This is a genomic window from Enterovirga aerilata (genome assembly GCF_013044135.1).
Taxonomy (GTDB): domain Bacteria; phylum Pseudomonadota; class Alphaproteobacteria; order Rhizobiales; family Beijerinckiaceae; genus Enterovirga; species Enterovirga aerilata.
The window spans coordinates 112,197-331,518 of the sequence record NZ_JABEPP010000006.1; the positions used below are offsets into that span (position 1 = coordinate 112,197).

The 219,322-nt window shown below is 68.7% G+C and carries 236 protein-coding genes, 1 tRNA gene and 1 pseudogene (1 of these 238 running past the window's edge); 147 read left to right on the top strand and 91 right to left on the bottom strand.

What is annotated here, in order from left to right:
• Positions 1–134: 134 nt before the first annotated feature.
• A complete protein-coding gene (locus tag HJG44_RS19955; RefSeq protein ID WP_171220107.1) occupies positions 135–662 on the top strand; it encodes a hypothetical protein in 528 nt (175 codons plus the stop codon).
• 55 nt (positions 663–717) lie between these two features.
• Here HJG44_RS19955 and HJG44_RS24485 read toward each other — a convergent pair whose 3' ends face one another.
• The 8 genes from HJG44_RS24485 to HJG44_RS19995 form a co-directional block, all read right to left on the bottom strand.
• Positions 718–2,370 (bottom strand): transglycosylase SLT domain-containing protein, encoded by a 1,653-nt coding sequence (locus HJG44_RS24485; protein ID WP_430395079.1) that lies wholly within the window; start codon positions 2,368–2,370, stop codon positions 718–720.
• A 91-nt stretch (positions 2,371–2,461) separates the two neighbouring features.
• Positions 2,462–4,297 (bottom strand): serine/threonine-protein kinase, encoded by a 1,836-nt coding sequence (locus HJG44_RS19965; protein WP_171220108.1) that lies wholly within the window; start codon positions 4,295–4,297, stop codon positions 2,462–2,464.
• A complete protein-coding gene (locus tag HJG44_RS19970; protein WP_246736386.1) occupies positions 4,294–5,160 on the bottom strand; it encodes a PP2C family protein-serine/threonine phosphatase in 867 nt (288 codons plus the stop codon). The genes HJG44_RS19965 and HJG44_RS19970 overlap by 4 nt, the downstream gene beginning before the upstream one ends.
• A 37-nt stretch (positions 5,161–5,197) precedes the next feature.
• On the bottom strand, positions 5,198–5,887 hold the full coding sequence (tagF, locus tag HJG44_RS19975) for a type VI secretion system-associated protein TagF (RefSeq protein WP_171220109.1): 690 nt from the start codon (positions 5,885–5,887) through the stop codon (positions 5,198–5,200).
• Between the two features lie 2 nt (positions 5,888–5,889).
• Entirely contained in the window at positions 5,890–9,597 is a 3,708-nt protein-coding gene (gene tssM, locus HJG44_RS19980) for a type VI secretion system membrane subunit TssM (protein ID WP_171220110.1), read from the bottom strand.
• A 42-nt stretch (positions 9,598–9,639) separates the two neighbouring features.
• Positions 9,640–11,172: a type VI secretion system protein TssL, long form gene (gene tssL, locus HJG44_RS19985; protein WP_171220111.1), complete on the bottom strand. Its 1,533-nt coding sequence runs from the start codon at positions 11,170–11,172 to the stop codon at positions 9,640–9,642.
• Positions 11,173–11,230: 58 nt separating this feature from the next.
• On the bottom strand, positions 11,231–12,568 hold the full coding sequence (gene tssK, locus HJG44_RS19990) for a type VI secretion system baseplate subunit TssK (RefSeq protein WP_171220112.1): 1,338 nt from the start codon (positions 12,566–12,568) through the stop codon (positions 11,231–11,233).
• A 138-nt stretch (positions 12,569–12,706) separates the two neighbouring features.
• Complete coding sequence (locus HJG44_RS19995) at positions 12,707–13,999, bottom strand: adenylate/guanylate cyclase domain-containing protein (RefSeq protein WP_171220375.1); 1,293 nt, start codon at positions 13,997–13,999, stop codon at positions 12,707–12,709.
• A 135-nt stretch (positions 14,000–14,134) separates the two neighbouring features.
• On the opposite strand from HJG44_RS19995, the gene ku reads away from it, so the two are divergent.
• Positions 14,135–15,085, top strand: coding sequence for a non-homologous end joining protein Ku (ku, locus tag HJG44_RS20000; RefSeq protein ID WP_171220113.1), 951 nt, complete (start codon positions 14,135–14,137; stop codon positions 15,083–15,085).
• A 13-nt stretch (positions 15,086–15,098) separates the two neighbouring features.
• On the opposite strand, the gene HJG44_RS20005 is transcribed toward ku, so the two are convergent.
• From HJG44_RS20005 to rpmI, 6 genes are all read right to left on the bottom strand, one after another.
• Positions 15,099–16,286, bottom strand: coding sequence for a serine hydrolase domain-containing protein (locus tag HJG44_RS20005; protein ID WP_171220114.1), 1,188 nt, complete (start codon positions 16,284–16,286; stop codon positions 15,099–15,101).
• Positions 16,287–16,297: 11 nt separating this feature from the next.
• Positions 16,298–17,200 carry a DUF1186 domain-containing protein gene (locus HJG44_RS24300; RefSeq protein ID WP_171220115.1) on the bottom strand — a complete coding sequence of 301 codons (903 nt, stop codon included), beginning with the start codon at positions 17,198–17,200 and terminating at the stop codon, positions 16,298–16,300.
• Positions 17,197–19,626, bottom strand: a complete 2,430-nt coding sequence (gene pheT, locus HJG44_RS20015; protein WP_171220116.1) for a phenylalanine--tRNA ligase subunit beta — start codon at positions 19,624–19,626, stop codon at positions 17,197–17,199. Before pheT ends, HJG44_RS24300 begins: the two co-directional genes overlap by 4 nt.
• A complete protein-coding gene (gene pheS, locus HJG44_RS20020) occupies positions 19,623–20,705 on the bottom strand; it encodes a phenylalanine--tRNA ligase subunit alpha (RefSeq protein ID WP_171220117.1) in 1,083 nt (360 codons plus the stop codon). Before pheS ends, pheT begins: the two co-directional genes overlap by 4 nt.
• A gap of 147 nt (positions 20,706–20,852) precedes the next feature.
• Positions 20,853–21,230 carry a 50S ribosomal protein L20 gene (rplT, locus tag HJG44_RS20025; protein ID WP_171220118.1) on the bottom strand — a complete coding sequence of 126 codons (378 nt, stop codon included), beginning with the start codon at positions 21,228–21,230 and terminating at the stop codon, positions 20,853–20,855.
• A gap of 69 nt (positions 21,231–21,299) precedes the next feature.
• The gene (rpmI, locus tag HJG44_RS20030; protein WP_171220119.1) at positions 21,300–21,500 is read right to left on the bottom strand and encodes a 50S ribosomal protein L35; all 201 of its coding nucleotides are present in this window, start codon (positions 21,498–21,500) and stop codon (positions 21,300–21,302) included.
• A gap of 200 nt (positions 21,501–21,700) precedes the next feature.
• Between rpmI and HJG44_RS20035 the strand changes: the two genes are divergently transcribed.
• From HJG44_RS20035 to HJG44_RS20060, 6 genes are all read left to right on the top strand, one after another.
• A complete protein-coding gene (locus tag HJG44_RS20035) occupies positions 21,701–21,934 on the top strand; it encodes a type II toxin-antitoxin system VapB family antitoxin (RefSeq protein WP_346767225.1) in 234 nt (77 codons plus the stop codon).
• Between the two features lie 10 nt (positions 21,935–21,944).
• Positions 21,945–22,208: a hypothetical protein gene (locus HJG44_RS20040; protein WP_174873200.1), complete on the top strand. Its 264-nt coding sequence runs from the start codon at positions 21,945–21,947 to the stop codon at positions 22,206–22,208.
• A complete protein-coding gene (dut, locus tag HJG44_RS20045) occupies positions 22,205–22,693 on the top strand; it encodes a dUTP diphosphatase (protein WP_171220120.1) in 489 nt (162 codons plus the stop codon). Before HJG44_RS20040 ends, dut begins: the two co-directional genes overlap by 4 nt.
• A 10-nt stretch (positions 22,694–22,703) precedes the next feature.
• Entirely contained in the window at positions 22,704–23,153 is a 450-nt protein-coding gene (locus HJG44_RS20050; RefSeq protein WP_171220121.1) for an RrF2 family transcriptional regulator, read from the top strand.
• Positions 23,154–23,226: 73 nt separating this feature from the next.
• A complete protein-coding gene (gene cysK, locus HJG44_RS20055) occupies positions 23,227–24,216 on the top strand; it encodes a cysteine synthase A (protein ID WP_171220122.1) in 990 nt (329 codons plus the stop codon).
• A gap of 114 nt (positions 24,217–24,330) precedes the next feature.
• Entirely contained in the window at positions 24,331–24,696 is a 366-nt protein-coding gene (locus tag HJG44_RS20060; RefSeq protein ID WP_171220123.1) for a hypothetical protein, read from the top strand.
• 55 nt (positions 24,697–24,751) lie between these two features.
• On the opposite strand, the gene HJG44_RS20065 is transcribed toward HJG44_RS20060, so the two are convergent.
• The 3 genes from HJG44_RS20065 to HJG44_RS20075 all read right to left on the bottom strand — a co-directional run bounded on the left by HJG44_RS20065 (position 24,752) and on the right by HJG44_RS20075 (position 26,814).
• Positions 24,752–25,939, bottom strand: a complete 1,188-nt coding sequence (locus HJG44_RS20065; RefSeq protein ID WP_171220124.1) for a CaiB/BaiF CoA transferase family protein — start codon at positions 25,937–25,939, stop codon at positions 24,752–24,754.
• 70 nt (positions 25,940–26,009) lie between these two features.
• On the bottom strand, positions 26,010–26,300 hold the full coding sequence (locus HJG44_RS20070) for a hypothetical protein (protein ID WP_171220125.1): 291 nt from the start codon (positions 26,298–26,300) through the stop codon (positions 26,010–26,012).
• A gap of 25 nt (positions 26,301–26,325) precedes the next feature.
• Complete coding sequence (locus tag HJG44_RS20075; protein WP_171220126.1) at positions 26,326–26,814, bottom strand: NUDIX domain-containing protein; 489 nt, start codon at positions 26,812–26,814, stop codon at positions 26,326–26,328.
• A 289-nt stretch (positions 26,815–27,103) separates the two neighbouring features.
• Between HJG44_RS20075 and HJG44_RS20080 the strand changes: the two genes are divergently transcribed.
• Together HJG44_RS20080 and HJG44_RS20085 are read left to right on the top strand one after the other, a co-directional pair.
• Positions 27,104–28,030, top strand: coding sequence for a metallophosphoesterase family protein (locus HJG44_RS20080; RefSeq protein ID WP_171220127.1), 927 nt, complete (start codon positions 27,104–27,106; stop codon positions 28,028–28,030).
• On the top strand, positions 28,027–28,509 hold the full coding sequence (locus tag HJG44_RS20085) for a YbaK/EbsC family protein (RefSeq protein ID WP_171220128.1): 483 nt from the start codon (positions 28,027–28,029) through the stop codon (positions 28,507–28,509). Before HJG44_RS20080 ends, HJG44_RS20085 begins: the two co-directional genes overlap by 4 nt.
• A 59-nt stretch (positions 28,510–28,568) precedes the next feature.
• Here HJG44_RS20085 and hrpB read toward each other — a convergent pair whose 3' ends face one another.
• On the bottom strand, positions 28,569–31,169 hold the full coding sequence (gene hrpB / locus HJG44_RS20090; protein WP_171220129.1) for an ATP-dependent helicase HrpB: 2,601 nt from the start codon (positions 31,167–31,169) through the stop codon (positions 28,569–28,571).
• Positions 31,170–31,258: 89 nt separating this feature from the next.
• Here hrpB and HJG44_RS20095 point away from each other — a divergent pair, with 89 nt between their 5' ends.
• The gene (locus tag HJG44_RS20095; protein WP_171220130.1) at positions 31,259–31,510 is read left to right on the top strand and encodes a hypothetical protein; all 252 of its coding nucleotides are present in this window, start codon (positions 31,259–31,261) and stop codon (positions 31,508–31,510) included.
• A gap of 4 nt (positions 31,511–31,514) precedes the next feature.
• On the opposite strand, the gene HJG44_RS20100 is transcribed toward HJG44_RS20095, so the two are convergent.
• From HJG44_RS20100 to HJG44_RS20110, 3 genes are all read right to left on the bottom strand, one after another.
• Positions 31,515–32,684 (bottom strand): GGDEF domain-containing protein, encoded by a 1,170-nt coding sequence (locus tag HJG44_RS20100; RefSeq protein WP_171220131.1) that lies wholly within the window; start codon positions 32,682–32,684, stop codon positions 31,515–31,517.
• An 89-nt stretch (positions 32,685–32,773) separates the two neighbouring features.
• On the bottom strand, positions 32,774–33,169 hold the full coding sequence (locus HJG44_RS20105) for a hypothetical protein (RefSeq protein WP_171220132.1): 396 nt from the start codon (positions 33,167–33,169) through the stop codon (positions 32,774–32,776).
• Between the two features lie 102 nt (positions 33,170–33,271).
• Complete coding sequence (locus HJG44_RS20110; RefSeq protein WP_171220133.1) at positions 33,272–36,520, bottom strand: transglutaminase family protein; 3,249 nt, start codon at positions 36,518–36,520, stop codon at positions 33,272–33,274.
• 222 nt (positions 36,521–36,742) lie between these two features.
• On the opposite strand from HJG44_RS20110, the gene HJG44_RS20115 reads away from it, so the two are divergent.
• The 8 genes from HJG44_RS20115 (at position 36,743) to HJG44_RS20150 (ending at position 43,848) form a co-directional block, all read left to right on the top strand.
• Positions 36,743–37,981, top strand: a complete 1,239-nt coding sequence (locus tag HJG44_RS20115; protein ID WP_171220377.1) for an ATP-binding protein — start codon at positions 36,743–36,745, stop codon at positions 37,979–37,981.
• 180 nt (positions 37,982–38,161) lie between these two features.
• Entirely contained in the window at positions 38,162–39,178 is a 1,017-nt protein-coding gene (gene pstS / locus HJG44_RS20120; protein ID WP_171220134.1) for a phosphate ABC transporter substrate-binding protein PstS, read from the top strand.
• Positions 39,179–39,238: 60 nt separating this feature from the next.
• Positions 39,239–40,213 (top strand): phosphate ABC transporter permease subunit PstC, encoded by a 975-nt coding sequence (gene pstC / locus HJG44_RS20125; RefSeq protein WP_171220379.1) that lies wholly within the window; start codon positions 39,239–39,241, stop codon positions 40,211–40,213.
• A gap of 3 nt (positions 40,214–40,216) precedes the next feature.
• Positions 40,217–41,122, top strand: coding sequence for a phosphate ABC transporter permease PstA (gene pstA, locus HJG44_RS20130; RefSeq protein ID WP_171220135.1), 906 nt, complete (start codon positions 40,217–40,219; stop codon positions 41,120–41,122).
• On the top strand, positions 41,119–41,937 hold the full coding sequence (gene pstB, locus HJG44_RS20135) for a phosphate ABC transporter ATP-binding protein PstB (protein ID WP_171220136.1): 819 nt from the start codon (positions 41,119–41,121) through the stop codon (positions 41,935–41,937). The genes pstA and pstB overlap by 4 nt, the downstream gene beginning before the upstream one ends.
• 22 nt (positions 41,938–41,959) lie before the next feature.
• The gene (phoU, locus tag HJG44_RS20140; protein WP_171220137.1) at positions 41,960–42,673 is read left to right on the top strand and encodes a phosphate signaling complex protein PhoU; all 714 of its coding nucleotides are present in this window, start codon (positions 41,960–41,962) and stop codon (positions 42,671–42,673) included.
• A 10-nt stretch (positions 42,674–42,683) separates the two neighbouring features.
• Positions 42,684–43,391: a phosphate regulon transcriptional regulator PhoB gene (phoB, locus tag HJG44_RS20145; protein WP_171220138.1), complete on the top strand. Its 708-nt coding sequence runs from the start codon at positions 42,684–42,686 to the stop codon at positions 43,389–43,391.
• Positions 43,392–43,452: 61 nt separating this feature from the next.
• Positions 43,453–43,848 carry a VOC family protein gene (locus HJG44_RS20150; RefSeq protein WP_171220139.1) on the top strand — a complete coding sequence of 132 codons (396 nt, stop codon included), beginning with the start codon at positions 43,453–43,455 and terminating at the stop codon, positions 43,846–43,848.
• A 58-nt stretch (positions 43,849–43,906) separates the two neighbouring features.
• On the opposite strand, the gene HJG44_RS20155 is transcribed toward HJG44_RS20150, so the two are convergent.
• Positions 43,907–44,419: a GcrA family cell cycle regulator gene (locus HJG44_RS20155; RefSeq protein ID WP_171220140.1), complete on the bottom strand. Its 513-nt coding sequence runs from the start codon at positions 44,417–44,419 to the stop codon at positions 43,907–43,909.
• 308 nt (positions 44,420–44,727) lie between these two features.
• Between HJG44_RS20155 and HJG44_RS20160 the strand changes: the two genes are divergently transcribed.
• The 10 genes from HJG44_RS20160 (at position 44,728) to HJG44_RS20205 (ending at position 56,230) form a co-directional block, all read left to right on the top strand.
• The gene (locus HJG44_RS20160; protein WP_171220141.1) at positions 44,728–45,105 is read left to right on the top strand and encodes a COG4315 family predicted lipoprotein; all 378 of its coding nucleotides are present in this window, start codon (positions 44,728–44,730) and stop codon (positions 45,103–45,105) included.
• A gap of 14 nt (positions 45,106–45,119) precedes the next feature.
• On the top strand, positions 45,120–45,629 hold the full coding sequence (locus HJG44_RS20165) for an RNA polymerase sigma factor (RefSeq protein WP_171220381.1): 510 nt from the start codon (positions 45,120–45,122) through the stop codon (positions 45,627–45,629).
• A complete protein-coding gene (locus HJG44_RS20170) occupies positions 45,626–46,417 on the top strand; it encodes an anti-sigma factor (protein ID WP_171220142.1) in 792 nt (263 codons plus the stop codon). Before HJG44_RS20165 ends, HJG44_RS20170 begins: the two co-directional genes overlap by 4 nt.
• Positions 46,418–46,504: 87 nt before the next feature.
• Positions 46,505–48,316 carry a single-stranded-DNA-specific exonuclease RecJ gene (recJ, locus tag HJG44_RS20175; protein WP_171220143.1) on the top strand — a complete coding sequence of 604 codons (1,812 nt, stop codon included), beginning with the start codon at positions 46,505–46,507 and terminating at the stop codon, positions 48,314–48,316.
• A gap of 14 nt (positions 48,317–48,330) precedes the next feature.
• Positions 48,331–48,843 carry a SixA phosphatase family protein gene (locus HJG44_RS20180; RefSeq protein WP_171220144.1) on the top strand — a complete coding sequence of 171 codons (513 nt, stop codon included), beginning with the start codon at positions 48,331–48,333 and terminating at the stop codon, positions 48,841–48,843.
• A gap of 65 nt (positions 48,844–48,908) precedes the next feature.
• Complete coding sequence (locus HJG44_RS20185; RefSeq protein WP_171220145.1) at positions 48,909–50,357, top strand: YcjX family protein; 1,449 nt, start codon at positions 48,909–48,911, stop codon at positions 50,355–50,357.
• Positions 50,354–51,346 (top strand): YcjF family protein, encoded by a 993-nt coding sequence (locus HJG44_RS20190; protein WP_171220146.1) that lies wholly within the window; start codon positions 50,354–50,356, stop codon positions 51,344–51,346. The genes HJG44_RS20185 and HJG44_RS20190 overlap by 4 nt, the downstream gene beginning before the upstream one ends.
• 160 nt (positions 51,347–51,506) lie before the next feature.
• A complete protein-coding gene (locus HJG44_RS20195; protein ID WP_171220147.1) occupies positions 51,507–52,856 on the top strand; it encodes a flagellar hook protein FlgE in 1,350 nt (449 codons plus the stop codon).
• A 27-nt stretch (positions 52,857–52,883) separates the two neighbouring features.
• Positions 52,884–54,731, top strand: a complete 1,848-nt coding sequence (flgK, locus tag HJG44_RS24305) for a flagellar hook-associated protein FlgK (protein ID WP_171220148.1) — start codon at positions 52,884–52,886, stop codon at positions 54,729–54,731.
• Positions 54,728–56,230, top strand: a complete 1,503-nt coding sequence (locus tag HJG44_RS20205) for a flagellin N-terminal helical domain-containing protein (protein ID WP_171220149.1) — start codon at positions 54,728–54,730, stop codon at positions 56,228–56,230. The genes flgK and HJG44_RS20205 overlap by 4 nt, the downstream gene beginning before the upstream one ends.
• A 55-nt stretch (positions 56,231–56,285) precedes the next feature.
• On the opposite strand, the gene HJG44_RS20210 is transcribed toward HJG44_RS20205, so the two are convergent.
• The 7 genes from HJG44_RS20210 to HJG44_RS20240 form a co-directional block, all read right to left on the bottom strand.
• The gene (locus HJG44_RS20210; protein WP_171220150.1) at positions 56,286–56,543 is read right to left on the bottom strand and encodes a DUF3297 family protein; all 258 of its coding nucleotides are present in this window, start codon (positions 56,541–56,543) and stop codon (positions 56,286–56,288) included.
• Positions 56,544–56,613: 70 nt separating this feature from the next.
• Positions 56,614–57,786 (bottom strand): ABC transporter substrate-binding protein, encoded by a 1,173-nt coding sequence (locus HJG44_RS20215; protein ID WP_171220151.1) that lies wholly within the window; start codon positions 57,784–57,786, stop codon positions 56,614–56,616.
• Between the two features lie 70 nt (positions 57,787–57,856).
• Positions 57,857–58,564, bottom strand: a complete 708-nt coding sequence (locus HJG44_RS20220; RefSeq protein ID WP_171220152.1) for an ABC transporter ATP-binding protein — start codon at positions 58,562–58,564, stop codon at positions 57,857–57,859.
• Positions 58,551–59,315: an ABC transporter ATP-binding protein gene (locus tag HJG44_RS20225; RefSeq protein ID WP_171220153.1), complete on the bottom strand. Its 765-nt coding sequence runs from the start codon at positions 59,313–59,315 to the stop codon at positions 58,551–58,553. The genes HJG44_RS20220 and HJG44_RS20225 overlap by 14 nt, the downstream gene beginning before the upstream one ends.
• Positions 59,308–60,339, bottom strand: a complete 1,032-nt coding sequence (locus HJG44_RS20230; protein ID WP_171220154.1) for a branched-chain amino acid ABC transporter permease — start codon at positions 60,337–60,339, stop codon at positions 59,308–59,310. The genes HJG44_RS20225 and HJG44_RS20230 overlap by 8 nt, the downstream gene beginning before the upstream one ends.
• Positions 60,336–61,205 (bottom strand): branched-chain amino acid ABC transporter permease, encoded by an 870-nt coding sequence (locus tag HJG44_RS20235; RefSeq protein WP_210261248.1) that lies wholly within the window; start codon positions 61,203–61,205, stop codon positions 60,336–60,338. The genes HJG44_RS20230 and HJG44_RS20235 overlap by 4 nt, the downstream gene beginning before the upstream one ends.
• 266 nt (positions 61,206–61,471) lie before the next feature.
• Positions 61,472–61,885, bottom strand: a complete 414-nt coding sequence (locus HJG44_RS20240) for a flagellar assembly protein FliX (RefSeq protein WP_171220155.1) — start codon at positions 61,883–61,885, stop codon at positions 61,472–61,474.
• 220 nt (positions 61,886–62,105) lie between these two features.
• Between HJG44_RS20240 and HJG44_RS20245 the strand changes: the two genes are divergently transcribed.
• The 8 genes from HJG44_RS20245 (at position 62,106) to flaF (ending at position 68,649) form a co-directional block, all read left to right on the top strand.
• A complete protein-coding gene (locus tag HJG44_RS20245) occupies positions 62,106–63,230 on the top strand; it encodes a flagellar basal body P-ring protein FlgI (protein WP_171220156.1) in 1,125 nt (374 codons plus the stop codon).
• Positions 63,230–63,562, top strand: coding sequence for a rod-binding protein (locus HJG44_RS20250; RefSeq protein ID WP_246736388.1), 333 nt, complete (start codon positions 63,230–63,232; stop codon positions 63,560–63,562). Before HJG44_RS20245 ends, HJG44_RS20250 begins: the two co-directional genes overlap by 1 nt.
• 56 nt (positions 63,563–63,618) lie before the next feature.
• Entirely contained in the window at positions 63,619–64,035 is a 417-nt protein-coding gene (locus HJG44_RS20255) for a hypothetical protein (RefSeq protein WP_171220157.1), read from the top strand.
• Between the two features lie 133 nt (positions 64,036–64,168).
• The gene (locus tag HJG44_RS20260) at positions 64,169–64,549 is read left to right on the top strand and encodes a hypothetical protein (RefSeq protein WP_171220158.1); all 381 of its coding nucleotides are present in this window, start codon (positions 64,169–64,171) and stop codon (positions 64,547–64,549) included.
• A gap of 127 nt (positions 64,550–64,676) precedes the next feature.
• Positions 64,677–66,182: a flagellin N-terminal helical domain-containing protein gene (locus HJG44_RS20265; RefSeq protein WP_171220159.1), complete on the top strand. Its 1,506-nt coding sequence runs from the start codon at positions 64,677–64,679 to the stop codon at positions 66,180–66,182.
• 155 nt (positions 66,183–66,337) lie between these two features.
• Entirely contained in the window at positions 66,338–67,876 is a 1,539-nt protein-coding gene (locus HJG44_RS20270) for a flagellin N-terminal helical domain-containing protein (protein WP_171220160.1), read from the top strand.
• 28 nt (positions 67,877–67,904) lie between these two features.
• Positions 67,905–68,342 (top strand): flagellar biosynthesis repressor FlbT, encoded by a 438-nt coding sequence (gene flbT / locus HJG44_RS20275; protein WP_171220161.1) that lies wholly within the window; start codon positions 67,905–67,907, stop codon positions 68,340–68,342.
• Positions 68,281–68,649, top strand: coding sequence for a flagellar biosynthesis regulator FlaF (flaF, locus tag HJG44_RS20280; protein ID WP_171220162.1), 369 nt, complete (start codon positions 68,281–68,283; stop codon positions 68,647–68,649). The genes flbT and flaF overlap by 62 nt, the downstream gene beginning before the upstream one ends.
• 15 nt (positions 68,650–68,664) lie before the next feature.
• Here flaF and HJG44_RS20285 read toward each other — a convergent pair whose 3' ends face one another.
• Positions 68,665–69,123, bottom strand: a complete 459-nt coding sequence (locus tag HJG44_RS20285) for a MaoC family dehydratase (RefSeq protein ID WP_171220163.1) — start codon at positions 69,121–69,123, stop codon at positions 68,665–68,667.
• A gap of 23 nt (positions 69,124–69,146) precedes the next feature.
• Positions 69,147–70,073, bottom strand: a complete 927-nt coding sequence (locus HJG44_RS20290; RefSeq protein WP_171220385.1) for an NAD(P)H-dependent flavin oxidoreductase — start codon at positions 70,071–70,073, stop codon at positions 69,147–69,149.
• A 129-nt stretch (positions 70,074–70,202) separates the two neighbouring features.
• On the opposite strand from HJG44_RS20290, the gene HJG44_RS20295 reads away from it, so the two are divergent.
• Positions 70,203–70,466 carry a type II toxin-antitoxin system ParD family antitoxin gene (locus tag HJG44_RS20295; protein WP_171220164.1) on the top strand — a complete coding sequence of 88 codons (264 nt, stop codon included), beginning with the start codon at positions 70,203–70,205 and terminating at the stop codon, positions 70,464–70,466.
• A 1-nt stretch (position 70,467) separates the two neighbouring features.
• Positions 70,468–70,836: a type II toxin-antitoxin system RelE/ParE family toxin gene (locus HJG44_RS20300; protein WP_281411553.1), complete on the top strand. Its 369-nt coding sequence runs from the start codon at positions 70,468–70,470 to the stop codon at positions 70,834–70,836.
• Here the strand turns inward: HJG44_RS20300 and HJG44_RS20305 are convergent.
• From HJG44_RS20305 to pimA, 8 genes are all read right to left on the bottom strand, one after another.
• Positions 70,823–71,587 carry an SDR family NAD(P)-dependent oxidoreductase gene (locus HJG44_RS20305; protein ID WP_171220166.1) on the bottom strand — a complete coding sequence of 255 codons (765 nt, stop codon included), beginning with the start codon at positions 71,585–71,587 and terminating at the stop codon, positions 70,823–70,825. The genes HJG44_RS20300 and HJG44_RS20305 overlap by 14 nt on opposite strands.
• A 109-nt stretch (positions 71,588–71,696) precedes the next feature.
• A complete protein-coding gene (locus tag HJG44_RS20310; RefSeq protein WP_171220167.1) occupies positions 71,697–72,752 on the bottom strand; it encodes a phosphotransferase family protein in 1,056 nt (351 codons plus the stop codon).
• Positions 72,749–73,993, bottom strand: a complete 1,245-nt coding sequence (locus HJG44_RS20315; protein WP_246736389.1) for an acyl-CoA dehydrogenase — start codon at positions 73,991–73,993, stop codon at positions 72,749–72,751. The genes HJG44_RS20310 and HJG44_RS20315 overlap by 4 nt, the downstream gene beginning before the upstream one ends.
• Positions 73,994–74,022: 29 nt before the next feature.
• Positions 74,023–75,174: an acyl-CoA dehydrogenase family protein gene (locus HJG44_RS20320; protein ID WP_171220169.1), complete on the bottom strand. Its 1,152-nt coding sequence runs from the start codon at positions 75,172–75,174 to the stop codon at positions 74,023–74,025.
• Positions 75,175–75,187: 13 nt separating this feature from the next.
• Complete coding sequence (locus HJG44_RS24310; RefSeq protein WP_346767226.1) at positions 75,188–75,796, bottom strand: endonuclease domain-containing protein; 609 nt, start codon at positions 75,794–75,796, stop codon at positions 75,188–75,190.
• Positions 75,793–77,004, bottom strand: coding sequence for a pimeloyl-CoA dehydrogenase large subunit (gene pimC / locus HJG44_RS20330; RefSeq protein WP_171220171.1), 1,212 nt, complete (start codon positions 77,002–77,004; stop codon positions 75,793–75,795). The genes HJG44_RS24310 and pimC overlap by 4 nt, the downstream gene beginning before the upstream one ends.
• A gap of 84 nt (positions 77,005–77,088) precedes the next feature.
• Positions 77,089–77,922 (bottom strand): hypothetical protein, encoded by an 834-nt coding sequence (locus tag HJG44_RS20335; RefSeq protein ID WP_171220172.1) that lies wholly within the window; start codon positions 77,920–77,922, stop codon positions 77,089–77,091.
• A gap of 105 nt (positions 77,923–78,027) precedes the next feature.
• The gene (gene pimA / locus HJG44_RS20340; RefSeq protein ID WP_346767227.1) at positions 78,028–79,716 is read right to left on the bottom strand and encodes a dicarboxylate--CoA ligase PimA; all 1,689 of its coding nucleotides are present in this window, start codon (positions 79,714–79,716) and stop codon (positions 78,028–78,030) included.
• 238 nt (positions 79,717–79,954) lie between these two features.
• On the opposite strand from pimA, the gene HJG44_RS20345 reads away from it, so the two are divergent.
• The 4 genes from HJG44_RS20345 (at position 79,955) to HJG44_RS20360 (ending at position 84,189) form a co-directional block, all read left to right on the top strand.
• Positions 79,955–81,157 carry an acetyl-CoA C-acyltransferase gene (locus tag HJG44_RS20345; RefSeq protein WP_171220174.1) on the top strand — a complete coding sequence of 401 codons (1,203 nt, stop codon included), beginning with the start codon at positions 79,955–79,957 and terminating at the stop codon, positions 81,155–81,157.
• A gap of 78 nt (positions 81,158–81,235) precedes the next feature.
• Positions 81,236–81,679: an SRPBCC family protein gene (locus HJG44_RS20350; RefSeq protein WP_171220175.1), complete on the top strand. Its 444-nt coding sequence runs from the start codon at positions 81,236–81,238 to the stop codon at positions 81,677–81,679.
• A complete protein-coding gene (locus HJG44_RS20355) occupies positions 81,666–82,019 on the top strand; it encodes an ArsR/SmtB family transcription factor (protein ID WP_171220176.1) in 354 nt (117 codons plus the stop codon). The genes HJG44_RS20350 and HJG44_RS20355 overlap by 14 nt, the downstream gene beginning before the upstream one ends.
• An 85-nt stretch (positions 82,020–82,104) precedes the next feature.
• Positions 82,105–84,189 (top strand): 3-hydroxyacyl-CoA dehydrogenase NAD-binding domain-containing protein, encoded by a 2,085-nt coding sequence (locus tag HJG44_RS20360; protein ID WP_346767228.1) that lies wholly within the window; start codon positions 82,105–82,107, stop codon positions 84,187–84,189.
• 292 nt (positions 84,190–84,481) lie between these two features.
• Here the strand turns inward: HJG44_RS20360 and HJG44_RS20365 are convergent, their stop codons facing one another.
• Positions 84,482–85,177, bottom strand: a complete 696-nt coding sequence (locus HJG44_RS20365) for a winged helix-turn-helix transcriptional regulator (RefSeq protein WP_171220178.1) — start codon at positions 85,175–85,177, stop codon at positions 84,482–84,484.
• A gap of 58 nt (positions 85,178–85,235) precedes the next feature.
• Between HJG44_RS20365 and HJG44_RS20370 the strand changes: the two genes are divergently transcribed.
• The 6 genes and pseudogenes from HJG44_RS20370 (at position 85,236) to HJG44_RS20395 (ending at position 87,554) form a co-directional block, all read left to right on the top strand.
• Complete coding sequence (locus HJG44_RS20370; protein ID WP_171220179.1) at positions 85,236–85,670, top strand: VOC family protein; 435 nt, start codon at positions 85,236–85,238, stop codon at positions 85,668–85,670.
• A 37-nt stretch (positions 85,671–85,707) separates the two neighbouring features.
• Entirely contained in the window at positions 85,708–86,130 is a 423-nt protein-coding gene (locus HJG44_RS20375; protein ID WP_171220180.1) for a YciI family protein, read from the top strand.
• Between the two features lie 29 nt (positions 86,131–86,159).
• Positions 86,160–86,516, top strand: a complete 357-nt coding sequence (locus tag HJG44_RS20380; RefSeq protein WP_171220181.1) for a DUF1428 domain-containing protein — start codon at positions 86,160–86,162, stop codon at positions 86,514–86,516.
• Between the two features lie 4 nt (positions 86,517–86,520).
• Positions 86,521–87,000 carry a VOC family protein gene (locus HJG44_RS20385; protein ID WP_171220182.1) on the top strand — a complete coding sequence of 160 codons (480 nt, stop codon included), beginning with the start codon at positions 86,521–86,523 and terminating at the stop codon, positions 86,998–87,000.
• Positions 86,997–87,203: pseudogene (locus HJG44_RS20390) on the top strand (glutathione S-transferase N-terminal domain-containing protein); the annotation flags it as partial. The gene HJG44_RS20385 and the pseudogene HJG44_RS20390, both read left to right, overlap by 4 nt.
• Before the next feature lie 93 nt (positions 87,204–87,296).
• Positions 87,297–87,554 carry a hypothetical protein gene (locus HJG44_RS20395; RefSeq protein ID WP_171220387.1) on the top strand — a complete coding sequence of 86 codons (258 nt, stop codon included), beginning with the start codon at positions 87,297–87,299 and terminating at the stop codon, positions 87,552–87,554.
• 174 nt (positions 87,555–87,728) lie between these two features.
• On the opposite strand, the gene HJG44_RS20400 is transcribed toward HJG44_RS20395, so the two are convergent.
• Positions 87,729–88,715 carry a substrate-binding domain-containing protein gene (locus tag HJG44_RS20400; protein ID WP_171220183.1) on the bottom strand — a complete coding sequence of 329 codons (987 nt, stop codon included), beginning with the start codon at positions 88,713–88,715 and terminating at the stop codon, positions 87,729–87,731.
• A 44-nt stretch (positions 88,716–88,759) separates the two neighbouring features.
• On the opposite strand from HJG44_RS20400, the gene HJG44_RS20405 reads away from it, so the two are divergent.
• From HJG44_RS20405 to HJG44_RS20425, 5 genes are all read left to right on the top strand, one after another.
• Positions 88,760–89,455, top strand: coding sequence for an ABC transporter permease (locus HJG44_RS20405; RefSeq protein WP_171220389.1), 696 nt, complete (start codon positions 88,760–88,762; stop codon positions 89,453–89,455).
• Positions 89,455–90,186, top strand: coding sequence for an ATP-binding cassette domain-containing protein (locus HJG44_RS20410; protein WP_171220391.1), 732 nt, complete (start codon positions 89,455–89,457; stop codon positions 90,184–90,186). The genes HJG44_RS20405 and HJG44_RS20410 overlap by 1 nt, the downstream gene beginning before the upstream one ends.
• Positions 90,162–90,995 carry an ABC transporter substrate-binding protein gene (locus tag HJG44_RS20415; protein WP_171220184.1) on the top strand — a complete coding sequence of 278 codons (834 nt, stop codon included), beginning with the start codon at positions 90,162–90,164 and terminating at the stop codon, positions 90,993–90,995. Before HJG44_RS20410 ends, HJG44_RS20415 begins: the two co-directional genes overlap by 25 nt.
• Positions 90,992–91,807, top strand: a complete 816-nt coding sequence (locus tag HJG44_RS20420) for a molybdate ABC transporter substrate-binding protein (protein WP_171220185.1) — start codon at positions 90,992–90,994, stop codon at positions 91,805–91,807. The genes HJG44_RS20415 and HJG44_RS20420 overlap by 4 nt, the downstream gene beginning before the upstream one ends.
• A gap of 77 nt (positions 91,808–91,884) precedes the next feature.
• The gene (locus tag HJG44_RS20425) at positions 91,885–92,790 is read left to right on the top strand and encodes a DMT family transporter (RefSeq protein ID WP_171220186.1); all 906 of its coding nucleotides are present in this window, start codon (positions 91,885–91,887) and stop codon (positions 92,788–92,790) included.
• A gap of 26 nt (positions 92,791–92,816) precedes the next feature.
• Here HJG44_RS20425 and HJG44_RS20430 read toward each other — a convergent pair whose 3' ends face one another.
• Complete coding sequence (locus HJG44_RS20430) at positions 92,817–93,047, bottom strand: hypothetical protein (protein ID WP_171220187.1); 231 nt, start codon at positions 93,045–93,047, stop codon at positions 92,817–92,819.
• Between the two features lie 798 nt (positions 93,048–93,845).
• On the opposite strand from HJG44_RS20430, the gene HJG44_RS20435 reads away from it, so the two are divergent.
• On the top strand, positions 93,846–94,184 hold the full coding sequence (locus tag HJG44_RS20435) for a hypothetical protein (protein ID WP_171220188.1): 339 nt from the start codon (positions 93,846–93,848) through the stop codon (positions 94,182–94,184).
• Between the two features lie 492 nt (positions 94,185–94,676).
• Here the strand turns inward: HJG44_RS20435 and HJG44_RS20440 are convergent, their stop codons facing one another.
• The 24 genes from HJG44_RS20440 to HJG44_RS20560 form a co-directional block, all read right to left on the bottom strand.
• A complete protein-coding gene (locus HJG44_RS20440) occupies positions 94,677–97,652 on the bottom strand; it encodes a hypothetical protein (protein WP_171220189.1) in 2,976 nt (991 codons plus the stop codon).
• Positions 97,652–99,001 (bottom strand): hypothetical protein, encoded by a 1,350-nt coding sequence (locus tag HJG44_RS20445; protein ID WP_171220190.1) that lies wholly within the window; start codon positions 98,999–99,001, stop codon positions 97,652–97,654. Before HJG44_RS20445 ends, HJG44_RS20440 begins: the two co-directional genes overlap by 1 nt.
• The gene (locus tag HJG44_RS20450; protein ID WP_171220191.1) at positions 99,001–99,759 is read right to left on the bottom strand and encodes a YcbK family protein; all 759 of its coding nucleotides are present in this window, start codon (positions 99,757–99,759) and stop codon (positions 99,001–99,003) included. The genes HJG44_RS20445 and HJG44_RS20450 overlap by 1 nt, the downstream gene beginning before the upstream one ends.
• A 3-nt stretch (positions 99,760–99,762) precedes the next feature.
• Entirely contained in the window at positions 99,763–101,238 is a 1,476-nt protein-coding gene (locus HJG44_RS20455) for a tail fiber domain-containing protein (protein ID WP_171220192.1), read from the bottom strand.
• Positions 101,231–101,608 carry a hypothetical protein gene (locus tag HJG44_RS20460; protein ID WP_171220193.1) on the bottom strand — a complete coding sequence of 126 codons (378 nt, stop codon included), beginning with the start codon at positions 101,606–101,608 and terminating at the stop codon, positions 101,231–101,233. Before HJG44_RS20460 ends, HJG44_RS20455 begins: the two co-directional genes overlap by 8 nt.
• A 217-nt stretch (positions 101,609–101,825) precedes the next feature.
• Positions 101,826–103,148 carry a hypothetical protein gene (locus HJG44_RS20470; RefSeq protein ID WP_171220195.1) on the bottom strand — a complete coding sequence of 441 codons (1,323 nt, stop codon included), beginning with the start codon at positions 103,146–103,148 and terminating at the stop codon, positions 101,826–101,828.
• Positions 103,149–103,333: 185 nt separating this feature from the next.
• Positions 103,334–103,717: a hypothetical protein gene (locus HJG44_RS20475; protein ID WP_171220196.1), complete on the bottom strand. Its 384-nt coding sequence runs from the start codon at positions 103,715–103,717 to the stop codon at positions 103,334–103,336.
• Positions 103,718–103,826: 109 nt separating this feature from the next.
• Positions 103,827–104,090, bottom strand: a complete 264-nt coding sequence (locus tag HJG44_RS20480) for a hypothetical protein (protein ID WP_171220197.1) — start codon at positions 104,088–104,090, stop codon at positions 103,827–103,829.
• Position 104,091: 1 nt separating this feature from the next.
• The gene (locus HJG44_RS20485) at positions 104,092–104,589 is read right to left on the bottom strand and encodes a lysozyme (protein ID WP_210261250.1); all 498 of its coding nucleotides are present in this window, start codon (positions 104,587–104,589) and stop codon (positions 104,092–104,094) included.
• The gene (locus HJG44_RS20490) at positions 104,586–104,912 is read right to left on the bottom strand and encodes a DUF7940 domain-containing protein (RefSeq protein ID WP_210261251.1); all 327 of its coding nucleotides are present in this window, start codon (positions 104,910–104,912) and stop codon (positions 104,586–104,588) included. The genes HJG44_RS20485 and HJG44_RS20490 overlap by 4 nt, the downstream gene beginning before the upstream one ends.
• A gap of 9 nt (positions 104,913–104,921) precedes the next feature.
• Positions 104,922–105,536 (bottom strand): hypothetical protein, encoded by a 615-nt coding sequence (locus tag HJG44_RS20495; RefSeq protein WP_171220198.1) that lies wholly within the window; start codon positions 105,534–105,536, stop codon positions 104,922–104,924.
• Between the two features lie 10 nt (positions 105,537–105,546).
• Entirely contained in the window at positions 105,547–106,755 is a 1,209-nt protein-coding gene (locus tag HJG44_RS20500; protein ID WP_171220199.1) for a hypothetical protein, read from the bottom strand.
• Positions 106,722–107,564 (bottom strand): hypothetical protein, encoded by an 843-nt coding sequence (locus tag HJG44_RS20505; protein ID WP_171220200.1) that lies wholly within the window; start codon positions 107,562–107,564, stop codon positions 106,722–106,724. The genes HJG44_RS20500 and HJG44_RS20505 overlap by 34 nt, the downstream gene beginning before the upstream one ends.
• Before the next feature lie 3 nt (positions 107,565–107,567).
• Positions 107,568–107,957 carry a phage tail fiber protein gene (locus HJG44_RS20510; RefSeq protein WP_171220201.1) on the bottom strand — a complete coding sequence of 130 codons (390 nt, stop codon included), beginning with the start codon at positions 107,955–107,957 and terminating at the stop codon, positions 107,568–107,570.
• The gene (locus HJG44_RS20515; RefSeq protein WP_171220202.1) at positions 107,954–108,595 is read right to left on the bottom strand and encodes a phage adaptor protein; all 642 of its coding nucleotides are present in this window, start codon (positions 108,593–108,595) and stop codon (positions 107,954–107,956) included. The genes HJG44_RS20510 and HJG44_RS20515 overlap by 4 nt, the downstream gene beginning before the upstream one ends.
• Positions 108,595–108,906, bottom strand: coding sequence for a hypothetical protein (locus HJG44_RS20520; protein ID WP_171220203.1), 312 nt, complete (start codon positions 108,904–108,906; stop codon positions 108,595–108,597). The genes HJG44_RS20515 and HJG44_RS20520 overlap by 1 nt, the downstream gene beginning before the upstream one ends.
• Before the next feature lie 92 nt (positions 108,907–108,998).
• Positions 108,999–109,949 carry an SU10 major capsid protein gene (locus tag HJG44_RS20525; RefSeq protein WP_171220204.1) on the bottom strand — a complete coding sequence of 317 codons (951 nt, stop codon included), beginning with the start codon at positions 109,947–109,949 and terminating at the stop codon, positions 108,999–109,001.
• Between the two features lie 30 nt (positions 109,950–109,979).
• Positions 109,980–111,047 carry a hypothetical protein gene (locus HJG44_RS20530; RefSeq protein WP_171220205.1) on the bottom strand — a complete coding sequence of 356 codons (1,068 nt, stop codon included), beginning with the start codon at positions 111,045–111,047 and terminating at the stop codon, positions 109,980–109,982.
• A 28-nt stretch (positions 111,048–111,075) separates the two neighbouring features.
• A complete protein-coding gene (locus HJG44_RS20535) occupies positions 111,076–111,354 on the bottom strand; it encodes a hypothetical protein (protein ID WP_171220206.1) in 279 nt (92 codons plus the stop codon).
• Positions 111,354–113,669 (bottom strand): cell envelope integrity TolA family protein, encoded by a 2,316-nt coding sequence (locus HJG44_RS20540; RefSeq protein WP_171220207.1) that lies wholly within the window; start codon positions 113,667–113,669, stop codon positions 111,354–111,356. Before HJG44_RS20540 ends, HJG44_RS20535 begins: the two co-directional genes overlap by 1 nt.
• Positions 113,670–113,744: 75 nt before the next feature.
• On the bottom strand, positions 113,745–114,074 hold the full coding sequence (locus tag HJG44_RS20545; protein ID WP_171220208.1) for a hypothetical protein: 330 nt from the start codon (positions 114,072–114,074) through the stop codon (positions 113,745–113,747).
• Entirely contained in the window at positions 114,074–115,813 is a 1,740-nt protein-coding gene (locus HJG44_RS20550; RefSeq protein WP_171220209.1) for a terminase large subunit domain-containing protein, read from the bottom strand. Before HJG44_RS20550 ends, HJG44_RS20545 begins: the two co-directional genes overlap by 1 nt.
• 64 nt (positions 115,814–115,877) lie before the next feature.
• On the bottom strand, positions 115,878–116,291 hold the full coding sequence (locus HJG44_RS20555) for a hypothetical protein (protein ID WP_171220210.1): 414 nt from the start codon (positions 116,289–116,291) through the stop codon (positions 115,878–115,880).
• A complete protein-coding gene (locus HJG44_RS20560) occupies positions 116,288–116,797 on the bottom strand; it encodes a RuvC family protein (protein ID WP_171220211.1) in 510 nt (169 codons plus the stop codon). Before HJG44_RS20560 ends, HJG44_RS20555 begins: the two co-directional genes overlap by 4 nt.
• Before the next feature lie 469 nt (positions 116,798–117,266).
• Between HJG44_RS20560 and HJG44_RS20565 the strand changes: the two genes are divergently transcribed.
• From HJG44_RS20565 to HJG44_RS20675, 24 genes are all read left to right on the top strand, one after another.
• Positions 117,267–117,839 carry a hypothetical protein gene (locus tag HJG44_RS20565; RefSeq protein ID WP_171220212.1) on the top strand — a complete coding sequence of 191 codons (573 nt, stop codon included), beginning with the start codon at positions 117,267–117,269 and terminating at the stop codon, positions 117,837–117,839.
• 196 nt (positions 117,840–118,035) lie between these two features.
• Positions 118,036–118,575, top strand: a complete 540-nt coding sequence (locus HJG44_RS20570; RefSeq protein WP_171220213.1) for a hypothetical protein — start codon at positions 118,036–118,038, stop codon at positions 118,573–118,575.
• A gap of 137 nt (positions 118,576–118,712) precedes the next feature.
• A complete protein-coding gene (locus tag HJG44_RS20575) occupies positions 118,713–119,486 on the top strand; it encodes a hypothetical protein (protein ID WP_171220214.1) in 774 nt (257 codons plus the stop codon).
• On the top strand, positions 119,486–119,641 hold the full coding sequence (locus HJG44_RS20580) for a hypothetical protein (RefSeq protein ID WP_171220215.1): 156 nt from the start codon (positions 119,486–119,488) through the stop codon (positions 119,639–119,641). The genes HJG44_RS20575 and HJG44_RS20580 overlap by 1 nt, the downstream gene beginning before the upstream one ends.
• A 211-nt stretch (positions 119,642–119,852) precedes the next feature.
• The gene (locus HJG44_RS20585) at positions 119,853–120,107 is read left to right on the top strand and encodes a hypothetical protein (RefSeq protein ID WP_171220216.1); all 255 of its coding nucleotides are present in this window, start codon (positions 119,853–119,855) and stop codon (positions 120,105–120,107) included.
• Positions 120,108–120,205: 98 nt separating this feature from the next.
• Positions 120,206–120,616 carry a hypothetical protein gene (locus tag HJG44_RS20590; protein ID WP_171220217.1) on the top strand — a complete coding sequence of 137 codons (411 nt, stop codon included), beginning with the start codon at positions 120,206–120,208 and terminating at the stop codon, positions 120,614–120,616.
• The gene (locus HJG44_RS24490; RefSeq protein ID WP_430395082.1) at positions 120,550–120,819 is read left to right on the top strand and encodes a DUF551 domain-containing protein; all 270 of its coding nucleotides are present in this window, start codon (positions 120,550–120,552) and stop codon (positions 120,817–120,819) included. The genes HJG44_RS20590 and HJG44_RS24490 overlap by 67 nt, the downstream gene beginning before the upstream one ends.
• 66 nt (positions 120,820–120,885) lie before the next feature.
• On the top strand, positions 120,886–121,419 hold the full coding sequence (locus HJG44_RS20600; RefSeq protein WP_171220219.1) for a hypothetical protein: 534 nt from the start codon (positions 120,886–120,888) through the stop codon (positions 121,417–121,419).
• Between the two features lie 73 nt (positions 121,420–121,492).
• A complete protein-coding gene (locus HJG44_RS20605) occupies positions 121,493–121,822 on the top strand; it encodes a transposase (RefSeq protein ID WP_171220220.1) in 330 nt (109 codons plus the stop codon).
• A gap of 578 nt (positions 121,823–122,400) precedes the next feature.
• Entirely contained in the window at positions 122,401–123,738 is a 1,338-nt protein-coding gene (locus HJG44_RS20610; protein ID WP_346767229.1) for an SNF2-related protein, read from the top strand.
• An 11-nt stretch (positions 123,739–123,749) separates the two neighbouring features.
• Entirely contained in the window at positions 123,750–124,379 is a 630-nt protein-coding gene (locus HJG44_RS20615; RefSeq protein WP_171220222.1) for a hypothetical protein, read from the top strand.
• Between the two features lie 4 nt (positions 124,380–124,383).
• Complete coding sequence (locus tag HJG44_RS20620; RefSeq protein ID WP_171220223.1) at positions 124,384–124,650, top strand: hypothetical protein; 267 nt, start codon at positions 124,384–124,386, stop codon at positions 124,648–124,650.
• Positions 124,650–124,826: a hypothetical protein gene (locus tag HJG44_RS20625; RefSeq protein ID WP_210261252.1), complete on the top strand. Its 177-nt coding sequence runs from the start codon at positions 124,650–124,652 to the stop codon at positions 124,824–124,826. The genes HJG44_RS20620 and HJG44_RS20625 overlap by 1 nt, the downstream gene beginning before the upstream one ends.
• A 213-nt stretch (positions 124,827–125,039) precedes the next feature.
• Positions 125,040–125,168, top strand: coding sequence for a hypothetical protein (locus HJG44_RS24095; RefSeq protein ID WP_281411556.1), 129 nt, complete (start codon positions 125,040–125,042; stop codon positions 125,166–125,168).
• Positions 125,168–125,716 (top strand): DNA N-6-adenine-methyltransferase, encoded by a 549-nt coding sequence (locus tag HJG44_RS20630; protein ID WP_210261253.1) that lies wholly within the window; start codon positions 125,168–125,170, stop codon positions 125,714–125,716. Before HJG44_RS24095 ends, HJG44_RS20630 begins: the two co-directional genes overlap by 1 nt.
• Positions 125,713–126,867, top strand: coding sequence for a DUF2800 domain-containing protein (locus HJG44_RS20635; protein ID WP_171220225.1), 1,155 nt, complete (start codon positions 125,713–125,715; stop codon positions 126,865–126,867). Before HJG44_RS20630 ends, HJG44_RS20635 begins: the two co-directional genes overlap by 4 nt.
• A 1-nt stretch (position 126,868) precedes the next feature.
• Positions 126,869–127,282, top strand: coding sequence for a hypothetical protein (locus HJG44_RS20640; protein ID WP_171220226.1), 414 nt, complete (start codon positions 126,869–126,871; stop codon positions 127,280–127,282).
• A gap of 11 nt (positions 127,283–127,293) precedes the next feature.
• On the top strand, positions 127,294–127,518 hold the full coding sequence (locus HJG44_RS20645) for a hypothetical protein (RefSeq protein WP_171220227.1): 225 nt from the start codon (positions 127,294–127,296) through the stop codon (positions 127,516–127,518).
• Between the two features lie 44 nt (positions 127,519–127,562).
• Positions 127,563–128,153 carry an ssDNA-binding protein gene (locus HJG44_RS20650; RefSeq protein ID WP_171220228.1) on the top strand — a complete coding sequence of 197 codons (591 nt, stop codon included), beginning with the start codon at positions 127,563–127,565 and terminating at the stop codon, positions 128,151–128,153.
• Positions 128,154–128,349: 196 nt separating this feature from the next.
• Positions 128,350–128,856 carry a hypothetical protein gene (locus tag HJG44_RS20655; protein WP_171220229.1) on the top strand — a complete coding sequence of 169 codons (507 nt, stop codon included), beginning with the start codon at positions 128,350–128,352 and terminating at the stop codon, positions 128,854–128,856.
• A gap of 1 nt (position 128,857) precedes the next feature.
• Complete coding sequence (locus tag HJG44_RS20660) at positions 128,858–129,391, top strand: phosphohydrolase (RefSeq protein WP_171220230.1); 534 nt, start codon at positions 128,858–128,860, stop codon at positions 129,389–129,391.
• Positions 129,391–131,541: a DNA polymerase gene (locus HJG44_RS20665; protein ID WP_171220231.1), complete on the top strand. Its 2,151-nt coding sequence runs from the start codon at positions 129,391–129,393 to the stop codon at positions 131,539–131,541. Before HJG44_RS20660 ends, HJG44_RS20665 begins: the two co-directional genes overlap by 1 nt.
• Positions 131,542–131,560: 19 nt before the next feature.
• Complete coding sequence (locus HJG44_RS20670) at positions 131,561–132,028, top strand: dATP/dGTP diphosphohydrolase domain-containing protein (protein ID WP_171220232.1); 468 nt, start codon at positions 131,561–131,563, stop codon at positions 132,026–132,028.
• Positions 132,015–132,242, top strand: a complete 228-nt coding sequence (locus tag HJG44_RS20675; protein ID WP_171220233.1) for a helix-turn-helix domain-containing protein — start codon at positions 132,015–132,017, stop codon at positions 132,240–132,242. The genes HJG44_RS20670 and HJG44_RS20675 overlap by 14 nt, the downstream gene beginning before the upstream one ends.
• Positions 132,243–132,249: 7 nt before the next feature.
• On the opposite strand, the gene HJG44_RS20680 is transcribed toward HJG44_RS20675, so the two are convergent.
• The gene (locus tag HJG44_RS20680; protein WP_171220234.1) at positions 132,250–132,762 is read right to left on the bottom strand and encodes a hypothetical protein; all 513 of its coding nucleotides are present in this window, start codon (positions 132,760–132,762) and stop codon (positions 132,250–132,252) included.
• A gap of 3 nt (positions 132,763–132,765) precedes the next feature.
• Between HJG44_RS20680 and HJG44_RS24315 the strand changes: the two genes are divergently transcribed.
• From HJG44_RS24315 to HJG44_RS20710, 6 genes are all read left to right on the top strand, one after another.
• On the top strand, positions 132,766–134,706 hold the full coding sequence (locus HJG44_RS24315) for a DUF5906 domain-containing protein (protein ID WP_171220235.1): 1,941 nt from the start codon (positions 132,766–132,768) through the stop codon (positions 134,704–134,706).
• A gap of 63 nt (positions 134,707–134,769) precedes the next feature.
• A complete protein-coding gene (locus HJG44_RS20690; protein ID WP_171220236.1) occupies positions 134,770–136,053 on the top strand; it encodes a tyrosine-type recombinase/integrase in 1,284 nt (427 codons plus the stop codon).
• A 24-nt stretch (positions 136,054–136,077) separates the two neighbouring features.
• Positions 136,078–136,332, top strand: a complete 255-nt coding sequence (locus HJG44_RS20695) for a helix-turn-helix transcriptional regulator (protein WP_171220237.1) — start codon at positions 136,078–136,080, stop codon at positions 136,330–136,332.
• 234 nt (positions 136,333–136,566) lie between these two features.
• Complete coding sequence (locus tag HJG44_RS20700; protein ID WP_171220238.1) at positions 136,567–136,971, top strand: hypothetical protein; 405 nt, start codon at positions 136,567–136,569, stop codon at positions 136,969–136,971.
• A 116-nt stretch (positions 136,972–137,087) separates the two neighbouring features.
• A complete protein-coding gene (locus HJG44_RS20705) occupies positions 137,088–138,149 on the top strand; it encodes a tyrosine-type recombinase/integrase (protein ID WP_171220239.1) in 1,062 nt (353 codons plus the stop codon).
• Positions 138,146–138,385, top strand: coding sequence for a hypothetical protein (locus HJG44_RS20710; protein ID WP_171220240.1), 240 nt, complete (start codon positions 138,146–138,148; stop codon positions 138,383–138,385). Before HJG44_RS20705 ends, HJG44_RS20710 begins: the two co-directional genes overlap by 4 nt.
• A gap of 130 nt (positions 138,386–138,515) precedes the next feature.
• Here HJG44_RS20710 and HJG44_RS20715 read toward each other — a convergent pair.
• Positions 138,516–138,592: transfer RNA gene (locus tag HJG44_RS20715), tRNA-His, on the bottom strand.
• A gap of 107 nt (positions 138,593–138,699) precedes the next feature.
• Here HJG44_RS20715 and HJG44_RS20720 point away from each other — a divergent pair.
• From HJG44_RS20720 to HJG44_RS20730, 3 genes are all read left to right on the top strand, one after another.
• Positions 138,700–139,188: an NUDIX domain-containing protein gene (locus tag HJG44_RS20720; protein ID WP_171220241.1), complete on the top strand. Its 489-nt coding sequence runs from the start codon at positions 138,700–138,702 to the stop codon at positions 139,186–139,188.
• A gap of 71 nt (positions 139,189–139,259) precedes the next feature.
• Entirely contained in the window at positions 139,260–140,336 is a 1,077-nt protein-coding gene (locus HJG44_RS20725; protein ID WP_171220242.1) for a tartrate dehydrogenase, read from the top strand.
• Positions 140,337–140,531: 195 nt separating this feature from the next.
• On the top strand, positions 140,532–141,464 hold the full coding sequence (locus tag HJG44_RS20730; RefSeq protein WP_171220243.1) for a DMT family transporter: 933 nt from the start codon (positions 140,532–140,534) through the stop codon (positions 141,462–141,464).
• A gap of 210 nt (positions 141,465–141,674) precedes the next feature.
• On the opposite strand, the gene HJG44_RS20735 is transcribed toward HJG44_RS20730, so the two are convergent.
• The 4 genes from HJG44_RS20735 to HJG44_RS20750 form a co-directional block, all read right to left on the bottom strand.
• On the bottom strand, positions 141,675–141,896 hold the full coding sequence (locus tag HJG44_RS20735; RefSeq protein WP_171220244.1) for a DUF1902 domain-containing protein: 222 nt from the start codon (positions 141,894–141,896) through the stop codon (positions 141,675–141,677).
• A gap of 58 nt (positions 141,897–141,954) precedes the next feature.
• Entirely contained in the window at positions 141,955–143,544 is a 1,590-nt protein-coding gene (serA, locus tag HJG44_RS20740) for a phosphoglycerate dehydrogenase (protein WP_171220245.1), read from the bottom strand.
• 153 nt (positions 143,545–143,697) lie between these two features.
• The gene (locus tag HJG44_RS20745; protein WP_171220246.1) at positions 143,698–144,138 is read right to left on the bottom strand and encodes an SseB family protein; all 441 of its coding nucleotides are present in this window, start codon (positions 144,136–144,138) and stop codon (positions 143,698–143,700) included.
• 8 nt (positions 144,139–144,146) lie between these two features.
• Complete coding sequence (locus HJG44_RS20750; protein WP_171220398.1) at positions 144,147–145,325, bottom strand: phosphoserine transaminase; 1,179 nt, start codon at positions 145,323–145,325, stop codon at positions 144,147–144,149.
• Positions 145,326–145,506: 181 nt separating this feature from the next.
• On the opposite strand from HJG44_RS20750, the gene HJG44_RS20755 reads away from it, so the two are divergent.
• Together HJG44_RS20755 and HJG44_RS20760 are read left to right on the top strand one after the other, a co-directional pair.
• Complete coding sequence (locus HJG44_RS20755; protein ID WP_171220247.1) at positions 145,507–147,543, top strand: protein meaA; 2,037 nt, start codon at positions 145,507–145,509, stop codon at positions 147,541–147,543.
• Between the two features lie 8 nt (positions 147,544–147,551).
• Entirely contained in the window at positions 147,552–148,061 is a 510-nt protein-coding gene (locus tag HJG44_RS20760; protein WP_346767234.1) for a PilZ domain-containing protein, read from the top strand.
• 32 nt (positions 148,062–148,093) lie between these two features.
• Here the strand turns inward: HJG44_RS20760 and HJG44_RS20765 are convergent, their stop codons facing one another.
• The 3 genes from HJG44_RS20765 to HJG44_RS20775 all read right to left on the bottom strand — a co-directional run bounded on the left by HJG44_RS20765 (position 148,094) and on the right by HJG44_RS20775 (position 149,236).
• Positions 148,094–148,522: a BA14K family protein gene (locus HJG44_RS20765; protein WP_171220249.1), complete on the bottom strand. Its 429-nt coding sequence runs from the start codon at positions 148,520–148,522 to the stop codon at positions 148,094–148,096.
• A 68-nt stretch (positions 148,523–148,590) separates the two neighbouring features.
• Entirely contained in the window at positions 148,591–148,995 is a 405-nt protein-coding gene (locus HJG44_RS20770) for a DUF4267 domain-containing protein (RefSeq protein ID WP_171220250.1), read from the bottom strand.
• A 4-nt stretch (positions 148,996–148,999) separates the two neighbouring features.
• Positions 149,000–149,236, bottom strand: coding sequence for a hypothetical protein (locus tag HJG44_RS20775; protein WP_171220251.1), 237 nt, complete (start codon positions 149,234–149,236; stop codon positions 149,000–149,002).
• Between the two features lie 264 nt (positions 149,237–149,500).
• On the opposite strand from HJG44_RS20775, the gene HJG44_RS20780 reads away from it, so the two are divergent.
• A complete protein-coding gene (locus HJG44_RS20780; RefSeq protein WP_171220252.1) occupies positions 149,501–150,775 on the top strand; it encodes a c-type cytochrome in 1,275 nt (424 codons plus the stop codon).
• 5 nt (positions 150,776–150,780) lie between these two features.
• On the opposite strand, the gene HJG44_RS20785 is transcribed toward HJG44_RS20780, so the two are convergent.
• Complete coding sequence (locus HJG44_RS20785; RefSeq protein WP_171220399.1) at positions 150,781–152,760, bottom strand: 4Fe-4S binding protein; 1,980 nt, start codon at positions 152,758–152,760, stop codon at positions 150,781–150,783.
• A gap of 159 nt (positions 152,761–152,919) precedes the next feature.
• Between HJG44_RS20785 and HJG44_RS20790 the strand changes: the two genes are divergently transcribed.
• From HJG44_RS20790 to HJG44_RS20845, 12 genes are all read left to right on the top strand, one after another.
• On the top strand, positions 152,920–153,648 hold the full coding sequence (locus HJG44_RS20790) for a biotin/lipoate--protein ligase family protein (RefSeq protein WP_171220253.1): 729 nt from the start codon (positions 152,920–152,922) through the stop codon (positions 153,646–153,648).
• Positions 153,645–154,208 (top strand): DUF6505 family protein, encoded by a 564-nt coding sequence (locus HJG44_RS20795; protein ID WP_171220254.1) that lies wholly within the window; start codon positions 153,645–153,647, stop codon positions 154,206–154,208. Before HJG44_RS20790 ends, HJG44_RS20795 begins: the two co-directional genes overlap by 4 nt.
• On the top strand, positions 154,205–155,215 hold the full coding sequence (locus HJG44_RS20800) for a DUF6352 family protein (RefSeq protein ID WP_171220255.1): 1,011 nt from the start codon (positions 154,205–154,207) through the stop codon (positions 155,213–155,215). The genes HJG44_RS20795 and HJG44_RS20800 overlap by 4 nt, the downstream gene beginning before the upstream one ends.
• Positions 155,212–155,736 carry a DUF3305 domain-containing protein gene (locus tag HJG44_RS20805; protein WP_171220256.1) on the top strand — a complete coding sequence of 175 codons (525 nt, stop codon included), beginning with the start codon at positions 155,212–155,214 and terminating at the stop codon, positions 155,734–155,736. The genes HJG44_RS20800 and HJG44_RS20805 overlap by 4 nt, the downstream gene beginning before the upstream one ends.
• A complete protein-coding gene (locus HJG44_RS20810) occupies positions 155,733–156,401 on the top strand; it encodes a DUF3306 domain-containing protein (protein ID WP_171220257.1) in 669 nt (222 codons plus the stop codon). The genes HJG44_RS20805 and HJG44_RS20810 overlap by 4 nt, the downstream gene beginning before the upstream one ends.
• Before the next feature lie 73 nt (positions 156,402–156,474).
• The gene (locus HJG44_RS20815) at positions 156,475–157,263 is read left to right on the top strand and encodes a Cro/CI family transcriptional regulator (RefSeq protein ID WP_171220258.1); all 789 of its coding nucleotides are present in this window, start codon (positions 156,475–156,477) and stop codon (positions 157,261–157,263) included.
• Between the two features lie 46 nt (positions 157,264–157,309).
• On the top strand, positions 157,310–157,528 hold the full coding sequence (locus HJG44_RS20820; protein WP_171220259.1) for a formate dehydrogenase: 219 nt from the start codon (positions 157,310–157,312) through the stop codon (positions 157,526–157,528).
• A gap of 10 nt (positions 157,529–157,538) precedes the next feature.
• Positions 157,539–160,481 carry a formate dehydrogenase subunit alpha gene (locus HJG44_RS20825; protein ID WP_171220260.1) on the top strand — a complete coding sequence of 981 codons (2,943 nt, stop codon included), beginning with the start codon at positions 157,539–157,541 and terminating at the stop codon, positions 160,479–160,481.
• A gap of 13 nt (positions 160,482–160,494) precedes the next feature.
• On the top strand, positions 160,495–161,091 hold the full coding sequence (gene fdh3B, locus HJG44_RS20830) for a formate dehydrogenase FDH3 subunit beta (protein ID WP_171220261.1): 597 nt from the start codon (positions 160,495–160,497) through the stop codon (positions 161,089–161,091).
• A gap of 45 nt (positions 161,092–161,136) precedes the next feature.
• The gene (locus HJG44_RS20835) at positions 161,137–162,165 is read left to right on the top strand and encodes a formate dehydrogenase subunit gamma (protein ID WP_246736407.1); all 1,029 of its coding nucleotides are present in this window, start codon (positions 161,137–161,139) and stop codon (positions 162,163–162,165) included.
• A 21-nt stretch (positions 162,166–162,186) separates the two neighbouring features.
• Positions 162,187–162,381 carry a hypothetical protein gene (locus HJG44_RS20840; RefSeq protein WP_171220262.1) on the top strand — a complete coding sequence of 65 codons (195 nt, stop codon included), beginning with the start codon at positions 162,187–162,189 and terminating at the stop codon, positions 162,379–162,381.
• A 31-nt stretch (positions 162,382–162,412) separates the two neighbouring features.
• A complete protein-coding gene (locus tag HJG44_RS20845; protein ID WP_171220263.1) occupies positions 162,413–163,144 on the top strand; it encodes a hypothetical protein in 732 nt (243 codons plus the stop codon).
• A gap of 127 nt (positions 163,145–163,271) precedes the next feature.
• Here HJG44_RS20845 and HJG44_RS20850 read toward each other — a convergent pair whose 3' ends face one another.
• The 5 genes from HJG44_RS20850 to HJG44_RS20870 all read right to left on the bottom strand — a co-directional run bounded on the left by HJG44_RS20850 (position 163,272) and on the right by HJG44_RS20870 (position 169,159).
• The gene (locus tag HJG44_RS20850; protein ID WP_171220264.1) at positions 163,272–164,276 is read right to left on the bottom strand and encodes an oligopeptide/dipeptide ABC transporter ATP-binding protein; all 1,005 of its coding nucleotides are present in this window, start codon (positions 164,274–164,276) and stop codon (positions 163,272–163,274) included.
• Positions 164,273–165,316, bottom strand: coding sequence for an ABC transporter ATP-binding protein (locus HJG44_RS20855; RefSeq protein WP_171220265.1), 1,044 nt, complete (start codon positions 165,314–165,316; stop codon positions 164,273–164,275). Before HJG44_RS20855 ends, HJG44_RS20850 begins: the two co-directional genes overlap by 4 nt.
• Positions 165,317–165,535: 219 nt before the next feature.
• On the bottom strand, positions 165,536–166,423 hold the full coding sequence (locus HJG44_RS20860; protein ID WP_171220266.1) for an ABC transporter permease: 888 nt from the start codon (positions 166,421–166,423) through the stop codon (positions 165,536–165,538).
• Positions 166,424–166,425: 2 nt separating this feature from the next.
• On the bottom strand, positions 166,426–167,367 hold the full coding sequence (locus HJG44_RS20865) for an ABC transporter permease (RefSeq protein WP_171220267.1): 942 nt from the start codon (positions 167,365–167,367) through the stop codon (positions 166,426–166,428).
• 133 nt (positions 167,368–167,500) lie between these two features.
• Positions 167,501–169,159 (bottom strand): ABC transporter substrate-binding protein, encoded by a 1,659-nt coding sequence (locus HJG44_RS20870; protein WP_171220268.1) that lies wholly within the window; start codon positions 169,157–169,159, stop codon positions 167,501–167,503.
• A 146-nt stretch (positions 169,160–169,305) separates the two neighbouring features.
• Here HJG44_RS20870 and HJG44_RS20875 point away from each other — a divergent pair, with 146 nt between their 5' ends.
• Positions 169,306–170,052, top strand: coding sequence for an aspartate/glutamate racemase family protein (locus HJG44_RS20875; protein ID WP_171220269.1), 747 nt, complete (start codon positions 169,306–169,308; stop codon positions 170,050–170,052).
• Here HJG44_RS20875 and HJG44_RS20880 read toward each other — a convergent pair.
• Both HJG44_RS20880 and HJG44_RS20885 read right to left on the bottom strand, forming a co-directional pair.
• A complete protein-coding gene (locus HJG44_RS20880; protein ID WP_171220270.1) occupies positions 170,049–171,440 on the bottom strand; it encodes a malonyl-CoA decarboxylase domain-containing protein in 1,392 nt (463 codons plus the stop codon). The genes HJG44_RS20875 and HJG44_RS20880 overlap by 4 nt on opposite strands.
• Before the next feature lie 171 nt (positions 171,441–171,611).
• Positions 171,612–173,417 carry a glucan ABC transporter ATP-binding protein/ permease gene (locus tag HJG44_RS20885; protein ID WP_171220271.1) on the bottom strand — a complete coding sequence of 602 codons (1,806 nt, stop codon included), beginning with the start codon at positions 173,415–173,417 and terminating at the stop codon, positions 171,612–171,614.
• Positions 173,418–173,605: 188 nt separating this feature from the next.
• On the opposite strand from HJG44_RS20885, the gene gpt reads away from it, so the two are divergent.
• The 8 genes from gpt to acuI all read left to right on the top strand — a co-directional run bounded on the left by gpt (position 173,606) and on the right by acuI (position 179,881).
• Complete coding sequence (gene gpt, locus HJG44_RS20890) at positions 173,606–174,109, top strand: xanthine phosphoribosyltransferase (protein ID WP_171220272.1); 504 nt, start codon at positions 173,606–173,608, stop codon at positions 174,107–174,109.
• 39 nt (positions 174,110–174,148) lie between these two features.
• Positions 174,149–174,739 carry a tyrosine phosphatase family protein gene (locus tag HJG44_RS20895; protein ID WP_171220273.1) on the top strand — a complete coding sequence of 197 codons (591 nt, stop codon included), beginning with the start codon at positions 174,149–174,151 and terminating at the stop codon, positions 174,737–174,739.
• Positions 174,740–174,744: 5 nt separating this feature from the next.
• Positions 174,745–175,638 carry an ROK family protein gene (locus HJG44_RS20900; protein WP_171220274.1) on the top strand — a complete coding sequence of 298 codons (894 nt, stop codon included), beginning with the start codon at positions 174,745–174,747 and terminating at the stop codon, positions 175,636–175,638.
• Positions 175,629–176,540 (top strand): DMT family transporter, encoded by a 912-nt coding sequence (locus HJG44_RS20905; RefSeq protein ID WP_246736410.1) that lies wholly within the window; start codon positions 175,629–175,631, stop codon positions 176,538–176,540. Before HJG44_RS20900 ends, HJG44_RS20905 begins: the two co-directional genes overlap by 10 nt.
• Positions 176,541–176,654: 114 nt before the next feature.
• The gene (locus tag HJG44_RS20910) at positions 176,655–177,320 is read left to right on the top strand and encodes a hypothetical protein (protein ID WP_246736411.1); all 666 of its coding nucleotides are present in this window, start codon (positions 176,655–176,657) and stop codon (positions 177,318–177,320) included.
• 10 nt (positions 177,321–177,330) lie between these two features.
• Entirely contained in the window at positions 177,331–178,497 is a 1,167-nt protein-coding gene (solA, locus tag HJG44_RS20915) for an N-methyl-L-tryptophan oxidase (RefSeq protein ID WP_171220277.1), read from the top strand.
• 110 nt (positions 178,498–178,607) lie between these two features.
• Positions 178,608–178,823, top strand: a complete 216-nt coding sequence (locus HJG44_RS20920) for a hypothetical protein (protein WP_171220278.1) — start codon at positions 178,608–178,610, stop codon at positions 178,821–178,823.
• Between the two features lie 68 nt (positions 178,824–178,891).
• Positions 178,892–179,881 carry an acrylyl-CoA reductase (NADPH) gene (gene acuI / locus HJG44_RS20925; protein WP_171220279.1) on the top strand — a complete coding sequence of 330 codons (990 nt, stop codon included), beginning with the start codon at positions 178,892–178,894 and terminating at the stop codon, positions 179,879–179,881.
• A 2-nt stretch (positions 179,882–179,883) separates the two neighbouring features.
• Here acuI and HJG44_RS20930 read toward each other — a convergent pair whose 3' ends face one another.
• A complete protein-coding gene (locus HJG44_RS20930) occupies positions 179,884–180,864 on the bottom strand; it encodes an L-threonylcarbamoyladenylate synthase (protein ID WP_171220402.1) in 981 nt (326 codons plus the stop codon).
• 94 nt (positions 180,865–180,958) lie between these two features.
• Here HJG44_RS20930 and HJG44_RS20935 point away from each other — a divergent pair, with 94 nt between their 5' ends.
• From HJG44_RS20935 to HJG44_RS20990, 12 genes are all read left to right on the top strand, one after another.
• Positions 180,959–182,740, top strand: coding sequence for an acyl-CoA dehydrogenase (locus HJG44_RS20935; RefSeq protein WP_171220280.1), 1,782 nt, complete (start codon positions 180,959–180,961; stop codon positions 182,738–182,740).
• Between the two features lie 27 nt (positions 182,741–182,767).
• Entirely contained in the window at positions 182,768–183,763 is a 996-nt protein-coding gene (locus HJG44_RS20940; protein ID WP_171220281.1) for a magnesium transporter CorA family protein, read from the top strand.
• A 99-nt stretch (positions 183,764–183,862) separates the two neighbouring features.
• A complete protein-coding gene (locus HJG44_RS20945; protein ID WP_171220282.1) occupies positions 183,863–184,585 on the top strand; it encodes an SDR family NAD(P)-dependent oxidoreductase in 723 nt (240 codons plus the stop codon).
• Between the two features lie 103 nt (positions 184,586–184,688).
• A complete protein-coding gene (locus tag HJG44_RS23870) occupies positions 184,689–185,813 on the top strand; it encodes an NADH-quinone oxidoreductase subunit E (RefSeq protein WP_171220283.1) in 1,125 nt (374 codons plus the stop codon).
• Positions 185,810–186,259 carry an NUDIX domain-containing protein gene (locus HJG44_RS23875; RefSeq protein WP_171220284.1) on the top strand — a complete coding sequence of 150 codons (450 nt, stop codon included), beginning with the start codon at positions 185,810–185,812 and terminating at the stop codon, positions 186,257–186,259. Before HJG44_RS23870 ends, HJG44_RS23875 begins: the two co-directional genes overlap by 4 nt.
• Positions 186,260–186,355: 96 nt before the next feature.
• Positions 186,356–186,607 carry a hypothetical protein gene (locus HJG44_RS20960; RefSeq protein ID WP_171220285.1) on the top strand — a complete coding sequence of 84 codons (252 nt, stop codon included), beginning with the start codon at positions 186,356–186,358 and terminating at the stop codon, positions 186,605–186,607.
• Between the two features lie 69 nt (positions 186,608–186,676).
• Complete coding sequence (ygfZ, locus tag HJG44_RS20965) at positions 186,677–187,564, top strand: CAF17-like 4Fe-4S cluster assembly/insertion protein YgfZ (protein ID WP_171220286.1); 888 nt, start codon at positions 186,677–186,679, stop codon at positions 187,562–187,564.
• Positions 187,561–188,160 (top strand): DNA-3-methyladenine glycosylase I, encoded by a 600-nt coding sequence (locus tag HJG44_RS20970; RefSeq protein WP_171220287.1) that lies wholly within the window; start codon positions 187,561–187,563, stop codon positions 188,158–188,160. The genes ygfZ and HJG44_RS20970 overlap by 4 nt, the downstream gene beginning before the upstream one ends.
• Positions 188,161–188,162: 2 nt before the next feature.
• The gene (locus tag HJG44_RS20975; RefSeq protein WP_430395084.1) at positions 188,163–188,783 is read left to right on the top strand and encodes a YfbR-like 5'-deoxynucleotidase; all 621 of its coding nucleotides are present in this window, start codon (positions 188,163–188,165) and stop codon (positions 188,781–188,783) included.
• Positions 188,784–188,875: 92 nt separating this feature from the next.
• The gene (locus tag HJG44_RS20980) at positions 188,876–189,139 is read left to right on the top strand and encodes an exodeoxyribonuclease VII small subunit (protein ID WP_171220289.1); all 264 of its coding nucleotides are present in this window, start codon (positions 188,876–188,878) and stop codon (positions 189,137–189,139) included.
• Positions 189,140–189,141: 2 nt separating this feature from the next.
• Positions 189,142–189,906, top strand: coding sequence for a TlyA family RNA methyltransferase (locus HJG44_RS20985; protein WP_246736391.1), 765 nt, complete (start codon positions 189,142–189,144; stop codon positions 189,904–189,906).
• On the top strand, positions 189,899–191,149 hold the full coding sequence (locus HJG44_RS20990) for a class I SAM-dependent RNA methyltransferase (protein ID WP_171220290.1): 1,251 nt from the start codon (positions 189,899–189,901) through the stop codon (positions 191,147–191,149). The genes HJG44_RS20985 and HJG44_RS20990 overlap by 8 nt, the downstream gene beginning before the upstream one ends.
• Positions 191,150–191,152: 3 nt before the next feature.
• Here HJG44_RS20990 and pdxH read toward each other — a convergent pair whose 3' ends face one another.
• Positions 191,153–191,776: a pyridoxamine 5'-phosphate oxidase gene (gene pdxH / locus HJG44_RS20995; RefSeq protein ID WP_171220291.1), complete on the bottom strand. Its 624-nt coding sequence runs from the start codon at positions 191,774–191,776 to the stop codon at positions 191,153–191,155.
• Between the two features lie 33 nt (positions 191,777–191,809).
• On the opposite strand from pdxH, the gene HJG44_RS21000 reads away from it, so the two are divergent.
• The 11 genes from HJG44_RS21000 (at position 191,810) to ribB (ending at position 202,782) form a co-directional block, all read left to right on the top strand.
• A complete protein-coding gene (locus HJG44_RS21000; RefSeq protein WP_171220292.1) occupies positions 191,810–192,286 on the top strand; it encodes an RT0821/Lpp0805 family surface protein in 477 nt (158 codons plus the stop codon).
• 105 nt (positions 192,287–192,391) lie between these two features.
• Positions 192,392–193,294, top strand: a complete 903-nt coding sequence (locus tag HJG44_RS21005) for a DnaJ C-terminal domain-containing protein (protein ID WP_171220293.1) — start codon at positions 192,392–192,394, stop codon at positions 193,292–193,294.
• Between the two features lie 116 nt (positions 193,295–193,410).
• Complete coding sequence (locus HJG44_RS21010; protein ID WP_171220294.1) at positions 193,411–193,659, top strand: hypothetical protein; 249 nt, start codon at positions 193,411–193,413, stop codon at positions 193,657–193,659.
• A gap of 81 nt (positions 193,660–193,740) precedes the next feature.
• Positions 193,741–194,565, top strand: coding sequence for an enoyl-ACP reductase FabI (gene fabI, locus HJG44_RS21015; RefSeq protein ID WP_171220295.1), 825 nt, complete (start codon positions 193,741–193,743; stop codon positions 194,563–194,565).
• Positions 194,566–194,584: 19 nt separating this feature from the next.
• Positions 194,585–195,154, top strand: a complete 570-nt coding sequence (locus HJG44_RS21020) for a histidine phosphatase family protein (protein ID WP_346767235.1) — start codon at positions 194,585–194,587, stop codon at positions 195,152–195,154.
• A 184-nt stretch (positions 195,155–195,338) separates the two neighbouring features.
• Positions 195,339–199,376 (top strand): Pls/PosA family non-ribosomal peptide synthetase, encoded by a 4,038-nt coding sequence (locus tag HJG44_RS21025; RefSeq protein WP_171220296.1) that lies wholly within the window; start codon positions 195,339–195,341, stop codon positions 199,374–199,376.
• A 70-nt stretch (positions 199,377–199,446) separates the two neighbouring features.
• Positions 199,447–199,827 (top strand): hypothetical protein, encoded by a 381-nt coding sequence (locus HJG44_RS21030; RefSeq protein WP_171220297.1) that lies wholly within the window; start codon positions 199,447–199,449, stop codon positions 199,825–199,827.
• 62 nt (positions 199,828–199,889) lie between these two features.
• A complete protein-coding gene (gene aroC, locus HJG44_RS21035) occupies positions 199,890–200,993 on the top strand; it encodes a chorismate synthase (protein ID WP_171220298.1) in 1,104 nt (367 codons plus the stop codon).
• Complete coding sequence (locus HJG44_RS21040) at positions 200,990–201,283, top strand: type II toxin-antitoxin system Phd/YefM family antitoxin (RefSeq protein ID WP_174873202.1); 294 nt, start codon at positions 200,990–200,992, stop codon at positions 201,281–201,283. Before aroC ends, HJG44_RS21040 begins: the two co-directional genes overlap by 4 nt.
• 28 nt (positions 201,284–201,311) lie before the next feature.
• Positions 201,312–201,710 (top strand): type II toxin-antitoxin system VapC family toxin, encoded by a 399-nt coding sequence (locus HJG44_RS21045; protein ID WP_246736392.1) that lies wholly within the window; start codon positions 201,312–201,314, stop codon positions 201,708–201,710.
• A gap of 1 nt (position 201,711) precedes the next feature.
• Positions 201,712–202,782 carry a 3,4-dihydroxy-2-butanone-4-phosphate synthase gene (ribB, locus tag HJG44_RS21050; protein ID WP_171220300.1) on the top strand — a complete coding sequence of 357 codons (1,071 nt, stop codon included), beginning with the start codon at positions 201,712–201,714 and terminating at the stop codon, positions 202,780–202,782.
• 21 nt (positions 202,783–202,803) lie between these two features.
• Here ribB and HJG44_RS21055 read toward each other — a convergent pair whose 3' ends face one another.
• Complete coding sequence (locus tag HJG44_RS21055) at positions 202,804–203,733, bottom strand: histone deacetylase family protein (RefSeq protein WP_171220301.1); 930 nt, start codon at positions 203,731–203,733, stop codon at positions 202,804–202,806.
• A gap of 200 nt (positions 203,734–203,933) precedes the next feature.
• Between HJG44_RS21055 and HJG44_RS21060 the strand changes: the two genes are divergently transcribed.
• The 10 genes from HJG44_RS21060 to HJG44_RS21105 all read left to right on the top strand — a co-directional run bounded on the left by HJG44_RS21060 (position 203,934) and on the right by HJG44_RS21105 (position 213,752).
• Positions 203,934–204,524 carry a L,D-transpeptidase gene (locus HJG44_RS21060; protein WP_171220407.1) on the top strand — a complete coding sequence of 197 codons (591 nt, stop codon included), beginning with the start codon at positions 203,934–203,936 and terminating at the stop codon, positions 204,522–204,524.
• Between the two features lie 94 nt (positions 204,525–204,618).
• On the top strand, positions 204,619–204,810 hold the full coding sequence (locus HJG44_RS21065) for a hypothetical protein (RefSeq protein ID WP_171220302.1): 192 nt from the start codon (positions 204,619–204,621) through the stop codon (positions 204,808–204,810).
• Positions 204,811–205,009: 199 nt separating this feature from the next.
• On the top strand, positions 205,010–206,386 hold the full coding sequence (locus tag HJG44_RS21070; protein ID WP_346767231.1) for an MFS transporter: 1,377 nt from the start codon (positions 205,010–205,012) through the stop codon (positions 206,384–206,386).
• 42 nt (positions 206,387–206,428) lie between these two features.
• A complete protein-coding gene (locus HJG44_RS21075; protein WP_171220303.1) occupies positions 206,429–206,962 on the top strand; it encodes a hypothetical protein in 534 nt (177 codons plus the stop codon).
• Positions 206,963–207,009: 47 nt separating this feature from the next.
• Positions 207,010–207,711 carry an HAD family hydrolase gene (locus HJG44_RS21080; RefSeq protein ID WP_246736413.1) on the top strand — a complete coding sequence of 234 codons (702 nt, stop codon included), beginning with the start codon at positions 207,010–207,012 and terminating at the stop codon, positions 207,709–207,711.
• On the top strand, positions 207,704–208,708 hold the full coding sequence (locus HJG44_RS21085) for a cation diffusion facilitator family transporter (RefSeq protein WP_171220304.1): 1,005 nt from the start codon (positions 207,704–207,706) through the stop codon (positions 208,706–208,708). The genes HJG44_RS21080 and HJG44_RS21085 overlap by 8 nt, the downstream gene beginning before the upstream one ends.
• 99 nt (positions 208,709–208,807) lie before the next feature.
• Positions 208,808–209,704 carry a protein-methionine-sulfoxide reductase heme-binding subunit MsrQ gene (locus tag HJG44_RS21090; protein WP_171220305.1) on the top strand — a complete coding sequence of 299 codons (897 nt, stop codon included), beginning with the start codon at positions 208,808–208,810 and terminating at the stop codon, positions 209,702–209,704.
• 96 nt (positions 209,705–209,800) lie between these two features.
• Positions 209,801–211,432: a long-chain-fatty-acid--CoA ligase gene (locus HJG44_RS21095; protein ID WP_171220306.1), complete on the top strand. Its 1,632-nt coding sequence runs from the start codon at positions 209,801–209,803 to the stop codon at positions 211,430–211,432.
• A gap of 26 nt (positions 211,433–211,458) precedes the next feature.
• Positions 211,459–212,478, top strand: a complete 1,020-nt coding sequence (locus tag HJG44_RS21100) for an NAD(P)-dependent oxidoreductase (RefSeq protein WP_171220307.1) — start codon at positions 211,459–211,461, stop codon at positions 212,476–212,478.
• Positions 212,479–212,621: 143 nt separating this feature from the next.
• Positions 212,622–213,752, top strand: a complete 1,131-nt coding sequence (locus HJG44_RS21105) for a tlde1 domain-containing protein (protein ID WP_246736393.1) — start codon at positions 212,622–212,624, stop codon at positions 213,750–213,752.
• Here the strand turns inward: HJG44_RS21105 and HJG44_RS21110 are convergent, their stop codons facing one another.
• Together HJG44_RS21110 and HJG44_RS21115 are read right to left on the bottom strand one after the other, a co-directional pair.
• A complete protein-coding gene (locus HJG44_RS21110; protein ID WP_171220308.1) occupies positions 213,753–213,974 on the bottom strand; it encodes an LPXTG cell wall anchor domain-containing protein in 222 nt (73 codons plus the stop codon).
• A 55-nt stretch (positions 213,975–214,029) separates the two neighbouring features.
• Complete coding sequence (locus tag HJG44_RS21115; RefSeq protein ID WP_171220309.1) at positions 214,030–214,941, bottom strand: MBL fold metallo-hydrolase; 912 nt, start codon at positions 214,939–214,941, stop codon at positions 214,030–214,032.
• Between the two features lie 60 nt (positions 214,942–215,001).
• On the opposite strand from HJG44_RS21115, the gene HJG44_RS21120 reads away from it, so the two are divergent.
• Positions 215,002–215,691, top strand: a complete 690-nt coding sequence (locus tag HJG44_RS21120; protein WP_246736394.1) for a biotin transporter BioY — start codon at positions 215,002–215,004, stop codon at positions 215,689–215,691.
• A 3-nt stretch (positions 215,692–215,694) separates the two neighbouring features.
• On the opposite strand, the gene HJG44_RS21125 is transcribed toward HJG44_RS21120, so the two are convergent.
• Positions 215,695–216,300 carry a DUF2939 domain-containing protein gene (locus HJG44_RS21125; protein ID WP_171220310.1) on the bottom strand — a complete coding sequence of 202 codons (606 nt, stop codon included), beginning with the start codon at positions 216,298–216,300 and terminating at the stop codon, positions 215,695–215,697.
• Between the two features lie 189 nt (positions 216,301–216,489).
• On the opposite strand from HJG44_RS21125, the gene HJG44_RS21130 reads away from it, so the two are divergent.
• Positions 216,490–217,455, top strand: coding sequence for a D-2-hydroxyacid dehydrogenase (locus tag HJG44_RS21130; protein WP_171220311.1), 966 nt, complete (start codon positions 216,490–216,492; stop codon positions 217,453–217,455).
• A 285-nt stretch (positions 217,456–217,740) separates the two neighbouring features.
• Here the strand turns inward: HJG44_RS21130 and HJG44_RS21135 are convergent, their stop codons facing one another.
• Together HJG44_RS21135 and HJG44_RS21140 are read right to left on the bottom strand one after the other, a co-directional pair.
• Positions 217,741–218,862, bottom strand: a complete 1,122-nt coding sequence (locus HJG44_RS21135; RefSeq protein WP_171220312.1) for a DegT/DnrJ/EryC1/StrS family aminotransferase — start codon at positions 218,860–218,862, stop codon at positions 217,741–217,743.
• Positions 218,863–218,897: 35 nt separating this feature from the next.
• Positions 218,898–219,322 carry the 3' portion of a nucleotide sugar dehydrogenase gene (locus HJG44_RS21140; RefSeq protein WP_171220313.1) on the bottom strand. 931 nt of this gene lie beyond the right edge of the window, so only the last 425 of its 1,356 coding nucleotides appear in the window; its start codon lies off the right edge, out of view; the stop codon is at positions 218,898–218,900.

A 219,322-nucleotide genomic window follows, 5' to 3' on the forward strand; every position in this document is an offset into this window, starting at 1 on the left:
GCCGCGGTGTGATCGAAACGACAGCACGCAATGAATTTGCAACCGTGACAGGGCAAAGCTTCGCGGCAAGGTTCCGTTCGGGATGACAGCAGGACCGAACTCCGCTACTCCTTGACGCTCACAGGAGACGAACCATGTCGCGCAGGTCCCATGCGCTGGCGCTGGCGCTGGCGCTGGCGCTCGGCGCCGGCCTGGCCGGTCTCCTCGCCACCGCCGCCCTGGCGCAGGCTCCCGCGCCGAACACCACCGCGGAAGCCCGGCTCGCCTGGGCCAAGCGCCATGTCGAGCTGGTCTGCCAGCCGCTCGAGGCGCAGAAGATGTTCGACAAGGCGACCCGCTGCTACAACGACGTGGCGCGTCTGATGGGTCTGGCCTCGCGCGAGACGACGGTCACGGCAGAGCGTGCGGCTCCGGGCCCGGCCCCGTCCGCCGAGAGCGCCCCCGCTGCCACGAACCACGCAACGCCGAAGGCTCGCCCCGCCATCCGTCCGGCCCCTGTCCGGACCGCCTTAGCGAGGCCGGCTCCGGTCAGGATCGCGGCGGCTCCCGCGCGTCCGCGGCCGGCGGTCGCTGCGCAGACCGATGCCCCGGCGGCCTCCCGCTCGAGCCGCTGCTCCGGCATGAGCTGCATGCGCTACACGCTGCTCGGCGTCGGCTTTTGACCGGCTGAGCCGTCCGGGCCGGCCGAGCGCGCCCGGGCATTCCGTCCGGTAGGGACTACTGGCGGGTCCGCCTGGTCGCGTCCTGCTCTCCGCGCCTCCGGTTCTTGTCGCCCGCGGCGACGCCATGGACGTTCCGGTAGCGATCGAGCCTGAGCGAGATCATCGTCTCGAATTTGTCCTTCACCTCCGAGACGGAGAGCTTCTTGGCACCGCCATCCGGCGCGCTCGTGTAGAAGATCGTCTTGTTCGCCTCCGCCGGCTTCGGCAGGAGTTCCGCCGCCGCCAGGGTCGGTGCGTTCGCCACCCGGTCTATGAGGCGTTCGGCTCCGTCCGGCCCTAGGAAATGGACGAGGTAGACCTCGCCGCCGGTGAGCGGGCGCCCGATGCGCCTCTGGATGCGCAGAGAATCCCGTTTCAGCATCTCGGCCGCGAAGATCGCGGAGAGATAGGCGTCGCGCCGGAGATCCAGGATGCGGGTGCGCTCGGCGGGCGCCAGGGGCCCGCTCTGGACGAGCCTCGCCTCCCTATCGAGGCCGTAGGCCGTGCCGAAATCGCGCACGACGCCGAGCCAGGTGCGCTCGATGAACTGGAACAGGCCCGTCGCCGAGGAGGTCTGGGCCTGGATCTCCGTTGCGAAGCTCGATTCCTTGTCCGCGATCGCCATGAGCAGAACGGGGTCCACCTGCGTCAGGCGCGAGGCGCGGATGATCTTCTCGACGAGATGCCGCCTGATCTTCATGGGACCGAAGGCCAGGAGCTCGTCGGGGTTGCGCGGTCCCTTGGCTTCGAGCTCGAGGGCGAGCGCATTGTAGGCTGCGAGCTCGGGCCGCTGCCGGCCGCCCTTGTCCTTCACGGCCGAGAGGTCGCCCTTGAGCAACGACTGCCCGATCGAGGGGGCGAGCTTCACGGACGGAGCCGACAGGGGCTTCGCCTCGGCGAGGCTCGCGGCCTTGCTATCGCCGACGGAGGGGGCGAGTCGGATCGACGGCATGACGGAGCTCGAGGAATCCGCCTCGATATCCTCCACCTCGTAGAGCTGCTCGGCGACCTCGGCCGAGACGATGAGGACGGGCCGGTCGGAGGCGAGCGACAGGATCGCGGTCGCCTGGACGAGTTCCTGATCCTCCTCGGGGACCTCCGGCACGAGCAGCCAGCCGATCCCGGCAGCGAGCGCCGCGAGGCCGGCGATCCCGCCGATCGCAACATATTGCCAGCGCTCCGCCAGAGCGGCCAGGAGTCCGTTCCTTCGCTGCGCCAGCGTCTCGGCGGTTCGCAGCACTTCCGGCTGGGCGGCGAGGTTCTCGGTGAAGTCGCGCACACCGTCGAACCAGTCGACCTGGTTCATCCCGGCCTCGCTCTCGGCCTTGAGCTGCTCCGCTCCCGAATGGAGGAACTCCGCCGTCTGGACCGGCACGCCCAGCTCGCGACGGAGGTCGCGGGCGGTCATGCGGTCCTGCCCGGCGACGATGTAGATCGCCAGGAACCAATGCCTGAGCGTGGGCTCCGGCCGCGCGAAGGGGCTTCCCACGGTCGGGAAGCTCATAAGCCCGCAGGCCCTGCAGGCCAGCGCTCGGCGCTTCGGCACGAAGGCATAGCCCGCCCGGGTGTCGCAGGCCTTGCACGGCCCATCCCCGTGCTGAAGGCGCAGCAGCGCCTGGAGGCAGGCCTCCTCGGTCAGCTGCGCGTCGAGCGCCTTCGCGTTCCGCAAGGGACGATCCTGAGCGGTGCCCGCCCCGCGATCGAGGCTGGCCTCTCCGTCGGCAGTCTAGCCGATCGGCCGCGCCTCTTCGACCCGGGGATCAGCCTCCGAGCTTGAAGTAGCGCGTCGCCACGCCGGAGACCTGCCCCCGCGAGGTCTCGTCCTGAAGCTGCCGGAAGAACCTGTCGGCATTCGCCGGGCCGGAGAGCTTCAGGCTTGGGAGCGGCCGCGGCGAGGCGATCGCGATCACGAGCTGCGGCTTCTCGCCGGCGGAGCTCGCTTCGAGCCGCAGGCTGAAATTGATCGCGTCCCCGCTCCGCTTTGCGAAGGGGCCGAGACTGTGGACGAGCCCGTCATCCGCGACCAGCAGGAGCTCGACATTGGCATCGGCCTTACCGTCGACGGAGCCGCGCAGTTCCTGGCCGCTGCGCAGACGGTCGGACTGGATGGTGAGGCGCGGCGCGCGGCTGCCGCGCTGCGTCGCCTTCCGGGCAAGGAACTCCACCGCAGGGCATTGGGCGCTGGTCACCTGCCGCAGGCCGATCTCCGGCTCGAAACCCAGGTTGCGCTGAAAGGCGGTGTCGAATTCGACGAAGGGCGTCGGGCTTGCCCCGAAGGCCTCGATGCGCGCCTCACGGGCGGCGATCGCGATCGGCGCGACGAAGAAGCAGTCGCCGCCCGTGTAGTCGCGAAGGAAGCTCGCCACCTGGTCCGGGCTCGCTGGGCCAGCCGCCCGCGGCATCTCGGGCGGGGGCGGAGCGGGAGCCGCTGCCGGCGGCAGGTTCGCGATCTCGGCCGGCGGCTCGGGCTGCGGCTCGGTCCGAGGCGGCGGCGCTTGCGGCAGCAGCGCCTCGCCCCCATCCGGTGGGGGGGCCGGCTCGGCGCTCCGGCCGGGACTCGCGTCCGAGGCGCTCGGCAGCCCCGCCATCCGCTCGCCGGGACCCGACATGGCCGCCGGGGCGCCGCCGCCACCGGGGACGAGCTGCCGCAGCTGCGGAGCGAGGAGATATCCCGCTCCGCCGAGGCCGCCGAGCAGGAGCAGCACGCCCGCCGCGATGGCGAGGCCCTTCATGCCCCGCGCCCCGCGCCGCCCGCCGCTCGGCGCCCATTCGACCACTTCCGACATACTGGCCGGCCGGTCCTTGGGATTGGGCTGCAGCATCCGTTGCAGGAGCGGCCGGAAGCGCGGATCGACGCCGGTGAGGTCGGGCACGCGGCGTCGCTTCTCGATCACGTCGACATGGCTGTGCCCCATGTCGATCGCCTTGCCGAGCGCGGCTTCCGCGAGGACCAGCCCAAGGCTGTAGATGTCGGACTGCGCGGTGACGTTGCCGCCGAAGAGCCCAAGCTGCTCCGGGGAGACGTAGCTGAACTTGCCGGCGAAGCCGCTGCCGATCACCGTCCCCTCGCCCTGGCCGGAGCGGGCGATGCCGAAATCGATGATCTTGGCTCTGGCGAGGTTCTCGCCGGGGAGGATGATGTTGTCGGGCGAGACGTCGCGGTGGATGATGCCGAGCTCGTGTGCGGCCTGCAGGCCCGAGGCGAGCCGCTTCTGCAGAACCCGGAGCTGCTCGAGGTTCAGAGGGCCCTTCTGCAGGAACTCGGAGAGCGACTTCCCCTCCACGAATTCCATCGCCAGGTAGGGCAGGCCCCGGTCGATGGAGAAGACGAAATAGCGGACGATCGCCTCGTGGTAGAGGTTGCGGAGAGCGGAGGCCTCTCGCTTGAAGAGCGCGAGTGCGGCCGCGTTCTGGGCGAATTCGGGCCGGATCGTTTTGATCGCGACCTCGTCCCCCGTCTCGATGGCATGGCCGCGATAGACCTCGCCCATCCCGCCGGTCGCAAGCAGACTGTCGATCTCGTAGATCTCGTTCAGCCTGTAGCCCGGTGTGATCCGGCTGAACGGTCCGGGCGCGATGACCGTCTCGTCGGTCATTGCATGGTCTCCGCCCGGGCATTCGAGCGCTGCCTCGTTCCACCTATCACGACCGTATCCGACGCATCCGGTGCCGGCCGCTTGGCCGCGACGCCTTCAAACCGCACGACCACCACCGTCACGTTGTCGGTGGCGCCGCGCTCGAGCGTGAGCTCGACGAGCGCGTCTGTCGCCTGCTGGGCGCCCCCTCGTCCGACGCAGGCCAGGATCTCGTGATCCTCGACATGCCCGGTCAGGCCGTCCGAGCAGATCACGAAGACATCCCCCGGGACGAGGGATCCGTGCTCGAGCTCGAGCTCCGGCTCGGCTCGCACGCCGATCGCGCGCGTGATCACGTTCCGGCGGGGCCAGACCTTGGCCTCCTCCGGCGTCAGGAGTCCCCGTTCCAGCAGGTCGCGGACCTCCGTATGGTCGCGCGAGAGCTGCAGGATCGCGCCGTCGCGGGCGCGGTAGATCCGGCTGTCGCCGGACCAGACGCAGGCGAAGTGATCCTCGAAGGTGAGCAGGATCGCGACGGTGGAGCCGACGATCTTGCCCCTCTGCGTCGCGATCTCGTGCAGCGCCATGTTGGCGCGCAGGATCCGGTCCTCGAGCCGGGCCAGCAGATCCGCGGCCGAGACGGCGGTTCCGATCGTTTCCAGCGACTGCACGACCGTAGCACTTGCGAGCGCGCCGGCCTCGTGCCCGCCCATCCCGTCAGCCACGGCGAAAATTCCGTTCGCCGGCGCGACGAGATAGCTGTCCTCATTGACCTGGCGCACGCGACCGGGGTGGCTGGTCGCACCCACGTCGAAGGCGGCCGCATATTCGGCGGGGTCGTTGAGGCCCACCTGATGGTGCTCGGACGCCATGGCGGTCGTCATCCGGTTGTCGGCCGAAGCCGGGTCGTGAGCCCGCCGATCATAGCGTCTCGTCGAAGCGGCCCGTCAACATGCCCGTGTATAGGTACGGGTCGGGCATCCTGCGCCCGACGATCACCTGCGGCGCGAAGCCTTCGCCGCCGAGCGTCCACCAGAAGGTCGCGCTGCCGTAGAGACGGGCGTGATCGAGCCGGCGCAGATCGGCCAGGATCGTACCGAACTGCGCCGATGAGGCGTTCGCGACGACGGTGCCGTCCCGCGTCCGGACCAGGCCCTCGGTGGCAAGTGGCGGGGCAGGTCCCGGTTGCGGGGCGGCGAAGCGTTCGAAGGCGGTGCTGAGGGCTTCGAAGCTCGTCTCCTCGTTCAGCGCCGAAAGCAGGAGGTTCTCGGCCTGTTCGAGCCAGAGCTCGTAGGCCTCCATCTCGGGCGGGGGCAACTCGTCGCCGGGCTCCGCTCGGGCGAAGATCGTTAGGGGGAAGTAGCGGCCAACGCCGTCCACCGAAGGCATGATCGCGCCGAGGACCGCGCCGCCGCAGATCTCCCCGCCGAGCCAGAAGCGCCAGATCGGCGCGCGCAGGAAGGCGTCCTGCCAGGCGGACCCAAGCTTCATGCGGCTTGCCGAGATGCCGCCCTGGAGCCAGGGTTCCCAGGCCGAAAGGAACTCCTTGGGCGTCGTGATGGCGATGAAGTCCCGCTTGGACGGGAGCTTGCCGTAGAGGCCGCAGCGCAAGGTCAGATTCCGGTCGGGCAGCGGAACTCGCGGAGCGCGGGCAGCACGAGCGGGTTCAGGATCGAGCTCACGTTGAAACGGTAGGAGAGCTCGCGCCCGCCGGCCACGAAGGTCGCGACCACGCTGTCGCCTTGCCGCAGCACCGAGCCGGAATCGAGCATGCGGAACAGCGACCATGTCCCGGTCCGCTCCGCGAGGAGCTGCGGCGGGGTCGTCTGCCCCCCGCCGAAGAAGCCGCCGCCGAGCGTCTGGCCCTCCAGGATGATCGCCGTCCGTCCAAGCCCGGTGGGGCCGGGCCATTGCACGGTCGACGGCGCATTGATGCCCTGCTGCGTGACCACGGCCGTTCCATTGATATCCAGCTTAGCGCGCGCGGCGTCGCCCGTCAGCGTGAGCGGCGTCACGGCCATGGTGATCGAGGGCATGTTGCCGCCGGTGCCGAAGAACGCGTCGCGGATTTCCGCCGCGCGCTGGAACTCGCGCAGCGTCGCGGCCGAGAGCGAGCGCGCGATCTGATCGTCCTGCCGCCAAGTCCATTGCGCGCGGGAACGGTCGGCGCGCGGCGCGAGATTCGTCTGGAAGAATTTGTCGATGATCCCGTTCGGAGCGAAGAGGCGCGCGAAATCGGCGATCGGCACCTCGCGCTCGCTCCCGCGCGTGAAGGGGTAGCGGTTCGTCACGATCTGCTGGCAGTCGCGCGTGACCTGATCGGCCAGCATCTGGGCGAGCTGCGAGACGGCGGCGCCGGTCGCGCTGCCCTCGAATTCGTTCGCGATGCCGCGGATCATGGGCTCGAAGGGCGGCGGGAAGCGCGAGGCCAGCGAGCGCAGGTTCCGGGTCTGGGTGACGAGGTTGGTGTTCGCCGCCTGCGCCGTCGACGGGTTGGTCGCCTCCAGGGCCGCGTTCTTGAGCTCGTTCAGGTTCTGGATCAGTACGTCGACCGTGCGCCGCCCGGCATCGCCCTCAAGGAGCAGGTGGAACTGCCGGAAGCCCGCCTCGATATTGGCACCTGGCGCCTCGTTGGTGGGAATCGTGAAGCGGTCCGGCTGCACGCCCGCGCCGCCGCCCCCGCCGCTGCGGCCGCTCAGGGTGTTCTCCAGGGCGAGGCGCCCAAGTGCGGAGGCGGTGTTCGCCACGCTCGATGGCAGGACGTTCTGCATCTGCGTTTCGACCTGCCGGACGCCCGCCTCGGCGAGGATCGCCTTGGCACGGCCGGTGCGCGGGTCGGCCGCAGCCTGGGTTCCCCCCTGGCCGGCCCGGGCGCCTGGCCGCGCGGTCGGACGTTCGCGCGTGAGGCGTGTCTCGTCCCGCAGCGACTCGATCACCTGCTTCAGGGGAGAGGTCGGGGCCGAGATCGCCTGCAGGGCCGTGTAGCGCGGCTTGTCCTGGGCGAGAGGGCGCAGCTTCAACCGGTTGAGTGCGGTGGTCCAGGCGGGCGTGAACTCGCGCGCGTAGATCTTCAGGAGGTCGGTGAAGAGCGAACCGTATTGCGCTGTATAGGCCTGCTGGCGCCCGGCTTCGCCGAGGACCCAGCGGTCCCGGTCGGCGACCTCGGCCACGTCCCCGAAGCGGTCGATGAAGGCCTCGAAGAACCCGTCATAGGTGAAGAAGAACGGCACCCTGACCGACTCGAGATCGCCGCCCCCCACCACTTCGAACACGATGCCGGCGTCCGGACCGCCTGCCCTGAGCACGGTCCAGTCGCGCTGGGTCGCGGTTCGGGCCTGGGACTTCAGGAGCTCGTAGGTGCGCTCGGCGACGCTCAGCCGCGCGAGCGTGCGCTGGCAGTCCTCGACGAGCGACTGGTTGACGGTCACGAGCGGTGGCGAGCCGTCCTCGAGATCGAGCATCGCGACCAGATGCTGCTCCAGCAGCTCCCGCCCCTTGGCGAAGCCGGCGCCCGGATAGAGCGTCTCCGCCCAGTCGCGCCGCATCCAGTTGACGATGAGCTCGCGATCCGGGGGCGCCTCCGGCCGCCCGCCGAGCATGAGATAGACCTTGAGCGCCTCGTAGATGAAGCTCGGATTGTTGCGGTTCGCCTCGAGCAGCTCCTCCATCCGGAAGATGAGGCGCGAGCGGAACATGCGCTCGAGCCCTGTGTGATAGGTCGTCTCGGAGGCGGATTGCAGCCGCTCGCGCTGGCTGAGCCCCATGGTCGCCAGCACTGGCGTGCCGTCCTCACGCATCGCGTAGCCGGTCGGCAGGTAGCGCAGCGTGTTGAGAAGCGGCAGCACCTTGGCGAAGTTGCGGTCCGCCACGACGGTCTCCCGCAGGATGTCCGTCGCCTCGCCCCGATATTTCGTCAGCTGGGTGTTGGATTGCTGGATGAGCTGGTTGTTGCGCAGATAGCTCGTCCACCAGAGGCCCACGAGTGTCGCCGACACGAGCGCGATGGAGGCATAGCCGGCGACCCGCAGGATCGTCGCGCGGCGCACGGCGGCGCGGTTCGTCGAGACCCAGCCGGCCTCCCCGATCACCACCTTCTTGAGGAGATCCGTCAGAAAGTAGCTCTTGCCCAGCCCCGAATAGCTCGCCGCTCCGAAATCCTCCGAGCCGAAGGAGCGCGACAGCGCGCCGATGAGCTGGTCGATCGGCGTGCCCTGCTGCGTGCCGGAGGTGAAGTAGAAGCCGCGCAGGGTCGCGTTGGCGTGATAGCGGCTCGGCTCGAACACCTTGTTCAGGAAATCCACGACGTGCTTCTTGGTCGCGGCCATCTGGCTGGGGAAGCCAAAGAGGACGACCCGCGCCGTCGGCGTCGGTTCTTCCTGCAGCCGGTCGGGCAGCCATTCGTTCATGCGCTCGACCAGCGCGTCGAACTCGGCCGGTACTTCGCCGATCATGTTCCGGGTCTTGTCGGCTGTCTGGAAGGTATGACCCCAGACCATCCGGCGGTCGGGCTCGGAGAGGTGGCCGAAGAACTCGTTGAAGCCGGCCACGAGGTCGGCCTTCGTGAAGAGCGCATAGACCGGGAAGTCGACCCCCAGCCGCTCGTGAAGCTCGAGAAGGCGCTTGCGGATGGCGTTGGCATGCGCCTCGACCTCCGTCTCGTTCGCGCTGAGGAGATCGTCGAGGCTGATCGCGATCAGGACGCCGTTGATCGGCTGTTTCGGCCGGTTCCTCTTGAGGAGATCGAGGAAGGCGAGCCAGCTCGCGCGGTCGGCCTTCGTGTCCGAATCCTGCGTCGTATAGCGGCCGGCGGTGTCGATCAGCACCGCCTCTTCCGTGAACCACCAGTCGCAATAGCGGGTGCCCCCGATCCCGGCGACCGCTTCGGGCGTCTTGCCGCTGTTCAGCGGGAACTTCAGCCCCGAATTGACGAGCGCCGTCGTCTTGCCCGAGCCGGGCGGGCCGATGATGATGTACCAGGGCAGCTCGTAGAGATAATCGCCCTTGCCGCGCGCCTTCTTCAGCGTCGCGAGCGCGTCCCGCATCGCCTCGCTCAGGATGGCGCCGTCGCTGGTGTTCTCCTCGGAAGCGGCGAGCGCCTCCTCGATCGCCCGGGCTGCACGATATCGCTTCCAGATGTCCCAGCCGATGAACCCGAAGGCGGTCAGGATCACCGCCGCGCAGAGGGCGAGGGGGAGCCAGAAGCCTTCGAGCGGACGCATATCCCGGATCGCAATCAGTGGGCCCGCCCACCAGATCAGCGCGGCCAGCGCCAATGCGCCGATCAGCGTGAATGCGTATCTGAGCCAGGTCTTCCAGTTCATCGGGCCTGCCTCTCGGCGCTGACGGTGCTCATGCGAGCGCCGTCACGCGCTCCGGGGAATGAGGATCTCGACGCGCCGATTCTTCGCGCGCCCCTCCACGGTGTCGTTCGGGGCGATCGGCACGTCGGCGCCCTTGCCTTCCACCTCGATCCGCTCGGGCCGGGTCAGCTTCGCCTTCATCAGGCCCGCCACCGCCTTTGCTCGCTCCTGCGAGAGGTGGAAGTTGGACGGGAAGCGGACGTTCTTGATCGGCTGCGAATCCGTGTGGCCGACGACCTTGAGCGCGCCTGGCTCCTTGTCGAGGAGTGCGGTCAGGCGATGGATGAGTGCGGCGAATTCCGGCTTCACATCCGCCTGGCCGGGAGCGAAGAGGGCGGCCGCAATGCGGATGACGACCTGATTGCCGGTCTCCGCGACGGAGATGTTGCCGCTCGCGACCTCCGCCTGGAGCACGCCGCGGAAGCGCGCCACTTGGCTCTGCGGTGGAGGGGGAGGCGGCGGTGGCGGCGGCGTGTAGATGCGCCGCTGGATGCCGACCTCGCCGATCGGGTGGACGGTCACCATCGCGGTTGCGGCGGCCTCCGCCCCGCCGGCGAGCAGCATGCGGAGGATGAAGAAGAGCCCGAGCAGCAGGACGCCGACCACGGATGCCACCGCCCAGACCGGCACCTGGAAGCGCGATATCGCGGCCGCGATCGCCTGGCCCTGCCAGCGCGGCGAGATCTCCCTGTTCGGTTGCCGCGTACGGCGGAGCAGCTCGTAGAGGTTGCGCTGGATCGTCTGCAGCGCCGCCGGGCCGCCGGCCGAGGTGCCGTGGATGCCGCGGAAGCCCAGCGCGAGGCAGGCATGCATCAGCTCGAGCAGGTAGTAGTTGCCGACCGGGTCGACCTTCGCCCGCTCGAGCTCCTCGAAGAACCTGACCCCGCCGATGCGCTCGCCGAAGAAGCGCGACAGCATCGAATACTGCGTCCAGACGTGCCGGTCGTCCGTCGGGATGTTCTGGACGATGTCGTCGGCGGTGGCGCAGACGATGTATTTCGCGACCCGGGTCTGCTCGGCCGAGATGCCGGCCGTGCGGGTGTCGCGCTCGAAATCCTCGATGGTCGCCGCGACCTGCTCCATCAGGTTCGCGAAGGAGGCGCGCGAGAGCTGCACGCGCAGCCGCCCGAGCAGGAGCAGGAGCGGTCCTCCGGCGCGCAGGAATGGGTTCTCGTTCGGCGCGACGACCACGTCCCGCTTCAGGACGAGCGCACGCTGGCGCTCTGCGGCTGTAAGGGGAGGTGGCGGTGCGGCGGGCTGCGGGAAGGCCCAGGCATCCTCTCCGGTCGAAGGCGCACCAGGCACTGCACCGTAGGAGGCGGGCGCGAAGGCGGGCTGGGAGCTCGGGGCGACGGGAGCCGCGCGCTGCGGCGGGGGCGGAGGAGGCGGCGGAAAATGCGACGGCGGGGGAGGGGCGCCGGGGCCCGGGGCCTGCGGCGGGCTGGGCTGAGGGGCCGGTTCCGCCCGGCGCCCGCCCGGGTTCGGCATGATGATGGTGCGATCGCTCCTGCCGAACGGATCGAAGGGCTTGCTCATGGGCCGCCTCCCCGCAGGTGAGCCGTCTGGCCGGCCGGTAGCCTCGCCCGGACGGAGGTCATCGCCGCCCCTCCAGCACTGCCCAGAGCTCCAGTTCGAGCTCCGGCCAGTCGCCCGAGAAATGCATGCCGATCGAGCTCGCGACCGAGAATTCCGGCCAGAGCGGCGATTGCCGGTCGAGCAGGAAGTAGACGTGGTCGGTGATCGCGCGGATCTGCGGCGGTGGCGTCGGCAGATGGACGAGGCCGACGCCCGGAAGGTGGGCGTGGACGATCTCGTTCATCTTCGTGTTGGGACCGACCTTGAAGAGATGCGGAAACTGGCTCTGGATCTCGGTGAGCGGGCGGCGGGCCGCGACCTCGAGAACAAGGGCTGCGTTCCGGAACAGGTTGCGGTCGCGGATCGTGGACACGAAGGCGTTCGGCGCACGCTCGATGATCTCCAGCCGGATCGCCCGGCGCCCGAGCTGGGCCGACAGGAAGTCCTGGATGTCCCGGACGATCGGCGTGAACACCTCCTCCAGATTGTCGTGATCGTAAGCCGGGTAGGTGCGGGCGCGCCGCTCGGCGGTCGCGAAGGTCGCAAGCTCCCCTGCGATCCGCAGGAATTCCTCGTAGAGCCGCTCGGGGTGGATGTACCGGGACTGCCTGAAGTGCTTCAGCACCGGGATGTGGCGGTTGAGGAGCTGGAGAACGAAGTAGTCCGCGCTTTGCAGCCCACCGCCCGCCGTCGGATCGGCGGCGTAGCGGGCAAGCTCCTCCAGCTTGTTGTCGATCCAGCCGATGACGCGGTCGATCCAGCCGTCCACGACCGGATGCGCCGCGCAGCTCAGGACGGGCGGAGCGAATTTTTCGTCGAATACGATCGTCCGGTCGCGCACCTCCAGTACGCGCGCGATCGGCAGGCTGACATAGCCGGGCTTGCCGGTCCGCCTCAGCTCGAAGGCGAGACGCGGATGGGCTACGTCGATTTCCTCCTCCACCCGCATGGGAGAGGCCGCGTCGATCAGGACCTCCGTCGCGGGATAATAGCGCGCGGCGCTCTCGGCCTCGGCGTCCTCGACCTCGCGCGTGTTCGCGGCCGCGAGCGGTAGCGACAGCCAGAGAAGCTGCTTCCCGGCGGTCTCCGGGACGTCGATGGGCGGAGGCAGCGGCGAGGAACCCGGGACGTCGAACGGCGTTCCGTCCGGCATGATGCCTGTGGCGCGGCGCACCGAGAACTTGCTCTGCTGGGCGAGGTCCCGGTCGATCTCGATCGTGGAGAAGCCCCAGGGATAGGGCGTGATGTGGCGGACCCGGCTTTCGAGCAGGGCCTCCATGTAGCGGTCGCTCTGCTGAAGGTGATGCGGCCGAAGGAACAGCCCTTCGGACCACACGACCTTGCTCGTCCAGGACATCCGCGTTCCCTGTTCTGCCTTGCAGGTATAAAGCCACGGGCCGCGCGGCAGCAAGCAAACGCGACCTTCCGCTTCAGACCTGTGCAGACTTCCATTGCGGAGATGTTTCGCCGTGCCGTTGCGCACGCCGCAGGGACGCTACGACGCCCGGGCGAGTTCCCGCTGCTCCTTCCGCGAGGGTCCGTCGGGCCGGAGGCGATAGATCGGCACCGGCTCCAGGAATCCGTCGAGGGGATGGCGGCCGATCATCTCCGGATCGGCCCCGAGGTGGTCTGCGAACGCCTTCGAGAGGAGGAGCGGCTCGCCGAGCACCTTGTTCATCTCCGCGATGCGGCTCGCTAGGTTCACATCCGGGCCAATCACCGTGAAATCGAGCCGCGCGCCGGACCCGACATTGCCGTAGGCCGCTTCGCCATGATGAAGCGCGATCCCGGCCTCGACCTGCGCCGGAAAGCGCCCGGCCCGATTGGCCTCATCCAGCTTCACCAGCGCGGCGGTCGCGGCCGAAAGCGCCGCCTGGGCACTGCCGCCGGTGTCGTCGCCGTTATCGGGGAAAATCGCGAGCAGGCCGTCGCCGAGATATTTCAGCACCTCGCCGCCTTGCGCTTCTATCGGAGGGACCAGGCAGTCGAAGAAGGTGTTGAGCAGCTCGACCGCGCGCTCCGGCTCGAGACCGGACGATATGCGCGTATAGCCCCGCATGTCGGCAAACAGGATCGCGGAGCGGATGCGGCTCACCTGCCCGCGCTGGATCGTGCCCGACAGGATGGCCTTGTGCGGCTCGTTGCCGACATAGATGCGCAGGACATTGTCCAGGCGCTGGTTGACCGAGCGCGTCTCGAGGACGGCAGCGAGCGTCGGCATCACGAAGCGCAGGACGGAAAGCGCCCGCCGGTCGAAACCGTGCTCCGCCCGGGTCGCAAAGGTGACGCCGTTCCGCGTGCCGTTCGTGAAACAGAGGGGCACGCAGATGTAGAACACGTAGCCTTCGGCCTTCAGCTCGGGGATGATGTCGAAGGCGTCGTCCGGCGTCCTACGGAGGTCCAGGACCAGCCAGCGCCCCGTCCGGTGCGCCTCGGCGAAGGGGCTGCGCTCGTAGGCGCGTTCGGACGCCTCGCCGTGCGGGAAGAGCTGGGAGGTATAGCCGCCCTCCCGCGTCCATCTCCGCCCGACCCCGGCATATTCCGAATGGAGCGCGTCGATCGCGGTCGTCATCCGATCCACCGGGACGCCCAGCGCGTTCAGCCGCTCGGCGAGGCCCGCCAGCAGGCCCGCCCAATCCTGAAGCCGGGTGCCTTCCGCGAGAAGCCAGTCACGCAGGGCGAGTCCCGGTCTGAACAGCGCCTGATCGAGATCGCCGATCTCCTCGCCCTCCGTGTCGGCGCTCGGCCAGGAGCAGGCGCGCGGAGCCGTGGGTTCGGAATCGAGCATCGGCTGCAAGGTGGTTGCACCTTCGGTGAAGCGCAAGCCAAGCTTCGGAAACGTGGCGGGAACGAGTCCATCGAGGAGCCGTTGACTCGGCCGAGTCGAGTTGCCCCGAGTGCTCGTAGCGTACGGAGTTCGCCGATGGCCCCCCGGTCCAACTGGAAGGGATATCTCAAGCTCTCGCTTGTGTCCTGTCCCGTCCAGCTCTTCCCGGCGACGACCACGAAGGAGCGGGTGTCCTTTCACCTTCTCCACCGGGACACGGGAAACCGGCTGCGGCGCAAGCTCGTCGATCCGGAAACGGACGAGGAGGTCGCCTCGGACGAGCAGGTCCGCGGCTATCAGGTCGCTAAGAACGAGTACGTGATCCTCGAAGAGGAGGAGATCGACTCCGTCGCCATCGAGTCGACGCATACCATCGACATCGAGACCTTTGTTCCGCGCGACGAGATCGACGAGACCTTCCTCGACACCCCCTACTATCTCACCCCGGATGGCAAGCTCGCAGAGGAAGCCTTCGCGGTCATCCGGGAGGCCATGCGCCAGAAGAACGTGGTCGGCCTCGGCCGCGTGGTCCTCTACCGGCGGGAGCGGCCTATCATGCTGGAGCCGCGGGGCAAGGGCCTGGTCGCGACGACCCTCCGCTATGCCTACGAGGTGCGGGAGGACGAGGATTACTTCGAGAATATCGGCGAGCCTGAGGTCTCGGAAGAAATGCTCGACCTTGCGACCCACATCATCGGCCGCAAGATGTCGCATTTCGATCCGAAACGCTTCGAGGATCGCTATCAGAACGCGCTGCTGGACCTGATCAAGGCGAAACAGACGCACCAGCCCATAAAGGTCAACGTGCCCGCAAAGCCCTCGAACGTCGTCAGCCTGATGGACGCGCTGCGCCGGTCCATCTCGGCCGAGCAGGACAACGGGAAGGCGGAGAAGGCGGACAAGGCCCCCGCTCGGGCCAAGGCGGCCAAACCGGCCGCCGAAGCCAAGCCGGCCAAGCCTGCCGCCGATCCGAAGCCGAAGGCCCCTGTGGCCGCCGCCCGGCGCGCCGGCGCGAAACCTTCGCCCAAGTTGAAGAAGGCGAGCTGAGGGCTACCTCGGCTCAGTCCATGATCGCGGCATAGACGAGTTGGCGCATCATGCGGCGGTAATGCTCGCGCCGGCCGGGCGCCTGCACCATGATCAGGCCGTAGAGCTCCTCGCGCGGATCGACCCAGAAGCTCGTGCCGCCAAGCCCCTCCCAATAGAAGTCGCCGGCCGAGCCCGGGAAGCTGGAAATCCCGTCCTGCCTTCGCACGGCAAAGCCGAGGCCGAAGCCGTAACCCTCGGGCAGGATGTCTGGCATGATCCGGATCTCGGGCCCGAGATGGTCGGCGGTCATATAGGCGAGCGTCCGGGGCGACAGGAAGCGCACACCGTCCAGCTGCCCCCCCGAGACCAGCATGTGCAAGAAGCGGGCATAATCAGAGGTCGTGGAGGCGAGACCACCACCGCCATTCTCCATCGCGACCTCGGCTGAGATATCCAGGAGGTGCTGGGCCTCGCCAGTCTCCGGATCGGTCGGGAAGGGCTGCGCGATCCGAGCCTGGTAGTTCGGCGGCACGACGAAGCCGGTCTCCATCATGCCAAGCGGCTCGAAGAGCCGAGACCGCAGCGCCACGCCGAGGGACAGGCCGGTGACGACCTCGATCACCCGCCCGAGAAGATCCGTCGAGCGGCTATAGTTCCACTCCGTCCCGGGATGCGCCAGGAGCGGCAGCGTGGCGAGCAGCGCCGCCTGCTCGGCATTGCTTCGGCTGCGGCGTCCCGCCTCCGCTTCCGCATAGGCCGTCTGGACCGGGCCGTCGTCCATCCATTCATAGGTCAGGCCCGAACTGTGCCGCAGGAGATCGTGGATCGTGATGGGCCGGGCGGGGGGCACGAGGTCGAACCCGCCCTCGCGCTCGACCCGCACCTTCGCCTCGGCGAATTCAGGCACGAAGGCGCTGAGCGGATCCGACAGAAGGAGGCGGCCCTCCTCGACCAGCATCATGAGGGCGACCGAGACGAGCGGCTTGGTCATCGAGTAGATGCGGAAGATCGCATCCCGCTCCATCGGCTCGTCCCGGGCGGGATCGCGCCGGCCATAGGCCTTGAAATGGACGATGCGTCCGCGCCGGGCGACGACCGTCACGGCGCCCGGTACGAGGCCCTTCTCGATGTCGGCCGTGATCACGTCGCCGATGCGTGCCAGGCGCTCGCGCGACATCCCGACATCCTCGGGCTTCGCCCAGGCGATCGTGTCCGACATGCGCTCTCTCCCTAGCCCGGCCAGGCCTCCCTGCCGAGGCAGCACTTCTTGAACTTGCGCCCGGAGCCGCACGGGCAGGGATCGTTGCGGCCGACATGCCGGAAGCGGTTCCGGAGCGGCTCCTCGCCAGGGTCGTCGGGCTCGGGACGGGCCGAGAGGAAGTGGTCCAGCGCCGCCAGGGCGTCGTCCAGATAGCCGTACTGGACCGGATCGAAGCGCGACCTGTCCGCCGGCCGTAGCCGCGCTGCATCCAGCATCTCGTCGAACGAAGCGGCCTCGGTGAGATCCTCGAGCAGCCTGCCCTCGTTCCGCGCGGCGGTCACGCGCCCGGCGAGGTCGTCGAACCCGAGCAGCGCGACGGCCTCCTCCCAGCCGGCCCAGCCGGCTTCGCCTGCCCGAATGGGCCGTTCGTCGTCGAAGCGCCGCAGGAAGGCGTGCGTCCGCTCGCGCGGGATGCGCTGCTCGAACGTCAGGAACGCGAGCGCCTGAAACAGGCTCCAGCGGGCGAATTCGTCGACCTCCGGGTTCGCGAGAGCCGCTTCCAGCGCCTCCGCGTCTCCGTCGAAGACGCTCACCGCGATCTTGGGCAGCGTCATCGTGAGCGTGTCGCCGAGAAGCTCCTCGAGCTGGTCCGATGATCTGGCGAGCAATCGCAGCAAAGGCCGGAAGAGGCGCATGTCGCGGGCCTGCCCCAGCACATGGATGCCCCAGAAGAGCAGGTTCTGCTCACGGCTCGTCAGCGTCTCGCCGGATGCAGCGCGCTCGACGGCCTGGAGCACGGGCTCGGCCACCGTTTGGGGGCGGCGGACCGCCTCCTTCAGCGCCTCCGCCGGCAGATGCTGCGCGACGGAAAGCGCCTCGACGAGATTGATCCGCCCGGCCGGGATGAGGTCGCCGCCCCAGCCCTCGCTCACGACCGCAGCACCGCGCCGGTCTTCTTCGCGACCGCGGCCACGATCTTGGCCGAGACCGCCTCCAGCTCCGCATCGGTCAGCGTGCGCTCCGTCGGCTGGAGCGTCACCTCCAGGCCCAGCGACTTTTTGTCCGCGGGGATGCCCTGACCTTCGTAGACGTCGAACAGGTTGACGCCGGCGATGAGGCCGCGCTCGGCGTTCTCGGCCGCGCGGAGGACCTCGCCCGCCGCAACCTCCCGGCCGACCACGAAGGCGAAGTCGCGCCGCACCGGCTGCAGGTCGGAGAGCGCGAGCTTCGGCTTCATCTTCGTCGGCCGGTACTTCGGCAGCGGGAGGGCATCGAGCGCGATCTCGAAGGCAACGAGCGGGCCTTTGACATCCAGCGCCTTGAGGATGCGGGGGTGCAGCTCGCCGAAGGAGCCGACCACGTTACGCGGCCCGAACTGGAGCGTCCCCGATCGGCCCGGATGGAGCCAGTCCGGTCCGCCGGGGACCACCTGAAGGCCTCCCGTGGATACGCCGAGGGCACCGAGCAGCGCCATGGCGTCCGCCTTGGCGTCGAACGCGTCGACCGTCCCGGCACTGCCATCCCAGTGGCGACCGGCCCCGGCAACTTGGGCCGTTCCGCGGCGGATCGCGGCGGCGTGGATCGACTGGCCCTCGGGCTCATCATTGGCGAAGCACTGGCCGACCTCGAAGAGGGCCACGTCGCCGTAGCCGCGGTCCGCGTTCCGCTGGGTCGCCTTGAGGAGACCCGGCAAGAGGCTCGGCCGCATGTCCGAGAGATCGGCGGCGATCGGGTTCGCGAGCTGGAGCGCTCGCGCGCCGCCGCCGAAGAGCTTCGCCTCGTCGTGCGAGATGAAGGACCAGGTGACGGCCTCGACAAGCCCGCGGGCGGCGAGCTCGCGCCTGGCGAGCCGGGTCCGCTTCTGCAGCGGCGTGAGGATCGGCTTGGCCACTCCCGGCTGGATGCGCGGCAGCGGCTGGGAGGTGACCCGGTCGAGCCCAGCGATGCGCACCACCTCCTCGACGAGATCGGCCCTTCCCTCGATGTCCGGCCGCCAGGAGGGCGGGAGCACCTTGACCCTCTCGTTCGCGGCCCCGCCCGCGACCGTGAAGCCGAGTTCAGAGAGGATGACCTTCGCTTCCGCCCGCGGGAGGTCCAGGCCGGTGAGGCGCTTCACCTCGCTCCAGGGAAAGTCGATCGCGCGCTCGCGCTCCGGGATCTCGCCCGCGAGCAGGATCTGCGACGGCTCGCCGCCGCACAGATCGAGAACGAGCTTCGTCGCAAGCTCCAGCCCCGGCACCGTGAAAGCCGGATCGACGCCGCGCTCAAAACGGTAGCGGGCGTCCGTGTTGATGCCGAGCCGCCGCCCGGTCCTGGCGATGTTGAGCGGATCCCAAAGGGCGGACTCGATCAGCACGTCCGTGGTGTCCTCATCGCAGCCGGAATGCTCGCCGCCCATGACGCCGGCGATCGATTCCGGGCCGTTCTCGTCGGCGATGACGACGATCTCTTCGTCCAGCGCATAGGTCCGCCCGTCCAGCGCGACGATCTCCTCGCCGGACCTCGCCCGCCGCACCGTCAGATTGCCGGCCACCTTCGTGGCGTCGAAGACGTGGAGCGGCCGGCCGCGGTCGAAGGTGACGAAATTGGTGATGTCGACGAGCGCGTTGATCGGCCGAAGCCCGATCGAGACGAGGCGTCGCTGCAGCCATTCGGGCGAGGGCCCGTTCCTAACCCCACGCACCAGCCTGAGGGCGAAAGCGGGGCAGAGCTTGCGGTCGTCCTCTTCGAGATCGAGCCGGACCTGGATGGGGCAGGGGAAGGAGCCCGGGACGGGCTCGACCTTCGGGGTCCTGGACGAGCCGATGCCCGCTGCGACGAGGTCGCGCGCGATTCCGGCCACGGAGGTGCAGTCCGGCCGGTTCGGTGTGAGATTGATCTCGATGAGTGGGTCGTCCAGGCCGGCATAGGCCGGATAGGACTGCCCGACCGGTGCATCGGCCGGCAGGTCGATGATGCCGTCATGATCGTCGGAGATCCCGAGCTCGGCGGCCGAGCAGAGCATGCCGCGGCTCTCCACCCCGCGGACGTTCGCCACAACGAGCGTGAGGTCCTTGCCGGGCACATAGGTCCCGGGCGGCGCGAAGACCGACTTCATGCCGGCGCGGGCATTCGGTGCGCCGCAGACGACCTGGACCGGCTCGCCGGAGCCGGTATCGACCATGCAGACGCGGAGCCGGTCGGCATTCGGGTGCTGCTCGGCCGAGACGACCGATGCGATCACGTAGGGCCGCAGGGCCGCCGCCCTGTCCTCGACGGCTTCGACCTCGAGCCCGATGCGGGTGAGCGTCTCGGTGATAGCCTCGAGCGAGGCGGCCGTGTCGAGATGCTCTTTGAGCCAGGAGAGGGTGAATTTCATGACGTCAGCCCGCCCACCAGGCTCGGCATGTCGAGAGGCCGGAAGCCGTAATGGTCGAGCCAGCGGATATCCGCGTCGAAGAACGCGCGCAGGTCCGGCATTCCGTATTTCAGCATGGCGATGCGGTCGATGCCCATGCCCCACGCGAAGCCCTGCACGACGTCCGGATCAAGCCCGCAATTGCGCAGCACGTTCGGATGCACCATCCCGCAGCCGAGGATCTCCAGCCAGTCGTCCCCCTCGCCGAAGCGGATCTCGTCGCCGCGGCGGGAGCACTGGATGTCGACCTCCATCGAGGGCTCGGTGAAGGGGAAGAAGGATGGCCGGAACCGCATCTTCACTTCCTCCACCTCGAAGAAGGCCTTGCAGAACTCTTCGAGGATCCATTTGAGGTTGGCGAGATTCGCCTCGCGGTCGATCACCAGTCCCTCGACCTGATGGAACATCGGCGTGTGGGTCTGGTCAGAATCATGCCGGTAGGTCCGGCCCGGGATGATGACCCGGATCGGCGGCTCCTGCGCCTTCATCGTGCGGATCTGCACGGGCGAGGTATGGGTGCGCAGCAGCTTCCGCTCGCCCTTGTGGTCGGGCTGGAGGAAGAAGGTGTCGTGCATCTCCCGGGCCGGGTGCCCGACCGGGAAGTTGAGCGCCGTGAAGTTGAGATAATCGGTCTCGATGTCCGGGCCTTCCGCTACCCGGAAGCCCATATCGGCGAAGATCGCCGTGAGCTCGTCCACCACCTGGCTGATCGGATGGATGCGCCCGCGCGTCTCCGGCGCATCGCGGACGGGCAAGGTGACGTCCACGCGCTCGGCGGCGAGCCGGGACTCGAGGGCCGCGTCGGCCAGCTTCTCGCGCCGGGACAGGATCGCGTTCTGAACCTTGTCCCGAAGCCCGTTGATCAGCGGGCCCTTCTCCTTGCGCTCTTCGGGCGTCATGCGGCCGAGCGTCTTCAGGAGCTCCGAGACGGAGCCCTTCTTTCCAAGGGCGGAGACGCGCAAGGCCTCGAGCGCCGCCTCGTCGGGTGCGGCCTCGACTTGGGCGAGCAGATCGCGTTCGAATGTCTGGAGGTCGGTCATGGGCGGGCGATCTGCTTCGAACGCGTCATCGCCGGGCTTATCCCGGCGACCCCGATCGGAGAACCGCAGCGCCTCAACCTATCGGGGATGGCCGGGTCCCCCCATCAAGTCCGAGGGCAGGTCCGGCCATGACAGCAACGTGAGTGGTCAGGCTGCCTTGACAAACTCGGCCGGCAACGCCGCCTTCGCCTGTGCGACGATGGCTGCGAAGGCTTCGGGCTCGCGGATGGCGATGTCGGACAGGACCTTGCGGTCGACCTCGATCCCGGCCTTGGCGAGGCCGTCGATCAGGCGCGAATAGGTCAGGCCGTGCTCGCGGGCAGCCGCGTTGAGACGCTGGATCCAGAGGGCGCGGAACGAACGCTTCCGGTTCTTGCGATCCCGGTAGGCGTATTGCATCGACTTCTCGACCGCCTGCTTGGCGATCCGGATCGTGTTCTTGCGGCGGCCGTAGAAGCCCTTCGCCTGTTCCAGAACCTTCTTGTGCTTGGCGTGGCTCGTCACGCCGCGTTTCACGCGGGCCATGGGTGATCTCCTGGGAAGCTAAATCGGTGTCTGCGGATGCGTGCGGTTCTTCAGCCGTTCTGCCGAATGTCAGCCATTCGGCAGGAAGAACTTCTTCACGTTGTCGGCGTCGCCCTTGAACAGGGTGGTCGTGCCGCGCAGGTTGCGGATCTGCTTGTTGGTCCGCTTGATCATGCCGTGCCGCTTGCCGGCCTGGGCCCTGATCACTTTCCCCGTACCGGAGATCTTGAAGCGCTTCTTTGCGCCCGACTTCGTCTTGAGCTTGGGCATTTGGCTCTCCTGAACGCGCCGCGCCCGGGCGGACCCGGGCGGCGCATCGATTGCTGCTTGGAGCAGGGATGAACCGCCACGGCAGCCCTACCGGCCGGGCGATCCAGAGGCGCGGCTTATGGCAGACTATCGCGGGAGGGGCAAGACGCTGCGGGAGGGGAGGCTACGGCCGGGCGCGGCATTGAAATGAGCATCAAACGATGCTGAAACCCGTGCTGCGCTGCCGGAACATCTCCATGCGAACGACGATCGTTCTCGATGACGACCTTCTCCGGACGGCTCAGGAACATACCGGCGCGACGGAGAAGTTCGCCCTCGTCCGCGAGGGGCTGAAGGCGCTCGGCGAGCGGGAAGCTGCACGACGATTGATCAAGCTCGGCGGAGCCCAGCGGGACGTCAAGGCTCCGCCCCGACGGCGCCCGCCGCTGGCGTGATCCTTTCGTGATGGGAGAGCTGGCGTTGGGCAATCTGCGCGATCGGAAGGTCCTTCGCGCGTTCGAGAGACTCCCACGGGCAAACATCGCGTTCCATGCCGAAGTGCTGGATTTCATCGACCGGCACGGGCTGGCCGGGAGCGGAATCGGCTACGTCGACGCGCATCTGCTTGTCTCGACCCGGTTGACGCCGGATGCGAGATCTGGACCGGTGACCGGAGACTCCGTTCCCTTGCAGCAAGGCTCGGCGTGGCCGCCGAGGGGGCTTGAATGACGGCGCTGCCGCCTATCGAAGTGAAGCTTCTCGACCCGCGTCTCCCCGCCTGGGGCTTTCCCCACTGGGGATCGGAGATGGCAGCGGGGCTCGACCTCTTCGCATGCCTGGACGAGCCGGTGACATTGCCGCCGGGCGACCCGCCGGTGCTGGTCTCGTCCGGGATCGCCATCCGGATCGGGGATCCGGGCTGGTGCGCCGTGATCGCGCCGCGTTCCGGATTCGGCCATCGCGGCCTCGTGCTCGGCAACACGGTCGGGATCATCGATGCCGATTACGAGGGGACATGCCTCGTTTCGGCCTGGAACCGGAATCCGCCGGGCTCGGGCGAGGGCATCACGATTGCGCCCGGCGACCGGCTTGCGCAGATGCTGTTCGTCGCCGTCGCCCGCCCGGAATTCAGGGTCGTGAACGAGTTCTCGAACCCTAGCGCGCGCGGCGCGGCCGGCTTCGGGTCGACCGGTCTCGGACTCCGCCCCTGCTGAGAAGAAGCCGATGAATCTCCTGTCCCGCCGCAGCCTGTTCGCGATCGCGGCGGTTGTCGACGTGGCGCTTCATGCCCGGCCCGTGCCGGTGACCGCCAAGGCTCTCGCAGCGCGTCACAACCTGCCGCCGCGGCACCTCGAGACGGTGCTCCAGGCGCTCGTCCGGAATGGTATTCTGAAAGGCCTGAGAGGGCCGCGCGGCGGGTACGAACTCGCTCGCGAGCGCCGCCGCGTCACGGTCGGCGACATCGTGCGTGCGGCTCAGGGCGGACCCGAGATGCGCGACGAGGAGGGTGCGCCGGAACCCCGTTCGCCGCTCGTCGAGGAGGTCGTGGCGCCGGCCGTCGCGGCGGCCGGGGAGGTCTTCCTGCGCGAGCTCGACGGGATTACCGTCGAGGATCTGTGCCGCAGGGTCGACAAGACCGGCGGCAGCGACCATCCGGTCGATTTCACGATTTGAAACAGTGATAATTGAAGAACATCGACAGCGGAATGGAAATAAGCTAGGCAGGCGGATATCTCAGGAGAGCGTCATGGCCCAGTCAGCGTTGAGGCAACCCGTCAACGAGCCCCTCACCCGGGGACGCGGCAGGGTCTACGGATCCATCACGGAGACGATCGGGGATACCCCGCTCGTCCGGCTCGACAGGCTGGCCAAGCAGAAGGGCGTCGGGGCCGAGATCCTCCTCAAGCTGGAGTTCTTCAACCCGATCGCGAGCGTGAAGGACCGCATCGGCGTCAACATGATCGACGCGCTGGAAGCGTCGGGGCAGCTGAAGCCGGGAGGCACGCTCGTCGAGCCGACCTCCGGCAATACCGGGATAGCGCTCGCCTTCGTGGCGGCCGCGCGCGGCTACCGGCTCATCCTCGTGATGCCGGAGACGATGTCGCTCGAGCGGCGCAAGATGCTGGCCTTCCTGGGTGCCGAGCTCGTGCTCACCCCCGGTCCCCAGGGGATGAAGGGGGCGGTCGCCAAGGCGGAGGAGATCATCCGCGAGACGCCCGGCGCGGTGATGCCGCAGCAGTTCAAGAACCCGGCAAATCCCGAGATTCACCGCGAGACGACGGCCGAGGAGATCTGGAACGACACCGCCGGGAAGCTGGACGTCTTCGTCGCGGCTGTCGGCACCGGCGGGACCATCACGGGGGTCGGCGAGGTGCTGAAGCCGCGGCTGCCGAACCTCAAGGTGGTCGCGGTCGAGCCGGAGGATTCGCCGGTCCTCTCCGGCGGCCAGCCCGGCCCGCACAAGATCCAGGGCATCGGCGCGGGCTTCGTGCCCGACGTGCTCGACCGTGGCGTGATCGACGAGGTGCTCACGGTGTCCAACCAGACGGCGTTCGAGACGTCCCGCCTGCTGGCGAAGGTCGAGGGCATCCCTGGCGGCATCTCGACGGGCGCGAATGTCGCGGCGGCGCTCGAGATCGCAGCCCGGCCCGGCATGGAAGGCAAGCGCATCGTCACGATCGCGCCCTCCTTCGCCGAGCGTTACATCTCGAGCGCCCTCTTCGAGGGGATCGGTTAGGCACTCCTACCCGGCGGCAGGCCGGATCGGGGCGGCTCCGGCCGCCCTTTTTCGTGCGGGCGGCAACCGCCCGGTGCGCCGCGGGTTCTCCTGCCGACGGACCAGGAGAACCCAATGGCCGACCAGGGCAAGACGGACAACCTCAAGAGCTTCGACGCCTATCGCGACGAGAACGGCCAGTTCATGGGCCAGGACGCGCCGACGGACCTCGCGCGGCCGGGCGAGCTGCAGCGCCGCTTGAACAGCGATCCGGGCTGGGAGGCCGAGACGGCGCGGGTCGCCTCCGGACGGCCGCGGCTCGACTCGGTCGAGGGCGGCAGCATCGAGACCTCGGACCAGACCGCCGCCGAGACGCCGCCCGAGAACATCGCCCGGATCAGCGATGCGGCGGGCGACGCCGGCGGCCCCAAGCTCGCGGGCGAGAGCCCCGCCGCCAAGGAGGCGATCGAGCGGGCGACCTCCGGCCTCGGGAAGGCGTGAGAGCGGAGGAGGAGAGGCGGGCGGCCCGGCCGTCGCCGCCGGGGCCGCGCGCCTCTCAGACGATCCCCCGCCGGCGCAGATCCGCGACCTCCTCGGCCGAGTAGCCGGCCTCCGCGAGGACCTGGTCGGTGTGCTCGCCGAGTTTCGGCCCGAGCCAGCGCATGGAGCCGGGCGTGCGCGACAGCTTCGGCACGATGCCGGGCACGGGCATCGGCGTCCCGTCGGGCAGCCTCGTCTCGATGATCATCTCGCGCGCCCGGTAGTGAGGATCGCCCATGATGTCGGCCGCGTTGTAGATGCGGCCCGCCGGCACTGAGGCCTCGTTCATCACGGCGAGCGCCTCCTCGGCCGTCCGCTCCTTCGTCCAGGCCTCGATCGCGGCGTCGATGAGATCGGCCTCCGCGGCGCGACCCGCATTGTCCGCAAATCGCGGATCCTGGCCGATATCGTCGCGCCCGATCGCCTTCATGAGCCTGCGGAATATCGAATCGCCGTTCCCGGCGATCAGCACGTAGCCGTCCCTCGCTTCGTAGGCGTTGGTCGGCGCGATGCCGGGGAGGGCTCCGCCCGAGCGCTCCCGGATCTCGCCGAGCACGCCGTATTCGGGGATGAGGCTCTCCATGATGTTGAACACGCTCTCGTAGAGCGACACGTCGACGACCTGCCCCGTCCCGCCATTGCGGGCGATGTCGACGATGGCCATCAGCGTGCCGATCACCGCATGCAGCGCCGCAAGCGAATCGCCGATCGAGACGCCGACGCGCGAGGGCGGCCGGTCGGGCGATCCGGTCGTGTAGCGGATGCCGCCTATGGCCTCGCCGATGACGCCGAAGCCCGGCCGTTCGCGATAGGGACCCGTCTGGCCGTAGCCGGAGAGCCGGACCAGGACGATCCGCGGGTTGAGCTTCGCGAGTTCCTCGAAGCCGAGACCCCATTTCTCCAGGGTGCCCGGCCGGAAATTCTCCACCACCACGTCCGCCTCGGACGCGAGCCGGCGCACGATATCCTGGCCTTCCGGCGCCTTCAGGTCGATCGTGACCGAGTGCTTGTTCCGGCTCTGCACATAGGACCAGAGCGAGGTGCCGTCATGCGTCTTGCGCCACTTGCGCAGCGGATCCCCGGTGCCGGGCGGCTCGACCTTGATCACGGTCGCGCCGAACTCGGCCAGGAGCCGCGTGGCGAAGGGCGCCGCGATGAGCTGCCCGAGCTCGATGACCTTCAGACCGGTAAGCGGGCCGGACATGTTCCTCTCGCGCGATGCGGCGCCTCACACTGCAGGGTCCTCTTAGCCGTCAGGGCGGCGGCCTGCCACCTCAGCTGCCGGCTGGAACCAGCAGGCAGAAGGTCCGGCTCACCGGGTTCGACGGGTCGTAGAGGCAGCGGTGGAAGCCCGCATCGAAGCTCGGCCGCACCTGCCAGCGCGCGAAGATCTCGCCCGTCGGCACGACGAGATAGCGGCCGTCGGGCATGATCTCGATCTCGCCGGGCCGGGCGGTCCGGCAGTCCTGGCCGCTGCAGCAATCGGCCGGATAGCCGCCATGGGCGAGCGCCGCGGCGCGGAGCGGCAGGCAGGCGAGGAGGGCTGCGCGAAGGAGGCCGTGCATCCGGCACCGCTGCTCCGGTTCTCGCTCACCAGATTGCCGCCGGAACCCGGCCTTCCGCAATCTCCAGGAGGCGCCGGCATGTGCCGGGGGTCGTGTCCGGCGGGAGCGCATCGGGCGCGAAGAAGCGGCATTCGGCGATCTCGAGGTCGGGCCGCTTCTCGCCCAGCCGCTCGAACTGCCGGACGACGAAGAGGAGCACGTGATCCCGGCGCGAGGCATGGGCGTTGAGGAAGACGCCGTGGAGGACCGGCGTGCCCGTGAGCTCGATCGCAGCCTCCTCGCGGAGCTCCCGCGCGAGCGCCCGGAGGGCATCCTCGCCGAGTTCGATGCCGCCGCCCGGGAGGTGCCAGCCCGGCGCATAGGTGTGGCGGATGAGGCAGATGCGGCCGGCCTCGTCGATGACCGCGCCCCGGACCCCGAGCGTCATGCCCCGCGAGAGCAGGAACCAGGCATGCGTGCCCCGCCGGAGCACCCGCTGCGCAGCCGACGAGGAGACGATGCGTTGCCAAACCATTACAAGCTCCATGCTTGTTCCACATAGCTGGATGGCTCGCTACCCCTTTGCTCTGCGCAGCGTGCGGGGATAGGTAATAGCCGACCCAGGGTTCCGGCCATGATCCTCTCCTATCTTCTTGCCATCCTGGCGCGGAAGCCGGGCTTCGCCTGGTCGCCGGCGCTCGATCTCAGCGACAACGGCGTCCGTTCCGCGCTCATGCCCGGCGCCCAGTACTGATCCGGCCGGCAGGGTCCGTCCGGACGGCCGTGCTTGACGGGGCCGGAACTCCGCCCGAGTTTCGGCCGGCATGTTCCGCATCGCGCACCTCACCGATCCCCATGTGGGGCCGCTGCCCCGGCCGGCGATCCGGCATCTCCTCGGCAAGCGCATCACGGGCTACGTGAACTGGCGCCGCGGGCGGCGCGAGGCGCACGACATGGACGTGCTCGCCGCCCTGGTCGCCGATCTGCGCGAGCAGGCGCCGGACCACATCGCCTGCACGGGGGACATCTGCAATCTCGGGCTCGCGAGCGAGTGGCCGAGTTCGCGCCTCTTCCTCGACGGGCTCGGCAGCCCCGAGACGGTCACCTTCGTGCCGGGCAACCACGATGCCTATGTGCAGAAGTCGCTGGCAGGGCTCCTGAAGGCGGTCGATCCCTTCGCCTGCGGGGACGAGCCCCGGTCGCACCGCTTCCCCTTCCTGCGCAGGCGCGGCCCGGTCGCCATCGTCGGGCTCTCCTCGGCCGTCCCCACGGCACCCTTCGTGGCTTCCGGCAAGATGGGCCGCACGCAGCGCAGGTACGCCGAGGAACTCCTCGCGGGGCTGGCGAAGGAGCCGCTCTTCCGGCTCGTCCTCATCCACCATCCTCCCCATGTCGGCGGGGCGCCGGCCGGGCGAAACCTCACGGATGCGGAGAAGTTCGAGGCCATGATCCGCAAGGTCGGGGCCGACCTGATCATCCACGGCCACAACCATGTCGGTTCCGTCGCCCATATCGAGGGTCCGCAGGGCTGGATCCCGGTGATCGGAGCACCCAGCGCCTCGGCGAGGGGCGGCGCGCTGACGCATCGGGCCGGCTACCATCTCTACACGATCTCCGGCGAGCCCGGCGCCTTCAGGGTGGAGGCGGAGCTGCGCGGCATGGACCAGCACGGCCGCTTCTGCGGCCTCGGCCCGATCACGATGGGGCGCGACCCGATTACCTTCGGACAGGTCATGGGGCTGCGGCGGTGAGCCGTCCCCTCCCTTCCGCCTCCGAGCGGGTGCGCGAGACGGCGGCCGGGCATGGTCTCGCGCTCGAGATCCGCGAGCATGCGGCCCCGACGCGGACTGCCGAGGAGGCGGCCGCCGCCTGCGGCTGCGAGGTGGGTGCCATCGTGAAGTCGCTCGTCTTCGCGGGCCGGACGAGCGGCGAGCCGTTTCTCCTGCTCGTCTCCGGCTCGAACCGCGTCGACGAGGAGCTCGCAGCGGCCGAGACCGGCGAGCCGATCGTCCGGCCGGACGGCAAGGCCGTGCGGGCCTGGACCGGGTTCGCCATCGGCGGCATCCCGCCCTTCGGCCATGCGCGTCCGCTCAGGACCTTCATGGACGAGCATCTTCTCCGGTACGGACAGGTATGGGCGGCGGCGGGCACGCCGAACACCGTGTTTCCCATCGATCCCCGCGACCTGATGCGCGTGACCGGCGCGAGGCTGTGCCGGCTGTCGCGCTAGATCCTGGGGATGGGGCCGCGCGTGCGCAGGATCGCTTCGCGGCAGCATCCGCCGGCCTCCTACGTGCCCCGCGGCTTCGCCCTCCGGGTCGGCTCGGCATTGGCCGGATCCTCCGGCCAGGGATGTCTCGGGTAGCGGCCGCGCATCTCGGATCGCACCTCCGCCCACGAGCCGCGCCAGAAGGAAGGCAGGTCGCGCGTCACCTGGATCGGCCGGTGCGCCGGCGAAAGCAGGTGGAGGACCAGCGGCACGCGCCCGCTGCCGATGGCCGGGTGCTTCGACAGGCCGAACAGTTCCTGCACCCGTACCGACACGGCCGGTCCGCCTTCGGCCGCGTAATCCACCGGGACCGACGAGCCGGTCGGGACGGTGATGTGGGTCGGCGCCTCCTCGTCGAGCCGCCGGCGCTTGTCCCAGGGGATCATGGCTTCGATCGCCTCCCGCACTTCGCCGGGGGAGAGATCGGCGAGGCCGCGCTTGCCGACGAGATGCGGCGCGAGCCAATCCTCCACCGTTCCGGCCAGCGCCGCATCGGACAGGTCCGGCCATTCCGGGCCCTCGGCACCGCGCAGAAAGGCGACGCGGTCCCGCAGCTGGCGGGTTGCCTCGGACCATGGGAGCTGCGCTATGCCGAGGCCCGCAAGGCCGCGGGCGAGGATGCGGGCCGCTTCCTCCGTCGCCGGCACCGGCAGGTTCTTCTCGCCCAGCAGGACCGCCCCGAGCCGGCGCAGGGAGCGGGCGCGGAGCGCCTTGGCGGCGGGATCGAAGAGGATCTCCTCGCGAGCCTCGATTCGGGCAGCCGCCACATGCTCGATCTCGTCCGGCGCGATGGCGGCGGCGGCCAGGATGCGGGCCGAGGCTGCGCCGCCCGCGATCTCGGCGACCGCCAGGAACGGCTCGCGCGCCAGCGCAAGATGCGACTCGAGCGCCGCCCCGCGGCCGTTCGCCAGGACATATTCGCCGGGCTTCCCGCGGGCACGGGCGATGCGGTCCGGATAGGCGCGCGCGACCAGCATCCCGGTGGACGCCTCCTCGCTGCGCCCAGCGGCAAGGGGCGGTTCGGCGGAGCCGCGCCGGGTGGTAGCTCCGCCGGAGGCGGCGAGGGCCGCTTCCCCGTCCTCCAGCCCCGACATCTCCCCGCCGGCGAACGGGGAGGGCGCGGGCGATGTACCTCCGCCATCGCGCTCCGCCAGCCTGACCCAGCCCGCCGCCATCCGGCGCAGATCGACGGCGCGGCCGGAACGGTCGCGGCGGAAGCGGTCGAGACGCTCGTCGAGATCGACCGCATCGCCCCCGACGCCCCGCTCCGACAGGAGCGCGGCGAGCTCGGCCGCCTCCTTGGCCCGGCCCTGCTCGGCGCCGGCAAGGACCATGCGGGCGAGCCGCGCAGGCAGCGGCAGGGCGCGCATGCGCTTCCCGAGCGGCGTGATCCGGCCGTCGCGGCCGAGCGCGCCGAGCTCGGCGAGCTGCGCGCGGGCCTCGGCGAGGGCCGGCGCCGGCGGCGGGTCGAGAAAGGGGAGGGTGGTCGGATCCAGGGCGCCCCATTCCGCGCAGTCGAGCAGCAGGCCGGACAGATCCGCCGCCAGGATCTCCGGCCGGCCGAAGAGCTCGAGCGCGCCCGTCGCGGCCTCCTCCCAGAGCCGGTAGCACACGCCCGGCTCGGTGCGGCCGGCGCGGCCGCGGCGCTGGTCGGCCGAGGCGCGGGAGACGCGGCGGGTCTCGAGCCGCGTCAGGCCGATCCCGGGCTCGTAGACGGGCACGCGGGCGAGGCCGGAATCCACCACGATGCGGACGCCCTCGATCGTGAGCGAAGTCTCGGCGATGGAGGTCGCGAGCACGACCTTGCGGCGCCCGGGCGGGGCAGGCTGGATCGCGGCATCCTGCTCGCCGCGGTCGAGCGCGCCGTAGAGCGGCACGACGTCGATGTCGGAACCGCCGAGCTTCTCCCCGAGCCCTGCCTCGACCCGCCGGATCTCCCCCGCCCCGGGCAGGAAGACGAGGGCGGAGCCGGGCTCCGCCCGGAGCGCCCGGAGCGTCGCCTCGACCACCTGCTCCTCGATGCGGCGGCCCGGGTCGCGTCCGAGATAGCGGGTCTCGACCGGATGGGCGCGGCCTTCCGACCGGATCACCGGCGCCCCGCCCAGGAGCCCGGCGACGCGGGCGCCGTCGAGCGTCGCGGACATGACCAGGATGCGGAGATCCTCGCGGAGCGCCGCCTGCGCCTCGATGGCGAGGGCGAGCCCGAGATCGGCGTCCAGCGAGCGCTCGTGGAACTCGTCGAACAGCACCGCGGCGACGCCGTCGAGCGCCGGATCCGCGACGATGCGGCGCGTGAAAACCCCCTCCGTCACGACCTCGATGCGGGTGCTCGGCCCGACGCGGCTCTCCAGGCGGACCCTGAGCCCGACCGTCTCGCCGACGCGCTCGCCGAGCGTCCTCGCCATGCGGTCCGCGGCGGCGCGGGCTGCAAGCCGTCGCGGCTCGAGCAGGATGATGCGGCCGCCCGCCGCCCAGCCCTCCTCGATCAGCGCGAGCGGGACGCGCGTGGTCTTGCCGGCGCCGGGCGGGGCCACGAGCACGGCGTTCGGGCCCTGCCGGAGCGCCGCCGTGAGCCCGGGCAGGGCCGCTTCGATAGGCAGCCCGGGGAATCCCTCTGTCATGCCGGCGTGATGGGGTGCGGGCCGAAGACGCGCAAGGCGCCGCTCGACATCGCTGCCGGGATGCGCGAGCCTCGCGGCGGGAGGAGGCCATGGCGAGCGATCCGGACGCCGTACTCGGGACCATCGTCGAGCTCGCGATGGACATCGCCCGGCAATGTCCCGACTGCGCCGATTCCGCCTCCCGCATCGCCGCGCTCGCGGGCGAGCTGCGGGCCGGCCCGGTCGACCGCGGCGCCGTGCAGGACGTGCTCGAGGCCGAGATGGACGAGGGGGACCTGTCGGATATGCGGGTGAGATCGACGGCCGCTTCGGTGGTGAAGGCGGCCCGGGACGAGCCCTAGAAGCCTATGCCGCGAGCGCCGGCGGCCCCGGCGAGCAGACGACCCTGTTGCGGCCGGCATGCTTGGCCTCGTAGAGCGCCCGGTCGGCGCTGGACATCAGCCCCTGGAGCTCGCGGCCGCAGGCCGCCGTCGTCGCGAGCCCGACGCTCACGGTCACCCTGAGGCGGTCGCTATCCGCTCCGAGCGGCCGCAGCGCGAGCGCGTTCCGGAGGTATTCCGCCGCGTAGTAGCCGTCGACGAGCGATGTCCGGGGAAGCAGGCAGCCGAATTCCTCGCCGCCCAGCCGGGCGAAGAGCGCGCCGGCCGGGAGCCGCTCGCAGGCGAGCCGGCAGAAGCTCCGCAGCACGTCGTCGCCGACGGCGTGGCCGTGGCTGTCGTTGATCCGCTTGAAATGGTCGATGTCGAGGAGAAGCAGCACCGCCTCCGAGCCCGGCGGTGCGGCGGTGACCCGGCGCTCCGCCTGTTCCAGGAAGGCGCGACGGTTCAGGACCCCCGTCAGCGGATCGCGAGAAGCCATGATCCTGAGTTCCCCTTCCACCTTCTCCTTGGAGAGCGCGAGGAACAGGAAGGCCGACAGGATGGTGAAGACCAGGGTCTCGAAGGCGTGCAGGGTCAGCCACGGGAAGCTGAAGAGCGTCGCCTCGCGCTGCGCGTCGAAGAGCCAGAGGAGCAGCGGCCGGGACAGCATTGCGCCCGCATGCAGGACCAGGACGCAGACGAGCGGGCCGCGCGAGGCGAGGCGCTCCCCCGCGAGATCCCACATCTCGCGGATGCAGGCCAGGATGTAGACGGATATGAGCGCCGATGAGAGCGCAACGCGCGCCGTGAAGGATTCGTAGAAGGGCGGGAACGCGCAGGCGGCCACCCAGGCAACCGCGCCGGCGAGCATCGCGAGCGTCCGGGCCGTCCGTCCGGCGAACCGGCGGCAGCCGGTCCACATGAAGCCGTAGGACACGAACAGAACGGCATTGGCGGCGACGATCGACAGGATGTCGGGGATCACGGTGCGCCCGACCAGCAGGGCCCCGCCCACGGCTCCGAGGAGGAGCGCCGCGCCCCACCAGCAGAGCGCCTCGATGCGGCGGTTCTGCCGCCACGAGAACAGGAGCAGCACCCCGAGCACCGCCGTGACCAGGATCGTGACGAATATGAGAGTCCACAGATCCAGGAGCATGCCGGCACCGGAAGCCGGCCTCGCGCCCGCCTCGTCGCGGGCAAGCTATCCGGCGATGGTTCCCAGGGGGTTGACGGCCGGCGCTCCCGTCAGCGCGGGCAGCGATAGGCGGTGCCCTCGACCCAGGACCAGTCGCGCTTGACGCGGCGGACGAGGAGGAGGTCGGTGGCGCCGCGCTGCAGCGCCTCGTCGCGGAGCGGCTCGATCCGCACCGCGAAATTGTCCGCGCTCTGCAGCACGCCCCAGCCGCCGGGCGGCGCCACGGCCTCCGGGCTCGAAGCCCGGACCGGCCGGGTGAGGGCGCCATAGACATAGGGGCCGCGTCCGTCCGTCCGGACCGGGCCGCCGACCGGGCCGAGCGAGCGGCAGGCCGCGACGTCCGCCGGCGAATCGACGAGCCGGATCGGGTCCGGATCGACGGGAAAATAGCCGCAGCCCGCGAGAAGCGTTCCGCCGATGAGCGCCGCAGCGACAGGCTTCAGCATGGCATCCGTCCGGCTCGAGGGCGCCCGCGCCCATCCAACGATTCCGCTCCTAGCCGCTCGCCCTGCGCGGCACAATCCGCCCTTCGCCTTGTACACCGCCGATCAGCGCGGCGGCGGCCGGCGCAGGTCGAGCGTGAGGGGGAACTCGAGGCTGACCTCATCCGGCGGTACGGCGATGGGCCCGGGCGTGTGGCCGTGGTCCTGGAAGCGGGCCAGGCGTCGGCCCTCCGCCTCCAGGCCGTTGACCGGGAATGTGTCATGCACCCGGCCGCTCGGATCGGCGACATGGTACATGCAGCCACCGAGCGAGCGCCCGCTCCAGCCGTCGATCACGTCGAACGTGAGCGGCGCATGGACCGGGATGGTAGGATGGAGCCCGGAGGAAAGCGGCGAGGCCTTGAACCGGATGCCGGCGACCGCCTCGCCCGAGAGCCCGGTCGAGGTCATGGGCAGGCGCCGGCCGTTGCAGGCGATGACATGCCGCCCCGGCACGAAGCCGGTCGCCCGCACCTGCAGGCGCTCGACCGAGCTGTCGACGTAGCGGACGGTTCCGCCTCCCCCGCTCTCCTCGCCGAGCACGTGCCAGGGCTCCAGCGCCTGGCGCAGCTCGATGCGCACGCCGCCATGCTCGACCGCGCCGAAGAGCGGGAAGCGGAACTCGCGTTGAGCCTCGTACCAGGCGGGGTCGAACCGGTAGCCGGCCCCGGCGAGGTCGCGCAGAACGTCGAGGAAGTCGGCCCAGAGGAAGTGGGGCAGCATGAAGCGGTCGTGCAGCGCCGTCCCCCAGCGCACGAAGCAGCCCTCCTGCGGCTCGCGCCAGAGCCAGGCCACGATCGCCCGCAAGAGAAGCTGCTGCGCGAGGCTCATCCGGGGATCGGGCGGCATCTCGAAGGAGCGGAACTCGAGAAGGCCGAGCCGCCCGGTCGGACTGTCGGGGGAATAGAGCTTGTCGACGCAGATCTCGGCACGGTGCGTGTTGCCCGTGACGTCGACGAGCACGTTGCGGAAGACGCGGTCCACCAGCCAGAGCGGCGGCGGCGGCGCGTCGGGCCCGGGAATCTGCGCCAGCGCGATCTCGAGCTCGTACAGCCCCTCGTGCCGGGCTTCGTCCGAGCGCGGCGCCTGGCTCGTCGGCCCGACATAGAGGCCCGAGAAGAGGTAGGAGAGCGAGGGATGCCGCTGCCAGTAGAGCACGATGCTCTTGAGCAGGTCCGGCCGGCGCAGGAAGGGTGAATCGGCCGGCGTGGGCCCGCCCATCACGACATGGTTGCCGCCGCCCGTCCCCGTGTGGCGGCCGTCCATCATGAACTTCTCGGCCGCGAGCCCGAGCGCGCGGGCATCCTCGTAGACGCCCGTCGTGATCGAAACCGTCTCGCGCCAGCTCTTCGCAGGGTGGACGTTGACCTCGATCACGCCGGGGTCGGGCGTGACCTTGATGTTGTCGATCCGGGGATCGAAGGGAGGGGGGTAGCCTTCGATGTGGATCGGCTGTCCGAGCTCGGCGGCGGATTCCTCCAGGACCGCCACGAGGGCCAGGTAGTCCTCGACCCGCTCCAGCGGCGGCATGAACACGCATAGCGTGCCCCCGCGCGCCTCGGCCGCCATGGCGGTGCGGACCGCGACCCTCCGGGCAGGCTTCCGGCGGGACGCCCCGGCCAGGTCTTCGGGCAACTCGCCCCGTTCCTCCAGCGGGTCGGGCGGCGAGTAGTAGGGGTAGTGCTCCGGCGGGAGATGCGGGAGCGAGCCGAGGGGCAGGCGGAAACCCAGGGGCGCATCGCCCGGCAGGACGAACATGCGCCCGCGGCGGAACTCCCAAAACTCCGACGTCCAGCTTCGGCCCTCCTCCGTTTCGAGGCTCATGAGCGGGAGGGCGTAGCCGACCGGCTCCCGGAGCCCCCTGTCGAAGGTGCGGACCATCCGGGCACGCGCCTCCGGGTCGGCGAGGCGCGGGTCCTCGGGCGAGAGATTTGCGGGAAGCTTCGCTTCCTCCCCCATCCAGTGCACCGGGTCCTCGTAGGCCGCGATCACGTGGCCGGCGAGGCCGAGCTTCGTGGCGAGCGCCTCCAGAAGTCGCTTCGCATGCTCCGGACCGGCGCCGGACGGCGCGTCCTCCCGCGCGATGAGGTCGGGATTTCGCCAGATCGGCCGGCCGTCGCGCCGCCAGTAGAGGCCGAAGGCCCAGCGCGGCAGGCTCTCGCCCGGATACCATTTGCCCTGGCCGTAATGGAGGAGCCCGCCCGGCGCGAAGCGCTCGCGAAGACGGCGGACGAGCCGGTCCGCGAAGTCGCGCTTGGTCGGTCCGAGAGCGGCGGCGTTCCATTCCGGCGCGCCGAGATCGGCGAGGTTCACGAAGGTCGGCTCGCCGCCGATGGTGAGGCGGACGTCCTGCGCCTCGAGATCCGCGTCGACCGCCTCGCCGAGCCGGTCGAGCGCCTGCCACGCTTCGTCCGAGAAGGGCTTGGTGACCCGCGGCGCCTCCGCGATCCGGGTGACGCTCATCTCGAAACGGAAATCCACGTCCGACGGCTCGTTCGAGCCGGACAGCGCGGCGGCGGAGCGGTAATGCGGCGCGGCGGCGAGCGGGATATGGCCTTCGCCGCAGAGGAGGCCCGAGGTGGCGTCGAACCCGAGCCAGCCTGCGCCCGGCAGATAGGCCTCGGCCCAGGCGTGGAGATCCGTGAGATCTCGCTCCGGACCCGGCGGCCCTTCGACGGCGCCTCCGTCCGGCACCAGCTGGATCAGATAGCCGGACACGAACCGGGCCGCGAGGCCGAGCCGGCGCAGCGCCTGGACAAGAAGCCAGGCGCTGTCACGGCATGAGCCCGTTCCCAGGCGCAGCGTCTCCTCCGGGCTCTGCACGCCGGGTTCGAGCCTCGTGCCGTAGGTGATCTCGCGCGCCACGAGGCTGTTCAGTCGGGTGAGGAGCTGGACCGTGTTCGTCTCGCTCCGCACCGGCGCGAGGAACTCCTCCAGCCGCTCGCCTCCCTCCCCCTCGCCGAGATAGGGGGCGAGCTCGGCCCCGAGATCGTCGGCATAGGCGAAGGGCCAGGCCGTGGCGTAATCCTCGACGAAGAAGTCGAAGGGATTGCGGGCCGAGAGCTCGGCCGTCAGGTCGACTTCGATCCGAAGCTGGTCGGTCTTTTCCGGGAAGACGAGCCGCGCGTTCCAGTTCCCGTTCGGGTCGAGGTGCCAGTTCAGGAAGTGCTTCGCCGGCGTGACCTTGAGCGAGTAGCTCGGGATCGGGGTGCGGCCATACGGGGCGGGCCGCAGCCGCATCGTCTGCGGCCCGAGCTGGACAGGGCGGTCGTAGCTGTAGGTCGTGACGTGGTGGAGGGCGACGAGGATCGGCACGCAGGGTCCAGCATAATGGGTGCCCGGGTGGAAGCGTCCCGGGTCGGCAAGTGTTGCATCGCGGCGCGTCGCCGGCCAGTCCCGTGCAAGAGCCGGACCGGCCCGGAGAGCGCCGCTCGGCGGTCCGCCCGTCAACGCCCGATCCGGCTTGCCGATCCGTCCGGGCGCGGGCCATAGGGGATCGTGAGTTCCGCCTCTCGGTCAGGTAGGTTGATGCGCTGGATGGGCGTGGGCGCGCGGCGCCGCCAGGTTGCCGGAGCGCTCGGCGCGAGCGCCCTGATCCTGGCCGTCCTGGCGCTGCGCGGCGAGGCGAGCTGGGCGGCGCTCCTCGCCGGGCTGGCCGCCGTCGCGGCCGCCTGGGCCTGGCCCGGCCGGACGGCCGCTCCCAGCTCGGGCGAGGCGCCCCGTCCGGCGCTCGGCTCGCTTCTCCCGTCGGCGGCCGTCTTTCCGGACCCGGTGATCCTGGTCGATCCGCGTCTCGTGGTGGTCGAGGCGAACGCCATCGCGCGGAGCGTCCTGCCCGCCCTCAAGGAACGCCAGCCGCTCGCCTTCGCGATGCGCTCGCCCGAGGTTCTGGACGCCATCCCGGCGGTGATCTCCACCGGCGAGCCCGCCCGCGTCGAGGTCGCGGGCCGGACCGGGAACGAGCCGACCTGGGAGGTGCGCATCCGGCGGCTCGCCGCCCGCAGCGAGGCCGGGCTCGGCCAGCCGGCAGCCGCACTCTTCTTCCGCGACCTGTCCGACCAGCGCCGTCTGGAGACCATGCGGGTCGACTTCATCGCCAATGTCAGCCACGAGCTCAGGACCCCGCTCGCGTCCCTGTCGGGCTTCATCGATACGCTGAAGGGGCCGGCCAGGGACGACGCGCAGGCGCGGGAGCGCTTCCTCGACATCATGCAGGCGCAGGCCCAGCGCATGACGCGGCTGATCGACGACCTGCTCCAGCTCTCGCGCGTCGAGCTGAAGGAGCACGTGCCCCCGTCGACTCCCGTCGATCTGGGCGCGACGGTCGCGCACATGGTCGAGATCATGGCGCCGCTCGCGCGCGAACGCGGGGTCGGCCTGGCGCTGGAGGTCCCCCAGGAACCGGTCCGCATTCTCGGAGACCGGGATGAATTGCTGCGGCTGGTCGAAAACCTCGTCGAGAACGCGATCAAGTACGGCGGCAGCGGCAAGAGCGTGGAGATCGCGGTCCGCCGCCAGGGCCCCGGGGGAACGCAGGGCGAGCGGGTCGAGCTGTCCGTTCGCGATCACGGGCCCGGCATCCCGCCCGAGCACCTGCCGCGGCTCACCGAGCGGTTCTACCGCGTGGACGTTGCGGAAAGCCGGATCCAGGGCGGTACCGGGCTCGGCCTCGCCATCGTCAAGCACATCGTCGGGCGCCACCGAGGCCGGCTCGCCATCGAAAGCGAGCCGGGGCAGGGCGCGACCTTCCGGGCGCTCTTTCCCGCCGCGCCGTGAAATCCAGCCGGCCGGGAGAACCGGAGCCGGGCGCTGTCATTGAAGTGTCATGTGCGCGTCATACGACTGCGGCCGTCGGGTTCCTACAGAGCAGGCGCCGAGCCCGCCTGGCCCGGCGGAATGATCGGCCGACCCCCGGCACCCGCTGTGGCGCTGCGCGGCCGATCGGTGGAGACGAACATGAAACCTCGCTTTTTCGCGGCCGCCCTCGGCGCTGCCGTCATGCTGTCCGGCACGGCCTCCGCGCAGGAGATCACCGGGGCCGGCGCGAGCTTCCCGTTCCCGGTCTATGCCAAATGGGCGGAGGCCTATAAGGCCGCGACCGGCGTGACCGTGAACTACCAGTCCATCGGCTCCGGCGGCGGCATCCGCCAGATCAAGGCGCGCACGGTCGATTTCGGCGCGACCGACGCCCCGCTGAAGGGTGCCGATCTCGACAAGGACGGGTTGATCCAGTTCCCGACCGTGCTCGGCGGCGTGGTGCCGGTCGTGAACATCCAGGGGATCGAGCCGGGCCAGATCAAGCTGACGGGCGAACTCCTCGCGGACATCTATCGCGGCCAGGTGAAGAAGTGGAGCGATCCGAAGATCGCGGAGCATAATGCCGGCCTGAAGCTGCCCGATGCCAATATCACGCCGGTCTACCGCTCGGATGCCTCCGGCACGACCTCGATCTTCACGACGTATCTCTCCGAGGCCTCCGCTCAGTTCAAGAGCGAGCTCGGCGCGAACACCACCGTGAACTGGCCGATCGGCCAGGGCGGCAAGGGAAACGAGGGCGTCGCGGCCGCCGTGAAGCAGATCCCGAACGCGATCGGCTATGTCGAATACGCCTATGCCAAGCAGAACAAGCTGCCGCATGCCCAGCTTCGCAACACGGACGGAAAGTTCGTCAACCCGGATGCCGCGTCCTTCGAAGCGGCCGCCGCCAACGCGAACTGGGCCGCGCAGCCCGGAATGGGCATTTCCCTGACGAGCCAGCCGGGCGAGAAGGCCTGGCCGATCACGGCGCCGACCTTCGTGCTCGTCCCGAAGGAGCCGAAGGATCCCAAGCGCGCCGCCGAGGTGCTGAAGTTCTTCGACTGGGCCTTCAAGAACGGCGGCAAGCTCGCGGCCGAGCTCGACTACGTCGCGCTGCCCGAGAAGGTCGCGACCGAAGTCCGCGCCGAGGCCTTCAAGGCGGTGAAGACGCAGTAGCCGGCTTCCGGTCTGCGTCGACCGCTTTCGATCGAACGGGTAAGGGAGGGCCGCTTGTCCCTGGTCGCGAGCAGCGAGCATATCTTGGCTGCATCTCACGCCGGCTCCCCCCGGCCTTCCCATTCCGGGTTCGACCGGATCTTCAGGGCCGCGGCGTTCGGCTGCGCGGCCCTGGTTCTCCTGGTTCTGGCGGGCATCCTGGCCGCCATGCTCTATGGCGGCTGGCCGGCCTTCCGCGAGTTCGGCTTCTTCGGCTTCGTCACGGGCTCGGTCTGGAATGTCGGCGCCGACCAGTACGGCGCCTGGCCGGCCATCGCCGGGACGCTCTCATCGGCCTTCATCGCCCTTGTCATCGGGGTGCCGATCTCGCTCGGGATCGCGGTCTTCCTGACCCAGCTCTCGCCGCCATGGCTGAAGGCGCCGATCGCGACCGCGGTGGAGCTTCTCGCCGCCGTCCCGTCCATCATCTACGGCATGTGGGGCCTGTTCGTGTTCGCACCGCTCGTTGCGAACTACATCCAGGTCCCGCTCAACTCGGTCGTGGAAGGGCTGCCGATCGTCGGGACGATCCTCTATTCGCGCGTTCCCTCCGGCACCGGCATCTTCACGGCCGGGATCATCCTGGCCCTGATGATCATCCCCTTCATCGCCTCCGTCACGCGGGACATGCTGGACCAGATCCCGCCCGTGCTGCGCGAGAGCGCCTACGGGATCGGCTGCACGACCTGGGAGGTCGTGCGCCACGTCCTGGTCCCGCAGGCGGGCGTCTCGATCATCGGCGCGATCATGCTGGGCCTCGGACGCGCGCTCGGCGAGACCATGGCGGTCACCTTCGTGATCGGCAACGCGAACCGGCTCGGCGGCTCCATCTTCGATCCCGGCTCGACCATCGCGTCGCGCATCGCCAACGAGTTCAACGAGGCGGCCGACCTCCAGCTGAACGCGCTGATCGCGCTCGGCTGCATCCTGTTCCTGGTCACCTTCGCGGTGCTCATCGCGGCGCGGCTCCTCATCGCCCGCGTTCAGAGGAGCTGAGCCATGGCGGTCTCCACACCCGTTCTGCCCGCCGCAATGGCGGGCGAGCCTGCCGGCGCCCGGCGCCGCGTCCGGCCCGGCCGTCGCGTCGCGGATCGCGCGCTCAAGCTCGTGAGCGCCGTCTTCACCGCGGTCGGCGTGTTCGCCCTGGGCTGGATCCTCCTGATGCTGCTCTGGCGGGGCTTCTCCGCGCTCGGGCCCTCGGTCTTCACGAGCATCACGCCCGGCCCGGGTTCGGCCGGCGGCGGCCTCGCCAACGCCATGGTCGGGTCCCTGGTGCTGACGGTTCTCGGCATCGTGGTCGCGACCCCGATCGGCGTGCTCGCCGGGACCTATCTCGGCGAATATGCGCGGGTGTCGAAGCTTGCCTCGCTGGTCCGCTTCATCAACGACGTGCTGCTCTCGGCGCCGTCGATCCTGATCGGCCTCTTCGTCTACGTGCTCCTCGTGGCCCCTTTCGGCTCCTATTCGGGCTGGGCCGGCGGCGTCGCGCTCGCGATCATCGCGGTGCCGGTGATCGTGCGCACGACGGAGGACATGCTGCGCCTCGTCCCGAACGGCCTGCGCGAAGCCGCGGCCGCGCTCGGCGCGCCGCAATCGAAGGTGATCACGCTCGTCACCTGGCGCGCGGCGCGCTCCGGCATCATGACCGGCATCATCCTGGCGACGGCCCGCATCGCGGGCGAGACCGCGCCGCTCCTCTTCACCGCGCTCAACAATAACTTCTGGTTCAGCCCCTCACTCGTCGGCGGGGTCTCGAACCTCCCCGTGACGATCTACCAGTTCGCGCTCTCGCCCTATCAGAACTGGCAGGAGCTCGCCTGGGCCGGTGCCCTGATCATCACGATGACGATCCTGGGCCTGTCGGTTGTCGCCCGCTTCGTGATCAGGAAGGAAGTCGCCCGATGAACGCCGTGAGCTCCATGGTCCATCTCGATCGGGGCGGCCGGCCCGGCACGAACGAGGGCGCGCCGGCGCGCATCTCCGTGCGGAACCTCGACTTCTACTATGGCGACTTCCACAGCCTGAAGAACATCACGATCGACTTCAAGGACCGGCACGTGACGGCTCTGATCGGCCCGTCCGGTTGCGGGAAGTCGACCCTGCTGCGCTGCTTCAACCGCATCTACAGCCTCTACCCGGACCAGCGGGCGACGGGCGAGATCCTCCTGGACGGCCGCAACATCCTGGCCCCGAACGTCGACGTGAACGAGCTGCGCTCGCGCGTCGGCATGGTGTTCCAGAAGCCGACGCCCTTCCCGATGTCGATCTACGACAACGTCGCCTTCGGGGTCCGCCTCTACGAGAAGCTCCCCAAGGCGGAAGTCGATGCGCGCGTCGAGAGCGCGCTCCGGCGAGCCGCGCTCTGGGACGAGGTCAAGGACAAGCTCAGGCAGCCCGGCCTCGGTCTCTCCGGCGGGCAGCAGCAGCGGCTCTGCATCGCGCGGACCGTCGCGCAGGGGCCCGAGGTCATCCTCTTCGACGAGCCGACCTCGGCGCTGGACCCGATCTCCACGGGAAAGATCGAGGAGCTGATCGAGCACCTGCGCACCGAGTTCACGATCGTCATCGTGACCCACAACATGCAGCAGGCCGCCCGCATCTCGCAGTACACGGGCTTCATGTATCTCGGCGAGCTCGTCGAGTTCGGGGCCACGAACAATCTCTTCATGAACCCCGTGAAGAAGCAGACGCACGACTACGTCACCGGCCGGTTCGGCTGAACCGAGGGCCAGGAGGAAAGCCATGTCGGAGCACATCGTCAGCTCGTTCGACGCGGAGCTGGAGGGGCTGCGCTCGTCCATCGCCGAGATGGGCGGCATCGCCGAGAAGCAGCTTGCCGACGCCGTGACGGCGCTCGTCCGGCGCGACACCTCGCTCGCCCAGGCCGTGATCGCCATGGATCAGCGTCTTGACGCGCTCCAGCGCGACGTGGAGGAGCGGGCGGTGCTCACCATCGCGCGCCGTCAGCCGCTCGCGATCGACCTGCGCGAGGTGATCGCCGCGATCCGCATCTCGGGCGACCTCGAGCGCGTGGGCGACATGTCGAAGAACTGCGCCAAGCGCGTTCTCGCCATCGCGGACGGCTTCCAGGCGCAGAAGATCGTCACCGGCGTCCAGAACATCGCCGATCTCGTGATGGAACAGCTCAAGGACGTGCTCGACGCCTATGCGCAGCACGACCTCGCCCGCGCGCTCGACGTCTGGCAGCGGGACGGCCAGATCGATGCGCTGTACACCTCGCTCTTCCGCGAGCTCCTGACCTACATGATGGAGGATCCGCGCAATATCTCGTTCTGCGCGCATCTTCTCTTCGTCGCCAAGAACGTGGAACGGATCGGCGACCACGCGACGAATATCGCCGAGACGATCAACTATCTCGTCACGGGCCAGAACCTCACGGCGGAGCGGCCGAAGAACGACCGCACCACCGCGCCCGTGGATGTCGCGGCCGAGTAGGCCTGCCGCCATGCTGGCCGCCGCGAAGCCCCGGATCCTGATCGCGGAGGACGAGGAGCCGCTGTCGCTGCTCCTGCGCTACAACCTCGAGGCGGAAGGCTGCGAGGTCGAGGTCGCCGCCCGCGGCGACGAGGCGGAGCTGATGCTCCGTGAGCACACGCCCGATCTCCTGCTGCTCGACTGGATGCTGCCCGGCCTGTCCGGGATCGAGCTGTGCCGGCGCCTCCGGATGCGCCGGGAAACGGAGCGGCTGCCGATCATCATGCTCACAGCGCGCGGGGAGGAGGGCGACCGCGTGCGCGGCCTCGCGACGGGCGCGGACGACTACGTGGTGAAGCCGTTCTCGGTGCCCGAGCTCCTCGCGCGGGTGCGGGCGCTCCTGCGCCGGGCGAAGCCGACCGAGACGGCCGAGCTCCTCGCCTTCGGCGACATCGAGCTCGATCGCTCGCAGCACCGGGTCCGCCGCGCCGGCAAGCCGCTCCGGCTCGGCCCGACCGAGTTCAGGCTGCTGGAGTTCCTGATGAGCAATCCCGGCCGGGTCTTCTCGCGCGAGCAGCTCCTCGACCGGGTCTGGGGGCGCGACGTCTATATCGACGAGCGCACGGTCGACGTGCATGTCGGCCGTCTGCGCAAGGCGCTGGGGGAGAGCGATCCCGATCCGATCCGCACGGTGCGCGGCGCCGGCTATTCGCTGGACGAGACCTATCCGGCGCGCTAGCGAAGCCGCTCGAGAGCGGGAGCCGCGGCCCGGCTGCTGCTGCCGCGGCCCGCATGGAGAGATGATGAGCCTCGGCGGCATCGCCAGTCTCGATTACGTCGTCGTCCTGTGCAGCAAGATGGAAGAGACCCGTGCGTTCTACGAGAACGTCATGGGCTTTCCGGTTGTGGAGGATGTCGAGAACTGGGTGAGCTTCCGCGTCGGGGCCACATTGCTGACGCTGCGCCCTCGGGGAGGGTTCCCGGTCTGCGACGACGGGCCGAGGCCGGCGGGCTCCGCCGCCGTTCAGCTCGCCTTCCGCGTTCCGCTCCAGGCGGTCGACCGCTGCCACGAGGAACTGGTCGCGAAGGGCGTTCCGATCCTTCGGGAGCCGACCGACTTGCCGAAATGGCGGCACCGCACCTTGTTCTTCCGCGACCCGGAGGACAACGTGGTCGAGATCTACGCGGAGTTCTGAAAAACGCGCTCGCAAAAGGCCCGCTCGGGCCGAGCGGGCCTCGGTGGGGACGGGCCGCTCAGGCCCGAAGGCGACGGCGTTCCGCGGCCGGCTGGTAGGCGATCCGGCAATGGTGGGCGCAATAGGGGAGCCCGGTCACGGCCCTGCCGCCGCAGAAGGCGAAGTCGGGCTTGGACGGATCGCCCAGCGGCCAGCGGCAGGTCGTATCGCGCAGCTCCATGATGGAGACCCGCTGCGATACCGGGATTTCGACCTCCTCGACCGGCCAGCGGTCGTCGGCGACGACCGTCGGCCGCATGAGCTGCTCCGGGTCGCGCGGCGGGGTGCGCCCGCCCTCGAGCTGGGGCGGGGTGGGGACCACCGGCCGAGCCTTCGCGGGCCGCATTGCCGCATTCTGGCCCGGCTTCGCGCGGCCGGAAAGGCCGAGCCTGTGCACCTTCCCGATCACCGCGTTGCGTGTCACGCCCCCGCCGAGCGCAGCCGCGATCTGGCTCGCGCTCAGGCCCTCGCCCCACAGCTTCGTCAACAACTCGACGCGGTCGTCAGTCCAGCCTGTGGCCGCATCAATCATTCCTGGTCTCCACCGGACAGCCTCCAGTCCGAATCCCTCACCGTTCGCGGACGAAACTCCGTCCGACCGCGCTGCCGCCAGCTCGCCCAGTGATGAGATTTGTGCGTCGGACGAAGAGAAGCCGTCCGACCGCCGGGACCCTACTCGACCGGTTGACTCGGGCGCAAGAGTCCCCCCGGAGCCCCTCCGTTTATCCCCAGACAATGTCCGGCCGGTGTGGCAAGGTTGCTCGTCGCGGGCCCCTCGTGCCGCCCGGAATAGAGCCGGCACGGCACTCGTCTGATCAGGTATGGGAAGGGAGAGGCACCATGAGAACGACACCGCTCATGCTTGCTCTGGGGCTCGCGTCCGGCGCAGCCCTGGCCCAGTCCGCCGAGCCTGCCAGGGTCGCGGACACCGCGAAGGGGAAGGTTCTCGCCGATGCGCGCGGGATGACGCTCTACACCTTCGACCGGGACGGCGCAGGCGTGTCGAACTGCACCGGGCAATGCGCCCAGAACTGGCCGCCCCTTCTCGCGCCTGCGGATGCGGCGCCTTCCGGCAACTGGATGGTGGTCACGCGCCAGGATGGCGGCAGGCAATGGGCCTACAAGGGCAAGCCTCTTTACGGCTGGGTCCGGGATTCCAAGCCGGGCGACGTGACCGGGGATGGCGTCAACAGCGTCTGGCACGTGGCGACGCCTTGAGGCTCGGCGCCGGGATGGACGAGATCGCCGCCCTCATCGAGCCGCACATCCCGGCGCTCAGGCGTTATGCCTGGGCGCTCCTGCGCGACCACGAGGCCGCCGACGATCTGGTCCAGGACTGCCTGGAGCGGGCGGTCGGCCGCTGGCGGCTGCGCCGACGCGACGGCGACCTCAAGGCCTGGCTCTTCGCCATCCAGCACAATCTCTTCATCGACGGGTTGCGGCGGAAGCGCCGCGAACTCCTGCGCGCCGAGGTGGAGGATCTCTCCGGCATCCCGGAGCCCGGGATCGAGCAGGAATCCCGCGCGGCGATGCGCGACATCCTGGCCTGTCTCGACGCGCTGCCGGCGGACCAGCGGGCCGTGATCCTGCTCGTCGGGGTCGAGGATCTCTCCTACGAGGAGGCCGCGCGGGTCCTCGGCGTGCCGATCGGCACGGTGATGTCGCGTCTGAGCCGCGGGCGCGAGAAGCTGCGCCGCTACCTGGAAAGCGGCGCCCAGCCCATGCTCAGGAGGGTCAAGTGACCGGCTCCGAGCTCCCGGTCGGCGAGGACGATCTCAGCGCGCTGGTCGACGGCCGGCTCACGCCCGAGCGCGCCGCCACCGTCGAGGCCTATCTGGCCGCCCGACCCGAGGAGGCGGCACGTATCCAGGCGGACCGTGCCATCCGCGCGGCTCTGCGCGAGCGGCTGGCGCCGAAAGCCGGCGAACCGGTCCCGGCGCGGCTTCGCGCCGCGGCCGTGATCGCCGAACGGCGGCGGATCAGGCGAGGGCGGCTTCGCCAGGCGCTCGCGGCCTGCCTAGTCCTCCTGGCCGGCGGGACGGGCGGCTGGTTCGCGCGCGACCTGTCCGAGCGGTTCTGGGGCATCCCGGCCCGGCCCGCGCCCCTGCCGCAGGAGGCGCTCGCGGCGCACCGGATCTATACCGTCGAGGTGGTGCATCCGGTGGAGGTCAAGGCCGACCAGGGGGCGCATCTCGCGCAGTGGCTCTCGAAGCGCCTGGGGCGGCGGCTCGCGATCCCGGATCTCGAGGGGGTCGGCTTCCGGCTGATCGGCGGGCGGCTGCTTCCGGCCGGCCGCAGCGACGTCGCCGCACAGCTCATGTACGGCGCCCAGGACGGCTCCCGGCTGACCCTCTATGTCCGTTGCGGCGAGGCGGGCCGCTGGGACCTCCGGGTGACGAAGCAGGGCGAGTTCGCCTCCGCGACCTGGGCCACCGGCGGCTATGGCTACGCGCTCTCCGGCGCGCTCGATCCCGACCGTCTCATGATGGTGGCGCGCGCAGCACTGAGCGAGATGACGGGCGGCGGCTGAGCTGCGCCTCGGTGGTCCGGGTGCCCCGGAGCCGGAACGGGGCGATCGTCGGTCGGGACGGTGGCGGGCGCCGTGCTATTCAGGGCCATGTCCGAATCGCTCGCGAGCGCGGCTCCGGCTTCCCGCCCCGTCCACGGGGTCGTCCGCTCGGTCTGCGGGCGGCCCTGGCTGGAGCGGCTCGATTCCGCCTCATCGCTCATCGCGGCCGCGATCTCGCAGACGCACGGGGTTCCGGACGTCGTCGCGCGGGTGCTCGCGGGTCGGGGCGTGTCCGTCCAGACCGCGCCGGGCTTCCTCGCACCGCGCCTGCGCGACCTCATGCCGGATCCGAGCCGGCTGACGGACATGGACGCGGCCGTGGCCCGTCTTGCGGACGCGGTCCAGCGCGGCGAGCGGGTCGCGATCTTCGGCGACTACGACGTCGACGGCGCCTGCTCGGCGGCGCTTCTCGCCGAATACCTCCGGGATTGCGGGCTCGCTGCCCCGATCCACATCCCCGACCGGATCACGGAAGGCTATGGGCCGAACGTGGAGGCCATGCGGTCGCTCGCCGGGGAGGGCGCCTCTCTCATCGTGACGGTCGATTGCGGGACGGCCGGCCAGGGGCCGCTGGAGGAGGCGGCACGGCTCGGGGTGGATGTCGTGGTGCTCGACCATCACGGTGCGCCCGAGAGGCTGCCGCCCGCCGCCGCGATCGTGAACCCGAACCGGCTCGACGATCTCTCCGGGCTCGGCCATCTCTGCGCGGCGTCAGTCGTGTTCATGACGCTCGTCGCGCTCTCGCGCGAACTGCGCCGGCGCGGCTTCTGGCAGGGGCGGCCGGAGCCGGATCTCCTCGCCGCGCTCGATCTCGTCGCGCTCGCGACCGTCGCGGACGTCGTGCCCCTCATCGGCCTGAACCGCGCCTTCGTGCGGCAGGGGCTCGCCGTGATGCGCAGCCGCCGCCGGCTCGGGCTCGCGGCGCTCATCGACGCCGCCCGCGTCGAGACCGCGCCGGAATGCTGGCATCTCGGCTACTGCCTCGGGCCGCGCATCAATGCCGGCGGGCGGATCGGCGATTCGTCCCTCGGCGCGCGTCTTCTCATCACGCAGGACCCGGGGACCGCCGGCACGATCGCGGCGACGCTCGAGCGCCTGAACGAGGAGCGCCGCGCGATCGAGGCCCGCGCCGTCGAGGAGGCCGAGGCGGAGGCGGCAAAGCGCCTGGACGCCGAGCCGGACGCGCCCGTCCTGGTCCTCGCCTCGCCGGACTGGCATCCGGGCATCGTCGGACTGGTCGCGGCGCGCGTGAAGGAGCGCTTCGGCCGGCCGGTCTTCGCCTTCGCCCGGAAGCCGGACGGGACCGCGACGGGCTCGGGCCGATCTGTCCCCGGTGCCGATCTCGGGCGCGCAGTCCGGCTCGCGGCCGAGGCGGGCGCCGCGATCAAGGGCGGCGGCCACGCGATGGCGGCCGGCGCGACCGTGCTCGCGCGCGACCTCGACCGCTTCCGCGAGGCGATCGCGGCGGCCCTGCCGGCCCGCTCCGCCGGGGAGCCGGCCGATCCGCTGCTCGTCGATGCCGCGCTCTCCGCGGGCGGCGCCTCGGCCGAGACGGTGCGGGCCCTGGAGAGCGCCGGGCCGTTCGGCCAGGGCCAGCCGGAGCCCGTCTTCGCCTTCGGACAGCATCGGGTGGCGGAGGCCCGGCAGGTCGGCCAGAACCACGTCCGCGCCCTGCTGAAATCGGGGGACGGCTCGAGCCTCAGGGCGGTGGCGTTCCGGGCCGCGGACAAGCCGCTCGGCCGGGCGCTTCTGGACGCGGTGGGCCGGCCGATCCATGTCGCGGGCACGCTGTGCATCGACCGCTGGGGCGGGGGCGAGCGCGTCGAGCTGCGGATCCTCGACGCAGCCATTCCAGGCTAGGATCATCGGATCACATGAAGCGCCTCGTTCTGCTCCGCCACGCCAAGGCCGTCGGCAAGGATGCCGCGCGCGACTTCGACCGCGTGCTCGCGCCGCGCGGCCGGGCCCAGATGGAGGTCGTGGCGCGCCACCTCGCCTCCATGCCGCTCGACCTGGCGCTCGTCTCGCCCTCGGCGCGCACGCGGGAGACCTGGGAACTGGCCCGCCGCCCCGAGGTCCCCGTCCGGTTCGACCGGCGGATCTACGAGGCGAGCGAGCCGGAGCTTCTCAAGGTCGCGCAGGAGGCCGAGCCGAGTTCGGAAGCCCTCGTCCTGGTCGGCCACAATCCCGCCTTCGAGGAACTCGCCCGCGACCTCGTCCGCACCGGCGACGAGGCGGGGATGGGGCGCCTGCTGGACGGAATGCCCACCGCCGCGGTCGCCGTGATCGCGTTCGAGATCGACAGCTGGCGGAGGCTTTCGCGGAAGACGGGGCGGCTTCTCTCCTTCGAGACGCCGGCCTCGCTCGGCTTCGAGCGGGACGACTGAAGGCAGCCCTGCTTGCGCGCGCGCCGGCGCGGTCCCAAGTTCCGGGCTGAGATCAGCACCCGCCCGTGGCATCCATCCTCGACATCGCTGGCCGCGCAGGCTCCGCGGCTCAAGCCGCCTTCGAGGCGGGGCAGAACCTGTTCCAGCCGACGCTGCGGCTCGGCGTGACGGGCCTTGCACGCTCGGGGAAGACGGTCTTCACCACCGCGCTGGTGCATCATCTCGTGCGCGGCACGCCGCTTCCGGCCTTCTGGGCCGCCGCCGAGGGGCGCATCCGGCGGGCGCGTCTCGCGCATCAGCCGGACGACGACGTGCCCCGCTTCGCCTACGAGGCCAATCTCGAGGCGATGGTCGCGGAGCGGCGCTGGCCAGCCTCGACGACCCGGATCTCCGAGCTCAGGCTCGACATCGATTTCGAGCGGCGGTCGCGCTGGCGCTCCGGACCGGGGCGGCTCACCCTCGACATCGTCGATTACCCCGGCGAGTGGCTGCTCGATCTCGCGCTGATCGAGACCGACTTCGCCGAGTGGTCCCGGGCGATGACGGCCTCGGCCCGGCGGCCGGACCGCGCAGGCTTGGCCGGCCCGTGGCTGGCGGAACTGGCCGGGCTCGATCCGGCCGGCCCGGCGGACGAAGCCGTCGCGGCACGCGCGGCGGAGCGTTTCCGAACATATCTCGAGGCGCTTCGCGCCGATCCGGAGGCCGTCGCGACCACCCCGCCCGGGCGCTTCCTCATGCCGGGCGACCTCGCGGGCTCGCCGGCCCTGACCTTCGCGCCGCTCGACCTCCCGCCGGGCGTGCCGGCGGGGTCGGACACGCTCGCCGGGCTGATGCGGCGGCGCTTCGAAGCCTACAAGGCGCGCGTCGTCCAGCCCTTCTTCCGCGAGCACTTCCAGCGGGTCGACCGCCAGATCGTGCTCGTCGACGTGCTGGCGGCCGTGGATGCCGGTCCGACCGCGCTGGCCGAGCTGGAGGAGGCGCTCGACCGCGTCCTGCTCGCCTTCAATGCTGGGCGCAACACGCTGCTTTCGCGGCTGTTCGCGCCGCGCGCCGACCGCGTCCTCTTCGCCGCAACCAAGGCGGATCACATCCACCACACCAGCCACGACCGCCTGGAGCGGCTGCTCCGGCACCTGGTGGCCCGGGCGGTCCGGCGCACCGAAGCCGCAGGCGCCCGCGTCGGCTCGGTCGCGCTCGCCTCCGTGCGGGCCACGCGCGAAGCCGCCGTACAGGAGGGTGGCGCGACGCTGAGGACGGTGGTCGGCACGCCCGAGGCGGGCGAGCGCATCGGCGACGAGCTGTTCGACGGGACGGAGGAGGCGGCGATCTATCCGGGCGAGCTTCCGGCCGATCCGGCCGAGGTGCTGGCGGGCGCCGTCCCGCCCGGCTCGCTCCGCTTCCCGCGCTTCCGCCCGCCGCCCGTCGCTGCGGACGCGGCCGGCCGGCCCGGCACCCTGCCGCATATCCGGCTCGATCGCGCCCTGGAGTTCCTGATGGGGGACAGGCTGGCATGACGACTGGCCCGCGCGCCTTCCGGCTGCAGAATCGGTCCGAGCCCGACTTCGAGGCTGCGCGGGTCACGGAGGAGCCGCTCGACGCGATCGAGGCGGCTGATCGCGTCCCCGTTCTCGTCGAACGCCGGCGGCGGGTGCCCTGGCTCGGCATTCTCGCCTCCGCCGTCGCGGGGCTCGCGACGCTTGCGATCGGGCTCGGCGTCGAGCGGCTGATCGCGGATCTCTTCGCGGCCGCGCCCTGGCTCGGCTGGGTGGCGCTCGCGCTCGCGCTTCTCGCCGGGCTCGCGCTTCTGGCGATCCTCACGCGCGAGCTGCGCGGAGTGTGGCAGGAGCGCCGGCTCGAGCGGCTGCGGCAGGCTGCCGCCGAGATACTGACGGTCCGCGACCACGAAGGGGCGAAGAGGCTCGCGCGGGACCTCGCCGGCCTCTACGACGCACGGAGCCCGCGCACCATCGGTCCGCGCGTCCGCGACGTCGAGGACGAGATCATGGACGCCGAGGACCGGCTCGCGCTCGCCGAGCGCACGCTGCTCGCGCCGCTGGACGAGGAGGCGAAGCGCGCCATCGCCGGGGCCGCAAGGCAGGTCTCCGTCGTGACCGCCATCTCGCCCCGCGCGATCGTCGACGTCGCCTTCGTGCTCTACGCCGCCGCGAAGCTCCTGCGCCGCATCGCCCGCATCTACGGCGCCCGGCCCGGCTTCTTCGGCGCGCTCCGGCTTGCGCGCGCAGCCGTCAACCACCTCGCCGTGACGGGCGGGGTCGCGGTCGGCGACAGCCTCGTCCAGCAGGTCCTGGGGTTCGGGCTCGCCGCCCGCATCTCCGCCAAGCTCGGGGAGGGCGTCCTGAACGGGCTCATGACCGCGCGCTTCGGCCTGGCGGCGCTCGAGGTCTGCCGGCCGCTTCCCTTCATCAAGGAAGAGCCGCCGCGGATCGGCGACGTCGCCGGGGAACTGCTCTCGCGTTCCGAGCAGGAAACGGCGCCGCCCTGAACCCGGCAGATTCTGCCTGTCTGGCCCGTCCGGAGGGCCGAAACGGCCGGGTCCCATCCGCTAGGTCTATGTAGAATCAATGTGTTAGCGGTGGCATGCCGGTTGCTGCCCTCCGCCCGTTCTGGCCCGGCGCCGCGCCGGGCGGGGAGGGTAACGAGTCATGGGTATCCTGGGTGCGTTGTCGACGGCCGTGTCGGGCCTGTCCGCCCAATCCTACGCGCTTGAGAACATTTCGGGGAACATCGCCAACTCGCAGACGGTCGGCTTCAAGCGGGTCGATACGAGCTTCGTGGACCTGATCCCGGATTCACCCGTGAAGCGGGCCGCCTCGGGCTCCGTCATGGCCTATTCGTCCCTGACGAACACGCTCCAGGGAACGCTGCGGACGACGAACCTCTCCACCAACATGGCGCTGTCGGGCGACGGCTACTTCGTCGTGGCCAAGAACGAGGGCTCCGAAGCGCTCCCGATCTTCAACAGCATCAACCAGTTCACGCGCCGGGGCGATTTCAAGCTGGACGCCAACGGCCACCTCGTGAACGGCGCCAACCGCTATCTCGTCGGCACCACCTACAACCCGGCGACCGGCGCCGTGACGGGGTCCTCGACAAGCCCGATCCAGATCCCCGACACCTCGATACCCGCCAGGCAGAGCAGGGAGGTTCTCTATTCGGGCAACCTGCCGACGATCCCGAAGCCCGACAAGTATTCGCAGAGCGATCCGGGCTCGGACATGATCCGTCCCGCCGGCTACGCCACCGACCCGGTGACCACCGGGACGGTGGTGGGCGCGGATGTCACGACCTTTCTCGGCGAGTCCATTCCGGGTGGCGAGATCACGCTCTATTCCGGCAACGGAACGGCCGTGACCGCGCAGATGCGCTGGGCCAAGGCGGCCGACAACACCTGGATGATGTTCTACCAGGCGAACTCGACGCCCAGCCAGACCGGCGTCGCCTGGCAGAGCGTCTCCGGCACCACGCCGATCACCTTCGACGCGAACGGCCAGCGGACCTCCGCCCGAAACCTGAGCATAGCCGGGATGACGGTCGACGGCGTGACGGTCGGCGACATCGTGCTCAACTTCGGCGCGGGCGGCCTCACGCAGTTCGGGGACGTGAACGGCCAGGCGACCCCGACCATCACGCAGGACGGATACGCCTACGGGACGCTGGCGGGCATCTCGGTGAATACCGACGGGTCGGTGATGGGCAGCTACACCAACGGTCGCACGGCCAAGCTCGCGCAGGTCTCGGTGGCGCATTTCGCGGCCGACGACGAGCTCAAGCGCGAGGACGGGAGCAGCTTCAGCGCCACTGCGGAATCCGGCCCGCCGGTCTTCGGCATGATGGGCACGGTGATGACCGGGGCCGCGGTCGAGGAATCGAACACCGACATCTCGGACGAATTCTCCAAGATGATCGTCACCCAGCAGGCCTATTCCGCAAATACCCGCGTCATGTCGACGGCCCAGCAGATGCTGCAGGACGTCATCAACATCGTCCGATAGGGCGGGAGCGCGCTGGAGTAGCGGTCCGTGAGCATATCCGGCGCCATCAACTCGGCCCTGACGGGGCTCAAGGCCACGCAGGCCGGAATCGACCTCGTCTCGAACAACGTCGCCAATTCCGGGACTGTCGGCTACACGCGGCGCGTCCTCCTCACGAGGGAGGACGTCGCCGGCGGGCGGACGACGGGCGTCAACGTCCTGGGCGCCCAGCGCATCCTCGACACGCTGCTCCAGAAGCAGATCCGGCTGGAGAATGCGGGGGCCGGCTACACCTCCGTCAAGGCGAGCTATCACTACTCCCTGGACGGGATGTTCGACGCGCCGGGCGCCACGGGCTCGCTCACCGGGCTGATGAGCTCGCTCTCCACGGCGCTTTCGGCGCTCGCGACCAATCCGTCCACCTTTTCCAACCGCACCACCGCGCTCTCGGCCGCCGCCGACCTCGCGGCGTCCCTCAACTCGCTGTCCGGCCAGGTGCAGAGCCTCCGACAGACCGCGGAGGGCGCGCTCGGCGCCGCGGTCTCGCAGGCGAACTCGCTCCTGCAGCAGATCGCGCAGGTGAGCACGCAGATGCGCGCCAACCCGGCCAATGCCGACAGCCCGGGCCTGCAGGACCAGCGCGATCTCCTGATCGACCAGCTCTCGCAGCTGATGGACGTCCAGGTGACGCCCAAGCAGAACGGCGTCGTTTCCATTTCGACGACGGGAGGGCTGCTCCTCTTCGACGGGCAGCAGCCGGTCACGCTCGGCTTCGACGCGCAGTCGCCGATCGGACCGCAATCCTTCTACGATGCCGATCCCGCGAAGCGCCGCGTCGGCACGATCACGGCCACCAATCCGCAAGGTGGACGGACGGACGTCCTCGCCTCCGGGATGATCCGCTCGGGCACGATCGCGGCCTATATCGAACTGCGCGACGAGGTCCTGGTCCAGGCGCAGACGCAGCTCGACGCGGTGGCGGCGGGTCTCGCCTCCGCGATGTCCGATCGCGACCTTGCGGGCGCGGCCGTGACTTCCGGCGGGCAGACCGGGTTCGACCTCGACCTCTCTGCCCTGCAGAACGGCAACCCGGTCACCGTTTCGGTGACGGCCGGGGGCGTGCCCCGCACGGTGACTTTCGTGAGAACCGGGAGCGCCGCGGCCGCGGCGGCGGCCACCGCCTCGGGCAACGGCGTCATCGGGATCGACTTCTCGGGCGGCATGGCCTCGGTCGCCGGCCAGATCGGGACCGTGCTCGGGCCGGGCTTCGCGGTCTCCAGCCCGGCTGGCTCGACGCTGCGCATCCTGGATGACGGCGCAGCCGGTACGACGGATGTCCGCGGGCTGTCCGGCCGCGCCACCGTCACGGCGCTGAATAGCGGCGAGGTCGAGCTGCCGCTCTTCACCGACGGCGCGGGGGTCTATACCGGCTCCTACGAGAATGGGTCGCAGCTCGCGGGCTTCGCTGCGCGGATCACCGTGAACGCGGCCGTGAAGAACGACCCCTCGCTTCTCGTCGCCTACACGCCGTCGACTCCCGCTGCCGACACGGCCCGCCCCGACCACCTGCGCGACGCGCTGAGCACGCGCACGCTCTCCTTCACGGGCGCGGCCGGGATCGGCGGGTCGAGCGCGCCCTGGTCCGGCACGATCTCGGAATTCGCCAACCAGGTCGTGGCCACGCAGGCCACCAACGCGATTTCCGCCGGGAACCTCGATTCCGGCCAGAAGGTGGTGCTGAACGCGCTCCAGAGCCGCTTCTCCGAGCAGTCCGGCGTGAATATCGACGTCGAGATGGCGCAGCTCATCCAGCTTCAGACGGCCTACGGCGCCAATGCCCGCGTGATGACGGCCGCCAAGGAGATGCTCGACATGCTGATGAGCATCGGCGCATGACGATCAGGGCCTACGGCACCGCCGCCTTCAGCTCGCTGCGCTCCACGCAGAGCTTCGAGACCGCGAAGGCGAACCTCGCCGCGCTCCAGAACCAGCTCGCGAGCGGCAAGGCGTCCACGACCTATTCCGGCCTCGGAATCGGCGGCGCGAGCGCGACGCTCGCGCTGCGCACCCGGATGACGACGCTCGACGGCTATGCCGCGAGCATCGCGGACGGCCAGCTCCGGCTTCGGACGATGGAGACGGGGCTCGAGCAGATCGCGAAACTGGCCTCGGGCCTGACCACAAGCCTCGCGGCTTCCGCGAGCGAGACCCCGGTCGGCGCGACGAACGTCGCGGTGTCGGCGCAGAGCGGCTTCCAGACCATCGTCGACATCCTCAACACGAACCTCGCGGGCCGCCATCTCTTCTCCGGCCGGGCAGCGGATACCGAACCCGTGGCATCGGCCTCGCTGATGCTGGACGGCGACGGCACGCGGGCCGGCCTCAGGACACTGATCGCGGAGCGAAGGGCTGCCGATTTCGGCGGAAGCGGGCTCGGGCGGCTGACGCTCGCAACGGCGGGGACGACCGTGACGCTCGCCGAGGAGGCGGCTGGACTCCCGTTCGGCATCAAACTGGCGAGCGCGGAACCCGCGGCGGGCAACGTGACGGCCACGTTGGGGGCGGGACCGCCGCCGGCCGTAGCGGTCTCCGTCGCCGCCCAGCCTGCGGTCGGCGACACCGTGAGCATCGGGGTGACGCTGCCGGACGGGACCGCCAAGACGATCACCCTCGTCGCGGGCGGCAGTACCGCAACCGGAACGACGGCCTTCGCCATCGGCGCGACGACGGCGGATACGGCCGCGAACATCCAGGTGGCCCTGAACACGGCGCTGACCGGGATCGCGGCCGCAGAGCTTCCCGCCTCGTCGGCCATGAAGGCCGCGAACGACTTCTTCGCCGCGACTTCGGGAAGCCCGCCGCCGCGCGTCGCCGGCCCGCCCTTCGACACGGCGACCGCACAGGTCGCGGGCACCGCCGCGGACACCGTCATCTGGTATGCGGGGGACAGCTCGGCCTCGCCCCGCGACACGGCCCCGGTGAGGATCGGGGACGCCCGCACGGTGGGCATCGGCGCCCAGGCGAACGAGCCCGCCTTCCAGGCGGTGCTGGCAAGCTTCGCGGCGCTCGCGGCGGACAGCTTCCCGGCCTCCGACGCGACTGCGCTGAAGCGCTACCAGGCGCTCGGCGCCGCGATCAGCGCGCGGCTGAACATCCCGGGCGCGCAGAAGGTGGCCGACATCGCGGCCGAGCTCTCGGTCGCGGGCGCCACGATGGGAGAGGCTGCGGGCGACCTGAAGATCACGAGAGCCCAGGCGGAGGACGCGCTGGCCGAGATCGAGAATGCGGATCCGACCGAGGCCGCGATGAAGCTGCTCGCCACCCAGACGCGGCTTCAGGCGAGCTACCAGGCGACCTCCGTCCTGCAGCGCCTCTCGCTCGTGAACTACCTGTAGGGCCCTCCAGGCTCTGCCAGGCGGGAAGGCGCCGCCTCTCGGCTTCGGACGACCGTCAGTCCGAGCCGCCGGGCGGCTGTTCCTTGAGGTAGGGCTCGACCTTGCCCTTCAGCTTGATGGTCATGGGATTGCCGGCGCGGTCGCGGGCCTTGCCGGCCGCGACCCGAATCCAGCCCTCGCTGACGCAATATTCGTCGACATTCGTCTTCTCGACGCCGTTGAAGCGGATCCCGATCCCGCGCCCGAGGAGAGCGGCATCGTGATAGGGGCTGTCGGGGTCCGTCGAGAGGCGGTCGGGCAGGATGTCGGTCATCTGAGCTTGGATGCGTCGGTCCGGGCGGTGAGTTACCCGCTCGCCGCCCGGATTCCAACGCCAGTCCGCGTCAGTTCTGGACGGTGCCGCTCGCGTCGACCGGCACGACCTTGCCGCCCTTCACCAGCCCCACGACCAGCACGGCGTTCGAGCCGCCCTTGGCGTCCACGCTGTTGATCGAGGCCGGGTTGCGCTCCGGCGGAAGCTTGCCGAAGGCGTCCGACAGCTTGGCGAAGATGGCCGGCGCATCAGACACGGTGCCCGCGAGCTTCATGGCGTCCGCGACGGCGTTCAACGAGCTGTAGTTCAGCGAGGCTTCGGTGCCGGGATCGCGGTTATACGCCTTGCGGTATTTCGGCACGAAGGATTTCGCGCCCGGACGCTGATCGAAGATCAGCGGCAGCGTACCGATCGCGCCTTCCAGCAGCGACCAGTCACCGCCCAGCACGGCCGCCATCTCGTCGAGCTTGGCCTGGTCCATGACGATGAAGCCGCCCTGGAAGCCGAGTTCCCGCGCCTGTTTGGCGACGAGCGCCGTCGGCTCGGAGGCGCCGCCGATGAACATCACGTCGGGGCTCGCGGCGAGCACCCGGCTCACGCCGGAATAGAAGTCGGTGTCCTTGTTGTAGGACATCGGGTTCTCGGCGACGACCGTGCCGCCGGCCGCCTTCCAGGCCGGCGCGATGAGCGCCGCCCACGCCTTGGCATAATCATGGTCCGCTCCGGCCATGCCGAGCTTCTTCCCGAAGGCGGACATCTCCGCCTTGATGAAGGGGTCGAGATAGCCTGCAAAGGACGGCGGAATCCGGAGCGTCAGCTTGTTTCCGCGCTCCGTCATCTGCGGCACGCTCGTATAGGCGCCGATGATGAAGCCGTCCTGCTCGTTGAATGCCTGCATGGCGAAGTTGCCGCCGGAATGCGGGCAGAAGACGATGGGCGCCTTGTACTGCGAGCGCAGGCGCTTCGCGTTCACGGCGGCCTCCGACGGGGAGTATTTGTCGTCGAGCCCGACCACTTCGAGCTTGTACTTCTTGCCGCCGACCTCGAGCCCGCCGGCCTCGTTGATCTCCTTCGCGGCGAGCTCCAGACCGGAAAGCGTGTTCTTGCCGTAGAGCGCGGCACCGCCCGAGAGCGGACCGGTCCAGCCGATGGTCACCGTTTCCTGGGCCAGCGCGCCGCCCGCCACCGTCCCGAACATGGCGGCGGCCGCCAAGCCCCAGACCACCCGTCTCGTCATCCTCATCGGTCGTCTCCCTGTCTGCGGCCGTCCCGCGCGGGCCGGCTCTCCTTGCGGTGGTTGTAACCCGTTCGGCTCACGCGCCGATATACGCCTTGCGGATACGCTCGTCCCCGAGGAGGGCGTCGGGATCGCCCTCCATCACGATGCGTCCGTTCTCGATGACATAGGCGCGGTGCGCGATCTTGAGCGCCGCATAGGCGTTCTGCTCGGCGAGCAGCACGGTGGTGCCGGCCTCGTTGATGGCCTTCACGGCCGCCAGCACCTGCTTCACGACGAGAGGAGCGAGCCCGAGCGACGGCTCGTCCAGCAGAAGCACCTTCGGGCGGCCCATGAGGGCGCGGCCGATCGCGACCATCTGCTGCTGCCCGCCCGAAAGGGAGCCGGCGTTCTGATGCTGCTTCTCGCGCAGGATCGGGAACATCTCGAAGACCCGCTCCAGGATCGCCTTCGAGCCTTCCGGATCGCGTCGGTGCACATAGGCGCCGAGCATCAGGTTCTTGTGGACGGACATGCCGGGGAAGAGCTTGCGCCCCTCGGGGCAATGGACGAGCCCGTCGGCCACGATCTGCGACGGCTTGCGGCCGGCAAGCTCATGGTCGCCGAGGCGGATCGAGCCCGCCTTGAGCTTGCGCAGGCCGCTGATCGCCAGGAACAGGCTCGACTTGCCGGCGCCGTTGGCGCCCAGCATCACCACCAGCTCGCCCTTGTCGACATGCATCGTGACGCCCGAGAGCGCCCGGTAGCTGCCGTAATCGAGCGTCGCGCCCTCACACCGCAGCATAATCAGCCCCGAGATATGCCTCGATCACCTTGGGATCCCTCGACACCTCGGCGGGGGTACCCTCCGAGATCTTCTCGCCGTGGTCGAGCACCACGATGCGGTCGGCGAGCCCCATGATCATGCCCATCTTGTGCTCGATCAGCCCGACCGTGAGGCCGCTTTCCGCCATCTTGCGGATGAGCCGTGCAAGGCCTTCCGTCTCCTCGGGATTCACGCCCCCCGCCGGTTCGTCGAGGAGAACGATGCGCGGGTCGGTGGCGAGCGCGAGCGCGAAGGCGACGCGCTTCTTCTCCTCCTGGCTGATATCGGCGACGACGCGCTCGGCCGCGTGCTCCAGGCCGACGAAACGCAGCACCTCCTCCGCCTTGGCGCGGCATGCCCGCTCGTCGGCCTGCAGGCGCCTGGTGTTCAGGACGACGTCGAGCAGGTTCGAGCTGGTCCGCAGCTTGTGCCCGACGATGAGGTTGTCGAGCACGCTCGCATCCTCGAACAGGGTCGTGGTCTGGAAGGTGCGCGCGATGCCGCGCCGCGCAATGCGGTCCGGACGCATCCCGGTGACGTCCTCGCCGTCCAGCAGCACGCGGCCCGCGGTCGGCTGATATGTCCCGGCGCAGAGATTGAAGAAGGTGGTCTTGCCGGCCCCGTTCGGGCCGATCACGGCCGTGATGCGGCCGGGCTCGAACTTCGTGGACACGTCCTTCACGGCAGCGAGCCCGCCGAAGCGCTTGGTCAGGTTGTGGACCTCAAGCATGGGCAGGGGTCCTGTCGGCCTCGGCCGCAGCGGCGCTGCGCTGGACCGCGGCCGCGCGCTCGGCCGCAGCCTTCGCGCCGGCCTGCCGGGCCTGGCGAGCCTTGAGCGTTCCGATGATGCCGCGCGGCAGGAACATCACCAGAAGGATCAGGAGCGGTCCGAAGACGAGCAGCCGGTAATCCTGCAGGAACTGCAGCGACTGCGTCGCCCAGGTGAGCGCGACCGCGCCGAGGACGGGCCCGGACAGGGTCCCCAGCCCGCCCACCAGGATGAAGGCGATCATGTCGAAGGCGTTCGCCTCGCTCGCGATCTGCGGACCGATGAAGCGCACGAACCCGGCATAGAGCCCGCCCGCATAGCCGGCATAGGCGGTCGAGATCACGAAAGCCGTCACCTTCGTCCGCATCAGGGGAATGCCGAGCGCCTCGGCCAGGCCTTCGCCGCTCCTGATCGCGATGAAGGCGCGGCCGAGAAGCGAATGGACGATGCGGTCCATGAGAAAGAGCGAAAGCGCGAGCACCGCCAGAACGAGGTAGTAGTTGGCGAGCGGCGTCTCGAAGCGGAGCGGCCCGATCGGGGAGGGCGCCGGGATGCCGATGATGCCCACGACCCCGTGCGTGAGCGCGTCCCACTTCTCGATGACGAGCCAGATGATGAGCCCGACGCAGAGCGTGAAGATCGCGAAGTAATCGGCCTTGAGCCGCAGCGACACGAGGCCCGCCAGGAAGCCGAACGCCGCTGCCACCAGCCCCGAGAGGAAGAAGGCGAGCCAGAACGGCACGCCGTAATCGACGGTCAGGATGCCGAGCGTATAGGCTCCGATCGCCATGAAGCCGGCATGGGCGAGGTTGAGCTGGCCCGTATAGCCGAGGATCAGGTTCAGCCCGATCGTGGCGATCGCGTAGATGAACGCGAGCGCCATCACGTAGATGAAGTAGTCGTTCGGGACGACCAGGGGGTAGACGATCGCGAGGGCGAGCGCCGCAAGCGCAACCGCGCGGCCGGACAGGGCTTTGGCTATCATCGGGACGGTGCCGGGAAGAGGCCCTGGGGCCTGAGCGACAGGATGGCGACGAGCAGCGCGAAGGCGATGATGTCCTTCAGGTCCGTCGAGATGTAGAAGGCCCCGAAGCTCTCCGCGAAGCCGATGATCATGCCGCCGAGGATCGCGCCCGGCACCGAACCCATCCCGCCCAGGATGATGATCACGAAGGCCTTGAGGATCACCAGGTTGCCCATCGAGGGCGAGATCAGGTTGATCGGCGCGAAGAGCACCGCCGCCACTGCCGCGAGCGCGCCCGAGATCGCGAAGGTGATGATGGAGACCCGCGTAAGATCGATTCCGACGAGCGAGGCGCCCTCGCGGTTCTGAGCCATGGCGACGATCGTGGCCCCGGTCGTCGTGCGCTTCAGGAAGAGGTGGAGGGCGATCATGAGCCCGATCGCGCCGCCTATGATCAGGGCGCGCTGGATGGGCAGGACGGTTCCGGCGATCCGCATGATGCCGGGAAAGGGCGGGGCCATGCGGCGGAAGTCCGCGCCCCAGATCGCATGCGCGACCGCTTCGATGAAGAGAAGGAGCCCGATGGCCGCGATCATGTCGTGAAGCGGTGGCGAGTCCCGTAGCCGCGAGAAGACGAGCCGCTCCGACAGCACCGCGATGGCGGCCGTCACGGCCGCAGCTCCGATGAGCGCGACCCAGTAGTTGGCCCCGAGCGACCCGATGAAGAAGAAGGCCGTATAGGCGCCCGCCATGAAGAGGGCGCCGTGCGAGAAGTTCGGGATGTGAAGGATGCCGTAAACGAGGGTCAGGCCGAGGGCGACGAGCGCGTAGACGCTGCCGAGCGTCAGGCCGTTCAGGATCTGCTGGACGAAGAGACTTAGATTCAAACGGCGGGACCTTGCTTGGCCGGCGGGCCGGATGCCGCTCGCGCGGGCGGCGTGTGCCGCCGCGGGACCGCGAGGGAGGACCGGGGACCGGGTCGTTTCCTCAGTTGACCCGGTTCCGGGCCACGGGCGCAGAGGCCCAGGGGCGCGGCTCGCGCGGCCGCATCTCGTTGCCAAAGAAACTGTCTCAAGAGGCGCAAGCGGTCAATCCGGTCGGGGCGTTCGGTCACAGGGGAAGATGGACCAAGGCGGGGACCGCTTCTTCTCTCTCACACCAGATCGGCGCGGCCGAGCTTCGCCAGTTCGACCTTGGCGCGCAGCTCGATCTGAGCGACGAGGTCGTCGAGGATCGGGTCGCCGCTCGGACCGGCGCCCGCGAGTGAACCTGCGATGCGGCCGAGATCGGCGGCCGGGACGGAGCCGGCGAGGAGCGACGCCTTGAGCCGGTCCAGACCGTCGAGGAGCTCGCGCCCGCGCCGGGCGGAGCGCCGCCGGCGCTCGGCCGGGTCCTCTTCCGACTGCAGCTGCAGGATTGCGTCAAGCGTCGCCAGCGGGGCTGCGGCGCCCGCCGCCGAAGTCGTGGCAGCCGCCTTGCCGTCCAGGCTGAACCGCGTCCCGCCGGCCTCCCGCGGCCGCGAAGCCGGCGCATAGGCGGCGGCCGCGAAACGCGGATCGATGCGCATGGTGGAACTGCCCCGGCGAAACCCCGCCGGAGCATCGGGCCGCATGGTTAACGCTTTCTGAAGCGGCGGGCAGCTTTTGCCGGGCAGGCAGGCGCGATCGGCCGGCCCGATCGGCGAGAGTTGTATCATGCGGCAGAGAAATGCAGGTTTACCAATGACTTAGAAGATAGCGGCAGGTGGCACGGCCCTGGCACGGACATGTGCGCAGAACCGGGTCTCCATGCTCTCCGTGCTCAAGCGATCTCTGTCGCTCCTCCTTCTGGCCGGCTCGCTCGCGATTGCCGCGGCCGCGCCGGCTGCTGCGCTCTCGCGCATCAAGGACCTCGCGCAGGTCGAGGGCGTGCGGCAGAACCAGCTCGTCGGCTACGGCCTCGTCGTCGGCCTGAACGGCACGGGCGACACGCTCAACAATGCGCCCTTCACCAAGCAGTCGCTCACCGCGATGCTGGAGCGGCTCGGCGTGAACACGCGCGGCGCGACGCTCCGGACCGCGAATGTCGCGGCCGTGATGGTGACCGCGAACCTGCCGGCCTTCGCGACCCAGGGCACGCGGCTCGACGTCACCGTCTCGGCGCTGGGCGATGCGAAGTCGCTCCAGGGCGGGACGCTGCTCGTGACGCCGCTCCTGGGTGCCGATGGCGAGGTCTATGCCGTCAGCCAGGGCTCGCTCACGATCGCCGGCTTCCAGGCCGAGGGGGATGCGGCGAAGATCACCCGCGGCGTGCCGACCGTCGGCCGGATCGCCAATGGCGCCGTCATCGAGCGCGAGGTCGAGTTCAAGCTGAACGCGCAGCGCACCCTGCGGCTGTCGCTCCGCAACCCCGACTTAACCACGGCCAAGCGCATCGCCGCGTCGATCAACGACTTCCTCGGCGCCGCCACGGCCGAGCCGACCGATCCCGCCACCATCACCCTGAACATCCCGGCGAAATACCGGGGCAACATGATCCAGCTCCTGACCGAGATCGAGCAGCTCCGGGTCGAGCCCGACCAGGCGGCGAGGATCGTGGTCGACGAGCGGTCCGGCATCATCGTCATGGGGCGGGACGTGCGCGTCTCGCAGGTGGCGGTCGCGCAGGGCAACCTGACCGTGACGATCTCGGAGCGGCCGGAGGTGAGCCAGCCCGAGCCCTTTTCCGAAGGCGAGACCGTCGTCGTGCCGCGCACGAGCCTCAAGGTCGAGACCGGCGACAAGAACAAGCTCGCCATCGTGCGCGAGGGCGTGACCCTGCGCGAACTCGTGGATGGCCTCAACGCGCTCGGGGTCGGGCCGCGCGACCTCATCTCCATCCTGCAGGCCATCAAGGCGGCCGGCGCGCTCCAGGCCGATATCGAGGTGATGTGATGGTGGCACCGCTTGCCATGCTCGGGCTCTCGCTCGCAGCCAATCTCGTCAACGGGGTCGTCGGGGCTGCGGCCAAGTCCGCCACCGGCGCGGAGCAGACCCGCAGGACGGCCGAGGACTTCGAGACGATGTTCCTCGAACAGAGCCTCGATCGGCTCACGGAAGGCGCGGGCGAGGAGGGCCCGCTCGGCGAGAACGGCACCGGCGGCGGCGTCTACCGTTCGATGCTGTCCAAGGAATACGCGAGGTCGATCGTGAAGACCGGGGGGCTCGGCATCGCCGACCAGGTCTACCGCCAGATGCTGCAGATGCAGGAAGGGGCGGGGCAGTGATGCGGGACGTCCAGTCGCCCCGCTGCGCGGTCGCGAGCCGGGAGGAGGCCGAAGCCATGCTGGCCGCGCTGACGGGCGCTCTCACAGAGCTGGAGGCCTGTCTGGAGGCCGAGACGGCGCTTATCGGCGCGGGCCGCATCCGCGATGGTCTCGCGGAGGAGGCGCGCAAGTCCGAACTGTCAGGCGCCTATGTGCTGCGGCTGCAAGAGGCGAAGGCGAACGTCGTCGCGCTCGCGCGGCTGGCTCCGCCGGCGCTGGCGGCCTTTCGCAGCCGCCAGGCCGCCTTCGAGCGCGTCATGGAACGCAACCAGACCGTGATCGCCACGGCGCGCGCCGTCTCTGAGGGGCTTATCCGCGGTCTTTCGGAGGCGGTGGAACGGGAGGCGCGCCCCAAACTGTACGGCCTGCCGAGCCGGGGACCAGGGGCGGTCGCGCCCGCCGCCGCCCCGCTCGTCTTCTCAGGACGATTTTAACCTCCCGCATGTTGGATAGCATCCGATGCGCGCCGGACGCGGAAAATTAACCTCGCGTTTAAAGGTCTGATTCAGCCCTCACGATTATGACGGAGGATGCAGCAGAAGGCTGCGTCAACGTGGATGTTCGACCATGGAAGTGGTTTCGAGCGCCAGAATCTCCGTCTTGCCCGGCCTGGGCGAGGCGCCGCGCGTCGTCGCGGCGCCGGCGCCCGATTCCGTCAGGACCGAGCTGCCGGCCCAGGCGACCGTTCAGCAATCGGCCGCGTCCCAGAAGCCCGCGAACGAGACGCGGAATGCTGAGCCCGACCCGCGCACCGACGTGTCGCGCAACGTGACCATCGACGCGAGCACGCAGGCGCTCGTCTTCCAGACGATCAACGAAAGGTCCGGCGAGGTCGTGCGGCAGGTGCCGGACCAGGCGCTGCTCCGCATCCGCGCCTATGCCCGCGAGCTGCGCGATGCCGAGGCCGAGTCCGCCGAAACCGAGCGCCAGGTGACGCGGATCGCCTGAAGGATCCGTTCACCCAAGACTCGGCCCCTCTCGGCTCTTTACCTCTCGTTTGTACCTCGCCCGGCATCATCCGCCGCGTCTTCAGGATGAAGGCGTGCCTCACGGCAAAACCAGAAGGGTTTGAGTTATGGCTGGTACCGTTATCTCGAGCGCGGTGCGCTCGAACCTGCTCGCGCTCCAGAACACCACGGCGCAGCAGGGCATCGTTCAGAACCGCCTCGCGACCGGCAAGAAGGTCAACTCGGCGCTCGACAACCCCACCAATTTCTTCACCGCTTCGTCGCTCAACAATCGCGCCTCGGGCTTGAACGCGCTGCTCGACGGCATGTCGAACGGCATCAAGACGCTGGAAGCCGCCGATAACGGCATGAAGGCGATCACCAAGAGCATCGAGTCGATGCAGGCGAACATCCGCTCCGCGCGCAGCGACAAGTCGTTCAAGGGTGCGTCCTACACGATTTCGGCGGCCGCGACGGGCAGCCTGACGTTCTCGGGGGGCGCCGTCGGCTCCTCTCCGATCAGCGTCGCCATCCCGGCCGCCACTGGCGTCGTCTCCGCGACCTTGACGGGCGCGGGTGGTTTCACGAACCGTGGCGCTGGCGGTGCTGCCGGCGACGTCGGTCAGGCGGGCTCCTTCACGATCCAGGCGGCGGGCCTGAACGGCGGCACCGCCGTGAGCGTGAGCGTGGCAGCCGACGACGACATCGATGAAGTCATCACGAAGATCAACGCCGCGCTGGACGGAGTGGCGACGGGCGACGGGGGCATCACTGCCTCGAAGTCCGGTGGTCAGCTGGTGCTGACGGGAACGAGCGGCAACAACATCACTGTTGCGAGCAGCACGAGCAACCTACTCAGCGATCTCGGTTTCGGAACCGGCAACACCGCGTCCACGAACGGCAACACGGGCCAGGCGGCGATCGACGCGCTGGTGAACACCATCAACACCACCTCGGGCCTGACCGACAAGATCAAGGCGTCGAACGACGGCGGAAAGCTGCGCATCGAGAACCTGTCGACGGACGATCTGACCGTCGTCGGCGCGTCCGCGACCGCCGTCACGGGCGGTACGGGCTCGTCGAATACCACCAAGATCGGCGGGAACGAGGTCCGCAAGAATCTCATCTCGCAGTTCAACGACCTGCGGACGCAGATCGACAAGCTGGCGAACGATGCGAGCTTCAACGGCATCAACCTCCTGAAGGCCGACAAGCTCAAGCTGACCTTCAACGAGGAGGGCACCAACAACATCGAGATCCAGGCGAAGGACGTCAAAGGCAATGTCCGGGCGATCAGCACCGCGACAGGCTCGCTGGAGATCGGCGAGGCGACGGCCGACGAGTTCTCCGACGACACCAAGTTGGACGCCCGCCTCGATGCGCTCAGCAAGTCGCTCACGACCCTGAACACGCAGGCTTCGACCTTCGGCTCGGCCCTGACGACCATCCAGACCCGTCAGGATTTCACCAAGAACATGATCAACACGCTGCAATCCGGCGCGGACGCTCTCGTCAACGCCGACCTGAACGAGGAAAGCGCGACGCTCCTCGCCCTCAACACCCGCCAGCAGCTCTCGCAGACGGCCCTGTCGCTCGCGAGCCAGGCGGATCAGGCCGTGCTGCGCCTGTTCTGATCGACATCGAGCTCAGGCCGGCGGAGCTTCGGCTCCGCCGGCCGAATCCTTGCAATCGAGCAATCGCATAGAGCGCTCTTTAACGCTTCGTTAGCCATAACCGGATCATCAAGGCGGGAGCGGGTCTTCGGAGCCGCGATCCAGGCAGGGTTCCGATGGCCACGAACGGTATCGTCCTCTCCTCGAGCGTGCGCACGAATCTGCTCTCGCTGCAGGACACAACCACCCAGCAGGGCATCGTTCAGAACCGTCTTGCCACGGGCAAGAAGGTCATCTCCGCCCTCGACAATCCGACGAACTTCTTCACCTCCGCCGGCCTGACCCAGCGGGCAAACGACCTCGCGGCGCTGCTCGACGGCATCTCGAACGGTGTGAAGACGCTGGAAGCGGCCTCAAACGGTGCGACCTCCATCACGAAGGTGCTGGAGTCGATGCAGGCGAATGTCCGCCAGGCCCGCCAGGACAAATCCTTCAAGGGCGAGCTGTTCTCGCTGAGCTCCTCCGTCGACACGTCGGCCGTCCGGAACATCACGATTTCCGGCGGCTCCGTCACGGGCGCGGTGAACATACCGCTCAACACCGTCGGCACTCCCGCCACGGCGGCCTCGCGCAGCTTCACGTTCGGCGGCGCGATGAGCTTCGACGACGCCGGAGACCAGCTCAACTTCTCGATCGCGATCGATGGTGGCGCGAGCACGGCCGTCAGCATCACGGCGGCCGATGTCGCAGCCGTCGGCAACAACGACGCCGTTCTCGACGATGCCGCCGAATTGCGGGCGGTTCTCGCTGCGAAGCTCGGCAGCAGCGCCACGATCGGCGGCTCGGGTACCACGGTCTCGATCAGCTCGAACTCCACCGGCGCGGCATCGCGGATCGCCATTACCGGAGTATCCGTCGTGAACGGCGGCGGTGCCGCGCTGACCAATACGTCCGGCCTTGCAGATGGCTCCGCCACGGGCACGGCAACGACCGGACTGAAGACGATCGACGAGATCGCGGACGCGATCAATTCGCACCCGAGCCTGACCGGAAAGGTGCGGGCGTCGAATGACGGCGGCAAGCTCCGGATCGAAAACCTGTCCGTCAAGGACATGACCGTCGCGGGCGTGAACAGCACGACCGGCCAGATCGACGGTTCCGGGGGCACGAAGACGATAGCGCTCAACGAGATCCGGAAGAATCTCGTCGCTCAGTTCAACGACCTTCGCGACCAGCTCGACAAGATCGCGAGCGATGCCGGCTACAACGGAGTGAACCTGCTGCGGGGCGACAAGCTGCGCGTCGTGTTCAACGAGCGCGGCACCAGCAGCATCGATATCGAGGCGAAGAACAAGACGGGCCCGTCGGGCGTCAGCACTGCCGCGAACTCGCTCAACATCCCGCCGGTCACCGAGGACGAGTATTCCAGCGACGATCTTCTGGATGCGCGGTTCAACGCCCTCAAGGACTCGCTGACGACCCTGCAGTCGCAATCCTCGAATCTCGGCGCGAATCTCGGCGTGGTGCAGATCCGGCAGGATTTCACCAAGCAGATGATCACGACCCTGCAGACCGGATCGGACTTCCTGGTGAATGCCGACATGAACGAGGAGGGCGCGAACCTGCTCGCGCTCAACACCCGCCAGCAGCTCTCGCAGACCGCCCTGTCGCTTGCCAGCCAGGCGGACCAGGCGGTGCTCCGCCTATTCGGCTGAGGCCGCTTTCCCCCCAAGGAGAACCAGGATGGCTCTCAAGGTCGAACTGAAGCCCAACGAGCGGATCATCATCGGCACGGCCGTCATCCGCAACGGCGACACCCGCACGCGGCTCTTCATCGAAGGCGACGCGCCGATCCTGCGCGAAAAGGATGTCCTCACCGCGTCCACTGCCGATACTCCGGCCAAGAAGATCTATCTCGCGCTCCAGCTCATGTATCTCCAGGGAGATCTGAGCGCTTCCGAAAAGATTTACTTCCCGCTGGTACGTGAGTTCCTCGCAGCGGCCCCGAGCGCGCTGCCGCTGGTGGACGAGATGAACAGCCTCGTGCTCGACGGCGAGTCTTACAAGGCGCTGAAGGCCGCCAAGGGCCTCGTCGCCTACGAGAAGGAATTGATGTCGAATGCAGCACGCGGCAGCCAACGCCTACGCGCAGGCGGCGAAGTACGCGCAGCCGCCCCGTGAGCTCGAGGCGGCTCTGCTGCTGAAGGCGGCCTACCGGCTGCAGACCCTGGCCGACGATTGGAGCAAGGCGGGTACGGAACTCGCGCCGGCCCTCACCTATAACGGCCGCATCTGGTCGATCCTGGCGACCTCCGCGACGGAGCCCTCGAACCCGCTGCCGAGCGCGATCAAGCAGAACATCGCCCAGCTCGCGGTCGTGATCTTCCAGCGGATCTTCGACATCAGCGAGGAACCCGGCCCCGAGAAGCTCGGCCTCCTCATCCGCATCAACCGCGACGTCGCGGCCGGGCTGCGCGGGCAGGGCTGAGGGAGGACCGGCGGCTCACTCCCCGACCACGGCGAGGGTGAGCCAGAGGGCGGCGAGGGCGGGCTTTTCGCTGCCTTCGATCTCGACCGTGACGTCATAACCGAGCAGGAATTCGTTCGTTCGCCTGGGCTCCAGCCGCGCGAGCGTGAAGCGGCCGCGAACGCGCGCGCCTGTCCTGACCGGCGAGAGGAACCGCACACGCTCGAAGCCGTAGTTCACGCCCATGCGCCTGCCCGAAAGGGGAGGGAGGGCATCGAGCGCGAAGGCCGACAGCAGCGAGAGCGTCAGGAACCCATGCGCGATCGTGCCGCCGAAATCCGTCTCGGCGCGGGCTCGGGCCTCGTGCACATGGATGAACTGGTGGTCGCCCGTGACATGGGCGAAGGCATCGATATCCGCCTGCGTGACCTCGCGCCAAGCCGAAACCCCGAGTTCCTGGCCGAGGCGCCCCTCGAGTTCGCTGATCGTGATCATGAGCTTGGTCGGAACGGAGGCGCTCAGCCGGCCAGCCGGAAGCGCCGCTCCAGGTCGAGCGCCGCCCGGTACTCGCGGACGAGCCGCTCGACCAGCTCAGCAGCCGGCACCACGCCCTTCACGGCCCCGATGCCCTGGCCCGAGCCCCATACGTCGCGCCACGCCTTCACCTGCTTCCCGCTCTCGTCGCGTGCCCCGAAATCCATCTTGACCGCCTCGATCTGGCCGAGGGCGTTCGGATCGAGCCCGGCCGCCACGATGGAGGGGCGAAGATAATTGCCATGCACACCCGTGAACGCCGGCGAGTAGAGGATGTCCTCCGACGCGCTCTCGACGATCATCTGCTTGTAGCACGGCGGCGCATTGGCCTCCTCGGTCGCGATGAAGGCCGAGCCGACATAGCCGAAATCGGCGCCCAGGATCTCGGCGGCCCGGATGGCGCGGCCGGTCGCGATCGCGCCCGAGAGGGCGAGCGGGCCGTCGAACCACTCGCGGATCTCCTGGACGAGCGCGAAGGGCGAGATCGTGCCGGCATGGCCGCCCGCGCCCGCCGCAACTGCGATGAGCCCGTCCGCGCCCTTCTCGATCGCCTTGCGGGCGAAGGTCTGGTTGATGATGTCGTGCAGCGTGATGCCGCCCCAGGCATGGACCGCGTGGTTCACGTCCTCGCGTGCGCCGAGCGACGTGATGACGATCGGCACCCTGTAGCGGGCGCAGACCTCCAGGTCGCGCTCGAGGCGCGTGTTCGAGCGGTGGACGATCTGGTTCACGGCGAAGGGCGCAGCCGGGCGTTCGGGATGGGCGCGGTCATGCGCCGCGAGCTCCTCCGTGATCCGCGCCAGCCATTCGTCGAGCATCGATTCGGGCCGCGCATTGAGGGCCGGGAAGGAGCCGACCACCCCGGCCTTGCACTGCGCGATCACGAGGTCCGGGCTCGACACGATGAACATGGGCGAGGCGATCGCCGGGATCCGGAGCCGCCCGTCGAAGACGCGGCGCCAGTCGGCGGATGCGCGGCCTGCGGCCTCGTTGACTTCGCTTGCCAAGGTGCAATCCTCTCCCGCTGACGGAGGCGGCGCATGCCGACGATGAACATCGACCTGACCGCGGAACTTGCGGAATTCGTAGAACACGAAGTCCGCAGCGGACGCTACACCTCGGCCAGCGAACTCGTGCACGAGAGCCTGATCCTGCTCGAGCGCGAGAGGGAATACGAGGCGGAACGGGAACTGGCTCTGCGCGAGGCCGTGCAGGCCGGGATCGACCAGGCCGAACGCGGTATCTTCAGCGACCGCACGGTCAGCGACATCGCTGCCGAGGTCCTCAGAGAGAAGCAGGCCTAGCTTGCAGGCTCGCCTCACGCCGCTCGCAGACTTGGATGTCGCGGCAGCGTTGAGGAGTACGTTCGATCTGTTCGGGCCCCGGCAGGTCGCAACCTACACGGAGCTGATCGAGGCCGCGATATGCGATCTGGCCGTCGATCCCGAGCGAATCGGGTCCCGCCCAAGGCCGGAACTCGGCCGCGCAATGCGTTCCCTCCATCTGTCCCATGTGGCGGGCCGCCAGCGAGGAGCCCGTCACGAGATCTACTATCGGGTTCAGGCGGCGAAGGGCGGTCAGCCGGAACTCGTGATCATGCGCATCCTCCACGACGCCATGGACCCGGCAGGGCGAGTCAAGGCTGCGCTGCGGGGCGACCTCAGGCGATCGTGACGCCCCCGTCGGCCACGATAACCTGGCCGGTGATGAAGCTCGCCGCATCCGAAGCAAGGAACGCCGCGACCGGCGCGATCTCGTGCGGCTCGCCGATGCGCCGCAGCGGCGTCGCGGCGTTGCGCTCCGCCACGCGCGCCTCGTCCTCCCAGAGCGCCTTCGCAAAATCGGTCTTCACGAGGCCGGGCGCGATGCAGTTCACGCGCACGTTCTTCGGGCCCCATTCGACGGCGAGATTGCGGGCGAGCGCGAAATCCGCGGCCTTCGAGATGCCGTAGCCGCCGATGTTTTCCGTGCCGCGGAGGCCCGCGATCGAGGACACGATCACGATCGATCCGCCGCCGCGTTCGGCCATGCCGGGCAGGACGAGGCCGCAAAGCCAGAGGTTGGACTTCACGTTCGAGCCCATGATCTTGTCGAAGGCCTCGTCGGAGAGCGAGGCCATGGGCCCGTAGGTCGGGTTCACGGCCGCGTTGCAGACGAGGATGTCGACGCGCCCGAAGCGTTCGACCGTTCCCGCGACCAGCGCCTCGACCTCCGGCTTGCGGCCGATGTTGCAGGGAATCACCTGCGCCTCCCCGCCGGCGGCCCTGATCGCCTCGGCGACCGGCCGGCAGGCCTCCTCCTTGCGGCTCGACACCACGACCTTGGCGCCGAGCCGGCCGAAGAGCTCGGCCGTGGCACGCCCGATCCCGCGCGAGGAGCCGGTGATGATCGCGACCTTGCCGGTCAGGGAGAAAGGAGAGGTCATCTGGGCTCCATTGTCATGGCCGGGCTCGTCCCGGCCATACTGGTGCGTGAAGCGACCGGGCTCTTCCAACCGAGGCTGCCGGGACACGCCCGGCGATGACACCGAAGTGCTACCCCCGCGCAATTTCCCAGCCGCGCTCCGCCAGCAGCGTCGCGCGCTCCCCATGCGAGGTCGCGTCGGCCGAGGAGGCGTTGCCCTTCTTGCCGCGCGCGATGACCCCTTCGAGGATCACGGCGATCCGGAACAGCGAGAAGGCGAAATGGAACGGCGTGAGCGCGTCCTTCCGCCCCGTCTTCGCCATGTACCGGCTGACATATTCGTCCTGCGACGGGATGCCGAGCGCCTGGAGATCCAGGCCGCGCATACCGCGGAAGGCCTCGGGCGGGTTGATGTAGGGCAGGCAATTATAGGCGAGATCGGCCAGCGGATGGCCGAGGGTCGAGAGCTCCCAGTCCAGGATGCCGATCACGCGCGGCTCGGTGGCATGGAAGATCATGTTGTCGAGCCGGAAGTCGCCATGGCAGATCGCGGTGTCGTCGCTGTCCGGCACGTGCTCCGGCAGCCATTCGGCGAGCCTGTCGATCGCCGGGTTCTCGCGCGTGCGGGACTGCTCCCACTGCTTGGACCAGCGGCCGATCTGCCGGGCGAAGTAGTTGCCGGGCCGGCCGTAATCGGCGAGGCCGATCGCACGCCAATCCGCCATGTGCAGTCGGGCGAGGGCGTCGACCATGCCTTCGTAGATGCCGGCGCGCGCCTCGCGCGGCAGTTCGGGCAAGGTCGGCTCCCAGAAGATGCGGCCGCGCAGCCGCTCCATCAGGTAGAAGGGCGTGCCGATCACCTCGCGGTCCGGGCAGAACAGCACGGCGCGCGGCACCGGCACGTCCGTCTTCGCCAGGGCCTCGATCACGCGGTACTCGCGGTCGACCGCGTGCGCGGACGGCAGGAGCTCGCCCGGCGGCTGCTTGCGCAGGACGTATTCGCCCCTGTCCGTCACGACCAGGAAGGTCGGATTGGACTGCCCGCCGCGCATCTGGCGCAGCTCGACCAGCCTCTCGCCCAGCCGGTCGCCCAGGAGTTCGGCAAGCCGGGTCGTGTCGAAGCGATGCGCCTCCCGGACGGGGATCGTCTCGGAATCCGCCTCGTTTGCTGCGGGCCCTTCCGTCATGACTGGCCCGAGGACGGCGGGAAGCTCTCGCGAGGGCCGGTATTCGCGCCCTGGTGCTTCTTCAGCTCCATCTTGGCGACGGTTTCGCGATGCACCTCGTCCGGCCCGTCGGCGAAGCGCAGCGTCCGGGAATGGGCATAGGCCGCCGCGAGATGGAAGTCCTGGCTGAGGCCGCCGGCGCCGCAGACCTGCATGGCGCGGTCCACCACCGTGCAGGCGACGTTCGGGGCGACGACCTTGATCATGGCGATCTCGGCCCGGGCCGCCTTGTTGCCGACCGTATCCATCATGTGTGCGGCCTGGAGCGTCAGGAGCCGCGCCTGGTCGATCTGCATGCGCGATTCCGCGATCCAGTGGCGCGTCACGCCCTGGTCGGCGATCGACTTGCCGAAGGGGAAGCGCGACAGCGCGCGACGGCAGAGCGTCTCGAGCGCGCGCTCGGCGACGCCGATCGAGCGCATGCAATGGTGGATGCGCCCCGGGCCGAGCCTTCCTTGAGCGATCTCGAAACCGCGGCCCTCGCCGAGCAGGATGTTGGACTTCGGCACGCGCACGTTTTCGAAGACGATCTCGGCATGGCCGTGCGGCGCGTCGTCGTAGCCGAAGACGGTGAGCGGCCGGACGATGGTGATCCCGGGCGTGTCCATGGGGACGAGCACCATGGATTGCTGCCGGTGCTTCTCGGCATTCGGATCCGTCTTGCCCATCAGGATCGAGATCTTGCAGCGCGGGTCGGGCGCACCGGTGATCCACCACTTGCGGCCGTTGATGACGTAGTGGTCGCCGTCGGACCTGATCTCGGTCTGGATGTTGGTCGCGTCGGAGGAGGCGACCGCGGGTTCCGTCATGGCGAAGCAGGAGCGGATCTCGCCTTCCATCAGCGGCTTCAGCCAGCGCTCCTTCTGCGCCTCGGTGCCGTAGCGGATGATGGTCTCCATGTTGCCCGTGTCGGGCGCCGAACAGTTGAACGGCTCCGCCCCGATCGGCGAGCGGCCCATGATCTCGCAGATCTGGCCGTATTCGACGTTGGTCAGCCCGTCCGGATAGTGCTCCTTCGGCAGGAACAGGTTCCAGAGCCCCGCCGCCTTCGCCTTCCTCTTCAGCTCCTCCATGACCGGCGGGATGGTCCAGCGGTCGGAGGCCTTGTTCACGAAGTCCTCGTATTCGTGCTCGGCCGGATAGACATGCTCCTCCATGAAGGCCGCGACGCGGTCGCGCAGCTCCTCCGCGCGTGCGCTCATGGGGGGGATGGTCACGGTGCTCATGGGGATCAGGCCGCCTTGAAGAGGCCGCCGGCTTCGGCGACGCGAGAGAGGTGGTGGTCGGCATCGCCGAAGGCGGTGTCGATCATGGTCATGCGCTTGAAATAGTGCCCCACGGAATATTCCTGGGTCACGCCGACGCCGCCGTGCAGCTGGATCGCCTGCTGGCCCACGAAGCGGCCCGAGCGTCCGATCTGGACCTTCGCGGCCGACACGGCGTGCGAGCGCTCGGCCGGGTCGTCGGCGGCCGACATCATGGTGGCGTAGAAGGCCATGGAGCGCGCCTGCTCGATCATGACCACCATGTCGGCCGCCCGGTGCTGCAGCACCTGGAAGGAGCCGATCGGCACGCCGAACTGCTTGCGGGTCTTCATGTAGTCGACCGTCAGCTCGCGCATGCGGTCCATCACGCCGATTGCCTCCGCGCAGAGCGCTGCGATCGCCTCGTCGACGACGCGCTCCACCACGGGCAATGCGCCCTCCGGATTCCCGATCACTCCCTCTGGCCCGACCCGGACATTGTCGAAGGTGATCTCGGCTCCCCGCATCCCGTCCTGGGTAGGATAGCCGCGCCGGGAGACGCCGGGCGCCTTCGCGTCGACGAGGAATAGGCCGATACCCTTCCGATCGCGCTGCGAGCCGCCGGTGCGCGCCGTGACGAGAAGCTTGTCGGCCGAGTCGCCGTGCAGGACGACGCCCTTTTCGCCGTTCAGCACGAAACCCTCGCCGTCCTTCTTGGCCGTTGTCGATACGTCATGGAGGTCGTAGCGCGAGCCGCGCTCCACCTGCGCGAAGGCAAGGGTTAGCTCGCCGGCGGCCACCTTGGGCAGGAGCTCCGCCTGCTGCGCCTCGCTCGCGCCATGCCGGAGCAGCCCGCCGCCGAGGATGACCGTCGAGAGATAGGGCTCGACCACGATGCCGCGCCCGAACGCCTCCATGACGATCATGGTCTCGACGGCGCCGCCGCCGATCCCGCCATGTTCTTCGGCGAAAGGCACGGCGAGGAGCCCGAGTTCGGCGAATTGACGCCAGTTCTCGCGGCTATAACCGTCCGGCTCGGCGATGAACCCCTTCCGGCTCTCGAAATCGTAGCGATCGGCAATGAAGCGATCGACCGACTCCTTGAGGAGCCTCTGCTCTTCGGTCAGGTCGAAATCCAACTGCGTGCTCCGTTCAATTCGCGCGGTTGTACGGTGATCGCACATCCGGAGAGGCCGGGTTGCGAGCGCTCCACTCGCCGCGCAAAGCTGCGAGGATCGTGTCCAGGACGACGATCTTGCGTCGGTCGACATCCTGATTGGTGAAGCGGAGCACCTGATAACCCTCGCGCGACAAGAGCCTGTCCCGTTCTCGATCGGCAGCCTCGATAGCCGGATCGCGACCATGCTGCTCTCCGTCGAGCTCCACGATCAGGCGCTGCTTGAGGCAAGCGAAATCGACAACGTATCTCCCGATCGGAACCTGCCGGCGGAAGTGGAACCCCAGCGGTACGAGCACTTCCCGGATCCAGTTCCAGACCTTCACCTCGTGGCGCGTCATGCGGCGGCGCAAAGAACGTGAGACGCCGGCCGGAAGATCGGAGTGCGGGCGGCCCCGTGCCGCAAGAATGCGATCTGTTACGACCTCCGTTGATCCTCCCCCGGAGGGGGAGGTGGCAGGCGCGTCAGCGCCTGACGGAGGGGGACTGCCCACCCGGCGTGCCCCACCCCGGCTCGGCTTCGCCGACTCGGCCCTCCCCTCCGGGGAGGGATCAACGCCGCGTGTGCTCCCGCCGCTCGTCACAGCCCCAAAATCGCCTTGGCGATGATCTGGCGCTGGATCTCGTTCGATCCGCCATAGATCGAGACCTTGCGCCAGTTGAAGTAGGTCGGCGCGACGGAGGCGGCCCAGTCGGGCCCGATCGGCGGCTCGTTGGAGAGAGGCGCGTCCTCACCTTCCGGCTCCGGCACGTAGGGGAGAGCGTAGGGGCCGACGACGTCCAGAAGGAGTTCGGTCGTCATCTGCTGGATCTCCGAGCCCTTGATCTTCAGCACGGAGGAGGCCGGATCGGGCTTGCCCTTCTCGCGCGTGCGCTCGGCGGCGATCACGCGGAGCTGGGTCATCTCGAGCGCCTTGAGCTCGATCTCGGCGGCCGCAAGCTTTTCCCGGAACCGCGGATTGCGGATCATCGGCTCCTCGCCGATGCGCTCGATGGAGGCGAGTTCGCGGATGCGGCGGAGGCGCTCCTTCGAGACGCCGACGCGGGCGATGTTGGTGCGCTCGTTCCCGAGCAGGAACTTGGCGTAATCCCAGCCCTTGTTCTCCTGCCCGACGAGGTTCTCCACCGGCACCTTCACGTCGTCGAAAAACACCTCGTTCACTTCGTGCCCGCCGTCGAGCAGCTCGATCGGCCGCACGGTGATGCCCGGCGTCTTCATGTCGATCAGCAGGAAGGAGATGCCCTCCTGCTTCTTGGCCGTCGGATCGGTGCGGACGAGGCAGAAGATCCAGTCGGCATGCTGGGCGAGCGTCGTCCAGGTCTTCTGGCCGTTCACGACATAGTGGTCGCCGTCCCGCACGGCGCGCGTCTTGAGCGAGGCGAGGTCGGAGCCGGAGCCCGGCTCGGAGAAGCCCTGGCACCACCAATCGTCGAGGTTGGCGATGCGCGGCAGGAAGTGCTTCTTCTGCGCCTCGTTGCCGAAGGTGTAGATGACGGGCCCGACCATGTTGACGCCGAAGGCGAGCGGCGCGGGAGCAGGAAAAGCCTGAAGCTCCTCGAGGAAGATGTACTGGCGTACGGGGTCCCAGCCCGTGCCGCCGTATTCGACAGGCCAGTGCGGCACCCCCCAGCCATGCCTGTTGAGGGTACGGGTCCAGTCCACCAGCTCCTGCTTGGTGAAATGGCGGCCGGCGACGAGCTTTTCCCGCAGCTTCGGATCCAGGTTGTCGCGGAAGAAGGCGCGCACCTCCTCCCGGAACGCGTTTTCCTCCGGCGTGAAGCGCAGATCCATTCCCTCGTCTCCTCCGCGTGAGCCGCGGCCGACTTGAGCCGGCCCCTTCTCGGCCGGCGAACCTCGCGCCGGCTCAATGCCTCATCAGCGCACGCGTTGCCAGAGGCCGCCCGCCGGCTCAAGCATCGCGTCCTTGCCGCCCGTCTTCCGGCCGCCGAGCGTCGTCTCGTAGAAGCGCTCGATGGCGAGCTTCCCCGAGAGCACGCGCGGCGACCTCTCGTCGGGGAAGAAGACGTAGACCTCCTCGTCCGAGTGGGCGGAATACTTCTCCTGGTCGCCGTGCAGCACCATCGGCCGGCCGAAACGCCGGTTCACGTAGTTCTGCACGTCGAAGAGCTCCTTCGAGCGAACATGCTTCTCGCCGAGCCGGGTCTCGGTGACGAAGATCGTGTCGAGCGGGTTGTCGACGTTGACGATCGCATACAGGTCGTAATCGCCGTGTATGTACGTCGCGGCAGTGATGAGAGAGCCGGACGAGAACATCACGCAGCCGAAATGGATATGGTCCGGGTCCATCTGGACGCCGTATTGTCCGCCTTGCGGGTAGAAGGTCTTCGTCGGGCGCCCGTCCGGGCCGTAGATCCCGGCGGCGACCTTCGGAGCGAATTTCCCCCATTCCTCGACCGCCTTGGCGTGCTTGCCGCCCTTGAAGGCGGCGAAGCCAACCATGTTCGGATCGACCACGAGGCCGGCCGTCTTATAGAGGCGGCCGTTGAGGATGACGTCGAGGTCAGCTGTCTTCGCCTTGCAGTCGAGCCGCTTGGCGGAATAGCCCTCCTTGCTCATGTAGGGCAGCGAATGCGGGTTCGTGGCCCGCACCAGGATATAGACCTCGAACCAGCGCGCGGCTTCTGCGAACACCGCAGCATCCTCGTCGCGCATTCCGGCGAGCGCGCTCGGGCAAAGGCTTGAGGTCATGACCGTTCCCCCTCGGATGGTACTCGAGGGAGATGATGCGTTGGCGCGGCGCTGCCTGGCGTGCGCGGGCTCACGAGCCGTCTTCCGCCGGTGCATCCGGGAGGATCAAGCGGCACCCCGCCGCGCGGCGGCATCGGCGGCCTTCTTCCGCTCCTCGTCCCGGAGTTCGAGCTTCGACAGCTTGCCGATGGCGGTCCGCGGCAGGGCGGGCCGGATCTCGAGCGCCTGCGGCATCTCGTGGCGGCCGAGCTTGTCCTTCAGGAAGGCCTGCAACTCCTCGAGGCCGAACGAGGCCGCGCCGGCGCGGAGCTTCACGAAGGCCTTGGCGCTCTCGCCGCGGTACGGATCGGGTATCCCGACCACAAGGCATTCCTCGACGGCCGGGTGCTCGTAGATCGCCTGCTCGATCATCTGCGGGTAGACGTTGAAGCCGCCCGAGATGATCATGTCCTTCTTTCGGTCGACGATGAAGAAGAACCCGTCCTCATCCATGTAGCCGATGTCGCCGGTGAGGAACCAGCCGTCGACGAAAGCCGCCTTCGTCTCCTCCGGACGGTTCCAGTAGCCCTGCGTGACGTTCGGGCCGCGGATCCGGAGCTCGCCGACCTCGCCCGGCGGGAGCGTCTTCGAAGGATCCTGGAGCGAGCAGACGTCCATCTCGACACCTGGGAGCGGCAGGCCGATCGTGCCCGGCTTGGTCGGCCCGGCGGAAAGCCGGTTCGTCCCCGCGGGCGAGGTCTCCGTCATGCCCCACCCACCCACGAGCCTGTGTCCGGTGAGTCGCTCGAACCGGTCCGCCACCTCGACCGGAAGGGGCGCACCGCCCGAGCCGCAATAGGCCAGCGAGGAGAAGTCGCGCGTCTCGATCCCCGGGACGGCCGAGAGCGCGATCCACATGGTCGGCACGCCCGGGAAATGGGTGATGCGGCCGATCTCGATATCCCTGAGCGTCTGCTCCACGTCGAAGCGCGTCCGCAGCGCGATCTCGGCCCCGCGCTTCAATCCGCGAAGAAGAATCGTGGTGAGCGCATAGATGTGGAAAAGCGGCAGGACGCAGAGGATCTTGTCGTGCTCGGTCCGGTCCTGCGGCAGGGCGCCGAACCAGTTCGAATACATGGAGACGGCCGCCGTCAGGTTCGCGTGCGTCAGGATCGCGCCCTTCGGCATGCCCGTCGTGCCGCCCGTGTATTGCAGGAGCGCGATGTCCTCCGGCCTGATCTCGGGCGGGCTTGGGGGCGGGCCGCCCTCGGCCGTGAAGGACGCGAAGGTCGCGACCCGAGGACGCTCGCCGATCGGCGTCGGCGCGACCGGCGAGGGGCCCCAATGCGCGTCGTCGCCGACGACGAGCAGGTCGATCAGCCCGGTTTCGAGCAGCTTCTCGGCGCGCTCGTACATCCCGCCGATATTCGTCGTGACGATGACGCGGGCTCCGGAATCCTTCAGCTTGTGCGCGAGCTCGCGCTCGGCGTCGAGCGGTGACAGATGGACGACCCGCGCCCCGCTCATCGTGCCGCCGAAGAAGGCCAGCGGGTGATAGGGCGTATTGGGAAGATAGAGCGCGACGGAGTGGCCGCGGCCGATCCCGGCGCGCGTAAAGGCGCCGGCCGCGATCTCGGCACCCGCCAGCAGTTCCGCATAGGAGATCGTCCGGCCGCGGAACTCGATGGCGGTCTTCGGCCCGTAGGTGGCGGCTGCCTCGCGGAGCAGCGCCGGGACCGTGGATATCTCCACCGGCGCGTCCCATGAGAGGCCGGGCGGATAGGACTTCTCCCAGGCGAAGGGACGAGTGTTCACGCCCATCCTCTGCGGCAAAACCTGCGCATCGCTTCCTCACGTGACGGTTGCACCCGTTCTGATGCGGGTCTTGAGACAGATCATTATGCCCCGGCCGCCCCAAATCCAAGCGGTCGCGCTGCGACTTTCGCGAGCATGCAAGCGGCGGGTCTCGACCGGGCTTGTGCGGCGCCCGGCCGGGCGCGATATGGGCCGCAAGACGCCGTCCCTTCGACCGGCGGCACCCGGGAGAGAGCCCATGCGCGAAGCCGTCATCGTGTCCACCGCCCGCACGCCGATCGGCAAGGCCTATCGCGGCGCCTTCAACGACACGCAGGCGCAGGCTCTTGGCGGCCATGCGATCCGCGAGGCGGTTTCGCGCGCCGGGATCGAGCCGGGCGAGGTCGAGGACGTGGTCATGGGCGCGGCGCTGCAGCAGGGCTCGACCGGCGGCAATATAGCTCGCCAGGCCGCCCTCCGGGCAGGGCTGCCGACCAGCGTCGCCGGACAGAGCATGGACCGGCAATGCGCCTCGGGCCTGATGGCGATCGCGACCGCTGCCAAGGAGATCGTGGTCGACGGCATGCAGGTCGCGGTCGGCGGCGGGCTCGAATCGATCTCGCTGGTCCAGAACGAGCACCAGAACCGCTGGCGCGCCGCCGACCCCTGGCTGGTGGACCGCGTCCCGCAGCTCTACATGACCATGCTGGAGACCGCCGAGATCGTGGCCGACCGCTACGGCGTCTCGCGCGAGGCGCAGGACGAGTACGCGCTGCAGTCGCAGCGGCGAACGGCCGAGGCGCAGGATGCCGGGCGCTACAGGGACGAGATCGTCCCGGTCACGGCCGCCATGATCGTGACCGACAAGGCGACCGGCGAGACCTCCACGCGCGAGGTCACGCTCGACAAGGACGAGGGCAACCGGCCGCAGACCCGGCTCGAGGATCTCGAGAAGCTGCAGCCCGTCTTCAAGAACGGCCAGCGCGTGAAGGAGGGCCGCTTCATCACGGCCGGCAATGCCTCGCAGCTTTCCGATGGCGCATCGGCCTGCGTCCTGATGGAGGCCAAGGAGGCCGAGCGCCGCGGCCTCACGCCGCTCGGCGCCTACCGGGGCATCGCGGTCGCGGGCTGCGACCCGGACGAGATGGGGATCGGGCCCGTCTTCGCGGTGCCGAAGCTCCTCAAGCAGCATGGGCTGACGGTGGACGACATCGACCTTTGGGAGCTCAACGAGGCCTTCGCCTGCCAGGTTCTCTATTGCCGCGACAAGCTTGGCATCCCGAACGACAAGCTCAATGTCGACGGCGGCGCGATCTCGATCGGCCACCCCTACGGCATGTCAGGCGCCCGGATGACGGGCCACATCCTCATCGAGGGCAAGCGCCGCGGCGCCAGGTATGGCGTGGTCACCATGTGCGTGGGCGGCGGCATGGGCGCGGCGGGGTTGTTCGAGATTTTCTGAGGAGGGCAGTCAACGCAACCATATGGTTGCGATTCATGATTGCTCCTGGTAGGTCATCACGCAACCGACAGGTTGCTGATGACAGACGCCATCCAGAAGACGATCGAGATCAAGGCTCCGGTCGAGCGCGTCTGGGGGGCGCTGACGGATCATGAGGAGTTTGGAGCCTGGTTCAGGGTGAGACTCGACGGGCCGTTCGTGGTGGGCGGGATGTCCCGCGGGCGGATGACCTATCCGGGCTACGAGAACTATCCCTGGGACGCCCGCGTGCTGGTCATGGATGCCCCGCGTCTCTTCGCGTTCGAATGGCCGCATATCGAGGCGCCGGACGAAGATCCGGATCGGGCCGCCTGGACGCGGGTCGAATTCCGACTGGAGCCGACGCCCGCCGGAACGCGGCTCACGGTGACTGAGTCCGGCTTCGACGCCCTGCCGCCCGATCGCCGCGTCGAGTTCATGCGCCGCAACGAGGGCGGCTGGGCCATTCAGCTCGAGAACATCAAGGCGCATGTCGCGGGCTGACCGGCATTGTTCCGCTCCGGACGCGGCTGCGCTGTTCGCGGCACTCGGGGACGAGACGCGGCTGGCCCTGGTGTCGGAGCTGAGCGATGGCCGGGACCACTCCATCGCCAGGCTTTCGGCCGACAAGGCGCTGAGTCGGCAGGCCGTAACAAGGCACCTTCGGGTACTGGAAGCGGCGGGACTGGTCAGCAGCATCCGCATTGGCCGCGAAAGCCGTTTCAGGCTGACGCCCGAGCCTCTCGGGGAGATTCGCTCGTACCTGGACCGTGTCTCGGCCCATTGGGATGAGGCGCTCGGTCGCCTCAAGCTGCTTGTCGAAGGGCCCGCAGGGGAAGGTTGAGCCGCTACGCTCCTCCCTTGCCCCCGCCCCGATCCTCCCGATACACGCCTCCCCAGAACAGCCATTCAATTTGGGAGGCAGCGACGTGGCCGACACTCAATCCGGCGTGACCGATCTCAAGGTCGAGGACGGGATCGCCATCGTCACGGTGAACAACCCGCCGGTGAACGCGCTCGGCGCCGCCGTGCGCGACGGGGTGGCGGCGCGGATGCGAGAAGCGGCAGCGGACCCAGCCACAGAGGCTGTGGTCCTGATCTGCGCCGGCCGCACCTTCTTCGCGGGCGCCGACATCACCGAGTTCGGCAAGCCGCCCAAGGGCATCCCGCTTGGCGAGCTCGTGACCCTGATCGAGGACATGCCGAAGCCGGTCGTCGCGGCCATCCACGGCACTGCCCTCGGCGGCGGGCTCGAGATGGCGCTGGGCTGTCATTACCGTGTTGCGGTCCCATCGGCGCGCGTCGGCCTGCCCGAGGTGAAGCTCGGCATCCTGCCCGGCGCGGGCGGCACGCAGCGGCTCCCGCGCATTGTCGGGGTGGAGCGGGCGCTGGAGATGATCACCTCCGGCGAACATGTCCCGGCGCCGAAGGCCAAGGAGGCCGGGCTCATCGACGAGCTCGCGCCGGAGGAGGGCCTGCGCCAGGCGGCGCTCGATTTCGCCAAGCGCCTCGTCGCCGAAGGAAAGGGGCCCCGGAAGGTCCGCGACCTGTCCGACAAGGTTGAGGCCGCGCGCGGCAAGCCCGAGGTCTTCGCCGATTTCGCCAAGGCGAATGCGCGCAGGTTCCGCGGCTTCGAGGCGCCTGCCGCCTGCATCGAGGCGGTCAAGGCGGCGGTCGAGCTGCCCTTCGAGCAGGGCATCGCGAAGGAGCGCGATCTCTTCCTGAAGCTCGTCGCCGGCACCCAGTCGAAGGCCCAGCGCTACGTGTTTTTCGCCGAGCGCGAGGTGCGCAAGATCCCCGACCTGCCGGACGACACGCCGACCCTCCCCGTCAACTCCGTCGGCATCATCGGCGCGGGCACGATGGGCGGCGGCATCGCCATGAACTTCCTGAATGCCGGCATCCCGGTGACGATCGTCGAGATGAAGCAGGAGGCGCTCGACCGCGGCCTCTCGGTCATCCGCAAGAACTACGAGGCGAGCGCGGCCAAGGGCCGCCTCAAGCCGGAGGATGTCGAAAAGCGCATGTCCCTCATCACGGGCACGCTCGACTTCGAGGCGCTCTCGACGCCCGATCTCGTCATCGAGGCGGTCTACGAGAACATGGACATCAAGAAGGACGTGTTCCGCCGCCTCGACAAGATCGCCAAGCCCGGCGCGATCCTGGCCTCCAACACCTCCTACCTGAACGTCGACGAGATCGCCTCGGTCACCAGCCGGCCGGAGAGCGTCATCGGCATGCACTTCTTCTCGCCGGCGAACGTGATGAAGCTGCTGGAGGTTGTGCGCGCCGAGAAGGCGTCGAAGGAGGTCGTCGCCACCGCCGTCAAGCTCGCGCCGAAGATCGGCAAGATCGGCGTGCTGGTCGGCGTCTGCTACGGCTTCGTGGGCAACCGCATGCTCGCCGAGCGCCAGCGCGAGGCGAACCGGCTCGTCGAGGAGGGCGCGATGCCGTGGGACGTGGACCGCGTCCTCTACGAGTTCGGCCTCCCCATGGGGCCATTCGCGATGAGCGACCTCGCGGGGCTCGACATCGGCTGGTCGCGCGAGACCTCCAAGGGCGAGACGCTGCGCGAGAAGCTCTGCGAGATGGACCGCCGCGGTCAGAAGACCGGGGCGGGCTTCTACGACTACGACGCGAACCGGAAGGCGACGCCCTCGCCGATCGTCGAGCAGATGGTGCTCGACCATTCGAAGCAGAAGGGCATTACGCGTCGGCAGATTTCCGATGCCGAGATCCTGGAACGTCTGATCTATCCGATGATCAACGAGGGCGCGAAGATCCTGGAGGAGGGCAAGGCGATCCGGGCCTCCGACATCGACATGGTCTGGATCAACGGCTACGGCTGGCCCGTCTATCGCGGCGGTCCCATGTTCTATGCCGACACGGTGGGGCTCGAGAACGTGCTCGCCCGCATGGAGCAATGGGAGCGCGAGATCGGCCCCGAGTTCAGGCCGTCGGATCTCCTCCGCCGCAAGGTCGAGGCCGGCGAGACATTTACGGGCGCGGCGTAGCAGGCGGTGTCATGGCCGGGCCTGTCCCGGCCAATGTTCCCGACGTCGGTCATGTTGAGAAAGGCGCGGAGCGCCGTCTCGAAACACGCTCCCTGTCATTCCCGGCCGAAGGCGGCGGAGCCGCCGGAGGGGAAGGGAATCCAGGACGCCGCGGGCTTTCGGGGCTGGATCCCCTTCCCGCCTGCTGCGCAGGCGCCGGGGACGACAAAGTGCAGCGGGGCGGCCCCACGCTTGTCATGGTCGGGCTCGACCCGACCATCCAGGGTGTGGGCCGTTGGAGCCGGTTGTCCGCTCATGCAGCTTCCACCTTCGGCGGCAGCGGAAAGAGCGTCGCGAAGCGCTCGAACAGCGCCCGGTCGCCCTCGATCGCGAGTGCGCCGCTCCCGATCAGCGCGTCCAGCGGCACGCCGCCATAGACCGCGCCGGCAACCGCGGGCGGCGTACCCGTGACGATCGCCTGTGCGCCCGAAACCGTGCCGCGCGCCACCTCGACGCCGTTCTCGGTCACCGTCACGAGGTAGTCCGTCTCGCCGAAGCGGAAGCCGATTCGTGCCGAGAACGCCTGCGCCCGTGACGGATCGAACATCGTCCTGAACGACAGGAAGAGCGAGGTCGCGCTGAGCGGCAGGCTCGGGTCGTGCGTCGGCGAGCGCGCCGCCCAGCGACCGAGCGCCTGGAAGATCGGCTCGCTCTCGTAACCCCAGGGCGTCAGCTCGTAGACCTGCACGGAAGCGGGCGGCGGGAGCTTCCGCCGCACGAGGATCCCGGCCTTCTCCAGTCCCTCGAGCCGCTGCGTCAGGACGTTCGCGCTGATCCCGGGCAGGTCGGCCCTGAGCTCGCCGAAGCGCTTCGGGCCCAGCATCAGCTCGCGCATCACCAGCAGCGCCCAGCGCTCGCCGACGAGGTCGAGCGCATGCGCGGCCCCGCAGGCATCGTCATAGTGCCGCTTCGGGATTACCCTGCTTTCGGTTATTTTTTCTGACTTCATGGTTGCATGATATAACTGAATGGGCTACGGTCAAGCATCAACAGGGGAGAAGGCGCCGATGGCCAAACTGATCTTCGTGAACCTGCCCGTGACCGATCTGAAGCGGTCTGTCGCGTTCTATGAGGCCGTCGGCGCGACGAGGAACCCGCAATTCAGCGACGACACGGCAGCCTGCATGGTCTTCTCCGAAACGATCCACGCCATGCTGCTGACGCACGACAAGTGGCGGCAATTCACGACGAAGCCGATCCCGGACGCGCATGTTACGGCGCAGGTGCTGATCTGCCTCTCGGAGGACACGCGTGACGGCGTCGACGCAACGGTCGGCAAGGCCGGGTCTGCCGGCGGCAGGCTCGATCCGACCCCGACCCAGGATTTCGGCTTCATGTATGGCCGCTCCTTCGAGGATCCGGACGGCCACATCTGGGAGGTGATGTGGATGGATGTCGAGGCCGCCAAGACCGCCATGTGCGGTGACCAGCAGGCCGCCTGAGCGGCCTGGGACAAAGAACGGATCAGGAGGGGCGACGATGCGCGTGATGGTCCTGGTGAAGGCCACGACGGACAGCGAGGCGGGGCTGATGCCCTCGGCCGAGCTGCTGGACGCCATGGGGAAGTACAACGAGGAGCTCGTGAATGCCGGCATCATGCAGAGCGGCGACGGCCTGAAGCCGTCGAGCCACGGCAAGCGGATCGCGTTCGACGGTGCGAGCCGCACCGTCATCGATGGGCCGTTCGCGGCGACGGGCGAGCTCGTGGCCGGGTTCTGGATCTGGAACGTCAGGGACATGGACGAGGCGGTGGCGTGGGCGAAGCGCTGCCCCAACCCCATGCCTGGCCCGAGCGAGCTCGAGATCCGGCCATTCTACGAAATGGAGGATTTCGGAGAGACTCTGACACCGGAGGTCACCGAGTTGCTCGACCGGACGCGAGCAAAGCTGGCCGGGCACTAGGCATCGCAAACAATCGGGAGGAAGCGAGAATGAGCTATGTCGAGGGCTTCGTGCTGGCTGTGCCCGCTGCGAACAAGGAGAGCTTCCGCACAATGGCCGAGACGGCAGGCCAGGTCTTCCTGGACCATGGCGCGACCCGCGTCGTGGAATGCTGGGGCGACGATGTCCCGGACGGCAAGCTGACCGACTTCAAGAGGGCCGTGAAGGCGGAGGACGGCGAGGTCGTCGTGTTCTCCTGGATCGAGTGGCCATCCAAGGAAGCGCGCTACACCGGCCAGAAGAAGGTCATGGAGGATCCGCGCATGAGGATGGGCGGCGACATGCCGTTCGATGGCAAGCGCATGATCTATGGCGGGTTCATGCCGATCGTCTCTTTCGGGAGGTGAGGCAGTGGCCGCCATCACGCCCTGCCTCTGGTTCGACGGCGTCGCCGAGGAGGCGGCCCGGTTCTATGCCGGACTCGTTCCCGACAGCCGCGTCGACCGCGTCAACCGCTCGCCGGCAGATACGCCCTCCGGTCCTGCCGGCTCGGTCCTGACCGTGGAGTTCACCTTGCGGGGCCAGCCGTTCCTCGGCCTGAACGGCGGGCCGCTCTTCAAGTTCAACGAGGCGGTCTCTTTCATCCTCGATTGCGAGGACCAGGCGGAGGTCGACCGATACTGGGATGCGCTCGGAGAGGGTGGCGAGCCGGGCCCGTGCGGCTGGCTCAAGGACCGTTACGGCCTCTCCTGGCAGGTGGTGCCGCGCGAGGCTATCGACATGTTGCGCGATCCCGATCAGGCGCGCGCCGGCCGCGTCATGACCGCGATCATGGGCATGGGGAAGCTCGACCTCGCCGAGCTCCGGCGCGTCTACAAGGGTGGCGCATGAACCTCGCCCTCTACGCGCACCCGTTCTCGTCCTACTGCCGGAAGGTCCTGGTTGCCCTCTGCGAGAATGAGACGCCGTTCACCTATCGGGTGCTCGGACCGGAGGATCCGGGGCTTTCGACAAGATGCGTGAGCTCTGGCCCATCGGCAAGTTTCCCCATCCTCGCCGACGGCGGCCGGACGATGGCCCCGTCCAGCATCATCATCGAGCGTCTCGGGTTTCCGGCTGATCCGGCCCGGCACAGGGAACCGTCCCGTACGACCGTCGTTCAGCTAGGCTCAGGAGGAAGGGACGGAATGAAGAAACTTCTGCTCGCGGCGCTGCTCGGACTCGGTCTGGTTGGCGGGGTAGCGACCGTCGGAACACCCACGCCCGCCATGGCGCAGGGCAAGATCTATTACGGCCCGGGCGGCCCCGGCTACGGCTCCGCCTACCGTCCTTACCGGCCAGGCTATCGCGGGCGCTACGTGGCGCCGCGTCCCTATGGTTATCGCCGGGGCTATTCGGGACCGCGCCGGGGCTATCACGGTCCGCGTCACTACTACCGCCGGTAACCCGCCCGGTGCCCGGCGGCTCGATCGGGGACAGTCCCATCGCCGAGCTGCGTGACAACGAGCCGATCAAGCAGCGCCATCCGGCGGTGTAGCGACAACAGAGCGCCCGACGCCTCTTACCGGCATCCGTCGCGCGCCGCCGGCGCTCGCGTCGCGGCTGGGGGGCGAGGCTCGTCAGCCGATCCCGCCTGCCGATGAGTACCCGCCGAACTCCTCCAGCAGGCTCGCGGCAGCCTGGGCCACCTCGTCCAGAACGGGCGAGGCGAGGCCTCGATCGGCGACGAGGAAGAAGGTCTCGATGCCGAGCGGCACGAACGCGAGGCCGAGCGCGTCCGCCGCCGCGCGGACACCGAGCCCGGCATCCGCGCCTCCGGCCGCCACGGTTGCGGCGACCGCCTGGTGGGTGAATTCCTCGCTCGCATATCCGACGATGGAACGGGGATCGAGGCCTTCCCCCGCCAGCATCCGGTCGAGCCAGGCTCGCGTGCCGGAATCCCGCTGGCGATTGATCAGGCGGGCCCGCTTCCGCACGAGATCGGCCAGCGAGGCGATCCCGAGCGGGTTGCCTCTGCCCAGGATGAGCCCCTGCTCGCGCCGGAAGATCGGCCTCGCGCTCCATCGAGCCGCCAGGGAGGGATCGGGTTCGGCGCCGCCGAAATGGCAGCCTGCGACATCGACATCGCCGGCTGCGAGGCGCCGGAGAGCGGCCTCGCTCCCCGTGACCGCCACATCCACGTCGGTGCGTCCGGACAGCACTCGCGCGAGGAGCGGATCGTGGCTCGTCGCGATCCGAAGAGGCCGAACCCTCGTCTCCGCAAGCGACGCGAGCCCTGCCTCAAGAAGGCTCTGCTCCGCCTCCAGCGCGGCCGCGAGCCGTGCCCGCGATGTCGAGAGCGCCTCCCGCAGTTCCCGGCCGAACGGGGTGAGAGCCGTGCCGTGCCCCTTCGTCTTCACCACGACATTGCGGCCGAGGTTCTTCTCGATCGTGCGCAGCCGATCCCAGGCCGACCGGTAGGAGAGGCCCAGACCTTCGGCTGCCCCGCGCAACGTCCGGCGCTCGGAGATGCCTTCCAACAGCGCAAGGGTCTCCGGGATCGCAAGCTCGCCGCCTGAAACGACAAGCGATCCGGCAAATTCCAGCCGCGCCCGCATATGCAGCATGTCTCATATTGATGATGGTCGACACTCCATAACATATGCCTGTCATGATGGAGAGCCTCGGCCAGGCGGTCCTGCTCGTCGGTACCCTCGATCGAGAGGTCGCGGCGATCGCTCTCCTGTCGCTGCGGGTGAGCCTCACGGCGGTCTTCCTCGGCTGCCTCGTCGGCGTACCGCTCGGCGCGTTCCTCGGCGTCACGCGCTTTCCGGGCCGTGGCGTGGTCGTGGCGGTGCTCAACGCCTTCATGGGCCTGCCGGCCGTGGTCGTCGGCCTCCTCGTCTACCTGCTGCTGTCGCGGTCCGGGCCGCTTGGCGGGCTCGGGCTTCTGTTCACGCCGGGCGCCATGATCGTCGCCCAGACGCTGCTGGTCACGCCGCTGATCGCCGCGCTCGTGCGCCAGATCGTCGAAGATGCCGACCGCGAACTCGGGGAGCAGCTCCGTTCCCTCCGCCTCGGAAGCTGGCGGCGCGCCTTCGTACTCGTCTTCGATACCCGCTTCTCGCTCGTCGTCGCGACGCTGGCCGCCTTCGGGCGGGCCGTCTCGGAGGTCGGCGCCGTGCTCGTGGTCGGCGGCAACATCGCCGGCTTCACCCGCACCATGACGACCGCGATCTCGCTCGAGACTCAAAAAGGCGACCTGCCGCTCGCGCTTGCGCTGGGGCTCGTCCTCATCGGCATCGTACTTGCGGTGAACGGCCTCGCCTCGACGGTCAGGGCCGCCGCCATGCGGGCCTATGGATGATGGCCGTGACGCCGATCGTCATCTCCGGCCTGGTCTTCCGTCGCGGCGGACGGGCCGTGCTCGACGGCCTGACGGCCTCGATCGCCGCGACGGGGATCACCGCCATCGTGGGCCCCAACGGTGCCGGCAAGAGCGTGACGCTCCGCATTCTCGACGGCCTGCTCCAGCCGGATGCCGGCGAGGTCCGGTTCGGCCGCGGGGCGGGGGCGGACGTTCGCCGTGCGCTCGTCTTCCAGCGCCCGGCCCTGATCCGGGCGAGCGTCGAGGCGAATGTCGCCCTCGGTCTCGCCGCCGCAGGCTCCGGACTGGGGCGAGCCGCCCGGCGGGAGCGGATCGCGGCTGCGCTCCACCGCGTCGGCCTCGGGGACCGCGCCCGGGATCCGGCCCGGAAGCTGTCCGGCGGCGAGCAGCAGCGCCTCGCGCTCGCGCGCGCCCTGGTGGGCGGGCCCGACCTGCTTCTTCTGGATGAGCCGACGGCCAATCTCGATCCTGGCGCGACCGAGGCCATCGAGGAGTTGGTCCGCGGCGAGGCGGCGGCCGGCACGAAGGTGATCCTCGTCTCGCACAATCTCGGCCAGGTCGCCCGTCTCGCCGACGACCTGCTGGTCCTCGACAGGGGCCGCGCCGTCGAGCACGGGCCGGCCCAGGCCGTCCTACAAGCCCCGAGAACGGCCGAGGCTCGGGCCTACCTCAAAGGAGAATTGCCATGGACCGCATTCGCCGCAGCTTGATCGCGCTCGCATTGCTGTTCCTCGGGACCGCCGCCGTCCCGGCCCAGGAGCAGCGTTCCATCACGGTCGCGTCGACCACCTCGACCGAGCAGTCCGGCCTCTTCGGCCACCTTCTGCCGCGCTTCACACAGAAGACCGGGATCCAGGTCAAGGTGGTGGCGCTCGGGACGGGCCAGGCTCTCGATGTCGGCCGGCGGGGCGACGCGGACGTGGTCTTCGTTCACGACCGGGCCGCCGAGGAGAAATTCGTCGGCGAGGGCTTCGGCGTGAAGCGGCTCGAGGTCATGTACAACGACTTCGTGCTCGTCGGGCCGAAGGACGACCCGGCCAAGGCGGCCGGCAAGGACGTGCTCGAAGGTCTGCGCCGGATCGCGGCTGCGAAGGCGCCGTTCGTCTCGCGGGGGGACAGGTCGGGGACGCACGCGGCCGAGCTGCGATACTGGAAGGACGCCGGCATCGACATCGCGGCCGCCAGGGGCGAGTGGTACCGGGAGATCGGGCAGGGAATGGGTCCGGCGCTCAACACGGCCTCTGCCCAGAACGCCTATGTGCTGGCCGATCGCGGCACCTGGCTGTCGTTCAAGAACCGCGGCGACCTTGCGATCCTGGTCGAAGGGGATCGCCGCCTCTTCAACCAGTACGGCGTGATGCTCGTGAACCCGGCCAAGCACCCGCATGTCAAAGCCCAGGAGGGACAGGCCTTCATCGATTGGCTCGTCTCGCCGGAAGGGCAGGCGGCCATCGCGGACTACAAGATCGGCGGGGAGCAACTGTTCTTCCCGAACGCCGCGCCGGCAGGGCGGGCGTGAGGGCGTTTCTGCTGGCGGCGGCGGTGCTCGGGGCCGCGCTCGCACCGGCACGCGCCGAGCCCGTGCTGCTCCATGCCGCCGGAAGCCTGCGCGAGGCGATGGGCGAGGCGACCCGCGCCTTCGAGGCCGGTCCGGGCGGCGCGCCCGTGTCCTCGCGGTTCGGACCGTCGGGCCTGCTCCGGGACGAGATCGCGGGCGGAACCAAGGCGGAGGTCTTCGCCTCCGCGAACATGGAACATCCGCTTTCGCTGACGCGGTCCGGCCGAGCCGGGCCGACGGTGCTCTTCGCCCGTAACCGGCTCTGCGCCCTCGTCCGGCCCGGTCTTGCGGTCACGACCGAGACCCTGCTGGACCGCATGCTCGATCCTTCCGTGAAGCTCGGCACCTCGACGCCCGGTGCGGATCCCTCGGGCGACTATGCCTGGCTGGCCTTCCGGCGGGCGGAAGCGGCGCGCCGTGGAAGCCGTGCCGCGCTCGAGGCCAAGGCGCTGCGCCTCACGGGCGGCCCGGACAGCCCGAAGCCCCCGCCGGACCGCTCCCTCTACGGGCTGATCGTGGGGAAGGGGGATGCCGACATATTCCTCACCTACTGCACGAACGCCGCGCTCGCCTTGCGCGAGGTGCCCGGCGCGAGTTCGGTCCAGCTGCCCGAGGAAATCGCGGTCGGGGCCGATTACGGCCTGACCGTGATGCGCGGCGCCTCCGAGGCCGCCTACGGCCTTGCCCTTTTCATCCTCTCCCCCGATGGGCAGGCCATTCTCGCCCGGCACGGATTTACAACCGTCGGAGCCCCGGCCGAGGCAGGCAACTGATCCGAACCCGGCCGGCGGCTCAAAGCTTCGGATACTGCGATTTCCTCTGCGCCGAATCCGGCGTAATCGCGCCGGCGATGCCAAGCGCCAATACCGGCCGTCGTGGGGCGCCGAGCCTCGAAGACAATCATGGTCGCGCCGCCCTGTTCATGGTGGCGGCGGCGGTCACCCTGCCCGCCATCAATGCCTGCGCCAAGCATCTGAGCGACTATTCCGTGCTCCAGGTCGGGTGGGCGCGCTACGCCGGTCACTTCGCATTCATGGTGCTGGCCTTTGCGCCCACGAACGGGCTGTCCATGCTCAGATCCTCGGCCCTGTCTCTGCAGCTGGTGCGGTCCGGCCTGCACTGCGCCTCGGCCCTCCTGATGTTCTCGGCTCTGGGCATGGTCGCCCTCACGACCGCAACGGCCATCAACTTCTCGGCGCCGCTGATCGTGACCGCGCTCGCCCCTCTCATCCTGGGAGAGCGCATCGGCTTGCACAGGGCCATAGCCGTCGCCGTGGGCTTCGTCGGCGCGCTCATCGTGGTGCGCCCGGGCTACACGGACGCGGCTTTCGCGACGGCGCTGCTCCTCGCCAACGCTTTCGTCTCGGCCGCCATCCAGATCCTGTCGCGGAAGCTTGCGGGGCGCGATCGGGCGATCACGTCCAACACCTACATGGTCGTGGTCGGCTTCGCCCTATTGTCGCTGCCGCTCCCTTTCGTATGGCGCATGCCGGCCACCTCGCTCGATCTGCTCGTCTTCCTGACGATCGGGATCTTCGGCGGGCTCGGCCACTATTTCCTGGTGAGCGCGTTCGAGCAGGCGCCGGCCAGCTTCGTCAGTCCATTCAACTACCTGCAGATCATCGGGGCGGCGGCGCTGGGCTACCTCGTCTTCGGCCAGCTGCCGGATGCCTGGACGTGGCTCGGGGCCGCGATCATCGCCGCAAGCGGGATGTATGTCCTCCTCCGCGAGCGCCGGGCCAGGGCGAAGCCGTAGATCCCCGGCGCTTGTGCGACCGTCCGCTAGTCGAAACGGACCAGCAGCGCGATGAGGTCGCCCCGCTCGATCGCGGTGCTTGGCGTTTTGACCAGGATGCCGCGGATCGTTCGTTCGATCTGATCGAGCATCGCCCTCATGCCGATCAGCTCGGGGGCGTGAGCCGCCATGTCGAAGGGAGCATGGACAAGATAGGCCGAGTATCGCTCGTCAAGCCGAGAGGTCCCGAGGACCTCCGGAATCCACGGCTCGCTCATCGCACGCCCCCGATCGGCACGACGCCAGGCGTCTCGGCGGCCATTACAACGGATGAACGTGGCCGATCCGTAAAGGGCCCCGAAGGGAAGGCCCTAAGCCCGATGGAGTTAACCCGAGCGTTGCCCGGCCGGGCGCAACTGAACCGACCGCGCGATCCCTTTCAGGGGGCACGCGCCTAGCCCACCGGAAAGAGGGGCTCTCCCATTGCCGCAGCATAGGTCAGCGGAAGTCCGGCCAGGAAGCCTACCAGCACGCCGCGCCAGAAATGCCAGCCTTCCCTCCGCGATCGGGCTCTCAGATCGGCGAGGGAGACATCGAAGACCGGCTCGCCCGTTTCGGCCGGCTTCCCCGGTCGGGCTCTGCCGCTCCTTGGGAGTGCTGAAGCTCCCGCCGGGGCGGGCATCCCGCCTCGCCTCTCGATCCACTCCTCGATCAGATGCAGACCGTCCGGAGGCGAGCTGGCGGAGCCAACATGTCCCGCAACTGTTCCGCTTTCGGGGCTGCGATGCACTCCGGTCTCCTTGCGCTTTCGACGCGGAAGCCAACGTCGGTGACCGTCCAGGGTTCCAGGCGCGGCCGATCTCCGGCGCGGTACTGCGCTCCTGAGGGAGCGCGGATCGGATTTGGGCCTGCTGGCCCGTTCAGGGCCGCACAGCTTCACGGCTGGACGACTGGGAGAGAGTGGGCGGCTACGTTGCTGATTCCCTCGGCGCTGCACGTGCGACATCGCCCGGGCCGGGTTGCGCCGGTCAGGCCACCGATGCGATATCCACGCGCGTCATTGTCCGGAGCACGCATTGAAACTGTTTCTCCTTGCGACGTTCGCTCTGGGGCTCGCGACCGCCGCGCAGGCCGGGCCCGCCAGCCATACGGACAAGGTCGGCCCGGACGCGGCGACCAAACGCGACAGCTCGATCGGGCGCTATCACCAGCTGCGCCGCCTCCATCGGCAGAGCCACGGCCGACCCGCTTTCCGGCAGGGCGCGAACTGTGTCACGCCGAAGCTCGTCTGCTGGGTGCCGAGAGTCAAAGCTGCGGGGGCTGCCTGTTCCTGCGCGACGCCGCAAAGCGGCAAGGTGGCCGGGATGATCGAGGGTAAGCGGCACTTGCCGGATGGGGGCGTCGAGGGGAAGTGACGCCGGCGTCGGCCAGCGTCGGGCGATGCGGGATGGCTCGAGAGAGGACGTCGCGGCGCTAGGTTCGCCCCCGATCTGCAATCTCCTACAGCGTCGCCCCAGCCAGGAGAGCATCCGCACCTTGTTCCGCGTCGGGCGCGACCTGCAACCGCTGCACTTCAGCTCAGGCTGGTTGCCCTGAGCGTTCCCCGCGAGCAATCTTCGACGCTCGCAGGAGAGAATTTCGAGCTAAGCTATTGATTGCGTTGGTACCGCCGCCCCGGCTCGAACGGGGGACCCCCAGATCCACAAGCGGGGTTAAGACAATGAAATTGTTGGGTTTTCCTTGTAAACGGCCCGACGAGAAATCAATGACTTAGGATGGTCGCCGTAAACGGAAATCAGCCCCGAAACGAGGCCGATATTGCACCCGAAGGCGCCGATACCCATATGACAATCTGACCTCTTAGGCAGACTTCCCGCCCCGGCGCCGCAAGGCGACCGGGGTTCTTTTTAGCGCACCGGCTCGACGGGCTCGGCCCCGTACTCGCGATTGAGCGAGCCGGCGCCGATGGCACCCGCCACCGCCGGGAAGCGGTAGTTGATCGAGCCGCGCAGGATGTCCTCGCCCTTCGTCGCGCCGGCCGCCGCGCGGATCGCATCCCACACCGTCTCGCGCTGCTGAACCGTCTTCACGTTCATCATCAACTTGCGCATGAGGTCATAGTCCTTCACGGCGGCCGAGAGTACGTCGAGCGCCTGCTGCCGGGGCATCTGATCCATGATCTTTTGCCCCATCTTGGCACCCCACGCGGACTGCATGAGCGGGTGCGCGCCGAAAAACCTCGTCAGGTTGATGTTCTGCATGTAGCCGGCGCCGGCCGCCTTCGCGATCAGGAGGGCGAGGGCGTTCGGCTCCAGGATGAAGTCGTTCATCGCAGGCGCGTTCTCGAACGCCTTCTCCATCCGCACGGCCCGCTGCACAATCTGCTGAAGTTGCGCCCGCTCTGTCGTGTTCAGGACGCCACTCGTGCTGAGCGTCTCCATCAGGCTCGGGTTCTTCGGTGACAGAGACGAGTTCAGCACCTCGTCGAGGCTTTGCCAAAAACCCTTCTGTGCTGTCGCCTTACCCATTGCTTGGTTGAGTGCAACATCCCATGCGGCCGAGAACAGGCCACGTGCCGCGTCATCGCCGCCGGCCTTCGCCATCGCCGCGAGTGCCTTCATGTCGGCCGAGGGGTTTGGGCCATTGATGATGGCCTGAACCGCCCTAGTCGGGTCTTCACCGGCCTTCAGTACCTTCGCAAACGCCGATTGCTCCCGCACCACCTTCAGCGTGCGGTTCAGTTGGTCGATATGGTCAAGTTGCGCCCCCGTGACCTCGGCCGCTTCAAGGATCGAGCGACGGAGATCCGGAAAGCGGTTCAACACCGCTTCATTCTGCTGCACGTAGCGGGCCGCCGCACGGGGGTTCACCGCGCCCGTCTGTGGATCAACAATCGCCGAGGCCGCGTGCTGTCGTAGGAACGTCTCCTGCTGCGCGCGCATCTGTGGCGAGAAATCGGGCGTGGCCACACCGCTTGCCGAGGTGAGCGGTGTCGTGGCCTCCTCAAGCTCACGGAGGTTCTGCCCGCGCGCGATGGGGTTGCCTGTCATCGCCCGTTCGAGCGTTTGTGCGGGTGCAAGGCGGTCAGCGCCGGTCGCGGCACTTTGCTGTGACAGACCTGCGAAGGTGCGGGTCCACCGATCATGAAGCGCCCGCGAGAACGCACGGGCCTCCTCGGCGCCGGCCACGGGCGAGAGATCGTCGAGGAGCGCGCCCGCGAGCTTGTTGTAGATCGAGCCGAACGTGAAGTCGGGATTGGAGCCCGCATAGGCCCCCTTGGCGAGATCGAGGAGGCGTGAGCGTGTGTTCTGAAGGGCCTCTGCCGTGAACCGGACGTTATTCGACCGCGCGAGATCGGCGACTGCCTTCAGGGGTTCGGGCAGGCTCTCACCAGGCAGTAGGCGCGTCTCGTCGATCTCGGCGAAGACGCGCTTGAAGTTGGTCGGCGCGATCTCCTGCTTCAGATCGAGCTTCGACCATAGGCTCTTTTCGAGGGTCCGGCCCGCTCTCCATGCCTCGTCGAGCACCTTGCGTGCCTCAATGCTCGCCGCCTCACGCACCGCTGCATCAGGGATCAGATGCGCATTCGTGACTGCGCGCTGAATGGTGTCCTGCGCCGCCGCGATCTCGTCGGCAAGCTTCGCTTCCTCGGCTGAGAGCGCGTTCCGCGCAGCCCGTGAGAGAGCTGTCACGTCACCGCCGGCCGCCGCTTTCCCGGCGTCGTCGGCGAGGGTATTCATCACGGCCGCCGCGCGATCCTGAAGCTGATCCCGAAGCTCGGGGTTCTTCGCGGCAAGCTGCTGCTGCACGGCTATGAGGGTCGGGCTGTCCGCCACCTCGGCCGGCAGGAAGCCGCGCGCCGCCTCGTCGGCGGCCTGTGGCGTACTTAGCCGCGCAAGCACCTCCGCCGGGTCCTCGCCCGTCTTCGCGAAGGCCGGCGCGAGCGCCCGTGCCGCGTTGTCGAGGCGCCGGGCCTCGGCACCCTCGCCGAGGCGGCGGAGGCGCTCCGGGAGCGCCATCTTGGCCCACGACGGCAGGCTGTCGATGTTCGCCGCCACGCTGTCAATCATCGGGTCGATTAGCGGGCTCGCGACGCGCCGCGCCGCGTTCTTCAGCGGATCGAGGACCGGGGCCGTGACGTGCCCGGCGACAGACATGGGCGACATGATCGAGCCGCCGACCTGCCCGAGGACGTTGGCGAGTTCGCTGTCGGGCGCGACCATACCGGCAATGGCACCGCCCTGCGCCGCGCCGACCGTGGCGCCCATCTGCTGCGCCACCCATCGCGGGTCCTGCGCGGCCTGCTTCACCATCGTGGCGCCGACACTATCGGCGGCCGTGATCGGCGCCATGGCGCTCGGCGCGCGAGCGGCCATGCCGAAGCCGAGGAACGCCGGCACGGCCGAGCCCACGGCGTCGCCCATGTTGTAGGCCCACTTGTAGTCGTCGGGCGTGCCTTCGCGGCCCTTGGATAGGCCACCCTTTTTGAGCTTCTCCTGAAGCCATCGCGTACCCATGAAGGCCGTGTTCGGGTCGATCACAAGATCGGGTTTGTCGAGCCCGGCCTGTCCCCACGCAAGCGTCTTCAGGTTCGGGTTCTTCACGAAGGCGCCCACGTCGTTAATGAAGCTCGTGGCGATGTCCACAGGCCACCCCAAGCCGCGCGCGAGCACGCTGTCGTTGAAGCCCGATGCGGCGGCGTCGGCCGCCTCATAGGCGGCGTTCGGCGCGCGTCCGGCGTCCGGTGCTTCCTTGCTCGGCCCACCCGTGATGTTCAAGGATGTGGCGATCTCATCGACCGTGCGCTGCTGATCCTCGGGCGAGAGCTTCAGAAACGCGTCGCCCACCTCGACGCGCCGGCCGCCGATTTCGAGGGTAGCCATTACTGCACGACCCTCCACGGCACGCCCGAGCGGGTCGTGCCTGAGCCGCCCGTACTGCCGCCGCCACCTCGCGAGCCGGGCGTGGTCGTCTCAGGCTTCCAAAAGTTGCGGATAGCGAAATCGTGCATGTCAACGACACGTTCGAGCATCGCCTTGTTCTCAAGCAGGTCCCGGTATCCCTTCTGATCGAGCGTCGCCGGCTGCGACAGGCGTCGGTTCACATCGTTAAGCTGCTGCTGCACGAAGTCGCGTCGGCCCTTCAGTTTACCGAGGGCAGTGGCGTCCGGCGTGCCAATATCCGCGATAGGCACCGAATGCTTCGTCGCAAGCTCCTCGCGGATCATGTTCGTCACACGACCCGGCACCTCCTGCGCGAGTGTGTTCTTCGTCAGCGTGTCGAGATCCTTCATGAACGCCTCGGCGCGCGTCAGGTCGGGCGCCACATCGGCGCCGAACGGCGCGCCGAGAGTGTTTCCGAGCCACTGCGCCGACCGACGTACAGCACCCATGCCGCCCGTGATGTCAGAGATCGCGACGCCGCTAGGGTAGGTCGAGCGATCAAGGATCTTCTGCTGATCGGGAGTGAGCGGGGCGCCGGCCGGCCCGGAGCCACCGGGCGCCGGGCCGCCGCCGGGCGTGATTGGCCCGTTCGGCCCCACAAGCACGCGCTGCTTGCGTTTGCCGCCAATCACGTTCGGGTCGGCCACCTCCACATCAGCGAAGGTGTGCGTGCCCGCCACAAGGCCGTTCGCGAGGGCCGTCGCCTGATCGTCGGGGAAGCCGAGCGACTTCAGAGCCTCGCGGCCGAGCGCGGCCTGCCGTTCGGCGGCCGAGGGCACCTTGCTCTGCGCCTCGGCGTCGATATCCTTCTTCCGCCGGTAGGTTTCGATTTCGCCCGGTGCAAGCGCCCTCTGCTGCGCGAGTGCGTTCTGAAGCTGTATGGAGGCGTTGTCACGCGCGGCGAGAGCGGCGCTCGGGTCGAGGAGCATCCGGGCGCGCGCGATATCATCGCCACCGATGTTCTGAAGGATCTTGAGCGCCTGCGCCCGCCGTGCCCGCTCTTCTTGTTCATCTTTGGCACGCTGCCCGAGGAGCCGGGCTTGCGCCGCCGTCAGCATCGCCTTTTGCGCATCGTTGGACACGCCCGCGAGCTTCGCAAGCACTTCGCCCCGCTGCCCGACAGGACCGGGCTGCGCCGCTGCGAGGAGAATGCTGCCAATCTGCCCGAGCGATGACATCCGCATTGCGGAAAGCTGCTCGGGCGTGATGCCGTATGTTTCTGCAAGCCGTGCGTCAGCATTCGGGTCCGGCCCGAGGAGCCCGCCGATGTTGTCGAACAGTCCGGCCATTAGAGTAGCCCACCCCCGTGTGCGGCCATCGCCATGCGCCAAAGTTCTTGCGTGCTCTTGTCCTCACGCGGCTGCGCTGCCGCGAGAAGTTGCCCGCCGAGCCCCATGAGGCCGCCGAAATTCGGCCCGGCCACCGCCGCAGACGCAGAAGCCGACGCAGCCGGTGCGCTCGGATCGACGAGCGGGAAGGTCGGCGAAATCGGCGCCGTGGCGATGTCCGTATTCGGAACAGGCCCGAGAAGGCCGCCCGGCGTGGTCGGCGCGGCGGCCTGTACCGTGTCGAGGAGCCCATTTGGCCGCGCGGGTGGTGTCATGGGTGTGGCAGTCTGCGACGTGGTCGGTGCCTGCGCGAGGATTGTGTTCGTGCCCGTCCCGGTTCCGTTCAGGTGCGCCATGAGCACATTGCGGATGGGCTCAGGGACCTGCGGAAGGGATGTGCGGGAGCGGTTCGGCCCCCACGCCGCCGGGCTCTGCCGCAAATCCACGTGCATCGAGCCGTTGTTGTAGTAGCCGAGCCCGCCCGCGCCCCGATCACGCCACCACTGAAGCGCCTCGGCCTGACGCTCCAACGGCACATTGCTGCCCCACGAATAGTCGAGGGCGTTGCCGTGCATGTGCTGCGATCCTCGGGCGCCGCCCACGGAAGCATTGTGCTCGGGCGAGCGATATGCCGAAGATACCCGGAACTCAGGGAAGCGTTCCGAAAACTGTTGGTATAGCTGCCGCAGCCGTTGGTTGATATTGTCGAGGCTCGCCATCCCTCACGCCGCCATCTTGTTGAGGAAGTTCCGTTGAACCGCGAGCACCCCCTTCTTCCCGCCGAGGCGTTCGACCTGATCCGGGAACTTCTTCTCGATATCCTGCGCGAGCGGGCCGACAACCTTCGGATAGGTTTTCGGGTCGCCCTTGAACCGGAAGGCGTATAGGTCGAGGCCCGTGTCCGGGTCCTTGCCGACTTTGCGCATGTCCGTCTTCTCGCGCTCGTCCGAGAGTGCGAGAAGGCCGAGGAGGCCGCCAAGCCCGGCGCCTGCGAGGCCGCCATAGCCGCCAAGGGCGCTCGTAAGACCGAGCGTCGAGGCAATCGACGCGCCTGTGGCCGCGCCACCGAGCGCCCCGAGGAGTGGGTTCGAACCTTGCGTCGTCGCCGGACCTGTGGTCGTGGTCGTCTTCCCATAAGGCGTGGCCGACAAAGCCGCGAGGCGGACGTTAAGCTGATTGGTGAGGTGGTCGTTGCCTGTGTTGGCACGTGCCGCCCGCAGGTTCTCCTCCTGTTGCGCCTGCGCCTGCTGCGCGTCGCCGATGCCTTGGTTGACAGCAGCCTGTTGAAGCCACGACTGCATGTTCTGCTGCGCGAGCGCGGCCTGCTGTGTGCCGGCGGCGAGCCGCTGCGTGTTGCCCGCGAGCCCGGCCTGCTGATTGCTCTGCTGAGCCGTGAGATCGGCCGCCTGATTGGTACGGGCCACGTCAAACGCATTCGCCTGATTGGCGAGTTGCGCCTGTAGGAACTGCGCCGCATTCGACTTCGACACGTCGAGCCCTGTCGCCTGATTAGCGAGCGCAGCCTGAAGCTGCGCGCCCTGATTGGCGAGGTCCGCCTGAAGCGCCCGGTTCTGATCTGTGCCGAGGAGCCCGGCCGCCTTATCGAAGGCATTCGAGCGAAGCTGAGCGGAGAGGATGCCGGCGGCACGGGCGCTTTCGGCGTTCGTGACGGCCTCCATTATGCCTTGCCGCGAGCCACCGAAGGCGCCTGCGGCTGCTGCCTGATCGCCCGTCTGCGTCAGGGCGGCCACTCTCGACCTGTCGAGGTCGGACAGCGCATTCGACACGACCTGATCTGTGTAGGGGTTCATGTATTTAGCGAGCGCCTCGGCCGAAAACTGCCCGGCATTCACATCCGTCGCACCGATATTCGAGCCGGTGATCTGCATCGTACCGACGTTCGTGCCGCTGATCTGCTGCGGCGTGACGCTCACCGGGTTGTAGCCGGCCGCCTGCGCGAGTGTCGCCTGCGCGGCGTTAAGCCCCGGCTCGGCCTGCGCATAGCCCTGCCGCGCCATGTCAAACGCGGCCTGCTGATCCCTGTTGAAGCCGACGACGTTCGGAAGCTCATATGGTTTCAGGTTGTTCGCAACATTCGTCGCGAACGCCATGTTCTCCTGACCGGCCTGTTCCACCCATGCGGGCAGCCGGGTTTCGTTAATGACGGTCTGCGTCGAAGGCTGCCGAGGCTTACCCACGATATCCCCCTAGATCGAGCACGTGGATGACACCCGTGCGCTCCCATCCGTGTTGCGGCAGAACCTTGGCCCACCCCTCCCGGCCGCAGGACAGGAGGAACCCGCACCCATTCGCGCGCGCGAACTCGGCCACCTGCGGCTGAAGGGCCATCACGGCATCGAGTTCGCCGCAGAGGAAGATCACGTTCAAGAATTTCTTCCTCGGCGTCACCGCAATCTCGGTCACGACGAACGCGGTGTCATCCTCGTTCGTGAACGCCTGCATCCGCCCGTCCTTGATGGCGTCGCGGATGTCGGCGAGCGTGTAGCAATCCCCGCTTTCCCGGAGAGCGCGCTGCATGAGCTTCAGCATGTCCGGCTTAGGCTTCATCCGTTGACGTGCTCGGTTTGAAGCGTGCCGTCGTCTCGGACGGTCACGCGGAACGTCTTTCCGGCGGGAGAAGATAGGAATATGGCCCCATTTGCCGTCTGCGCACTAAGGCGATCCGCGATGTTCTGTCGCAGGCTTTCGAGGAGCCGCGCCATCCATGCCCGCTCGTAACGGTCAGGCGGGGACGGCAGGTTGATGATGTTCGGGGAGGGCGCCGTCATCGGGCACCTCGCGGGCGCACCTCAAGGCGCGGCGTGCCGACCGACCACTCGCAATCATCCTCGCCCTGAAGGATAAGCTGCGCCTCCCGGCCACCCCACCGCATATCCATGTAGCCGTCAGGGCGGATGAAGTAGGGTCCCTTGCGCGTGGCCGGGCCGTCCGGCGTCGTGCGCACGTCGAAGTTGAAGCTGACGCCGCGCCGGTCGTGGCAGGTGATGTCAGGGAACGCCTGCACCACGTCCATCTGTTGCGAGCCGTCGCCGACCATGAAGGGCGCCGACTTGATCCACACATCCTGCGCCCGGCGAAAGCCGGCGGCAGTCAGGCCGCTCTCATGCTGATAGAGATGCCGGTCGGTCCCGGCCATGAGCGGGAACTTCTCGACGCCGGCCGGCTGCATCGCCGTCCGTTCGAGACGGCCAATCGTCCACCACCCTTCCTCATAGTTCCACACCACATAGCGGTCGCATTCGGTGGCGCCCTTCGACGGGAAGAACCACCAAATCTCAGGGAACGCGCCGTTGGTGCTCGCGTGGGTGCGGAAGATGCCGAACAGCGGGTCCATCGTCTCGTATATGAAGGACCCGACATCGGAGGGCAGCGGCTTCACGAAGCCGCCGTCATAGATGAAGAACCCTTCGCGCCCCATCCACACGGCCCGGCCGCCGAAGTCCGCAACCGCATTCGGCGATAGGATGCTCGTCGTCTCGCCGATCTTCTCGTAGGTGTAGATGAAGGGCGACCCGACGAAGCGGATCAGGAATGCGTCCATCTCCGTGAAGACGAGGTGCCCTTCGCGGACCTTTGTGAGGCCCACGGGCAGGCCGTTCGTCGGCAGGTCGAGGAAGCCGGCCGTGTTCGTGACCGAGAGGAAATCCCAATCGGTGTAGTTCTCGCGCGAGCACCATGCGATCCGGCGCGGGTTGCCGCCCGCCCCGAGAAGCAGCACGTGCCGCTCGTCGGTCACGCTGACGGCCCGGTTCCCGGTCGGCGCCTGCGAGATCACCGCGGCCTTGTCAGTCGGGCTCTGCGGCGTCCACCGATAGAGCTTGCCGTCGAAGCTCGCGAGCGCGAGGAGGTCTTCACCCCACGGTGCGAGCGAGAAGGAATAGGCGCGCGACAGAGCGAACGAGCCCTTGCTGCGCGGGGTGCCGTACTCCTCGCCGCCATGCAGGCCCACACCGTAACCACCGAGCGTCAAAGCATCGTCGGCAGGCACGAAACCGTCCGGCGTGGCGTCGAACACGCTGTCGCCTGTCAGGATCAGGAGATGATTGTCGCAGCCGAGCCCGGTGTGCCGGAGGTCCGCGTTGTCCACCCATGACACGATCCGACGCGGCGTCGAGGGCAGGGGGTTTTGGGTCGCGCGATCCCACCCGCCGACCGGCATCAGTTTGCCGGCACGCCACCTGATGAGGTTGCCGTCATACCAACGGCCGGCGGTTGCCGAGGGCGAGGAGCCCCTGACAATCCCCGGCGGGAAGGAGAGCGCGAGGGGGTTTTTCACCGCTGATGATCCTCACCCCGGCGCTGCGACCGGGGCTTGTCGGTGAGCGGGTCGATGTTGGACCGCGTCTTCAGGATCACGATGTCCTCGCGGATGGCCAAGAGGATCGACATGAGTTCGGTCTGCGCCTTGCGCATGTCGGTGTAACCCTCAGTGAGCATCTTGATCCGCTCATTTTGGATTTGGTCCGAGGCGGCGAGCGCCCCGACGTGCGGGGAGCCGCGCTCGATAATCACGTCAACATCGCGGCGGATCGTGGTGATCCGCTCAGTGATGTGCGAGACGTAAGCGAGGAGGCCCGCCACGATTGTCAGCATCGAGAGCAGGTTCCCGAGGCTGATCGTCCAATCGAACTTCAACTGCTTCAGGGCCTCCGACATCGTCTATTCCTCGCACCACGCCTTTCGGGAGGCATTATTCACCTTGACCTCACGGATCGTCTGATCCGTGTCTTTGGCGGACCACGTGATCGGCCGCCAAACCTTGCACTCAGTCCTGTCGCCGGAACCCGTCGTCGTCACGCAGCCGGCTAGGATCAGAGACATCGCGGCGAGCGCGATCAGCGGCATCGAGCGCATTGTTGAGCCTCGCTTGTTCTTCCTGTCGGATTTCGTTCAGCACCTCCTCGCGCGCCTTCTCCCCGACGTAGTGGGTGTAGGCGGCCCACGCGGCGAGCACCGCGAGGGCGATGAGGATGGAGCGGCCGATCGTGGATCGGATCAGCCACCCGGCGATTGCGGACGCTGTCAGCATGTCAAAGCCCCTTCAGGCACATGCGCCGCTCCTCATTGCGGCGATTGACAAGGCCCTTCAGGGTGATGCCCCCGGCCTTGACGTAGAGAAGGAATGCGTTGCACCCGCCGCGCACGTCACCCGCGTTGGTTAGGCGCGCGATCGAGGACTTGCAGTAGGCCGAGGTGCCGATGTTGTAGGCGAGCGAGACGTGAGCCGCATACCGCTCGACCGGCATGTCCTTCGCCGAGGGCACGCAGCTCTCGACGCCGGCCGCGAACTCGTTTGCGCGCTCGATCAGCGCCTTGTCACACTCGGCCGGGGTGGCCGTCATACCCATGCGGACGTTCTTCGTCTCGCCCATGCAGATGGTCGGGATGCCGACGCTATCCTTGTAGGCGACGTAGCGGACGCCCTCGAACCCGGTCAGGGTCGCAACGACGAGCGCCGCAGCCGCCGTGGACTGCTTCACCCGGCTCTTGAGCTTCGCGCTGACAGCGGGTGCCTTGAACGTGCTCATTGGACCCCCGGAAGGTCGCGCTGCGCCACGAGCCGGGCGATGCCGGCACCCATCGTGACGAGCATGGCGAGGATGGCGAACGTCCCGCGCGGCAGCGGCGGGTTGTCAGCGAGGATGGAAATGAGCACCTCCGCGCCCGACAGAGCGGACGCGAGGATGGTGAGGCGGATGCTCCACGCGCGGGCGAGAACATCCTTCCACTGAGGGATGAGGCGGATGCTCCACGCGCGGGCGAGAACATCCTTCCACTGAGGGATGAGGCGGATGCTCCACGCGCGGGCGAGAACATCCTTCCACTGAGGGGTGAGGCGGGGGTCCGTCATGGTATAACGTCACACGTTGATGGCAGCAGCAGTCACGAACAGGTCGTCGATCTGCGCCTCTGTCAGGCCGAGGGCCGCCCCGAGGTCGCTGACATGGGGGTTCGCGCGATCCCACGCGGTCGCGTACTCGAACCAAATGCCGATCTCGGGATCATCCTCGGCGATCTGCTTCACCTGCCCGAGGAGCCCTGCGCTGTGGAGCGCAATGCGCGCCTGCGCGGGCGACACCGACACGGGCGGCGGCGTGAAGAACGTCAGATCGCCATCCCACTTCAGGAGGTTGTAGGGGGCATCGACGCCCCGGTTCGGCAGGCCCTTGACGCGATAGCAGCGCATCGTGCCGGCCGGGCTCTCCGGGAAGAAGCTGATCCGGCGCGAATAGTCGCCATCCCAAATCCTATCCTCGTCGAGAACCGACGTTCGCACGATGTTGTCAGCCGTGATCCCGATAAAGTGGTCCCCGGTGGGTTCGGGGTTGTTCCACTCGATTACATCCCAGAAGTCTTCGCCATCCTCGTTGCGATGCCAAATCGCATTGAGGGGTGCGTTCTCCGGGTAAGGGTCGGGCCGGTACCGTGAGAACGTCCCGAGGTACTCGACGCTGTCAGCGACAAAGCTCTCCATGTGTCAGCCTTTACGTGCGGGCGATGTTGTAGACGCCGCCGTCGCGATAGCGGCGCTGAAGGATGCACGAGCGGCCGTGCGGGTGTCCGTTGATGTAGCCGGCACCGACCATCACCCACGGGCCGCCGAGGTCGACGATGCCGGGGTTGCCGAAGGCCCAATCGTTGCTCGACGTGAGATAGATGTCCGTGATGCAGCCGTTGACGTAGCCCCAATCGGCGCGGGCTCCGAGGCCGGAGTTCACCCAATTGATGACATCGCCGACTTCACGGATATGGAAGCGATGGTCGGTCGTAACCGCGATCGCCCAATTCCCACCCGATTGGTCATACAGGTGCCACCCGCCGTTGTCCCAGATTTGCATGATCCAATGGCGCACGCCGGACCAATTCAGCTCGAACGCCGGCCACGCCTTCTCGACCCGCTGCGAGTCGTTGAAGGTGTTGAAGCCGTAGCCGGGGCGCGTAGCGGCGTGGGCGGCGGCCCGAGCGTTCACATAGTCGTGCAGCCACCCATAATTAGAGCCGGCCCAAAAGAACCCGTCATTGGTGCCGTAGAAGCCCCAACCGCCATCGGCGCGAAGTATTCCGAAGTTCGGGTTGTTGTAGTGGAGGTAGGCGCGGCTGCCGTCGTTGTCGTAAACCTCGACATAGCCGCCGTCGGTCCTGTTCGTGTTTGCGGTCAGCCGGCCGCCGGCAGAGACGTTGGCGCTCGCCCAAACGCCGGCCGTGTAGAAAACACCGTCTGCGTCGAAGCGGAAATACCTGTAGTTCGGGTTTGCGCCGGAGCGGATGACAGGTGCGTGGCCGTCCGCGAAGATGTAGGCTTCACCCCAGCCAATGCCCATGTCGCTGAAATTGGCGAAGACGCCCTGACGCGCGACCTGATAGCCGCCGACCGTCAGAGTGCCGCCCGGCATATGGTAGTTGCCGGACTGATCGCGGTGCAGGTAGCGCTGACCGTCCGCGCCGAGATAAATCACGCCTTCCGTCGCCGAGCGCGACGTGGTGATGTCGCCCGTAACGCCGAGGTTGCCCGTAAAGCTGACATTGCCGGTCGAGCCCGTGCGTGGCAGGGCGGCGTTGGCAATGTTGCTGACCGCCTTGAGCTGCCCGTCGAGCGTATCGAAGTTCGCGTTGATCTTCGTGCCCCACGTGTCGCGGGACGCGCCGACCTCGGGCTTCGTCAGATTGTAGTTGGCGGTGTAGGTGTCAGCCATTCCGTATCAACCCCTTCGATAGGCCGCCATGCCGTCGCCGAACCGGGCTCTTGGGCCCACACGGCGTCCTGACTGCCTTCCTCCTCCCACTCCTCGTCCACGCCCGGCCGGTCGGCCCACGATGCCGGCACCGCCTCGAACCGCTCCCACCGGAGGCGGCCGGCGAAATCCGCGCCCGACACGGCCGCCGAGGTGACGGCGGCGATGAACCGGGCCGTAGGAATATATAGGGCGCCTGAGACTGCATTCCCAATACGCCCGAAGAGCAAAATGCGCGTCCCGAAGAGCGCAGCGGTCGAATTGTTGACCGACGTGCGATCCCCGGCCGCCGTCCGGTAGCCGGCGAGATCGGCGCCGCTCACCGTCGAGCCGGTACGGAACCCGAGGGACAGGGCCGTGGCCTGCATCGCCGAGGCCGTGACAGCGTTCGACGTGATGTCGCCTGCGAGGAAGAAGCCGCCCCGCATCTCGGACGCCGAGACGGTGATCTCGGCCGTGGCCGTGCCGATCAGCACGCGCAGGCCGGCGAGATCCGTTCCCGACAGGGACGGGCTATCGCGCCCACCCGACTTGATGCCGTGGCCGAAGATCGTGTCGGCGGAGAGAACGGTCGAGAGTGCGCTACCGAGCTTCAGGCGGGTCGCCGAGGCCGTGGTGCCGCTCGTGACGACCGATCCGAGGCCGCCACGCGCATAAAGAGCACCGGCCGCGAAGCTCGCGCTGACGCTATCCGACGCCCGCGAGGCGTCGATGATCGGCGTCAGGCCATATACGCCTGCCCCGTAGTCGCCGAGGCCGTAGGCGTACATGGCTTATTCGAGCGTGACCTTGATCGCGCCGGCCGGGAAGCGGAACACGTCGCCGTTGTCGATGCGCTTGGAAGCGGCAAGCGGCGCGTGGTCGAGCATGTTGCCGCCGGTCGGCGCGTCGAAGATCGCCGCGTGCGTGATGGTGCCCCAATCGGCGGTCGCGACAGGGAACTCGAACGTGGAGGCGTTCACGGCCTGCGTCGGCGCGGTGCCGGAAACCGTCATGGCGCCGATAGGCTGCCGCGCGTAGCCGCCGCCCGAGACTTCCGTGCCGCCGCCGGCCTCGCCCGTCGCGGTCGTGAAGAGGGCCGCATAGAGCGTCGGCTTCGCGTAGGTGCCCGCGCCGAAGACGTGATCAAGCACCTTTTGTTCGAGGTAGTTCGTGAAGCTCACCCGAATGTCCTCCGTCGTGCGTTCAGCGGGCCGCCGGATGTAGCCGAGCGTTCCGCCTGAAGGTTGAGTTCGTTTAGGGCGTTGAGGGCGAGCGTCGCCCACGTCTGCACGCGCGCGTCCTCGGCAAGGAACGGCGCGCTCGCGACGAGAGAGCCGTACAGGTAGAGATCCGGGCTCTTCGTCAGGAGCCAAGTTTTCGCTCCCGGCGTGTTCAGGTCGAGTGCAGGCACCCGCGCGTAATAGAGAAGCTCCACCGACACAGTACCGCCGCCGCGCGGGTAGGGCGCGATCACGAAATGATCGCCTTCGATCCCGAAGAACCGAGGCCGGGTCGCGTCAGGGTAGCGACCGACGTACTCCGTCCGCTCGCCCACAGGCTGATAGCCGAGCGTGATCCCGGCGAGGTGGCCGGGGGCCGCGATGGTCAGGCTCTTCGCTTCAAGGAAGTCGGTCGGAAGCTTCACGCGGGCTCCCTCAGCCTCCGTCCCGACGCGCTTCAGCATCTCAGGCACGCGCAGCGAGCGATTGAACGATGCCTCTGCGAGACGCACGAAACCGGGGATCTCATTGGTGAGATCCTCCCGGTTCAAGAAAGTCGCGATGGCGGAGACGAGGCCGGGGCCGGTGGACAGGTCCATCAGACGCGCTCCTCGCTGACCCGGAAGGCCCGGTTATCCGGGTCGTTCAGCCATTTCCGCCACTTGGCGTCGTCGTAAGCCCAACCCTCGCGAAGGGCTTGCTCGTAAATCGGCACCGGGACGCGAGCGACGAGCCGGAAGCGTTCCTTGCCCGTCTGCATCTCGCGCAGCGCCTTGTTCTCTTCGATCAGGGGCTCGCATTCCTGCTCGGCCACGGCCGTGAACTGCCCATAGAAGCCGTCGAGCGGGTCGTTCACGAGGATGCGTTTCAGTGTGCCTCGCGCCTCATAGACCGTCTGCTGCGTCGCCATTGTTCTTGTCCTGAAGGAAGCGAGGAGGGCGGGGCCGATCTCAGTCCCGCCATTTTCCGGCGTCTCCCCAACCGCAACACTATATCGTTGCGCTACGCGGCCGAAGTCGTCAGGTCCGCGATCTTCGCGTGGGCCGCCTCGTTGCCGACCTCGACGCCCCACTCGGCGAGGAGCATCTTCGTCTCGGCATCGCCGATCTTCGCCATATCGCGGGTACGGAAGTTCCGCAGGAACGCGATCTTGACGTAGTTCGGATCGAGGATCAGCACCGTGCGCTGACGGTGCCACCGGCTCGGGCGCGTGCGGATGCGGCCGAAGTCGGAAGCATAGATGTCAACGGAGTTGACGACCTCGCTCTTACCGACCATGACCTGCGAGTTGTTGCGGCCGGCGAAGCCGGTGAACACCCGCTTATTCCACGACCCGATGAAGGCTTCCGTAGGCTCGGCGCCGTTGTCGTAGGCCATCTGAAGCGTGTCGAGGAACAGGGCCTCCGTAAAGACGCGCTGCGTGCCGTCCACGATGGTGTCGTAGGCGTCGTCCGGCGGGACATAGCCGGCCCCGGCGTTCACGTTGGTCTTGATCCAATGCTCAAGGCCACGGGTCTGCCGGGCGGTGTTGTCGTCCGTCGCGTCGATACGCGGCTGCGGGCCGAGCGCAATGCTCTCCATGTCCCGCTTCAGAGCCTTGCCGGCGAGCGCCATTTGATGCGCCATCTCCGAACCTTTGCCGGCCGCGTCCACCGCCTCCTGCGTGCCCGACACGGTGGCGTCGCGCTCGGAGATCTGCACGGTGTTGGACAGGCGGATGGTCGGCGTGGAGGGCTGCCGGTCGAGCACGAAGCCCTCGACGCGACGGTTCCCAATGTCCACACCCGGCAGCTTCTCAGTCTGCCAATCGAAGATGACGTTTCGGACGTTCCGGCGACCCGCCATCGTGAAAAACGGCGTATCGAATGGGTCGATGTTGTAGATGATGTCGCTCAGATCCTCGCGGTTCGCCTTGGCGTCCCGCGTAGTGTAAGCGTTCTGTACCTTGGGCATACTGTGAAACCCTGCTTCCGACCTCCTCGATTACCCGAGGAGGAACTGCATCGCCTTAGCAGCATCTTGGACGCTGCCGGTTTGAGCGAGACGCTTCATCGCTTTGGACCGTTCGGTGGCGCGCTGCGGGGGTTTGTTCGACGAACCGCTCTTCAGGGGCGCGGGTGCCTTGGCTTGTGCCACCGGCTTGCCCTTTTTCGCCATGAGGCGGTCGTATTTCATCGCTTTGTATAGGGCGACGACGGCTCGACTGTCGGTTGCCTGCGCCAATTCCTCGGCGGTGAACCCGAGCTTCAGCCCGTATTCACGCATCGCGGCCTTGTCGCGCTCCCACACCTGCTTGTCGCGCCATGCCGGCACTGCCTCCAAGAGCCGTTCGCGCTCCTGCGCGACCAACTCGTTGATGGCCTGCACCTGTGCCCTCTGCTCCTCAAGCGCGAGCCGCTGCCTTTCGGCGCGGATCGCGTCCTGCTGCTCCTTATACTGCTCGTAGGCCGCCCACTGAGCCGCATACTCAAGCGGGTCGGTCTGCCGCAGCGACGGATCAGGCGCCTTCACCTCGAACGCCTGAAGGCGCTCGGAGAGGGCGGTCAGGAGCGTCGCGTACTGCGCGCGTTCCGTTCGGACGGCCTGTGCCTCGGCTTGGAACGCCCTGCGCTCCTCGGCAAGCTCGGCCGTCTTTCGCGAGTAATCCGACTGACGCTGATAACCCGCGAGCGCCTCGCTGAGCGGGACCTGCACCTCCTTGCCGTCGATCTTGACGGTGACGGGCGTGTCCGGCTTCAGTTCGGCGGCCTTGGGCTCGCCATCTTGGTCGTCGGCCTCGTCCTCGGAACCTTCGTCGTCCTCGGCGTCGCCGTCGTCGGCCTCGTCGGCCTCGTCGTCGTCTGCCTCGGTCTCGGAAGGCGTCTCGTCCTCGTCCTCGGCCTCAAGCGCCTCCGCCTCGTCGGCGTCGGCTTCGTCGTCCTCCGGGCGCTTCCTTTTCGGCTCGGGTTGGGCGCTACCGCCTCCCAAGAGCCGCTCGAAAGCCGCAACGGTGGCTTCGTGGCCTCCGGTCTCCTGCCCGTGGGCGGAGTTATCGGTGGTCTCGATGGTCATAGGAAAATGTCCTCATGGCAGGTTAGTTTCAAGTCCCCGTGCGGCGATTATTGAAGGCGGCGATCTTGCCGCCGTTCGCGACCGCTTCGAGGTCTGCTTCGAGGTCCGCGAGAGCACGGAGCCTGAAGTAGGCGATCTCGCGCTTCTCCACGTCTTCAGGTGAAGAGGTGGTCCACGCGGCGATGTAGTCTTTATAGAGCCGCTCGAAGGCGGCCCGCAGCGTCGGGTTGTCGATCAGAACCTTGGCTGCGTGCGCCTTTGCTTGCGCCTCGGCGACCTGCTGCTTCACGTCGTCTTGCGAGCGCATCACGCGGCCTCCTGTCGGCTCTGCTGCGCCCGCGCGGCCTCCTCACGGCCGCGCTCACCCTCAAAGAGCTTCAGGGCGCGGTCGCGCTCGCGCTGCTCGGCGTCGAAGGACCGGGCGCGCTCGCCCTCCTCCTCGTCGTAGGCGCGCTGCACGATGATCTCGGTGAGCCGGTTCGTGATCTGCCCGGTGTCGCGCTCGCGCTGAATGGCGGCGTTGATCTCCTGCTCGCGGAGGTTCACCGCGTAGCGGGCCTCAATCTCGGCCATCTTCAGGTAGCGTTCCTGCGCGAGCTTCGCGTTTTCGAGGGCCATGCGGTTCTGCTCCGCCTGCACCTCGCGCTCGTGCTTCATCGCCTCCGCCTGCGCTTGGATCTGAAGCTTCTGCGCCTCAATCTGTGCGAGAATGGCGGTCGGGTCGGGCGGCTGTTGCTGATTTTGGTTGGCGGGTATTGCCGCTGCATCCACTTGCGCGAAATACTTGGTGATGTCTCGCTCACCGCCAATTTCCATGATCTTCGCATAGGTGTTGCGAAGATGGCCGACATTGCATAGAGGATTAGCGGGACCGGCAGCCGCAATGATCTGCTCCTGCTTGGCGGCGATCATCATGTAAAGCTGAAGGCGGTCGCGATCCGTGCCTCGGCCAAGGCCGATATTTACATACACATCCATGTCCGCGTCCCACACGCGGGGATCAACGGACACCCATTTGTTTCGGAGCCGCACCATGCGCGGCTTGTCGGAATGCTGCACCGCGAGCCGCAGGAGCCCGCGCATGAGGCGCCGGATGCCCGTCTCGGCGAAGATCCGGGCAATCATCTCGATCCGCTCCTGTGCGGCCGTGGTGACGGCCTGCACGGCGTCCTGTGTCGAGGATTGGAGGGCATCGGCGTTCACGCCGTTCGGCCCATCCGTCACACCCGTGCGCCGGCTCTTCGTGTCGTCGAGATAGGCGAGGAGGGGGAGCGAATACTGCCCGACGAACGCCTTTTCGAGTTCCTGCACCATGCCCGGCGCGCGAGCGCGGATGATGGCGCCGACCTCGGTGTTCAGGGCATCATCGACATTGACCTGCCCCTCGACGATCACCGTGCGCGGGTGGATGGAGTTCGCGAGGCTGTCGAGCGTGTTGCGCACAACGGCCGTCTTGATCTCCTGAAGGTCCATGACCTGATCGGCGATGGAGAACCCGACGATCTTGTGGGGCTCGGGATCGGGGCAGAGGAGCCCGAACGGCACCTCATCGGACCACAGAACGTCGTCCGGCTCGCCCGTCTCGGGATCGGTGAGGATGTAGGGGTTCGTCGGGTTGATGCCCCGGATGCGGCGCCGCTCGGCGATGCCGTCGCCGTCGCGGTCGATCAGGACGTAGGCTTCAAAGAACGTCACCTCGTCGTGCGCGCTGTCGCCGCCGTTCTCGTTGACCGGATAGTCCGTCTCGGCGCGTGCCGTGCGCAGAGGGGAGAACCGCAGACGGTCCTCGGAACCCATGTTGGCGCGGATCTCCCCCTCGTCGTACCCCATCTCGACGAGTTGGGAGACAGTGAGATCACGGCGGCGGCCGATGATCTTCGCGTCGTCCTCGTCGAGGGCGTCCACGGAGACGAAGAACTCCTCGGGCGGACAGGTCGTCGCCCGGATCAGCTTTTCGGTCGTCTCGCGGCGCACACGGACGCGAAAAAGGGGCTCGGGAGGCGGCAGTTGGCCCGCCGCGAGCATCTCGGGCGGCAGAGGATCGTCAGATGGCACCGTTTCGGTCTGCTGCACCTCGTCGAGTATAGTCACACCCTCTTCCGAGCGCAGAATATCGACCTCCTCGGCCGTCATATCCGAGTAGTCGAGTTCCTCGACGCGGACTTTGTGCTCGATCCACCACATGAGGACGCCGATCTTGCGCACAAGAGCGTCTTTGAAACCGTTGTAGAGGACCCGGAAACCCTGATTTTCGCCGTAGAAGAGGTAGTTGACGGCATCCGTAGCCTGTTCGGCCTGCGGCACCTTCTCTTCCGAGGTCGGAATGAACTCGACGACCCGTTCCGAGCCCGTGAAAATTCGCAGGAGGCTCGGGACCATGGCCTGCACTACGTCCCGAACCTCCGTCATCACGACCTGCGACCGGCCATCCTCCTCGTTGCCGAGTGGGTCGCCCCGGTAGTATTCAGTCGCCTGCTCCATTTCAGGCGTGACGACTTCATCCATGTAGCGGATAGCGTCGTCGGCGAGCTTCCCAAGCGTGGCGAGATACTCGTCGCCGTCCGCAGGCGCACGCTCGGGCGTTGTCGCTCCTACCCTGTCATTGTCGCGTCTCCCTGCCATGTCAGGGGTGCTTCCTCCTCGCCGTGACCGGACGGATATAGGGAGCCATTCCTACACCCGGAAAGGGGCGGGTGGTCAAATCTTCCTAGCGAATAAGGCCGCGATCTTCGGGTTGTCGTAGAACACGGCCTGAAGCTGATTGGCGAGGCGCCGCACGATATGCTCCTCGTTCGGCGTCTCACCGAGGGGCAGCACGTAGCCCGTATAGAAGCAGGCGTGCAGGATCTCGTGCAGAAGGGTGTTCAGGGCCTCGTCACGGCTCACGCCGTCCGTGCAAATGGCGATCTCGTTCGCGTCGTTGTCGCAATAGCCGTAGCTCTTGTCCTCGCGAGCCTCGCGTTCGGACATCCTGCGCAGCCGATACCGCTTGTAGCCGACCTTCACGTGGCGCGGCAGGTCGATCATCACCGAACCCCCTTGATGTTCCGTTTGAGCGGCTGCCCCCGCACCCAATGCGAACCTGTGCCGCCCACACGCGACGCCACCGACGCGAAGGTGAGGCACAAAGCGTCGGCGCGGTCGGGCGAGCGCAGGCCGCGTTTCTTCATTTCGGCCTTGCCCTCGACTTTGAGCTTGCCGTTCGAGGTGAAGCTGTAGGTCGGCGAGACGAGTTCCTGCCGAAGGTCGTCGTCCTGTGGCAGCTTGCACGCTCGCGCGCGCAGCCAATCGCGCACCGCGAGCCACAATTCGTCGCGAAGCTTCGCCGCCTTCGGGTTCATGGCGGTCGCTTCAGACACGTTCACGTCGCGGCAGTTGAAGCCGAGTTCGCGCAGGCGATCCGCGACACCGGCACCGATGCCGATGCTATCGACGAGGATCTCGTAGGGCTTGTCCGAGCGCGCCTGAATGCCGTCCTCAGCAAGCTCGTTCACGACCGCGCCGACGAGCGCCATGGTGTCGAGGTTTCGCCACACCTTCAGGGGCAGCACGACGTTGCCGATCCGCCGGCAGAGCACCGACCTGTCGTCGCCGAACCGCGCGCAGTCGAGACCGTACAGGATCGTGTTCTTCGGGTCGTGCGCGATGTCGCGGACAATCGCCGCGTCCACGAGTTCGGCCGCAATGAGCGTGTCGTCGTCGCGCGTCGGGAACTCGCCGAGAACGCGCACCCGATAGGCATTCGACTCCTCGCCGTAGGTCTCGGCCGTCTGCTTGATGAAGTCCGGGCTGACGAGCCGGTTCTTCAGGGACGACCAATGCAACGTGAACCACGAGCCTTTCAGTTCGTGGTGCGTCCTGAAGAACAGGCCGCTCGTGCGGGTCGGGTTCGAGATCAGGACTGTATGCGCCGAGTGGCCCGACATCGAACCCGAGGCGCTCTCGAACACAGGCTCGGGCACCGCCGACGCCTCGTCCACAATCAGCAGGACGTGCTCGGCGTGGATACCCGCGAGGGCCTCGGGCCTGTCGGCCGACGACGTGCGGGCCGAGATAAACGACCGCTCGGGTGCCGCGAGGAGGACGACACGATCTGAGAACACCTCGAATAGGCCGCGCAGCACGGGTGGCAGGGCCGCGATCCACCGCTTCAACTCGGCGAAGAGGGCGTCGAATAGCTGCCCGGCGGTCGGCGCGGTGCAGACCGTTTTCTGCGGGAACCGCGTCAGCATGAACCAAATCATGCCCCACGAGCACGCGGTCGATTTTCCGACGCCATGGCCCGCGCGAATGCTGATCCGCCGCTCGCCGCGCGCGAGAGCGGTCAGGAACTCCTCCTGATCCTCGGTCGGCTCGGCTTTCAGCACGTTCCTAACGAGGCCGACCGGATCGTTGTAATAGCGCCGCCGAAACGCGATGAAGAACGCGTCCACGACTTCGGGGGATGCGTCAGGCTCGGGATCGGGCGGCAGGGCTTTAGAATTGTCCGCAGACGGCCGTTCGGGCTCGAGCGGGTGTTCGGATACCGGCACCGGCGCCTCGGGCGTCTCCTGCGCGATTTCTGCGATTTTTTCGGCCGCCGGGGTGTCGGGGGAAACCGGGGCCGGGGGGAGGGGGGTGGTCTCGGGTGTCGCGTTTTCGTTGGCGGGGTGTAGCGGATCATCCCCCCGGCTTTCGCAGGCGCGGTCGAGGGACCCGACGAGGGCCGGGGGGCCTCCGGGCCTGCCGGCCCGTCGCCCGCGCTTGCCTGCCTTCGGGGCGCTCACCTTCTGCCTCTTCGCGAGTTCACTTGTCATAAAAGCAAGTTGGCTCGCCTTATCTATCAATGACTTAGGCGGGCTCATGGTCAATCACAGTACCCGAAGATACCCCATTCCCGTCTAGCAGCGCCTTCAGGTGGCTCTCGTGTAGGTTTAAAGTCCTAACGTCTGCCTCGACAGACTGAACCGGCTTCCCGTATCCCCGATCAAGCAGGATGTTCACGGCCTGAAGCCGCACCTTCATTGCGAGCTTGCGGTCGCGGATTGCTTCGAGCACGACCGCGAGAGCTTCATCCGTATGCGCGCGGGCCGCTTCCCGCAGATCCTTCGGCATCGCGGCGCCACGGCCGCGCGGATTGAGCGTCGGCCCGCCTTTCACGAGCTTCCCGTCAGGCCGGCGCATCGGCACGGACGAGTTCCCGCTAGTTTCCACAATCTCAGACTGTGAAATGGTTTCACGCCCCACAACTGTGGAATTGCTCATATGACGCCGGCCTTTACACCATAGAGCGCAACCATTGCGGCCTCGGCCCGCCCGTCATGTCGCGACAGCGGCCAATGCGCATCGGAGCCGCCGAACAACTCCGTTGCCCGAGCACGCGACAGCCGCTTATCGGCAGGCGCCCGCATGGCGCGCTTCCACACTGCGGGCGCCACAAATTCCGGCACGATGCCCGCCGCGATTAGCGCGGCCTCGATGATGCCCGCGCCTCGCCCGAACGAGAAGGCGCCGCTAACACCCATGCCGGGCGCCGCATTGACCGCTTCCACAATTGCGCCCGAGATCGGACGAGCCGCCGCGAGATCCCGGACGAGCCGCACGAGCCCGCCCGCGTCAATCTTCTGTTTGCGCTTGCCTCGCACCTTGGCGCCGACCTTCGGCAGATCCTCGCACCGCTCGACAATAGCCGCGCCGTCATCACCGATGTGCAGCACCGCGAAAGCCCCGCCTAATCCCGGATCGCAACCAATCACATACCGCGTCGTCATAGGACGATATTCAGTGACGACGGCACGCTGCGCAATACCCGAAACGGTCAATTTCTCGCCCCACCCCGCACCGACCCCGGCACGAGCCCCGCGCGGCTTGCCTTAGAAGCCTGCCTTGCTTTGCCTTTTTCCTACCTCCCCGTACAACTCCCCTATATCCCCCCTATACCTCCTCTATTATACCATCCATCCTTATAAGGTAGGGTAGGGTAAGGCATATAAGGCAAGCTCAAAAGAGCGTTATATTTCAACACGTTATGGCGCCTGAGAATCGGGTGATCTCCCGAGGCTGCCTTAAGGCCACGCCCAAATCGGCGCGTGCCGAAATTCGCGCAATTCAATTTCCGCAATTTGCCTCGGGTCGGATCGAGTTTTTCGCCTGCCCTCTTGCCTCCCCTCCCGATACCCGATATACATGGTGTCGCGACGGCGCGAGACAGCGCCGCGACACTGCCAAGAGGTTACAGCGATGTCTCTTCCCGCCTTCTCGGGCCTTTGCACCTATGGCCCGGCCGCGACTTTAGAGCTTCCCGGCGGCTACACTGCGCAGGCGCGCATTCAGTATGACGACAGCATGGGCGAGCCGTGGAAAGAGCACGACGGCCATGGCCCCGTGACCGATTGGCGCCGTGCGAGCTACCGGCACGGGCGCCCGGCGAAATCGCCCGGTGAACGGCTTCTCGTTTCGGATGGTAGCAACGCGCGCTTCTATGACTTCGCCGAGGCCGTGCGCATCGCGTTGCGCGACGGATGGGGATGTGAGGGCGGACGGAAGAAAGGCGAGACGGCGCGCGCCTATGCGGCACGTGCGGCAGAGGCCGATTTCCGGCGCCTTCAGGCATGGTGCAGCGGCGAATGGCATTGGTGCGGCGTTGTCGTGACCGTTTTCAAGGCCGGGATCGAACTCGGCTCGGCCTCCCTTTGGGGGATCGAAAGCGACGCGGGCGACTATCTCGCCGAAGTCGCGAATGAGCTTCTCCCGGAAGCTCTCGACGATGCGAAAGCCCGCGTGGCCGAACTCGCCGAGGAACTCGCGGCATGATCGAAGCCGCAACCTTCCTCGCATGGGCGTGCTTCCTCTGCCTCATGGCAGAGGTTGCACGGCTCGTCTCACACGGTCCCGAGTAGGGTAGGACAAAAAAGCCGTAAATCGGGTATTGTCTTCTCGTGATACCCGAAATACATAGTGTCACAAGACGGGCCGCTAGAGCCCGCCGCAACTGCCAAGAGGTCACACGATGAACACCGACAACCGCACGCTCGAAATCCGCATTGACGAAGCCGCGCGGCGCCTCGTTCAGAACGAGGTGATTGCCTGCCTCTCGTCCCTCGTTTCGACCCTCGCGGAGGGCTACGGCGATACGGGCAACCCTATCTCAGGCCGCCGTTCGGCATTGGCGGAACTGACGGAGGAAGCCCTAGAACTCTGCGCTCCCGTTCAGGATTGGGAGGAGGCCGCGTTGCAAGCCGGCATCGAGATCCGGGAGCGCAATTCCCTCTTCTATGCCGACCTGAAGGGGATGCGCCACGAAGGTTTCGGCACGAAGGAAGCCGCAGCGAAGGCCGCGTGCGAGGCCGAAGGCGTCGAGCCTTATGAGTGGGAGGTGTTCGAGCATTGGGCGGTGTCGGGATGGCTCGCCCGGCGCCTCGAACAAGCGGGCGAGCGCGTCGCCTATGACTTCGCCGGCTTCCCGGCCGTTTGGGCTCGCACGACGACCGGGCAGGCTATCGCGGCTGATGGCGTCATTCGCGAGATCGCTCGCGAGATCGCCGCCTAACAGCACCGCACCACAGCAAATAAAAATCCGGGTATCGTGCAAAAACCGCTTGCGGTGATACCCGATACCCGATACACACGATGACGCCACGGGTCGCGGATCACGACGAACCGGGCAACTGCCAAGAGGTCACACCGATGGATACCGTCTCAATCGAGATCCCGTTTCCCGGCTTCTATCACTCGATCCTGTCGGACGAACTCGACTACGTGGAAGAGCAAGAGATCGAGTATTTCGCCGAGCACAGGCAAGCCGAGGAAGGCGTGCCGGAAGAGCTTAGGCTAGACGCCTTCGAATACGGCGACATCCTCATGCGTCACACCGACTATTCGGTGGCGCACGAACGGGTCGCGAAGGCATGGGTTGACGGGTTCAACCTTGTTGCCGAAGAGATGCTCGGGTTCAATCCCGGCTTCGTCTTTGAGGAGACGACGAGCCCGCGTGAATACAATTTCGAGACGGATCGAGTTTTCGCGCGGTGCCCGGTCGATACGGTTCGCAAACTGCGGGCGATGGTCGATCCTGACCGCCTCGCCGAAGTGATGCGAGAGCGCCACACATCCCGCAGCGGGTTCATTTCCTTCTACTCGCCCGACCTCGCCGATTGGCCGGACGACGTGACCGAATGGGACCACAACCAACTCGGCACGCTCCTGCGGGCCTGCCTGCCTGAAGACGACCGGAGCGAAGAGGGCGTCACGTGGCGCGTGTTCTACGCCATCACGGACGACGGCGGTTTCTATTGGGATTGGAGCGAAGCCGTCGATTGGAAGGCGGTTGAAGCGGCCGTGAACGAGGCCCGCGACGAGAAGCTTGCCGAGATCCGGGCGGATGATCCCGATTACGAGGCGCCCGCGCCCCGGTGTCCGTACACGGGCGACCTGTTCAGGTTCGCGGAAAGCCGCGCGTGATGCCTGACATCTACATTCATGGGGCTGTTTCTGCGGCCCGTCGCGTCCTTCTCGACGCGCAGGCGCATGCCGCCGCAACCGTGATCGTGGCGACGTTTTCGGTCGCCCTCGCCGCCCTCGCGATGATCGGCGCGGCCTTCGCCATCTGCCTGTGAGGCTCCGCCATGAGAGGCCCGACCATACGAAACGCGAAGGCGCGGGACGCCCTAGCCCGGTGCGGCAAGTCTGTCCGCATCGTGGGTGGCAAGCGGCACCTGAAGGTGTTCATCGACGGCCGTTTCGCCGGCATCACCTGCCGAACGCGCGGCACCGAACATCAAGAATTCAATACACGTAACCTTGTGGCTCAGATCAGGAGGGCTAGCCGTGCAGGATAACCGCAGCATGGGCTGTGCGGACGAGCGCACGCCAAAGTTTATCAAAGGTGACAAGGTGGTGAAATTCACGGGAGAGGCGCGATGGTTCGGCGAAGTGCGCGACGTATATTGGACAAAACGCGGCTCTGTTCGCTACGTCGTCGAAGTCGAGCCACAGGGGTTTCAGATGATCGCGGCACCGTCGCAGTTGAGAGCGGCTGAGCAAGGGGAGAGCTACCTGTCTGTTCTGTACACGAACGAATGACGCCACGGCCGGTGGCCGGTGCGCCGGCCCCCCACCGTGGCGCCATTCCGGCGACCACAACAGCCCGAATGGACGGGCGAAGGAAAGGACACGCTGCCATGACTACCGAGTTTCCCACGCCCAAGGGTTTCGCCGCTGTGACGGTCGATAGCCCCGAGGGCGCCTTCCTCGCCGACCTCTGCGATAAGGTTTCGCAGGGCCTCGCCGCCATGATGGACATCGCCTGCCGCGCCGGCATCAATCCCGAGGGCGTGGCGCATCTCATGGCGTCCTGTTTCGGTCAGACGGTCGGACGGATCGCGGCCGGCGAAACCTTCGACCCCGAGATACGCGATGCCGACCGGCCGAAGCTGATCGGGCCGCATTCGCAGGCCGAGTTCGCGGACGCGCTCTGCACGGCGGTGCGGGCGAATATCGACCTCGCCTTCGCGCAGGCACGGGCGTGGTACTCGCCCGAGAACAAGCAGCGGCGCGAGTTCATCTCCGCCCCCGTCATGGGCTCTGCCTGACCGAGACGGCCCCGAAGGACGGGACGGATGTTCTGTTGCTCCTTCGGGGCCGGCATCACGTCATAGCTCATTGGTTTGAGCCTTGGACGTGTTGGCTGATCGGCGACGATCCGAGATACCCCGAAGAAGAAGAGGAGCGGTTTGGGATTGGACAGAACGTTCCGACCCACTGGCGCCCTCTTCCTGCCCCACCTCCCGCCTGACCTCGCAACAGCCGTGCGGAGTGGGTATATATTCCGCACACTCCCTTAACTTGTGAGGACATTCCTATGAACGTGAACATGAACGCCGTGGCGAACTTCATGCGCGCCTACGGCTATTCCGAGGATCTCGTGCGCAAGGGCCTCGACGCCGCGCAGGGCGCGGCGGACGAGAATGAGGCGCTCGAACGGGCGATGTCCGCCATCATGTACGGCCCGGCCGACCTCGCCGCCGGCAAGCGGTTCGTCGTGCCGCCCGGCATTGATTGGGCGCGCGAGTTCCACGAGGACCGGCGCGACTTCGGCGAGGCCGCGAACCCGGATAGCGGGCTCGCCCGGACCTACCGCGAAGGGCAGGAGGTGCCCGACTACGAGGCCGAGGCGGCACCGCACGACGAGCCGGTGCCGCATACGCCCGAGCCGCCCTACGACGAGCGGCCCGAGGCCGAGAGCGTGAACGAGTTCGAGGGCAACGGCGACGACGAGGCGCAGAAGATGTTCTTCGCCGAAGCCGAGGCCCGCGAAGCCGAGAGCGGCGCCGCGTCTCTCGACGAGGTGCCCGACGAGGCGCCGAAGCGCACGCGCCGCAAGCGCGCCGCGTAACCCGAGATCGGGCGCGGCAGGGAGGCCGCGCCCACTCCCCTTTCCTCTCACCGACGATGCGGAAACCGTCACCATGCAAACCGTGAAAGAATGGCCGCCCGAGGTGCGCGCCCGTGCCATCGAAATGTCCCGCCTGCACGGCATGGCGGAGGCGGCGCGGCTGCTGAACGTGCCGCGATCCACGTTGCGAGATTGGGTGTATCGTGCTAACGGCCGCTTCGAGGAAGCGCAGGAGGAGGATCGCGCGCAGTTCATGCGCGACGCCGCCGCCCGACTTGCCGAGCGCGACGCGCGCAACGCACGCCTGCCGAACTTCAATATCGCCTATGACTACCTCGGCGATCCACCGCCCGGCAGGTCTGCGCTAGATCAGAAGCGCGGCCCCCGCCATGTGCTGCACTAGGTTGTGGCCGCCGCGTAGAGTTTCACAGGTCGGATCGGCGCATGGCGCCGATCCCTCACCCCCGCCGATGGGCCGAAAGGCCGCGAGGTTCAGGTCGGCGGTGGGTTTTCCCACTGACCTCATGGCAGAGACTTAGCCCGGCCGCCTCGTGCGCGCCGGGCCTTTTTCGCTTGACACATAGGAATGAAAGACTAAGAGAACGAACCGTGAACAGACCGAATTCCTATGGAACCTCGAAACGATGACGACTTGTCGCAGGACACCACCCCCACCGTTTACAATCACCCATCATCGTTAACCGCTTCAACTTCCACGATTATTCGCGGTATTCGATGAAAGACGATACCCGCATAACAGGGTTTGCGAAAACGCCGCCTTCGGGTATCCAACTCACACGGACGTGAACACTAATGATTTGCGCCGTACTGCCATGAGGCGGGAAAACCCGCCGTCGTTACCGAGTAAACCGAGCCGAGGGTGAACCATGACAACCGTATTCCCGGCATCTCTGCGAAGCATTCCGTGTGGCGCATCCGCGCCGCGCGCGTGAACACCTTTCGCAGCGGGGTACATCCGTCGTGGTCGATCTCCGGCCATATCAGATCGAGGGCGTGGACTTCCTTCGGGACCGATCCGCGATCCTCGCGTGGGAACCCGGCGTCGGAAAGACGTTCGCTTTGATCGGCGCGGGGGCGCGCGTCGGGTTCCCACAACTTTACACCTGCCCGGCCCACCTGCGGTTGCAGGTCCGCAATTCTGCACTCGACTTCGACCCGACGCTCAGGGTGCAGGTGATCGAGGGCCGTGATCCCGAGATCGACGACCGCGCGGACATCGTGATCGCCTCCTACAATGGCATCGCGGGCGACGAGCGCGACGTGCGGCTGTTCCGCTCCGCGTTCAAGCGTCGGTGGCGGTCGCTCGTGCTCGACGAGGGCCACTACCTCAAGAGCCGCGACGCGCGCCGCACGAAGGCGATCTACGGCGCCCGCACGACCTCCAACGGCGCGCTTTTCCGCCGGGCCGACCGTGTGTGGGTTGCGACCGGCTCGCCTGTGGTCGCGCATCCGGCCGACCTGTGGACGCACTATTCGCGTCTCTTCCCCTTCGCCGTCCTGAACGATGCGGACGAGCCGCTGACCTACGACGAGTGGGTGGATCGGTACTGCATCACGAAGCACGACGGGTTCGGCGAGAAGATCGTCGGCGCGAAGAACCTCGACGACCTCCGCGAGAACCTCGCACCATTCATGCAGGTGCTCCGCTCGACGGACGTGCTCGACCTCGCGACGCCGACGATTGACACGATCCCGCTCACGCCGGCCGGCATCAAGCGCGGTTACACGCCCGTGCTCTCGCCCGAGGCGCTCGCGCAGATCGAACGCTGCCTCGACGCGGATGCCGGGCTCGACGAACTTGCGGTGCCGCTCGCGACCGAACGGCGCCTGATCGCCGAGGCGAAGGCGGCGGCCGTGGCGGATGCCATCGCCGACGAACTCGACGGCGGCCGGGACAAGATCGCCGTGTTCGGGCACCACCTTCAGGCGCTCGACATCCTCTACCATCGGCTCTCGCGCTTCGACCCGGTGCTCTACACGGGCGGCATGGCGCCGGCCACCAAAGAGGCGCGCAAGAACCTCTACATCAACGAGCCGCGCTGCCGCGTCTTCATCGGCAATATCGACGCCGCCGGCATCGGGCTCGACGGGCTTCAGACCGTCTGCGCTCGCGCGATCTTCGCCGAGGCGTCGTGGTCCGAGGTGATGAACGATCAATGCGTCCGGCGCCTGTGGCGCTCAGGGCAGACGCGACCCGTCCATGTGAGCTTTGCTTCCCTTGCGGGGAGCATAGACGAGCGCGTGCAGAAAGCACTCGCTCGTAAGGCGAAGATAATCGCCAATATCATGCAGCCATGAGGTGCCCCAAAATGCTTGACCTGAACACCGTTAAATCCGAATGCCTCGCCGGGATGCTTGCCATCGGCAAGGATACGGCGACCGATCCGAAGACGCGGCTCGACGCCTTCATGGCCGTGATGCACGCTGCCTCGTTCATGGGCGATCCGGTCCTGACCGGCGACGAGATCGCGTTCGCGCCCGATCCGGCCGCGCCGACGCCCGAAGATGTGCAGGCTCGCGTCGAGGAAGTCGCGGAGAAGGCCGGGGTCGAGGTGACGGCGCCGAAGCGGCGCGGTCGCAAGCCGAGGGCCGAGGGAACCGAGGCGAAGGCCGAGGGGCCGCAGCCTGAGATCCGCGCCAACCCGGAAGATCGGCGCGAGGACCGTGCCGCGACCGTGACGGAGGCCATCCGGGGCGCCAAGGCCGACGAGGGGCCGAATTGGGACGATCCTATCGAGGACGAGCCCGAGATGCCCGAGGTGCCGGCCGCAACCAAGGCCGATGTCGTGGCGCTCCTGAACCTCTACTCGGCGAAGCATCCCGGCAAGGCGCAGGCCGCGCAGGCGGTGATCCGCAAGTACGGCGACGGGCTCCGCAACGTGCCCGAGGAGAAGTACGGCGAGCTCGCCGCCGAGCTTCGGGCCTACGTGGAGGGCTGAGCCGATGCAGCCCGAGATCAAGGTCCACGTCTATGACCGCACGCTGTTCCGGCTGCCGCACCGCATGGATGACCTGAAGCCGCCGAAGAACGCGGCCGAGATCGAAGAGACGGTGGTGCAGGTTGAGGTTCACCTGATCGCGGGCAAGGGCGAGACGGGCGAGCCGTCGAAGGAACTGCGTACCCTCCTCGTCCGCAAGGCCAACATCCTCGCGGCCGACGCCATGGCGGCGATCCACGCCGCCCGGCGTGAAGCGGAACTCGTGCCGTGATGGTCGAAACCGTCCACCCGAGCGACGTGACGGAAGCTCTCCGCATCGTCGTGAACCGCCTCGTCGGCGCCGGCATCGACCCGAACACCATCGTCCACTCCCTCCTGAAGGTGGCGGACGAGGTGACGGAACGGTGCCGGGAGATCGAGGCCGCGCCGAAGCAGGAGGTGTCGTGATGCCGGCGCAGAAGATCGGCTTCTGCCGTGTGTGGCGGAACTGCGTCGAATACGGCGAGCCCGAGTGGCCGAGCCATTCGTGGATGCTCGTCGAGTTCGACCTGTAGCGCGGGGGTGTAGGGGCCACCCCGCGCGAGGGTGGCGCGGCTTGTTGCGGTCGGCCGCGCCACCCACTTCGCTCCGTGATGTTACAACATAACAAATGACCCTGCCATGAGCACGAACCGCGCTACCCGCGCCGTCATTGCGCGTTTTGGCCGTTTCCTCGGCACCCTGCTTCTCGTCGGGAGCATCGGGACCGGGCTCGGCTACATCGCCGCCAAGCTTCTCGCGAGCCTGTGATGTCCGCCGCGCTCGCCGAACGGCGGGGCATGGGCGGCCACCACTCGCCCGTCCCCGAGACGCATGTGTGGCTCACGCCGCCCGAGATCCTTGAGGCGCTCGGCGGCGCCGAGAGCTTCGACCTCGATCCGGCAGCGTGCTCGGAACCGCGCCCGTGGCCGACCGCGAAACGCCATCTGACCGTCGAGGACGACGGGCTCGCGCACCCGTGGAAGGGCCGCGTGTGGCTCAATCCGCCCTATGGCGGCCCAAACATCATCGGCCCGTGGATGCGTCGCATGGCAATCCACAACCACGGCACGGCCCTGATCTTCGCGCGGACCGAGACGGATGTGTTTCAGGAGACGGTGTTCGGCCGTGCGACCGGCATTTTGTTCTTGCACGGCCGTCTGACCTTCCATCGCCCGGATGGCAGCCGTGCCGAACACAACGGCGGCGCCCCGTCCTGCCTTGTCGCCTACGGCGACGCCGATCTCACGATCCTGCAATGCAGCGGCCTCGACGGCACGCTCGTCACGCGGGGCGAGCTATGGGGGTTTGGTCGATGACCGGCCATTCGCGCTTCAGCGCCTCGGCGTCGCATCGGTGGCTCCGCTGCCCCGGCTCCATCCGCCTGTCAGAAGGCAAGCCGAACCCGGAGACGCCGTGGGCGGCCGAAGGCACCCGCCTGCACGAGGCTGCCGCCTCTGCCCTCTCGGTGTTCCGGCACGACCCGAAGGACCCTATCGCGTGGCCGGACTACGGCCTGACCACCGAACAGATCGAGGTGGTGCAGCAATACGTCCACACGATTGCCGCCGATCTCGAATGGGGTGATGTCCGGTGGGATCGCTTCCGTGTCGAGCAAAAGGTCAGCATCCCCGACCTGCATCCCGAATTCTTCGGCACGGCCGACTGCATCGTGGTCGCGGGCGGCAAGCTCACGGTCTACGACCTGAAATGCGGTGCCGGCGTCGAGGTGTTGGTCGATTACGACGGCGCCCTGAACCCGCAACTCGGCTATTACATGCTCGGCGCCATTGTGGCGCTCGGCGGCAAGGTTACGGTCGGCAACATCGAACTGCCGGCCGGTGTCCACGACCTCGAAACCGTGATCGTGCAGCCCCGGTTCGGCGGCGTGAAGCGCCGGGCCGTCGCCGTGACGGAGCTTCTCGAACTCGCGCACGACCTGTTCAAGCAGGCCATGGTCGCCGAGTTGGACGATGCGCCGCTCGCCGCCGGCAGCCATTGCCGCTTCTGCCTCGCCCGCGCCGAGTGCCCGGCCCTGCGCGAATGGGTGCGCGAGCAGGCCCGCCTTGAGTTCGGCTCGGCCGCCGACATGCCTGATCCCGACCTCTCGGCCGTCCTGCGCCTTGCGGACGTGATCGAGGCGTGGATCGCGGCCGTGCGCGAGGAAGCCCGGCGACGGATCGAGGGCGGCGAGGCGGTGCCCGGCTACGAACTGAAGCGCGGTCGCGAGGGCAACCGCACGTGGCGCAACCCCGAGGCCGCCTACGAGGCACTCGTCGAGTGGGGCATCCCCGCCGATCTCGCGGCGCCGCGCAAGCTCGTGTCGCCGGCCGAGGCCGAGCGGCTCGCCAAGATCCACGTCGGCGAGGAGATCGACCTTGCCGACATGGTGGAGCGCAAACCGGCCCCTGTGTCGGTGGTGCGTACGACTGCGGCCGACGACTTCGCGGCCGTTCCCGAGGAGGTGTGACGTGGAGAAACCCGAGATCAAGTTGGAGGACATCGACCCCGCCAACCCGACGCCCGAGGGGCTCGTGCGCCTCGCGCAGAAGGTGCCCGAGGCCGTCGAGGTGCTCGCCAAATTCGCGCTCGTGCGCGGGCTCGACGTGGGGAACGTCGGCGCGGCCATGAAGGTGCTCGCGGCGCCCATCGCGGCCTTCGCCGAAATGCTGAACGGGCACCCGGCGCAGGTCGCGCTCCGGGCCGTGCCCGGCAACCTCGTTCTGTCGGCGACCGACATCCCGCTTCAGGTCGCCCGGCAGGATCCCATCGTGACGCCTCCGCCACCCGCGAGCGGGCAGCAGGGCACGGTGCAGGAGATGGTCGATCCGGCGGCCGTTCAGCAACAACTCGACAAGGGCCGGTTCCCTGTCGGGTCACGATGATGGAGAGCCACATGATCCTGTTCGGGACGAAGACCCCGCCGAAGGTCGCCGAGATCACGGCGGCGCTTCAGAGCACGGTGGCGCAGCTTGCCGACTGCGCGACCGTTCACATGGACGAGGCCGCGAAAAAGCAGGCCGAGGCCGAACGGCTCCGCGCGGAAGCCGAGGAGCACCGCAACGAGGCCATCCTTGCGGAAAGCATCCGCGAGAAGATCGGGGCACTGCTGACACCCTGATCCCGTATTACCGTCAGCGTCACCAATAAAACAAAGGTACTGCCATGAGTGTTGAAAGGAACGGTGTTATTCTTCTCGGTCCCGGTCGTCTGAGCTACCCGCACCTCCTGAAGCCGCAGGAGACGGAGAATGGCCCGCGCTACAACACGAGCCTGTTGCTGCCGCCGACCTACGACTTCACGCTCCTGAAGGATCGCCTGAAGGCGGCGTGGATCAAGAAGTTCGGCGAGGACAAGGCGAAGTGGCCGAAGGGCGACCTGGTGCGCACGCCCGATAAGGTCATCAAGAAGGCCGAGGAGTGCTATCGCGCGGCGGACGGCTCGCGCCTTTACGGCCCTGAGTTCGACGGGTGGTTCGTCATCTCGGCGAGCACGAGCGGCGACGACGCCGGCCCGGAGATCGTGGACGCGATGAAGCAGCCCGTCACCTCGTCCCGCGAGGTGTATCCCGGCCGGTGGGCGCGGATCTCGGTGCGGCCCTACGGCTACGCCAACAAGACGCGCGGCGTCACGCTCGGGCTCGGCAACGTGCAGCTTCTCCGCCACGACACCCCGCTCGGCGGGCGCACCACGGCCGCGTCGGACTTCGACGAGGTGGCCGAGGAGATGGATGCCGACGACGGCGCTTGGGACTAGGCCCATGGCCTTCGTGTGGTTTCTCGCCGGCTGCATCGTCGGCCCGGTCACGCTCGGCGGCATTCTCCTGTCGCTCGTGGTCCGTGACCTGAACCGCTCGGACCTGCGCCACTACTGAGGCGCTCGCGGATCGGCTTCGGCCGATCCGCCTTCCCGTCTTCCCGTCCGATCAACCCCCGTTACGGAGGGCCTCGGCGTGCATAGACGCCCCGTTTACGAGACTGCCGCCGACCGTGAAAGCGAGAAAGACTTCGCACGGTGGCTCGCGGCCAAGTATTTCCCCTCATGCCATGTCGAGAAGCTGAGCATGGCCTATCGCGTGGACTTCGCGGTTTACAGCACCCACGACGGCGTGCGCCCGCGTTATCTACGCTGCTTTGTCGAATACAAGGACCGCTCGCGGAAATTCGCGTGGGCCGATTTCGAGCGCGAGGGCGTCTACCGCATCTCGCTCAACAAGCTCGCGCACGCGGCGCTCCTCTGCGAGCGCGCCGACGTGCCGTTCTATCTCGCCGTGAAGGTTAAGGACGGCACCTACATCGCTCGGCTCACGCCGGCCCGCATGGCAACGCTCGACGTATGCCATGACGGTCGAAAGGACCGCCGCGTTCGCTGCCCGGACACGGGCGAGATGATCTTCGATCCCGCAGACATGGAGCCGATGATCGAGGTGCCCGTGTCGCTCTTCGAGAAGGCGCGCTGACATGGAACGCAAGGGTGATTGGATGCAGACCTTCTCGGGTCGGCAGTTTTGGCCGCTCGACCCGCAGCCGAAGGACATCAAGCTCGTGGACATCGCGCACGCGCTGTCCATGCAGTGCCGCTACGCCGGCCACGTCAACAAGTTCTATTCGGTCGCCGAGCATTCGGTGCATGTCTCGAACGTGCTGCCGACGATCACGCTTCAGAAATGGGGGCTCCTGCATGACGCGGCCGAAGCCTACCTTGTGGATGTGCCGCGCCCGTTGAAGCCTTATCTCGCCGGCTACAAGGACGCCGAGGAACGGCTGCTTCAGGCCATCGCGGAGCGGTTCCGCCTGCCGTGGCCAATCCCGGACCTCGTGAAGCTCGCCGACAATTCGCTTCTCGCGGACGAGAAGGAACAACTCATGGCGAAAGAGCCGGCGCCGTGGGTGCTGCCGGCCGAGAAGTCGGGCGTGCGCATCAAGGCGCACCCGCCGGATGTCGCCAAGCAACTCTTCCTCATGCGCGCCGACGAACTGAAGGTGGATGGGTGATGGGCCTCACACTCCATTGCGATTTCGAGACGCGCTCGACCGTCGATATTCGGAAGGCCGGGCTCTACGTCTACGGCGCACACCCGACCACCGAAGTGCTCATGGTCGGCTTCGCGGCCAACGATGACGAGCCGGTGTGGTTTCGGCCCGGCGACAAGTCGGCGGCCGAGCGCGAGTTCAAGGATGCGCTCCGTCTCGCCGAGCGCGTCTGCGCGCACAACGCCGGGTTCGAGCGGCGGATGCTCACGGACGTGCTCGGGCCGCGTTTCGGCTATCATGTGCCACCGATCTCGCGCTTCGACTGTACGGCCGCGCGTGCCGCCATTCAGGCCCTCCCGCGATCCCTCGACGGCGCCCTGCGCGCCCTCGGGGCGAAGGTGCGGAAGGACAAGGAAGGGCACGCGCTCATGCTCCGCATGTGCAAGCCGCGCCGCACCTTCTCCCACAACGAGGAGGGCTACCCGGAGGCGCTCGCCCGCGCGCTCGACGGCGATCCGTGCTTCACCATCGACGGGCACCGCGTCATCGAATGGTGGGCGGACGAGCGCCGCATCGAACGCCTCGCGCAATACATGCTCGACGACGTGCGCGGTGAACAGGCGCTCGACAAGGCGCTCGCCCCGATGACGCCCGAGCACCGCGTCACATGGGAACTGATCGAGCACCTGAACGACAACGGCGTGCCGGCCGACGTACAGTTCATCAACGACGCGCGGTGGGCCGCGCATGTCGCCGCCGACGATCTCGACCGGCGGATGCGCAAAGTCACGGCCGGCGCCGTGCCGAAGGCATCGAACGTCGCGGGCCTGAAGCGGTGGTTGCAGGGCAACTATGGCATCGACTGCGGCGTGGCGCTCGACGACGAGCCCGAGGACGCCCCGGAAGAGAGCCTTGCGCCCGACGCGGCCGAGGAGGAGAAGCCGAAGGCCAAGCTCGACAAGAAACGGATCGGCGAGCTTCTGAAGGACCCGTCCGTTCCCGAGGAGGCGAAGGAAGCCCTCCGCATCCGGCAGCAGGCCGGCAAAACGAGCGTGAAGAAGTATCAGGCGCTCCTCGACCGGGTGTGCCCGGATGGGTGGGTGCGCGGCAACCTCGTTTTCCACGGCGCGAGCACGGGCCGCCTCGCCGGGGCCGGCGTGCAGATGCAGAACATGATCCGCGACGTGCGCAAGGATTGGGGCGTCGTTCGTGACGATCTCCTGACCCTCTCGCCCGAGGAGTTCGAGGCGAAGCATGGGCCGATGATGACGGCCCTATCGCAGATGATCCGAGGCTTCCTCGCAATCCCGGCCGATCTCGACGCCGAGTTGTGGTGGGCGGACTACGCGGCCGTGGAGGCGCGCGGCGTCGCGTGGCTCGCCGGGTGCGAGAAGCTCGTCGAACTCTTCGCCTCGGGCGGGAAGATTTACGAGGAGATGGCGCACGCGATCTACCCGCATTTCACCGTCGAGGAGATCACGCGCCGCGACAAGGCCGGCGAGGGCATCGAACGCTTCGTCGGCAAGCAGGTGGTGCTTGGCTGCGGCTACGGCATGGGGCCGCCGAAGTTCATCGTCCATTGCGACAACTTCAACGTCGCGGTGGACATGGCGACGGCGCAACTCGCCGTGCGCACCTACCGCGAGGAGTATCCCGAAATCCCCGCTTTGTGGCGCGGCCTCGAAGACGCGGCGAAGTGCGCGATCAGCAACCCCGGCAAGGTGTTCCGCTATCGCGAGATCGCGTTCAAACGCGACAAGCGGTGGCTGAAGATGCGCCTGCCGAGCGGCCGGCTGCTTTGGTATCGCAACCCGCGCCTCGTCGAGATCGAGACGGATTACGGCACCCGCGTCAACATCGAATACGACGCGGTGAACGCGGTCACGAAGAAATGGGGACCCGAGCGGACGTGGGGCGGCAAGCTCGCCGAGAACGCCGTGCAGGGCCTCTGCTTCGACCTCATTCGGGATGCGAAGCTGCGGCTGCGCGCCGCCGGCTACGACCCGATCCTCTCCGTCCACGACGAGGTGATTTGCCTCGTGTCCGGCGAGCGCATCCGCGCGGGCGCCAACGTGGACGAGATGCTCGCCCTCATGTGCGAGCTACCCGAATGGGCGGCGGGGTTCCCGCTCAAGGCGGAGGCGAAGACCGGCCGCCGATACAGCAAGTAGAGCCATGAGGAAGGGGAAGATGGCGCACTATGACTTCGTGGATACAGGCGGCAATGTCTCTGTCGTGCCGCTGCGGGGCGACAAGCCCGAGCACCTCGGGATGGCGGGCGTGAAATACGACGGCGGCAAGATCCGCTTCGACCTCGTGCCGCCGGACGCGCTCGCGGCCGTGGCGATGGTGCTGACCTTTGGGGCCGCTAAATATGCCGACCGGAATTGGGAGAAGGGGATCGACCTCGCCCGGCTCCGGGCCGCCATGATGCGGCATCTGAACCGGATCGAACTCGGCGAGGACATCGACGGCGAGACGGGCTTGCCCCACATGGCGCACGCGGCGTGCTGCGCGATGATGGCGCTCGCCTTGTGGATGCGGCAACCCACACCGCATGACAGCCGCGCCAAGAACCTGAACACGGTCACGACCGACAAGCTCTTCTCGGCGGTCGGCGGCGCCATTGCGAGGGTGCGGGGCGATGTTGCGGAGTGACGTTATCGAGGTGAAGACGGGTGCGGAGTTCTTCCGCGCCTGTGAAGAGCGGCGGCGCTCGGACGAAACCTCGTTCCGCCGCGTGTCGCGGAAGGCGGGCTACGCCCACAACACCTATCGCGGGTGGATGCGTGGTGAGCACGAGCCGCGCCTGACCACGGCACTCTCCTACGCGCAGGCGCTTGGGTTCAGGGTGCTCTTGGTCCCGGCGTGACAACGGCCTACCTCAAGGCCCTAAGCACGAAAACAGGTCTGCCATGAGCGAGGATAGGAATTTCGGGGCCGCGTCGCGGCCCTTCATCGACTATGCGGGCATCGACGCCCGTGACCTCCTCCCGATTATCCCGCACGACGCCAAGCTCTCCCCACAATCGAAGGTTCTTCCGCACTCCCTCGGCAAGGTGCCGGGCCGGTTCGACCGCGTGTCGGGTACGTGGATGGGTGCGAAGGGCAACGCCCTGTCGATGCCGCTCACGGATCGGCAGGTGGCGTTCATGGGTTCGTGGCCGACCGCGAATGTGGGCCTGCGGACGGAGTTCTACCCGGCCGTGGACATCGACGCGGAAAGCGAGCGCGCCCGCGACATCGTGCAGAAGGCCGTGGAAGACTTCCTCGGCTTCGCGCCGATCCGCGAGCGCGAGGGGTCGCCCCGTGCGCTCATGCTCTACCGCCTGATCGGCGACGAGCCGGTCCGCGTGATGCACCTGAAGTTCACGCTCGACCGGAAGACGCATAAGGTGGACATCCTCGGCAAGGGGCAGCAGTGCGTCATCGCCGGCACCCATCGCGAGGGGCAGAAGATCGGATGGCGCGAGGGCCATGACCTTCTGCAATGGGGCGTCACCGGCATGTCGGGCGTCACGGCCAAGGACATGCGCGATGTCTACGACGTGATCGTGCAAGCCGTGCAGGCGGCCGGCGGCGTGATCGACGAGCGGCAGCGCGTGCGGACGGGTTACGACGAGAGGGGCCGGCTCGGCGTCTATGTCGGCGACATCGAACCTTTCTGCGATCCCGAGCACGTCCTGTCCGTGCTCCGCCACATGCCGAACACCTACGAGACGCTGCCGCTGCACGACGACGTGGTGGCCTTCCTCGCGAGCCTGCGCGCCGCCCTCGGCAAGCGCGGCGACGAGTTCAAGGGTGAGGTCGCCGAATGGGCGGTCGCGAACGGCGCCTGCGATCTCGGTTATTTCGAGAAGACGTGGGCGAGCCTGACCTACGTTCACGCGAGCCCGGACTTCATCTTCCGAGTTGCCCGGCGCCACGGGTGGCGCGGCATGGCCGAGTTCGAGTTCGACGACCTGCCGGCGGAGGATCTCGACGAGGCCGTGGACGAGGCACGGGCGCAACAGGGCGAGAGCGCGGCCGAGCGTGCGGCGCGGCGCCTCGTCTATTGGCCGGCAGAGAAGACGTGGATCGTCGTCGCGAGCGGCATGATGCTGAAGGGCAATGAGGCCCTGAACATGCACCCCATCGGCCTGACGGTGGCACCTGCCGGCAAGACGGGTGAGAAGTCGGCCGCCGCCATCATCCGCAACACAGGGAAGGTGCGAGATGTCGTGGGGATCTCCTACGCGCCGGGCAAGCCGCGCCTGTTCGAGGACGAGCTTGGCGAGGTGCGCGGCCTCTACTTCAATCGGTGGAGCCCGCCGCCCGTGCAGGTGCCGGCTACCGCGACCGAAGAGGACGTGAAGCCGTGGCTCGATCACATGCGCTTCCTCTTCCCCGACGACGACGAGCGGACCACGCTCATTCAGTGGATGGCGTTCATTGCCCGGAACCCCGGCGCGAAGGTGCGGTGGGCGCCCGTCATCGTCGGCCGGCAGGGCGTCGGCAAGGACATTGCATTCCGGCCGCTGCACTACGCCGTGGGCCTGAAGAACGTGCATGAGATCAGCCCGACCGTCCTGAATGACAAATATACGCCGTACATGGAGGCGCAGCTTGTTATCGTGCAGGAAATGATCCGGCACGAAAAGCAGGACACTTACGAGAAATTGAAGGCTCTGATTACCGGAACAGGCACGGATACTGTCGTCATCAACATCAAGAACAAACCGCATTATGTCGTGAAGAACACGGCCTGCTTCATGTTCTTCACGAACCACGCGGACGCCCTGAAGCTGAGCGGACAGGACCGGCGTTATTTCATCGTCGAGGCCGCACCGCAGCGGCCTCGCGACGGCGCCTACTATGCGAAGCTCGGTGAATGGTATGAGCGCGGCGGCTACGGCCGCATCCTCCGCTACCTGCAATCGGTGGACCTGACCGGCTTCGACGCCGCGACGCCGAAATGGACGAACGCGAAGACGACGATGCTCGAAGCCTCGCGGTCCATGCCCGAGCGGTGGATCATCGAAGCATTCGAGCCTGGCGGCATGTTCGAGCACCGCACCATCGTGACCGTGAAGGAAATCGACGACGCGATCACAGGGAACGTCGCACTGCGGTTCTCGCCGCCGAGCCAAGGGATGATCTCGCGCGTGCTGACGGAGGAGTTGAAGTTCGTGAAGCGGCCGTCACAAGCCCGGCTCCATGACGGCACGAAACGGTTTGTGTACCTGCGCAACGAGGCCGATCTGAACGTGCGTGAGAGCGAGATCGCCGCGCGCTACAAACGTGAAACAGGCGCGAATGGCGATTTCACCGTGATCGAAGGCGATAAAGCTGCTTGACTGATACCCACGCCCTAAAATAAACATCCGGGTAGACGGCGGCGATGTTGACAGTTGGAGGGCATGGTGTCCATTCAGAGCACGTTGCCGCAGCAACACCACCCTGACATTGCGATACCCATGCGAGTGACGATCCTTGAGACGCGCCCGAACACGTGGCGCCTGCGGATCGAGACGCCCGGCGAAAACGGGAAGAGAACCTTCTCCTACAGGACGATCAAAGGCACCCGCGAGGACGCGGAATATGAGCGCCTTACGCTTCTGCGTGAGGCCCGTGCCAAAGATCGTGTGACAGAGCCGAAGCGTCTTGTCCGTGGCACCTCGACCGTCACCGTTGGCGAGTACCTGAAGCGGTGGATCGAGATGCGCCGCCATCGCGGCGAGATCGCCGACACGACCGCCGAGTGGTACGGCTTCGTGACGAACTACGTCCTGCCGGCCATTGGCGACAAGCCGCTGCGGTCGATCACGGCGGCCGACATTCAGGCCCTCTACGACGACCTTCTGACGCGCCTTTCGCCACGCACGGTGCGCCATATCCATGCACGCCTTAAGCCGGCGTTCGAGGATGCCTTGATCGAGGGCCTGATCTCCTCAAACCCGTTCAACGGCAAGCGTGTGCGCCCGCCGCGCGCCGACGAGACGAAGATCGAGACGCTCTCGCAGGCGGACATCGGCCGGCTCGTCATGTGCGTGGATCAGAAGCACCCGACCGTAGCGCCGATCATCCGCTTCGCGGTCGCGACCGGCCTCCGCCGGGGCGAAATTTGCGCGCTGCGGTGGGAGGACATCGAGTTCCACCGCGACGCGAGCAACCGCCTGATTGGTGGCGTGGTCCACGTGCGCCGCAACGCCGTGCAGACCGGCAATGAGGTGCAGGTGAAGCGGCCGAAAACGAAATCGAGCGTGCGCACCGTTGCGCTGCCGCCGTCCGTCGCCCACGAACTCGCCGACATGCGCAATAAGGTCGTCGAGAAGCTGAACGCCGACGAGCCGGGCAAAGTGGAAGCCTGCTACGTCTTCCCGGCCTCCCACGGCGGCATCCGCGTGCCGTCCGCGCTCACGCACCAAGTCAACCGGGCAATGGCCGATTGCGGCCTCGAACGGTTCACGCTGCACGACCTGCGGCACGCCCACGCGACCTTCCTCCTCTCGCGGAGGATGCCCGTGAAGGCCGTGTCGCAGCGGCTCGGGCACGCGGATATCACGGTCACGCTGCGCACCTACGCGCACGTGATCCCACAGGACGACGCCGCGCTCGCGGCGCTCACGGAAGACCTCCTGCCACGTGCAGGAGGCTCTCTCCTCGATATGTCGGACGATGAAGACGACGACGAGGATCTTTGACCCTGCCATGAGAAGGAAGATGGGATGTCACAGGAAAGGATCGTTCCGCGCGGCCTGACGAAGGCCGATGCCGCCGCCTATGTCGGTGTGTCGGTGAAGAAATTCACGCTGCTCGTTCAGGCCGGCATCCTGCCGAAGCCGTCCGTGGGTGACGTGTGGGATCGGAAGGCCATCGACGCGGCCTTCGACAAGCTGTCGGGCATGTCCTCCGACAACGACAACGACGCCGACCGCGCTCTCGCCGAATGGGAGGCGCAGCAGCAGGGGAGGGCGGCTTGATGGGTGTCCGTATCCTTTATCGGGGCACCCCACCCGCTGAGAAATTATACAACGGCACCTGCTTGACGTGCGGCACGCGTATCGAGTGCCAACGCGGGGATGGCCGTTTCGAGCCGGGCAGCCAACACAATCTCGGCGAGACTGTCCGGGTCCCATGCCCTGTCTGCACAGGCGTGATCTACGCGAGCCCGAAGCGCGTCACTTTCTCGTTCCCGATCCACGGGAGAGACTGACATGCCGCACCTCTCCAAATTCACCTGCAAGTGCGGCGCGAGTGCCAAGATCGTGCAGACCTATCGTGGCGACGATCACCTGTCGCGGCGGTACGAATGCCCGAACGGGCACCGCTTCAGCACCGTCGAGATCGAAGGCACTGCGCGCGATGTCATCGGCCCCGGCAAGGGCCTCGCCTCGATTGAGGATGAGATCGTGCGCCTCGGTGAGCGCATCCGCTATTGGCGCGCCAAGACGCGGGACCCGGAGGGCACTCGGCTGTCGCGCAAGCGCGCCTATTACCGGCGCTCGGCGCGGATCGAGGCGCGGCGGCATGGCCTCACGATGGAGGAGGTGTTGCGCTCGTGGGGCGTGGCCGAGTTCTGCGGCGTGCCGCCCGCGCAGCCCGTGCAGGAGGCCGCGTGAAAACCGATGCGCGGACCTAGCGGAACCTACCGAGGTGAAGGTGTTAGCGGCGCTTTGGTGTTCATCATCGCCGTGCTCGCGCTCGCGGGTATCAGCACCCTTCTGAACATCTTCGCATGAAGCAGCAGACCCTCCTCCACGGCGTCCACGTCGTCAAACGGCCGCACGCGGACGGATCGGTGGCGGTCCACTACTACCACCGGAAGACGCGGATGAAGCTGCCGGGGATGCCCGGCTCAGCCGAGTTCGCGGCGGCGCTGCGCGCTGCGGAGGAGGCGATGCGGCGACCTGTTACGGTCGCCACCAACGTGTCGGCCCTGATCCGGGGCTATTGCGCCTCGGCGGAGTGGAAACGCCTCGCCGAGAGCACCCGCGCCAACGAGCGCCTCGTCCTAAAGGCCGTCGAGGACAAATGGGGCACCCTGCCCGTAGCCGTCTTCCGGTCGAAGAAGATCCGCGCTCGCGTGATCGAGTGGCGCGATGAGATCGCCGAGAAGCATCCTCGCGCGGCCGACGCTCGCGTGGGCGCTTTCGCACGCGTGCTCGCATGGGCGCTCGACAGGGGCCTCGTGGACGACAACCCGCTCGCCGGGATCAAGAACGTCTACCGCTCGGAACGAGCCGACCTGATTTGGCTGCCCGAGCACGTGGCGGCCATGTCGAAGGTCTGCGGCCCGGAACTGCGCATGGCGCTCGCGCTCGCGCTCCATACCGGGCAGCGGCAGGCCGACATTCTGAAGCTGCGGTGGGATCAATACGACGGCCGCGCGATCCGCCTGAAGCAGGGGAAGACGAAGCGGAATGTCTATGTGCCCTGCACGAAGGCGCTGAAAACCGTGCTTGACGCGGTGCCCGAGGAGAAGCGCACCGGCACGGTCGTGAAGAACTCGCTCGGCGGCGTCTACTTGAAGCGGTCCTTTATCGCCATGTGGTCGCGGGCCTATAAGAAAGCCGGCCTGCCGACCGGCGAGGAGCAACTGCATTTCCACGACCTGCGCGGCACGGCCGTGACCATGCTCTCGCGGGCCGGGTGCCTGCCGCAGGAGATCGCGACCATCACGGGGCACTCCCTCGTGAGCGTCAACCGGATCTTGGAGGTGTACCTGTCCCGCACCGCTGAACTCGCCGAGAGCGCCATCGAGAAGCTCGACGCCTTTCAGGAGACGAACCCGACATGAGCGACGAACGCCCCCACGTGCTCGCCTTCACCCGCGAGGAGATGATCCTGCTGCAATCGGCCGTGGACCTGCTGAAGTTCCAACTGAACGAGCACCACAACGCGGCGCTCCTGTGTGGCGACCCGGACAAGATCGCCCGAGCGGAAGAGCAGATGGAACGGGCCAAGCACGTCGCGTCCCGGCTGCTAGGCTCACATTCCTACCACCGACTGAAGCCCGGCGCGGTCTACGGTTGACCTGTCGGACGGGTGCCGGATGTTCACCAACCTCGGGACCGTGTAAACCGACTTTGTAAACGGTGGTGTAAACGGTCCCGAAAACTTCGCCCGGTTTATCAGGTCTTCAGGACTAAGTATCTGCAATCATTGGTACCGCCGCCCCGGCTCGAACGGGGGACCCCCAGATCCACAATCTGGTGCTCTAACCAACTGAGCTACGGCGGCCCGGGCGCGTCTTGCGAACGCGGGTGGCATGTATCCCTCCCGGCCCCGGAACACAAGCTCCGCATCGGCTTCCCCGGCGCGGGCCCGCGTCCTATGAGCCGGACCGCATGAGCGATTTCGCCCGATCCTATCTCGGCCAGCTGCGCGCCGCCGTGGGCAGCCGGCTGCTGCTCGTCCCCGGCATGCGGATCGTCGTCGAGCGCGAGGACGGGGCCGTGCTGCTCCAGCTCCGCTCAGATTATCGGCTCTGGGGCTTGCCGGGCGGCGTGCCGGACGAGGGGGAGGGGGCGGACGAGACCGTCATCCGCGAGACCTTGGAGGAGACAGGCATTCAGGTGCTGGAACCCAAGCCCTTCGGCTTCGCCTGCGATCCCGCCCACGAGGTCTGGACCTACCCGAACGGCGACCGCTGCCACTACTTCACGCTGCTCTATGCCGCCCGCCGCTTCACGGGCGAGCTCATCGGCGCCAACGACGAGAGCCTGCAGGTCGGCTGGTTCGAGCCCGCCGATCTGCCGCCGCTTCTCCCCGTGATGCGCCGGACGCTCGACGCCTATGCGCGCCATCGCAGGACGGGGGAGTTCCAGATGATCTGAGCCGGGTCGCGAGTTGACCCGCGCCCCCCGATGGCGGAAGCCGGCGGGTACGCAGAGGTCGGAGGAAGCGGATGGGTTCGGGCAAGCGCTACCGCGTCGCGGTGATCCCGGGGGACGGGATCGGCAAGGAGGTCGTGCCGGAGGGCGTGCGCGTGCTGGAAAAGGCGGCCTCGCGCCACGGTTTCGAGCTCCAGCTCGACTGGTTCGACTTCGCCTCCTGGGACTACTACGCCAAGCACGGCCGCATGATGCCGGAGGACTGGAAGGACCAGGTCGGCCGGCACGACGCGATCTTCTTCGGGGCCGTCGGCTGGCCGGAGAAGATCCCCGACCACGTTTCCCTCTGGGGCTCGCTGCTCCTCTTCCGCCGCGACTTCGACCAGTACATCAACCTCCGGCCGGTCCGCCTGATGCCGGGCGTGAAGTGCCCGCTGGCCGGCCGCGAGCCCGGGGACATCGATTTCTGGGTCGTGCGCGAGAACACGGAGGGCGAGTACTCCGCCATCGGCGGCCGCGCCTTCCCGGGGACGGACCGCGAGTTCGTGGTGCAGGAATCGGTCTTCACCCGCACCGGGGTGGACCGGGTCCTCAAATTCGCCTTCGAACTCGCGAGGTCGCGTCCGAAGAAGCACCTGACCGCTGCCACGAAGTCGAACGGCATCTCGATCTCGATGCCGTACTGGGACGAGCGGCTGGAGGCGATGGCGGCCGGCTACCCGGACGTGCGCTGGGACAAGTACCACATCGACATCCTGACCGCGCATTTCGTGCTGAACCCCGACCGGTTCGACGTGGTGGTCGCCTCCAACCTCTTCGGCGACATCCTGTCGGACCTCGGCCCGGCCTGCACGGGCACGATCGGGATCGCGCCGTCGGGCAACATCAATCCGACCCGCGAGCATCCCTCCGTCTTCGAGCCGGTCCATGGTTCGGCGCCGGACATCGCGGGGCAGGGGATCGCCAACCCCATCGGCCAGATCTGGTCCGGCGCCATGATGCTCGAGCATCTCGGCGAGACGGAAGCGGCGGCCGACATCGTGGCCGGGATCGAGCGCGTGCTTGCCGAACGCACGCTCCGCACCCGCGACCTCGGCGGCAATGCCGGGACGGAGGAGTGCGGAAGGGCGGTCGCGGAGGCGATCGGATAGCGTGGCGGCCGGCTCGCGGCATGGAGGAGGGGCCCCCTGCGGGTCCGTCCACGAGGCCGTCCGGCGGCGAGCGAGGCCCCGGCCAGGCGAGTGCGCCGGGGCCCACTTTGCTCGCCCCGATCCTGTCCGATGATCGCCCGGGCTCCCGCGGCCTAAGAGAGAGGCGTCCTACAATGAAGCAGGAATAGGGCAGGCATGACCTCGCTGACCCGGGCCATCGGGCGCCGGCTCTACGCGCAGCCCTACCTGCTTCTGACTCTGACCCCGCTCATGTGGGCGGGCAATGCAGTGGCGGGGCGTGCGCTTGTGGGCGAGGTCTCGCCGATGGTCACGACGCTGCTCCGATGGCTGCTGGTGCTCGTTCTCCTGGCCGTCGTGGCGCGCCGGCAGATCGTCGCCGAACGCCGCCTGCTTGCCCGACATTGGCGCTTCGTCCTGGTGATGGGCGCCGTCGGGTTCACCGGGTTCAACGCGCCGCTCTACCTCGGCGCGACCACCACGACAGCCGTCAACATAGGGATGATCCAGGGGGTCATGCCGGCCCTCGTGCTCGCCGGCAGCTTCCTCGCCTACCGCACCCCGTTCACGCCGCTGCAGGTGGCAGGCCTCCTCGTCGCCATTGCCGGGGTGGCCGTGACGGTGAGCCATGGCGATCTCGCGCTGCTTCGCGCGCTTCAGGTCCGCCCCGGCGACCTCTGGGTGCTCTTCGCCTGCGCGCTCTACGCCGGCTATACGGTCGCGCTGCGGCGGCGGCCGCCGATCTCGGCGCTCGCCTTCTTCGCCGGGTTGTCGCTCGCGGCCTTCGTCAGCACGCTGCCGCTCGTTGCCGCCGAGATGGCGACGGGACTTGCCCGATGGCCCGGCCCGAAGGGCTGGGCCATCCTGGGCTTCCTGGCGGTCGGGCCCTCGTTCGTGAGCCAGATCTTCTACATGCGAGGCGTCGAGCTGATCGGGCCGGGGCGCGCCGGGCTGTTCGTGAACCTTGTGCCGGTCTTCGCGGCGCTGCTTGCGGTGCTCATCCTCGGCGAGACCTTCGCGGCCTACCACGCTGTCGCGCTTGCTCTCGTGCTCGCCGGGATCGCGCTGGCGGAGGTCGGGCGGCCGCACGTCGTCCGCGGCACCGGTTAGAATTTCTTCTCGATTCCGAGTGCTTTCAGGATCTTGTTCGAGAGATGGCGCGACTTGCTTCCGGCGTCCACTGAAACGGTTCGCGCCAGTCTTCGGATTGATCCAGATCTCGTGATCCCCCTTGCCGGGCCGCAAATACTCCCAGCCGTGTTCTCGGAGGACGCGACGAAGCAGCAGGCCGTAATCGACCACGCGGAGATCCAACGGCGGTCAGGCTGCCGCGGGAAGCACCTCGTCCAGCCTGACGCGCAATTCAAGGTGCAAGCGCGTGCCCTGAGGGATCTTATCATCGAGCAGGTCCGAGGCTATAATCGGCACCTTCCGGCGAAGCTCGTCCAAAGTCTCAGCTTCCGTGAAGAGACCGATTTCCGGCGACGCCGCGATCCAGACGCTCGCCTCGCCGTACCATTCGACCTCGACAGAGTTGTCCATCGGCGCGCCTCGAAGCTAGCATCCCGTCCTAAACGCAGTGGGCGCGCAAGGGAAGCGCTCAAAACCTCAAGGGCTTGGCCTGCTTGACGCCCGGGATGGTCTGGATGCGGGCAAGAACCCCGGGGGGCACCTCGCCGTCCACCTCCACCAGCGCGATCGCCGAGCCGCCGGGCCGGTCGCGGCCGAGCGCGAAGGTCGCGATGTTGACGCCCGCATCGCCCAGGGTCGTCGCGAAGCGGCCGATGAAGCCCGGCTTGTCCTCGTTCGACACGTAGATCATCGAGGGCGCGAACTCGCCGTCCACCTTCAGGCCCTTGATGTCGACGATGCGCGGTTTGCCGTCGGCGAAGACGGTGCCCGAAACGGAGCGCTCCTGCTTCTCGGTGACGACCGTCACCGTGACGAGCGAGTCGTAGTCGCCGTCCTGTTCGCGAGTCATCTCCTCCACCACGATGCCGCGTTCCTTGGCGACGGAGGGGGCGGAGACGACGTTCACCTCCGCCAGCATCGGCCGAAGCAGGCCGGCGACGGCCGCGCTCGTGAGCGCCTTGGTCTTCATCCCCGCGACCTCGCCCTGATAGGTCACGCGGACGCTCTTCAGCCCCGTCTCGGTGAGCTGGCCGGCGAAGGAGCCGAGCTTCTCGGCCAGCGCGATGAAGGGCTTCAGCCGCGGCGCCTCCTCGGCCGTGATGGAGGGGAAGTTCACCGCGTTCTGGATCGCGCCCTTGGTCAGGTAGTCCGACATCTGCTCGGCGATCTGAAGCGCCACGTTCTCCTGCGCCTCGGTCGTCGCGGCGCCGAGATGCGGCGTGCAGACCACGTGCGGATGGCCGAAGAGCGGGTTCTCGAGCGCGGGCTCGGTCGAGAACACGTCGAAGGCGGCGCCAGCGACATGGCCGGATTCGAGCGCCGCCCGGAGCGCCACCTCGTCGACGAGGCCGCCGCGCGCGCAGTTGATGATGCGGACGCCCTTCTTCGTCCGGGCGAGCGCCTCGGCCGAGAGGATGTTGCGGGTCTTCTCGGTGAGCGGCGTGTGCAGGGTGATGATGTCGGCCCGGGCGAGAAGCTCGTCCAGCTCGACCTTCTCGACCCCCAGATCGAGCGCCCGCTCGGGCGACAGGAACGGGTCGAAGGCGATCACCCGCATATGCAGGCCCTGGGCGCGGTCGGCCACGATCGCCCCGATATTGCCGCAGCCGATGATCCCGAGCGTCTTGCCGGTAATCTCGACCCCCATGAAGCGGTTCTTCTCCCATTTGCCGGCCTGGGTGGAGGCATCGGCGGCCGGGATCTCGCGCGCGAGCGCGAACATCATGGCGATGGCGTGTTCGGCGGTCGTGATCGAATTGCCGAAGGGCGTGTTCATGACGATCACGCCGCGCGCCGTCGCGGCCGGGATGTCGACATTGTCGACCCCGATCCCGGCCCGGCCGATCACCTTCAATGCGCTCGCGCGCTCCAGGATCTTCGAGGTGACTTTGGTGGCCGACCGGATGGCGAGGCCATCGTACTGGCCGATGATGGCGGCAAGCCGGTCCTTGTCCTTGCCGAGATCGGGCTGGAAATCGACCTCGACGCCGCGCTCCTTGAAGATCTGGACGGCGGCTGGGGACAGGGCGTCGGAGATGAGGACGCGGGGTGCGGGCATGTGAGCTCCAGGCTTGGCTCTACCCTCGTCATGCTGAGGAGCGCCCGGGCATCGGCCCGGGGGCGTCTCGAAGCACGCAGTACCGTTATGCGTCCTTCGAGGCTGCGCTTCGCTCCGCACCTCAGGATGACGAGGTGGTGGATTGCAGATGTTTCAGTGTGCGGTGAGGTCGCCCCGCAGCATCGCCTCGACGTCGCTGCGGAGCAGGAGGACCCCGTAATCGGAGCCCGGATTGAGGACGAACTCGGTGCCCGGATGGCGCAGGAAGATGTTGTGGACCTTGTCGGTCGCGATGAAATGGTTGGCCTGGTAGGCCGCCTGCGCCCGGACGGGAGCCGAGAAGATCGGAAACAGGGTCTTGCCGTCCCGAACGATGGGCTCGAGGTCGAGCCGGACATCGGGTGGGACGACCGCCTGACCGTCCGCCCCGACCGTGATCCGGCCGTTTGCGGGCAGGAGCGCGAGGTAGACCTCGGCCTTCACGAGCTCCCGCAGGAACGCGTCCCGGAAGGCGGGCTCGTGCGCGGCGCGCACGAGCTCGACCTCGAGTTCGTTCTGCGGCGTGAAGCTTTCGGACCCGATCTCGTCCGTCATGGCTCGCCTCAGGCGGCCTGGGCCAGGAGCTTCGCCTTTTCCTGGGCGAAGGCCCAGTCGAGCCAGGGCGTGAGCGCCTCGAGATCGGCCGTCTCGACCGTCGCTCCGCACCAGATGCGAAGACCGGGCGGGGCGTCGCGGTAGGCGCCGATGTCGAACGCGACGCCTTCCTTCTCGAGCGTGGACGCGATGCCTTTCGCGACCGCGGCGACGGTGTCCTTGCCCTTCGCGACCACCTCCGGATCGGCGATGACGAGGCAGACGCTCGTGTTGGAGGCGGTGGCCGGATCCGCGGCGAGGTTCGCGATCCACGGCGTGCGGCCGACCCAGTCGAGGATCACCTTCGCGTTGCGGTCGGAGCGGGCGACGAGGCCGTCGAGGCCCCCCTCGCGCTTCGCCCAGTTCAGCGCGTCGAGGTAGTCCTCCACGCAGAGCATCGACGGCGTATTGATGGTCTCGCCCTCGAAGATGCCCTCGATGAGCTTGCCGCCCTTCGTCATCCGGAAGATCTTGGGCAGCGGCCAGGACGGCGTGTAGCTCTCCAGCCGCTGAACCGCGCGCGGCGAGAGGATGAGCATGCCGTGCGCCGCCTCGCCGCCGAGCGCCTTCTGCCAGGAGAAGGTGACGACATCGAGCTTCGGCCAGTCGAGCCGCTGCGAGAAGGCGGCGGAGGTCGCGTCGCAGATCGTCAGTCCCTCGCGGTCCGCCGCGATCCAATCGGCGTTTGGCACCCGGACGCCGGAGGTCGTGCCGTTCCAGGTGAAGACCACATCGCGGGCCTTCGTGTCGACCTCGGCGAGATTCGGCAACTCGCCATAGCCGGACTTGATCACCCGCGCGTCGGTGAGCTTGAGCTGCTTCACGACGTCCGTGACCCAGCCCTCGCCGAAGCTCTCCCAGGCGAGGAGATCGACGCTGCGGGCTCCGAGCAGGGACCAGAGCGCCATCTCGACCGCGCCGGTATCGGAGGCGGGCACGATGCCGATGCGGTAATCGGCCGGGACCTGCAGCACCTCGCGCGTCAGGTCGATCGCGAGCTTCAGCTTCGCCTTGCCGACCTTGGCGCGGTGCGAGCGGCCGAGAGGCGCATCCTTCAGAACGTCGGAGGTCCAGCCGGGGCGCTTGGCGCAGGGGCCGGAGGAGAAAAACGGCGTGCGCGGGCGCTCCGCGGGACGCGTGACGGGCATCGTGGCCATATGGTCCATCCTTCCAGATGGGCGCCCCTCGGTGGGGAGGGGTCTCCCGCCGGCCGATATCCGCCTCGCGGGGCGGAAGGTCAAGCCGAGACGGTTCCATTCCGTCCTTTAGACCTATGCGGGGCTTTCCTTCTGGTTGCGGCGCAGCATGATAGGCGGGAGGGAGCTACGGATGACCACAGAGACCCGCCGGGACAAGCCCTGGCTCTTCCGCACCTATGCCGGGCATTCCACCGCGGCGGAATCGAACGCGCTCTATCGGCGCAATCTCGCCAAGGGACAGACGGGCCTGTCGATCGCCTTCGATCTGCCGACGCAGACCGGCTACGATCCGGACCACGAACTGGCCCGCGGCGAGGTCGGCAAGGTCGGCGTGTCGATCGCGCATATCGGGGACATGCGCGCGCTGTTCGACGGCATCCCGCTCGCGCAGATGAACACCTCCATGACGATCAACGCGCCGGCCGCCTGGCTGCTCGCGCTCTATCTGGCGGTTGCGGAAGAGCAGGGCGCGCCCGTCGCCGCGCTCCAGGGCACGACGCAGAACGACATCATCAAGGAATATCTCTCGCGCGGCACCTACGTGTTCCCGCCGGCGCCCTCCATGCGGCTGACGAAGGACGTGATCCTCTTCACGACGCGGGAGGTCCCGAAATGGAACCCGATGAACGTCTGCTCCTACCACCTGCAGGAGGCGGGCGCGACGCCGGTCCAGGAACTCGCCTTCGCGCTCGCGACCGCGATCGCGGTGCTGGACACCGTCAAAACGTCCGGCGAGGTGGACGAGGCCGGTTTCGCGGAGGTCGTCGGGCGCATCTCCTTCTTCGTGAATGCGGGCCTGCGCTTCGTGACCGAGATCGCGAAGATGCGCGCCTTCACGGAGCTCTGGGACGAGATCACGCGCGACCGCTACGGCATCGCCGACCCGAAGAAGCGGATGTTCCGCTATGGGGTGCAGGTGAACTCGCTCGGCCTCACCGAGCAGCAGCCTGAGAACAACATCCACCGCATCCTCATCGAGATGCTGGCCGTGACCCTGTCGAGGAAGGCGCGGGCTAGGGCAGTCCAGCTTCCAGCATGGAACGAGGCGCTCGGCCTGCCGCGTCCCTGGGACCAGCAATGGTCGCTCCGCATGCAGCAGATCCTGGCCTACGAGACCGACCTCCTGGAATACGACGACCTGTTCGACGGCTCGCGCGTGATGGAGGAGAAGGTCGAGCGGCTGAAGACAGAGGCGCGCGCCGAGCTCGCGCGCGTCGACGCGATCGGCGGCGCCATCGCGGCGGTGGAGACGGGGCTGCTCAAGCGCGCGCTCGTCGAGTCGAATGCAGCGCGGATCGCGCGGGTCGAGGCCGGCGAACAGGTCGTGGTTGGCGTGAACCGCTTCACGGAAGGCGAGCCTTCGCCCCTGGTGGCCGGGGAGGGGACCTTCCTGGCGGTGCCCGAGACGGTCGAGATGGAGGCTGTGCACAAGATCCGCGCCTGGCGTGCGGCGCGCGACCAGGCGGCCGTCGATGCGGCGGTCGCGGAACTCGAAGCCGCGGCGCGCGAGGGCCGCAACATCGTGCCGCCGTCGATCGCGGCCGCGAAGGCGGGCGTAACTACAGGCGAGTGGGGCGAGGCGCTGCGCGGGATCTTCGGCCAGTACCGTGCGCCGACCGGCGTTACGGTCGAGACCAGGAGCCAGCCCCCCGCCGAGGACGTGAGGCTCGTCATCGCCGAGCTCGGGGAAAAGCTTGGCGAGACGCCGCGCCTCATCGTCGGCAAGCCGGGCCTCGACGGCCATTCCAACGGCGCCGAGCAGATCGCGCTCCGCGCCCGGGACGTCGGGATGGAGGTCGCCTACGACGGCATCCGTCAGACCCCGGCCGAGATCGTGGCGCGCGCGGCCGAGACCGGCGCGCACCTGATCGGCCTCTCAATCCTGTCGGGCTCGCATGTGCCGCTGGTCCGGGAGGTGATGGCCCGGCTCCGGCTCGAGAATCTCGACGACATCCCCGTGGTCGTCGGAGGCATCATCTCGGGTGAGGACGAGCTCGTGCTCCGCAACATGGGAGTCGCGGCGGTCTACACGCCGAAGGACTACGAGCTCGACCGCATCATGATCGACATGGCGCGCGTCGTGGAGCGCTCGCTCGCAAAGCGCGCCGAGGCCCGCCCCGCGGCTGGCCGGCCGAAGCGCGAACGCGGGCGCCGCGCCGTGCGTTGACGAGGAGGGTGGAGGGCCGGCCGAAACCAGCGGCGGCATTCACCTTCCGTTCTTCATGGCGTGATAGCGTTTCGCGATACGCCCCAACGAAGTCGAGTTTCGTCTTGGCCGAGGCCACGTCAGACCGCGCACCCAGGCTCAGGACGCTCCTTATGGCGCGCGCGGAGTTCAACGGGGGCGCCACCACGGTCGACTGCACCGTCCGGGATCTGTCCGAGAGCGGCGCCAGGCTGCAGGTCCCCGGCAGTGCGGTCCTGCCGCCGCGCTTCGTGCTCTTCGTCCCGAAGCACGGGCGGCGTTACGACGCGGAGATACGCTGGCAGCGCGACGGCTTCATCGGGATCGAGTTCGTCCGGGATGAGGCCGAGGCCCAGGGCGGGCACCAAGAGGGGGAGCGCGTGGCCAAGCTCGAGGCGGAGGTCGCGCGCCTGCGCCGCCTCATCGAGGCCATCCGGGCCGATCCGAGCCAGGCCAGGCTGCTCGTCGAGCGCTTCGACCTGACCTCGCACACGACGTAGAGGTCGGGCGCGGCGCGCCCGACCGAAGCGGATTACGGGCAGGGATGGCGCTGGCCGTCGTAGCCGAGATAGGTCCCGCTCGCCGGATCGTAGGACTTGAACCGCTGCATGCAGTAGGCGACGGCGTCGTCGTCCGGCGGCGCGGCATAATAGCCCGGCGCCGGAGCCGCCTGCGACGCGATGGCGCCGCCGATGAGCGCTCCGGCGGCGAGGCCGCCGATCAGCGGCGCCGCCCCGTATCCCCGGCGGTAGTAGCCGCCGCGGTATCCGTAGCGCGGCCCGTGATAGCCGCGGCCGCGCCAGCCGCGGCGATACTGCGTGTACTCAACTTTGACGCCGGCGGCGTCGAGGCGCTCGGCCGTGATCGGCGCCGCCGAGGCCGCGTTGGTCGCTGCGCCGGAGAGGAGCCCGGCCGTGCCGAGTGCGGCTGCGGCGAGCGCGGTCGTAAAGATCTGTCGCATCGTCGTCCCATGTCTGGATCGCCCGGAGGCGGGCTGATGGAGAGCCAACGAAGGGCGACGGGAAGGGTTCATCTCTGCACCGGCCGCAATTCGGCGCAGCGCAGCCCGAGGGACACGAGCCCCAGAGCCGCCGCTCCCGCAAGATGGATCAGGAGCTGCGGCATCGCGCTCCAGCCGGCGACGGAGAGCACGAGCGCGATGTCGCAGGCCGGGATCACCAGGCTTGCGGCAAGCACCAGGCTCAGAGCGCGGCGCGACGCAGCGGCCGCCAGGCCGAAGATGTAGAGCGCGAGGGCGAGGTCGCGGAATCCTATCGCCCTGACATAGGCGAGGGCGGCCGGTTCGGCCGCTTCGATGCCGAAGATGACGGCGCCGAGGCGGGGTGCCGCGACGAAGCAGAGGCCGACGAGCAGGAAGGCGAGCCCGAGCAGGAGCGCAGCCGGAACAGCCGCGCGGGCGAGGGCCCGCGCCAAACGGCTACGCTGCGAGCGCTGCGAGCGCCCGCTCTGCCAGGAGCTTCGGGTCGGACTGCCCACGCTTCGCCTCCTCGATGATGCGCGAGGCGAGCCGGCGGCGCAGCTCGTGTCCAGGCACGTCGAGCCGTAAGGTCTGCTCGTCGATGGACGAGAGCGCCGTATTGTAGGCCTCGGTGAGGTTCGCGATCTCGGCGGGGCCGAAAACGGCGGCGGCCGTGCGGAAGACTTGCGTGGGCATCGTCGGTCCCGAATGTGTGCGCCGGTCCCGGCCTGTCAAGGACCACGGATGGGCCGGGACCGGCTGGGCCGGTCGCCCGGCCCGCAACGCATCGGATCATCGGGCTCGCGGCAGGTCACTAACGGTTGTTAGGCAGGGAAAGCAGGCCGGTGCGCGTTGCGGACGGATAACGCGCCGCAGCCGGACACTCCGCCGGGCGCTTGTGCCCGTCGGGTGCCAGGCGGTACGCCGCTATCGTCAACTCCGAGTGGAGCGCCCCGGCCCGTGTTCCCGTCTCGCCTCGCCGCACTCGCGACCGCCTTGCTCTTCCTTGCCGGCCCGGCCGCAGCAGAATTTCGCGGCCATGGCGGGCCGGTGCGCGCGCTGGCCATCCTGGAGGACGGGGCGGCGGCCGTGTCCGGGAGCTTCGACCAATCCGCCATCCTGTGGGACCTCCGGAGCGGCGAGGCGAGATCGGTGCTGCGCTTCCACGAGGGCGCGGTGAATGCCGTGCTCGCCCTTCCCGGCGGGCGCTTCGCGACGGCGGGGGAGGATGGCCGGATCGCGCTGTGGCAGCCCGGCGGCGGGCAGCCTCTGCAGGTCGAGGAAGCCCATAAGGGTCCGATCGTCGGGCTCGCGCTGTCGCCGGACGGTGGGAGGATCGCCTCGGCATCGTGGGACGGTACGGCCCGGCTCACCCCGCTCTCGGGCGGCCCTGCGAGGGTGTTCGAGGGACACCAGGGCCAGGTGAACGCCGTCGCCTTCATGCCGGACGGGCGTCTCGTCACGGCGGGCTACGATGCAACGCTCAGGATCTGGCCTGCGGGGGAGGGCGCCCCCGCCATCCGGACATTGCCGACGCCGCTCAACGCGCTTGCGGTGGGGCCCGGCGGCGAGATCGTGGCGGGAGGCGCGGACGGGGTGCTGCGCCTCCTCTCGACCGAGGATCAGGCGCTGACGGAGTTGGACTTGCAGACCGGGCCGATCCTGGCGATCTCGGTCGCGCCCGGCGGCGGCCGCGCCGCGGTCGCGCTTCTCAGAGGCGCCGTTGCGCTCGTCGACCTTGGGACAGCGAGCACCGCGGCACGGCTAGTGGGGCCGGGCCTGCCGGTCTGGTCGCTGGCCTTCTCCCAAGACGGGGCGGAAATCCTGACGGGCGGCAGCGACCGCCTCGTCCGGCGCTGGAATGCCCGCACCGGCGAGCATATCGGGCCTGTCGTGATGATGCGGCCGCCCGAGCTGAACGCGGTCGCCGGCAGCGAGCGGGGCGCGGAGGTCTTCAAGGCCTGCGCGGCCTGTCACACGCTGACGCCCGACGGGGGCAATCGTGCCGGGCCGACACTGCACGGCGTCTTCGGCCGCAGGGTCGCCAGCCTCCCGGGCTACAATTTCTCGCCGGCGCTGAAGCAGCTCGACATCGTCTGGAACGCGGAGACGATCTCGAAGCTCTTCGAGATCGGGCCTGCGCGCTACACGCCGGGAACCAAGATGCCCGAGCAGACGGTCACGGCGGAGGACCGGGAGGCGCTGGTGCGGTACCTGGAGAAGGCGACCAGGTAGGCGCCTCAGGCCGTGCCGGGACCTGTCCGCGCGGCGAGGTAGTCGTCGGTGGTGCGCGGCCGACGCGTGTCGTGCTCGTGCGGGTCGAGATTGGCGTTCACCGCCGCCTCGACCCGGCAATCCTCGCACATCGTGAGCACGCGGATGCGTGCCTCGCCCTCGGGCCCGGCGAACATCCAATGGCTGCCGGAGAGCTTCTGGATGACGCGCTCGATCGCGCTGCGCGTCCCGAAGGGCTTTGCGCAGACCGTGCAGTGGAACGGCTCCTCCTCCTTTACGACGCGCTTGCCGGCGCCCCAGGCCGCGAAATCGAGCTGGGGCTTGAGCGCGATCACGTCCTCGGGGCAGGTCGCGGCGCATAGCCCGCATTGGACGCAGAGCGTCTCGTCGAAGGCGAGCATCGGCCGCTCGGGATTGTCCGACAGGGCCGCGGTCGGGCAGGCGCCGACGCAGGAGAGGCACAGCGTGCAATTCTCGACTTCGAAGGAGAGGCCGCCGAAGGGCGCGCCGGCCGCGAGCGGGACCACGTCGACCGGCTCCGGCGCAGCTCGATGGAGCTCACGGAAGGCGAGTTCCAGCACGCCGCGCTTCTCCCCCGCAAGGAGGAAGGAGGCCGGCTTCTCCGACGGGCGCCCGAGCGGTGCCGTGTCGAGAAGGGAGCGCAGCTCGTCGGGGTCATCGGTGGCGACGATCGAGACCGGCGCCGTGCCGTAGCCCAGCGCCGCCAGGACCGTGTTCGCGAGGTCCACGACGCGGAGGGTTGCGGCGAGGTCGTGCTTCGGCCGGTTCCGGACGAGGAGCCTTGCCCCGGCGGCGCCATAGGCGAAGAGCGCGGCGAGGGTCTCGGGGCCGATCTGCGTCACCTCGTTGACGCGCACCGGAAGCACGTTGGCCGGGAGCCCGTCGCCGAACCGCGCGAGCGCATCGATCAGCGGCTCGCCGTGGTCGCCGTCGTGGAACAGAACGACCGGGTCGCGCCCGCCTGCCGCCCGGTAGGCCTGGATGAGCGTGCGGAGCCTGCGCACGAGCGCATCCACCCTCGGCAGGGCATAGGAGGCGGCACCGGTTGGACAGGAGGCGGCGCAGCCGCCGCAGCCCGCGCAGACGAATGGATCGATCGCGACGTGGTCGCCGGCCGGGGCGATCGCCCCGGTCGGGCAGATGTCGAGGCAGCGCGTGCAGCCCGTGATCCGCGAGCGCGAGTGAGCGCAGAGCGCGGCCTTGAAATCGATGAAGCGCGGCTTGTCGAACTCGCCGACGAGGTGGGAGGCCTCCATCACCGCGCGCTCGACCGAGGCGGGGTCGCGCGGGTCGGCCCGGAGATAGCCGCTGCGCACCTCGTGCGCAGGAAAGAGGGGCAGTCCGCCCGAGAGGTCGACGACGAGATCGCAGGCCGAGGTTGCGCCGTCGCGAGGCGGGCCGAAGACGAGCGCGCCCCGCGAGGATGGCGAGGGCAGCGCGTAGTCGTCGATTCGCAGCTCGAAGGCTCCGAGATGGCCCTTTGCGGCCGCGATCGTACCTTTGAGCACGGGGAACTCGGTCGTCCGCGGCGGCGCGACGTCGGCCGGCTTCGTCAGGAGCACGGTTATGTCGAGATGCGGGGCGAGGCGGCGCGCCGCCTCGATCGCAACCTCGTCGCACCCATAGACGAGCGCCACGCCCTGGCTCACGAAGCTGACGGTCGAGATCGCCGGCATCGGCTCGGCGGCAGCCGCGAGGAGCGCGGCCATCTTCGGCCCGGCATCGCGGGCGTCCCTCGACCAGCCGGCGGTCTCGCGAATGTTCGCGAAGCTGATCCGGTCCGCCGCCGCGAACTCGTCCGCGATCTCGGCGAAGAGCGGCGCCTGCTGCGTGCAGGATACCGTGATGGGCGCACCCGTGCTCAGGGCCGACCGGAAGCGGTCGAGCTCCCGGCCGCAGAGCTGGTCGGCCTCCTGGAGCCTGCCGCCGCAGGCCGCGCCGATGGCGCGGGCATCGAGCGGCATCGTCTCCTCGCAGGAGCAGGCAAACACGACGCGTTCGGTGCTGGACAAGTCTTCGGCCCCAGGGCGCGGCGCTCTGCGCCTCGCATTCATTTGGACAAGCTTATACTGGAATGGATCAAAGGTAACCGGACACTTGCCCGCAGCACCAGCCGAAGCCGCATGACCGCCCTTGCCCTCCGCACCGAGCGACCGGCGCCCGACCTGCCGCCGGCCTTCTCCTGGGCCGCGCCTCCGCCGGGCATTCCGGTGCACGACTTTGCCCGGGATGCGGCAGCGCGGCTCGGCGCCGGGAGCCTGACGAGCCGCACCGGCGATCGAGTGCTCGAGTTCGCGGTCGTACTGGAGCCCGAGGAGCGGCTGCGCGACGCGCGCCGGTCAGCTCTCGTCGGCATGGCTGCCCTGGCGGACGCCGTCGGATCCGCGGCTCCGCCGGAGATGCCGGTCGCGATTCGCTATCCGGATGTCATCGAATTCGACGGTGCGCGGCTCGGAGGAGGGCGGCTCGCTTGGCCGGAGAGCTGCGGAGAGGAAGACGTGCCGGACTGGCTCGTGTTCTCGGCAATGCTGATCGCCTCCAAGCGTCATGCCGGCGATCCGGGGCTCACGCCCGATTCCACCGCCCTCGACGAGGAAGGCTTCGGGCCGGGCGCGCCGGATGCGATCGTCGAGGCGTTCGCGCGCTACCTGCTGCTCGGCTTCGACGCCGTCCGGGATCGCGGCTTCGCTGCCTGGTCGGACGCCTATCGCCGGTGGATGCGGGATGCCCGGACCGCGTGGCTCGACGCCGACGGGAACCTGCGGACCGGGACGGGCGAGGTCGTTCGGCTCGCGCAGGCGCTTGCGGACGCTTCCTGGTTCGATCCCGGGACGGGAGCGCCCCGGCTATGACGATCACGAAGCTGCCGCGCACGATCCGGCTCGATCCCTCGGACACCTTCGTCTTCGAGCGTGCGGCCGAGCCCGGCGAGTGGGCCGTCGCGGGCTCCTTCATGTTCCTCGACCTGGATCCCGCGGCGCTGACGGGCAAGGCGCGCGCGGCCTTTCGGTCGGGCTTCGTGGGCGTGTCCTCGCTCGGCTTCTCGACCCTGGTCGTGGTGAGCGAGGCGGGCCCGGACGAGGTCGAGGCGGCGACGACCGCCCTCGCGCGGCGGATCCGCGAACAGCTCGGCGCGCCGGATGACGCCACGGCGCTGGCGGCCGCAGAGGAGGAGATCGCGGCTGCCGCCTCGCTCTGCGGTCCGCCCCCCAACACGATCCTCGCCCTGCATCGAACCTTCCAGGACGGCGAGCTGCGCGAGCAGTTCCGGACCCTTACGGCAAAAGAGCCGGGCCTGCCCGGCGCCGACCGGCTCCATGCCGGCCTGCGCGTCTTCCAGTTCGTGGAGGCGGACGAGGAGCCGGAGGAGCGGATCGACCTTGCGGGCCTGATGGCGGAGAAGCGGGCGTGAGAGAGTTCTGGGTGTCGAGCGGCCACCACCTGACGCACCGGACGGAAGGCGGTGGCCTCGCGGTCACGGACGAGCTCCTGCTCGCCTATCTCGCGCGTCCGGAACTGATCCCTCCAGAAGAAGCCTGCGAGGCCGAGCGCGCGCTTCATGCGAGTCTCGCGGTGGATCCGCGCCGCCCTGTCGAGCCGGCCGAGGTCGCGGCCATCTCGGATGCGGATGCGCGCGAGAACTGGTCCGTGATGCTGGCGCTGCGCCAGGCGCTTCTCGGCGCTCCGACGATCGAGGCGGCCTATCTGCGGCTCGTCCGCGCAAACCCGATCACCACGCCGGTCATCTTCCTGAATCAGCTCGTGCACCTGATCCTGCGCAACGCGCTCGACGGCTGCGAGGACCCGTACGTGCTGCGCGCGGCCGAGCTGTTCTTCAGGCCGCAGCGCGTCTCGGTGAGCGGCGAGACCGTGCTGCTCGCCGATGCCGAGCTGATCGATGCACAGGACCCCGGCGCGCGCGGCTCCCCCCTCGCGGCGATGCTCGGTCGCGAGCCGATCGAGGAGCTCGACATCCTCGACGACGAGAGCGCCTGGACCTACTGGAGCCGTTCTGACGCCTTCTCGATGGCGCTGAACCTGAGCTCCAATCCGAAGTCCCGGGAGGGGCTCGCCCGTGCGGTCGAGGCTTGGCTGCGTCATCTTCTGCACCTCGAGACCCGCGTCGAGCCGATCGCCACCGTGCAGGACCGGGACTGGCGCTGGTTCATCGGCCTGGACGCCGAGGCGACGCGGATCGGCAACGCGGTCTGGCGCGGCGAGAGCCTCTCGTCCGACGAGCTGTCCCGCCTCCTCGCCATGTTCAGCCTGAGCTTCGCCGACCGCTCGCGCATCGACCCCAGGGTCGCGGGTCATCCGGCCTATCTCTTCCTCGCCATGAATCCGGACCGGCGCCTGATCCTGAAGCCGCAGAACCTCATCGTGGGGTTGCCGCTCGCAGCCGGGCAGGTGGCAGCATGAGCCGGGCGGGCGAACCCGAAGCGCGGATCACCGTCGGGGTTGTGGTCGCCCGGCGCAGGCTGTCCAATCCCTGGGCGGACCATGCGTGGCTCCCGACCGCTGTCCTGCCTGCCGCGCCCGAGACGCCGGCCTGGACGCGCCTGTCCGCGACGCAGACCGAGGAGCTGTTCTACGCCGGCCCCTACGAACTCGCGCTCCACCCGAGCGAGACGGCGCATTACCGGGACAACCTCGCCTCCGGCCAGCCCTCGCTGTGGGTAGCGCTGCGTCCGATCGGCGGCGAGGACCATGAGATCGCGGCCGTGACGGCCGACCCCTACGAGGGCGAGGGGCTGGCGGAGGGGATCGGCGAGATCGTCGAAGCGGTGCCGATGCCGACCGAGATCCGGGATCACCTGGCAGCCTATGTGGCCGCATTCCACGTCGAGCGGGCCTTCTTCAAGCGCAGGAACGACCGCCCCGATGCCGAGGCGCTGGCCCGACGCGCCCCCGGCCGGGACCGGACGGGAGGAGAGGGATGAATTGGGGTGATGGCTTCCTCGCCCGCTGGTCGCGCCGCAAGCTCGGCGCCGAGCGGGAGGAGACGCCGGATGCGCCGGAGCCGCGCCCGGACGAGGCCGCCCTTGCAACGGACGAGACCCTTCCAGAGGAGGAACTCGCGCTCCTGCCCCGGATCGAGGATCTGACGCCCGAGTCCGACATCTCCGGGTTCCTGCGCAAGGGCGTGCCGGAGGTGCTGCGCAAGGCCGCGCTGAGGCGGATGTGGTCCCTCGATCCCGCGATCCGCGACTACGTCGGCGACGCCCGCGATTACGCATGGGACTGGAACGTCCCGGGCGGCGTGCCGGGGGGCGGGCCCCTCGGCCTCGCCGACGACATCACGGATCGGCTCGACCGGATGTTCTCCGCCCTATCCGACCACGCGCCGGGCGCGACGCCGGGCCGGGAAACCGGCCGCGGGGGGCCCGAAGCGCCCGAAGCTTCCCCCGAGAGCCGACCGGAGCAGGTCGCCGCCGGTGGCAGCCCTCCGGCGATTCCGCCATCCGGAACGGCGTCCCCCGGCGAGCCGGCCGGTGGCACGGGCACGGCGGTGGCGGTCTCCGCTCGGGAGGAGAATGCGCCCGACCCCGCGCAGCGCCCCTTGCGACGGCATGGCGCGGCCATACCAAAGTTCGATCTTTTCTAACTCTTGTTTATCCTCATAACGTCGTATTATGGCGGTCAAGCGTGGGCGACAGGGACCGCGTGCCGGGAGCGAGATGCGAGCCGAGGGTATCGAGCAGGCCATTCGGGCCGCTGGAAGCATTGGAGCGCTGGCGCGTGCGCTGGGCATTTCGCAGCCGGCTGTCTCGAACTGGCGCCGTATCCCGGCCGATCGTGTCGTGAAGGTGGAGGAGGTCACCGGGATCCCTCGCGCCGTCCTCCGCCCCGATCTCTACCCAACCGAGGACCTCCCGTTGCCCTCAGGCCGAGAGCTTGATGAGGTCGATCTTCTTCGTTCTCAGCACTACCAATTGCTTGCCGTCCTGCTCGGGCAGGCGCCGACCGTGCAGCTCCTCGCGGCTCTCGGCGCGATCGAAGGGGACGCCACGCCGCTCGGCCTAGCCTACCGCAGGCTCGCCGAGGCTGCCCGGGAAGCCGATGCCGACGCGGTCTCGCGCGAATATTTCGACCTCTTCATCGGCGTCGGTCGGAGCGAGCTCCTGCCTTATGCCTCGTATTACCTCACCGGGTTCCTGAACGAGCGGCCGCTCGCCCGGGTGCGTACGGATCTGCAGGCCCTCGGGATCGAGGCGGCCGAGGATCTGCGCGAGCCTGAGGATCATGTCGCGATCCTGTGCGACGTGATGGCGGGACTCGCGGCGGGCCGGTTCGAGGGCGGGGCTGGCGCAGAGCGCCGCTTCTTCGAGCGGCATCTGAAGCCCTTTGCCGAGCGTTTCTTCGGCGATCTGGAGACTGCTCGATCTGCGCGGTTCTACCGTGCGGTCGGGGCGCTCGGGCGCCTGTTCATGGAAATCGAGGCGGAAGCCTTTGCGCTGGAGAACTGATCCGCCGGCCGGCGGATCGGGAGCGGCGTCGAGAGGAGACGGGAGAATGAGCGAGAGCGACCGGAAGGCGGTGGATCGCCGCAAGTTCCTCGGCGCGGTGGGCGGCGCCTCAAGCGCGGCCGTGGTCGTCGCAGTCTCGCCGATCGCCGCGACGGAGGCCCAGGCCTACGACCCCGGGCCCAACGAGACCAAGGCTCGCTACCGCGAGTCCGACCACGTGAAGGCGTTCTATCGTACCAATGGGTACGAGACGCTGAAGAAGTGAGGGCTGCCCCATGCTGACGAAGCGCAAGAGCGGCGAAGCGAGCCGCGGCAAGCTGCAGTCCTTCGCATCCGGCCTCGCCTCCGGCGTGATCGACCGGCGCTCCTTCCTGCGCCAGTCCGGGCTTGCGGTCGGCGGCCTCGCGGCCGCGGGCTCGATCCAGCTCGGGGCGGTCCGCAAGGCGAGGGCGGCCGGCACCGCCGTGAGCGGTCCGCAGGTGCAGATCAAGAAGAACATCTGCACCCATTGCTCGGTCGGCTGCACGGTGACGGCCGAGGTCGTGAACGGCGTATGGGTCGGCCAGGAGCCCTCCTGGGACAGCCCGATCAACCGCGGCACGCATTGCGCTAAGGGCGCGGCGATCCGGGAGCTGGTGCACAGCGAGCGGCGCCTCAAATACCCGGTGAAGCTCGTCGACGGGCAATGGCAGCGGGTCAGCTGGGACCAGGCGATCAACGAGATCGGCGACAAGCTGCTCGACATCCGCCAGAAATACGGCGCTGACTCCGCCTATTGGCTCGGCTCCGCCAAGTACACGAACGAGGCCGCGTATCTGCTTCGCAAATTCGGGGCCTTCTGGGGCACGAACTCGGTCGACCACCAGGCGCGCATCTGCCATTCGACTACCGTCGCCGGCGTCGCCAACACCTGGGGCTACGGTGCCCAGACGAATTCCTACAACGACATCCGCAACGCCAAAACCATGATCATCATGGGCGGCAACCCCGCGGAAGCGCATCCGATCTCCATGCAGCACGTGCTGTCCGGCAAGGAGATCAACCGCGCCAACATGATCGTCATCGATCCGCGCTTCACGCGGACGGCCGCACACGCGACGGAATATGTCCGGCTGCGCTCCGGCACGGACATCCCGCTCGTCTGGGGCATCCTCTGGCACATCTTCCAGAACGGCTGGGAGGACAAGGAATTCATCCGCCAGCGCGTCTACGGCATGGAGGATGTCCGCAAGGAGGTCGCCAAGTGGACGCCCGACGAGGTTGAGCGGGTCACCGGCGTGCCCGGCGAGCAGCTCAAGCGCGTGGCCTATCTGTTCTCGCACGAGAAGCCCGCCACCGTGATCTGGTGCATGGGCGCGACCCAGCACACGGTCGGCACCGCAAACGTGCGGGCGCTCTGCATCCTGGCGCTCGCCACCGGCAATGTCGGCAAGCCAGGAACCGGGGCCAACATCTTTCGCGGCCACACGAACGTGCAGGGCGCGACCGATCTCGGCCTCGATATCTCGACCCTGCCGCTCTATTACGGACTGGTCGAGGGCGCCTGGCGGCATTGGGCGCGCGTCTGGGATGTCAGCTACGACTGGCTCCAGTCCCGCTTCGACGAGGTGCCCGCGAAGGCCGGCCGGCCCGCCCGCACCCGCAAGCAGAACATGGAGGCGCCCGGGATCACCTCGACCCGGTGGTTCGACGGCGTGAACCTGCCGGAGGACCAGGTCGACCAGAAGGCCAACATCAAGGCCATGATGGTGTTCGGCCACGGCGGCAACACGGTGACCCGCATCCCCGAGGCGGTCGAGGGCGTCAACAAGCTCGAGCTGCTCGTGGTGGCCGACCCGCATCCGACGAGCTTCGCCACGATGGGCAACCGGAAGGACGGCGTCTATCTCCTGCCGATTTGCACCTCGCTCGAGATGGACGGCTCGCGCACCGCGTCCAATCGCTCCCTCCAGTGGGGCGAGCAGATCGTGAAGCCGGCATTCGAATCGAAGAACGACTACGAGTTCCTGTACCTGCTGGCGAAGAAGCTCGGCTTCGCGGAGGAGCTGTTCAAGAACATCAAGGTCGAGAACAACGTCCCGGTTCCGGAAGACATCCTGCGCGAGATCAATCGCGGCGGCTGGTCCACCGGCTATTGTGGCCAGTCGCCGGAGCGGCTGAAGGCGCATATGCGCAACCAGCACAAGTTCGACCTCGTGACGCTGCGCGCGCCCAAGGACGATCCGGAGGTGGGCGGCGACTATTACGGCCTGCCGTGGCCCTGCTGGGGCAAGCCTGAGATCCGCCATCCCGGCACGCACATCCTCTACAACACGAACCTGCACGTGAAGGAGGGCGGCGGCGCCTTCCGGGCCCGCTTCGGGGTGGAGCGGAACGGCCAGACGCTGCTTGCGGAGGATTCGTACCCGGTCGGCTCCGAGCTCACGGACGGCTATCCCGAGATCACCTTCGGGATCCTGAAGAAGCTCGGCTGGGACAAGGACCTCACGCCGGACGAACTCGCGACCATCCAGCGGATCGGCGGCAACAACGTGGATGCCGTGAGCTGGGCGATCGACCTGTCGGGCGGCATCCAGCGCGTCTGCCTCGAGCGCGGGGTCATGCACTACGGCAACGGCAAGGCCCGGGCGAATGCCTGGAACCTGCCGGACCCGATCCCGGTCCATCGCGAGCCGATCTATTCGCCCAAGCCCGAGCTCGTGGCGAAATATCCGACGCGGCCCGACGAGCGGCAGTTCCGGATCCCGAACAACGGCTTCACCGTGCAGAAGGCCGCGGTCGACAAGAACATCGCCCGATCCTTCCCGATCATCCTCTCCTCGGGCCGCCTGGTGGAATACGAGGGCGGCGGCGAGGAGACCCGGTCGAATCCGTGGCTGGCCGAGCTGCAGCAGGACATGTTCGTCGAGATCAACCCGGCGGATGCTGCCGAGCGCGGCATCAAGGACGGCGCCTGGGTCTGGGTGCTCGGGCCGGAGAACAACGCCAAGACCAAGGTGAAGGCGCTCGTCACCGAGCGCGTCGGCAAGGGGGTGGCCTGGATGCCGTTCCACTTCGCCGGCTGGTACCAGGGCGAGGACCATCGCTCGAGATATCCGGCCGGGACAGATCCCGTCGTCCTCGGCGAGAGCGTGAACACCGTCACGACCTACGGCTTCGATCCGGTGACCGGCATGCAGGAGACGAAAGTCACCCTCTGCCAGATCCAGGCGGCCTGACGGAGACCCGACAATGGCCCGTATGAAGTTCCTCTGCGACGCCGACCGCTGCATCGAGTGCAACGCCTGCGTCACCGCCTGCAAGAACGAGCACGAGGTGCCGTGGGGCATCAATCGGCGCCGAGTCGTGACGCTCAACGACGGCAAGCCGTCCGAGCGCTCGATCTCGATGGCCTGCATGCACTGCACGGACGCGCCCTGTGCGGCCGTGTGCCCGGTGAACTGCTTCTTCACCACGGCGGATGCCGTCGTCCTCCACTCGAAGGACCTCTGCATCGGCTGCGGCTACTGCTTCTACGCCTGCCCCTTCGGGGCGCCGCAATATCCCCGGGTCGGGAATTTCGGCTCCCGCGGCAAGATGGACAAGTGCACCTACTGTGCCGGCGGTCCCGAGGCCGACCTCACGACCGCGGAATACGAGAAATACGGTTCGAACCGCCTGGCCGAAGGCAAGCTGCCGCTCTGCGCCGAGATGTGTTCCACGAAGGCGCTCCTCGCCGGTGACGGCGAGATCATCGCCCAGATCTACAAGGAGCGCGTCGTCAAGCGCGGTTACGGTTCGGGCGCCTGGGGCTGGAAGACGGCCTACCGCGAGACGGTCGCGATCTGATCGCGGCCCGATCCCCCGACAGCCAGACACGAGGTCAGCGCCGTGATGCACCTTCTCCGGATCGCCCTGGCGGCTCTCATGCTCGGCGGAGGCGCCGCTGTCCTCGCGCAGACCGGGCGGGACGTGCCCCCCGCAGCCTCCACCGCGAACCCGAGCGGGCAGAACCCCACGGCGGCTTCGGTTCGCGAGGACCAGCTCCTGCGCGAGCTGAACAAGCTGCAGGGCCGCGTCTCCATCCCGGACGGCAAGGCGGCGTTGCTCGAGCAGCCGCAGGGCCGCGAGTGGCGCCAGTTCCGCGAGGGCTGGCTGCCCTGGATCGGTGGCATCGCGATCCTCGGCATGCTGCTCGCGCTGTTCGGGTTCTACTTCACGAAGGGGCGCATCCGGCTCGATCAGACCGAGGAATCCGGCGTCAAGATCCTGCGCTTCAACGCCTTCGAGCGCTTCATGCACTGGCTCACGGCCGTCTGCTTCATCGTTCTCGCGCTGACCGGGCTGAACTACATCTTCGGGAAGCGGCTGCTCATGCCGATCATCGGGCCGGACGCCTTCGCAGCGCTCTCCCAATGGGGCAAGTACGCCCACAACTACCTGGCCTGGCCGTTCATGCTGGGCTTGCTGCTCATGCTGATCGTCTGGGTAAAAGACAACATCCCGAACCGTGTCGACGTCGCCTGGATCAGGAAGGGCGGCGGCTTCCTGGGTGATGCGCATCCGAGCGCGTACCGCTTCAATGCCGGCCAGAAGATGATCTTCTGGATCGTGGTGATTGGCGGCTTGCTGATGTCGGCGACGGGCATCCTCATGCTGTTCCCGTTCTCGGCAACGGACATCAACGGGATGCAGCTCACGCAGGCGGTGCATGCCGTCATCGGGGTGCTCTTCATCGCCGCCATCCTGGCCCACATCTATATCGGGTCGCTCGGTATGGAGGGTGCCTACGACGCCATGGGCTCGGGCGAGGTCGACCTCGCCTGGGCACGCCGCCACCACGACCTCTGGGTCGAGGAGCAGCGGGCCAAGACCGCCAGCGGTCCGCAGGTCCATGGCGCGCGGCCCGTCCCGGCCGAATGACCTGAGGACGGGAGTGAGGACATGAAGACGATCATTCTCGCCATCGTCGCGGCTGTCTTGCTCGCCGGCGCGGCGGCGTATCTGCTCTCCGTGAATCAGAAGCCGGCCTACCAGGCCTTTTCGACCACGGGTGCGCGCGTCACCCCGACGGACAATCTCGTCGGACCGAACTGGAGCGGCGATCCGCAGGGGCGCGGTGCGGGCCATCGCGGCTGACCCCGCGGTTCAGCGGCCGAAAGGACAGGATATGACGAGAGCCTCGATCGCGACGAGCCTTCTTGCGCTGGGCCTCGCCTGGAACGGTTCGGCGCTGGCCCAGGCTCCGGCTCCCGGCGAACCCGGCCAGGTGGCCCAGCCCGCTCCGGCGACGCCAGCAGTTCCCGCTCCGGCGGCCGCGGCTCCGGCCGCGCAGGCTCCAACGGAGCCCGCCGCACCCCGCGTTGTGCAGCAGCAGCCCGGCAAGCCTGCCAATATCTGCCAGGAACTCGCCAATTTCGTCCGCCAGCCCGCCGCGGCGCCGGCGGCCTCCGCGCCGTCCCCGCAGCAGGCGACCGCCGTCCAGGCGCCCTCGCCGGGCCAGCCCGCGCCGCAGCCGCACCCTGCGGCCGGTCAGGGGCCGCAAAGCTCCGGGATCAGCGGCCCGGTCCCGCAGGGCGGACCCGGTGCGCCCGGCCCTCAGGGCCAGGCCCAGGCCAATCCGGCCGCGCCCCAAGCGGCGCCCGGCGCTCCCGCGGCTCCGGCTCCCGCCGCGTCGGCCCAGGCCGCCGCCCGTCCGGCGCCCACGCCCGCCCCGGCGGCCGCGCCTGCGCCGACATCCGAGCAGCGCGCGCGCCTCGAGACGGCGTTCCAGGCGGACGACATCAAGTCCTGCCGCGAGGTCGCCCAGCAGATGCGGCGCGCCGGGGTGAAGCTGCCCGATCCGCTGCTCGCGCTCGCAGCGCTGGACCTCAAGTTCCTGGAGACGGCGAAGCAGCCCTGAGGCCTGCTGAGGCGCAGGCCGCGATATCTCGCCGGCTTCGCCCTCCTGCCGACTTGCCAAGCCCCGCCCGGTTCGTGTGGGCGGTCCGTCCGCCGGCGGAGCGCGCATCCTCGCCCGGGGACGGGCGTCAGGCTGGAGCCGGTTCCGGATGCCGCGCGAGCAGGCCGGGCGACACGTCCGTGCGGATGCAGCGCGCCGCATGTCCCGGCCCGATCGGGATCGGGGGCGGCCGGTCGGCGCGGCAGGGCTCGATCGCGAGGGGGCAGCGCGGCGCGAAGGGACAGCCCGGCGGCAGGTGGGCGAGATCCGGCGGCGAGCCCGGGATCGCGTCGAGCCGCGAGCCCTTGGCCAGCGCGCCCTCGGCGCGGCTCTTCAAGAGACCGATCGTATAGGGGTGGCGCGGGTCGCGGATCAGGTCGCGTGCGGAACCCTCCTCGACGATGCGGCCGGCATACATGACCGCAATGCGGTCGGCTACCTCGACCGCCGCACCGAGATCGTGCGTCACGAAGACGATCGAGAGGCCGAACTCGCGCTGGAGTTCGCGCAGCAGCAGCAGGATCTGGATCTGCACGGTCGCGTCGAGCGCGGTGGTCGGCTCGTCCGCCAGCAGGACCTTAGGACGGCAGGCGAGTGCGAGCGCAATCATCGCGCGCTGGCGCATCCCGCCCGACATCTCGTGCGGGTAGGCGTCGAGCCGCCGCTCGGGGCTTGGGATCCGCACCTTCTGGAACAGCTCCAGCGCACGCGCGCGGGCCTCCGCCCGGCTCGCTTTCTCATGCCGGCGGATCACCTCCGCGATCTGCTCGCCGACCGTATAGACCGGATCGAGCGCGAGTAGCGGTTCCTGGAAGATCATCGAGACGGTGGCGCCGCGGTAATCGGCGAGCTGGCGCTCGCTCATGGCGAGCACGTCCCGTCCGGCCACCGTGATCGAGCCTTCGACCCTGCTGCGCCGCGGCGGGTGGAGGCGCATGAGCGAGCGCAGAGTCACGCTCTTCCCCGAACCGGATTCGCCGATCAGGGCGACGACCTCGCCCTGATGAAGCGTCAGGTCGACGCCGTCTACGGCGCGTACCACGCCGCCGAAGGTGACGCGCAGGTCGCGGATCTGGATGGCGGGCTCGGTCACGCCGCCAGCTCCACGCTTGTCGCCGCCGGCGCCAGCGAGTGCCCGGAGCCCGGCTGGACCGCGAGGCAAGCTGCGCGGTGGCTGCCCTCGGTCGCGGCGAGCGGGGGTTCTTTGGCCGAGCAGACGGGCTCGACCAGGGCGCAGCGCGTATGGAAGCGGCAGCCCGGGGGTGGGTCGATGGGGTTCGGCGGGTCGCCGGCCAGCGGCGCGACCTCCGTCCGGTTGTCCGGATCGAGCGAGGGCATGGAGGAGAGGAGGGCGGCGGTATAGGGATGCTGCGCCCGTTCGAACACCTCCTCCGAGCCGCCGATCTCGGCCACCTTGCCGAGATACATTACCATGACCCGGTCCGAGATGAAGCGGACGACGTTCAGATCGTGGCTGATGAAGATGTAGGTGAGCCCGAACTCCTCCTTCAGGTCGAGGAGGAGGTTCAGCACCTGCGCCTCGACCGACTTGTCGAGTGCGGACACGGCCTCGTCGAGGATGACGAGGCGGGGCTGCAGGGCGAGCGCGCGGGCGATGTTCACGCGCTGGCGCTGGCCCCCCGAGAGTTCGTGCGGGTAGCGCTCGGCGAAGCGCCGCGGCTCGAGCCCGACCCGGGCGAGGAGGTCGCGCGCGCGCCCGACCGCCTCCTTTCTCGGGACGCCATGCACCTGTGGTGCGAAGGCGATGGACGCTTCGATGGTGAGGCGCGGGTTCAGGGACGAGTAGCTGTCCTGGAACACCATCTGGCACTGGCGCCGGAATTCCTTCAGGCTGAGCGCGCGCGAGCCGACCCGCTCGCCGTCGAACACGATCTCGCCTGCGGTCGGGTCGATAAGGCTGAGGAGCAGGCGGGCGGTGGTCGACTTGCCGCAGCCGGACTCGCCGACGACCCCGAGCGTCTCGCCCTTCAGCACCTCGAAATCGATGCCGTCGACGGCCCGCACCTTGGCACTCGCGCCGCCGAACAGGCCCTTCTTCACGGGGAAGTGCTTTAGGAGGCCCTTGACCGTGAGGAGCGGCTGGGCCGGCCCGCCGCGATCTTCGGGAATCATCGGCAACCCCTCGTCATTCCGTGCGCGCCGCAGCACGAAGTTATGCGGTGCAGACACGGAACCCACTCGCCCCACCAACCGTGGGTTCCGGGTTCCGCTGCGCGGCCCCGGAATGACAGCTCGGGGTGCAGCGGATGGCCCCCCACCCCGCTCGCGCTCCGCGCGAGTCGGCCCTCCCCACGAGGGGGAGGGGAATGGGTCGCGCACAAATCCCGCTCGTCACTGCTTCACGTCCATGGCCGAGCGGAGGCCGTCGGCCAGCAGGTTGAATGCGATGGAGGTGATGAAGATCATCACGCCGGGTAGGGCCGCGAGCCAGGGCTGGACATAGATCGCGGTACGAAGCGTATTGAGCATGAGGCCCCATTCCGGCTCCGGGGGGCGGACGCCGAGGCCGAGGAAGGAGAGGCCGGAGGCGAGGATCATCGAGACCGAGATGAGGCTCGTCGCATAGACGAAGATCGGCCCGAGTACGTTGCCGAGCACGTGCACGCGCACGATGGTGAAGCCGCCTGCGCCAGAGGCGCGGGCCGCCTCGACATAGTCCCGCGAGCGCACCTGCGTCGTGACTGCCTCCGCGACCCGAGCGATCTGCGGCACGAAGACGACGGTCAGCGAGACGAGCGCGTTGCCGAAGCCGGCCCCGAGGGCGCCGGAGAGCGCGACCGCGAGGAGCACGGACGGAAACGCGTAGAACACGTCGATCGTCCGCATGATCGCGGTGTTGACCCAGCCGCCGACATAGCCGGCGAAGATGCCGATGGCGGAGCCGATCCCGAAGGCGAGTATCACGGGCGTGATGCCCATGAAGAGCGACAGCCGCGCCCCGAAGATGAGGCGGGAGAGCATGTCGCGCCCGAGTTCGTCCGAGCCGAGCGGATAGCCGGCCGTGCCGATCGGGCGGAGGCGCCGCAGAGACGAGGCGCGGTAGGGGTCCGCCGGCGCGATGTAGGGCGCGAAGATCGCCATCAGGATGAGGGCCAGGATGACCAGCCCGGCGAATATCGCGACCGGGTCGCGACGGAGGCGCCGCCAGACTCCGGTCCAATAGCCGGTCGTCTTCGGTTGCGGCGCCTCGACGATGCTCTGCTGTGCCAGCGCGGCCATCGTCAGCTCCGCTGGATGCGCGGGTCGAGCGCGGTCTGCACCACGTCGACGAGCAGGTTCAGGATCACGAAGAACAGCGCCAGCACCAGGATCGTGCCCTGCAGGAGGGGCAGGTCGCGCTGGAAGATCGCGGCGTTGAGGAGGAAGCCCGTGCCCGGCCAGGAGAACACGGTCTCGATCAGGATCGAGCCGCCGAGCAGGTAGCCGAGCTGCAGGCCCATCACGGCGAGGGCCGTCGGGGCCGCGTTCTTCACGACGTGCCTGAACACGCCCCAGTCGGTGAGGCCCTTGGCGCGCAGCCCGATCACGAATTCCTGGGCGAGGATGTCCGCGACGAGGGCCCGGACGGTCCTCGCCACGATCCCCATCGGGATCACCGACATCGTGACCGCCGGCAGGATCATGAAGCGGAGCGAGCCGAAGAAGCCCTCGTTCCCGGACCCGGCGCCGGTCGGCGGCAGCCAGCCGAGGATGGCCGCGAAGACGATCACCAGCACCATGCCGAGCCAGTAATGCGGCACGGAGACGCCGAGGACGGAGAGGGCGGAGGCGGCCTTGTCCACAAGGCTGTCGCGGTAGTAGCCGGCGACGAAACCGAACAGCGAGCCGAAGAAGAAGCCGATCAGCGTCGCGAGGATCGAAAGGCGCAGCGTGTAGCCGACGGCCTTGAACACCTCGTCCGTCACGGGACGGCCGGTCGCGATGGAGGTGCCGAGATCGCCATGCGCGGCACGCCAAAGCCAGCGGCCGAACTGTTCCGGATAGGAGCGGTCGAAGCCGTAGAGGGTGCGGAGCATCGCCTGCAGGTCGGCCGATGCGTCGGGCGGCAGCACGGAAACCAGCGGGTCTCCGGGTGCAATATGGACGAGCGCGAAACAGACCAGCGCGACCCCGAACAGGATCGGGACCGTGTAGGCGACGCGGCGGGCGAGATAGGCGAGCATGAGCCTTTCCGGTTGTCATGGCCGGGCTTGGCCCGGCCATCCCGATCTCAGGGCACGGCCACGGATCGAGATCCCCGGGTCACCCTCGGATCGCGTCCGAGGGCAGGCGCCCGGGGATGACGAGCTGCGCTCGTCACTCCATCGACATCGTGGCGATGTCGATGAACCAGCTCTGCGGCTGCACGACGCCCTTCACCTTGGGCGACATGGCGCGCGGGCCGACATCATGCGCGACCCAGACGAAGGGCGCCTCCTCGACGATCCGCTTGTGCAGCCGCGCCAAAGCTTCGTCCCGTGCCTTGTCGTCGAAAGTGGTGCGGGCGTCGGCGATGAGCTTGTCGAACTCCTCGTTGCCGAAATAGCCCCAATTGTTGGAGACCGGCGGGAAGGTCTTGGTCGAGGTGAAGCGCACCATCCCGAAGAACGGGTCCATCGCCGCGTAGGTCACGTTGATGGCGTTGGCGCCGCGGGCGGAGGGATCCTTGGCGCCTTGGCGCCAGTTCGTGAAGAGCGTGTTCCACTCGATCACGTCGAGCTCGACGTCGAAATAGCACTCCTTCAGCGCCTGCTGCAGATACTCGTTCATCGGGATGGGCATCATCTGGCCCGAACCCGAGGCGGAGGTCTGCACCTTCACCTTCAGCGGCTTCGAGGCCGAGTGGCCGGCCTCGGCCATGAGCTTCTTCGCGGCGGCCGGGTCGTACTTGATCTTGAACGAGGGATTGCCGTTCCAGGGATGGCCTTCCTCGTAGGTGGCATAGGCCTCCGCCATGAGGCCGCTCAGCGCCTCCTTCAGCTCCGTGCGGTTGATGCAGAGATTCGCCGCGTGGCGGACGCGCCTGTCGAGCCAGGGCGAGCCTTCGACGAAGGAGAGCTGCCACGGCCAGACATGCGGCTGCGCGTTCTGGTACATCTTGAAGCCGCGGCTCTTGATCTGCTCGACCGCGTCCGGCGCGGGCGCCTCGATCCAATCGACCTGACCCGACAGAAGGGCGGCAGTGCGGGCATTCGCTTCGGGCAGCGGCAGGAGGATGACCTTCGGGATCTTAGGCCGGCGCTTCTCGTCCCAGTAGGTCGCGTTCGCGGCAAGCTCGAGCCGCTCGCGCGGAACGAAGCGCGTCACCTTGAACGGGCCGGAGCCGGAGGGATCGGCCGCGAAAGCCGCCCAGGCCTGCTTTGCGCGCTCGGCGGGGTCCGTCACGGAAGCGGGGATCGCCTTCAGCTTCGCCTCCCAGTGGGCGGGCGAGGCCATGAACAGGTTGGACAGATTGATCGGGAGGAACGAGTCGGGCTCCGACGTCGTGAGCTCGACCGTCATGTCGTCGACCACGCGGGCGGAGCGCAGCGTCGGCATGCGCGAGGCAGTGACGCCCACCTGGCTTGCATCGAAATGCGGGGCCGACTTGTCCAGGACCTTCTGGACGTTCCAGACCACCGCAGCGGCGTCGAAGGCGGACCCGTCGTGGAATTTCACGCCCGGGCGGAGCTTGAACGTCCACTTCGTCTTGTCGTCCGTGACCTTCCATTCGGTCGCGAGACCCGGGACGAGGACCGAAGGCTCCTTCTCCTTCGAGAGGTCCCAATGGGTCAGGGCGTCGTAGATCGGGATGCCCGTGAAGCGGTTGCCCTCGAAGCCCTGGTCCGGCTGGCCGAGCGTGCGCGGGATGTCCGCCGCCGTCATGGCGATCCGCAGCACCTTCTCCTGGGCCGCCGCCTGCGAGGAGATGAGACCCGCCGCCATGCCGACGGCCAAGAGGCTGCAGCCGAAGCTCAGCGCCCAACGCGAAACCATCCTGTTCCCCTCCCGGTGCGTTCACCGTCCGGCTTCGACGAAGCCGCTGCTTGCGGGCAGCAATGGTCGTGCCAGACTGGCCCCGGAAGCTTACCCGAACGGGCGCCGGCGGGAAGCGAAATCGTCCCCCGTGAGCCACCTCCGCGATGCGTCTCCTCCTCATCAACCCCAACACGACCGAGAGCATCACGGATCTGGTTGCCGCGCGCGCCCGCGCGCTGGCCGGGCCGGATGTCGAGGTCAGGGCCGTGTCCGGCCGCTTCGGCGCGCGCTATATCGCGAGCCGAGCGGCCGCGGCGATCGCCGGCCATGCGGCGCTGGACGCGCTCGCAGCGCATCACGACGGCTGCGACGCGGTGCTCCTGGCCTGTTTCGGCGATCCCGGGCTCATGGCGCTCAAAGAGGTCTCGCCCGTTCCGGTCGTCGGGATGGCGGAGGCCTCGTGCCACCTCGCCTGCCTATTCGGCAGGCAGTTCTCGATCGTCACGGGCGGGGAGCGCTGGGATCCGATGCTGCACGAATTCGTGGCAGGGCTCGGCCTATCCTCTCGGCTGGCGGGCATCCGCACGGTCGCGCCGACCGGTGCCGAGATCGCGGCGGATCCGGAGCGCGCGATGGCGCTCCTCGCGGAAGGCTGCCGGGTTTGCGCGGAGGAGGATGGAGCCGAGGCCGTGATACTGGGCGGTGCGGGCCTCGCCGGGCTCGCCGACAGGATCGGCCCGGACGTGCCCGTCCCGGTGATCTGTTCGCTCGAGGCAGGCTTGCGGGCGACGGTCGCGGCGGCCGGCCTCCAGCGGTCGAAAGCCATGAGCGGCTCCCTCGCCCGCTCCTCGCCCGTAGCGAGCACGGGGCTGTCGGACGAGCTCGCCCGGATGCTCGATCCGAGCTTCTAGACCGCGACCCGGCCTTCCAGCAGCCCTGCCTCGAAATCGCGGAGCTGCCGCTGCACCGGGCCGGAGGCCGCGACCACGCCCTGGTTGGCATAGGCCTCATGATGCGCCTCGATCGTGCCGAGGTCGTAGAGGTAGTTCACCATGAGGCCCGCGCCCTCGCGCATTCCCTTCGGCGAGGTGTCGCCGAGCCAGTTGATCCGCTCCAGCCGCGCGCCATTGCCGAGATGGAAGCGTGCGACGGGGTCGAGAGGCTGGCCCTTCCCGTTCTTCATGCGCAGGAAATAGGCGGCGGCGAGCCCCAGCATGACCGGCTTCAGCTCGGCCGTCCGGACCGGATCGAGATGCCAGTCCGGCTCATCCAGGCCGGCGAGCCTGCCGCGGTCGAAGCCGGGAAATCCGGCCCCCTCCGGGTCTTCGGCGACGCGGCTCAGCCAGCGGCCGAAGCCCGGAATGGGCGAAAGCGTGACGAAGGTCTTCAGCGAGGGGATGTCGCGGCAGAGATCCTCGACGACCTGCTTGATGAGGAAGTTGCCGAAGGAGATGCCCCGCAGGCCGGGCTGACAGTTGCTGATGGAATAGAACACGGCGGTCGTCGCCCGTTCGGGCGCGAGCGGCTCGCGGCCGTCCGCCAGCACCTCCTGGATCGAGTGCGGGATCTCCCGCGTCAGGGCGACCTCGACGAAGATCAGCGGCTCGTCGACGAGCGAAGGATGGAAGAAGGCATAGCAGCGCCGGTCGGGCGGCTGCACGCGGCGGCGCAGCTCGTCCCAGCCGTGGATGGTATGCACCGCCTCGTAGCGGATGATGCGCTCCAGGATGTCCGCGGGCGTCGACCAGGTGATGCGCTGCATCATCAGGAAGCCGCGGTTGAACCAGGAGTGGAAGAGGTGCTCGAGGTCGTCGGCGACGCTGGCGAATTCCTCTTCGCGCCCGACCTCCTCGAGCAGCTTCTCGCGCATGGCGACGAGCGCCCGCGTGCCGCCGGGGGCGAGGTTCAGGCGCCGGAACAGCTCCTGCCGCGGCGGCTCCACCGCCCGGAGCAGCGCCTGGAGATGCGCCGGGCTCGGATCGGCGTCGTATTGCGCCCAGGCGGCGCGCAGCCGCTCGGGGCTCGGCGCGAAGTCCCGGGCCAGCAGGCGGAAGAAGGCCGTGCGCTCCTCAGGCGAGAGTGCGGCATAGAGGTCGAGGACCTGCCGGGCGATGGCCACGCCCGACGCCTCGCCCCGGCCCGAGAGGAGCGCCCTGGAGAGTTCGTCGATGCTCGCGCCCTTGGCCGGGCTGCGCCACCCGACGCGGGAGATCGCCGGCACGACCGCCGAGCGCTCTAGGAGGCTGCGTCCCCGCTCGGCGATCTCGCCGAGCATGTCCTGGAAGAAACTCGTGCTCATGCTCGTCCGTGCCGCGCGGGAGAGGCGGACCTACCCGCCCACGATGACGGGGCTCTGACGATCTCCGTCACGCAGGATTCCGGCCCGTGTCCCGCAGGCCCGGCAGGATGCGTGATCGCCCCCGGGAGCGCAATCGGCGCATTGGAGGCATCCGGCGAGGTACTCAGGCGATCAGGCGCCGCCCACGACCGCGAGGGCCAGCCGAGCCGCCGGAACCGGCTTCGCCTCGCCCGCCATGAACTGCGCGCGCGCCAGCTCGGCAAAGCGCCCGCCACGGGCGACGAGCTCGTCGAAGCTTCCCGATTCGACGATCCGCCCGGCGTCGAAGACGAGGATGCGGTCGGCGTTGCGGATCGTCGCGAGCCGGTGCGCGATGACGAAGGTCGTGCGGCCCTTCATGACCTCCTCCAGCGCCGCCTGGAGCTTCCGCTCCGTGGCCGCGTCGAGTGCGCTCGTAGCCTCGTCCAGGATCAGGACCGGCGGGTTCTTGAGCAGCGCCCGGGCGATCGAGAGGCGCTGGCGCTCGCCCCCGGAGAGAGAGCGGCCACGCTCGCCGATGACCGAGTCGAGGCCGTCGGTCTGACGCTGGATGAACTCGCTCGCCTGCGCCCTCTCCAGCGCCTCCCGCATCTCGGCTTCGGTCGCATCGGGCCGGCCGACGAGGAGGTTCTCACGGATGGAGCGGGCGAACAGCATCGGCTCCTGGAACACGACGCCGATATTGCGCCTGAGCGAGGCGAGGCTGATGTCGCGGATATCCTCGCCGTCGATCCGGATTGCGCCCGATTGCGGGTCGAAGGCGCGGTGCAGGAGCCCGAGCGTGGTCGACTTGCCCGATCCGGTGGCGCCCACCAGCGCCACCGTCTCGCCCGGCTCGACCGAGAAGGACACATCGGCGATCGCCGTCCGCTTGCCGTCATACGAGAAGGAGACGTTGTCGAACTCGACCCGTCCCTTGAAGCGCTCGATGTTCTTGGCATGGGGGCGGTCGTGGACCGCCGGCGCCGTATCGAGGATATCGAAGAACTCCGCCATCTTCGGCGCCTGCAGGAACAGCTGGTTCACGAAGGAGACGACCTGCTCCAGGCGGCCGATCAGCATGGTCGCGATGGACATGAACATGACCACGTCGCCGATGGAGGCGAGGCCGCGCAGGTGCAGCCAGGTGCCGAGCAGGAAGATGGCCGTCACGGTCAGCGTGGCCGAGGCGCGTGTCGCGATGGATGCGAGCGCCCACCAGGACAGCACCGGGGTCTGAGCCGCGAGGAGCTCGCCGATGATGTTCCTGAGCGCTCCCGTCTCGGCCTTGGCGCGGGTGAAGGACTGGATGACAGGAACGTTGCCGAGCGCGTCGGAGGCATGCTCGGCGAGGCTCGAGTGGTACTGCTCGACCCGGCCCTGCAGCGTCTCGGTCTTCCGCAGCACGATTGCCGTGAGCACGGTGAAGAGCGCCACGAGGGCGAGGAGGAGGAGACCTAGCCGCCAGTTCAGGAACAGGGTGAGCGGCAGCAGGATGGTCAGCGCGACGATGGCCGCAAAATGGTCGCGGAAGAAGCCAAGCCAGAGCCAGGCCATCCCGTTGGAGCCCTCCAGCATGACCTTCAGCACGCGGCCGGAATGAGTGGAGGTGTGGAAGGCGAGCGGCAGCTCGAGGACATGCTCAAAATAGGTGGCCATCGTGGCGAGGCGCCGCCGATGCGAGAGGCGGTCCGCATGAAGCGCCACGAGAACGCCGGCCCCGATGGCGAAGAGACCGAACGCGATCCAGGCCGCAAGGAGCGGCAGCAGCGACGAGAAGGTCACGATTGCACCGCCCGACACGCCTTGGGTGAGCCGGTCGATGATCCGCCCGAACAGCACCGGCTCCGCAAACGCCGCGATGGCGAGCCCGATATTCGCGAGCGCCAGGACGGCACCCAGCCGCAGATCGGAGCCGAGCTGGCCGAGAACGCGGATATAGAGACGGATCAGCCACATCGGCAGGCGCACTCCGGCACGGAACCGCCGCTCCCGCGCTTCGACAGGCTGCGCGCGGCGCCTGTCAACGTGGGGGCGGGCGACGGTTCGAGAGCTGGTCCCTACACAAGCGGTCCTGCACGGAGCCTGAATGACAAGCCCTGCCGGCCCGGCTAAGAGCGCGGCCGGGCAGGAGGTCTCGATCCCGCATGGCGCAGCCGCCGCAGAAAGCCTTTCCGGTCTCCTGGGACCAGTTCCACCGCGATGCCCGTGCGCTCGCCTGGCGGCTCGCCGCGGCCGGGCCGTTCAAGGCGATCGTCTGCATCACGCGCGGCGGGCTCGTTCCGGCCGCGATCGTGGCGCGGGAGCTGGATGTGCGGCTGATCGAGACGGTCTGCGTCGCCAGCTACCACGACTACCGGAACCAGGGCGAACTGACCGTCCTCAAGGGCATCGCCGAGAGCGTGACGGGGCTCGGGGCCGAGGGCGAGGGCGTCCTGGTGATCGACGATCTGACCGATACGGGGAAGACGGCCCAGATCGTGCGCAACATGCTGCCGAAGGCGCATTTCGCGGCGATCTACGCCAAGCCGGCGGGCCGGCCGGTGATCGACACCTTCGTCACGGAGGTAAGCCAGGACACCTGGATCTACTTTCCGTGGGACATGGGCCTCGTCTATCAGGAGCCGATCACGGCCGGCGCGAGGGGCTAGCGGCTAGGTCGCGGGCCGAGAATCCGCTACAGCGGCGGCATGGAACGCGCGCGCATCTCCCTCCTGACCGTCTGCGGACTCGAGGAGCTCGACGGCCACTCCGCCCGCCGGGTCACGCACGTGCTGTCCATCCTCGATCCGGACTGGCCCGATCCGGAGAGCTTCGGACGCTGGGATCCCCATCGCCGGCTGACGCTCCGCTTCCACGACATCATCGAGCCGATCCCGGGCCAGATCCTGCCCGAGCGCGCGCATGTCGAGCGTATCATCGCTTTCGCGGACGAGCTCGCGGCCGACGCGCACGAGCGCGACGACGGCCACCTCCTCGTCCACTGTCACATGGGCATCTCGCGCTCCACCGCCGCCATGACGATGCTGCTGGCCCTGGCCTATCCGGACGAGGACGAGGAGAGCCTCATCGCAAGGCTGACCGCCATCCGTCCGCAGGCCTGGCCGAACCTGCGCATGATCGGTTTCGCCGACGAGATCCTCGGCAGGCGCGGGCGGCTCGCCGCAGAGGTGAGCCGCCTGCACGCTCGGCAGATCGCCGCGCGTCCGCAGCTCGCCGATACCTTCCGGCGACTCGGCCGGGCACGGGAGGTCGAGGCCGCCCTCGCGGCCGCGGCCTGATTCCGATGCTCGTCGGCATCGACTGGGGCGGGACAAAGATCGAGGGTATCTGCCTGTCGGGCGATGGCGAGATTCTCGCCCGCAGGCGCGTGGCGACCCCAAGAGGGGATTACGAAGCCTGCATCGCCGCGATCGCCGATCTCGTCGCGGGGCTGGAAGCGGCGGCAGGACTGCGCGGGACGGTGGGAGTCGGCATCCCGGGCGCGATCTCGCCCAGGACCGGCCTCATCATGAATGCGAACTCCACCTGGAACATCGGCCGGCCGCTCGACAGGGACCTTGAGAGGGCGCTCGGGCGCGAGGTGCGGGTCGAGAACGATGCCAACTGCTTTGCGGTATCGGAGGCCGTCGACGGCGCCGGCGCCGGCTGCGCGGTGGTTTGGGGCGTCATCCTCGGCACAGGCGCCGGATCCGGGATCGCGATCGACGGGCGCGCGCTCGGTGGGCACAACCGCATCGCCGGCGAATGGGGTCACAACCCCCTGCCGCGACCGAGGGACGACGAGCGTCCCGGTCCGGCCTGCTATTGCGGGCGGCACGGCTGCAACGAGACCTTCGTGTCGGGCACCGGCTTCGAGCGCGATTTCCGCGAGCGGACCGGCCGCACGCTCCCCGGGCCGGACATCGTGCAGCTGATGCGGTCGGGAAACCGGGCGGCGCGCGATGCATACGAGGCCTATCTCGACCGGCTCGGGCGCGGGCTCGCGAGCGTCGTGAACGTGCTCGACCCCGACATCATCGTCCTCGGCGGGGGCATGTCGAATGTGGAGGAGCTCTATCTGGACCTGCCCTCCCGCATCGCGCCGCATGTCTTCTCCGATTCCTTCACGACGCCCGTCGTGATGCATCGGCACGGCGATTCCTCAGGCGTTCGAGGTGCGGCGTGGCTATGGAAGTGACCGCTCCCGTGCCGCGAGCGGTCCCGACGCAGACGGCGGCGCTGGTTCCGCTGCTCGGGCTTCTCTGGGGCTTCAACTGGGTCGCGGTCCGGATCTGCCTGACGGAGATCCCGCCCTGGACGCTCCGGGCGGCGGGATTCGCGGCCGGGACGCTGGCCCTCTATGCCTATCTCCGGGTGCGCGGGAAGAGTCTCGAGGTGCCTCGCCGGCACTGGCTCCGCCTCGTCGTGGTCGGACTCCTGTCGATCACCTTCTACAACCTGCTGAGCGCCTTCGCGCAGCTCTCCGCGAGCACGACGCGGAGCTCCGTCCTGTCCTACACAATGCCGATCTGGGCCGTGATCTTCGCCCGGATCGTGGTGGGGGAACGGGTCGACCGCCGGCGCGCGCTCGGGCTCGGGCTCGGGATCGCGGGCCTGCTTTCTCTCGGCTGGCCGATCCTGGCGGCGGGCGAGTTCTCGATCGGCCTCGTCTGGGCTATCCTGTCGGGCGTGTCCTGGGCGGCGGGCAGCGTGGTCCTGAAGCGGTATCCCATCGATGCCGGAGCGCTCACGATCGCCTGGTGGCAGCTCATGCTCGCCGTGCCGGTCACGACCGCCGGAATGCTCGTCTTCGAGGGGGTGCCGGAACTGCGCCCGCTCCAGACCGCGACGATCTGGGCCTTCATCTATCACGCCATTCTGGCGCAGGCGGTCGCGACCACGCTCTGGTTCACGATCCTAGAAGCGCTGCCGACCGGCATCGCGTCCATCGGCTCGCTTCTCGTTCCGGCGGTCGGCGTGCTCGGCGCGACGGCGTTCCTCGGCGAGCGCCCGACCACCGGCGACCTCCTGGGTCTCGCCTTCATCGTCGCGGCATCGGCGGTGGTGCTCGTCCGGCTCCCGCCGGAGCGGCGGACCTAACGCTTCGGACACCTGTATCCCCCACCATCCGGGCATGATTCGGCCGGACATCCCCCTGTGAGCGCGTTCCGCGACGAGCGGAACCGGAAGGCGCTCGAGCGCCTCCGGCGAGCGATGCCGGAGGCGGTTCCCGGGCCGGTCCTCCGCCACGCGCTGGCGCGGCCCTTCATTCCCCCGACGCCCCGGCGTGCGGTCGAGAGCTACTGGCGCGCGCATCCGCTGCGTGCCGACCGGCTCGCGCGCGGCCTCGCGGCCCTGAGCGGCACGCCGGATGGCTGGACCTGGCGGCTCGACGGTGCGGCCGGGACGGCCCGGTCGCTGAGTTTCCGGACGCCTCCGGCGCCCTTCCGCGAGGCGCGGTTCAGCCGCGGGCCGGGCCATTGCTGCATCTGCGGCCAGCCGGTCTTCCGGCTCGGCTGGCATGTCGACCTCTGGCGGGAGGGGCGCACGAACCACAATGCCGGCTGGCACGCGGCCTGCGTCGCGGCTTGGCGCTTCTGGTGCGAGCCGAGCGACCACGTCCAGGTGCTGAAGCGCGTGCAGCACAGGCGCTGCGCGGTGAGCGGGGGACGGCTCCTCAGGACGGCCGAGGTGGACCACCGCGTCCCGCTCTTCAGCGTCTGGCGGGAGCGGCGGCACGAGCCCTGGCCGGCGCTTCTCGCCTTCTGGGGCGCGCCGAACCTGCAGGTCGTCAACCGCACGGCTCACGTGGTGAAATGCGCGCTGGAGGCGGGGGCTCGCGCGGGAGGACGGTCCGGCGCATATTCCGCGCCGCCTTGAGGATGGTGCGATGACGGTCTGCGATGTGGTCGTGATCGGGCTCGGCGCGATGGGAAGCGCCGCAGCCCTCCAGCTTGCGCGGCGCGGCGCCAAGGTGGTCGGCATCGACCGCTTCTCGCCGCCGCACGAGCACGGTTCCAGCCATGGCGAGACGCGGATCACCCGCGAGGCGATCGGCGAGGGCGAGGAATACGTTCCGCTCGCCATGCGGGCGCACGAGATCTGGCGCGAGATCGAGGCCGCGACGGGCGAGGAGCTGCTGGTCCGGTGCGGCGGCCTGGTGCTGGCCGCGGCCGGGGCGGTGCATCCCGCCAAGGCCGCCTTCATGGACCGGACGATTGCGGCGGCGGAGCGGTTCGCGATCCCGCACGAAGTGCTCGCTCCCGACGACGTCCGAAGGCGCTTTCCGCAATTCATCCTGCACGTCGACGAGCAGGCCTATTTCGAGCCGGGTGCCGGCTTCGTCTATCCGGAGCGCTGCATCGCGGCCCAGCTCCGGCTGGCCGGCCAGGCCGGCGCGACGCTGCGGACGGGCGAGACCGTGACCTCGATCGCGCCGTCCGGCTCGGGAGTGCGCGTCGAAACGGACCGGGACGTCTACGAGGCGGCCCGCGCCGTCCTCTCGGCCGGTGCCTGGAGCCCCGGGCTCGCCGGAACCCCGCTGGCGCATATGACGCTTCACCGCCAGGTTCTGAACTGGTTCGAGTCCGAGGACCCGACCGTCTATGCGCCCGGGCGCTTCCCCGTCTTCATCTGGCTGCACCGCGGCAGGGACGCGCATTCATACGGGTTCCCGATCCCGCCCGGATCGGAGGGGCTCAAGATCGCCACCGAGAACTTCGAGCGGCGGCTCGATGCGCCGGAAGAGATCGACCGCGACGTGACGGAGGAGGAGATCGAGCAGGTCCATGCAGGTTACGTCGCGGACCGCTTCCGGGGTGTGACCAGCCGCTGCCTCAGGGCGAAGACCTGTTTCTACACGCTCGCGCCGGACAGCCGCTTCGCGATCGACGACCATCCCGAGAACGGGCGCCTGCTCGTCGTCTCTGCGTGTTCGGGCCACGGCTTCAAGCATTCCGCGGCGATCGGGGAGGCGGTCGCCGAGCGCGTCCTCGATGGTCGATCCAGGCTCGACCTGTCCCGCTTCGCCCTGCCGAAGCGGGACCGCGCGGCCTGAAGTGAGGCCGGCGGAATCAGTCGATCCCCGGATTCCTCGGCTTTTTGCTTAAGTTGTCCTTCACGCGCGGCAGCGAAACTACTGCACGGGGCAGCAGTATCGAGTCGACCATGGCCTTCGGACTCCACATCGAGCAGCACGGCGCTTCGGGCCGAATCCGGCCTTCGGGCAATTCCATGGGCCCTCTCGTCGTGATCGCCATCGCCTTCGCGGCTTTCTGTGTCTTCGACTACTCGCCCTACGGCTACGGCTACGTCGCGCAGTTTCTCGGCGACGCCCAGCGCTGGTTCCAGCGCTTCGTGAGGGGCTTTCAGCTGAGGATGTGAGTCGCACCTGCCGGGTTGACATCGCGGCCCGGCGCGGGTCCTTCCGCCGACGCGCGGGAGGGACCGGAATGGCGTCGTTCAAGGCAGTCGTCATCGAGAAGGCGGAGAGCGGGAGCGCTTCTCCGGTCGTCCGGGACTTCCCCGATTCCGAGCTGATGGAGGGCGACGTCACCGTCCGGGTGAGCCATTCCACGGTGAACTACAAGGACGGACTCGCGCTCACCGGCCGGGCGCCGGTCGTCCGCCGCTTCCCGATGATCCCCGGCATCGATTTCGCCGGCACGGTGGAAACCTCGTCGCATCCCGAGTTCAAGCCGGGGGACGCGGTGGTCCTCAACGGCTGGGGCACCGGCGAGACGCATCTCGGCGCCTATGCCGAGCGCTCCCGGGTCAAGGGCGACTGGCTCGTCCGGCTGCCCGACGGGATGTCCCCGGCGGAGGCCATGGCGATCGGAACGGCCGGGTATACGGCCATGCTGTCGCTGATGGCGCTCGAGCGGCACGGTCTGTCGCCGGAACGCGGCCCGGCGGTCGTCTCCGGAGCGGCAGGCGGCGTCGGCTCCGTCGCGATCGCGCTGCTCGCGAAGGCCGGGTGGCACGTCGTCGCCTCGACCGGCCGGACGGGCGAGGCGGATTACCTCGCCGGGCTCGGCGCGGCCGAGATCATCCCGCGCGACGAACTGGCCGGGAAAGGCCGCCCGCTCGGCAAGGAGCGCTGGGCGGCCGGCATCGATACGGTCGGCTCGACCACGCTCGCCAACATGCTGTCCATGACGAGATATGCCGGCGCGGTGGCGGCCTGCGGGCTCGCGGGCGGCATGGATCTCCCCGCCTCGGTCGCGCCCTTCATCCTGCGCGGCGTGTCGCTGCTCGGGATCGATTCGGTGATGGCGCCGAAGCCGCTCCGGCAAGAGGCCTGGAACCGCCTCGCGAAGGAACTCGACCGGGACAAGCTCGCGAGCATGACCCGGACGATCAGGCTCGAAGATGTGATCGAGGCGGGCCGCGACATCCTCGACGGCAAGATCCGGGGCAGGATCGTGGTCGAGATCGGCTGAGCCTATCGCTCCGCGGCCGCGCGGCGGAGGCGATCGTTGATCGCCTCGCCGAGGCCGATATCCGGGATCGGCGCGACCGCGATGGCGTCCGGTCCGGCCGCGTCCAGGCGGCGGAGATGGCCGAACAGGCGCGCGGCCGCTTCCGCGAGGTCGCCCGCGGCGCTGAGATTGAGACGGGCCACCGCCTCGCCCGGGAGATCGGGCCCGAAGGACAGGGCGGCCTCTCCGGGCTGAGACTCGCTCGCCTCCAGCCTGACCCTCGCATGCGGGGCGTAGTGGGAGGCGAGTGCGCCCGGCGCGAGCGGCTTCGAGGCGGACGGATGGCCGTCTTCGAGCGGGTGCCGCAACACGCGCTCGATCGCCTCGCGCGGGAGCCCGCCGGGCCTGAGAAGGCGCGGGCGGCTGCCGAGGCAGGCGACGATCGTCGATTCGACCCCGACCCGGGTCGGCCCGCCATCGACGACCGCATCGATCCGGCCCTGCAGATCGGCGAGAACATGCTCCGCCTCGGTGGGACTGACGCGCCCGCTCCGGTTGGCCGAGGGCGCGACCACCGGAAAGCCGCACGCGGCCAGAAGCGCGCTCGCGACCGGGTGGTACGGCACGCGCAGGGCGACGCTGTCGAGCCCGGCCCGCGCGAGATCGCAGACCGAGCATTCCGTGGAAACCGGCACCACGAGCGTCAGCGGCCCGGGCCAGAAGGCGTCGGCCAGCCGGCGGGCGTCCTCGTCGAAGACGCCTTCCCGCATCGCTGCATCCGCCGTCGGGAGATGCCCGATGAGCGGGTTGAAGCGCGGCCGTTCCTTGGCGGCGTAGAGTGCCGCGACCGCCCGAGCGTTCCGCCCGTCTGCCCCGAGTCCGTAGACCGTCTCCGTCGGGAAAGCGACGAGTCCGCCCTCCGCGAGGATCGCGGCCGCGCGTGCTAGGTCGTCCGCGCCGCTCCCGAGCCGCTCGGTCGCACGCGAAGGTGCGTCCCCCGTCATTGACGCGGTGCCGCTCACGTCACATCAATCCGCCCGCCATTCGGGCGCGCTAGGTGAAGGCGTCCGTCCCGTCAACGTCAGCGGAGAGACCGGCATGAGCTATCGCGCGCCTGTGGCCGAGATGGCCTTCGTCATGCGCCACGTTGCGGGGCTGGAGGCCGCGGTGGCCGAGGGGCTCTACGGCGACCTGACGACCGACCTCGTGGAGAGCGTCCTGGAGGAGGCCGGCCGCTTCGCCAACGATGTGATCGCACCCCTGAACCGGATCGGCGATAGGCACGGGACCCCGTTGAAGGACGGCCAGGTCACGATGCCGCCTGGCTGGAAGGAGGCCTATGCGGCCTGGACCGCGGCGGGCTGGAACGCGCTGCCGGGACCGGAGGAATATGGCGGTCAGGGGCTGCCGACGCTCGTCGCCGCCGCCTGCTCGGAGATGTGGAACGCGGCCGCGATGTCCTTCGGACTCGGCCCGCTGCTCACCATGGGTGCCGTCGAGGCTCTCGACAAGCACGGCTCGCCCGAGCTCAAGGACCGCTATCTCGCCAAGCTCGTCTCGGGCGAGTGGACCGGCACGATGAACCTGACGGAGCCGCAGGCCGGTTCCGATCTCGGCGTCCTGCGCACCCGCGCCGAACGTGCCGGGGACGGCACGTACCGGATCACGGGGACGAAGATCTTCATTACCTATGGCGAACACGACCTGACGGACAACATCGTCCATCTCGTCCTCGCGCGCCTCCCCGACGCGCCTGCGGGCACGCGCGGCATCTCGCTCTTCCTCGTGCCCAAGATCCTGCCGGACGGAACGCGCAACGATCTGCGCTGCGCCGGGGTCGAGCACAAGCTCGGCATCCACGGCTCGCCGACCTGCACGATGGCCTACGGCGACAATGGCGGGGCGATCGGCTGGCTCGTCGGCGAGGAGAATCGCGGCCTCGCCTGCATGTTCACGATGATGAACAACGCCCGGCTGAATGTCGGGCTTCAGGGTGTCGCCATCGCCGAACGCGCATACCAGGCCGCGCTCGCCTATGCGGCGGAGCGGCGGCAGGGCAGGGCCCCCGGCTGGAACGGGGAGGGGATGAGCCCGATCCTGGAGCATGCCGACGTGCAGCGCATGCTCCTGACCATGAAGGCATACACGGCCGCCTCGCGGGCGATCTGCTATCTCACGGCCGCCTCGCTGGACCGCGCCCGGCTCTGCCCCGAGGCCGAGGGACGCCGGCGTGCGGGCGAGCGCGCATCCCTGCTCACGCCGGTGGCCAAGGCCTTCTCGACCGATATCGGGATCGAGGTCGCCTCGCTCGGCATCCAGGTCCATGGCGGGATGGGCTTCATCGAGGAGACGGGAGCGGCTCAGCATCTCCGGGACGCCAGGATCGCCGCCATCTACGAGGGGACGAACGGGATCCAGGCGATCGACCTCGTCAACCGCAAGCTGCCACTCTCCGGCGGTGAGACGGTGCGCGCCGAGATTGCCGGAATGTGGTCCGTGCTCCGCCGCGTGACGCAGAAGGGCGGTCCCGGGTTTGGTCTCACGGCGCCGCGCCTGCGCGGTGCGGTGGAGAGCCTCGATCGCGCCACGAGCTTCCTCCTCGCAGCGCTCGGGGCGGGAGAACAGGACAGGCTTCTTGCCGGCGCCACGCCCTATCTGCGCCTGTTCGGGCTCGCGCGCGGCGGGGTGTCGCTTGCGGAGGAGGCGCTCGCCGCCCAGGCGGCCATCGGCGCCGGGGACAACGATCCCGTCCAGCCCGGCCGCATCGCCCTCTGCCGCTTCTTCGCCGAGAACCTGGCCGTCGCGGCGGGCGGGCTGGAGGAAGCCGTGATGACGGGCGGCGATTTCGGGGCCGACGCGCGCCTCGCGCTCGCGAGCTGAGCCGGGCTCGGCAGGGACGCGCTCCGCATGATCTTCGTCCACCAGCCGCCTGGCCCGAACGCCTGGCCCGGAACCCTGGTCGAGCGGCGGATGCTGGAGCCGGACGAGCCGATTCCGCCGGGCTCGCTCTGGATCGACCTCGTCTCGCCGACGCGCGAGGAGGACGCGAAGGTCGAGCGCTTCCTCGGGATCGAGGTGCCGACCAGGGAGGACCAGGCGGATATCGAGCCCTCCGAGCTGCTCTATGCCGAGCACGGTGCCCGCTATCTCACCGCCCGCATGCTCTGCCGCGCCGACGAGGCCGATCCGATCCTGACGCCCGTCAGCTTCATCGTGAAGGATTCGACGCTCATCACCGTGCGCTACGAGCAGCCGCGCGCCTTTCAGATGTTCGCGCACAAGGTCTCGCGCGTGTCGGGCCTCGGCAAGTCGGGCGAGGAGGTGCTGGCCGGTCTGCTGGAGACCATCCTCGACCGCTCGGCCGATATCCTCCAGCTCGCCGGCGAGCGCGTGGACAGCCTCTCGAACTCCATCTTCGCCACCAACACCGACCCGGGCCGCCGCAACGCCGAGTACCAGTCGCAGCTGCGCGCCCTCGGCAAGACCGGCGACCTCATCTCCAAGCAGCGCGAGAGCCTCGTCTCGATCGAGCGCATGCTGCTCTTCGTGACGGCCGATTACCGCGCGGCCAAGGTCGAGAAGGAGCTGCGCGACAAGATGCGCACGGTCCTGCGCGACCTGCAGTCGCTGGAGGAGCACGCGACCTTCCAGGCCAACAAGATCCAGTTCCTGCTCGACGCGACGCTCGGACTGGTGAACCTGGAGCAGAACAACATCATCAAGCTGTTCTCCGTCATGGCGGTCGTCTTCATGCCGCCGACGCTCATCGCGTCGATCTACGGCATGAACTTCAGGCACATCCCCGAGCTGAACTGGGAGGCGGGCTACCCGCTCGCGCTCCTGCTGATGGTGTTCGCGGCCGTGATGCCGTACTTCTTCTTCCGCTGGAAGCGCTGGCTCTGACCCGCATGGACGCTCGGGCGCCTGCGGGCTAGACTCGCCGCGATCCCTTCCACCACAGGCCCGACATTGCCCGAGCGCCCGAACCAAGGCCGTCGCGTCATGCTGCTCACCGGCGCAAGCCGGGGCATCGGCCACGCCACCGTGAAGCGGTTCCAGGCGGCGGGATGGCGCGTCATCACCTGCTCCCGTCACGCTTTTCCGGAGAACTGCCCCTGGGAGGCCGGCCCGGAGGACCATCTTCAGGTCGACCTCTCGGATCCGGACGATACGCGGCGTGCCATCGCCGAAACGAAGGAGCGGCTGGTCCCGGAGGGCGGGATGCTGCACGCGCTCGTCAACAATGCCGGCATCTCGCCGAAGGGTCCCGGCGGCAAACGCCTGGCGGGCCTCGACACGCCCCATGCCGACTGGCTGCACGTCTTCCAGGTGAACTTCTTCGCACCCATCATGCTGGCCCGCGGGCTGTGCGACGAGCTCGCCCGCGCGAAAGGCTCGATCGTGAACGTCACCTCGATCGCCGGCTCGCGCGTCCATCCCTTCGCGGGCGCGGCCTACGCGACCTCGAAGGCGGCGCTCGCGGCGCTCACCCGCGAGATGGCCTCCGATTTCGGCCCGCTCGGGGTCCGGGTCAACGCGATCTCGCCCGGCGAGATCGACACTTCCATCCTGTCGCCGGGGACGGAGAAGATCGTGGAGACGATCCCGCTCCGCCGCCTCGGCACGACGGACGAGGTCGCAAAGGCCATCTATTTCCTCTGCACCGACGCTTCGTCCTACGTGAACGGGGCCGAACTGCACATCAATGGCGGGCAGCACGTGTGACGGCAGGGAGATTGATCTCCACAGGACGGCCTCCGATATGCCTACCTTGCAGCAGGGCGGACGAAGCGCTTCGCGCCGTCGCCCGCATATCGGAGCAGGCTGGTTGAACTGCAGCAGCATCGCTCAGCGTCTCCCGAGGGCAAGCGCTGCGCTCCTCGGGCTTCTTCCGATCGCCTTCGGAGCCGCGGCTTTCGCCGAGCCGACGGTGTCCGTCGTGCCGCTTCCCTTCGAGGTGCGGGAGTTCCGCGGCCCGTCGTCGCGCGTCGCGGCCATCGCGCCTTCGCTCGCGCCGCTCCGGGCGGAGGCTTCCCTCAGGGACAAGCCGCTCGTCGTGGTCTGGGGCGAGGGCGGCGGGGCCGTGCTGACGCTCGCGGGCCGCGAGGTCCGGACCCTCGATCTGGGTGGGAGCGCGGCCGATCTCGCGACCACGGAGCGGGGGCGGGACGCCATCCCGGCCTCCCGGATCGAGGCGGCGGGCCCGATCACCGCGACCCTGACGGAGCCGACCCGCGAATATGGTCACGAGGCGCTCGGCGCCTCGGTGCATGCGAAGAGCGTGTCGATCGCCGAGAAGCGTCCGGTGCAGATCTCCTCCGGCGCCCAGGCCGTTCCGACCGAGGTGACCCGCGTCGCGGCCGGGCCCGGCGCCGTCTTCGAGGACCGCGAGCCGCGGCTCGCGAAGCTCGACCGCGACGGTCCGCCCGGGATCGTGATCGTGAAGTCCTATGCGGAGCGGGGCTCGGCGCTTGCCGTGATCGGCCGTCGCGACGGGGCCTGGAAGGTCGTCGCCGAAACGCCGCCGGTCGGCGAGGGGCAGCGCTGGCTGAACCCGGCTGCAGTGGCCGATTTCCTCGGGACGGGGCGGCCGCAGATCGCCCTCGTGCGCACGCCTCATGCGGACGGGATCCTGCAGCTCTGGGCGCTCGAAGGCGACCGTCTGGCGCTCAAGGCCGAGAAGGCGGGCTACGCGAACCACGCCTTCGGCCGGGCCGCGCAGGATCTCGCGGCAGCGGTCGACCTCGACGGCGACGGACGGCCGGAACTCGCGCTTCCCACGCTCGACCGGCGCAGCATCGCCCTCCTTTCGGTGAAGGACGGCATCCGCGAGCTCAAGCGCATCCCGCTGCCGGCCGCCGCTGCGACCGGGGTCGCGGCGCTCGGCTCGGGAGCGGATACGCATATCCTGGTCGGCCTCGAGGACGGGCGCGTCGCCGACATCCGGCCGTGACGGCCTCCCGGCTCTATCCCGAGCGGCCGTTTCTCGCCGCCTCCGTCTGCGTCGTTCGCGACGGCAAGGTTCTCCTCGCGGCCCGGGCCCGGCCTCCCATGCAGGGCGTGTTCACGCTGCCGGGCGGCCTCGTCGAGCCGGGCGAGACCCTCGCCGAGGCCGCGATCCGGGAGCTTCGCGAGGAGGTGGGGGTCGAGGCCGAGATCCTGGGCTTCGTCGGGCCGGTCGAGGTGATCGAGCGCGACGCGGCGGGCCGGGCGAGGCGCCATTTCGTCATCTGCGCCCATGCGGCGCGCTGGTTGTCGGGCGACGGCCAAGCCGGAGAGGAGGCGCTGGAGGTGCGCTGGCTCGGGCCGGACGAGCTCGGGTCGGTCCCCACTACGGCAGGTCTGCCGGGCATCGTGGCCGGCGCCGTTGCGCTCGCGTCACAGCATCAAAGTTCCTGAGCAAAGCGACCGCCCGCGTTAACCTCTTCGTAAATGGGGCACTGGCGGGCGGCCCGCCGGCTGATAGAACAGGCTCCAGCACGAGCCGGCAGCCAGATGATCGACACAGACATGACCTCGCCCGACGAGGCCGGATTGGCGAAGCGCGCCGCGCTGGCCTATGTGGCGGAGGCCTTCGCCGAGGCCGAGCTGGACGGCATCGACGGCGATTGCGTCGTGCAGGCCGCCCTCTTTGCCGCCTTCAAGCACCTCGTCGAGGTCTATGGCGAGGAGCAGACCGCGATCTACGCCGAGGGCCTGCCCGCGCGCATTCGGGCCGGCGGCTTCTCCACCGCGCCGCGGCATTGAGCGGCCGCCCTTGAGGGGCGGCGGGCGGGGTCGTACATCCCGGACCCGACACTCCCCTCGGAGCTGGCCGTGCCGGTTGCCCATCTCTCGGACCATGCTGTCCTTAAGGTCTCCGGGCCCGAGGCCCGCACGTTCCTGGACCGCCTCGTCACCTGCGACCTCGACCGGCTGCCGCCCGCGGGCGCCCGCTACGGCGCCCTGCTCACGCCGCAGGGCAAGATCATCGCTGATTTCATCCTGTTCGACGCCTCTGCGCTCGACCCAGGCTCGGTTTTTATCGACGCCCCAGCCGCTTGCGCCGGCGAGCTTGCAAAGCGTCTCAGCATGTACAAGCTCCGGGCGCAGGTTGCGATCGAGGACCTGAGCGCATCGCATGCGGTGCTGGCGGGCTGGGGCGAGACCTCCGAGCCCACCGGCGAGCGCCATCTCGCGGCGCCAGATCCCCGGCTCGCGGCGCTCGGCTGGCGGGCGGTCGTGGAACGGGGCGGCCTCATGGATTCCGGGTCGCCGGCCGACGGAGAGGAGGCCTATCACACCCACCGGATCGGGATCGGCGTGCCGGAGGGCGGGCGCGACTTCGCGTTCAACGATGCGTTTCCGCACGAGGCCTTGATGGACCAGCTCGCCGGGGTCGATTTCGACAAGGGCTGCTATGTCGGCCAGGAGGTCGTCTCCCGCATGCAGCATCGCGGCACCGCGCGGACCCGCATCGTGCGGGCGCTATTCGACGGCGAGCCGCCTTCCCCTGGCCGGGACGTCACGGCGGCGGATCGGGCCGTCGGCCGGATCGGCAGCGTCGCGGGCGAGCGCGCGCTCGCCACCCTCCGGCTCGACCGGGTGGCCGAGGCGCTCGGCGCGGGGCTCCCCATCATGGCCGGCGAGGTGCCGATCCGGCTCGAGAAGCCGGGCTGGGTGCATTTCCCGTATCCCGGCGAGAGCGGCTTCCCCAGCGCATGAGCGACGGCCTGGTCCAGCATCCGGACGGGAAGTCGCGCTGCTGGTGGTGCGGCGCCGACCCGCTCTACATGGCGTATCACGACACCGAATGGGGCGTGCCGGAGCGCGATGGACGGGCTCTCTTCGAGAAGCTGATCCTGGACGGGTTCCAGGCCGGGCTCTCCTGGATCACCATCCTGCGCAAGCGCGACGCCTTCCGCCGCGCCTTCGCGGATTTCGATCCGGCCGAGATCGCCCGCTTCACCGACGCCCATGTCGAGGCGCTGATGCTCGATGCCGGGATCGTGCGGAACCGCGCCAAGATCGAGGGGACGATCCTGTCTGCCCGCGCCTATCTGGCGATGGGCGGGGCGGATGCATTCTCCCGCTTCCTGTGGGACTTCGTGGGCGGGGCGCCGCTCCAGACCCGGCGCGCCAAACGCGGCGACATCCCGCCTGCCGACGAGATGTCGAGGGCGGTCTCGGCCGCGCTGAAGAAGGCGGGATTCAAGTTCTGCGGCCCGACCATCGTCTATGCCTTCATGCAGGCCTGCGGGCTCGTCAACGATCACCTGGTCGGCTGCCACCGGCAGATTGTCTGCGAGGAACTGGCCTGAACGTGAAGGTAACTCCCCGGGCCGCCAGGACGCCTCGCGCCTGGCAACGCATGCTGTCGGGCCGCCGGCTCGACCTGCTCGATCCCTCGCCCCTCGACGTCGAGATCGAGGACATCGCGCATGGGCTCGCCCGGGTGGGGCGGTGGAACGGCCAGACGGCAGGAGGGCACGTCTTCTCGGTCGCGCAGCATTCCCTTTTCGTCGAGGCGATCGCGGCCGAGATGGCGCCGGGGCTCGCCGATCCGGGTCGGCTCGCCGTCCTGCTCCACGACGCGGCCGAATACGTGATCGGCGACATCATCACGCCTCTCAAATCGGTGATCGGCGACGGCTACGCGGCCGTAGAAGCGCGGCTGCGGGCCGCCATCCACCTGCGGGTGGGGTTGGCGGCGACGCCCGCGCGCGACATCGCGCGCCTCATCAAACGGGCGGACAAGGTGGCCGCGTATCTCGAGGCGACCGAGCTCGCGGGTTTCTCCCGCGCCGAGGCGGACGAGATCTTCGGCCGGCCCGAGATGCGGCCGGCGGAACTCGCGGCCTATCTGGCACCCTGGCCGACGGACGAGGCGCAGAGCCGGTTTCTCCGCCGCTTCCGCGAACTCTCCGCTGCGCGATCCTTCTAAGCGGGGTCAGGCTTCATCCCTGAGAATGGCCCTCCGGCCAATCCGCCCGGCGATCCTTGTCAGGCCGGGAGCGCGCGCCCATAAGTCCCGCCATGAGCGAGACCGACGCCCCCGACCCGCATGCCGACGTGGCGGGTCTTCCCTTCGAGACGGCCCTGGCCGAGCTCGAGGATATCGTGCGGCAGCTAGAGGGCGGGCGTGTGCCGTTGGAGGAATCCATTGCCATCTACGAGCGCGGGGAGGTCCTGAAGCGCCACTGCGAGGGGCTGCTGAAGCGCGCCGAGGCGCGGATCGAGCGCATCACGCTCGGACCGGACGGGCGGCCGACCGGTACGGCGCCGCTCGATCCAGCCTGACCTTGGGACGGGGCAGGGCGCCGACGCCCGGCCTGCCCGAGCGGCGGCGAGCCGACATCCACCTCGTCGAGCTCGGGCTGTTCGAGAGCCGCGCCAGGGCGCAGGCCGCGATCGAAGCGGGCCTTGTGACTGCCGACGGGGAGCCCGTCCGCAAGCCCTCCGATACCGTGCTGGTCACGGCCTCCATCCAGGCCGAAGCCCCTCATCCCTGGGTGTCGCGCGGCGGCGTGAAGCTCGCCGCGGCACTCGACCGCTTCGGGATCGATCCCGCAGGCCGGGTCTGCCTCGATGTGGGCGCGTCGACGGGCGGCTTCACGGACGTGCTGCTCGCCCGCGGCGCGGCCCGCATCTACGCGGTCGATGTGGGCCAGGGACAGCTTCACCCGAGGCTCGCCCGCGATCCGCGCGTGGTCAGGCTGGAACAGACCGACATCCGGCGCCTCGGTCGGGACGGGGTGCCGGACGAGGTGGATCTCTGTGTGGTCGATGTAAGCTTCATATCGCTCAGGCTCGTGCTTCCAGAGCTTCCTCGATTCCTCAGGAAACGCGCCTATCTCATTGCTCTCGTTAAGCCGCAATTCGAGGTCGGGCGGTCATCTCTGGGCCGAGGCGGAATCGTGCGCGACGAGGCCGCGCGGCGGGCTGCGCTCGCGGATGTCTCGGGCCACGCTTCCGATCAGGGCGTCGCCGTCCTCGGCACGATGCCGTCGCCGATCGTCGGCGGGGACGGCAACCGCGAGTTCCTCCTGATGGCCCGGCATGGCTGAGCGGGTCACGATCGCCCGACTGGGCGCCAATGGCGATGGTGTCGTGGACCGGCCCGGCGGACCGCTCTACGTCCCGGGTGCGCTGCCCGGGGAGGTGGTGCTCGTCGCAATCGACCGCGACCGCGGACGGGTGCTCGAACGCGAGACCTCGAGCCCCGATCGGGCCGAGCCCTTCTGCCCCTATTTCGGCACCTGCGGCGGCTGCGTCGCCCAGCACGTGGGTCCCGGTCTCTATCCCGAGTGGAAGCGGGGGAAGGTGGCTGGCGCGCTCGCCAAGGCGGGGATAGCGGCTGAGGTCGGGCGGCTGGTGGACGGCCATGGCGAGGGCAGACGGCGAGTGACCTTCCATGCGCGCGAGATCGAGGGCGAGATGCAGGTCGGCTTCATGGAGGCGCGCAGCCACCATCTGGTCCGGATCGCCCGCTGCCCGATCACGGTCGAGGCGCTTGCCGGCGCCCCGCAGGCTGCCTCCGCATTGGCGGCCCGGATGAAGGGCATCGGCAAACCGCTTGATTTGGCAGTGACTGCGACCCTGGCCGGGCTCGATATCGACCTGCGCGGCTCGGGGCGGCTGGAGGAGCGGCGGCGGCAGGCGTTGATCGCGGAGGCTGGTGCGCTCGGCCTGGCGCGGCTGTCGCTCCATGGCGAAACGCTGGTCGAATTCCGCCGGCCCGCCATCCTGATGGGACGCGCGCACGTTGCGCCGCCAGCCGGAGGATTTCTGCAGGCGACCGCAAAAGGTGAGGAGGCGCTTGCCGCGATCGTGCTCGAAGGCTGCCGGGGCGCGAAACGGGTCGCGGACCTGTTCGCCGGCAGCGGGCCCTTCTCCCTGCGGCTCGGGGACGTGGCGGAGGTGCATGCGGTCGAAAGCGACCGGGCGGCCCTCGCCGCCCTCGATCGCGCCGCCCGCGGCACCCCCGGCCTTCGGCGGATCACGACCGAGATCCGGGACCTCTTCCGCCGTCCGCTTCTGGCACCCGAGCTCGACCGGTTCGACGCGGTCGTGCTCGACCCGCCGCGGGCGGGCGCCGAGGCGCAGTGCCGTCAGCTGACCCTGTCATCACCGGATACCGTGGTCATGGTCTCCTGCGATCCCGGCACTTTCGCAAGGGACGCCGCGATCCTCATGTCGGGCGGCTTTTCGCCGGACGCGATCCTGCCGGTCGACCAGTTCGCCTGGAGCGCCCATGTGGAGATCGCGGCGGTCTTCCGGCGCCGGCGGACCGGACGACGCCGGCGCTGAGCCTCAGGGATACAGCCGCGTCCGCCTCCATCCTTCCGCCGTGCGGGTGAAGCGCACGCGGTCGTGCAGCCGGAACGGCCGGTCGTGCCAGAACTCTATCTGCACGGGCACGATGCGGTAGCCGGTCCAGTGCGGCGGGCGCGGTACGGTCCCGATCGCGAACTTGGCCGCATATGCCGCGATCGCCTTCTCGAAGGCGAAGCGGCTCTCGAGCGGTCGCGATTGCTGGCTCGCCCAGGCCCCGATACGGCTGTCGCGTGGGCGGGAGGCGAAATAGGCGTCGGCCTCCTCGTCGGAGACGCGCGTCACGGGGCCCCGCGCCCGCACCTGCCGGCGCAGGCTCTTCCAGTGCAGCACCAGGGCCGCCTTGGGGTTCTGCGTCAGCTCGACGCCCTTGGCGGATTCGGTGTTGGTGTAGAAGACGAACCCGGCCTCGGTCGCCTCCTTCAGGAGCACCATGCGGACGTCCGGCAACCCGTCCTGGTCGACCGTCGCCAGCGCCATCGCATTGGGATCGTTCGGCTCGGAGGCTTCCGCATCCTTCATCCAGGCGGCGAAGAGCCGGAACGGCTCCTCCGCCTCGGTGAAATCACCGCTTTTTAACCGGTCGCCGCTTGTATCCGTCACCACTTGATGAAGCCGTTCGCTACGATTGTCAGGATGTCGGCCCCTTATAGGTTGGTCTCGCTCCCGCGCGAAGCGCGCCGCCTCCTCGTCCGGGTTGCCTGGGTCGCGGCGGCCGCGCCCGCTCTCGCCGGCTGCAGCTTCTCCATCCCGTCCCTCACGGCCAAGCCGGCTCCGGAGGAGACGACCGGCTCCATCTCGCCCGCGCCCACCGTGCTGCGCATGTTCCCCGATCTCGGCCCGGAGGAGGCGCGCCGCGCGCGCGCGGCGCTCGCCGTGGCACTCGATCCGCAGGGCAACGGCCAGCCGGTGAAGTGGGACAATCCGGAGAGCGGGATGCGGGGCGAGATCGTCCCGCACGGACCGCCCTTCGTGGAATCGGACGAGATCTGCCGGCTCTTTGCGGCCTCGCTCGATACCGGCTCGGCTTCCAAACGCGCCGAGGGCAAGGCGTGCAGGGTGTCGGCCGGGGAGTGGGTGTTGCGGAAGCTGCAGGCGAAAAGGCAATCTTGACGGAGTGCCGCAGGAGGGCGTTGCCTTTGCGCAACACCCTTCCCACATGAGGGGCGACACCATCTGCGGGGCGCAAGCCCCAATCAGGCAGAGGTTCGGAGGCCCATGCGTAACCCTTACGACATTCTCGGCGTGTCGAAATCCGCGAGCGACGCGGAGATCAAGAAGGCGTTCCGCAAGCTCGCCAAGCAGTACCATCCAGACCGCAACAAGGACGACCCCAAGGCGAAGGACAAGTTCGCCGAGGTGAACACCGCCTACGAGATCCTCGGCGACGCGGAGAAGCGCGCCCAGTTCGACCGCGGCGAGATCGACGCGGAAGGCAAGCCCCGCTTCCAGGGCTTCGAAGGATTCGGAGCGGGCGGCGCGCGCGAGGGCTTCTCCTTCGGGTTCGGCGGCGGCTCTCCCTTCGGCCGGAGCGGGCGCGGCGCCGGGGCGGAGGACATCTTCTCGCAGCTTTTCGGCGAGGCCATGCGGGGCGGCGGGAGGGCTCGGGCGATGCGGGGCGACGACATCGAGGCGACCCTCACGGTCGAGCTGGAGGACATCGCGACGGCGGCCAAGCAGCGGATCACCCTCCCGGGCGGGCGCGAGGTGGAGGTCACGCTGCCGCCGGGCGTCACCGACGGGCAGACGATCCGGCTCCGTGGGCTCGGCCGGCCGGGACATGGCGGCGGCGAGGCGGGGGATCTCCTGCTGACGCTGAAGATCGCGCCCCAGGACCGCTACACCATCGAGGGCAGCGACCTGCGCCTGCGGCTGCCCATCGACCTCGAGGATGCGGTGCTCGGCGGCAAGGTGCGGGTCCCGACCCCGACCGGCGTGGTCGAGATGAGCGTGCCGCCGATGACGAGCTCCGGCCGGACTTTCCGCCTGCGCGGCAAGGGGTTGCCGGCCAAGAACGGGCACGGCGACCTCCTGGTCACGGTGGAGATCCGGCTGCCGGAGAGGTCGGACGAGGATCTCGCCGAGTATGCGCGCAAGCGCCGCGCGGCACGGGTGAGGTAGCGCTGCCGCGGCCGCCCGTTTACCCGCCGCTAACCGTCCCAGAACAGCCACCGCACCGAGTCGGCTCTCGCTGCGTTCCCGTCCATGACCTGTCGGTCCTCGCGGGAGGGTGGTGCATGGACGAGACGACGCGCAGCGTGGCCTGGGCGATCGCCGAGGCGTGGTGGCGCAAGCGCAACCGGGTTGCGGCCGGCTCCGTCCCGGAGGCGAATTCCTCGACCGAATACGCCGACAATTTCTGGCAGAGCTGGGTGCCCGAAGCGAAATGCGCCATCCAGGCCATGGAAAAGTGCGCGGAAGCGCGTCTCGTCGCCGCCGTACAGCCCGCCGCGGCTCCGATCTCGCCCGTTATCGCCCGGATTTGAGGCAGGCGGCCCGCCCTTTCGCCACTTGAACGCGTCCGCTAGAAGCCGGTCTGGCGATCGAACGAGGCGGACGGGAAATCAATGGCGGACAACGCGGCCGCGGGCCTGCTTTCGGGAAAGCGCGGCCTCATCATGGGCGTCGCGAACAACCGCTCGATCGCCTGGGGTATCGCCAAGTCCGCCCGCCTGCACGGGGCGGAGCTCGCCTTCACCTACCAGGGCGACGCCCTGAAGAAGCGCGTCGAGCCCCTCGCGAGCGAGCTCGGCGGCCATGTCGTCGGCCATTGCGACGTGACGGACGCGGCCAGCCTGGATGCGGTCTTCGCCGAGACCGAGCGACTCTGGGGCGGGCTCGACTTCGTCGTCCACGCGATCGCCTTCTCGGACAAGGACGAGCTCACCGGCCGCTATGTCGACACGAGCGAGGCGAATTTCACCAAGTCGCTCCTCATCTCCTGCTACTCCTTCACGGCCGTCGCCCAGCGGGCCGAGAAGCTGATGGGGAAGGGCGGCTCGCTCCTCACGCTCACCTATTACGGCGCCGAGAAGTGGATGCCGCACTACAACGTGATGGGCGTCGCCAAGGCTGCGCTCGAGGCCTCCGTGCGCTATCTCGCGGCCGATCTCGGCCCGCAGGGCATCCGGGTGAACGCGATCTCGGCCGGCCCCATCAAGACGCTCGCGGCCTCCGGCATCGGCGATTTCCGCTACATCCTGAAGTGGAACGAATACAACTCGCCGCTGCGCAGGACGGTCACGATCGACGAGGTCGGCGAGACCGCCGCCTATCTCGTATCCGACATGTCGCGCGGCATGACCGGCGAGATCCTGCACGTGGATGCCGGCTACCACGTGGTCGGCATGAAGAATCCCGAGGCGCCAGACCTCACGCTCGAGCGCGAGTGACCGGGCCCTGTCGCCGCCCATCTATTTCGTCCGGCACGGCGAGACGGACTGGAACGCCGCGGCGCGGCTGCAGGGTCAGCAGGACATCCCTCTGAACCCGGTCGGAAGGGTCCAGGCCGAGGAGGCGGGCCGGAAGCTCGCGTTGCTGGTGCCCGACCCGGCCGCGCTGGACTATGTGGCGAGCCCGCTCGGCCGCACGCGCGAGACCATGGAGATCCTGCGCCGGACGCTCGGCCTCGACCCGGCCGGCTACCGCATGGACGGGCGCTTCGTCGAGCTGACCTTCGGAAGCTGGGAAGGCCTCACCTGGCGCGAGGTGAGAGGCAGGGAGGCCGCGCTCGCGGCGGCGCGCGAGCGCGACAAGTGGAATTTCGTTCCGCCGGGCGGCGAGAGCTACGCGATGCTCCTCCACCGGCTCCTGCCGGCCGCCCGCGAGCTCAGCCGGCCGACCGTGCTCGTCTCGCATGGCGGGGTCGCCCGCGCGCTGCTCGCCGGGCTCTGCGGAGTTCCGGTGCACGAGGCTCCCCGGGTCGACATCTGGCAGGGACGCATCCTCGTCTTCGAGCACGGACGGCACTGCTGGACCTGAACCGGCCGAACCGGCTGCCGCTGCCAGAGTTCACTCCCGGTTAAGCCTGTTGTTGCGCAGGTTGGGGCGGCCGGTCGCAGGGCCGGCGCGGGACGGGGAACCGGGTGGCTGCTAAGGGAGCGCCCCGCGGCAACCGGACGTGAACCCGGCTCATGCGATGCCGGGGCGGGGTGGGACGGACGTCATGAAGCTTGCGGACGCGACTGCGCTGCGGTTGCCGGAGGACAGCGCGGTCGCCATCCTGAGAGGGCCCGTCCGTGACGATCTGATCCGCGACGAGGTTCTGTCGGAGATCTTCGCGGCCACCGTGGCCGCCCGGCCGGATGCCACCGCAATCGTCTTCGGCGAGCGGCGCTACACCTATGCGGAAGTCGATCGCGATTCCGCGGAGCTGGCGCGCGGCCTCGTCCGGCTCGGCATCGGTCCCGGAGACGTCGTCGGGCTCTGGATGGAGCGCGGCGCGGAGCTCCTGATCGCGCAGATCGCGATCACACGAACCGGGGCGGCATGGCTTCCCTTCGACGCCGATGCGCCGGCCGACCGCATCGCCGTGTGCCTGGAGGATTGCGGCGCGAAGGGTCTGCTGACGAGCGAGGGCCTGTCCGCCCGTGCTCCGCGGACGCGGCCGGTCCTGACCGCGCCGCAGCTTCGCGACCTCTCCGACACCCGCCCGCTCGATCCCCGCGCCGCCGGGCTGACGCCCGGGCATCCGGCCTACATGATCTACACCTCCGGCTCGACAGGCGTGCCGAAGGGCATCGTCATCACGCAGCGGAACATCTGCCACTTCCTTCGATCCGCCAACGAGATCTACGGGTTCCGGGCGGAGGACGTGGTGTTCCAGGGCGCCTCCGTCGCGTTCGACCTGTCGATGGAGGAGATCTGGATCCCGCTGATGGTCGGGGCGACGCTCTTCGTTGCGACCCCCGCCCTCATGGGCGATGTCGAACGCCTTCCGGATCTGCTGGAAGAGGCGGGCGTGACCGTGATCGACACGGTCCCGACGCTTCTCACCATGCTGCCGCGGGACATTTCCGGACTGCGCCTGATCCTCCTCGGCGGCGAGGCTCTTCCCGCGCCGCTCCTCGCGCGCTGGGCGAAGCCGGGGCGCCGCCTCTTCAACACCTATGGACCGACGGAGGCGACGGTCGTCGCCACCGTGGCCGAACTCCGTGCCGGAGATCCGGTCACGATCGGGCGGCCGATCCCGAACTACACCGCCTACGTGGTCGGTGAGGACGGGCGGCTCTGCGGGCCGGGCATGCCGGGCGAGCTTCTCATCGGCGGCCCGGGCATTGCGCAGGGCTATCTCGCCCGCCCGGAGCTGACCGCGGAGAAGTTCATCAAGAATCCCTTCGGCGGGGACGGGCGCGATCCGATCCTCTACCGGTCCGGGGACGCGGTGAGCCTGACGGAGGACGGCGATCTCGCCTTCCACGGCCGCATCGACGACCAGGTCAAGATACGCGGCTTCCGGGTGGAGCTCGGCGAGATCGAGGCGCGGCTGACCGCGATGCCGGGCGTGGCGCAGGCCGCGGTGGTCCTCCGCAGCGACGAGGGAATCGACCGGCTGGTCGCCTTCCTGGTGCCGGAGCGGGACGCCCCGCCCGAGACGCGCGACCTGCGCGACCGTCTCCGCAGGGAGGTCCCGCCCTATATGGTGCCGGACCATTTCGAGACCGCGTCGGAGCTGCCGCGGCTGTCCTCGGGCAAGGTGGACCGCAAGCGCCTGAAGGCCGTTCCGATCGCCTATGGCGATGCGGGCGGCGAGCAGGAGATGCCGGCCAACGAGACGGAGGCGGCGCTGCTGGTCGCCGCAAAGCGCGTGCTCGGGGAGCGGCCGCTCGCGCTGGACGGCGACTTCTTCACCGATCTCGGCGGCCATTCGCTTCTCGCGGCCCGGTTCGTCTCGGCCGTGCGCGAGGATCCGGCGCTCGCCTCGCTGACCATGCAGGACGTCTACAGGCACCGTACGCTGCGGGCATTGGCCGACGTGCTGATCGAGCGCACGGGCGGGGTCGGCTCCGCCCCGGTCCAGCGTGACCTCTCCTTCGAGCACCCATCCCTGACGCGGCGCTTCCTCTGCGGCCTCGCGCAGGCGATCGCGCTGCCCTTCGTGCTCGGCCTCGTCACCCTGCAATGGCTCGGCCTCTTCATGGCCTCCGTGTTCCTCGTCCAGGGGGAGGTCGGCTTCCTCGGCGAGATGGCGATCCTGCTCGGGGTCTACACGGTCATCAATCTCGGCACGAAAGCGCTGATCATCGGCCTGAAATGGCTCATCATCGGCCGCACCCGGCCCGGCCGATACCCGCTCTGGGGCACGTATTATTTCCGCCTCTGGCTCGTTCAGCGCCTCCTGCAGGTCACCACGCTCAAGTTCCTGCAGGGCTCGCCGCTGATGCGCTTCTACCTGCGCGCGCTCGGCGCCAAGGTGGGCCGCGACGCGATCATCTCGGAATTCGAGAGCGGCGCGATCGACCTTCTCACCATCGGCGACGGCGCGAGCGTGGGGACGAAGTGCCGCCTGGCGACCTTCGAGGTCGTTGGAAACGAGGTCATCGTCGGGCCGATCGAGATCGGGCCGGACGCCTATATCGGCAATTCCTGCGTGATCGGGCCGGGCGCGAAGCTGGAGCGGGGCGTCGAGCTGTCCGACCTGACCCACATACCGGCCGGGCGGACGGTCGGCTCATACGAGCACTGGGACGGCTCGCCCGCCCGGAAGGTCGGGATGGTGGATGTCGCGAGCCTGCCGCCGCAATCGGAGGCCGGGCCGCTGCGCCGGGCGGTGCAGGGCGCGCTCTACGCCGTCGCCTACGTCATCATCCTCATGCTGGGGCTCGTCCCGATCTTCCCGGCCTTCTACGTCCTCTACAACCTGAACACCTTCTTCACGGGCGTGAACGACTACAACGTGAGCTGGTCGGCGCTGCCCATGTACACCTGGCCGACCGCCTTCGTACTGGTGGTCGCATCCGTGCTCATCATCATCGCGGTCCGGTGGATCGTGCTTCCACGGGTCCGAGAGGGGACGTTCTCGATCCATAGCTGGTTCTATCTGCGCAAATGGATCGTCGGGCTCGCGACGGAGGTTACCCTCGAGACCCTGAACTCGCTCTATGCGACGATCTACATGCGGTACTGGTACCGCCTGATGGGCGCGAAGATCGGCAAGGGCTCGGAAATCTCGAGCAACCTCGCCGGGCGCTACGATCTCGTCGACATCGGCAAGAACAACTTCCTCGGCGACGAGGTCATCTTCGGCGACGAGGAGGTGCGGCGCGGCTGGATGACCTTGAAGCGGGTCAGGACCGGCGACCGGGTCTTCGTCGGCAACGACGCCGTGATCGCGGGCGGGGCGGATCTAGCCGACGGCACGCTCATCGGCGTGAAGTCGAAGCTGCCGGACAGCCTGAAGACGGGCCCGAACGAGACCTGGTTCGGGACGCCGGCCATCAGCGTGCCGAGCCGGCAGAAGGTCGATATGGGCGCGGTCTGGACCTACGATCCGCCTAAGGTCTACGTTCTGCGGCGGGCGATCTTCGAGGGCCTGCATACCTCGCTTCCGACCGCCGTGTTCATCACGTTCGGCTACATGGCCGCCGACCTGATGGCCGACCCGATCGATACGGGGAACTGGTGGGCCGCCCTCGGCATCTTCCTCGCCGCCGGCGTCGTGATCGCGCTCATCATGGTGGCGATCTCGGCGGCGATCAAATGGGCGCTCATGGGCGCCTACAGGCCCGTGATGAAGCCGATGTGGTCGTGGTGGGCCATGCGGACGGAGGCCGTCGCGGTCCTCTACGGCGGGCTCGTTGGCAAGGCGTCGCTCGAATTCACGCGCGGAACGCCCTTCCTGCCCTGGCTGCTGCGGCTCTACGGGACGAAGATCGGCAAGGGCGTCTATCTCGACTGCACCGACTTCACCGAGTTCGACTGCGTGAGGATCGGCGATTTCTGCGTCTTCAACGACCACGCGGTCCTGCAGACGCATCTCTACGAGGACCGGATCATGAAGGTCGGCCTGATCGAGCTCGGGCGCGGCGTGTCGGTCGGACCGAACACCACCGTCCTCTACGATACGAGGATCGGCGACTACGCCCGGCTCGGGCCGCTGACCATCGTGATGCGGGGCGAGTCGATCCCCGGGCACTCCGAATGGGGCGGCGCGCCGGCGGTGCCGGTCCTGCACGAGCCCGCCCAGCCGCGCCTCGCGGCGTGAGAGCGGCCGTGTCTTTGCATGGAACTCCTCCCCTGCCGATCCTGACGGGGGCGGAAGGCTGGAGGTGACGATGCGCGCGATGATCCTGCTGGTAGCCGCGTCCTGCGCCCTCGGGGCCTGCCTTGCCGAGGGCGCGCTCGCGCAGACGGCGCCTGCGCCCCAGCCGCCCGGCACCGCCCAGCCCGTTCCGAGCGGAGCGGCGCCCGCGGCCGAGCCGGTCACCACCGGCAGCCCCCGGCCGGGCGCGCGGCCTGCCACGGCGCCCTCGCAGCCCGGCGGCATCTATGCGCGGCCCGGCCGCTGCCGCGAGCTCGCGATCAAGCGCAACCTGTACGGCCTCGCGCGGCAGCGCTTCATCAAGCGCTGCCGGATCGCGCGCCGCTCGATGCCGCGGCCGGCTCCGGCCGCGCCGTCGCCGTCGCAGCCGGCGCCCGCGAAGCCGCCGGGCTAGCGGCAAAGCGGCGGCCGGGAGGCTTTCGCGGAGGCATGGCGCCGGGCTAAACCCCTGGCGCCATGTCCCACAACACCTTCGGCCACCTGTTTCGAGTCACGACCTTCGGCGAGAGCCACGGGCCGGCGCTCGGCTGCGTGGTCGACGGCTGCCCGCCGCTGATCCCGCTGGACGCGGCGGACATCCAGGCCGAGCTCGACCGGCGCCGCCCGGGGCAGTCCCGCTTCACGACCCAGCGGCGCGAGCCGGACGAGGTCCGGATCCTGTCGGGCGTGTTCACGGACGAGCGCAGCGGACGCCAGGTCACGACCGGCACCCCGATCGCACTCCTGATCGAGAACGTCGACCAGCGCTCCAAGGATTACGGGGAGATCAGGGAAACCTACCGCCCCGGCCATGCGGATTACACCTACGACGCCAAGTACTGCATCCGCGACTATCGCGGCGGCGGGCGCTCCTCCGCGCGCGAGACGGCGGCGCGCGTCGCGGCCGGCGCCATCGCCCGCAGGATCCTGCCCGGAATCGCCATCCGGGGCGCGGTGGTGAAGATCGGCCCGCATGAGGTGGACCGGTCCCGGTGGGACTGGGACGAGGTGGACCGGAACCCGCTCTTCTGCCCGGACGCGAGAACGGCGGAGCTCTGGGCCGAGTATCTGGACGGCATCCGCAAGGACGGATCCTCGATCGGGGCGGTCGTCGAAGTCGTGGCCGAGGGCGTGCCGGTCGGGCTCGGGGCGCCGGTCTACGGCAAGCTCGATGCGGATCTCGCGGCCGCGCTCATGTCGATCAACGCCGTCAAGGGAGTCGAGATCGGCGACGGCTTCGCCGCGGCCGAGCTGCGTGGGGAGGAGAACGCCGACGAGATGCGGCCGGGCAATTCCGGAGCGCCCGTCTTCCTCTCCAACCACGCCGGCGGCATCCTCGGCGGCATCTCGACGGGGCAGCCGATCGTGGCCCGGTTCGCGGTCAAGCCGACCTCGTCCATCCTGAAGCCGCGCGCCACCATCAACCGCGCCGGCGAGGCCGCGGATATCGTGACCAAGGGCCGGCACGACCCCTGCGTGGGCATCCGGGCGGTGCCGGTCGGCGAGGCGATGCTGGCCTGCGTGCTCGCGGACCATTATCTCCGTCACCGTGGGCAGGTGGGCGAGAGGGCGCCGGGATGAGCCAGGTCGACATCGAAGCGGCGGCCGGGGACCTTCAGGGCCTCGTCGCTCGGGCCCGTTCTGGCGAGGAGGTCGTTCTGATCGAGGGCGGCCGGCCGATGGCAAAGCTCGTGCCAATCATCCAGCACACGGGCGAAGACCTGCCGCCGCGGCAACTCGGCCTTGCTCGCGGGCGGTGGAATGTCCCGGAGGACTTCGATACTCCGCTTCCCGAAGAGGTGGTTGCGCTCTTCTACGAAGGGCCTCTCTTCCCAGAGGATCCCTCGCCTTCGCGGAAGGATAAGCCGTGAGCGGCGCGGCCTGTAGATGAGGCTGTTGTTGGACACTCACGTGTTGATGTGGGCGCTGTCCGAGCCGGAGCGACTGCCGGTGCATTCGAGGGATATCGTATCGGACAGGCGCCACGAGGTCTTCTTCAGCGCGGCGAGCATCTGGGAGTGCGCGATCAAGTACGCCTTGAGGCGACCCGGGTTCCGGCACGATCCCCGCTTCCTGGCTGCCGATGCTCTCCAGACGGGCTTCGTCGAGCTTCCGGTTGCCTCCCGGGCAGCGATCCGCGTTGCCAGCCTTCCTGCACATCACCGTGATCCGTTCGATCGTCTGCTGATTGCACAGGCAATCGACCAAGACGCCTTGCTGCTTACGGCCGACGCCGCGCTCGCTGTATATGGGCCCCCTGTCCTGATGCTCGGCGCAGTTCCGAGCCGAGAAACCTGACATGCCCAACACCGTCACTGAAGCCGTCGAGGCCTTCGCCCGGGGCGAGATCGTGGTCGTCACGGATGACGACGACCGCGAGAACGAGGGGGACCTCGTCGTCGCAGCCTCGCTCTGCACGCCGGAGAAGATGGCCTTCATCATCCGCAATACCTGCGGGATCGTCTGCGCGCCGCTGACCGCGGCGGAGGCGCGCCGGCTGCGCCTCGACCCGATGGTCGCCTCGAACGACGCCCCGCTCGGCACCGCCTTCACGGTGTCCGTCGACGTGAAGCACGGGCTCACCACGGGGATCTCGGCCGAGCAGCGCACGAACACCGTGCGGGCGCTCGCCAACAACAACATGGGGGCGGCCGATTTCGTCCGACCGGGCCACGTCTTCCCGCTGATCGCGCGGGACGGCGGCGTGCTCATGCGGTCGGGGCACACCGAGGCCGCCGTGGACCTCTGCCGGCTCGCGGGGCTGCCGGAGGTGGGCGTGATCTGCGAGCTCGCCAACGACGACGGCACCGTCATGAAGGGCGAGCAGATCGCCGCCTTCGCCGAGCGGCACGGGCTGAAGCGCATCTCGGTCGCCGACCTCATCGCCTATCGGCAGGCGCGCGAGAAGCTCGTCGAGCGGCTCGGGACCTTCCCGGTCAAGACCGAATACGGCCAGCTCACCGGCTACGCCTATGCGACGCCGTTCGACCAGGTGCAGCACTACGCCTTCGTGCTCGGCCGCGTCGGCGACGGACGCAACATCCTGGCGCGCCTGCACCGGGCCAACGTGCTGACGGACGTGCTCGGCGGCGGGCAGACGATCCGGGCCTCGCTGGAGCGCTTCGCCCAGGAGGGCAGGGGAGTCCTGGTCTATCTCCGGGACGGCACCGCCGGGGTGCCGCTCACCTCCTTCTCGGAGGAGGAGGATTCGGACAGCAAGCGCATCCGGCTGTGGCGCGAGATCGGGGTCGGAGCGCAGATCCTGCGGGACCTCGGCGTGACCTCGATCCGCAATCTCGCCACCGGGTCCAGGTCCTATGTCGGCCTGTCCGGCTTCGGGATCGAGATCGTGAGCTCCGAGCCGGTCTGACGAGGCTGGCGCGCGGCCGGCTCACGCCTCCATGAGCGTCCGGACATGGGCGGCGACGGAGTCCGACAGGCCCTGAAGGTCGTACCCGCCCTCCAGCAGCGACACGACCCGCCCGCCGCAGCGGCGCGCGGCGAGGTCCATGAGCCTGCGGGTCGCCCAGGCGAAATCCTCCGCCTCGAGCCGCAGATTGGCCAGCGGATCGCGCCAATGGGCGTCGAAGCCGGCCGAGATGATCACGAGGTCGGGCGCGAAATCCTCCAGCCGCGGCATGATGCGGGTGTCGAATGCCTCGCGGAAGGTCTCGCCGTCCGCGCCCGGCCGCAGCGGCGCGTTCACGATCGTGTCGAAGTCCCCCCGCTCGGAGAGCGCGCCCGTGCCGGGATAGAGCGGCATCTGGTGGGTCGAGGCATAGAGCACCGTCTGGTCCGACCAGAAGATGTCCTGGCTGCCGTTGCCGTGATGGACGTCCCAGTCCACGATCGCGACGCGCTCGGCGCCGTGCTTCGTCTGCGCATGCCGCGCCGCGACCGCCGCGTTGTTGTAGAAGCAGAAGCCCATGGCGCGGGTGCGCTCGGCATGGTGCCCGGGCGGCCGCATGGCCGAGAACGCATTGGCGGCGGCGCCGGTCATCACGGCGTCCACGGCCTGGACGGCCGCCCCGACGCCGCGCTGGATGGCCTCGAGCGTGCCCGGCGACATCACCGTGTCGGAATCGATGCCGACGAGCCCCTCCTCGGGCGCGGCCTTCTCGATCGCCTCGACATAGGCGCGCGGATGCGCGAGCGCGATCGTGTCGATGCCGGCCCGCTCCGCCAGCCGGCGCTCGAGCGTCGAGAACTCCTCCGCGGCCAGCGCCCGTTCCACGGCCCGGATCCGGTCCGGTCGTTCGGGATGGCCCGTGGGAGTCCTGTGCTCGAGCACGGCGGGATGGTGGAGGAGAAGCGTCGTCATCGGGCGTCCGGAGTTCCCGCCGACACTCGCAGCCCCGGCGGGCACTGTCCACGGGTGCCGATTGTGACGCGCCTGCAACACCTGGCGGAGAAGCTTCCCGGTCCGCTCAATGGCGCAAGTCCTGCCCCGATTGCGGATTATCGGCTTAGGTCGTGGTTAACGAAGCCCTGTCAGGCGTGGCGGAGGGCTGGGGGACGATGATGCGGAAATCGGCGCCGGTTCTGGCGATGATGCTTGCCGGAACTCTCGGTCTGGGCGGCTGCTTCTCGGCTGTGCCGGACCCGAAGGTGTCCGAGCTCGACGCCAAGTACATGGCCATGGTGCCGCAGGCGGAGATCGATCCCCATTTCGCGCGCTACCAGATCGACGATCCGACCGGCGAGGCGCCGGGGACGATCGTCGTGGAGACCAAGCAGCGCCAGCTCTACTACGTCCTGCCCGGGAAGAAGGCGATCCGCTACGGCGTTTCGGTCGGCGACGAGGCCTTCGGCTGGACGGGGACGGCCGAGGTCGCCCGGAAGGCGGAGTGGCCGGCCTGGAACCCGCCGGCCGAGATGAAGAAGCGGTGGCCGCATGTCCATGCGGTCGAGGGCGGTCCGAACTCGCCGCTCGGCGCGCGGGCGCTCTACCTGCACCAGAACGGCAAGGACACGCTCTATCGCATCCATGGCACGAACGAGCCCGAGAAGATCGGCCAGGCCGTCTCATCCGGCTGCATCCGGATGCGCAACATGGACGTGGTCGAGCTCTACAACCGCGTCCCGGTCGGCGCGAAGGTGATCGTCCGGTAAATGCCGGCAGCCGCTCCGGCGCCGAGCTCCGGCGGCGCTCTCTAGCCAGAGGCGGCCGCATCGCCCATGCTGCGCACCTCCGAAAGAGGCAGCCATGCGGAAGCTGGTGTGGTCGGTGATCCTCGTCGCGGCCGGCGCGCTGGTCCAGCCCGCGGCCGCGCAGTTCGGCATGTCGACATCCCCCCTGATCGGGCCTGCCCCGAATTCGGCAGAGGCGGCCCCGGCCGGGACCGCCAAGAAGGCCGCGGTCCCGAAGCGGGCGAAGAAGAAGATGCGGCGCCGCTGAGGCGAAATCGGCGTTGATCCTCGGCGCCGCAGCGGGTGCATCGCGGCCGGCGCGCCGGCCTTCGCCCAGGGGAAAGCTGCCCGATGCGGGGGTTGGCCCCACAAGCCGGGGTCAGCCGGGCCTGATCCTGAGGGCAGCCCCGCATTGCCCCGCCGCAGGTTTCGGCGTTAAGCCCTGGCGCGGCGAAGGCGAGGGCAGGGTGACGCAAGCGGTCGATCCGGAAGACGGGCTGCCACTCCCGCAGCGCTACTGGTCGATCATCGTCATCGCGCTCGCCATCACCATGGCGGTGCTGGACGGGGCAGTGGCCAATGTCGCGCTCCCGACGATCGCCCGCGAGTTCCGGGTCGACTCGGCCGACGCGATCTGGATCGTCAACGCGTATCAGCTCGCGGTGGTCGTCTCGCTCCTGCCCTTCGCGGCGCTCGGCGAGATCGTGGGCTATGCCCGAATCTACCTGATCGGGCTCGCCCTCTTCACGCTGGCCTCGCTCGCCTGCGCTCTCTCCTCGACGCTGCTCGAGCTGACCGCAGCCCGCATCCTGCAGGGTTTCGGCGCGGCCGGGATCATGGCGATCAACGCCGCGCTCGTGCGCTTCACCTATCCGGCGCGGCTCCTCGGGCGCGGGATCGGGCTCAACGCCTTCGTCGTCTCCCTGGCCTCCGCGGTCGGGCCGACGGTCGCGGCCGCCATCCTCGCGACCGCCTCCTGGCAATGGCTCTTCGCCATCAACGTCCCGATCGGGATCGTGACCTTCGCGATCGCCGTCAAGGCGCTGCCCCGGACCGTGCGGACGGCGCGGCGGTTCGACTTCGTGAGCGCGCTGCTCAACGCGCTCGCCTTCGGGCTCGTCATCGCGGGGATCGACCTCGTGATGAGGTCGCCGAACCTGCCGCTCGGCCTCGGCACGCTGGCCTGCGGCGTCGCCGCGGCGGCGGCGCTCGCCGTGCGCGAGCTCAACCGCACCCATCCGCTCCTGCCGCTGGACCTCCTGCGCATCCCGGTCTTCGGCCTCTCGGTCGCGACCTCCATCTGCTCCTTCTGCGCGCAGATGCTCGCGCTCGTGTCGCTGCCCTTCCATTTCGAGGGCACCCTCGGCAGGACCGCCGTCGAGACCGGGCTCCTGCTCACGCCCTGGCCCATCGCGATCGGCATCGTCGGCCCGATCGCCGGCCGGCTCTCGGACCGCTACCCGGCAGCGATCCTCGGCGGGACGGGGCTTCTGCTCCTGTCGATAGGCCTTGCCCTGCTCGCCCTCATGCCGGACACCGCCTCCTCGCTGGATATCGGCTGGCGGATGGTGATCTGCGGGATCGGCTTCGGCCTGTTCCAGGCACCGAACAACCGCGCCATGATCTCGGCGGCGCCGCGGACCCGCAGCGGCGCCGCGGGCGGCATGCTGGCGACGGCGCGCCTGACCGGCCAGACGCTCGGGGCGACGCTCGTCGCGATCTTCCTGACGCTGAGCCCGACGGGGGGCGAGACGATCTCGCTCGCGGTCGGAGCTGCGCTCGCGCTCCTGGGCGCCGCCGCCTCGGTATCGCGCCTTCCGGCGGAGCTTCGGGCGCGCGCCTGAACGCCGCCTCGACCGGATCGTGCGCCTTCGGTAGAAGGGGCCATGCTCGATCCTGCCGCTTTCGCCTCGACGCCCGCGCCGGGCCGCGATTGCGGCGCCTGCACGCTCTGCTGCAAGGTCTACGACGTGCCGGCGCTGGACAAGCCCGCCGGAACATGGTGCCGGCACTGCCAGCCGGGCCGGGGCTGCGGCATCCACGAGACGCGCCCGCAGCATTGCCGTTCCTTCCACTGCCTCTGGATGACGGAAACCTGGCTGGGTCCGGAATGGAAACCGGATCGCGCGAAGCTCGTGCTGTCGGTCGATCCCGCGACGCGCTTCCTCCTGGTGCAGGTCGACCCCGGAGCCCCGGGCGCCTGGCGCCGCGAACCCTATTATGCCCAGCTCAAGAGCTGGGCCGCGGCCGGAGCCCAGCAGGCGCGGCACGTCATCGTGTTCCTCAACAAGAATGCCACCGTGGTGCTGCCCGACCGGGACGTGCCGCTCGGCGTGATGGGCCCGAACGATCGGATCGTGGCGCGGCCCCGGAGCACGCCGCAAGGCATGACCCTCGACGTCGAGAAGGTCGCCGCCTGATCTCCTCGCCGCCCACCCCGTCCGGTCCCGGCGCCCTGAAGGCGCTCCTGTTCGACAAGGACGGCACCCTCATCGACTTCGACCGTACCTGGGGGCCGGCGGCCTACGAGGTGATGACGACGCTCGCCGGCGGCGACCGCGCGAGGCTCGAGCGGCTGATGCTGGTGAGCGAATATGTGGAGGAGGAGCGCCGCTTCCTTCCCACCTCGCCGCTGATTGCCGGATCCTCCGCCCATTACGGGCCGCTCTGGGCGGGAGCGCTCGGTCGCGAGCCGGGCGAGGCGCTCTATCGCGAGATGGACGATCTCTTCCGCCTCGGTGGGCTGCGCCATCTCGCGCCGATCGGCGCGCCGGCCGCGATCCTTCGCGAGCTGGCGGGGCGGGGCCTGCATCTCGGGATCGCCACGAACGATGCGGAGGCCTCCGCCCGGGCGCAGGCCGAGGCGCTCGGATTGTGCGATCTCGTCGGCTTCGTGGCCGGCTACGATTCCGGCTTCGGCGGCAAGCCGGATCCCGGCATGGTCACGGCCTTCGTCGAGCGGCACGGACTCGCGCCTTCGGAGGTGGCGCTGATCGGCGATTCGAAGCACGATCTCCTGGCCGCGCGCGCGGCGGGCGTTCGGGCTGTCGCGGTGCTCACCGGTCCGCTGCGCGACGCCGCGCGGCCGGAGATCGAGCCGCATGCGGACCATGTGCTGGGTTCGATCTCGGACCTGCCGGCCTGGCTGGACGGAGAGCTGGATGGCTGACCGGGCTTCACCTCGGGACCATGCCCCCCATGACCATCGCCATGATCACGCGCCTGGCCACGAGCACGGCCATCCGGCCCATGACCATCATCATCATGGCGGGCTCGGCCATGTCCACGCTCCGGCGAGCTTCGGCCGCGCCTTCGCGATCGGCATTTCGCTCAATGTCGGGATCGTCATCCTGCAGGCCGTCTACGGCTATCTGTCGAATTCCGTCGCCCTGATCGCGGATGCCGGGCACAACCTGTCCGACGTGCTCGGTCTCGTGGTCGCCTGGGCTGCGACCGTGCTCGCCGCGCGGCCGCCGAGCTCGCGCTTCACCTATGGCCTGCGCGGCTCCTCGATCCTGGGGGCCATGTTCAACGCGGTGTTCCTGCTCGTCGCGGTCGGCGCCCTGTCCTGGGAGGCCGTCGGCCGCCTCGTCGAGCCCGAGCCCGTGGCCGGGATCACCGTCATCGTGGTCGCGGCTATCGGCATGGTCCTGAACGGCTTCACGGCCTGGCTCTTCGCCGGGGGAGGCAAGAGCGACCTCAACATCCGCGGCGCGTACCTGCACATGGCGGCCGATGCCGCGGTCTCGGCCGGGGTGGTGGTCGCGGGCTTCGTGATCCTGACGACGGGATGGCTCTGGCTGGACCCGGCAGTCAGCCTCGTCATCAACGCCATCATCGTCTGGGGCACCTGGAGCCTGCTCCGCGAGAGCCTGGTCATGTCGCTCGCGGCCGTTCCGGCCGGCATCGACCCGGAGGAGGTTCGCGCCTTTCTGGCGGCGCAGCCGGGCGTGGCCGAGCTTCACGATCTCCATATCTGGCCGATCTCGACGACCGAGACGGCGCTCACCGCGCATCTTGCGATGCCGGGCGGCCATCCCGGCGACGGCTTCCTCATGCGGCTCGCGGCCGAGCTCAATGCGCGGTTCCGCATCGGGCACGTGACGCTCCAGGTCGAGACGGATCCGGCGACGGTCTGCGCGCTCGCGCCGGCGCATGTCGTGTGAGGCTCCGCCGATCGTGATCGCCGCGGAGCGGTGCCGCGGGGACTGAACTGCCCCGCCCGGGCGTTACCGGCAGGGGAAGCCGAACCGGGTACGGACCGCATGGACATCTCCCTCGCACTCTGGCGCGACCGCAAGGGCAACCTCTCCGTCCTGCGCATCGTGACGCTCGCGGTCCTGCTGTGGCCGGCCGTCCTCGCCGTCTTCGATACCGGCCGGGGCGGGCTCGGGCCGCGCCCGCTGAACGAGGTGATCCACCGTTCCGGCTGGTGGGCGCTCGTCTTCCTCATGGCCTCGCTCGCGGTCACGCCGCTGCGTCAGGCGGGCGGCTTCGCTCGGCTCTTCGAGGTGCGGCGGATGATCGGCGTCGCGTCCTTCTGCTACGCGGCCGCGCATCTCGCCCTCTACGTCGTCGACCAGCGGCTCGACCTGGTGAAGGTCGCGACCGAGATCGCCTCCCGCCTCTACCTGACGATCGGCTTCGTCGCGCTGCTCGGGCTGGCCGCGCTCGGCGCCACCTCCAACGACGCCATGCTCAGGCGCCTCGGCGGGCTCAGGTGGCGGCGCCTGCACCGGCTCGCCTACGGTATCGCGCTCCTCGCCCTGGTCCACTTCTTCCAGCAGACCAAGGCGGACATTGCGGAGCCAACGCTCTTCGCCGGGCTCTTCGCCTGGATGATGGGCTACCGGATCCTCGCCCGCGCGGGCGGCAACGCGCTGGCCTGGCCGCGTCTGCTCCTCCTCGCGCTCCTGGCGGGGGGCCTGACCTTCGCGGGCGACGCGCTCGGGCTCTGGCTCACGGCCGGGCGCCCGCCGCCGCTGGACTTCCTGCCGCTCTATGCCGGCGCGGCGCTTGATCCCGACCTCGGCATCCGGCCGGGCTGGCCGGTCCTCGCGGCCGGGATCGCGGTCGCCCTCCTGGAGGCGGCGCGATCGGCGCGGCGCCGCCTTGCCCCGCCCCGCCCGCGCAGGCCGGTCGCCGCCTCCGCGGCGTCCTGACGCGCATCGCACCATCGTCCAGATTGCGGAGTCCTTGCCCTCGCTTATGTTGCGCGCGCAAGCTTGAGCCCGAGCGAGGGTCTGGGAGGAACATCGATGCGCGGCCTGATGCAGGACTGGCCACTGCTCATCCACAAGGTCATCGACTACGCGGCGAACGAGCACCCGAAGCGGCCGGTCGTCTCCCGCTCCGTCGAGGGGCCGATGCATCGCACCAACTATGCCGAGGTGCGCGAGCGCGCGCTCAAGGTTGCCAAGCGCCTGGAGATGGACGGCATCCGGCTCGGCGACCGCGTCGCGACGCTCGCCTGGAACACCTGGCGCCACCTCGAGACCTGGTACGGCATCACGGGCATCGGGGCGATCTACCACACGGTCAATCCGCGGCTCTTCGAGGACCAGATCGTCTTCATCATGAGCCATGCCGAGGACCGGCTCCTGTTCCTCGACCTCACCTTCGTGCCGCTGGTGGAGAAGATCGCCTCCCGCATCCCCTCCGTGGAGCGCTTCGTCGTCCTGACGGACGGCGCGCACATGCCCGAGACCTCGCTCCGCAACGCCGTCGCCTACGAGGACTGGCTCGCCGAGGCGGATTCCGACTTCGCCTGGCTCACCCTGGACGAGACCACCGCGGCCGGCCTCTGCTACACGTCCGGCACGACGGGCGAGCCGAAGGGCGTGCTCTACTCGCATCGCTCGAACGTGCTGCACGCGATGATGACCGTGATGCCGGACGCCTTCGGGCTGTCGACGCGCGACGTCGTCATGCCGGTCGTCCCGCTCTTCCACGCCAATAGCTGGTCGCTCGCCTTTGCGGCGCCGATGGCCGGGTCGAGCCTAGTCATGCCGGGCCCGAAGCTCGACGGCGCCTCGATCTACGAGATCCTGAATGCCGAGAAGGTGACCTTCACGGCCGCGGTGCCGACCATCTGGTTCTCGCTCCTCCAGCATCTCGACGCCCATGCCGGGCAGCTCCCGCACCTCACCCGCGTCGGCATCGGCGGCTCCGCCTGTCCGCGCGCCGTGATCGAGGCCTTCGAGAAGCGGTTCGGCGTGCAGGTGCTCCATGCCTGGGGCATGACGGAGATGAGCCCGGTCGGCTCCATCTGCTCCATCAAGCCGGACATCCAGACCGAGGACTACGACAGGCTCCTGGACGTGAAGGTCACCCAGGGCTACGCGCCCTTCGGCGTGGAGTGGAAGATCACCGACGACAACGGCAGGAAGCTGCCGCATGACGGCAAGACCTTCGGCCGGCTGAAGGTCCGGGGCACCGCCGTGGTGCGCCGCTATTTCCGCCGGGAGGACGAGGAGATCCTCGACGAGGAGGGCTTCTTCGACACGGGCGACGTCGCGACCCTGGACGAGAACGGCTACATGCGGATCACCGACCGCTCGAAGGACGTGATCAAGTCGGGCGGCGAGTGGATCTCCTCGATCGAGCTCGAGAACCTGGCGGTCGGCCATCCGGACGTCGCCGAGGCGGCCGTGATAGGCGTCCACCACCCGAAATGGGACGAGCGCCCGATCCTCATCCTCGTGCCGAAGCCCGGCCGCGAGCCGAAGAAGGAGGACGTGCTGGAGTTCCTGCGGCCGCGCATCGCGAAATGGTGGATGCCGGACGACGTCATTGTCGTGCCGGACATCCCGCACACCGCGACCGGCAAGATCCAGAAGACGGCGCTCCGCGACCGCTTCCGCGACTACCAGCTTCCCACCGTGGCGTAGGCCGGCCTCCGGACCGCGTGGGCAGGATGGGACCCGTCTTCCTCACCCACGCGCCGGAGATGCTCGACAAGTATTACGGCGAGCGCGCTCTCGCCGCCTTGCGCGGCCTCGCCGAGATTCGTCTCAATCCGACCGGGGCGGTCCTCGATGCGGCCGGCCTCGCCGAGCATGCGCGCGGCTGCCCCATCATCGTCTCCGACCGGCAGACGGCCGCTCCGGCCGCCTTTTTCGACAGCGCGCCCGACCTCGTCGCCTTCCTGCGCTGCGCGGTCGACATCCGCAACGTCGACCTGGAGGCCGCCAGCCGGAGCGGCGTGCTCGTCGCGCGCGCGACGCCCGGCTTCATGGCGGCGGTCGCCGAGATGGCGGTGGGCTACATGATCGACCTCGCCCGCGGGATCTCGCGTTCGGTCGGCGAATACCGGGCCGGGCGCGAGGCCGAGGCGCGCATGGGCCGTCAGCTCAAGGGCTCGACGCTGGGCCTGATCGGCTACGGCGCGATCTCGCAGGAGCTGGCCCCCGTCGCGGTCGCGCTCGGAATGAGGGTGCTCGTCAGCGACCCTTACAAGCACGTGGAAGGGCCGGGGCTGGTGCAGGTCGGCATGGAGGATCTGCTGGCGGCCTCCGATTTCGTGGTCTGCCTGGCGGTCGCGACTGCCGAGACCGAAAACCTGATGGACGAGGCCGCCTTCGCACGGATGAAGCGCGGTGCGTTCTTCCTGAACCTCGCGCGCGGCAACCTGGTCGACGAGGCCGCGCTCGAGAAGGCGCTCGAGTCCGGGCAGCTCGCCGGCGCGGCGCTCGATGTCGGCCGCGCGCCAGACCAGAAGCCCTCGCCCCGCCTGGCATGCCGGCCCGACGTGATCGCGACGCCCCATGTCGCCGGGCTGACGCCCGATGCCGTCGAGCACCAGGCCTTCGACACGGTGGAGCAGGTGAGGGCGCTGCTCGCGGGACGGATTCCCGCGGGCGCCGCCAATGCGGAGGCGGCGAGCCGACTCCCGCGCCTGCGGTCAGAAAAGTTCGACATCGGCGCTCCTCCTTAGGCGCCGATTAACCATGCCGTGGCTCAATGGGCGCAGGTGAACGGCAGACCGACCGAGCGGCGCTCACCCGGGCCAGCGTGCGAAGGCGCGTCCGGGGAAGCCGGACAGGGCTCCGCCGGGCACGCGTGCCAGAGTCGCGTCCCATGCTGCGTATTCACGCCTCCACCGTCGAAGCCGGCCAGCTTTCCTCCCATGCGCGCCCGCTCCGGGCCGCAGCTCTGACCACGGCCTTCGCCATTCCGTGCCTGTATGGCGTGACGATCGCGGTCGGCATGCTCTCGGCGCCGCCGGGGCCGAAATACGATCCCGAGACGACCGGCAGCATTCCGAAGCAGGCCTTCGCCGTCGATCCCAGCCTGCTGGATCCCACGCCGATGCTGGGGAAGGGGGCGGCCATGGCCTGGTCGAGCGCTCCGCTTGGCAGCGGATTGCTGCCTCCCCGCCCAGCCGCCGCGCCGGCGCTCGCCGCGCCCGCGAAGGCCGAGCCCGCATCCCGGCCTGCGCCAGCTCCGTCAGCGGCCAGCCCCGAGCCGATGCGCAGCTCGCATGCCGTTCCGTTGCCCGTTCCGCGCCCGGCCGATCTCACGCCGCGCGAGGCGGCCGCCTCCGTGGCTCGCGCGCCGTCCCGCGCCGCACCGCGCCGCATGCGGACCGCCGCCGTCCCGTCGCCGCAGCCTGACGACCGTTCCTGGTTCGAGAAGCTCTTCGATCTCAACGCGCCCGGCGCCCCGGGCGTGTCCTATGCGGCGCTGGATAGCCGGCCGGTCGAGGTCGCGCCCCGGGCCCGGCAGAGCCCGAGCCCGCTGCCGACGCCCGCTGGCGAGCCGGGAGTCGCCGTCTACGACATCTCGGCCCGAACCGTGACCCTTCCGAACGGGGAGCGCCTCGAGGCCCATTCCGGCCTGCGCGAGAAGATGGACGACCCGCGCTTCGTCCATGTCCGCATGAGGGGGGCCACGCCTCCCGGCACCTACGACCTGACCGAGCGCGAGGCGCCGTTCCACGGCGTGCGCGCCATCCGCCTGAACCCGGTCGGCGGCAGCGCGGCGATCTTCGGCCGCGCCGGGCTTCTCGCCCATACCTACCTGCTCGGGCCGAACGGCGATTCCAACGGCTGCGTGTCGCTGAAGGATTACGACCGCTTCCTTCAGGCCTTCCTCCGCGGCGAGATCCGGCGGCTCGTCGTCGTCGCCGGCAACCGTCAGGATTGGACACCGTCGGCGAAGCGCTTCGGCCGCTCCGACCGGGACGACCCGCGAGCGCGGGACGTTTGATCAGATCCTGCCCCTGCGCCGGCTGAAGTACCAGATCGCCGCCGCCACCACGATGACGGCCAGGATCACCCACCAGTAATCCCCGATGCCGGTCGCCGGCGCCGCCGTGCCCGCCGGCCCGGGCGCCGTGGGGGAGGTCGGCGCGGGCGTCGTGGTTTGGGCGAGCGCCTCGCCGGCCGCGAGCAGCGCGAGCACGAGAAACGCAAAGGGACGTGCGAACATCGGGCTATCCTCCGTGGAGGAAAGAACGATCGGGACGCCTTCGGGTTTCTCCCGGTCAGGCGGGACGGAACTCCCCGTCGAGCTGCGGCGGACCCTCGGTCCGAACCTTGCCCTGGCCGACGAGGTCCTCCAGATGCGCGAAGACGGATAGCCTGGCCGCCCCGAACAGGGCCGGGTTGAGCCCCTGATAGATGGCCCGCACGATCTCGGCCGTATTGCGGTCGCCGGCCAGGATGCGGTTCAGGATCGAGGCTTCGCGCTGCCGGCGATGGTGGATGAGCGCGCGGACGAAACGCTGCGGGTCGCGGACGGGCCCGCCATGGCCGGGCCAGTAGGTCGTCTCCGGCCGGGTGCGCAGCTTCTCGAGCGACGCCATGAAGTCCGACATCGAGCCGTCCGGCGGCGCGACGATCGTCGTCGACCAGCCCATGACGTGGTCCCCGGAGAGCAGCGCCTCTTCCTCGGCGAGCCGGAAGACGAGGTGGTTCGCCGTGTGGCCGGGCGTCTCGATCGCCTCCAGGGTCCAGCCCTCGCCTTGGACGATGTCGCCCTCCCGCATCTCGCGGTCCGGCCTGTAGGCGAGGTCGCCTGCGCCCTCCATCGAATCGGTCTCTCCCGCGGCCAGCTCGCGGGATCGCCGATGCGGCCCGCAGCCGAGGATCGGCGCGCCGGTCGCCTCCTGGAGCATCCGGGCTCCCGGCGAATGGTCGCGATGCGTATGCGTCACGGCGATGGCCGAGACCCGCTCGCCGGAGAGGCTCTCGATGATCCGCCCGACATGGCGCTCGTCGGCCGGCCCCGGATCGACCACCGCGACCTCGCCGCGGCCCACCAGATAGGTGCAGGTGCCCTTGAAGGTGAACGGCCCCGGATTGGCGGCCACGATCCGCCGCAGCAATGGGCTCACCTCGACCGCCCGTTCCGGCTCGGGTGCGAAGTCGAGGTCGAAGGAAAGCTCGTCTGCCATGTCCGCCTGGCTCGCAGCCCTCCAACAAGGGTGTTGAGGGGCGGGAGTACGGCCGTATAGATGCCCGAGGTCAGCCGACCAAATCTGCTCTGCCACCGCGAGGTCCAGTCCATGTCGGAGAGCGCCGCTCCCGTCCAAGCTCCTGCAACCAGCGTCGCCGCCCTTCTCTGGCCGAGCCGGTCCGGCCGCATCGGCGCCGTACGGGCCGTGCTGCTCGCCATAGCCGGCGCCTGCCTGCTCACGATCTCGGCCAAGGTGCAGGTGCCCGGGCCCGTCCCGATGACGCTGCAGACGCTGGCCGTGCTTGGCCTCGGCGCGGCTCTCGGGCTGCGCCTCGCGGTCGCGTCCGTCGGGCTCTACCTGCTCCAGGGTGCGCTCGGGCTGCCCGTCTTCGCCAACACCCCGCCGCTCGCGCCCGGTCTCGCCTATTTCGCGGGCCCGACGGGCGGCTTCCTGGCGGGCTTCCTGCTCTCGGCCGCGATCGTGGGCGCCGCGGCCGATCGCGGGCTCATGCGCCGCCCCGGCACCTTCGCCGTGGTGCTCGCGGGTGCGAATGCGGCCCTGCTCGCCTGCGGCTGGGTCTGGCTTGCGCTTGCCGCAACGGTCGGGACCGGTTCGGGCGTCGGTTTCGGGCGCGCTTTCGCGCTGGGCGTCCAGCCCTTCCTCCTCGGCGAGGCGATCAAGGTCGCGCTGGCCGCGCTCGCCTTCCCGCTCGTCTACCGGGCGCTCGCCCACCTCGTGCGTCGCTGACCCTCATCGGCGCCTCCGCTCCGCGTGGAGCCGCACCAGCTCGTCGAGGAGGCGCTGCCGCGCCTCCGCCGAGATGTCGAAGGAGACGAGCCGCCACTTGAGGCGGCTGAACCTGAGCTGGAGCCTTCCCTCCGCGTTCCGGCCGGCTCCCGGCGGAATGCTGAAATAGACATTGCGGAAGCCGCGCCAGCGGGAGCTCCTGACGAGCTCGGCCGCGGTCCTCAGGCCATCCAGGTTCGGGTCCGGCCGCGCGGCGATCCGTACCGGCTCCGTGCGGTCCGGCCCCATGTCGTGGAGGAGCCCGAGGAGGCCCTCGGGGGTGACGATGCGTTCCAGCAGCGGATCGGCCGCGACCGCGACGCTGCCGGCGGCGAGATTCGCGTCCGACGCGCCGAGCGCCTGGGCGAGCGGCCGATACGACATGCCCGCGGCAACGACCTGGCGGGCAAGGGACGCGCGCAATGCGCGGAAGTTCACCCGGTCGGCGATGTCGCCGACGTTGCGAGCCTCGATCGCACGCGCCAGATCGAGCAGCGCCCAGTAGGGCGACGCGACATAGAGCGTCCAGGCAAGGAGAAGCGCGAGCGCGCTTCCGATGAACCAGCGCATGAGCCTCGCGAGTCTCTCGGCCTCCAGGCGGCCGCGCAGGGCGGCGGGGCCTCGTGGGCCGGGGGTGCATCCGTCTTAAACCAGCCCGGCTTCCCGTCTCAACCTCGGCCGGCTTCCCCTTGCGAAGCCTGCGCGCGCCCGGGATAGAGCGGCGGTGGAGCGGAACAGATCCGCCAGGGAGGGCGCAGGATGGGGGACAGCGGCAAGACCGGACGGGCGATCTGCTTCGCGCACCCCGCCTATCGGCTCGCCGAGGCCTATCCGGCTGAGCCCGGCGACCGCGTGATCGTGGCCCGGAACGCAGAGGAGCTAAAGGCGGCCCTGGCCGAAGCCGAGGTGCTCGTCGTCTCGGGCCTTTGGCGGAACGAATACGCCGCCGAGGCGTCGAGGCTTCGCTTCATCCAGTCCGTCAGCGCCGGGACGGACCAGTTCTCGCGCGACGTTCTGAAAGGGCGGGGCATCCGGCTTGCGAGCGCGCAGGGCGCGAACGAGCGGGTCGTGGCCGAGCACGCGATGGCGCTGATCCTCGGCCTCACGCGCCATCTCGGCCTGGCCCGCGACAGCCAGCGTGAGCGGCGCTGGACGGGGATGATCTCGGACCCGCTCGCACGCCAGGACGAGCTCGGCGGCAAGACGCTCGTCATCGTCGGGCTGGGGCGGATCGGGACACGGCTCGCCAGGCTCGCCCGCGCCTTCGACCTCCATGTGATCGGGGTGCGCCGCAGCCCGCGCACGAGGGACGACATCGCCGACGAGGTGATCCCGCCCGACCGGCTGGTCGAGATGCTCCCCCGGGCCGATCTCGTGGCGCTCACCTGCCCGCTCACGCCCGAGACGGAGCGGCTCGTCCGGGCCGAACATTTCGCGGCCATGAAGCCCTCCGCCTACCTGATCAACGTCGCCCGCGGCAGGGTCGTAGACGAGCCGGCGCTGATCGAGGCGCTTGCCGCGGGGCGGATCGCCGGGGCCGGGCTCGACTGCTTCGTCGAGGAGCCTCTGCCGCCGGATTCGCCACTCTGGGGCTTCTCGAACGTCCTGGTCACGCCGCACAGCGCCGGCGAGACGAGCCGGTACGAGGCGAACGTGATCGCGATCCTGACCGAGAATCTCGGCCGGCTCGCACGAGGCGAGGAGTTGCGGAACGCGATCGTGTGAGACCCGCTAACCCGGCCTTAACCATGACGGCGGCAGGTAGGATCGCACGATCCCAGGATCGCCGTCTCCCGAGATCGCAGGAGAACGGGATCACAGGATCCTGTTCCAGCCGAACCCGCCAACGGAGACGGGCGCTCCGGCTCTGCGAGGGTGGAAGTCGCCGGAGGGAGGAGCGGAAGAGGGCGAGAGTGGCGGGACGCGGCCGAACGGCAGCGTCGGATCGCGGCGGACGGGCCAAGATGCTCATCCGATGCATGAGTCAATCACCGCAAGTATCTGACATGCCTATGGGAGGAGCTCTCTCACAGCCTGGATGATCCGGTCCTGGACCTCGTCGTCGAGATAGGGATGCATGGGCAGCGAGATCACCTCGCCCGACACCTTATCCGACACGGGCAAGCCGTTGCCTGCGCATGGATAATGACGATAGGCAGTCTGCCTGTGAAGCGGCTTGGGATAGTAGATCGCGGTCGGGATGCCGCGCTCGCGCAGCGCCGGGCCGAGCGCGTCGCGCCTCTCCGGTGCCACCCGGATCGTGTACTGCGCCCAGGTCGAGACGATTCCGTCCTGCACGACGGGCACGACGGCGACATCGCCCAGCCCCTCGGCATAGCGGGCGGCGATGTCGTTGCGGCTGACGATCTCCTCCTCGAAGATCTTCAGCTTCTCCAGCAGCACGGCCGCCTGGATCGTATCCAGCCGCCCGTTCATGCCGATGCGGACATTGTCATATTTGTCAATACCTTGGCCGTGATTCCGGATCGACCGCAGGATCGCCGCGAGGTCGTCGTCGTCGGTGAAGATGGCTCCGCCGTCGCCGTAGCAGCCGAGCGGTTTGGCCGGAAAGAAGCTGGTGGTGGTCGCAAGTCCGAACGTGCCGAGCTTTCGCCCCTTGTAGCTGCCGCCGAAGCTCTGGGCGGTGTCGCAGAGAACCCAGAGCTTCTCGCGCTCGCAGATCGGCAGGATCGCGTCGTAGTCGATGGCGGCCCCGAAGAGATCGACCGGGATCACGCCGACGGCGTTCAGCTTCAGCTCCCGGGCGGTGCGGATCGCGGCTTCGAGGCTCGCCGGCTCCATGTTGAAGGTGTCCTCGTGGATGTCGACGAAGACCGGCGTGGCGCCGAGCCAGGCGACGACCTCGGCCGTCGCCGCGAAGGTGAAGCTCGGGCAGAGGATCGCGTCGCCCGGCTTCACGCCCTTGGCCATCAGGACCATCGCGAGCGCGTCGGTGCCGTTGCCGCAGGTGATGACGTGGCGCGCGCCGCAGAACGACGAGAGCGCGTCCTCCAGACGGCCGACCTCCGGTCCCATGATGTACTGGCCGTGGTTCACGACGCGCAGGATCGCCTCGTCCACGAGCGGGCCGAGCCGGCGGCGCTGGGCGCCAAGATCGATGAACGGAAGCATGTAAGGCCTTGATCCAGAATGATGTCTCTGCGGGCTCACGCCTTCACGACGGCCGCGCCTGAAAGTCCGAGGCGTCCGAAGACGTTGCGCGTGTCGACGACCAGCCGGGCATGGCCCGCCACCAGCTTGTAATCGACCGCGTCATGGTCCGTCACCACGAGGACGGCGTCCTGGAACCGGACGACATCCGCCGAGAGATCGAGCGAGCGCCGGCCGGTGAGACGCGGGTGGTCGCGGGTCGGCCGGATCTCCGGGATCCAGGGATCATGGTATCCCACGATCACACCCCGGGCCTCGAGCAGCTCGATCAGCCGCAGGCCGGGGCTTTCGCGCTGGTCGTCGACGTTCTTCTTGTAGGCCACGCCGAGGATGAGGATTCTGGCGCCGTTCAGCCCGCGCCCGCGCTGCCGATCGAGCGCCGCCGCGAGGCGCTCGACGACATATCCCGGCATGCTCGCAT

What these genes read in the sequence shown, in the direction of transcription:
- HJG44_RS19955 (WP_171220107.1), top strand. Translation starts at nt 135, where the DNA reads ATGTCGCGCAGGTCCCATGCGCTGGCGCTGGCGCTGGCGCTGGCGCTC.
- HJG44_RS19965 (WP_171220108.1), bottom strand. Translation starts at nt 4,297, where the DNA reads ATGACCGACGAGACGGTCATCGCGCCCGGACCGTTCAGCCGGATCACA.
- HJG44_RS19970 (WP_246736386.1), bottom strand. Translation starts at nt 5,160, where the DNA reads ATGACGACCGCCATGGCGTCCGAGCACCATCAGGTGGGCCTCAACGAC.
- tssM (WP_171220110.1), bottom strand. Translation starts at nt 9,597, where the DNA reads ATGAACTGGAAGACCTGGCTCAGATACGCATTCACGCTGATCGGCGCA.
- tssL (WP_171220111.1), bottom strand. Translation starts at nt 11,172, where the DNA reads ATGAGCAAGCCCTTCGATCCGTTCGGCAGGAGCGATCGCACCATCATC.
- tssK (WP_171220112.1), bottom strand. Translation starts at nt 12,568, where the DNA reads ATGTCCTGGACGAGCAAGGTCGTGTGGTCCGAAGGGCTGTTCCTTCGG.
- HJG44_RS19995 (WP_171220375.1), bottom strand. Translation starts at nt 13,999, where the DNA reads ATGCTCGATTCCGAACCCACGGCTCCGCGCGCCTGCTCCTGGCCGAGC.
- ku (WP_171220113.1), top strand. Translation starts at nt 14,135, where the DNA reads ATGGCCCCCCGGTCCAACTGGAAGGGATATCTCAAGCTCTCGCTTGTG.
- HJG44_RS20005 (WP_171220114.1), bottom strand. Translation starts at nt 16,286, where the DNA reads ATGTCGGACACGATCGCCTGGGCGAAGCCCGAGGATGTCGGGATGTCG.
- pheT (WP_171220116.1), bottom strand. Translation starts at nt 19,626, where the DNA reads ATGAAATTCACCCTCTCCTGGCTCAAAGAGCATCTCGACACGGCCGCC.
- pheS (WP_171220117.1), bottom strand. Translation starts at nt 20,705, where the DNA reads ATGACCGACCTCCAGACATTCGAACGCGATCTGCTCGCCCAAGTCGAG.
- rplT (WP_171220118.1), bottom strand. Translation starts at nt 21,230, where the DNA reads ATGGCCCGCGTGAAACGCGGCGTGACGAGCCACGCCAAGCACAAGAAG.
- rpmI (WP_171220119.1), bottom strand. Translation starts at nt 21,500, where the DNA reads ATGCCCAAGCTCAAGACGAAGTCGGGCGCAAAGAAGCGCTTCAAGATC.
- HJG44_RS20035 (WP_346767225.1), top strand. Translation starts at nt 21,701, where the DNA reads ATGCTGAAACCCGTGCTGCGCTGCCGGAACATCTCCATGCGAACGACG.
- HJG44_RS20040 (WP_174873200.1), top strand. Translation starts at nt 21,945, where the DNA reads ATGGGAGAGCTGGCGTTGGGCAATCTGCGCGATCGGAAGGTCCTTCGC.
- dut (WP_171220120.1), top strand. Translation starts at nt 22,205, where the DNA reads ATGACGGCGCTGCCGCCTATCGAAGTGAAGCTTCTCGACCCGCGTCTC.
- HJG44_RS20050 (WP_171220121.1), top strand. Translation starts at nt 22,704, where the DNA reads ATGAATCTCCTGTCCCGCCGCAGCCTGTTCGCGATCGCGGCGGTTGTC.
- cysK (WP_171220122.1), top strand. Translation starts at nt 23,227, where the DNA reads ATGGCCCAGTCAGCGTTGAGGCAACCCGTCAACGAGCCCCTCACCCGG.
- HJG44_RS20060 (WP_171220123.1), top strand. Translation starts at nt 24,331, where the DNA reads ATGGCCGACCAGGGCAAGACGGACAACCTCAAGAGCTTCGACGCCTAT.
- HJG44_RS20065 (WP_171220124.1), bottom strand. Translation starts at nt 25,939, where the DNA reads ATGTCCGGCCCGCTTACCGGTCTGAAGGTCATCGAGCTCGGGCAGCTC.
- HJG44_RS20070 (WP_171220125.1), bottom strand. Translation starts at nt 26,300, where the DNA reads ATGCACGGCCTCCTTCGCGCAGCCCTCCTCGCCTGCCTGCCGCTCCGC.
- HJG44_RS20075 (WP_171220126.1), bottom strand. Translation starts at nt 26,814, where the DNA reads ATGGTTTGGCAACGCATCGTCTCCTCGTCGGCTGCGCAGCGGGTGCTC.
- HJG44_RS20080 (WP_171220127.1), top strand. Translation starts at nt 27,104, where the DNA reads ATGTTCCGCATCGCGCACCTCACCGATCCCCATGTGGGGCCGCTGCCC.
- hrpB (WP_171220129.1), bottom strand. Translation starts at nt 31,169, where the DNA reads ATGACAGAGGGATTCCCCGGGCTGCCTATCGAAGCGGCCCTGCCCGGG.
- HJG44_RS20095 (WP_171220130.1), top strand. Translation starts at nt 31,259, where the DNA reads ATGGCGAGCGATCCGGACGCCGTACTCGGGACCATCGTCGAGCTCGCG.
- HJG44_RS20100 (WP_171220131.1), bottom strand. Translation starts at nt 32,684, where the DNA reads ATGCTCCTGGATCTGTGGACTCTCATATTCGTCACGATCCTGGTCACG.
- HJG44_RS20105 (WP_171220132.1), bottom strand. Translation starts at nt 33,169, where the DNA reads ATGCTGAAGCCTGTCGCTGCGGCGCTCATCGGCGGAACGCTTCTCGCG.
- HJG44_RS20115 (WP_171220377.1), top strand. Translation starts at nt 36,743, where the DNA reads ATGGGCGTGGGCGCGCGGCGCCGCCAGGTTGCCGGAGCGCTCGGCGCG.
- pstS (WP_171220134.1), top strand. Translation starts at nt 38,162, where the DNA reads ATGAAACCTCGCTTTTTCGCGGCCGCCCTCGGCGCTGCCGTCATGCTG.
- pstA (WP_171220135.1), top strand. Translation starts at nt 40,217, where the DNA reads ATGGCGGTCTCCACACCCGTTCTGCCCGCCGCAATGGCGGGCGAGCCT.
- pstB (WP_171220136.1), top strand. Translation starts at nt 41,119, where the DNA reads ATGAACGCCGTGAGCTCCATGGTCCATCTCGATCGGGGCGGCCGGCCC.
- phoU (WP_171220137.1), top strand. Translation starts at nt 41,960, where the DNA reads ATGTCGGAGCACATCGTCAGCTCGTTCGACGCGGAGCTGGAGGGGCTG.
- phoB (WP_171220138.1), top strand. Translation starts at nt 42,684, where the DNA reads ATGCTGGCCGCCGCGAAGCCCCGGATCCTGATCGCGGAGGACGAGGAG.
- HJG44_RS20150 (WP_171220139.1), top strand. Translation starts at nt 43,453, where the DNA reads ATGATGAGCCTCGGCGGCATCGCCAGTCTCGATTACGTCGTCGTCCTG.
- HJG44_RS20155 (WP_171220140.1), bottom strand. Translation starts at nt 44,419, where the DNA reads ATGATTGATGCGGCCACAGGCTGGACTGACGACCGCGTCGAGTTGTTG.
- HJG44_RS20160 (WP_171220141.1), top strand. Translation starts at nt 44,728, where the DNA reads ATGAGAACGACACCGCTCATGCTTGCTCTGGGGCTCGCGTCCGGCGCA.
- HJG44_RS20165 (WP_171220381.1), top strand. Translation starts at nt 45,120, where the DNA reads ATGGACGAGATCGCCGCCCTCATCGAGCCGCACATCCCGGCGCTCAGG.
- recJ (WP_171220143.1), top strand. Translation starts at nt 46,505, where the DNA reads ATGTCCGAATCGCTCGCGAGCGCGGCTCCGGCTTCCCGCCCCGTCCAC.
- HJG44_RS20180 (WP_171220144.1), top strand. Translation starts at nt 48,331, where the DNA reads ATGAAGCGCCTCGTTCTGCTCCGCCACGCCAAGGCCGTCGGCAAGGAT.
- HJG44_RS20190 (WP_171220146.1), top strand. Translation starts at nt 50,354, where the DNA reads ATGACGACTGGCCCGCGCGCCTTCCGGCTGCAGAATCGGTCCGAGCCC.
- HJG44_RS20195 (WP_171220147.1), top strand. Translation starts at nt 51,507, where the DNA reads ATGGGTATCCTGGGTGCGTTGTCGACGGCCGTGTCGGGCCTGTCCGCC.
- HJG44_RS20205 (WP_171220149.1), top strand. Translation starts at nt 54,728, where the DNA reads ATGACGATCAGGGCCTACGGCACCGCCGCCTTCAGCTCGCTGCGCTCC.
- HJG44_RS20210 (WP_171220150.1), bottom strand. Translation starts at nt 56,543, where the DNA reads ATGACCGACATCCTGCCCGACCGCCTCTCGACGGACCCCGACAGCCCC.
- HJG44_RS20215 (WP_171220151.1), bottom strand. Translation starts at nt 57,786, where the DNA reads ATGAGGATGACGAGACGGGTGGTCTGGGGCTTGGCGGCCGCCGCCATG.
- HJG44_RS20220 (WP_171220152.1), bottom strand. Translation starts at nt 58,564, where the DNA reads ATGCTGCGGTGTGAGGGCGCGACGCTCGATTACGGCAGCTACCGGGCG.
- HJG44_RS20225 (WP_171220153.1), bottom strand. Translation starts at nt 59,315, where the DNA reads ATGCTTGAGGTCCACAACCTGACCAAGCGCTTCGGCGGGCTCGCTGCC.
- HJG44_RS20230 (WP_171220154.1), bottom strand. Translation starts at nt 60,339, where the DNA reads ATGATAGCCAAAGCCCTGTCCGGCCGCGCGGTTGCGCTTGCGGCGCTC.
- HJG44_RS20240 (WP_171220155.1), bottom strand. Translation starts at nt 61,885, where the DNA reads ATGCGCATCGATCCGCGTTTCGCGGCCGCCGCCTATGCGCCGGCTTCG.
- HJG44_RS20245 (WP_171220156.1), top strand. Translation starts at nt 62,106, where the DNA reads ATGCTCTCCGTGCTCAAGCGATCTCTGTCGCTCCTCCTTCTGGCCGGC.
- HJG44_RS20250 (WP_246736388.1), top strand. Translation starts at nt 63,230, where the DNA reads ATGGTGGCACCGCTTGCCATGCTCGGGCTCTCGCTCGCAGCCAATCTC.
- HJG44_RS20255 (WP_171220157.1), top strand. Translation starts at nt 63,619, where the DNA reads ATGCTGGCCGCGCTGACGGGCGCTCTCACAGAGCTGGAGGCCTGTCTG.
- HJG44_RS20260 (WP_171220158.1), top strand. Translation starts at nt 64,169, where the DNA reads ATGGAAGTGGTTTCGAGCGCCAGAATCTCCGTCTTGCCCGGCCTGGGC.
- HJG44_RS20265 (WP_171220159.1), top strand. Translation starts at nt 64,677, where the DNA reads ATGGCTGGTACCGTTATCTCGAGCGCGGTGCGCTCGAACCTGCTCGCG.
- HJG44_RS20270 (WP_171220160.1), top strand. Translation starts at nt 66,338, where the DNA reads ATGGCCACGAACGGTATCGTCCTCTCCTCGAGCGTGCGCACGAATCTG.
- flbT (WP_171220161.1), top strand. Translation starts at nt 67,905, where the DNA reads ATGGCTCTCAAGGTCGAACTGAAGCCCAACGAGCGGATCATCATCGGC.
- flaF (WP_171220162.1), top strand. Translation starts at nt 68,281, where the DNA reads ATGCAGCACGCGGCAGCCAACGCCTACGCGCAGGCGGCGAAGTACGCG.
- HJG44_RS20285 (WP_171220163.1), bottom strand. Translation starts at nt 69,123, where the DNA reads ATGATCACGATCAGCGAACTCGAGGGGCGCCTCGGCCAGGAACTCGGG.
- HJG44_RS20290 (WP_171220385.1), bottom strand. Translation starts at nt 70,073, where the DNA reads ATGTTCATCGTGTCGAGCCCGGACCTCGTGATCGCGCAGTGCAAGGCC.
- HJG44_RS20295 (WP_171220164.1), top strand. Translation starts at nt 70,203, where the DNA reads ATGCCGACGATGAACATCGACCTGACCGCGGAACTTGCGGAATTCGTA.
- HJG44_RS20305 (WP_171220166.1), bottom strand. Translation starts at nt 71,587, where the DNA reads ATGACCTCTCCTTTCTCCCTGACCGGCAAGGTCGCGATCATCACCGGC.
- HJG44_RS20310 (WP_171220167.1), bottom strand. Translation starts at nt 72,752, where the DNA reads ATGACGGAAGGGCCCGCAGCAAACGAGGCGGATTCCGAGACGATCCCC.
- HJG44_RS20315 (WP_246736389.1), bottom strand. Translation starts at nt 73,993, where the DNA reads ATGAGCGCACGCGCGGAGGAGCTGCGCGACCGCGTCGCGGCCTTCATG.
- pimC (WP_171220171.1), bottom strand. Translation starts at nt 77,004, where the DNA reads ATGGATCTGCGCTTCACGCCGGAGGAAAACGCGTTCCGGGAGGAGGTG.
- HJG44_RS20335 (WP_171220172.1), bottom strand. Translation starts at nt 77,922, where the DNA reads ATGACCTCAAGCCTTTGCCCGAGCGCGCTCGCCGGAATGCGCGACGAG.
- HJG44_RS20345 (WP_171220174.1), top strand. Translation starts at nt 79,955, where the DNA reads ATGCGCGAAGCCGTCATCGTGTCCACCGCCCGCACGCCGATCGGCAAG.
- HJG44_RS20350 (WP_171220175.1), top strand. Translation starts at nt 81,236, where the DNA reads ATGACAGACGCCATCCAGAAGACGATCGAGATCAAGGCTCCGGTCGAG.
- HJG44_RS20355 (WP_171220176.1), top strand. Translation starts at nt 81,666, where the DNA reads ATGTCGCGGGCTGACCGGCATTGTTCCGCTCCGGACGCGGCTGCGCTG.
- HJG44_RS20365 (WP_171220178.1), bottom strand. Translation starts at nt 85,177, where the DNA reads ATGAAGTCAGAAAAAATAACCGAAAGCAGGGTAATCCCGAAGCGGCAC.
- HJG44_RS20370 (WP_171220179.1), top strand. Translation starts at nt 85,236, where the DNA reads ATGGCCAAACTGATCTTCGTGAACCTGCCCGTGACCGATCTGAAGCGG.
- HJG44_RS20375 (WP_171220180.1), top strand. Translation starts at nt 85,708, where the DNA reads ATGCGCGTGATGGTCCTGGTGAAGGCCACGACGGACAGCGAGGCGGGG.
- HJG44_RS20380 (WP_171220181.1), top strand. Translation starts at nt 86,160, where the DNA reads ATGAGCTATGTCGAGGGCTTCGTGCTGGCTGTGCCCGCTGCGAACAAG.
- HJG44_RS20395 (WP_171220387.1), top strand. Translation starts at nt 87,297, where the DNA reads ATGAAGAAACTTCTGCTCGCGGCGCTGCTCGGACTCGGTCTGGTTGGC.
- HJG44_RS20400 (WP_171220183.1), bottom strand. Translation starts at nt 88,715, where the DNA reads ATGCTGCATATGCGGGCGCGGCTGGAATTTGCCGGATCGCTTGTCGTT.
- HJG44_RS20405 (WP_171220389.1), top strand. Translation starts at nt 88,760, where the DNA reads ATGATGGAGAGCCTCGGCCAGGCGGTCCTGCTCGTCGGTACCCTCGAT.
- HJG44_RS20410 (WP_171220391.1), top strand. Translation starts at nt 89,455, where the DNA reads ATGGCCGTGACGCCGATCGTCATCTCCGGCCTGGTCTTCCGTCGCGGC.
- HJG44_RS20415 (WP_171220184.1), top strand. Translation starts at nt 90,162, where the DNA reads ATGGACCGCATTCGCCGCAGCTTGATCGCGCTCGCATTGCTGTTCCTC.
- HJG44_RS20425 (WP_171220186.1), top strand. Translation starts at nt 91,885, where the DNA reads ATGCCAAGCGCCAATACCGGCCGTCGTGGGGCGCCGAGCCTCGAAGAC.
- HJG44_RS20430 (WP_171220187.1), bottom strand. Translation starts at nt 93,047, where the DNA reads ATGAGCGAGCCGTGGATTCCGGAGGTCCTCGGGACCTCTCGGCTTGAC.
- HJG44_RS20440 (WP_171220189.1), bottom strand. Translation starts at nt 97,652, where the DNA reads ATGGCTACCCTCGAAATCGGCGGCCGGCGCGTCGAGGTGGGCGACGCG.
- HJG44_RS20445 (WP_171220190.1), bottom strand. Translation starts at nt 99,001, where the DNA reads ATGGCCGGACTGTTCGACAACATCGGCGGGCTCCTCGGGCCGGACCCG.
- HJG44_RS20450 (WP_171220191.1), bottom strand. Translation starts at nt 99,759, where the DNA reads ATGGCGAGCCTCGACAATATCAACCAACGGCTGCGGCAGCTATACCAA.
- HJG44_RS20460 (WP_171220193.1), bottom strand. Translation starts at nt 101,608, where the DNA reads ATGAAGCCTAAGCCGGACATGCTGAAGCTCATGCAGCGCGCTCTCCGG.
- HJG44_RS20475 (WP_171220196.1), bottom strand. Translation starts at nt 103,717, where the DNA reads ATGTCGGAGGCCCTGAAGCAGTTGAAGTTCGATTGGACGATCAGCCTC.
- HJG44_RS20480 (WP_171220197.1), bottom strand. Translation starts at nt 104,090, where the DNA reads ATGCTGACAGCGTCCGCAATCGCCGGGTGGCTGATCCGATCCACGATC.
- HJG44_RS20485 (WP_210261250.1), bottom strand. Translation starts at nt 104,589, where the DNA reads ATGAGCACGTTCAAGGCACCCGCTGTCAGCGCGAAGCTCAAGAGCCGG.
- HJG44_RS20490 (WP_210261251.1), bottom strand. Translation starts at nt 104,912, where the DNA reads ATGACGGACCCCCGCCTCACCCCTCAGTGGAAGGATGTTCTCGCCCGC.
- HJG44_RS20495 (WP_171220198.1), bottom strand. Translation starts at nt 105,536, where the DNA reads ATGGAGAGCTTTGTCGCTGACAGCGTCGAGTACCTCGGGACGTTCTCA.
- HJG44_RS20500 (WP_171220199.1), bottom strand. Translation starts at nt 106,755, where the DNA reads ATGGCTGACACCTACACCGCCAACTACAATCTGACGAAGCCCGAGGTC.
- HJG44_RS20505 (WP_171220200.1), bottom strand. Translation starts at nt 107,564, where the DNA reads ATGTACGCCTACGGCCTCGGCGACTACGGGGCAGGCGTATATGGCCTG.
- HJG44_RS20515 (WP_171220202.1), bottom strand. Translation starts at nt 108,595, where the DNA reads ATGGACCTGTCCACCGGCCCCGGCCTCGTCTCCGCCATCGCGACTTTC.
- HJG44_RS20520 (WP_171220203.1), bottom strand. Translation starts at nt 108,906, where the DNA reads ATGGCGACGCAGCAGACGGTCTATGAGGCGCGAGGCACACTGAAACGC.
- HJG44_RS20525 (WP_171220204.1), bottom strand. Translation starts at nt 109,949, where the DNA reads ATGCCCAAGGTACAGAACGCTTACACTACGCGGGACGCCAAGGCGAAC.
- HJG44_RS20530 (WP_171220205.1), bottom strand. Translation starts at nt 111,047, where the DNA reads ATGACCATCGAGACCACCGATAACTCCGCCCACGGGCAGGAGACCGGA.
- HJG44_RS20535 (WP_171220206.1), bottom strand. Translation starts at nt 111,354, where the DNA reads ATGCGCTCGCAAGACGACGTGAAGCAGCAGGTCGCCGAGGCGCAAGCA.
- HJG44_RS20540 (WP_171220207.1), bottom strand. Translation starts at nt 113,669, where the DNA reads ATGGCAGGGAGACGCGACAATGACAGGGTAGGAGCGACAACGCCCGAG.
- HJG44_RS20545 (WP_171220208.1), bottom strand. Translation starts at nt 114,074, where the DNA reads ATGATCGACCTGCCGCGCCACGTGAAGGTCGGCTACAAGCGGTATCGG.
- HJG44_RS20555 (WP_171220210.1), bottom strand. Translation starts at nt 116,291, where the DNA reads ATGAGCAATTCCACAGTTGTGGGGCGTGAAACCATTTCACAGTCTGAG.
- HJG44_RS20560 (WP_171220211.1), bottom strand. Translation starts at nt 116,797, where the DNA reads ATGACGACGCGGTATGTGATTGGTTGCGATCCGGGATTAGGCGGGGCT.
- HJG44_RS20565 (WP_171220212.1), top strand. Translation starts at nt 117,267, where the DNA reads ATGTCTCTTCCCGCCTTCTCGGGCCTTTGCACCTATGGCCCGGCCGCG.
- HJG44_RS20570 (WP_171220213.1), top strand. Translation starts at nt 118,036, where the DNA reads ATGAACACCGACAACCGCACGCTCGAAATCCGCATTGACGAAGCCGCG.
- HJG44_RS20575 (WP_171220214.1), top strand. Translation starts at nt 118,713, where the DNA reads ATGGATACCGTCTCAATCGAGATCCCGTTTCCCGGCTTCTATCACTCG.
- HJG44_RS20580 (WP_171220215.1), top strand. Translation starts at nt 119,486, where the DNA reads ATGCCTGACATCTACATTCATGGGGCTGTTTCTGCGGCCCGTCGCGTC.
- HJG44_RS20590 (WP_171220217.1), top strand. Translation starts at nt 120,206, where the DNA reads ATGACTACCGAGTTTCCCACGCCCAAGGGTTTCGCCGCTGTGACGGTC.
- HJG44_RS20600 (WP_171220219.1), top strand. Translation starts at nt 120,886, where the DNA reads ATGAACGTGAACATGAACGCCGTGGCGAACTTCATGCGCGCCTACGGC.
- HJG44_RS20605 (WP_171220220.1), top strand. Translation starts at nt 121,493, where the DNA reads ATGCAAACCGTGAAAGAATGGCCGCCCGAGGTGCGCGCCCGTGCCATC.
- HJG44_RS20615 (WP_171220222.1), top strand. Translation starts at nt 123,750, where the DNA reads ATGCTTGACCTGAACACCGTTAAATCCGAATGCCTCGCCGGGATGCTT.
- HJG44_RS20620 (WP_171220223.1), top strand. Translation starts at nt 124,384, where the DNA reads ATGCAGCCCGAGATCAAGGTCCACGTCTATGACCGCACGCTGTTCCGG.
- HJG44_RS20625 (WP_210261252.1), top strand. Translation starts at nt 124,650, where the DNA reads ATGGTCGAAACCGTCCACCCGAGCGACGTGACGGAAGCTCTCCGCATC.
- HJG44_RS24095 (WP_281411556.1), top strand. Translation starts at nt 125,040, where the DNA reads ATGAGCACGAACCGCGCTACCCGCGCCGTCATTGCGCGTTTTGGCCGT.
- HJG44_RS20630 (WP_210261253.1), top strand. Translation starts at nt 125,168, where the DNA reads ATGTCCGCCGCGCTCGCCGAACGGCGGGGCATGGGCGGCCACCACTCG.
- HJG44_RS20635 (WP_171220225.1), top strand. Translation starts at nt 125,713, where the DNA reads ATGACCGGCCATTCGCGCTTCAGCGCCTCGGCGTCGCATCGGTGGCTC.
- HJG44_RS20645 (WP_171220227.1), top strand. Translation starts at nt 127,294, where the DNA reads ATGATCCTGTTCGGGACGAAGACCCCGCCGAAGGTCGCCGAGATCACG.
- HJG44_RS20650 (WP_171220228.1), top strand. Translation starts at nt 127,563, where the DNA reads ATGAGTGTTGAAAGGAACGGTGTTATTCTTCTCGGTCCCGGTCGTCTG.
- HJG44_RS20660 (WP_171220230.1), top strand. Translation starts at nt 128,858, where the DNA reads ATGGAACGCAAGGGTGATTGGATGCAGACCTTCTCGGGTCGGCAGTTT.
- HJG44_RS20665 (WP_171220231.1), top strand. Translation starts at nt 129,391, where the DNA reads ATGGGCCTCACACTCCATTGCGATTTCGAGACGCGCTCGACCGTCGAT.
- HJG44_RS20670 (WP_171220232.1), top strand. Translation starts at nt 131,561, where the DNA reads ATGGCGCACTATGACTTCGTGGATACAGGCGGCAATGTCTCTGTCGTG.
- HJG44_RS20675 (WP_171220233.1), top strand. Translation starts at nt 132,015, where the DNA reads ATGTTGCGGAGTGACGTTATCGAGGTGAAGACGGGTGCGGAGTTCTTC.
- HJG44_RS20680 (WP_171220234.1), bottom strand. Translation starts at nt 132,762, where the DNA reads ATGCGTCTTCCGGTCGAGCGTGAACTTCAGGTGCATCACGCGGACCGG.
- HJG44_RS20690 (WP_171220236.1), top strand. Translation starts at nt 134,770, where the DNA reads ATGGTGTCCATTCAGAGCACGTTGCCGCAGCAACACCACCCTGACATT.
- HJG44_RS20695 (WP_171220237.1), top strand. Translation starts at nt 136,078, where the DNA reads ATGTCACAGGAAAGGATCGTTCCGCGCGGCCTGACGAAGGCCGATGCC.
- HJG44_RS20700 (WP_171220238.1), top strand. Translation starts at nt 136,567, where the DNA reads ATGCCGCACCTCTCCAAATTCACCTGCAAGTGCGGCGCGAGTGCCAAG.
- HJG44_RS20705 (WP_171220239.1), top strand. Translation starts at nt 137,088, where the DNA reads ATGAAGCAGCAGACCCTCCTCCACGGCGTCCACGTCGTCAAACGGCCG.
- HJG44_RS20710 (WP_171220240.1), top strand. Translation starts at nt 138,146, where the DNA reads ATGAGCGACGAACGCCCCCACGTGCTCGCCTTCACCCGCGAGGAGATG.
- HJG44_RS20720 (WP_171220241.1), top strand. Translation starts at nt 138,700, where the DNA reads ATGAGCGATTTCGCCCGATCCTATCTCGGCCAGCTGCGCGCCGCCGTG.
- HJG44_RS20725 (WP_171220242.1), top strand. Translation starts at nt 139,260, where the DNA reads ATGGGTTCGGGCAAGCGCTACCGCGTCGCGGTGATCCCGGGGGACGGG.
- HJG44_RS20730 (WP_171220243.1), top strand. Translation starts at nt 140,532, where the DNA reads ATGACCTCGCTGACCCGGGCCATCGGGCGCCGGCTCTACGCGCAGCCC.
- HJG44_RS20735 (WP_171220244.1), bottom strand. Translation starts at nt 141,896, where the DNA reads ATGGACAACTCTGTCGAGGTCGAATGGTACGGCGAGGCGAGCGTCTGG.
- serA (WP_171220245.1), bottom strand. Translation starts at nt 143,544, where the DNA reads ATGCCCGCACCCCGCGTCCTCATCTCCGACGCCCTGTCCCCAGCCGCC.
- HJG44_RS20745 (WP_171220246.1), bottom strand. Translation starts at nt 144,138, where the DNA reads ATGACGGACGAGATCGGGTCCGAAAGCTTCACGCCGCAGAACGAACTC.
- HJG44_RS20750 (WP_171220398.1), bottom strand. Translation starts at nt 145,325, where the DNA reads ATGCCCGTCACGCGTCCCGCGGAGCGCCCGCGCACGCCGTTTTTCTCC.
- HJG44_RS20755 (WP_171220247.1), top strand. Translation starts at nt 145,507, where the DNA reads ATGACCACAGAGACCCGCCGGGACAAGCCCTGGCTCTTCCGCACCTAT.
- HJG44_RS20765 (WP_171220249.1), bottom strand. Translation starts at nt 148,522, where the DNA reads ATGCGACAGATCTTTACGACCGCGCTCGCCGCAGCCGCACTCGGCACG.
- HJG44_RS20775 (WP_171220251.1), bottom strand. Translation starts at nt 149,236, where the DNA reads ATGCCCACGCAAGTCTTCCGCACGGCCGCCGCCGTTTTCGGCCCCGCC.
- HJG44_RS20785 (WP_171220399.1), bottom strand. Translation starts at nt 152,760, where the DNA reads ATGCCGCTCGATGCCCGCGCCATCGGCGCGGCCTGCGGCGGCAGGCTC.
- HJG44_RS20790 (WP_171220253.1), top strand. Translation starts at nt 152,920, where the DNA reads ATGACCGCCCTTGCCCTCCGCACCGAGCGACCGGCGCCCGACCTGCCG.
- HJG44_RS20795 (WP_171220254.1), top strand. Translation starts at nt 153,645, where the DNA reads ATGACGATCACGAAGCTGCCGCGCACGATCCGGCTCGATCCCTCGGAC.
- HJG44_RS20805 (WP_171220256.1), top strand. Translation starts at nt 155,212, where the DNA reads ATGAGCCGGGCGGGCGAACCCGAAGCGCGGATCACCGTCGGGGTTGTG.
- HJG44_RS20810 (WP_171220257.1), top strand. Translation starts at nt 155,733, where the DNA reads ATGAATTGGGGTGATGGCTTCCTCGCCCGCTGGTCGCGCCGCAAGCTC.
- HJG44_RS20815 (WP_171220258.1), top strand. Translation starts at nt 156,475, where the DNA reads ATGCGAGCCGAGGGTATCGAGCAGGCCATTCGGGCCGCTGGAAGCATT.
- HJG44_RS20820 (WP_171220259.1), top strand. Translation starts at nt 157,310, where the DNA reads ATGAGCGAGAGCGACCGGAAGGCGGTGGATCGCCGCAAGTTCCTCGGC.
- HJG44_RS20825 (WP_171220260.1), top strand. Translation starts at nt 157,539, where the DNA reads ATGCTGACGAAGCGCAAGAGCGGCGAAGCGAGCCGCGGCAAGCTGCAG.
- fdh3B (WP_171220261.1), top strand. Translation starts at nt 160,495, where the DNA reads ATGGCCCGTATGAAGTTCCTCTGCGACGCCGACCGCTGCATCGAGTGC.
- HJG44_RS20835 (WP_246736407.1), top strand. Translation starts at nt 161,137, where the DNA reads ATGCACCTTCTCCGGATCGCCCTGGCGGCTCTCATGCTCGGCGGAGGC.
- HJG44_RS20840 (WP_171220262.1), top strand. Translation starts at nt 162,187, where the DNA reads ATGAAGACGATCATTCTCGCCATCGTCGCGGCTGTCTTGCTCGCCGGC.
- HJG44_RS20845 (WP_171220263.1), top strand. Translation starts at nt 162,413, where the DNA reads ATGACGAGAGCCTCGATCGCGACGAGCCTTCTTGCGCTGGGCCTCGCC.
- HJG44_RS20855 (WP_171220265.1), bottom strand. Translation starts at nt 165,316, where the DNA reads ATGATTCCCGAAGATCGCGGCGGGCCGGCCCAGCCGCTCCTCACGGTC.
- HJG44_RS20860 (WP_171220266.1), bottom strand. Translation starts at nt 166,423, where the DNA reads ATGGCCGCGCTGGCACAGCAGAGCATCGTCGAGGCGCCGCAACCGAAG.
- HJG44_RS20865 (WP_171220267.1), bottom strand. Translation starts at nt 167,367, where the DNA reads ATGCTCGCCTATCTCGCCCGCCGCGTCGCCTACACGGTCCCGATCCTG.
- HJG44_RS20870 (WP_171220268.1), bottom strand. Translation starts at nt 169,159, where the DNA reads ATGGTTTCGCGTTGGGCGCTGAGCTTCGGCTGCAGCCTCTTGGCCGTC.
- HJG44_RS20875 (WP_171220269.1), top strand. Translation starts at nt 169,306, where the DNA reads ATGCGTCTCCTCCTCATCAACCCCAACACGACCGAGAGCATCACGGAT.
- HJG44_RS20880 (WP_171220270.1), bottom strand. Translation starts at nt 171,440, where the DNA reads ATGAGCACGAGTTTCTTCCAGGACATGCTCGGCGAGATCGCCGAGCGG.
- HJG44_RS20885 (WP_171220271.1), bottom strand. Translation starts at nt 173,417, where the DNA reads ATGTGGCTGATCCGTCTCTATATCCGCGTTCTCGGCCAGCTCGGCTCC.
- gpt (WP_171220272.1), top strand. Translation starts at nt 173,606, where the DNA reads ATGGCGCAGCCGCCGCAGAAAGCCTTTCCGGTCTCCTGGGACCAGTTC.
- HJG44_RS20895 (WP_171220273.1), top strand. Translation starts at nt 174,149, where the DNA reads ATGGAACGCGCGCGCATCTCCCTCCTGACCGTCTGCGGACTCGAGGAG.
- HJG44_RS20900 (WP_171220274.1), top strand. Translation starts at nt 174,745, where the DNA reads ATGCTCGTCGGCATCGACTGGGGCGGGACAAAGATCGAGGGTATCTGC.
- HJG44_RS20905 (WP_246736410.1), top strand. Translation starts at nt 175,629, where the DNA reads ATGGAAGTGACCGCTCCCGTGCCGCGAGCGGTCCCGACGCAGACGGCG.
- HJG44_RS20910 (WP_246736411.1), top strand. Translation starts at nt 176,655, where the DNA reads ATGCCGGAGGCGGTTCCCGGGCCGGTCCTCCGCCACGCGCTGGCGCGG.
- solA (WP_171220277.1), top strand. Translation starts at nt 177,331, where the DNA reads ATGACGGTCTGCGATGTGGTCGTGATCGGGCTCGGCGCGATGGGAAGC.
- HJG44_RS20920 (WP_171220278.1), top strand. Translation starts at nt 178,608, where the DNA reads ATGGCCTTCGGACTCCACATCGAGCAGCACGGCGCTTCGGGCCGAATC.
- acuI (WP_171220279.1), top strand. Translation starts at nt 178,892, where the DNA reads ATGGCGTCGTTCAAGGCAGTCGTCATCGAGAAGGCGGAGAGCGGGAGC.
- HJG44_RS20930 (WP_171220402.1), bottom strand. Translation starts at nt 180,864, where the DNA reads ATGACGGGGGACGCACCTTCGCGTGCGACCGAGCGGCTCGGGAGCGGC.
- HJG44_RS20935 (WP_171220280.1), top strand. Translation starts at nt 180,959, where the DNA reads ATGAGCTATCGCGCGCCTGTGGCCGAGATGGCCTTCGTCATGCGCCAC.
- HJG44_RS20940 (WP_171220281.1), top strand. Translation starts at nt 182,768, where the DNA reads ATGATCTTCGTCCACCAGCCGCCTGGCCCGAACGCCTGGCCCGGAACC.
- HJG44_RS20945 (WP_171220282.1), top strand. Translation starts at nt 183,863, where the DNA reads ATGCTGCTCACCGGCGCAAGCCGGGGCATCGGCCACGCCACCGTGAAG.
- HJG44_RS20960 (WP_171220285.1), top strand. Translation starts at nt 186,356, where the DNA reads ATGATCGACACAGACATGACCTCGCCCGACGAGGCCGGATTGGCGAAG.
- HJG44_RS20970 (WP_171220287.1), top strand. Translation starts at nt 187,561, where the DNA reads ATGAGCGACGGCCTGGTCCAGCATCCGGACGGGAAGTCGCGCTGCTGG.
- HJG44_RS20980 (WP_171220289.1), top strand. Translation starts at nt 188,876, where the DNA reads ATGAGCGAGACCGACGCCCCCGACCCGCATGCCGACGTGGCGGGTCTT.
- HJG44_RS20990 (WP_171220290.1), top strand. Translation starts at nt 189,899, where the DNA reads ATGGCTGAGCGGGTCACGATCGCCCGACTGGGCGCCAATGGCGATGGT.
- HJG44_RS21000 (WP_171220292.1), top strand. Translation starts at nt 191,810, where the DNA reads ATGTCGGCCCCTTATAGGTTGGTCTCGCTCCCGCGCGAAGCGCGCCGC.
- HJG44_RS21005 (WP_171220293.1), top strand. Translation starts at nt 192,392, where the DNA reads ATGCGTAACCCTTACGACATTCTCGGCGTGTCGAAATCCGCGAGCGAC.
- HJG44_RS21010 (WP_171220294.1), top strand. Translation starts at nt 193,411, where the DNA reads ATGGACGAGACGACGCGCAGCGTGGCCTGGGCGATCGCCGAGGCGTGG.
- fabI (WP_171220295.1), top strand. Translation starts at nt 193,741, where the DNA reads ATGGCGGACAACGCGGCCGCGGGCCTGCTTTCGGGAAAGCGCGGCCTC.
- HJG44_RS21025 (WP_171220296.1), top strand. Translation starts at nt 195,339, where the DNA reads ATGAAGCTTGCGGACGCGACTGCGCTGCGGTTGCCGGAGGACAGCGCG.
- HJG44_RS21030 (WP_171220297.1), top strand. Translation starts at nt 199,447, where the DNA reads ATGCGCGCGATGATCCTGCTGGTAGCCGCGTCCTGCGCCCTCGGGGCC.
- aroC (WP_171220298.1), top strand. Translation starts at nt 199,890, where the DNA reads ATGTCCCACAACACCTTCGGCCACCTGTTTCGAGTCACGACCTTCGGC.
- HJG44_RS21040 (WP_174873202.1), top strand. Translation starts at nt 200,990, where the DNA reads ATGAGCCAGGTCGACATCGAAGCGGCGGCCGGGGACCTTCAGGGCCTC.
- ribB (WP_171220300.1), top strand. Translation starts at nt 201,712, where the DNA reads ATGCCCAACACCGTCACTGAAGCCGTCGAGGCCTTCGCCCGGGGCGAG.
- HJG44_RS21055 (WP_171220301.1), bottom strand. Translation starts at nt 203,733, where the DNA reads ATGACGACGCTTCTCCTCCACCATCCCGCCGTGCTCGAGCACAGGACT.
- HJG44_RS21060 (WP_171220407.1), top strand. Translation starts at nt 203,934, where the DNA reads ATGCGGAAATCGGCGCCGGTTCTGGCGATGATGCTTGCCGGAACTCTC.
- HJG44_RS21065 (WP_171220302.1), top strand. Translation starts at nt 204,619, where the DNA reads ATGCGGAAGCTGGTGTGGTCGGTGATCCTCGTCGCGGCCGGCGCGCTG.
- HJG44_RS21075 (WP_171220303.1), top strand. Translation starts at nt 206,429, where the DNA reads ATGCTCGATCCTGCCGCTTTCGCCTCGACGCCCGCGCCGGGCCGCGAT.
- HJG44_RS21085 (WP_171220304.1), top strand. Translation starts at nt 207,704, where the DNA reads ATGGCTGACCGGGCTTCACCTCGGGACCATGCCCCCCATGACCATCGC.
- HJG44_RS21090 (WP_171220305.1), top strand. Translation starts at nt 208,808, where the DNA reads ATGGACATCTCCCTCGCACTCTGGCGCGACCGCAAGGGCAACCTCTCC.
- HJG44_RS21095 (WP_171220306.1), top strand. Translation starts at nt 209,801, where the DNA reads ATGCGCGGCCTGATGCAGGACTGGCCACTGCTCATCCACAAGGTCATC.
- HJG44_RS21100 (WP_171220307.1), top strand. Translation starts at nt 211,459, where the DNA reads ATGGGACCCGTCTTCCTCACCCACGCGCCGGAGATGCTCGACAAGTAT.
- HJG44_RS21105 (WP_246736393.1), top strand. Translation starts at nt 212,622, where the DNA reads ATGCTGCGTATTCACGCCTCCACCGTCGAAGCCGGCCAGCTTTCCTCC.
- HJG44_RS21110 (WP_171220308.1), bottom strand. Translation starts at nt 213,974, where the DNA reads ATGTTCGCACGTCCCTTTGCGTTTCTCGTGCTCGCGCTGCTCGCGGCC.
- HJG44_RS21115 (WP_171220309.1), bottom strand. Translation starts at nt 214,941, where the DNA reads ATGGCAGACGAGCTTTCCTTCGACCTCGACTTCGCACCCGAGCCGGAA.
- HJG44_RS21120 (WP_246736394.1), top strand. Translation starts at nt 215,002, where the DNA reads ATGCCCGAGGTCAGCCGACCAAATCTGCTCTGCCACCGCGAGGTCCAG.
- HJG44_RS21125 (WP_171220310.1), bottom strand. Translation starts at nt 216,300, where the DNA reads ATGCGCTGGTTCATCGGAAGCGCGCTCGCGCTTCTCCTTGCCTGGACG.
- HJG44_RS21130 (WP_171220311.1), top strand. Translation starts at nt 216,490, where the DNA reads ATGGGGGACAGCGGCAAGACCGGACGGGCGATCTGCTTCGCGCACCCC.
- HJG44_RS21135 (WP_171220312.1), bottom strand. Translation starts at nt 218,862, where the DNA reads ATGCTTCCGTTCATCGATCTTGGCGCCCAGCGCCGCCGGCTCGGCCCG.